General features: G+C 71.1%; 185 protein-coding genes, 2 tRNA genes and 9 pseudogenes (2 of these 196 cut by a window edge). 108 read left to right on the top strand and 88 right to left on the bottom strand.

The genetic code is table 11. From position 1 onward, the window contains the following. The 5 genes from LN251_RS12005 to LN251_RS11985 all read right to left on the bottom strand — a co-directional run. Positions 1-910, bottom strand: the 5' portion of a protein-coding gene (locus LN251_RS12005; protein WP_458244433.1) for a cytochrome P450 family protein. Its footprint begins 344 nt before the window's first position; the window shows 910 of its 1254 coding nt (coding positions 1-910); it begins with the start codon at positions 908-910; its stop codon lies beyond the left edge, outside the window. Between the two features lie 359 nt (positions 911-1269). Next, positions 1270-2514, bottom strand: coding sequence for a cytochrome P450 (locus tag LN251_RS12000; protein ID WP_458244432.1), 1245 nt, complete (start codon positions 2512-2514; stop codon positions 1270-1272). Further along, on the bottom strand, positions 2495-2842 hold the full coding sequence (locus LN251_RS11995) for a DUF742 domain-containing protein (protein WP_458244431.1): 348 nt from the start codon (positions 2840-2842) through the stop codon (positions 2495-2497). The genes LN251_RS12000 and LN251_RS11995 overlap by 20 nt, the downstream gene beginning before the upstream one ends. Next, entirely contained in the window at positions 2839-3258 is a 420-nt protein-coding gene (locus LN251_RS11990; protein WP_458244430.1) for a roadblock/LC7 domain-containing protein, read from the bottom strand. Before LN251_RS11990 ends, LN251_RS11995 begins: the two co-directional genes overlap by 4 nt. Beyond that, entirely contained in the window at positions 3255-5027 is a 1773-nt protein-coding gene (locus tag LN251_RS11985; RefSeq protein ID WP_458244429.1) for an ATP-binding protein, read from the bottom strand. Before LN251_RS11985 ends, LN251_RS11990 begins: the two co-directional genes overlap by 4 nt. Before the next feature lie 258 nt (positions 5028-5285). On the opposite strand from LN251_RS11985, the gene LN251_RS11980 reads away from it, so the two are divergent. The 12 genes from LN251_RS11980 to LN251_RS11925 all read left to right on the top strand — a co-directional run bounded on the left by LN251_RS11980 (position 5286) and on the right by LN251_RS11925 (position 22688). Next, positions 5286-8351 carry an FAD-binding and (Fe-S)-binding domain-containing protein gene (locus tag LN251_RS11980; protein ID WP_458244428.1) on the top strand — a complete coding sequence of 1022 codons (3066 nt, stop codon included), beginning with the start codon at positions 5286-5288 and terminating at the stop codon, positions 8349-8351. A 239-nt stretch (positions 8352-8590) separates the two neighbouring features. Next, positions 8591-8722: a hypothetical protein gene (locus LN251_RS11975; RefSeq protein WP_458244427.1), complete on the top strand. Its 132-nt coding sequence runs from the start codon at positions 8591-8593 to the stop codon at positions 8720-8722. A gap of 105 nt (positions 8723-8827) precedes the next feature. Next, a complete protein-coding gene (locus tag LN251_RS11970; protein WP_458244426.1) occupies positions 8828-10831 on the top strand; it encodes an ABC transporter ATP-binding protein in 2004 nt (667 codons plus the stop codon). A gap of 135 nt (positions 10832-10966) precedes the next feature. Beyond that, positions 10967-11902, top strand: a complete 936-nt coding sequence (locus tag LN251_RS11965) for an EamA family transporter (protein WP_458244425.1) — start codon at positions 10967-10969, stop codon at positions 11900-11902. 755 nt (positions 11903-12657) lie between these two features. After that, positions 12658-13452, top strand: coding sequence for a TIGR03084 family metal-binding protein (locus LN251_RS11960; RefSeq protein WP_458244424.1), 795 nt, complete (start codon positions 12658-12660; stop codon positions 13450-13452). Further along, a complete protein-coding gene (locus LN251_RS11955) occupies positions 13449-15119 on the top strand; it encodes an acyclic terpene utilization AtuA family protein (RefSeq protein ID WP_458244423.1) in 1671 nt (556 codons plus the stop codon). Before LN251_RS11960 ends, LN251_RS11955 begins: the two co-directional genes overlap by 4 nt. Further along, positions 15116-16714 (top strand): acyl-CoA carboxylase subunit beta, encoded by a 1599-nt coding sequence (locus LN251_RS11950; RefSeq protein WP_458244422.1) that lies wholly within the window; start codon positions 15116-15118, stop codon positions 16712-16714. The genes LN251_RS11955 and LN251_RS11950 overlap by 4 nt, the downstream gene beginning before the upstream one ends. 8 nt (positions 16715-16722) lie before the next feature. Then, positions 16723-18570, top strand: a complete 1848-nt coding sequence (locus tag LN251_RS11945; RefSeq protein ID WP_458244421.1) for an ATP-binding protein — start codon at positions 16723-16725, stop codon at positions 18568-18570. Between the two features lie 68 nt (positions 18571-18638). Continuing rightward, positions 18639-19769 carry an acyl-CoA dehydrogenase family protein gene (locus tag LN251_RS11940; RefSeq protein WP_458244420.1) on the top strand — a complete coding sequence of 377 codons (1131 nt, stop codon included), beginning with the start codon at positions 18639-18641 and terminating at the stop codon, positions 19767-19769. An 8-nt stretch (positions 19770-19777) separates the two neighbouring features. Further along, positions 19778-21355, top strand: a complete 1578-nt coding sequence (locus LN251_RS11935) for a 4-coumarate--CoA ligase family protein (protein ID WP_458244419.1) — start codon at positions 19778-19780, stop codon at positions 21353-21355. Beyond that, positions 21352-22086, top strand: coding sequence for an enoyl-CoA hydratase family protein (locus LN251_RS11930; RefSeq protein ID WP_458244418.1), 735 nt, complete (start codon positions 21352-21354; stop codon positions 22084-22086). Before LN251_RS11935 ends, LN251_RS11930 begins: the two co-directional genes overlap by 4 nt. Continuing rightward, positions 22074-22688 carry a TetR/AcrR family transcriptional regulator gene (locus tag LN251_RS11925; protein WP_458244417.1) on the top strand — a complete coding sequence of 205 codons (615 nt, stop codon included), beginning with the start codon at positions 22074-22076 and terminating at the stop codon, positions 22686-22688. Before LN251_RS11930 ends, LN251_RS11925 begins: the two co-directional genes overlap by 13 nt. On the opposite strand, the gene pdxH is transcribed toward LN251_RS11925, so the two are convergent. Further along, positions 22678-23346: a pyridoxamine 5'-phosphate oxidase gene (gene pdxH / locus LN251_RS11920; protein WP_458244416.1), complete on the bottom strand. Its 669-nt coding sequence runs from the start codon at positions 23344-23346 to the stop codon at positions 22678-22680. The two genes, LN251_RS11925 and pdxH, sit on opposite strands and share 11 nt — an antisense overlap. A 260-nt stretch (positions 23347-23606) precedes the next feature. Between pdxH and LN251_RS11915 the strand changes: the two genes are divergently transcribed. The 3 genes from LN251_RS11915 (at position 23607) to LN251_RS11905 (ending at position 27436) form a co-directional block, all read left to right on the top strand. Continuing rightward, positions 23607-24710, top strand: a complete 1104-nt coding sequence (locus LN251_RS11915; protein ID WP_058924697.1) for a citrate synthase 2 — start codon at positions 23607-23609, stop codon at positions 24708-24710. A 334-nt stretch (positions 24711-25044) separates the two neighbouring features. Next, entirely contained in the window at positions 25045-25866 is an 822-nt protein-coding gene (locus tag LN251_RS11910) for a GNAT family N-acetyltransferase (RefSeq protein ID WP_458244415.1), read from the top strand. 163 nt (positions 25867-26029) lie between these two features. Continuing rightward, positions 26030-27436 (top strand): PAS domain-containing protein, encoded by a 1407-nt coding sequence (locus LN251_RS11905; RefSeq protein ID WP_458244414.1) that lies wholly within the window; start codon positions 26030-26032, stop codon positions 27434-27436. 35 nt (positions 27437-27471) lie between these two features. Here the strand turns inward: LN251_RS11905 and LN251_RS11900 are convergent, their stop codons facing one another. Beyond that, a complete protein-coding gene (locus LN251_RS11900; RefSeq protein WP_458244413.1) occupies positions 27472-28227 on the bottom strand; it encodes an SIS domain-containing protein in 756 nt (251 codons plus the stop codon). Between the two features lie 261 nt (positions 28228-28488). Here LN251_RS11900 and LN251_RS11895 point away from each other — a divergent pair, with 261 nt between their 5' ends. Both LN251_RS11895 and LN251_RS11890 read left to right on the top strand, forming a co-directional pair. Then, positions 28489-29181, top strand: coding sequence for a metal-dependent transcriptional regulator (locus LN251_RS11895; RefSeq protein ID WP_458244412.1), 693 nt, complete (start codon positions 28489-28491; stop codon positions 29179-29181). Positions 29182-29753: 572 nt separating this feature from the next. Beyond that, positions 29754-30674, top strand: a complete 921-nt coding sequence (locus tag LN251_RS11890) for an alpha/beta fold hydrolase (protein WP_458244411.1) — start codon at positions 29754-29756, stop codon at positions 30672-30674. Between the two features lie 248 nt (positions 30675-30922). Here the strand turns inward: LN251_RS11890 and LN251_RS11885 are convergent, their stop codons facing one another. From LN251_RS11885 to LN251_RS11875, 3 genes are all read right to left on the bottom strand, one after another. Further along, positions 30923-32518 (bottom strand): transporter, encoded by a 1596-nt coding sequence (locus tag LN251_RS11885; protein ID WP_458244410.1) that lies wholly within the window; start codon positions 32516-32518, stop codon positions 30923-30925. After that, positions 32515-33288 (bottom strand): ABC transporter ATP-binding protein, encoded by a 774-nt coding sequence (locus LN251_RS11880; protein ID WP_458244409.1) that lies wholly within the window; start codon positions 33286-33288, stop codon positions 32515-32517. Before LN251_RS11880 ends, LN251_RS11885 begins: the two co-directional genes overlap by 4 nt. A gap of 79 nt (positions 33289-33367) precedes the next feature. Next, positions 33368-34030: a bifunctional DNA primase/polymerase gene (locus LN251_RS11875; RefSeq protein ID WP_458244408.1), complete on the bottom strand. Its 663-nt coding sequence runs from the start codon at positions 34028-34030 to the stop codon at positions 33368-33370. 329 nt (positions 34031-34359) lie between these two features. Here LN251_RS11875 and LN251_RS11870 point away from each other — a divergent pair, with 329 nt between their 5' ends. Both LN251_RS11870 and LN251_RS11865 read left to right on the top strand, forming a co-directional pair. Continuing rightward, a complete protein-coding gene (locus tag LN251_RS11870; RefSeq protein WP_458244407.1) occupies positions 34360-35745 on the top strand; it encodes a transcriptional regulator in 1386 nt (461 codons plus the stop codon). Positions 35746-35934: 189 nt separating this feature from the next. Beyond that, complete coding sequence (locus LN251_RS11865) at positions 35935-37635, top strand: hypothetical protein (protein WP_458244406.1); 1701 nt, start codon at positions 35935-35937, stop codon at positions 37633-37635. 25 nt (positions 37636-37660) lie between these two features. Here LN251_RS11865 and LN251_RS11860 read toward each other — a convergent pair whose 3' ends face one another. Continuing rightward, the gene (locus tag LN251_RS11860; RefSeq protein WP_458244405.1) at positions 37661-38968 is read right to left on the bottom strand and encodes an ABC transporter substrate-binding protein; all 1308 of its coding nucleotides are present in this window, start codon (positions 38966-38968) and stop codon (positions 37661-37663) included. A 117-nt stretch (positions 38969-39085) separates the two neighbouring features. Between LN251_RS11860 and LN251_RS11855 the strand changes: the two genes are divergently transcribed. Both LN251_RS11855 and purU read left to right on the top strand, forming a co-directional pair. Further along, positions 39086-39586 carry an SCO4402 family protein gene (locus LN251_RS11855; protein ID WP_142152877.1) on the top strand — a complete coding sequence of 167 codons (501 nt, stop codon included), beginning with the start codon at positions 39086-39088 and terminating at the stop codon, positions 39584-39586. 46 nt (positions 39587-39632) lie between these two features. Next, entirely contained in the window at positions 39633-40517 is an 885-nt protein-coding gene (purU, locus tag LN251_RS11850; RefSeq protein ID WP_142152875.1) for a formyltetrahydrofolate deformylase, read from the top strand. Positions 40518-40800: 283 nt separating this feature from the next. Here the strand turns inward: purU and LN251_RS11845 are convergent, their stop codons facing one another. Continuing rightward, positions 40801-42045 (bottom strand): zf-HC2 domain-containing protein, encoded by a 1245-nt coding sequence (locus tag LN251_RS11845; protein WP_458244404.1) that lies wholly within the window; start codon positions 42043-42045, stop codon positions 40801-40803. After that, a complete protein-coding gene (locus LN251_RS11840) occupies positions 42042-42620 on the bottom strand; it encodes a sigma-70 family RNA polymerase sigma factor (protein ID WP_458244403.1) in 579 nt (192 codons plus the stop codon). The genes LN251_RS11845 and LN251_RS11840 overlap by 4 nt, the downstream gene beginning before the upstream one ends. 338 nt (positions 42621-42958) lie before the next feature. Between LN251_RS11840 and LN251_RS11835 the strand changes: the two genes are divergently transcribed. Further along, a complete protein-coding gene (locus tag LN251_RS11835) occupies positions 42959-43339 on the top strand; it encodes an STAS domain-containing protein (RefSeq protein ID WP_458244402.1) in 381 nt (126 codons plus the stop codon). A gap of 171 nt (positions 43340-43510) precedes the next feature. Then, positions 43511-44023, top strand: coding sequence for an EF-hand domain-containing protein (locus LN251_RS11830; RefSeq protein ID WP_458244401.1), 513 nt, complete (start codon positions 43511-43513; stop codon positions 44021-44023). Here the strand turns inward: LN251_RS11830 and LN251_RS11825 are convergent. Beyond that, positions 44007-45524: a class I adenylate-forming enzyme family protein gene (locus LN251_RS11825; RefSeq protein ID WP_458244400.1), complete on the bottom strand. Its 1518-nt coding sequence runs from the start codon at positions 45522-45524 to the stop codon at positions 44007-44009. The two genes, LN251_RS11830 and LN251_RS11825, sit on opposite strands and share 17 nt — an antisense overlap. A 99-nt stretch (positions 45525-45623) precedes the next feature. Between LN251_RS11825 and LN251_RS11820 the strand changes: the two genes are divergently transcribed. The 4 genes from LN251_RS11820 (at position 45624) to LN251_RS11805 (ending at position 49847) form a co-directional block, all read left to right on the top strand. Continuing rightward, positions 45624-46820, top strand: a complete 1197-nt coding sequence (locus LN251_RS11820) for an amidohydrolase family protein (protein WP_458244399.1) — start codon at positions 45624-45626, stop codon at positions 46818-46820. After that, the gene (locus LN251_RS11815) at positions 46820-47953 is read left to right on the top strand and encodes an acyl-CoA dehydrogenase family protein (RefSeq protein WP_458244398.1); all 1134 of its coding nucleotides are present in this window, start codon (positions 46820-46822) and stop codon (positions 47951-47953) included. Before LN251_RS11820 ends, LN251_RS11815 begins: the two co-directional genes overlap by 1 nt. A 3-nt stretch (positions 47954-47956) precedes the next feature. Next, entirely contained in the window at positions 47957-48886 is a 930-nt protein-coding gene (locus LN251_RS11810; protein ID WP_458244397.1) for an acyl-CoA dehydrogenase family protein, read from the top strand. Between the two features lie 499 nt (positions 48887-49385). Beyond that, positions 49386-49847 (top strand): ATP-binding protein, encoded by a 462-nt coding sequence (locus LN251_RS11805; RefSeq protein ID WP_458246706.1) that lies wholly within the window; start codon positions 49386-49388, stop codon positions 49845-49847. A 414-nt stretch (positions 49848-50261) separates the two neighbouring features. On the opposite strand, the gene LN251_RS11800 is transcribed toward LN251_RS11805, so the two are convergent. After that, a complete protein-coding gene (locus LN251_RS11800) occupies positions 50262-51188 on the bottom strand; it encodes a cyclase family protein (protein WP_458244396.1) in 927 nt (308 codons plus the stop codon). Positions 51189-51272: 84 nt separating this feature from the next. On the opposite strand from LN251_RS11800, the gene LN251_RS11795 reads away from it, so the two are divergent. From LN251_RS11795 to LN251_RS11785, 3 genes are all read left to right on the top strand, one after another. Next, on the top strand, positions 51273-52181 hold the full coding sequence (locus LN251_RS11795) for an SDR family oxidoreductase (RefSeq protein WP_458244395.1): 909 nt from the start codon (positions 51273-51275) through the stop codon (positions 52179-52181). A gap of 126 nt (positions 52182-52307) precedes the next feature. Beyond that, complete coding sequence (locus LN251_RS11790; protein ID WP_458244394.1) at positions 52308-53456, top strand: acyl-CoA dehydrogenase family protein; 1149 nt, start codon at positions 52308-52310, stop codon at positions 53454-53456. Beyond that, the gene (locus LN251_RS11785; RefSeq protein WP_458244393.1) at positions 53456-54505 is read left to right on the top strand and encodes a Zn-dependent alcohol dehydrogenase; all 1050 of its coding nucleotides are present in this window, start codon (positions 53456-53458) and stop codon (positions 54503-54505) included. The genes LN251_RS11790 and LN251_RS11785 overlap by 1 nt, the downstream gene beginning before the upstream one ends. Before the next feature lie 5 nt (positions 54506-54510). Here the strand turns inward: LN251_RS11785 and LN251_RS11780 are convergent, their stop codons facing one another. Continuing rightward, positions 54511-55572, bottom strand: a complete 1062-nt coding sequence (locus LN251_RS11780; RefSeq protein ID WP_458244392.1) for a GlxA family transcriptional regulator — start codon at positions 55570-55572, stop codon at positions 54511-54513. 71 nt (positions 55573-55643) lie between these two features. Between LN251_RS11780 and LN251_RS11775 the strand changes: the two genes are divergently transcribed. Together LN251_RS11775 and LN251_RS11770 are read left to right on the top strand one after the other, a co-directional pair. Continuing rightward, complete coding sequence (locus LN251_RS11775; RefSeq protein WP_458244391.1) at positions 55644-56960, top strand: MFS transporter; 1317 nt, start codon at positions 55644-55646, stop codon at positions 56958-56960. 23 nt (positions 56961-56983) lie between these two features. Further along, positions 56984-57220, top strand: a pseudogene (locus LN251_RS11770) (hypothetical protein); the annotation flags it as partial. A gap of 96 nt (positions 57221-57316) precedes the next feature. Here LN251_RS11770 and LN251_RS11765 read toward each other — a convergent pair. From LN251_RS11765 to LN251_RS11740, 6 genes are all read right to left on the bottom strand, one after another. Beyond that, complete coding sequence (locus tag LN251_RS11765) at positions 57317-57910, bottom strand: flavin reductase family protein (RefSeq protein WP_458244390.1); 594 nt, start codon at positions 57908-57910, stop codon at positions 57317-57319. 40 nt (positions 57911-57950) lie between these two features. Continuing rightward, positions 57951-58742 carry an enoyl-CoA hydratase/isomerase family protein gene (locus tag LN251_RS11760; RefSeq protein WP_458244389.1) on the bottom strand — a complete coding sequence of 264 codons (792 nt, stop codon included), beginning with the start codon at positions 58740-58742 and terminating at the stop codon, positions 57951-57953. Next, a complete protein-coding gene (locus tag LN251_RS11755) occupies positions 58733-60958 on the bottom strand; it encodes an acetate--CoA ligase family protein (RefSeq protein WP_458244388.1) in 2226 nt (741 codons plus the stop codon). Before LN251_RS11755 ends, LN251_RS11760 begins: the two co-directional genes overlap by 10 nt. 132 nt (positions 60959-61090) lie before the next feature. Continuing rightward, positions 61091-62587, bottom strand: coding sequence for a flavin monoamine oxidase family protein (locus LN251_RS11750; RefSeq protein ID WP_458244387.1), 1497 nt, complete (start codon positions 62585-62587; stop codon positions 61091-61093). Positions 62588-62729: 142 nt separating this feature from the next. Then, positions 62730-63917: a flavin-containing monooxygenase gene (locus LN251_RS11745; RefSeq protein ID WP_458244386.1), complete on the bottom strand. Its 1188-nt coding sequence runs from the start codon at positions 63915-63917 to the stop codon at positions 62730-62732. A 160-nt stretch (positions 63918-64077) separates the two neighbouring features. Beyond that, positions 64078-65667, bottom strand: coding sequence for a subtype B tannase (locus LN251_RS11740; RefSeq protein WP_458246705.1), 1590 nt, complete (start codon positions 65665-65667; stop codon positions 64078-64080). A 196-nt stretch (positions 65668-65863) separates the two neighbouring features. Here LN251_RS11740 and LN251_RS11735 point away from each other — a divergent pair, with 196 nt between their 5' ends. The 4 genes from LN251_RS11735 to LN251_RS11720 all read left to right on the top strand — a co-directional run bounded on the left by LN251_RS11735 (position 65864) and on the right by LN251_RS11720 (position 68928). Continuing rightward, the gene (locus LN251_RS11735) at positions 65864-66316 is read left to right on the top strand and encodes a DoxX family protein (RefSeq protein WP_458244385.1); all 453 of its coding nucleotides are present in this window, start codon (positions 65864-65866) and stop codon (positions 66314-66316) included. Beyond that, on the top strand, positions 66313-66717 hold the full coding sequence (locus LN251_RS11730) for a Zn-ribbon domain-containing OB-fold protein (protein ID WP_458244384.1): 405 nt from the start codon (positions 66313-66315) through the stop codon (positions 66715-66717). The genes LN251_RS11735 and LN251_RS11730 overlap by 4 nt, the downstream gene beginning before the upstream one ends. A gap of 8 nt (positions 66718-66725) precedes the next feature. Next, positions 66726-67328, top strand: a complete 603-nt coding sequence (locus LN251_RS11725) for a GNAT family N-acetyltransferase (RefSeq protein ID WP_458244383.1) — start codon at positions 66726-66728, stop codon at positions 67326-67328. Between the two features lie 736 nt (positions 67329-68064). Then, entirely contained in the window at positions 68065-68928 is an 864-nt protein-coding gene (locus LN251_RS11720; RefSeq protein WP_458244382.1) for a GNAT family N-acetyltransferase, read from the top strand. A gap of 4 nt (positions 68929-68932) precedes the next feature. Here the strand turns inward: LN251_RS11720 and LN251_RS11715 are convergent, their stop codons facing one another. Together LN251_RS11715 and LN251_RS11710 are read right to left on the bottom strand one after the other, a co-directional pair. Beyond that, positions 68933-69598, bottom strand: a complete 666-nt coding sequence (locus LN251_RS11715) for a pyridoxine/pyridoxamine 5'-phosphate oxidase (protein ID WP_458244381.1) — start codon at positions 69596-69598, stop codon at positions 68933-68935. An 82-nt stretch (positions 69599-69680) separates the two neighbouring features. Next, entirely contained in the window at positions 69681-70853 is a 1173-nt protein-coding gene (locus LN251_RS11710; RefSeq protein WP_458244380.1) for a thiolase C-terminal domain-containing protein, read from the bottom strand. A gap of 76 nt (positions 70854-70929) precedes the next feature. On the opposite strand from LN251_RS11710, the gene LN251_RS11705 reads away from it, so the two are divergent. Further along, positions 70930-72114, top strand: coding sequence for an acyl-CoA dehydrogenase family protein (locus LN251_RS11705; RefSeq protein ID WP_458244379.1), 1185 nt, complete (start codon positions 70930-70932; stop codon positions 72112-72114). After that, positions 72111-72587: a nitroreductase/quinone reductase family protein gene (locus LN251_RS11700; protein ID WP_458244378.1), complete on the top strand. Its 477-nt coding sequence runs from the start codon at positions 72111-72113 to the stop codon at positions 72585-72587. The genes LN251_RS11705 and LN251_RS11700 overlap by 4 nt, the downstream gene beginning before the upstream one ends. On the opposite strand, the gene LN251_RS11695 is transcribed toward LN251_RS11700, so the two are convergent. Next, entirely contained in the window at positions 72581-72877 is a 297-nt protein-coding gene (locus LN251_RS11695) for a hypothetical protein (protein WP_458244377.1), read from the bottom strand. The genes LN251_RS11700 and LN251_RS11695 overlap by 7 nt on opposite strands. Positions 72878-73056: 179 nt before the next feature. Beyond that, positions 73057-73692 carry a TetR family transcriptional regulator gene (locus LN251_RS11690; RefSeq protein ID WP_142154570.1) on the bottom strand — a complete coding sequence of 212 codons (636 nt, stop codon included), beginning with the start codon at positions 73690-73692 and terminating at the stop codon, positions 73057-73059. A gap of 135 nt (positions 73693-73827) precedes the next feature. Here LN251_RS11690 and LN251_RS11685 point away from each other — a divergent pair, with 135 nt between their 5' ends. From LN251_RS11685 to LN251_RS11675, 3 genes are all read left to right on the top strand, one after another. Then, positions 73828-74562, top strand: coding sequence for a VOC family protein (locus LN251_RS11685; protein WP_458244376.1), 735 nt, complete (start codon positions 73828-73830; stop codon positions 74560-74562). Positions 74563-74745: 183 nt separating this feature from the next. Beyond that, on the top strand, positions 74746-77085 hold the full coding sequence (locus tag LN251_RS11680) for an outer membrane protein assembly factor BamB family protein (RefSeq protein WP_458244375.1): 2340 nt from the start codon (positions 74746-74748) through the stop codon (positions 77083-77085). Between the two features lie 405 nt (positions 77086-77490). After that, a complete protein-coding gene (locus LN251_RS11675) occupies positions 77491-77952 on the top strand; it encodes a hypothetical protein (protein ID WP_458244374.1) in 462 nt (153 codons plus the stop codon). A gap of 4 nt (positions 77953-77956) precedes the next feature. On the opposite strand, the gene LN251_RS11670 is transcribed toward LN251_RS11675, so the two are convergent. The 3 genes from LN251_RS11670 to LN251_RS11660 are packed head-to-tail and all read right to left on the bottom strand — an operon-like array spanning position 77957 to position 80320. Beyond that, on the bottom strand, positions 77957-78733 hold the full coding sequence (locus LN251_RS11670) for an enoyl-CoA hydratase/isomerase family protein (protein WP_458244373.1): 777 nt from the start codon (positions 78731-78733) through the stop codon (positions 77957-77959). Beyond that, entirely contained in the window at positions 78730-79146 is a 417-nt protein-coding gene (locus LN251_RS11665; protein WP_458246704.1) for a Zn-ribbon domain-containing OB-fold protein, read from the bottom strand. Before LN251_RS11665 ends, LN251_RS11670 begins: the two co-directional genes overlap by 4 nt. A 25-nt stretch (positions 79147-79171) precedes the next feature. Continuing rightward, positions 79172-80320 (bottom strand): lipid-transfer protein, encoded by a 1149-nt coding sequence (locus tag LN251_RS11660; protein ID WP_458244372.1) that lies wholly within the window; start codon positions 80318-80320, stop codon positions 79172-79174. A gap of 93 nt (positions 80321-80413) precedes the next feature. Here LN251_RS11660 and LN251_RS11655 point away from each other — a divergent pair, with 93 nt between their 5' ends. Continuing rightward, positions 80414-81874 (top strand): AMP-binding protein, encoded by a 1461-nt coding sequence (locus LN251_RS11655; RefSeq protein ID WP_458244371.1) that lies wholly within the window; start codon positions 80414-80416, stop codon positions 81872-81874. Between the two features lie 79 nt (positions 81875-81953). On the opposite strand, the gene LN251_RS11650 is transcribed toward LN251_RS11655, so the two are convergent. Continuing rightward, on the bottom strand, positions 81954-82127 hold the full coding sequence (locus tag LN251_RS11650) for a hypothetical protein (RefSeq protein ID WP_458244370.1): 174 nt from the start codon (positions 82125-82127) through the stop codon (positions 81954-81956). A 219-nt stretch (positions 82128-82346) separates the two neighbouring features. Then, on the bottom strand, positions 82347-85304 hold the full coding sequence (locus tag LN251_RS11645) for a BTAD domain-containing putative transcriptional regulator (RefSeq protein ID WP_458244369.1): 2958 nt from the start codon (positions 85302-85304) through the stop codon (positions 82347-82349). Between the two features lie 209 nt (positions 85305-85513). On the opposite strand from LN251_RS11645, the gene LN251_RS11640 reads away from it, so the two are divergent. From LN251_RS11640 to LN251_RS11615, 6 genes are all read left to right on the top strand, one after another. Next, the gene (locus LN251_RS11640; RefSeq protein ID WP_458244368.1) at positions 85514-86740 is read left to right on the top strand and encodes an amidohydrolase family protein; all 1227 of its coding nucleotides are present in this window, start codon (positions 85514-85516) and stop codon (positions 86738-86740) included. Beyond that, on the top strand, positions 86737-87660 hold the full coding sequence (locus LN251_RS11635; protein ID WP_458244367.1) for a TIGR03619 family F420-dependent LLM class oxidoreductase: 924 nt from the start codon (positions 86737-86739) through the stop codon (positions 87658-87660). The genes LN251_RS11640 and LN251_RS11635 overlap by 4 nt, the downstream gene beginning before the upstream one ends. A 12-nt stretch (positions 87661-87672) precedes the next feature. Continuing rightward, entirely contained in the window at positions 87673-88443 is a 771-nt protein-coding gene (locus tag LN251_RS11630; protein ID WP_458244366.1) for an SDR family NAD(P)-dependent oxidoreductase, read from the top strand. Between the two features lie 98 nt (positions 88444-88541). Next, positions 88542-89660 (top strand): LLM class flavin-dependent oxidoreductase, encoded by a 1119-nt coding sequence (locus LN251_RS11625; RefSeq protein WP_458244365.1) that lies wholly within the window; start codon positions 88542-88544, stop codon positions 89658-89660. 96 nt (positions 89661-89756) lie between these two features. Beyond that, on the top strand, positions 89757-91487 hold the full coding sequence (locus LN251_RS11620; protein WP_458244364.1) for an N-acyl-D-amino-acid deacylase family protein: 1731 nt from the start codon (positions 89757-89759) through the stop codon (positions 91485-91487). After that, positions 91484-92944: an aldehyde dehydrogenase family protein gene (locus LN251_RS11615; RefSeq protein WP_458244363.1), complete on the top strand. Its 1461-nt coding sequence runs from the start codon at positions 91484-91486 to the stop codon at positions 92942-92944. The genes LN251_RS11620 and LN251_RS11615 overlap by 4 nt, the downstream gene beginning before the upstream one ends. A 2-nt stretch (positions 92945-92946) precedes the next feature. Here LN251_RS11615 and LN251_RS11610 read toward each other — a convergent pair whose 3' ends face one another. Next, a complete protein-coding gene (locus tag LN251_RS11610) occupies positions 92947-93333 on the bottom strand; it encodes a nitroreductase/quinone reductase family protein (protein ID WP_249838253.1) in 387 nt (128 codons plus the stop codon). A 195-nt stretch (positions 93334-93528) separates the two neighbouring features. Between LN251_RS11610 and LN251_RS11605 the strand changes: the two genes are divergently transcribed. Then, entirely contained in the window at positions 93529-94080 is a 552-nt protein-coding gene (locus tag LN251_RS11605) for a DUF1062 domain-containing protein (RefSeq protein WP_458244362.1), read from the top strand. A gap of 12 nt (positions 94081-94092) precedes the next feature. Here the strand turns inward: LN251_RS11605 and LN251_RS11600 are convergent, their stop codons facing one another. Next, positions 94093-95556: a CehA/McbA family metallohydrolase gene (locus tag LN251_RS11600; protein ID WP_458244361.1), complete on the bottom strand. Its 1464-nt coding sequence runs from the start codon at positions 95554-95556 to the stop codon at positions 94093-94095. Between the two features lie 23 nt (positions 95557-95579). Between LN251_RS11600 and LN251_RS11595 the strand changes: the two genes are divergently transcribed. The 3 genes from LN251_RS11595 to LN251_RS11585 all read left to right on the top strand — a co-directional run bounded on the left by LN251_RS11595 (position 95580) and on the right by LN251_RS11585 (position 99750). Then, positions 95580-96425 carry an LLM class F420-dependent oxidoreductase gene (locus LN251_RS11595; protein WP_458244360.1) on the top strand — a complete coding sequence of 282 codons (846 nt, stop codon included), beginning with the start codon at positions 95580-95582 and terminating at the stop codon, positions 96423-96425. A 106-nt stretch (positions 96426-96531) separates the two neighbouring features. Continuing rightward, the gene (locus tag LN251_RS11590; protein ID WP_458244359.1) at positions 96532-99114 is read left to right on the top strand and encodes a bifunctional FO biosynthesis protein CofGH; all 2583 of its coding nucleotides are present in this window, start codon (positions 96532-96534) and stop codon (positions 99112-99114) included. 81 nt (positions 99115-99195) lie between these two features. Further along, on the top strand, positions 99196-99750 hold the full coding sequence (locus LN251_RS11585; RefSeq protein ID WP_458244358.1) for a hypothetical protein: 555 nt from the start codon (positions 99196-99198) through the stop codon (positions 99748-99750). On the opposite strand, the gene LN251_RS11580 is transcribed toward LN251_RS11585, so the two are convergent. After that, positions 99743-100282 (bottom strand): DUF2165 domain-containing protein, encoded by a 540-nt coding sequence (locus LN251_RS11580; protein ID WP_458244357.1) that lies wholly within the window; start codon positions 100280-100282, stop codon positions 99743-99745. The genes LN251_RS11585 and LN251_RS11580 overlap by 8 nt on opposite strands. A 121-nt stretch (positions 100283-100403) precedes the next feature. On the opposite strand from LN251_RS11580, the gene LN251_RS11575 reads away from it, so the two are divergent. Further along, positions 100404-101519, top strand: coding sequence for an ADP-ribosylglycohydrolase family protein (locus LN251_RS11575; RefSeq protein ID WP_458244356.1), 1116 nt, complete (start codon positions 100404-100406; stop codon positions 101517-101519). A gap of 669 nt (positions 101520-102188) precedes the next feature. Here LN251_RS11575 and LN251_RS11570 read toward each other — a convergent pair. The 3 genes from LN251_RS11570 to LN251_RS11560 form a co-directional block, all read right to left on the bottom strand. Then, a complete protein-coding gene (locus LN251_RS11570; RefSeq protein WP_458244355.1) occupies positions 102189-102791 on the bottom strand; it encodes a DinB family protein in 603 nt (200 codons plus the stop codon). A gap of 66 nt (positions 102792-102857) precedes the next feature. Further along, positions 102858-104432, bottom strand: a complete 1575-nt coding sequence (locus LN251_RS11565) for a sodium:solute symporter family protein (RefSeq protein ID WP_458244354.1) — start codon at positions 104430-104432, stop codon at positions 102858-102860. Between the two features lie 162 nt (positions 104433-104594). Continuing rightward, positions 104595-105380, bottom strand: a complete 786-nt coding sequence (locus tag LN251_RS11560) for an SDR family oxidoreductase (protein WP_458244353.1) — start codon at positions 105378-105380, stop codon at positions 104595-104597. A gap of 80 nt (positions 105381-105460) precedes the next feature. On the opposite strand from LN251_RS11560, the gene LN251_RS11555 reads away from it, so the two are divergent. After that, the gene (locus LN251_RS11555) at positions 105461-106300 is read left to right on the top strand and encodes a hypothetical protein (RefSeq protein ID WP_458244352.1); all 840 of its coding nucleotides are present in this window, start codon (positions 105461-105463) and stop codon (positions 106298-106300) included. Between the two features lie 149 nt (positions 106301-106449). Here the strand turns inward: LN251_RS11555 and LN251_RS11550 are convergent, their stop codons facing one another. The 3 genes from LN251_RS11550 to LN251_RS11540 form a co-directional block, all read right to left on the bottom strand. Then, positions 106450-106641 (bottom strand): DUF397 domain-containing protein, encoded by a 192-nt coding sequence (locus LN251_RS11550; RefSeq protein WP_058924760.1) that lies wholly within the window; start codon positions 106639-106641, stop codon positions 106450-106452. 214 nt (positions 106642-106855) lie between these two features. Beyond that, positions 106856-107713 carry a helix-turn-helix domain-containing protein gene (locus tag LN251_RS11545; protein ID WP_058924761.1) on the bottom strand — a complete coding sequence of 286 codons (858 nt, stop codon included), beginning with the start codon at positions 107711-107713 and terminating at the stop codon, positions 106856-106858. Positions 107714-108030: 317 nt separating this feature from the next. Continuing rightward, positions 108031-108786, bottom strand: coding sequence for a GOLPH3/VPS74 family protein (locus tag LN251_RS11540; RefSeq protein WP_058924762.1), 756 nt, complete (start codon positions 108784-108786; stop codon positions 108031-108033). A 235-nt stretch (positions 108787-109021) separates the two neighbouring features. Here LN251_RS11540 and LN251_RS11535 point away from each other — a divergent pair, with 235 nt between their 5' ends. Both LN251_RS11535 and LN251_RS11530 read left to right on the top strand, forming a co-directional pair. Then, complete coding sequence (locus tag LN251_RS11535; RefSeq protein ID WP_458244351.1) at positions 109022-111538, top strand: D-alanyl-D-alanine carboxypeptidase; 2517 nt, start codon at positions 109022-109024, stop codon at positions 111536-111538. Between the two features lie 249 nt (positions 111539-111787). After that, complete coding sequence (locus tag LN251_RS11530; protein ID WP_458244350.1) at positions 111788-113662, top strand: MFS transporter; 1875 nt, start codon at positions 111788-111790, stop codon at positions 113660-113662. A 13-nt stretch (positions 113663-113675) separates the two neighbouring features. Here LN251_RS11530 and LN251_RS11525 read toward each other — a convergent pair whose 3' ends face one another. The 3 genes from LN251_RS11525 to LN251_RS11515 form a co-directional block, all read right to left on the bottom strand. Continuing rightward, positions 113676-114542 carry a MerR family transcriptional regulator gene (locus LN251_RS11525; protein WP_058924765.1) on the bottom strand — a complete coding sequence of 289 codons (867 nt, stop codon included), beginning with the start codon at positions 114540-114542 and terminating at the stop codon, positions 113676-113678. A gap of 71 nt (positions 114543-114613) precedes the next feature. After that, positions 114614-115123 carry a glutathione peroxidase gene (locus tag LN251_RS11520; protein ID WP_458244349.1) on the bottom strand — a complete coding sequence of 170 codons (510 nt, stop codon included), beginning with the start codon at positions 115121-115123 and terminating at the stop codon, positions 114614-114616. Between the two features lie 9 nt (positions 115124-115132). After that, on the bottom strand, positions 115133-116119 hold the full coding sequence (locus LN251_RS11515) for an ArsR/SmtB family transcription factor (RefSeq protein WP_458244348.1): 987 nt from the start codon (positions 116117-116119) through the stop codon (positions 115133-115135). Positions 116120-116201: 82 nt separating this feature from the next. Between LN251_RS11515 and LN251_RS11510 the strand changes: the two genes are divergently transcribed. Continuing rightward, positions 116202-117428 carry an MFS transporter gene (locus LN251_RS11510; protein ID WP_458244347.1) on the top strand — a complete coding sequence of 409 codons (1227 nt, stop codon included), beginning with the start codon at positions 116202-116204 and terminating at the stop codon, positions 117426-117428. Here LN251_RS11510 and LN251_RS11505 read toward each other — a convergent pair. Next, positions 117337-118260, bottom strand: coding sequence for a slipin family protein (locus tag LN251_RS11505; protein ID WP_458244346.1), 924 nt, complete (start codon positions 118258-118260; stop codon positions 117337-117339). The genes LN251_RS11510 and LN251_RS11505 overlap by 92 nt on opposite strands. 88 nt (positions 118261-118348) lie before the next feature. Continuing rightward, positions 118349-118519, bottom strand: a complete 171-nt coding sequence (locus LN251_RS11500; protein ID WP_458246812.1) for a hypothetical protein — start codon at positions 118517-118519, stop codon at positions 118349-118351. Between LN251_RS11500 and LN251_RS11495 the strand changes: the two genes are divergently transcribed. Further along, positions 118451-118681, top strand: a complete 231-nt coding sequence (locus tag LN251_RS11495; RefSeq protein WP_458246703.1) for a hypothetical protein — start codon at positions 118451-118453, stop codon at positions 118679-118681. The two genes, LN251_RS11500 and LN251_RS11495, sit on opposite strands and share 69 nt — an antisense overlap. A gap of 21 nt (positions 118682-118702) precedes the next feature. Then, the gene (locus LN251_RS11490) at positions 118703-118918 is read left to right on the top strand and encodes a hypothetical protein (protein ID WP_458244345.1); all 216 of its coding nucleotides are present in this window, start codon (positions 118703-118705) and stop codon (positions 118916-118918) included. Positions 118919-118932: 14 nt separating this feature from the next. Here the strand turns inward: LN251_RS11490 and LN251_RS11485 are convergent, their stop codons facing one another. The 7 genes from LN251_RS11485 to LN251_RS11455 form a co-directional block, all read right to left on the bottom strand. Next, the gene (locus LN251_RS11485; protein ID WP_458244344.1) at positions 118933-119964 is read right to left on the bottom strand and encodes an aminoglycoside phosphotransferase family protein; all 1032 of its coding nucleotides are present in this window, start codon (positions 119962-119964) and stop codon (positions 118933-118935) included. A gap of 42 nt (positions 119965-120006) precedes the next feature. Next, the gene (locus tag LN251_RS11480; protein WP_458244343.1) at positions 120007-121728 is read right to left on the bottom strand and encodes a TROVE domain-containing protein; all 1722 of its coding nucleotides are present in this window, start codon (positions 121726-121728) and stop codon (positions 120007-120009) included. Between the two features lie 249 nt (positions 121729-121977). Further along, on the bottom strand, positions 121978-123528 hold the full coding sequence (locus LN251_RS11475; protein WP_458244342.1) for a nucleotide-binding protein: 1551 nt from the start codon (positions 123526-123528) through the stop codon (positions 121978-121980). After that, complete coding sequence (locus tag LN251_RS11470; RefSeq protein ID WP_458244341.1) at positions 123525-124844, bottom strand: EsaB/YukD family protein; 1320 nt, start codon at positions 124842-124844, stop codon at positions 123525-123527. The genes LN251_RS11475 and LN251_RS11470 overlap by 4 nt, the downstream gene beginning before the upstream one ends. Before the next feature lie 223 nt (positions 124845-125067). Beyond that, positions 125068-125532 (bottom strand): hypothetical protein, encoded by a 465-nt coding sequence (locus tag LN251_RS11465; protein ID WP_458244340.1) that lies wholly within the window; start codon positions 125530-125532, stop codon positions 125068-125070. Positions 125533-125728: 196 nt separating this feature from the next. Beyond that, on the bottom strand, positions 125729-126565 hold the full coding sequence (locus LN251_RS11460) for a serine hydrolase domain-containing protein (protein ID WP_458244339.1): 837 nt from the start codon (positions 126563-126565) through the stop codon (positions 125729-125731). 152 nt (positions 126566-126717) lie between these two features. Then, entirely contained in the window at positions 126718-127254 is a 537-nt protein-coding gene (locus LN251_RS11455) for a hypothetical protein (RefSeq protein WP_458244338.1), read from the bottom strand. A 796-nt stretch (positions 127255-128050) separates the two neighbouring features. On the opposite strand from LN251_RS11455, the gene LN251_RS11450 reads away from it, so the two are divergent. Genes LN251_RS11450 through LN251_RS11440 form a run of 3 tightly spaced genes read left to right on the top strand, consistent with a single transcriptional unit; the run spans position 128051 to position 133197 of the window. Next, positions 128051-128695, top strand: a complete 645-nt coding sequence (locus LN251_RS11450) for an RNA polymerase sigma factor (RefSeq protein WP_458244337.1) — start codon at positions 128051-128053, stop codon at positions 128693-128695. Next, entirely contained in the window at positions 128692-129813 is a 1122-nt protein-coding gene (locus LN251_RS11445; RefSeq protein WP_458244336.1) for a CU044_5270 family protein, read from the top strand. Before LN251_RS11450 ends, LN251_RS11445 begins: the two co-directional genes overlap by 4 nt. Then, a complete protein-coding gene (locus tag LN251_RS11440; RefSeq protein WP_458244335.1) occupies positions 129814-133197 on the top strand; it encodes a S8 family peptidase in 3384 nt (1127 codons plus the stop codon). It begins immediately after the preceding gene. Between the two features lie 243 nt (positions 133198-133440). Here the strand turns inward: LN251_RS11440 and LN251_RS11435 are convergent. From LN251_RS11435 to LN251_RS11415, 5 genes are all read right to left on the bottom strand, one after another. Further along, positions 133441-133513 (bottom strand) — tRNA-Arg (locus LN251_RS11435). 213 nt (positions 133514-133726) lie between these two features. Next, positions 133727-135157, bottom strand: a complete 1431-nt coding sequence (locus LN251_RS11430) for a hypothetical protein (RefSeq protein WP_458244334.1) — start codon at positions 135155-135157, stop codon at positions 133727-133729. Then, on the bottom strand, positions 135150-136103 hold the full coding sequence (locus tag LN251_RS11425; protein WP_458244333.1) for a site-specific integrase: 954 nt from the start codon (positions 136101-136103) through the stop codon (positions 135150-135152). The genes LN251_RS11430 and LN251_RS11425 overlap by 8 nt, the downstream gene beginning before the upstream one ends. A 179-nt stretch (positions 136104-136282) precedes the next feature. Continuing rightward, complete coding sequence (locus tag LN251_RS11420) at positions 136283-136960, bottom strand: hypothetical protein (RefSeq protein WP_458244332.1); 678 nt, start codon at positions 136958-136960, stop codon at positions 136283-136285. 268 nt (positions 136961-137228) lie between these two features. Then, entirely contained in the window at positions 137229-137708 is a 480-nt protein-coding gene (locus tag LN251_RS11415) for a hypothetical protein (protein WP_458244331.1), read from the bottom strand. Between the two features lie 441 nt (positions 137709-138149). On the opposite strand from LN251_RS11415, the gene LN251_RS11410 reads away from it, so the two are divergent. Continuing rightward, positions 138150-141947, top strand: coding sequence for an AAA family ATPase (locus tag LN251_RS11410; protein ID WP_458244330.1), 3798 nt, complete (start codon positions 138150-138152; stop codon positions 141945-141947). 174 nt (positions 141948-142121) lie between these two features. On the opposite strand, the gene LN251_RS11405 is transcribed toward LN251_RS11410, so the two are convergent. The 4 genes from LN251_RS11405 to LN251_RS11390 all read right to left on the bottom strand — a co-directional run bounded on the left by LN251_RS11405 (position 142122) and on the right by LN251_RS11390 (position 146395). Then, entirely contained in the window at positions 142122-142508 is a 387-nt protein-coding gene (locus LN251_RS11405; protein ID WP_458244329.1) for a hypothetical protein, read from the bottom strand. Next, a complete protein-coding gene (locus LN251_RS11400) occupies positions 142508-144934 on the bottom strand; it encodes an AAA family ATPase (protein ID WP_458244328.1) in 2427 nt (808 codons plus the stop codon). Before LN251_RS11400 ends, LN251_RS11405 begins: the two co-directional genes overlap by 1 nt. 106 nt (positions 144935-145040) lie before the next feature. Further along, positions 145041-145673, bottom strand: a complete 633-nt coding sequence (locus LN251_RS11395; protein WP_458244327.1) for a hypothetical protein — start codon at positions 145671-145673, stop codon at positions 145041-145043. 131 nt (positions 145674-145804) lie between these two features. Continuing rightward, positions 145805-146395, bottom strand: coding sequence for a hypothetical protein (locus tag LN251_RS11390; RefSeq protein ID WP_458244326.1), 591 nt, complete (start codon positions 146393-146395; stop codon positions 145805-145807). Positions 146396-146657: 262 nt separating this feature from the next. Between LN251_RS11390 and LN251_RS11385 the strand changes: the two genes are divergently transcribed. The 6 genes from LN251_RS11385 to LN251_RS11360 all read left to right on the top strand — a co-directional run bounded on the left by LN251_RS11385 (position 146658) and on the right by LN251_RS11360 (position 160272). Then, positions 146658-148841, top strand: coding sequence for a hypothetical protein (locus LN251_RS11385; protein ID WP_458244325.1), 2184 nt, complete (start codon positions 146658-146660; stop codon positions 148839-148841). A gap of 17 nt (positions 148842-148858) precedes the next feature. Further along, positions 148859-150481: a class I SAM-dependent DNA methyltransferase gene (locus LN251_RS11380; RefSeq protein ID WP_458244324.1), complete on the top strand. Its 1623-nt coding sequence runs from the start codon at positions 148859-148861 to the stop codon at positions 150479-150481. Continuing rightward, on the top strand, positions 150474-151715 hold the full coding sequence (locus LN251_RS11375) for a hypothetical protein (RefSeq protein WP_458244323.1): 1242 nt from the start codon (positions 150474-150476) through the stop codon (positions 151713-151715). The genes LN251_RS11380 and LN251_RS11375 overlap by 8 nt, the downstream gene beginning before the upstream one ends. Further along, on the top strand, positions 151712-154978 hold the full coding sequence (locus LN251_RS11370) for a type I restriction endonuclease subunit R (protein ID WP_458244322.1): 3267 nt from the start codon (positions 151712-151714) through the stop codon (positions 154976-154978). Before LN251_RS11375 ends, LN251_RS11370 begins: the two co-directional genes overlap by 4 nt. A 246-nt stretch (positions 154979-155224) precedes the next feature. Then, complete coding sequence (locus LN251_RS11365) at positions 155225-156442, top strand: hypothetical protein (RefSeq protein ID WP_458244321.1); 1218 nt, start codon at positions 155225-155227, stop codon at positions 156440-156442. A gap of 386 nt (positions 156443-156828) precedes the next feature. Then, on the top strand, positions 156829-160272 hold the full coding sequence (locus LN251_RS11360) for a DEAD/DEAH box helicase (RefSeq protein WP_458244320.1): 3444 nt from the start codon (positions 156829-156831) through the stop codon (positions 160270-160272). Positions 160273-160316: 44 nt separating this feature from the next. On the opposite strand, the gene LN251_RS11355 is transcribed toward LN251_RS11360, so the two are convergent. The 4 genes and pseudogenes from LN251_RS11355 to LN251_RS11340 all read right to left on the bottom strand — a co-directional run. Beyond that, positions 160317-161996 (bottom strand): Hsp70 family protein, encoded by a 1680-nt coding sequence (locus tag LN251_RS11355; RefSeq protein WP_458244319.1) that lies wholly within the window; start codon positions 161994-161996, stop codon positions 160317-160319. Between the two features lie 71 nt (positions 161997-162067). Then, complete coding sequence (locus LN251_RS11350) at positions 162068-164167, bottom strand: hypothetical protein (protein WP_458246811.1); 2100 nt, start codon at positions 164165-164167, stop codon at positions 162068-162070. Between the two features lie 191 nt (positions 164168-164358). After that, a pseudogene (locus LN251_RS11345) lies at positions 164359-164992 on the bottom strand (transposase family protein); the annotation flags it as partial. Positions 164993-165346: 354 nt separating this feature from the next. Then, positions 165347-165679 (bottom strand): annotated as a pseudogene (locus tag LN251_RS11340) (transposase); the annotation flags it as partial. 51 nt (positions 165680-165730) lie between these two features. On the opposite strand from LN251_RS11340, the pseudogene LN251_RS11335 reads away from it, so the two are divergent. The 8 genes and pseudogenes from LN251_RS11335 to LN251_RS11300 form a co-directional block, all read left to right on the top strand. After that, positions 165731-166966: pseudogene (locus LN251_RS11335) on the top strand (IS701 family transposase). Positions 166967-167403: 437 nt separating this feature from the next. Beyond that, complete coding sequence (locus tag LN251_RS11330) at positions 167404-168018, top strand: DUF4254 domain-containing protein (protein WP_458244318.1); 615 nt, start codon at positions 167404-167406, stop codon at positions 168016-168018. A 442-nt stretch (positions 168019-168460) separates the two neighbouring features. Beyond that, positions 168461-168907, top strand: coding sequence for a hypothetical protein (locus tag LN251_RS11325; protein ID WP_458244317.1), 447 nt, complete (start codon positions 168461-168463; stop codon positions 168905-168907). Positions 168908-169075: 168 nt separating this feature from the next. Further along, complete coding sequence (gene rfaE2 / locus LN251_RS11320) at positions 169076-169711, top strand: D-glycero-beta-D-manno-heptose 1-phosphate adenylyltransferase (RefSeq protein WP_458244316.1); 636 nt, start codon at positions 169076-169078, stop codon at positions 169709-169711. A gap of 29 nt (positions 169712-169740) precedes the next feature. Beyond that, on the top strand, positions 169741-170481 hold the full coding sequence (locus tag LN251_RS11315) for a glycerophosphodiester phosphodiesterase (protein WP_458244315.1): 741 nt from the start codon (positions 169741-169743) through the stop codon (positions 170479-170481). A gap of 112 nt (positions 170482-170593) precedes the next feature. Next, positions 170594-170968, top strand: a pseudogene (locus LN251_RS11310) (helix-turn-helix domain-containing protein); the annotation flags it as partial. A gap of 127 nt (positions 170969-171095) precedes the next feature. Next, positions 171096-171845, top strand: a complete 750-nt coding sequence (locus LN251_RS11305) for a transposase (protein ID WP_458244314.1) — start codon at positions 171096-171098, stop codon at positions 171843-171845. A gap of 7 nt (positions 171846-171852) precedes the next feature. Beyond that, positions 171853-172097: pseudogene (locus LN251_RS11300) on the top strand (IS701 family transposase); the annotation flags it as partial. A 23-nt stretch (positions 172098-172120) separates the two neighbouring features. Here the strand turns inward: LN251_RS11300 and LN251_RS11295 are convergent. Continuing rightward, the gene (locus LN251_RS11295; protein WP_458244313.1) at positions 172121-172876 is read right to left on the bottom strand and encodes a hypothetical protein; all 756 of its coding nucleotides are present in this window, start codon (positions 172874-172876) and stop codon (positions 172121-172123) included. 184 nt (positions 172877-173060) lie between these two features. Between LN251_RS11295 and LN251_RS11290 the strand changes: the two are divergent. The 3 genes and pseudogenes from LN251_RS11290 to LN251_RS11280 all read left to right on the top strand — a co-directional run. Then, positions 173061-173439 (top strand): annotated as a pseudogene (locus LN251_RS11290) (transposase family protein); the annotation flags it as partial. A 236-nt stretch (positions 173440-173675) separates the two neighbouring features. Then, positions 173676-174866 carry an IS110 family RNA-guided transposase gene (locus tag LN251_RS11285; protein WP_458244312.1) on the top strand — a complete coding sequence of 397 codons (1191 nt, stop codon included), beginning with the start codon at positions 173676-173678 and terminating at the stop codon, positions 174864-174866. A gap of 169 nt (positions 174867-175035) precedes the next feature. Next, a complete protein-coding gene (locus tag LN251_RS11280) occupies positions 175036-175782 on the top strand; it encodes a transposase family protein (protein WP_458244311.1) in 747 nt (248 codons plus the stop codon). A 57-nt stretch (positions 175783-175839) separates the two neighbouring features. Here the strand turns inward: LN251_RS11280 and LN251_RS11275 are convergent, their stop codons facing one another. The 5 genes from LN251_RS11275 to LN251_RS11255 all read right to left on the bottom strand — a co-directional run bounded on the left by LN251_RS11275 (position 175840) and on the right by LN251_RS11255 (position 180876). Continuing rightward, positions 175840-176160 (bottom strand): helix-turn-helix domain-containing protein, encoded by a 321-nt coding sequence (locus tag LN251_RS11275; protein WP_458244310.1) that lies wholly within the window; start codon positions 176158-176160, stop codon positions 175840-175842. Between the two features lie 165 nt (positions 176161-176325). Beyond that, positions 176326-176739, bottom strand: a complete 414-nt coding sequence (locus LN251_RS11270; protein WP_458244309.1) for a hypothetical protein — start codon at positions 176737-176739, stop codon at positions 176326-176328. 135 nt (positions 176740-176874) lie between these two features. Next, positions 176875-177336 carry a hypothetical protein gene (locus LN251_RS11265; protein WP_435285642.1) on the bottom strand — a complete coding sequence of 154 codons (462 nt, stop codon included), beginning with the start codon at positions 177334-177336 and terminating at the stop codon, positions 176875-176877. Between the two features lie 456 nt (positions 177337-177792). Then, positions 177793-179466 carry an IclR family transcriptional regulator domain-containing protein gene (locus tag LN251_RS11260; RefSeq protein WP_458244308.1) on the bottom strand — a complete coding sequence of 558 codons (1674 nt, stop codon included), beginning with the start codon at positions 179464-179466 and terminating at the stop codon, positions 177793-177795. Between the two features lie 132 nt (positions 179467-179598). Continuing rightward, a complete protein-coding gene (locus tag LN251_RS11255; RefSeq protein WP_458244307.1) occupies positions 179599-180876 on the bottom strand; it encodes a M6 family metalloprotease domain-containing protein in 1278 nt (425 codons plus the stop codon). Between the two features lie 279 nt (positions 180877-181155). On the opposite strand from LN251_RS11255, the gene LN251_RS11250 reads away from it, so the two are divergent. Both LN251_RS11250 and LN251_RS11245 read left to right on the top strand, forming a co-directional pair. Beyond that, the gene (locus LN251_RS11250; protein WP_458244306.1) at positions 181156-181815 is read left to right on the top strand and encodes a TetR/AcrR family transcriptional regulator; all 660 of its coding nucleotides are present in this window, start codon (positions 181156-181158) and stop codon (positions 181813-181815) included. A 160-nt stretch (positions 181816-181975) separates the two neighbouring features. Further along, a complete protein-coding gene (locus tag LN251_RS11245; RefSeq protein WP_458244305.1) occupies positions 181976-183517 on the top strand; it encodes an MFS transporter in 1542 nt (513 codons plus the stop codon). Positions 183518-183623: 106 nt separating this feature from the next. Here the strand turns inward: LN251_RS11245 and LN251_RS11240 are convergent, their stop codons facing one another. Next, on the bottom strand, positions 183624-184163 hold the full coding sequence (locus tag LN251_RS11240; RefSeq protein ID WP_458244304.1) for a MarR family winged helix-turn-helix transcriptional regulator: 540 nt from the start codon (positions 184161-184163) through the stop codon (positions 183624-183626). Between the two features lie 127 nt (positions 184164-184290). Between LN251_RS11240 and LN251_RS11235 the strand changes: the two genes are divergently transcribed. Continuing rightward, positions 184291-185082 carry a dioxygenase family protein gene (locus LN251_RS11235; RefSeq protein ID WP_058924785.1) on the top strand — a complete coding sequence of 264 codons (792 nt, stop codon included), beginning with the start codon at positions 184291-184293 and terminating at the stop codon, positions 185080-185082. 13 nt (positions 185083-185095) lie between these two features. Here LN251_RS11235 and LN251_RS11230 read toward each other — a convergent pair whose 3' ends face one another. Further along, on the bottom strand, positions 185096-185614 hold the full coding sequence (locus LN251_RS11230; RefSeq protein ID WP_458244303.1) for an N-acetyltransferase family protein: 519 nt from the start codon (positions 185612-185614) through the stop codon (positions 185096-185098). A gap of 194 nt (positions 185615-185808) precedes the next feature. On the opposite strand from LN251_RS11230, the gene LN251_RS11225 reads away from it, so the two are divergent. Together LN251_RS11225 and LN251_RS11220 are read left to right on the top strand one after the other, a co-directional pair. Next, the gene (locus LN251_RS11225; RefSeq protein WP_458244302.1) at positions 185809-186807 is read left to right on the top strand and encodes a sigma-70 family RNA polymerase sigma factor; all 999 of its coding nucleotides are present in this window, start codon (positions 185809-185811) and stop codon (positions 186805-186807) included. Between the two features lie 688 nt (positions 186808-187495). Beyond that, positions 187496-188275: a TetR/AcrR family transcriptional regulator gene (locus LN251_RS11220; protein WP_458244301.1), complete on the top strand. Its 780-nt coding sequence runs from the start codon at positions 187496-187498 to the stop codon at positions 188273-188275. Between the two features lie 49 nt (positions 188276-188324). Here the strand turns inward: LN251_RS11220 and LN251_RS11215 are convergent, their stop codons facing one another. Continuing rightward, complete coding sequence (locus tag LN251_RS11215; RefSeq protein WP_458244300.1) at positions 188325-189290, bottom strand: helix-turn-helix transcriptional regulator; 966 nt, start codon at positions 189288-189290, stop codon at positions 188325-188327. 62 nt (positions 189291-189352) lie between these two features. Between LN251_RS11215 and LN251_RS11210 the strand changes: the two genes are divergently transcribed. The 5 genes from LN251_RS11210 to LN251_RS11190 all read left to right on the top strand — a co-directional run bounded on the left by LN251_RS11210 (position 189353) and on the right by LN251_RS11190 (position 195727). Beyond that, the gene (locus LN251_RS11210) at positions 189353-190894 is read left to right on the top strand and encodes an MFS transporter (protein ID WP_458244299.1); all 1542 of its coding nucleotides are present in this window, start codon (positions 189353-189355) and stop codon (positions 190892-190894) included. Between the two features lie 225 nt (positions 190895-191119). Further along, complete coding sequence (locus LN251_RS11205) at positions 191120-191881, top strand: DeoR/GlpR family DNA-binding transcription regulator (RefSeq protein ID WP_458244298.1); 762 nt, start codon at positions 191120-191122, stop codon at positions 191879-191881. Then, positions 191878-192825, top strand: a complete 948-nt coding sequence (gene pfkB, locus LN251_RS11200) for a 1-phosphofructokinase (protein WP_458244297.1) — start codon at positions 191878-191880, stop codon at positions 192823-192825. Before LN251_RS11205 ends, pfkB begins: the two co-directional genes overlap by 4 nt. A 427-nt stretch (positions 192826-193252) precedes the next feature. Then, positions 193253-195364, top strand: a complete 2112-nt coding sequence (locus tag LN251_RS11195; protein WP_458244296.1) for a PTS fructose transporter subunit IIABC — start codon at positions 193253-193255, stop codon at positions 195362-195364. Positions 195365-195466: 102 nt separating this feature from the next. Further along, positions 195467-195727, top strand: a complete 261-nt coding sequence (locus tag LN251_RS11190; protein WP_458244295.1) for a hypothetical protein — start codon at positions 195467-195469, stop codon at positions 195725-195727. Between the two features lie 135 nt (positions 195728-195862). Here LN251_RS11190 and LN251_RS11185 read toward each other — a convergent pair. The 4 genes and pseudogenes from LN251_RS11185 to LN251_RS11170 all read right to left on the bottom strand — a co-directional run bounded on the left by LN251_RS11185 (position 195863) and on the right by LN251_RS11170 (position 200592). Then, a pseudogene (locus LN251_RS11185) lies at positions 195863-196610 on the bottom strand (DUF6227 family protein). 196 nt (positions 196611-196806) lie between these two features. Then, positions 196807-197976: a L,D-transpeptidase gene (locus LN251_RS11180; RefSeq protein WP_458246702.1), complete on the bottom strand. Its 1170-nt coding sequence runs from the start codon at positions 197974-197976 to the stop codon at positions 196807-196809. Between the two features lie 291 nt (positions 197977-198267). Next, a complete protein-coding gene (locus tag LN251_RS11175) occupies positions 198268-199296 on the bottom strand; it encodes a P1 family peptidase (protein WP_458244294.1) in 1029 nt (342 codons plus the stop codon). 39 nt (positions 199297-199335) lie between these two features. After that, positions 199336-200592 carry a low temperature requirement protein A gene (locus tag LN251_RS11170; RefSeq protein ID WP_458244293.1) on the bottom strand — a complete coding sequence of 419 codons (1257 nt, stop codon included), beginning with the start codon at positions 200590-200592 and terminating at the stop codon, positions 199336-199338. Between the two features lie 228 nt (positions 200593-200820). On the opposite strand from LN251_RS11170, the gene pflB reads away from it, so the two are divergent. The 3 genes from pflB to LN251_RS11155 are packed head-to-tail and all read left to right on the top strand — an operon-like array spanning position 200821 to position 204184. Then, positions 200821-203118, top strand: coding sequence for a formate C-acetyltransferase (gene pflB / locus LN251_RS11165; RefSeq protein ID WP_458244292.1), 2298 nt, complete (start codon positions 200821-200823; stop codon positions 203116-203118). Between the two features lie 12 nt (positions 203119-203130). Further along, on the top strand, positions 203131-203958 hold the full coding sequence (gene pflA, locus LN251_RS11160; RefSeq protein ID WP_249838205.1) for a pyruvate formate-lyase-activating protein: 828 nt from the start codon (positions 203131-203133) through the stop codon (positions 203956-203958). A 43-nt stretch (positions 203959-204001) separates the two neighbouring features. Continuing rightward, a complete protein-coding gene (locus tag LN251_RS11155) occupies positions 204002-204184 on the top strand; it encodes a hypothetical protein (protein ID WP_458244291.1) in 183 nt (60 codons plus the stop codon). Positions 204185-204227: 43 nt separating this feature from the next. Here the strand turns inward: LN251_RS11155 and mscL are convergent, their stop codons facing one another. The 6 genes from mscL to LN251_RS11125 all read right to left on the bottom strand — a co-directional run bounded on the left by mscL (position 204228) and on the right by LN251_RS11125 (position 210121). Continuing rightward, entirely contained in the window at positions 204228-204704 is a 477-nt protein-coding gene (gene mscL / locus LN251_RS11150; RefSeq protein WP_458244290.1) for a large conductance mechanosensitive channel protein MscL, read from the bottom strand. Between the two features lie 138 nt (positions 204705-204842). Beyond that, positions 204843-205388 carry a hypothetical protein gene (locus LN251_RS11145; protein WP_458244289.1) on the bottom strand — a complete coding sequence of 182 codons (546 nt, stop codon included), beginning with the start codon at positions 205386-205388 and terminating at the stop codon, positions 204843-204845. A 169-nt stretch (positions 205389-205557) separates the two neighbouring features. Next, positions 205558-206391 (bottom strand): S-methyl-5'-thioadenosine phosphorylase, encoded by an 834-nt coding sequence (locus tag LN251_RS11140; RefSeq protein ID WP_458244288.1) that lies wholly within the window; start codon positions 206389-206391, stop codon positions 205558-205560. Positions 206392-206508: 117 nt separating this feature from the next. Next, entirely contained in the window at positions 206509-206811 is a 303-nt protein-coding gene (locus LN251_RS11135) for an FmdB family zinc ribbon protein (protein ID WP_079078103.1), read from the bottom strand. Positions 206812-206877: 66 nt separating this feature from the next. Beyond that, on the bottom strand, positions 206878-208167 hold the full coding sequence (locus LN251_RS11130; RefSeq protein ID WP_458244287.1) for an MFS transporter: 1290 nt from the start codon (positions 208165-208167) through the stop codon (positions 206878-206880). 418 nt (positions 208168-208585) lie between these two features. After that, positions 208586-210121, bottom strand: a complete 1536-nt coding sequence (locus LN251_RS11125; RefSeq protein WP_458246701.1) for a potassium/proton antiporter — start codon at positions 210119-210121, stop codon at positions 208586-208588. A 229-nt stretch (positions 210122-210350) separates the two neighbouring features. Between LN251_RS11125 and LN251_RS11120 the strand changes: the two genes are divergently transcribed. Next, positions 210351-213122 (top strand): penicillin acylase family protein, encoded by a 2772-nt coding sequence (locus tag LN251_RS11120; protein ID WP_458244286.1) that lies wholly within the window; start codon positions 210351-210353, stop codon positions 213120-213122. Positions 213123-213334: 212 nt separating this feature from the next. On the opposite strand, the gene LN251_RS11115 is transcribed toward LN251_RS11120, so the two are convergent. Next, positions 213335-213919 (bottom strand): 5-formyltetrahydrofolate cyclo-ligase, encoded by a 585-nt coding sequence (locus tag LN251_RS11115; RefSeq protein WP_458244285.1) that lies wholly within the window; start codon positions 213917-213919, stop codon positions 213335-213337. Between the two features lie 134 nt (positions 213920-214053). Here LN251_RS11115 and galU point away from each other — a divergent pair, with 134 nt between their 5' ends. From galU to LN251_RS11080, 7 genes are all read left to right on the top strand, one after another. Continuing rightward, positions 214054-214956 (top strand): UTP--glucose-1-phosphate uridylyltransferase GalU, encoded by a 903-nt coding sequence (gene galU / locus LN251_RS11110; protein ID WP_458244284.1) that lies wholly within the window; start codon positions 214054-214056, stop codon positions 214954-214956. Positions 214957-214960: 4 nt separating this feature from the next. Continuing rightward, positions 214961-216283, top strand: coding sequence for a molybdotransferase-like divisome protein Glp (gene glp / locus LN251_RS11105; protein WP_458244283.1), 1323 nt, complete (start codon positions 214961-214963; stop codon positions 216281-216283). 129 nt (positions 216284-216412) lie between these two features. After that, entirely contained in the window at positions 216413-216892 is a 480-nt protein-coding gene (moaC, locus tag LN251_RS11100; RefSeq protein ID WP_058924808.1) for a cyclic pyranopterin monophosphate synthase MoaC, read from the top strand. Further along, positions 216877-217425, top strand: a complete 549-nt coding sequence (locus LN251_RS11095; RefSeq protein ID WP_458246700.1) for a MogA/MoaB family molybdenum cofactor biosynthesis protein — start codon at positions 216877-216879, stop codon at positions 217423-217425. The genes moaC and LN251_RS11095 overlap by 16 nt, the downstream gene beginning before the upstream one ends. Before the next feature lie 20 nt (positions 217426-217445). After that, positions 217446-218126: a GNAT family N-acetyltransferase gene (locus LN251_RS11090; protein WP_383675143.1), complete on the top strand. Its 681-nt coding sequence runs from the start codon at positions 217446-217448 to the stop codon at positions 218124-218126. Positions 218127-218298: 172 nt separating this feature from the next. Continuing rightward, positions 218299-219579, top strand: coding sequence for a divisome protein SepX/GlpR (gene sepX, locus LN251_RS11085; RefSeq protein ID WP_458244282.1), 1281 nt, complete (start codon positions 218299-218301; stop codon positions 219577-219579). Between the two features lie 97 nt (positions 219580-219676). Further along, a tRNA-Ala gene (locus LN251_RS11080) sits at positions 219677-219750 on the top strand. A gap of 111 nt (positions 219751-219861) precedes the next feature. Here the strand turns inward: LN251_RS11080 and LN251_RS11075 are convergent. Then, on the bottom strand, positions 219862-220338 hold the full coding sequence (locus LN251_RS11075) for a GNAT family N-acetyltransferase (protein ID WP_458244281.1): 477 nt from the start codon (positions 220336-220338) through the stop codon (positions 219862-219864). A gap of 135 nt (positions 220339-220473) precedes the next feature. Between LN251_RS11075 and LN251_RS11070 the strand changes: the two are divergent. Beyond that, positions 220474-221275 (top strand): annotated as a pseudogene (locus tag LN251_RS11070) (exodeoxyribonuclease III). Positions 221276-221306: 31 nt separating this feature from the next. On the opposite strand, the gene LN251_RS11065 reads toward LN251_RS11070, so the two are convergent. Continuing rightward, on the bottom strand, positions 221307-221945 hold the full coding sequence (locus LN251_RS11065; protein WP_458246699.1) for a MerR family transcriptional regulator: 639 nt from the start codon (positions 221943-221945) through the stop codon (positions 221307-221309). 152 nt (positions 221946-222097) lie between these two features. On the opposite strand from LN251_RS11065, the gene LN251_RS11060 reads away from it, so the two are divergent. The 4 genes from LN251_RS11060 to LN251_RS11045 all read left to right on the top strand — a co-directional run bounded on the left by LN251_RS11060 (position 222098) and on the right by LN251_RS11045 (position 225687). Further along, complete coding sequence (locus LN251_RS11060) at positions 222098-223618, top strand: flavin-containing monooxygenase (RefSeq protein ID WP_458244280.1); 1521 nt, start codon at positions 222098-222100, stop codon at positions 223616-223618. After that, entirely contained in the window at positions 223615-224532 is a 918-nt protein-coding gene (locus LN251_RS11055; RefSeq protein WP_458244279.1) for an alpha/beta fold hydrolase, read from the top strand. Before LN251_RS11060 ends, LN251_RS11055 begins: the two co-directional genes overlap by 4 nt. Continuing rightward, entirely contained in the window at positions 224529-225413 is an 885-nt protein-coding gene (locus tag LN251_RS11050; RefSeq protein ID WP_458244278.1) for an SDR family oxidoreductase, read from the top strand. The genes LN251_RS11055 and LN251_RS11050 overlap by 4 nt, the downstream gene beginning before the upstream one ends. Before the next feature lie 88 nt (positions 225414-225501). Further along, complete coding sequence (locus LN251_RS11045) at positions 225502-225687, top strand: hypothetical protein (protein WP_458244277.1); 186 nt, start codon at positions 225502-225504, stop codon at positions 225685-225687. A 97-nt stretch (positions 225688-225784) separates the two neighbouring features. Here the strand turns inward: LN251_RS11045 and LN251_RS11040 are convergent, their stop codons facing one another. After that, entirely contained in the window at positions 225785-229030 is a 3246-nt protein-coding gene (locus LN251_RS11040) for a S41 family peptidase (protein ID WP_458244276.1), read from the bottom strand. A 156-nt stretch (positions 229031-229186) separates the two neighbouring features. Here LN251_RS11040 and LN251_RS11035 point away from each other — a divergent pair, with 156 nt between their 5' ends. Further along, positions 229187-229783, top strand: coding sequence for a TetR/AcrR family transcriptional regulator (locus LN251_RS11035; protein ID WP_458244275.1), 597 nt, complete (start codon positions 229187-229189; stop codon positions 229781-229783). A gap of 128 nt (positions 229784-229911) precedes the next feature. Further along, positions 229912-230686: the start of an MMPL family transporter gene (locus tag LN251_RS11030; protein WP_458244274.1), read on the top strand. It continues 1445 nt past the right edge of the window; 775 of the gene's 2220 nt are visible here — the first part of the coding sequence; it begins with the start codon at positions 229912-229914; its stop codon lies beyond the right edge, outside the window.

Genomic DNA, 230686 nt, shown 5'->3' with positions numbered 1-230686 from the left:
AGCGGATCAGCACGTGGGAGGTGGGAGTGGAGTGGCGCAGGGTCTCCTCGGTCACCTGGGACCAGTCGGCCGCGCCGGACAGCACCAGCGATCGCTGATCCGGGTGGAGTGACAGCTGGACCACCGCGTTGACGATGAGCGAGATCGTCGTCTCGTGGCCGGCCGCGACCATCAGCTGGAGCGTGGAGACGATCTCCTCGTCGCTGAGGTGGTCGCCGTTCTCCGAGGCCAGGATCAGCGCCGAGGTCAGGTCGTCGCCCGGCTCGGCACGCTTGGTGGCGACCGTGCCGGCCATGACCCTCGCGAGTTCGGTGAGGGTCGCGACGACCTCGGCGGGCGGGGTCTGGGTGGAGAAGAACTTCTCGAAGAGCTCCTTCAGGCGGGGCAGGCGCGCCGGGGCGATGCCCATGAGATCGGCGACGACGTACATGGGCAGCGGGTGGGCGAAGGCCGCCTTCAGGTCGACGACACCGCCGGTGGCCGCCGCGGCGAGGTCGTCGAGGAGCCGCTCGGTGAGCTCGGTGATCCGGCCCCGCATCTCCTCCACCCGGCGCGGGGTGAGCGCCTGGGCCACCAGCGCCCGCATCCGCCGGTGGTCGGCGCCGTCCACCGTGAGCATCGAGCGGCCGGGGTTGGCGAGGCCGATGAGCGGCCAGTCCGGCGGGATCTCCCCGCGCCGCCAGGCGCCCCAGACGCCGATGTCCTTCACCAGCCGCGGATCGGTGAGCAGCCGCTTGGCCTCGGCGTGCCGGGTGACCGCCCAGACGGGCACGCCACCGGGCAGCTCCACGGCGGCCAGCGGCCCCGCCGCACGCAGCCGCGCGCTCTCACCGTCCAGATCCCGCACAAAGGGATCAAGCGCGATACGCGTCTCCTCCACACGGCTCTGTTCAACACCGGTCGTGGTCATACGGGCCTCCTGGGCAGGCAGCAGGGCGGTCGGGAATGGCGCACGGGGCTTTCGACTGCGGGGTGGGACGGAGCGGGGTGGGTCGGGTCACGGTCGGCGCTGGGGGCGTAGGGGGGCGAGGGCATGCGGTACGGGATCGGCGGGCCGGTCGGTGGCGGGGCTTCGGTGGTGGGCGAGGCGGGCGGGGTCTGTGCCGCCGGGTGGCGGAGGTGGTCGAGGGCTTGCGGTGCGGGATGGGCGGGCCGGGCCGCTTGCGGTGCGGGATGGGTGGGCCGGGTCGCGTGGGCCGGTCGGTGGCGGGGCTTCGGTGGTGGGCGAGGCGGGCGGGGTCTGTGCCGCCGGGTGGCGGTCGGGGCGGGTCAGAGGGTGGGGACCGGGGTGAAGTGGACCGGGAGGTGGGAGAGGCCTCTGAGCCAGGGGGAGGGGCGGCGGGTGAGGGACCCGGCGGGGACGGCCAGGTCGATGTCGGGCAGCCGGTCCAGCACCACCTCGATGCCGGTGCGCGCGATGACCTCGGCGATCTCCTGCGCCGGGAACGGGCAGCGGTGCTCGCCGTGCCCGAAGGAGAAGTGCGCGCTGTTGCCGCCGGTGAGCGCCGAGCCGTCGGTGCGCACCTGCGGGTCGGAGTTGGCGCCCTGCAGCCCGAGCAGAAGCAGATCGCCGGCACGGATGCGGCGCCCGCCGAGCTGGGTGTCGCGGGCGGCCCAGCGGCCGGCCACGTTCTGCGTGGGCGTGTCCTCCCACAGGACCTCGTTCATGGCGTCGGCGACGCTGTTGCGCCCGCCGAAGAGGGAGGCCGCGAACCGCTCGTCGGTCAGCATCAGCCGCAGCGAGTTGCCGATCCAGTCGGCAGTCGGCTGATGACCCGCCGCCATCATCACCATCAGGTCCTGGACGATCTCCTCGTCACCGAAGCCCGAACGGTCGGCGAGCATCCGCGAGACGACGTCGTCGGCCGGACGGGCCTTCCGCTCGGCCACCAGCCGGGCCATCGAGCCGGCCAGGTGGGTCTGCCCGGCGAGCGCCCGCTCCCGGCCGTCGATCATGTCGTTCAGCGCGGTCACCAGGCCCGGCCCCTGCTCGTCGGGAAAGCCGAAGAGCCGGGCGAGGACGCGCACGGGCAGCAGCATGGCGTACTCGGCGACGAGGTCCGCCTGGCCGCGCCCGCACACCGCGTCGATGAGTTCGTCGGCGAACTTCTCCGCGTGGCCGCGTAGTTCGGAAGGGGCGACGGCCTCCAGCGCGCCGCTGATCATCGCGGCGCGCTCGCGGTGACGTTCACCGACGGTGTAGAGGATCGAGGGCTGCCCGCGGCCGATCATCGGCAGCAGCGGCCAGTCGGCGGGGATACGGTCCCACTGGTTCCACAGTCCGGAGTCCCGGCTGAACAGCACCGGATCGCCGGTGACCTGCTGCAGCTCGCGATAGCCCAGCACCAGCCAGGCCGGTACGCCCCCGTCGAGCACGACCGGGGTGACGGCACCGTGCTCGCGCCGCATCTCGCGGTACAGCCGGGCCGGTTCGGTCTGGAACCTGGGTCCACCGAGCGGTACGGGGACGGTCGCACCCGAGGGGGTGCGGGCGTCAGAGGTTGCGGAGTCCAACGAGCACCTGTTCCAGGACGTCGGGGTCGATGACGGCGGCCTTCCTCGGATGGCGGGCGCTGACGCGGCCCGCCGCGAGGAGGTCGGAGAGGAGGATCTTGGTGATGCCGACGGGGAGCCGCAGCTCGGCCGCCAGCTCCACCACGGCGACGGGGCGCTGGGCCGCGCGCAGGATCGTCACGTGCTCCGACTGCATGCCGGGCGCCGGATCGCACTCGGCGACCACGAGGGTCACCAGGTCGAAGGGGCTGTCCGGCGCGGAGCGGGCGCGGCCCTGGGTGAGGGTGTAGAGGCGGTCCGGTGAGTCGTCCCTGCCGGGGCGGCTCATGACGTCCGGGGCTGTGCGCTCAGGTGCGGGCCGAGCTGTTCCACGAGTTCGCTCATCCGGTGCCCGACGAGTCCCGCGTCGGTGTCCTCCTCCGTGAGGACGGCCAGATGCGCGCCGTCGCCCGCCTCCACGATGTACAGCACCCCGCCGTGGAACTCGGTCATCGCCGACCGTATGCCGCCGCTGCCGTCCCCGAACTCACTGGACGCGCCGTGCGCCAGCGACTGGATGCCGGCGGCGATCGCGGCGAGCTGGTCGGCCCGGTCGACGGTGAGTTCCGGTGTCCGGCACAGCCTCAGCCCGTCCCGCGACAGCACCAGCGCGTGCCGCGCCCCCGGGGTGCGCTCCAGCAGTCCCTCGATGAGCCAGGTGAGCTTGTCGTCCACGGTGTTGGGGCCGGTGCCGATACCGGTCATGAGGTGGCGTTGCCTTCCGGGTGGGGGCGGGAGGTACGGGTCGGGTCGGGGGTGGGCTCCGGGGCCGTGGGGGTGGTGGTGTCCTCCGCCGGCGCGGACCCCAGGTCGGAGAGCGAGCCGCGTACGGCCCGCTGGAAGCTGCTGAACCGGGCGGCGCGGGCCAGGGGGTCGTCCAGGGAGACGACGGCGGGGCGCGGCGGTTCCTCGTCGGCACGCGCGCGTGCCCGCTCCTGCTCGGCCTCCGCGAGCGCGCGGCCACGGCGGCGCTGGGGCAGGCCGTCGGGGAGGGGATCCGTGTCCCGGCCGGAGGAGTCGTGGCGGGGAAGGGGGCCGTGGTCCGGGGTGGCCGGGGCGTGGTGCGTCTCCGCGGGGACGAGCGACGAGGAGCCGTAGGACACCGGCCACTCCTCCCCGTACGGCACCAGCGCCGTCCCGCTCCCGGCGTCGTCGGGCCACGGCTCGTCGTCGTGGGCGGTGTCGTGCGAGGTGCCCTCGAACCAGGGCCAGTGGGGAGCCCCCTGCGGCCGGGAGGCCGGCTGCTCGCCGGTGCTCCACTCCGCCCCCTCGACCGGGCGGCCCGTGGGTGGCTCCGGGAGCGCCGGTGCGGAGGCGGCCGGCGCGGGCTCGGCGGGCTGCTCCGGTACGAGGATGTCCTGCGGTACCAGCATCAGCACACCGGTGCCGCCGCGGGCGGACGGGCGGTAGGAGACCTTCAGGCCGTACTTGCGGGCGAGGCGGCCGACGACCGCGAGCCCGAGGCGGGTGCCGGTGAGGCCGCCCAGGCCGCCGAGGTCACCGGAGACGGCGCGCTCGGCGCGGCGCATCTGCACGTCGCCCATGACCAGCCCGCTGTCCTCGACGGACACGATGACCCCGGCCGGCACCTCCTCGACGTACACATGCACCTCGGCGGTCGGCGGCGAGAAGTTGGCCGCGTTGTCGAGGAGTTCGGCGAGCGCGTGCATGACGCCCTCGGCGGCGTGCCCGGCGACCGCGGCCTCGCACGCGGAGTGCACACGCACCCGCCGGTAGCCGCTGATCCGCCCCATGGCGCCCCGCAGGATCGACTCCATGCCGATCGGCCGGGCCCACCGGCGCCCGGAGCGGGCCCCGGCGAGGACGGCGACGGAGTCGGCGATCCGGCCCGCCTGCGCGGTGCGGTGGTCGAGGTGGAGCAGGTCGGCGAGGACGTCCTCGTCCTCGTGCCGTTCCTCCATGGCGCGCAGGTCGGCGAGCATCCCGGTGGCCAGGGCCTGCATCCGGCCGGCCGCGTTGGCGGTCGCGGCGATCGCGGCGGCCCGCTCCTGCTCGGCCTGCCGGGCCCGCTCGGCGAGAGCGGCGTGCCCGGCGGCCTGGCGCGCCCGCTCCTCACCGATCGCGGCGGCCGACCGGGCACGCTCCTGGGCCAGTTCGGCGGCGTAGCGGGCCCGCTCCCGGGTCAGCTCCTCCGTCAGCCGCACCCGTTCCTGGTCGAACTCCGCGCTCTGTCGAATCCGGTCCTGCAGCAGCCGCCCGGTGTCGGCGGTGACGGCCTCCAGCCGGCGGCGGGTGATCCGGGCCGTGAGGACGGAGCGGGTGGCCACGGCGACGGCCGCGCACAGCAGCAGGGCCCCGGCGCCCGCGCCGAGGGCGAGCGGCAGGCGCTGCGCCTGGGGGGTCCGGGCGACCGCGCCGGCCACCGCGAGGGCGGCCAGCACGGCGGTGAGCAGGGGGACGGGCGCGAGGGAGCGCAGGGAGGGACGTTCGCCGGGCTGGAGGGGGGCGGTCATGAGTCGGGTCCTCGGTCGGGGGTCCTCGGTGGGGGTCCTCGGTCGTCCTTGTCCGTGTCCGTGTCCGTGCCGTGCCGTGAGCCTGTCCATCTCCTGAGCGAGTAGATACACCTGGTGCTCAACTGGCGGTCACTATATGGGAGTTCGTGATCGAATTGGGAAGGTTCGGAATCCGTTCACAGTTTCTGTCCCCTCATCGGTGAGAGTCCGGTGGACGGAGCGGTCGTCACTGTCAGTGGCGGGATGCATGCTGGGGGCATGACGGATCTCGAGGCGGAGCTGCGGGGGGCCGTCCGGGGCGAGGTCGGCTTCGACGCCATGTCCCGGGCGCTGACGACGATGGACGCGTCGAACTACCGGCGCGTCCCGCTGGGGGTGGTCGCGCCCCGGGACGCGGACGACGTGACGGCCGTGCTGGCGGTGTGCCGGGAGCGCGGGGTGCCGGTCGTGCCGCGCGGCGGGGGCACGTCGATCGCGGGACAGGCGACCGGCACCGGCGTCGTACTGGACTTCACCCGTCATATGAACCGCCTGCTGGCCGTCGACCCCGAAGCGCGTACGGCCGTGGTCCAGCCCGGTCTCGTCCTGGACCGCCTCCAGGAGGCCGCCGCCCCGCACGGCCTGCGCTTCGGCCCCGACCCCTCCACGCACAGCCGCTGCACCCTCGGCGGAATGATCGGCAACAACGCGTGCGGCTCCCACTCGGTGGCCTGGGGCACGACGGCGGACAGCGTGCGGGAGCTGGACGTGGTCACCGCGCGCGGCGAGCGGCTGCGGCTCGGGCGGGAGTGGGCCGGCGCGCCGGAGGGCCTGCGGGCACTGGTGGAGGGCGAGTTGGCGCGGCTGCGGACCGGCTACCCGGAGCTGCCCCGCCGCATCTCCGGCTACGCGCTGGACGCGCTGCTCCCCGAGAAGGGCGCGGACGTCGCCCGTTCCTTCTGCGGCAGCGAGGGCACCCTCGGGGTGCTCACCGAGGCGGTCGTACGACTCGTGGAGGCACCCCCCGCGCGGGCGCTGGCCGTCCTGGGCTACGCGGACGAGAGCGCGGCCGCCGAGGCCGCGGCGGGACTGCTGCCCCACCGGCCGCTCACGGTCGAGGGGATGGCGGCGGACCTGGTCCCCGCGGCGTCGTCGGCCGGACTGCCGAGGGGCGGCGCATGGCTGTTCGTCGAGGCGGGAGGGGAGTCCGCGGACGAGGCACGCGCGCGTGCGGAGGCGATCGTGCGGGCGGCCGACGTCCTGGACGCTCTGGTCGTCACCGACCCGGCCGGGCAGCGGGCCCTGTGGCGGATCCGCGAGGACGCGAGCGGTACGGCGACGCGGATGCCTGGGGGCACCTCCCGGACGAAGTCTGGGGGAGGCACCGAGGCATGGCCCGGCTGGGAGGACTGCGCGGTGCCGCCCGCGCGGCTCGGCGCGTATCTGCGGGACTTCCGGGGGCTGTTGACGGACCACGGCCTGCGCGGGACGCCCTACGGCCACTTCGGCGACGGCTGCATCCACGTCCGCATCGACTTCGACCTGCTGACCGCGGCGGGCGTCGCCCGCTTCCGCCGCTTCTCGGAGGAGCTGGCCGAACTCGTCGTGGCCCACGGCGGATCGCTGTCCGGCGAGCACGGCGACGGACAGGCACGGGCGGAGCTGCTGCCGAGGATGTACGGCCCCGACCTGATCGCCCTCTTCGAGCGGGCGAAGGCCCTCTGGGACCCCGACGACCTCCTCAACCCCGGCATGCTGGTCCGCCCCGCGCCCCTCGACGCCAACCTCCGCTTCTCCGTCCTGCCGCGCGAGCCGGTCGACGTGGCCTTCGGCTACCCGGCGGACGGCGGCGACTTCGCGGCCGCGGTACGCCGCTGCGTGGGCGTCGCCAAGTGCCGTACGACATCCGCCGCCGGCACCTCCGTGATGTGCCCGTCCTTCCGCGCGACCGGCGAGGAGGAGCACTCCACGCGCGGGCGTGCCCGGCTGCTGCACGAGATGCTGGCCGGTGAGGTGATCACCGACGGCTGGCGGTCGACGGAGGTACGGGACGCGCTGGATCTGTGCCTGTCCTGCAAGGGATGCCGGTCCGACTGCCCGGTCGAGGTCGACATGGCCACGTACAAGGCGGAGTTCCTGCACCACCACTACGCGCGACGGCGCCGCCCGGCCGCGCACTACAGCATGGGGTGGCTGCCGCGGTGGCTGCACTGGGTGACGCGGACCCGGAGCGCGGGCCTGGTCAACGCGCTCGCCTCGGTGGGGCCGTTGGCGGCGCTCGCCAAGCGGCTGGGCGGGATCGCGCCCGAGCGGGAGCTGCCGCGGATCGCGCCCGAGACGTTCAGCCGGTGGTGGACGCGCAGGACCGTGGAACAGCTGCGGCGGATGATGGCCGAGTGGAAGCTGCGGGGCGGCCCGGCCGACGCACGGCACCCGCACGACACCGACGGCCCCGAGGCCGCCGGCGGGGTCACGGACGACGTCGATGACATGGATGACATGGATGACATGGATGACGCGGATGACACCGAGGACGACTTCCCGCCCGCCGTCGCCCTGTGGCCCGACACCTTCACCGAGCACTTCGCGCCCGAGGTGGGGAAGGCGGCCCTGAAGGTGCTGGAGGCGGCCGGGCTGATGGTGATGCAGCCGCCGCGATTCAAGTGGAAGGCGCGGGTGGAGCAGATGCCCGAAGGTGAGGCGTGGGGGTACGGCGCGAACCCGCTGACCGCCCGCCGCTCGCGCGTCTGCTGCGGGCTGACGTACCTCTCGACGGGCCAACTCGACCGCGCACGAACGGTGTTGCGTCGCACCCTGGACCTGCTGGCCCCCTTCCTCGACCCGCGGCTGGAGACAGTCCCGGCGTTCGTCGTCCTGGAGCCGAGCTGCGCCGCCGCCCTGCGCACGGATCTTCCCGAGCTGCTGCACGACGACCCGCGCGCGGCCCGCCTCGCCGCCTCGGTCGTCACGTTCGCCGAGGCGATGGAGCGGTACGCCCCCGACTGGACCCCGCCCGCCCTCGACCGCCCGGTCACCGGGCAGACCCACTGCCACCAGCACGCGGTCCTCGGCGACGCCCCCGACCGCCGCCTGCGCGAGGCCGCCGGCCTCACCGGCGAACTGACCGGCGGCTGCTGCGGGCTGGCGGGCAACTTCGGCTTCGAGAAAGGCCACTTCGAGGTGTCGGCGGCCTGCGCGGAGGAGCGGCTGCTGCCTGCCGTCCGCGTGGCGGCGGAGGGGACCGAGGTGCTCGCCGACGGCTTCTCGTGCCGGACCCAGCTGGAGCAGCTGGCGGGAGTACGGGCCCGGCATCTCGCGCAGGTGCTCGCCGAGGGCCTCGACTGAGGGGGTCTCGACTGGGAGGTCTCGACTGGGGTTCTCCAAAAGGTCTCTCTCAGGTTCATAAGAGGACTCTCAGGTTCGGCGGGCGCTCCAAGGATTCTCCAAGGTATTCACAGTGCCTGCTTGCCATTTCCGCGCCGACTTTGCCGTCGCTTGAGTTGCGGGGCATGTAAGTTCATCGGTGTCGGGGAGCCGGACGCGGAATTCCCGAACCATTGAACTGCGAAACACTAGGAGTCGGAATGAGCCTCAAGAAGCTCGCCCCGCTGTCCCCGAAGCCCAAGAAGCAGCTCCCCCCGCCGCCGCCGAAGCCCAAGAAGAAGCACCCCAAGCCCCCGGTGCCGAAGCCGATCCCCGGCGGCCACGACAACTGAGTGAGTTCTGAGAGGACCGGCGGTAATTTTCGCCGGTCCTCTCCGCTTGCGAATTCGTCGACTTTCGCAGCCGATTCCAGCGACCGAAAGCGGAGGGAATACGCCATGGATAGGGACGAGGACGACGAGGAGTGCGGGTACGGCACTCCCACGATTCCGGCCCGTGCCGCTTTCCGCCGTTTCTGGCCGTTGACCGGAGGGCTGCGCCGCTGGCTGCTGCTGGTCTGGGCGTGCACCGTGCTCGCCGCGCTCGCCGAGACCGAGGCGATCCTGGTCTTCAGCGACCTGACCGACAACGCCCTGCAGAAGGGATCACTGGCCGCCTTCTGGGGCCCGGCCGCGAAGTGGCTCGCGGTCGCGGTCGTCGGCGCGGTCGTCGCCTACGCCGGCAACTCCCTCGCCGCCTGGGTCACCGAACGCTTCGTGATGAGACTGCGCGAGCACGTCTTCGACCACGTACAGCGGTTGCCCCCGCACTTCTTCCAACGCCACCGCCAGGGCGACCTGTTGTCCCGGCTGACCGGTGACGTCGAGGCGATCGAGACGATGGTCGTCTCCGGGCTGGTCGGCGCCGCGTCCGCCGCCTTCTCCGCCCTCTTCTACGCGGCCGCCGCCTTCTGGCTGCGCTGGGACCTGGCCGCCGCCACCTTCGTCCTGGCCCCACTGTTCTGGCTGGCCGCCCGCCGGTTCTCCGGCTCCATCAAGGACGTCTCGCGCGACGGCCGGGTCGCCGACGGCGCGATCACCTCCGTCGTCGAGGAGTCCCTGTCCAACATCGTGCTGACCCAGGCCTACGACCGCCGGGATGCCGAACGCCGCCGGCTGGGCGAGGAGGCGAACGCCTGGTTCCGCGCCTCGGTGCGCTCCACCCGCCTCAACGAGGCCTACCAGCAGCTCGTCGCCGTCATCGAGACCGTCTGCGTGCTCGCGGTGATCGGCATCGGCGCCTGGGAGATCTCCACCGGCCGCATGACCCTGGGCCAGCTGCTCGCCTTCTCCGCCTTCCTCGGCTACCTCTACCCCCCGGTCCGCGGGCTGGCCCAGCTCGGTCTGACGGTCACCGCCGCGACCGCCGGCGCCGAGCGGCTGATCGAGATCCTCGACGTCCGCCCCGCCGTCGCCGACCCCCGCCACGCCGCGGTGACCGGCCGCCCCGACGGCGCCGTCGAGGTCCGCGACGTCTCCTTCACCTACCCGGGCGCCGACACCGTCGCCCTGCGGGACCTGTCCTTCACGGTCGCCCCCGGCGAGCTGGTGATCGTCACCGGCCCGAGCGGTGCCGGCAAGTCCACGGTCTCCAAACTGCTGCTGCGCTTCTACGACCCGGACGCCGGCGACGTACTCCTGGACGGCACACCGGTCCGGGACCTGCCGCTGGCCCGGCTGCGCGAGTACGTCACGCTCCTGCCGCAGGAGACCCTCGTCCTGCACGACACCGTCCGCGCCAACATCGCCTGCGGCCGCCCCGGCGCCAGCGACCACGCCATCGAGGAGGCCGCGCGGGCGGCGGACGCGCACGACTTCGTCGTCCGGCTCCCCGACGGCTACGACACCCGGGTCGACCCCCACTCGGCCCGGCTGTCCGGCGGCCAGCTCCAGCGCCTCGCCATCGCCCGTGCGATCCTGCGCGACTCCCCGGTCCTGGTCCTGGACGAACCCACGACCGGCCTCGACGCCATGGCGGCCCGCCGGGTCGTCAAGCCGCTGCGCCGCCTGATGGCGGGCCGCACGACCATCATGATCACGCACGACCTCAACCTCGCCCCCGATGCCGACCGCATCCTGGTCGTCGACCGGGGCCGGATCGTCGAGACCGGCCGGCACGAGGACCTGCTCGCGCGGGGCGGCGCGTACGCCCGGCTGCACCGCTCCCAGAACAATGCGGTCATGGACACCGGCGAGCTGCGCATGCCCCTGTTCGTGGAACAGCAGCCGGTCGCGGAGCAGGTGCAGACGGTCTACCTGTACGAGCCGTACGGCGCCTGGCAGGAGCCGGCGTACCCCTACGCGCAGGCCGCCCACGACCCCCACGCCCCCGGCGCGGTCCCCCTGACCCTCGACGACGGGCGCCCCCTCTTCCGTGAGGAGGAACCCTGGCCCGGCATCTGAGGCACCTGACATCCACGAGGTCCACCATGCGGGACAGCCCCATACCGGGTTTACGGGCCTGACAAAGGCTATTAGCCTGGACTCGGCAGTACATCACGCTGAACGAAACCCGAGCCGAGCACCCCTGGACAGCCCGTGACCAGCTCCAGCACGACCACTCCCGCCGCGTCGCAGGCCGTCGGCGGTCCGCAGCGCCCCGGCGGCTCCCTCGGCCCGGTCGGCCTGGTGCTCGCGGGCGGCGTCTCCGTGCAGTTCGGTGCCGCGGTCGCGGTGAACCTGATGCCGCGGGCCGGCGCGCTGGGCGTCGTCACGCTGCGGCTGCTCGCGGCGGCCGTCGTGCTGCTGGTGTTCTGCCGCCCCCGGCTGCGCGGCCACTCCCGCGCCGACTGGAGCACGGTGATCGTCTTCGGCGTCACCCTCGGCGCGATGAACGGCCTGTTCTACCAGGCCCTCGTCCGCATCCCGCTGGGCGCCGCGGTCACCCTGGAGGTCCTCGGCCCGCTGGCCCTGTCGGTGCTGGCCTCGCGCCGGGCGCTCAACGCCGTGTGGGCCGCCCTCGCCCTGGCCGGTGTCTTCCTCCTCGGCGGCGGGGGCTTCGGCGACCTCGACCTCGTCGGCGTGGCCTTCGCGCTCGGCGCGGGCGCCATGTGGGCGACGTACATCGTCTTCAGCGCTCGCACCGGGCAGCGGTTCCCGCAGGCCGACGGGTTGGCGCTGGCCATGGCGGTGGGCGCGCTGCTCGTCCTCCCGCTGGGCATCGCCGAGTCCGGGTCCAAGCTGTCCGACCCGGTGACCATCGGGCTCGGCGCGGCCGTCGCCCTGATGTCGTCGGTGCTGCCCTACACCCTGGAACTGCTCGCCCTGCGCCGGCTGCCCGCCTCCACCTTCGCCATCCTGATGAGCCTGGAACCGGCCCTCGCGGCCTCGGCGGGCTTCCTCGTCCTCGGCCAGACCCTGTCCGCCGTACAGGTCGCGGCGATCGCCCTGGTCATCGCGGCGAGCATGGGCGCGGTCAGAACCCAGGTAGGCCGAGGCAAAGCAAAGCTCCCGCCAACGGCCCCCGAAGCCTGACGCCCTGACGGTGGCCTTCTGGGCCCAATGCCCGGCGCCGGCCCCCGGGGCCTAATGCCCCAGCGGTGTCCCCCGGGGCGTGAAGCCCCGGCGGTGACCATCGAGGCCTGACGCCGCGGGTGGCCCCGCAAGGTCCGGCGCCCCGGCGTCGGCCCGGGGCCTGACGCCCCGGCGCTGGCTCCCACGGCCTGGCGCCCCGACGCCGGTCCCGGGCCGTCGCCGTCCTGGGGGTGGTCTTCTATGCCCGGTGCCCGGTGCCCGGTGCCCGGTGCCCGGTGCCCGGTGCCCGGTCTCCGGGGCGTGACGTCCTGGCGGTGGCCTTCGGGGCCTGATGCCCCCGCGGTGACCGCCGAGGCTTGACGCCGCCGGCGCTGGCTCCCACGGCCTGGCGCCCCGACGCCGGTCCCGGGCCGTCGCCGTCCTGGCGGTGGTCTTCTAGGCCTGATGCCCGGTGCCCGGTCTCCGGGGCGTGACGTCCTGGCGGTGGCCTTCGGGGCCTGATGCCCCCGCGGTGACCGCCGAGGCTTGACGCCGCCGGGGTGGCTCCCAAGGCCTGGCGCCCCGGCGGTGACCGTCGAGGCTTGACGCCGCGGCGGTGGCCTCAAAGGTCTGGAGCCCCAGCGCTGGCTCCCGAGGCTTGATGCCCCGCCCGCCCCCGAAGCCTGACGCTCACCCGCAGGGTGCCGGGTGTGCCCGGCGTGCAAATTAATGCAAGCATGCTTGCTTGTTTCTTTGGGTGCTGCCATGCTCGCCGCATGGCTGACCCGACGCCCGTCATCGACGACCTGCGTGCGGAGAGCGAGGAACTCGACCTGCTCGTGGCCGAGTTGAGCCCCGAGCAGTGGGCCCTCGCAACCCCCGCCCCCGGCTGGACCGTCGCTCATCAGATCGCGCACCTCGCCTGGACCGACCACTCCTCCGTGCTGGCCGTGACCGACCACGACGCCTTCTCCCGCGAGGTCGAGAAGGCCCTGGCCGCACCCGGGGACTTCGTGGACGAGGGCGCGGAGGACGGCGCGCGCAAGCCGCCCGAGAGGCTGCTCGCCAACTGGCGGGCCGGACGCGAGGCGCTGGAGGAGGCTCTGCGCGCCGCGCCCGAGGGAGCCCGCTTCCCCTGGTACGGGCCGCCGATGTCCACCGCGTCCATGGCCACCGCCCGCCTCATGGAGACCTGGGCCCACGGCATGGACGTCGCCGACGCCCTCGGCGTCGAGCGCACCCCCACCGACCGGCTCCGCCACATCGCCCGCCTCGGCGTCCGCACCCGCGACTTCGCCTTCGGCGTGCACGGCCTGCCCGTGCCGTTCGAGGAGTTCCGCGTCGAACTGACCGCCCCCTCCGGCGAGCTGTGGACCTACGGCCCCGAGGACGCCGCCGACCGCGTCACCGGCCCCGCCCTCGACTTCTGCCTCCTGGTCACCCAGCGGGCCCACCGCTCCGACCTCGCCCTGCGCGCCGCCGGCCCCGACGCCGACCGCTGGCTGGACATCGCCCAGGCCTTCGCGGGCCCGCCCGGCAAGGGCCGCCAGGCGAAGGGGGACACCCCGTGACGGTGCTGCGCGTCGGCAACGCGTCCGGCTTCTACGGCGACCGCTTCGACGCCGTGCGGGAGATGCTCACCGGCGGCGAGCTGGACGTCCTGACCGGCGACTACCTCGCCGAGCTGACCATGCTGATCCTGGCGCGGGACCGCCTCAAGGACCCCACCGCCGGATACGCCCGCACCTTCCTGCGCCAGCTGGAGGAGTGCCTCGGCCTCGCCCACGAGCGCGGCGTCCGCATCGTCGCCAACGCCGGCGGCCTCAACCCGGCCGGGCTCGCCGACGCCGTACGGGAACTGGCCGACCGGCTCGGCATCCCCGTGCGCGTCGCCCATGTCGAGGGCGACGACCTCACGGCCCTGCACCCGGACAGCCTCGCCGCCCACGCCTACCTCGGCGGGTTCGGCATCGCCGAGTGCCTGCGGGCCGGCGCGGACGTCGTCGTCACCGGGCGGGTGACGGACGCGGCGCTGGTCACCGGGCCCGCGGCCGCCCACTTCGGCTGGGGGCCCGGCGACCACGACCGGCTCGCGGGCGCCGTCGTCGCCGGGCACGTACTGGAGTGCGGCACCCAGGCCACCGGCGGCAACTACGCCTTCTTCCAGGAGGGCGACGTCCGCCGGCCCGGCTTCCCGCTCGCCGAGCTGCACGAGGACGGCAGCTGCGTCATCACCAAGCACCCCGGCACCGGCGGCCTCGTCGACGTCGGCACGGTGACCGCGCAACTGCTGTACGAGACGGCGGGCGCCCGCTACGCCGGACCCGACGTCACCGCCCGCCTCGACACCGTCCGCCTCACCCAGGACGGCCCCGACCGCGTCCGGATCGAGGGCGTGCGCGGCGAGGCCCCGCCCCCCGACCTCAAGGTCGGCCTCAACCGCCTCGGCGGCTTTCGCAACGAGGTCGCCTTCGTCCTCACCGGCCTCGACATCGAGGCGAAGGCCGCCCTGGTGCGCGAACAGATGGCACCCGCGCTCGGCAAGGTCGCCGACGTCCGCTGGGAGCTGGCCCGCACCGACCGGCCCGACGCGCCCACCGAGGAGACGGCGAGCGCCCTGCTGCGGCTCGTCGTGCGCGACCCGGACGAACGGCAGGTCGGACGGGCGCTGACCGCCGCGGCCATCGAGCTGGCGCTCGCCAGCTATCCCGGCTTCCACGTCCTCGCCCCGCCCGGGAAGGGCACCCCCTTCGGGGTCTTCGAGGACGCCTACGTCCCCCACGACACCGTCGCCCATGCGGCCGTCCTGCACGACGGGCGCCGGGTGCCCGTGCCGCCGGCCCACGACACCCTCGTACTCGACGACGTGCCCGAGCCCGCGCCGCCCGAGCCGCTTCCCGCAGGGCCCGTGCGCCGCGCTCCCCTGGGGCTCGTCGCGGGCGCCCGCAGCGGGGACAAGGGCGGCAACGCCAACGTGGGGGTGTGGGCGCGCTCGGAGGCCGCCTGGCGCTGGCTCGCCCACGAGCTGACGGCGGATCGCTTCCGCGAGCTGCTCCCCGAGAGCCGGGGCCTGCCCGTCACCCGGCACGTCCTGCCGAACCTGCGCGCCCTGAACTTCGTCGTCGAGGGCATCCTCGGCGCCGGCGTCGCCTCCCAGCACCGCTTCGACCCGCAGGCCAAGGCCCTCGGTGAATGGCTGCGCTCCCGCCACCTGGACATTCCGGAGGACCTGCTGTGACGGTGATCAACTCCGGCCTGGACACCGCCGGTCCCGACTACCGGGCGAACCGCGAGGCCATGCTCGCCAAGCTCGCCGACCTAGACGCCGAGCACGCCAAGGCGCTCGCGGGCGGCGGCGAGAAGTACGTCGCCCGGCACCGCGGACGCGGCAAGCTGCTCGCCCGCGAACGCATCGAACTGCTCCTCGACCCCGACACCCCGTTCCTGGAGCTCTCCCCGCTCGCCGCCTGGGGCAGCGAGTACACGGTGGGCGCCTCGCTCGTCACCGGCATCGGCGTCGTCGAGGGCGTCGAGTGCCTGATCACCGCCAACGACCCGACCGTGCGCGGCGGCGCCAGCAACCCCTGGTCGCTGAAGAAGGCCCTGCGGGCCAACGACATCGCGCTCGCCAACCGGCTGCCCTGCATCAGCCTGGTGGAGTCCGGCGGCGCCGACCTGCCCTCCCAGAAGGAGATCTTCATCCCGGGCGGCGCGATCTTCCGCGACCTGACCCGGCTGTCGGCCGCCGGCATCCCCACCGTCGCCGTCGTCTTCGGCAACTCCACCGCGGGCGGCGCGTACATCCCCGGCATGTCCGACCACGTGATCATGGTCAAGGAGCGCGCCAAGGTCTTCCTCGGCGGACCGCCGCTGGTGAAGATGGCGACCGGCGAGGAGAGCGACGACGAGTCGCTGGGCGGCGCCGAGATGCACGCGCGCGTGTCCGGGCTCGCGGACTACTTCGCCGTCGACGAGCAGGACGCCCTGCGCCAGGCCCGGCGCGTGGTGGCCCGCCTCGACCACCGCAAGGCGTACGGCGATCCGGGCCCGGCCGAGCCCCCGAAGTACGCCGCCGACGAACTGCTCGGCATCGTCCCCGGCGACCTCAAGGTCCCCTTCGACCCGCGCGAGGTGATCGCCCGGATCGTCGACGCCTCCGACTTCGACGAGTTCAAGCCGCTGTACGGCACCAGCCTGGCCACCGGCTGGGCCACCCTGCACGGCTATCCCGTCGGCATCCTCGCCAACGCCCAGGGGGTGCTGTTCAGCGAGGAGTCGCAGAAGGCCGCCCAGTTCATCCAGCTCGCCAACCAGCGCGACATCCCGCTGCTGTTCCTGCACAACACCACCGGCTACATGGTGGGCAAGGAGTACGAGCAGGGCGGCATCATCAAGCACGGCGCCATGATGATCAACGCGGTCTCCAACTCGAGGGTGCCGCACCTGTCGGTCCTCATGGGCGCCTCCTACGGCGCCGGGCACTACGGCATGTGCGGGCGCGCCTACGACCCCCGCTTCCTGTTCGCCTGGCCCAGCGCCAAGTCCGCCGTGATGGGCCCGCAGCAGCTCGCCGGCGTCCTGTCCATCGTCGCCCGCCAGTCGGCCGCCGCGAAGGGACAGCCCTACGACGACGACGCGGACGCCGCCCTGCGCGCCATGGTCGAGCAGCAGATCGAGTCCGAGTCGCTGCCCATGTTCCTGTCCGGGCGGCTGTACGACGACGGCGTCATCGACCCGCGCGACACCCGCACCGTCCTCGGCCTGTGCCTGTCGGCCGTCCACACGGCACCGTACGAGGGCGCCCGCGGCGGCTTCGGCGTCTTCCGGATGTGAGGGATCACGTGATTTCGACACTGCTCGTCGCCAACCGGGGCGAGATCGCCTGCCGCGTCTTCCGCACCTGCCATGAGCTGGGCATCCGCACGGTCGCCGTGCACTCGGACGCCGACGAAGGCGCCCTGCACACACGCGTGGCCGACACGGCGGTACGGCTGCCGGGCGCGGCGCCCGCGGACACCTACCTGCGCGGCGACCTCATCGTGAAGGCCGCCGTGGCCGCCGGCGCGGACGCCGTGCACCCCGGCTACGGCTTCCTCTCCGAGAACGCCGACTTCGCCCGCGCCGTCCTCGACGCGGGGCTCGTCTGGATCGGCCCGCCGCCGGAGGCCATCGAGGCGATGGCGTCCAAGACCCGCGCCAAGGACCTCATGGGCATCGCCCCGCTGGCCACCGAGGACGTCACCGAGGCCGACCTGCCGGTGCTGGTGAAGGCGGCCGCGGGCGGCGGGGGGCGCGGCATGCGGATCGTGCGCCGCCTGGCGGAGCTGGACGCCGCACTGCAGGCCGCGCGCGCCGAGGCCGCGAGCGCCTTCGGCGACGGAGAGGTGTTCGTCGAGCCGTACCTGGAGGGCGGGCGCCACGTCGAGGTCCAGGTCCTCGCCGACACCCACGGCACCGTGTGGACACTGGGCACCCGCGACTGCTCCCTGCAGCGCCGCCACCAGAAGGTGATCGAGGAGGCGCCCGCGCCGGGCCTCTCCGAGAAGCTCACGGAGGAACTGGGCGCGCTGGCGGTACGCGCCGCCCGCGCCGTGGACTACGTCGGTGCCGGCACGGTCGAGTTCCTGGTCGCCGGCGACCGGGCGCACTTCCTGGAGATGAACACCCGCCTCCAGGTCGAACACCCCGTGACCGAGGCCGTGTTCGGCATCGACCTGGTGGCCGAGCAGATCCGCGTCGCCGAGGGCCACGCCCTCGCGAGCGAGCCGCCCCCCGCGCGAGGCCACGCCGTCGAGGCCCGCCTCTACGCCGAGGACCCGGCGACCGACTGGACCCCCCAGACCGGCACCCTGCACCGCCTCGCCTTCCCGGACGGCATCCGCCTGGACACCGGCTACGCGGACGGCGACACCATCGGCGTCCACTACGACCCCATGCTCGCCAAGGCGATCGCGCACGCCCCCACCCGCACGGAGGCCCTGCGCGCGCTGGCGGGCGCCCTGGAACGCGCCGCCGTCCACGGCCCCGTCACCAACCGCGACCTCCTCGTCCGCTCCCTGCGCCACGAGGAGTTCACACAGGGCCGCATGAACACGGCCTTCTACGACCGGCACCTGCCCGAGCTGACGACCCCCGCCCCCGCCCCCCACGCCCCGCTGGCCGCCGCCCTCGCCGAGGCCCACGGCGCCTCCCGCTTCGGCGGCTGGCGCAACGTCCCCTCCCAGCCGCAGGTGAAGCGGTACGCGATGGGCGGGGAGGAGCACGAGGTCCGCTACCGGCACACCCGCGACGGCCTGGAAGCCGACGGGGTCCGGGTCGTGCACGCCGCCCCCGGCCTCGTCGTCCTCGAAGTGGACGGCGTACGGCGGAAGTTCGAGGTGGCGCGGTACGGCGACGAGGTGTACGTGGGCGCGTCCGCCCTGCGCGCCCTGCCCCGCTTCCCCGACCCCACCGCCCAGCACGCCCCCGGCTCCCTCCTCGCCCCCATGCCGGGCACGGTCGTCAGGGTGGCGGACGGGCTGGCCGTGGGAGCCGTGGTGCAGGCCGGAGAGCCCCTGCTGTGGCTGGAGGCCATGAAGATGCAGCACAAGATCACCGCCCCGGCCACGGGCACGCTGAGCGCCCTCCAGGTCGTACCCGGTCAGCAGGTCACGGTCGGTTCACTGCTGGCGGTGGTGCAGGAGACCTAGGGGCGCGGGGCTGTATCGATTTGCGGCTACCGCCGCGCGAGCGCGACCAGCCATGACGAAGGAGTCACATGTCCACGATCGAAACCGCGGAGCACAAAGCCCTCCGCTCCGCCGTCGCCGCCCTCGGCAAACGCCACGGCCGCGACTACGACCGCGAAGCCCTCTGGGCCGAAGCGGCCAAGCTCGGCTACCTCGGCGTCAACCTCCCGGAGGAGTACGGCGGCGGAGGCGGCGGCATCTCCGAACTCTCCATCGTCCTGGAGGAGTTGGGCGCCGCCGGCTGCCCCCTGCTCATGATGGTCGTCTCCCCGGCCATCTGCGGCACGGTGATCTCCCGCTTCGGCACGGACGCCCAGAAACGGGAGTGGCTCCCCGGCCTCGCCGACGGCACCCGCACCATGGCCTTCGGCATCACCGAACCGGACGCCGGCTCCAACAGCCACCGCATCACCACCACCGCCCGCCGTGACGGCACCGACTGGCTCCTCACCGGCCGCAAGGTCTTCATCTCCGGCGTCGACATCGCCGACGCCACCCTCATCGTGGGCCGCACCGAGGACGCCCGCACCGGCACCCTCAAGCCCTGCCTGTTCATCGTGCCGCGCGACACCGAGGGCTTCCAGCGCCGCCGCATCGACATGGAACTGAACGCCGCGGAATGGCAGTTCGAGCTCACCCTCGACGACGTACGCCTCCCCGCGGACGCGCTCGTCGGCGACGAGGACGCCGGACTCCTCCAGCTCTTCGCCGGCCTCAACCCCGAACGCATCATGACGGCCGCCTTCGCCGTCGGCATGGGTCGCTACGCACTCGCCCAAGCCGTCACCTACGCCCGTGAACGCACCGTGTGGAAGACCCCGATCGGCGCCCACCAGGCCATCGCCCACCCCCTCGCCCAGGCCCACATCGAACTCGAACTCGTCCGCCTGATGATGCAGAAGGCCGCCGCCCTCTACGACGCCGGCGACGACGTCGGCGCGGGCGAAGCGGCGAACATGGCCAAGTACGCGGCCGGCGAGGCGTGCGTGAAGGCCGTCGACCAGGCCGTGCACACCCTCGGCGGCAACGGCCTCACCCGCGAGTTCGGGCTCGCCCGGTTGATAACGGCGGCACGCGTGGCTCGTATTGCTCCGGTGAGCAGGGAGATGATTCTCAACTACGTCTCCCACCAGACCCTGGGCCTGCCCAAGTCGTACTAGGAGGAACCGTGTTCCGGAGCGAGTACGCAGATGTAGCCGCAGTCGACCTCCCCATCCACGACGCGGTCCTGGGCCGGGCCGCCGAGTACGGCGACGCCCCCGCCCTCATCGACGGCACCGACGGCACCACCCTCAGCTACGACCAGCTCGACCGCTTCCACCGGCGCATCGCGGCCGCGCTCAGCGAGATCGGCGTGCGCAAGGGCGACGTACTGGCCCTGCACAGCCCCAACACCATCGCCTTCCCCACCGCCTTCTACGCCGCCACCCGCGCGGGCGCCGCCGTCACCACCGTGCACCCCCTCGCCACCGCGGAGGAGTTCGCCAAGCAGCTCAAGGACTCCGCCGCCCGCTGGATCGTCACCGTCTCCCCGCTGCTGGACACCGCCCGACGGGCCGCCGAACTCGCCGGCGGCGTCGAGGAGATCCTCGTCTGCGACAGCGCCCCCGGACACCGCTCCCTCATCGACATGCTGGGCTCCACCGCCCCCGAACCGGTCGTCGACATCGACCCCGCCGAGGACATCGCCGCCCTGCCGTACTCCTCGGGCACCACCGGCATCCCCAAAGGGGTGATGCTCACCCACCGGCAGATCGCCACCAACCTCGCCCAGCTGGAATCCGCCATGCCGGCCGGCCCCGGCGACCGCATCCTCGCCGTCCTGCCCTTCTTCCACATCTACGGCCTCACCGCCCTGATGAACGCCCCCCTCCGGCTCGGCGCCACCATCGTCGTGCTGGCCCGCTTCGAACTCGACACCTTCCTCGCGGCCATCCAGAACCACCGCATCACCGGCCTGTACGTCGCCCCGCCCATCGTCCTGGCCCTCGCCAAGCACCCCCTGGTCGAGCAGTACGACCTGTCGTCCCTCACCCACATCACCAGCGCGGCGGCCCCCCTCGACGCGAGTCTCGCCGAGGCCTGCTCCCGGCGCCTGGGCCTGCCGCCCGTCGGCCAGGCCTACGGCATGACGGAACTCTCGCCCGGCACCCACGTGGTCCCGCTCGACGCCATGCGCGACGCCCCGCCCGGCACCGTCGGCAAGCTCATCGCCGGCACCGAGATGCGCATCGTCTCCCTCGACGACCCCGACAAGGACCTCGGCGTCGGCGAGCCCGGCGAGATCCTCATCCGCGGCCCCCAGGTCATGAAGGGCTACCTCGGCCGGCCCGACGCCACCGCCGCCATGATCGACCCCGACGGCTGGCTGCACACCGGCGACGTCGGCCACGTCGACGCCGACGGCTGGCTGTTCGTCGTCGACCGCGTCAAGGAACTCATCAAGTACAAGGGCTTCCAGGTCGCCCCCGCCGAACTCGAGGCGCTCCTGCTGACCCACCCGGGCATCGCGGACGCGGCCATCATCGGCGCCTACAACGACGAGCACAACGAGGTCCCGCACGCCTACGTCGTCCGCCAGCCCACCGCACCCGACCTCAGCGAAGGCGAGGTCATGATGTACGTCGCCGAACGCGTCGCCCCCTACAAACGCGTCCGCCAGGTCACCTTCATCGACGCCGTCCCCCGGGCCGCCTCCGGCAAGATCCTCCGCCGCGAACTGCGGGCACCGAAGGAGCACACATGACCTTGATCGGACGCACCCGCGCACGCGGAGTGGAGACCCTCAGCCTCGACTCCCCGGCCAACCGCAACGCCCTGTCCGCCGCCCTGGTCGGCGAACTCGCCGACGCGCTCACCGACTGCGCCAAGGACACCGACGTCCGCGCGATCGTCCTCACCCACACCGGCAACACCTTCTGCGCCGGCGCCGACCTGCGCGACCCGCCGCACCCCGACGCGCTCGTCGGACTGCTCCGGCAGATCGTCGAACTGCCCCGACCGGTCGTGGCCCGGGTCACCGGGCACGTCCGCGCCGGCGGCCTGGGCCTGCTCGCGGCATGCGACATCGCGCTCGCCTCCGCCGAGGCCACCTTCGCCTTCACCGAAGTACGCATCGGCGTGGCCCCCGCCGTCATCTCGCTGCCCCTGCTGCCCCGCACCGACCCCCGCGCCCTCGCCCGCTACTACCTCACCGGAGAACGCCTCGACGCCGCCGAGGCCGCCCGCATCGGCCTCCTCACCGCGGCCGGCGACGACGTCGACGCCGTACTCGCGCCCGTCCTCGACGGCCTGCGCCGAGCCGCACCCCAGGGCCTGGCCGAGACGAAGGCACTGCTCACGGCTAAGGTGCTGGAAGCCTTCGACCGGGACGCGGACCACCTCACCTCGCTCTCGGCCCGGCTGTTCGCCTCCCCGCAGGCCCGCGAGGGAATGACGGCCTTCCTGGAACGACGGGATCCCACATGGGTGCTGTGACCACAGCCGACCGCGGCGAGCGCGCCCCCAAGCAGGACCGCAGCCGGGCCACCCGGCAGCGGCTGCTGGAGGCCGCCGTCGCCTGCCTCGCCGAACACGGCTGGGCCGGCTCCACGGTCTCCGTCGTCGCCGAACGCGCCGGCGTCTCCCGCGGCGCCGCCCAGCACCACTTCCCGACCCGGGAGGACCTGTTCACCGCGGCCGTCGAATACGTCGCCGAGGAACGCTCCACGGCCATTCGCGCCCTCTTCCCCGACGGAGCGGGCGACGACCGGCGGGCCGTCGTCGCCGCCCTCGTCGACCTCTACACCGGCCCGCTCTTCCGCGCCGCCCTGCACCTGTGGGTGGCCGCCTCCAACGAGGAACCGCTGCGCCCCCGCGTCACCGAACTGGAGGCGCGGGTCGGCCGCGAGACCCACCGCATCGCGGTGGAACTGCTGGGCGCCGACGAGTCCCGCCCCGGCGTGCGCGAGACCGTGCAGGGCCTGCTCGACATGGCCCGCGGCCTCGGCCTGGCCAACCTGCTCACCGACGACACCGGCCGGCGCGACCGGGTGATCGCCCAGTGGTCGAGCATCCTCGACCACGTCCTCACGGACTGAGCCGCTCCACCCGCCAGCTGCCGTCCGCCTGCGCCACGTACCGCAGCCGGTCGTGCAGCCGGTTCTCCCGGCCCTGCCAGAACTCCACCGTCTGCGGCGCCACCCGGAAGCCGCCCCAGTGCGGCGGCACCGGCACCTGCTCGCCCTCCGGGTAGCGGGCCTGAAGCTCCGCGTACGAGGCGTCCAGCTCCGTCCGTGAGGCGACGACGCTGGACTGGGCGCTGGCCCAGGCACCGAGCTGCGAGCCGTGCGGGCGGGTGCGGAAGTACGCCGCCGTCTCGTCGCGGCCCGTACGGCGGGCGATGCCGCCGACGATCACCTGGCGGGCCATCGGATGCCAGGGGAACAGCAGCGAGACGTACGGGTTCTCCGCGAGATCCCGGGCCTTGCGGGAGCCGTAGTTGGTGTAGAAGACGAAACCCTGCTCGTCGAAGCCCTTCAGCAGCACCGTGCGGGAACTCGGCCGGCCCTGCGCGTCGGCCGTGGAGACCACCATGGCGTTCGGCTCGAACAGATGGGCCTCGGTCGCGGCCTGCGCGAACCAGTGCGCGAACTGTGCCACCGGGGTCGCGGCCAGATCGGACTCGGCGAGCCCTTCGGCCCGGTACTGCTTGCGCATGGCGGCGGGATCGAGAGGGACGGCGTGTCGATCGGTCACGCGGTCATCTTGCCGTACGCACGTGTGCCGTCCGGCACGGCGTCCGGCATCCCGGAGAGCCGGTACATGGCACTGAGTGCCACGAAGACTCCCCAAATATGGCACTGGGGGATATCGTGCTGGTGTCGTTCCGGTTGAGCGACCCGCCGCACGGGGCATCACCAGGGTGGCCACCAGGACCACGAGTCGCACGACCGACCGGGGATCCAGTGGCCGAGCCGCCCGTACCACTGCCCGTACCCACCACGAGGAGCCGCCTGATGTCCGACTTCGTACCCGGACTCGAGGGAGTCGTCGCGTTCGAGACGGAGATCGCCGAACCGGACAAGGAGGGCGGCGCCCTCCGCTACCGGGGCGTCGACATCGAGGACCTGGTCGGTCACGTCTCCTTCGGCAACGTCTGGGGGCTGCTCGTCGACGGCGCCTTCAACCCCGGCCTGCCGCCCGCCGAGCCCTTCCCCATCCCCGTGCACTCCGGCGACATCCGGGTGGACGTCCAGTCGGCCCTCGCCATGCTCGCGCCGGTGTGGGGCCTGAAACCGCTGCTCGACATCGACGCCGAACAGGCCCGCGAGGACCTCGCCCGGGCGGCCGTCATGGCCCTGTCCTACGTCGCCCAGTCCGCCCGCGGCCAGGGCCGCCCCATGGTCCCGCAGAGCGAGATCGACAAGGCCCACTCCATCACCGAGCGCTTCATGATCCGCTGGCGCGGCGAGCCCGACCCCAAGCACGTCGCCGCCGTCGACGCCTACTGGACCTCCGCGGCCGAGCACGGCATGAACGCCTCCACCTTCACCGCCCGGGTCATCGCCTCCACGGGCGCCGACGTGGCCGCCGCCCTCTCGGGCGCCGTGGGAGCCATGTCCGGCCCGCTGCACGGCGGCGCCCCCTCCCGCGTCCTCGGCATGATCGAGGAGATCGAGCGCACCGGGGACGCCGAGGCGTACGTCAAGCAGGCCCTCGACAAGGGCGAGCGCCTGATGGGCTTCGGCCACCGCGTCTACCGCGCCGAGGACCCCCGCGCCCGCGTCCTGCGCCGTACGGCCCGCGAACTGGGCGCCCCGCGCTTCGAGGTGGCCGAGGCGCTGGAGAAGGCCGCCCTGGCCGAGCTGCACGCGCGCCGCCCCGACCGGGTGCTGGCGACGAACGTCGAGTTCTGGGCGGCGATCGTGCTGGACTTCGCCGAGGTGCCGGCGCACATGTTCACGTCGATGTTCACCTGCGCCCGTACGGCGGGCTGGTCGGCGCACATCCTGGAGCAGAAGCGCACCGGACGCCTGGTCCGACCCTCCGCCCGCTACGTCGGTCCGGGCGCCCGCTCGCCGCGCGAGGTCCAGGGCTACGACGGCATCGCCGCCGGCTGACCCCCACATCACGCAGACGACCCGCGAGCTCTGGTCCCTCCGCCTCGGCGGAGGAGCCGGCCGGACGTACCGGCGAGCTCGCGGGTCGGGTGACTGCTTGGGATTGGGCCGGCTGCACGCTTCTCTCACGCGCTGGTCCGGCACCGCACTAGATGTGGTGCAGGGCCACTAGCCCGCAGCCACCTCACGCGTCCGGTATTCACACATTCGCCGAACCACCTCCCTTCTCGTGTGCCCACACATTAAGAACCGCCCGGCCCGGGGATCAACCTCTTTTTCCGAGAGCTCAATTTTCGACAGCCCTCGACGGATGCGGCTCGGTAGCGTTCCGCCCATGACGAACCGACGTGCGATTCTCAGTGGCTCCTCCTTCGAGGAGCGGATCGGGTATGCCCGGGCCGTGGTCGACGGGGAGTGGGTGCATGTGTCGGGGACCACGGGGTTCGACTACGCGGCCATGACGATCTCCGAGGACGTCGTCGAGCAGGCCGAGCAGTGTCTGCGGAACATCCAGGACGCGCTCGCGCGGGCCGGGTGCGGGTTCGAGGACGTCGTGCGGGTGCGGTACCTGCTGCCCGAGCGGGAGGACTTCGAGCCCTGCTGGCCGGTGCTGCGGCGGGCGTTCGGCCAGGTGCGGCCGGCGGCGACGATGATGGTGTGTGGGCTGGCCGACCCCCGGATGCGGATCGAGATCGAGGTGTACGCGCGGCGGCCGCGGCTGCGGATCGAGGCCGTGCACGGGGTGGACATGCTGGAGGAGTGGCGGCACGTGCACAACGTGATCGTGCCGCCCGCCGCGATGTCGCTGGACGACGCGCGGGAGCGGCTGGGGCGGTACCGGATGGAGAACGCGTACCTGGGGGACGTGCTCGTCGGGTGTTCCACCGTGCGGCCGCCGGAGGGCGAGGACGCGGCGGCGACGGTGATCGCCCGTGTGCTGCCCGGGTACCGGGGGCGGGGGTTCGGTACGGCCCTGTACGAGCGGGGGCTCGCCCACGCGCGCGTGCTGGGCGCGCGGGCCGTGGAGACGTGTGTCCTGGCGGCGAACGAGGACGGGCTGCGGTTCGCCGGCGAGCGCGGTTTCGCGGAGACCGAGCGGTACGTGCTCGACGGCGGGAGCGACCTGTGGATCGATCTGCGGCTCGCAATGGATTGATCTTCGGCCGTCGGTGGGCGGATGCTGGAGACAGAGGCGGCTTGCAACGATTCCCTCAATCTTGTGGGAACTCGGTGTGTGCTGTGTCACGTTCCAGTTAGATGATTGCGAGTGAGCGAACCGGCGTTCCGTACGTGCGGACGCGGCTTGGCAGGGGGTCCAGGTGAGTGCTTCCCGGCATAGTGGGACCACCGACGAGCTGGGGCCCGATGAGCCCGAGCGGGACGGTCCCGTGGGTCCCGACGGCTCGGACCTGCTGGCGGCGCTGCTCGACGGGATGGACGCGGCCCTGTGCGCCTTCGACGCGGGTGGTGTCGTCACGCACTGGAACCGCGAGGCGGAGCGGATCCTCGGCTGGACCGCCGCGGAGGCGGTGGGGCGGCACGGATTCGCCGGATGGGCCGTGCGGGAGGCCGACGCCGAGGAGGTCGAGGGGCGGCTGATGTCCGCCATGGAGGCCCCGGGACGGCAGGTGCACGAGTTCGCGCTGCTGACCAAGGACGGCGGACGGGTGCTCGTACGGACGCAGTCGGCCGCCGTGCGCGGCCCGGACGGCAAGCCCGCGGGGGTGTACTGCGCCTTCAGCGAGGTGCACACCCAGATCGACCTGGAGCGGTCGATCGCGCTGAGCGAGGCGCTGTTCGAGGACGCGAGCTGGGGTGTCGTGCTGGTGGACGCCGATCTGCGGCCCGCGGTGGTGAACGCGCACGCCGCGCGGTCGCTGGGCATCGGCCGTACGTCCGCGCTGGGGCGGCCGCTGGGCGAGTTGCTGGCGCAGGGTGTGGAGGAGCTGGAGAGCGCGCTCACCCATGTACTGGCGGAGGGCGCGCCGCCCGCTCCGGCCGAGATCTGGGTGAGCGTGCGCACACCGGAGGGTGAGCAGCGGCGGTGCTGGCGGTGCGGGTTCGTGCGCCTCGCCTCGCCGCTGGCCGAGGAGCCGGTGCCGCTCGGCGTCGGCTGGCTGTTCGTGGACGTCACCGAGGGCAAGCAGGGGGAGCAGGAGGCGTCGCTGCTGCGGTTCCGGGCGAACCAACTGCACCGCGCGGCCCGGGCGGCGGCGGAGTGCGAGGACCCGCGGGAGGCGGCGACGATCCATCTGGACTTCGCGCTGGCGGGGTTCGCCGATCACGCGCTGATCGACCGGGTGGCGGGCGGCCCGGTGGCCGACGCGGAGGCGGAGGGGCCGGTGCGGCTGGTGCGGGTCGCCGCGACGCCCTCCGGCGCTCCGGGGCCGAGTCTGCTGACGGGCGCGGCGGGGCTGCCGGTGCGCTACGGGCAGGGGCATCCGGCGTTGCAGTGCGTGGAGCGGGTCGGGTCGGTGCGGGCCACTGCGGGGTCGGTGCCGGCGGAGAAGGCGCGGGAGTGGGCCGTGGGGCGGCAGTGGCCGGCGGACGCGGTGCACGCGCTGTGCGCGGTGTTGCGCAGCCGGGGGCGGACGCTGGGGGTCGTGACGTTTCTGCGCGGGGCCGGCCGGAGTTCGTTCGAGCGGAGCGACGCCGTAAACGCGGAGGACGTCGCGGTGCGGATCGCGACCGCGCTGGATCTGGCGGGGGTCGTGGGCCGGGAGTAGCCGGGGGACTCTCCGCCCCCGGCCGACCGAGCGCCCTACTGCCGGTAGAAGATCCGGTCCCCGTACTCCTTCATGACCCGTCCGTTCCACTCGTGGCCGCCGTCCACGTTCCCCGACCTGAGCAGCGGCGGCTCGATGCCGCGGTCCGCCAGGGAGCCGGCCGCCGTGGCCATCACCGCCTGCATGATCGCGCTGGTGACGACGGTCGAGGCGGGGGCGAAGGGGGCGGGGACGGTGTCCAGGGCGAGGGTCGCGTCGCCGATGGCGATCTTGGAGTCGAGGACGATGTCGCAGTGGTCCTTCAGACAGGTGCCGGAGGAGTGCCGGGAGCGGGTCTCCGTCGCGTAGGCCACCGAGGTGACGCCGATGACCTTCACGCCCAGGGCGCGGGCGTTCATGGCCATCTCGACGGGCAGGGCGTTGCGGCCGGAGAGGGAGATGATCACCAGGGCGTCGCCCGCGCGCAGCGGGGAGGTGTCCAGGACCGCGCTCGCGAGGCCGTCGACGCGCTCCAGGGCGGAGCCGAGCGTGGCCGGCATGACGTCGACGCCCACGACGCCGGGGACGACGAGGAGGTTCATCAGGGCGAGGCCGCCGGCGCGGTAGACGACGTCCTGGGCGGGCAGGGAGGAGTGGCCCGCGCCGAAGGCGAAGAGGCGGCCGCCGGCGGCGACGGTGTCGGCGAGCAGGGTGCCGGCCGCCGTGATGGACTCCGTCTCCTCGTCGCGTACGCGCCGGAGGAGGTCGATCGCGGCGTCGAGGAACTGGTCGGCCAGGCTGCCGTCGCTCATGCGGGTCCTTTCGGGGCGCACCGTGCGGAGTCCGTGTCGCGGATCACGGTGCGGTCTGGACCAGTGCCGTGTCAATACGGCCGTACGACCTCGCGGGGGGAGGATGCGGTGGGACCGGCCGTCGTCCCGTACCCGCCCGTAACCCGGTGGTTTCCACGGTGCGGCACGGTTGTCGGTGCCATGCGTCAGAATTGAGTCCAGGGCCAGCGCACGCGCCGGGATGCCGCTCGTGCTTCCGGCAGATCTCATCGAGGGGCACGTATGTCCGGACTGATCGACACCACGGAGATGTATCTCCGCACCATCCTCGAGCTGGAGGAGGAAGGTGTGGTCCCCATGCGTGCCCGGATCGCCGAGCGGCTGGACCAGAGCGGTCCGACCGTGAGCCAGACGGTGGCGCGGATGGAGCGGGACGGACTGGTCGCCGTAGCCGCCGACCGGCATCTGGAGCTGACGGACGAGGGCCGGCGGCTCGCCACGCGCGTGATGCGCAAGCACCGGCTCGCCGAGTGTCTGCTCGTCGACGTGATCGGCCTGGAGTGGGAGCAGGTGCACGCAGAGGCGTGCCGCTGGGAGCACGTCATGAGCGAGGCCGTGGAGCGGCGCGTGCTGGAGCTGCTGCGGCACCCGACCGAGTCGCCGTACGGCAACCCGATCCCGGGTCTGGAGGAGCTGGGCGAGAGGGACGGCGCGGACCCGTTCCTGGACGAGGGCATGGTGTCGCTGGCGGACCTGGACCCGGGTGCCGACGGCAAGACGGTGGTGGTGCGCCGTATCGGCGAGCCCATCCAGACGGACGCGCAGCTGATGTACACGCTGCGGCGGGCGGGGGTGCAGCCCGGTTCGGTGGTGAGCGTGACGGAGTCGGCGGGCGGGGTGCTGGTCGGCAGCGGGGGAGAGGCGGCCGAGCTGGAGGCGGACGTGGCGTCCCACGTCTTCGTCGCCAAGCGCTGAGGAGCGGGACGGCCGGCCACGGGGGCGGGAAGGCGGCGGGGGCGTCTTGACGGTCCGTGGAATCCGAGATTCAGTGCGTCGCATCGCAGCGCTTCGACGGGTCGCGTGCGAGGCTTGCCCGTGAGGCATATGACCGGAGGGGGCGGAGGATGTGCCGCGAACGTGTGGAGGGCCCCGGCGCCTCGCGGCGCCGGGGCCTGTCCTCCCCTGTGCTGACCCGGAGCCCCGAGCTCTCAGGGTCATTCCCCTCGGACCGGTTTCCCCGAGCGGTCCGCCTCCCGCTGAAGATCTCCCCTCGGCAGCGGCGATCATTCCCTGAGTGTGGTCACTCGAACGAGGGGTGTTGTCGGCAGACGCGGCATTTTCGAATACCCATTCGATAGTCTGCGGGTGACAGGGCGGGCGGAATCCGCGCTTCAGCAGTGAGTGCACCGCGCGGGAAGCAGCACCGGCACACGCACCGGACAAGCACGAGTACAGCTGCACGGCACGGCAGGACACGGTTCACAGGACCGGCCGGCTCATCGAGCGGGAGCGAGCGGTCCGAGCGGAGCTAGGGGGGTGCCAGGACCATGGCGCGACGCATCGACGTGACGGGGGCGGGTGGCGTACGCCTCGCGGCGTGGGAGTTCGGGGACCCTCCCAAGGCGGACCCCGCGCCCCTCGTACCGGAACAACCCGGCCCGCCGGACCGGGCCGCCCCACAGGTCCAGCAGGAGCACGGGCCCGGGGTCCTGTTACTGCACGGCCTGATGGGCCGCGCCTCACACTGGGCCTCCACCGCCCGCTGGCTCTCCGAGCGGCACCGCGCCGTCGCACTCGACCAGCGCGGTCACGGCCAGAGCGACAAGCCCCCACGGGCCGCCTTCACCCGGGAGGCGTACGTCGAGGACGCGGAGGCCGCACTCGAACAGCTCGGCCTCGCCCCCGCCGTCCTCATCGGCCACGCCATGGGCGCGCTGACCGCCTGGCAGCTCGCCGCCAAGCGCCCCGACCTGGTGCGGGGCGTGATCATCTGCGACATGCGGGCCTCCGCCCTCGGCGCCACCTCCCAGCGCGAGTGGGCCGACTGGTTCCGGGCCTGGCCCGTCCCCTTCGCCACCCTGGCCGACGTGCGCAAGTGGTTCGGCGAGGACGATCCGTGGGTCGAGCGGCCCAACCCCGCGCGCGGGGAGTTCTACGCCGAGGTGATGCACGAGGGCCCGGACGGCTGGAAGCCCGTCTTCGACCCCGACCAGATGCTCAAGTCCCGGGAGACCTGGGTCTACGACGCGCACTGGGAGGAGCTGGCGCAGGTGCGGTGCCCGGCGCTGGTGGTGCGGGGGCTCGACGGCGAGCTGGGCCGGGCCGAGGCCCAGGAGATGGTCCGGGTGCTGCCCGCCGGGGAGTACGCGGAGGTCGCCGACGCCGGCCACCTCGTGCACTACGACCAGCCGGAGGGCTGGCGGGCGGCGATCGAGCCGTTCCTGGACGCCGTGCTCACCAGCCCCTAGACCTGGCCAGGGCCTGTCGTTTGGATCAGCTCGGCGTCGCGGGGTCTGGCACGCACTCCCCCAGAGGGGGCACCCCCAGCCGCGTTGTCGTCACTCGCCGACTCCCCCACTCTCGGCTTCGCTCGAGCGGAGGGACCCCCATCGCGTCGACTCCCTCCTCCGCCTTGCAGCCGCACGCACCAGACCCCGCTCGGGTCGGTCCTGAGGCGCCCTCTGCTGCAGCCGAGCTGATCCACACGACAGGCCCTCTAGCCCTTGCTCACCGCGGCCAGGATCTCCGGGAGACGGGCCGCCGTGCGCGGGGCCGCCAGACGCAGGCCCGCCCAGGTGATCGCCGCGCCGTACGCGGTCCCGAACGGCAGCAGCAGCCAGCCCCAGGAGTCGCCGCCCTGCGCCACGTTCGCCCAGATCGCGGCGGCGATGACCGGCGCGGACAGCAGGGCCGCCGAGACCATGCCGCCGAAGATCGAGATCCAGGCGAGGCCGGTCTGGCCGGGGGCCACGTTCTTGTAGCCCTCCTGCGGGATGGAGTACGGGAACCGGGCGGACGTCCAGGCGCCGGTGGCCAGCATCGCGCCGAGCAGCGCGAAGGACAGGCCGAGGACCTCGGGCAGCCGGGGCCAGTCGCCGAGCATCGCGGTCGTCAGGACGGTGACGAGGGTGGCGTACGGCAGCGTGATCACGAGCAGGGCGAGCGCCCGCCCGCGCAGCTCGACATAGGCGTCCCGGCCGGAGGAAATGGTCAGCGCGACCATCCAGAACGCGGAGGTGTCCTGCCCGAACTGGTTGTACATCTGGATGCCGAGCATCCCGGCGGCGAAGCACGCGAAGTAGACGGAGCCGGTGCCCTGCAGGGCGTTGAAGACGGGCACGATCAGCCCGATGGCCAGCGACGTCACCCAGGCCGCCTTGGTCTTGGGATCGCGCCACACATACCGCAGGCTGCGTTCCATGACCGTCCCGGTGCGGCCGGCCGGCAGCAGCCGCGACAGGCCGGAGCCGGCCCGGCCACGCGCGGCGGGCTCGGCGGACACCTGCAGGGTCGAGCCGTCGGGCGAGGTCATCAGCCGGGTCAGGTGCCGCGCCCACACGGCGATGAGCGCGGCCAACGCTCCCGCGCTGAGCGCCAGTTGCAGAGCCGCGGCCCCGTAGGACCCGGAGCTGACCGAGTCCACCGCGCCGATCGCCGAGGCGGGCGGCACCCACTTCACCACGTCGCCCGCCGGCGCGAGCTGCTTGAGTCCGCTCGAACCCAGCCGCTGCGCACCGAAGTTGACCAGCTGCGCTCCGATCGCGATGACGAGCCCGCTGAGCACCGCCAGATCGCGGCCCTTGCGGCTGGTCAGCAGCCGGATGTTGGCGGCGGCGACGGCCCGCGCGAGGGCCACGCACACCAGCAGCGCGAGCACGACGGCGACGACGCCGACGGCGTACGCCGCCGCGCCGCGCGCGACGGTGATCACCGAGCCGGTCAGCAGGAGCAGGGTGAACAGCGGGCCGATGCCGACGAGGGAGGCCGCCAGCAGGGCCCGTACCAGAGGGCGCGGGCGCAGCGGCAGCATCACCAGGCGGGTCGGGTCCAGGGTCTCGTCCCCGCCGGGGAAGAACAGCGGCATGACCGCCCAGCCCAGCGCCAGGACGGCCGTCAGCAGGACGACCACCGCCTCGGCGTGCGCATGCCCGCGCAGCGCGACCAGGCCCAGCAGCTGCAGCGCCCCGAAGAGGAGGACGAAGACCGCGGAGACGACATAGGCGGCCCGCCTGCCGCCCGACTGCCGCAGTCCGTTGCGCAGCAGCGACAGCTTCAGCCGTACGACGACGGCGGTGACGTCGGCGGCCGTCATCGCGCGCCGCCGCCCAGCCAGTCGAGATCGGAACCGGTGTCGCGGCCGCCCGCGCCGACGAGTTCCAGGAACGCCTTCTGCAGCGAGGGGGCGTCGCCGCGGACCTCGGCGAGGGTGCCCTGGGCGCGGATGCGGCCGGCGGCCATCACGGCGACCCAGTCGCACAGGGACTCGACGAGCTCCATGACATGGGAGGAGAAGACGACGGTGGCGCCGGAGGCGGTGTAGCGCTCCAGGACGCCCCGGATGGTCTGCGCGGACACCGGGTCCACGCCCTCGAACGGCTCGTCCAGGAAGAGCACTTCGGGGTTGTGCAGCAGGGCGGCCGCGAGCCCGATCTTCTTGCGCATACCGGTCGAGTAGTCGACGACGAGCTTGTGCTGGGCGCCGGTCAGATCCAGGACGTCGAGCAGTTGCGTGGCCCGCTTGTCGACCTCGGCGCCGGGCAGTCCCCGCAGCCGGCCGCTGTAGACGAGCAGTTCGCGGCCCGACAGCCGCTCGAACAGCCGCAGTCCCTCCGGCAGCACCCCGATCCGCGCCTTCACCGCCACCGGATCGCGCCACACGTCGTGTCCCACGACCTCGACGGTGCCCTGATCGGGCCGCAGCAGCCCGGTCACCATGGAGAGGGTGGTGGTCTTCCCGGCCCCGTTGGGCCCGACGAGGCCGATGAACTTGCCGGCGGGCAGTTCGAGATCGATCCCGGCGACCGCGATCTGCTGTCCGAACCGTTTCCAGAGGCCTTGAACGCGTACGGCGGCTGAGGTCATGAAGGAACCCTACGGGCAGGTGGCGTCGCTCAGGGGAGCGGGCCGCACCCGAGGTCCGGCTTCGCCGCGCGGGCGCACGTCACCTGTCCCGCCCGCACGCGTAGGCCAGCGGCGACGTCAGCTCCTCCGCGTCCGGCAGCCAGCGGTTGGCGGGCGTGGGGCGGCAGGCCCACTGGACGGCGCCGCGCGAGCCGAACCGGGTGGGCGGCGCGGCCACGTAGGCGCCCTCCCCGAGCACCGCCAGATCGAGGGACGAGGGAGTCCAGCCGAGCTTGCGCAGCGACTCCGGCACCTTCACCGAGGCGCCCGGCAGCACGAAGAAGTGCATCCGCCGGTCCGGCGTCAGCGTGACCGGTCCCAGCGTCAGCTCCATGCGCTCCATGCGGGCCAGCGCCAGGAACCCGGCCGTCTCCGGCACGGAGATCGCGTCGAACGTATGCCCCGTCGGCAGCAGGATCGACGCCGTCGGCTGCTTCTGCCACATCCGGCGCGCGACGGTCGCACTGCCCGTGGCCTGCGTCGCCCAGTCGTCACGCGCGGGATGCGCGCCCGGGGCGGCGCACGCCGCGTCACCGCAGGAACAGCGCTGCACCCCGTCGACGGCTTCCAGCCAGGTGCCGGGGACGACGTCCCAGTGGCGCTCCTCGGCGTAGCGTAGGGCGGCCTCCAGCAGCGATTCGCCGCGCTGCTGCGGGATCTGAGCGGCTTGGGTGCCCGCGATCGTCTCTTCCACGATGAACACAACTCCCGCACCCACCTGGAGTTACGGGCGTAACGCGCGCGGGGGAGGGGCATCGATCCCCCGTCCGGGGCGCATGGATGCACGTGTGGGGGCGCGCGGGAGGAACCACGGCGTGAGCTGGGTAGCCACGAACGGGGACGGCCTCCCTTCAAGAGGCCCTTACCCCGGCAATCCTCGGAATTCCTCGCATGGCGCGCATTGTGCGCATGTCGGCGGGGCATCGATCTTCAGGGCCGGATCTTCTCGCCTCCCACGGCGAGGGTTCCGGCCGTGGAAGACACGCCAACTCGGTGCGTGGGCAGGCACCGCAGCCACAGGGGGTAGTGCCAATGGCCGCAAGGCCTCTCGTCGCGCGGCAGCCGAACGAACGGCTGCAGGCGCTCATCCAGGAAGCGGGGTGCTCGAACGCCGGGCTCGCCCGCCGGGTCAACATGTGCGGCGCCGAGCACGGCCTCGACCTGCGCTATGACAAGACGTCCGTGGCCCGCTGGCTGCGCGGACAGCAGCCGCGGGGCCGGGCGCCCGCGATCATCGCCGAGGCGCTGGGCCGCAAGCTGGGCCGCACGGTCACGATCGACGAGATCGGCATGGCCAACGGCAAGAACCTCGCCTCGGGCGTCGGCCTGCAGTTCTCGCCGACGGTGCTGGGGGCCATCGAGCAGGTCTGCGAGCTGTGGCGCAGCGACGTGGGCCGGCGGGACTTCCTGTCCGGCTCGTCCGTCGCCGCCTCCGCGCTGGTCGAGCCCAGCCGTGACTGGCTGATCTCCTCGCCCGACTCGCAGGTGGCGCGCTCGGCGGGGCCGCGGGTCGGCCAGTCCGACGTGGCCGCCGTGCAGGCGATGACGCAGGCCCTCGTGGACCTCGACCACCAGTACGGCAGCGGGCATGTGCGCCCGGTCGTCGTGCACTACCTCAACAGCGTCGTCTCCGGGCTGCTGGCGGGCTCCTACCGGGAGGCGGTGGGGCGCGACCTGTTCGCCGCGGTCGCCCGACTCACCGAACTCGCCGGGTACATGGCCGTCGACACCGGCCAACCCGGCCTGGCCCAGCGGTACTACATCCAGGCGCTGCGGCTCGCCCAGGCGGCCGGCGACCGCGGCTACGGCGGCTATGTGCTGGCCGCCTCCATGAGCCACCTCGCCGCGCAGCTCGGAAACCCGCGCGAGATCGCCCAGTTGGCGCGGGCGGCGCAGGAGGGGGCGCGCGGGCGCGTCACCCCGCGCGCGGAGGCCATGTTCCACGCGGCGGAGGCGCGCGGGCACGCCCTGATGGGCGATGTGCGGGCGGCCCAGCTGGCGTCCGGGCGGGCGGTGAGCGCGCTGGAGTCGGCCGACTCCGCCTCCGGGGACGACCCGGTGTGGATCGCGCACTTCGACGAAGCCTATCTCGCCGACGAGTTGGCGCACTGCCACCGCGACCTCGGCCAGGCCGAGGCGGCGGCGCGGCGCGCGGAGGAGTCGCTGGCCGGACTGCCGGAGACGAAGGCACGCAGGCGGGCCATCGGATACGTGCTGCTGGCCACCGCGCAGGTGCAGCAGCGCGAGATCGAGCAGGCCTGCAACACCGGCCTGAAAGCGGTGGAGTTGCTGGAGAGCGTGCGCTCCAACCGGGGTGCCGAGTACCTGGAGGACTTCCAGCAGCGCCTGGAGCCGTACCGGGAGGAGCCGGTGGTAAGGGAGTTCGGGGCCCGGATGGACCTCCAGGCGGCGGCGTGAACGGGCGGGAAACGGTTGGTTGACGATCGGATTCGATCGGAGGTGGACATATACGGCGACCTGCGAAGCTCCCCTGTTACCGGCGTCACAGGGGAGGAGGTTGCGCCCTGAGCTGTGTCGCACCCGGCTCCGGGGACCCGGTAGCGTGAGCCGACGGTTTCACAAGGTCCCCCATTAGTAGGAGTCCCGGTGACGCAGAGTGGACAGAGCGAGGAGCCCTCGCAGCGCCAGGCGCGCGAAGGCATCGTGCTGCCCTCCGACGGCGGCGAACCGTTGCTGCCGGGCATGCTGGGCAACCAGACCGGCCCGCGGCACGGCTCGCCGCAGGCCCCTCAGGGCGGATCGCACACCGCGCAGTACGGCGACCCCTACGCCGGACAGCAGCCCGGGCAGCCGCCGGCCTCGGCCCCGCCCGGCGGCCAGTCCTGGGGCACGCCCTGGGGCCCCGACCGGCAGGAGTCCGCGCCCCCGGCGGCGGGCCAGGGCTGGGACACCCCGCCGGCCCAGTCCTGGGGCACGCCGGGCCCGTACCAGCCGCCGGCCACGGACCAGTGGAACGCCGGTTCCCAGCCGCTCCCGCAGGAGGGCGCGCCGTCCCCGTCCTACGGCGGCGCGGCGCAGCCCCTGCCGGGCGCCTCGGCGCACGACGGCTACGCGCCCGCCGCCCACCAGCCGACGTCCGGCTCCCCGCTGCCGCCGGCGAACCCCTACCCGAGCGCCCCCGGCTACGACGCTCCCGCCGCCTTCGGTGCCCCGCTGCCCCCCGCCGACGAGGGCGCCACCCAGCTCATACCCCCGGTCACCGGCGGTGCGCCCGGCAATGAGGGGGCGACGCAGTATCTGCCGCCCGTGCCCGCGGCACCCGCCGACGAGGGGGCGACGCAGTTCCTGCCGCCCGTGGGGCCCGGCGCGCTGCCGCCGCAGGCCGGTGGTCACCCCTCCGGCGAGGCGACCCAGTTCCTCGGCCGCCCGGCCCAGGCCGGTGCCGGGCCGCTGCCGCCCGCCGCCGACCCGGACGCGCAGGCCACCCAGTTCATCCCGCCGGTGGGCGACCATCGTCAGCCGCCCGCCGAGTTCGACAACCTGTTCCGCGGCGCACCGGGCGGCGAGGCCCCGGCGGGCTCCACGCAGCAACTGCCGCGCATCGAGCAGCCGCAGCAGCAGCCCGCCTACGGCGGCCCCCAGTCCTCGTACTTCCCGCCCGGACGCGACCACGACGACGACGGCGGTGGCGGTGGCGGTGGCCGGGGCGGACGCGGCGGCCGTACCAAGTCGCGCGTGCCGCTGATCGCGGCCGTCGGCATCGGCATCGTCGTGCTCGGCGTCGGCGCGGGTGCGCTGATGGGCGGTGGCGGCGACGACGGCAAGGACAAGAACCAGCCGGTCTCCGCCACGGCCCCGGCCGGCGACGGCTCCGCCTCGCCGTCCGCCGACCCCGCCAAGCAGCAGGCCGCCGCCCTGGACAAGCTCCTGGCCGACAGCGGCAACAGCCGGGCCTCGGTGATCAACGCGGTGGCCGACGTCAAGGCGTGCCGGAACCTGGGCGGCGCGGCCTCGGACCTGCGGGCCGCCGCCAGGCAGCGTGGCGAGCTGGTCACCCGGCTGTCGGGACTGTCCGTCGACAGGCTTCCGAACCACGCCGACCTGACCGCCGCCCTCACCAAGGCCTGGCAGGCCTCCGCGTCCGCCGACAACCACTACGCGGCCTGGGCCGACCAGGTCGGTGGACGGAAGGGCTGCCACAAGGGCCAGGCCCGCGGCACCGGACAGACCGCGGCCGGCAACGCCGCGAGCGGCATCGCCAGCCAGCAGAAGCTCAAAGCCTCGCGGCTGTGGAACGCGATCGCGAAGTCCTACGGCCTGACCCAGCGCGGACCGACCCAGCTCTGAGCCGGTCCCGGCTCGGCGCGGACGGTCAGTCGACCTCCGCGCCCTGAAGGGTCCGCGCCACGTCGAGGAAGCCCTGCTTCGCCGCCACCAGCTGCCCCTGCCGCACGACCTGCAGCGTCACGTCCGTGTTGACGATCCGGGAGAAGCCGATGGTGGCCACCGGACCCTGGTCGCTCCACTTCAGGGGCGGCGTCAGTCCGCCGGTGGTGACCTTCAGGCCGTCGTCGAGGGCGCGGCGCACGGAGTCGGCCGTGACGTTGCCGCCGCCCAGCGAGTCGACGACCTTCTTGAACACCGTGTAGGCGATCCAGGTCGTCTGCACGCCGACGTCGCCGGCGTCGATCCGGTTGTCGCCGAAGGCCTGCTCGCTGATCACCTTCTTCATCGGGGCCCAGCGCGGGTCGCTCGACACCGGGTACCAGCCGGTGACGTAGGAGCCCTCGTACGGTCCCGACGGGCCGCCGGACTCGTTGATCACCGTCTGGTCGACGCTGTCGAGCGTGGCGGCGGTCCGTACCGCCGGATACTCGTCGCGCTCGCGCCGGAAGGAGTCCATGAAGGTGCTGGTGCGGTCCCCGAGCGCGGGGATCGCGCACCCCTTCTTCGCCGCGCCGCCGGTGGTGGCGGTCAGCGCCTTCCCGGCCGGCCCCGCGTACTCGGTGGTGTCGTCCGCGGCCCGCTGGTCGATCGAGGGCCGATGCCCGCCGGCCTTCAGACCGGAGTCGAGCATGGGGGGAAGCTCGTCGCCCGCGATGGTGTCGGGCCGGATCAGCGCGACGGGCCCGCAGCTCGCGGCGAGTTCCTTGCCGAGGCCCGCGAGCAGCGTCGGCTGGCCGCCGTTGACCGGGTAGGACAGCGGGCTGGTGAACTCGGAGGTGGTGGCGCCGTAGCCGCCTATGAAGGGGATGCCGGCGCCTTCCAGGTCGGGAAGGTAGGACTCGCCGTACTGGCTGTAGGAGCCGACGACCGCGACGACGTTCTGCTTGACGGCCGTGCGGGCGCACTTGGCGGCGGCCACGCTGTCGTTGTGGTCGTTGCAGGTCAGGACCTTGAGCTTGCGGCCGCCCAGGCCGCCGTGCGCGTTGACGTACCGGGCGTAGGCCTGCGCGAAGGCCGGCATCCCGGGCTTGTTGGTGGCGCTGGTGCCCTGCGGCGCCCAGGTCATCACGGTGATCGGGTCGTCCCCTGCGGCCCCCGCGGTACCGGGGATGACCCCGCAACCGGTGGCCAGGGACGCACACACCGCCAGGGCTCCCGCCGCGAGGGCGGTAGCTCTGCCGGGCCGGGTGCGGGTGGGGAGGAAGGTGCTGCGGAAGCGTCGCCTGCCGGTCATGGACGCACACGCTTCCGTCACATCGCCAACCCTGTGGTGACCTAGGGTTATTGATCGGTGACGTGCAGGTGAATTACGGGGGCAGGTGAGGCGCGAGTGCGAAAGAACGTACGATCGGTGACCGTGCAAGGTTCGGACAACTCTTCCCGTCGCGGTCGTCGCTCCTCCACCATGGGCGGTATGCCACTGAACGACATGCCGTGGTGGCGCTGGCGCAGCAATGTGCGCTCCGCGCTGCACATGCTCTCCGACCCGGGGTTCCAGCAGAACGTCTGGCTGGCCGGCGTCGACGGGTACGGGGACGTCACCGACGCCGTGTACCGCCTGGTCGAGGACACCTGGCTGGACAACTGGTCCGCCGAGAAATACGTCGGCACGATCTTCAGGGACTCCCAGGAGGCGGCCCTCGTCGACACCGCCGTGCTGCGGGTGCTGCGCATCATGCACCAGGTCGGGCCGGACGCGCCCGTCTCCGCCTACCTGGAGCACCAGGGCTGGCCGGAGGCGGTACGGGCGGCGCGGGACGCCCACGTGCGCATGGCCGTGTCCGACGGCGAGGACCCGGACGCGCCGCCGCGCACCCTCGAGGTGCTGCGGATCATGACGCGTTCCGCTTAGCGGACGCCGGTTCGGACCCGAGTTCACTTATGGGACCCTGTCCTGCATGAGCGAGCAGTCCACCCGAGCCGCGGCGAACCCCGCCGACCAGTACGTCCTCACTCTCTCCTGCCCGGACAAGAAGGGCATCGTGCACGCCGTGTCGAGCTACCTGTTCATGACCGGCTGCAACATCGAGGACAGTCAGCAGTTCGGCGACCACGACACGGGTCTGTTCTTCATGCGCGTCCACTTCTCGGCGGACGAGCCGGTGACGGTGGACAAGCTGCGCGCCAGTTTCGCCGCGATCGGTGACGCCTTCCACATGGACTGGCAGATCAACCGGGCCGACGAGAAGATGCGGATCGTCCTGATGGTCAGCAGGTTCGGGCACTGCCTGAACGACCTGCTCTTCCGGGCCCGTATCGGCGCGCTGCCCGTGGAGATCGCGGCCGTGGTGTCCAACCACACGGACTTCGCCGAGCTGGTGGCCTCGTACAACGTTCCCTTCCACCACATTCCGGTGACGAAGGACACCAAGGCGGAGGCCGAGGCGCGGCTGCTCGAGGTCGTCCGGGAGAACGACGTCGAACTGGTCGTGCTGGCGCGGTACATGCAGGTGCTCTCCGACGAACTGTGCAAGCAGCTGAGCGGGCGGATCATCAACATCCACCACTCGTTCCTGCCGAGCTTCAAGGGTGCGAAGCCGTATCACCAGGCGCACACCCGGGGGGTCAAGCTCATCGGGGCGACCGCGCACTACGTGACCGCGGATCTCGACGAGGGGCCGATCATCGAGCAGGAGGTCGAGCGGGTCGGGCACGACGTCACGCCGGACCAGCTGGTGGCGATCGGGCGGGACGTGGAGTGCCAGGCGCTGGCGCGGGCGGTGAAGTGGCATGCCGAGCGGAGGATTCTGCTGAACGGGCGCCGGACGGTGGTATTCGCCTAGCGGCGGGCTCGGGGGGCTCGGTTTCGGGGTGGGCGCGGGTGAGTGGGGGCTGGGCGCGCAGTTCCCCGCGCCCCTGAGAGCTCGGGTGGTTCGGTGCGGGGGCGGCTGCGGGTGATTCGTGGCTGGGCGCGCAGTTCCCCGCGCCCCTAGGTAGGCCCACTGCAGGCCTTCTCGCCAGTGCCCGCAATACCGAAGCCCGCCCACCGCAAGGCTTTCAGGGGCGCGGGGAACTGCGCCAACGGCCCCCACTCGGACGCACTCGACGACGGACCCGAACCCGCCCCTACATCCTGCTCAGGGACGCCGCCGCGAAGAGGACGTCTCTGATCGCCTCGCGGTCGCCCACCTGCCCCGCGGCCGCCTCCTCCGGCGGTACATGGCCCGCGGCCAGCCTGCAGAACTCCACGCCGTCCAGGGCGACGTGGGCGATCTCGTGCTCGGGCGACGCCTCCGCCGCCGGTGAGTCCAGCGGGATCAGCCACTCGCCCCCGCCGAGGCCCTCGATCTCCAGCCGCAGGCTCCGGCCGGGCCCGCCCGCCACACCGAGGTGCCGCCCGGCGGCAGGGGAGGCGAGCCCCACCTGGCGCCGCCCCGCCAGCACGAGGGGAAGCATGCGCGCCGCCAGGTCGATCATGCGGTGCAGATGCCGGGGAGCGGGCGGCTCGTACGGGTAGTCGACCGCGTCGGCGATGTCCTCCGCGTGCACCCAGCACTCGAACGCCCGGTCCAGCATCGCGTCGTGCAGGGGCAGGTCGAAGTCGCCGTAGGAGACCGCCAGTCGCCCCGAGCCGGAGCCGCCCGTGAAGGAGACCGTGCGGACCAGGTCGTGGCTCTGCTCCCGCCAGGGGCGCCGGACCGCGCGCGTGGGCGGTGAGGGGGCGCTGCGCCAGAGCGCCTCGGTGCGGAACGCCGGGCCGGGGCCGTCCGCGGGGCTGCCGCCCAGCGGGTCGTCGAGGCCGAGCGCGACCGCCACCAGGCCGTCCACGCACAGCAGATGGGCGATGACCCCGGCGACCGTCGTTCGGCGGCTGGTCGGGCCGTCGCCGTCGAACCAGCGCAGCCGTACAGGCGCGTGCCACTCGGCGTCGCCGATGTCCTGCAGCAGGGCGTCGAGCCGGGCCGTCTCCGCGTCGTACGGGGTCGCCCAGTCCGGGACCGGGATCCGAGGCGGGCGCCGGTCGAGGCAGCCCTGCAGCACGCGGGTGCGCAGGGCCGGGTCCAGGTCGAGGCTCTCCGGCGGGTGCAGCAGCCCCACCGCGTCGCGCAGCCGCAGCGCCTCCTCCGCGCAGGGGCCGCAGCCGCCCAGGTGGTCCTCGACGGCGGCCGTCTCCTCCGCCGAGCAGGCGGCCAGGGCCCACGCCCCGAGCAGGGACTTCAGCACGTGGTGCTCCAGGACCAGCGGGGCGGACGCGGGCTCCTGCGGAGCGGGCAGCGGCCGGCCGCCGTCCTCGACGGAGGACCGGGGCAGGGGTATGCGCGGCGGCCGGCCGGGCTCGCGCGGGGCGTCGAACGCCTCGAAGCCGCTCACGCCGCACCCCCGTACCCGGGGGGTGAGCCGGGGGCGCCGGCGTCGTGGGCGGTGGACAGCAGCTGCAGGCCGAGGCGGAGGCGACGGCGGGCCTCGTCCTCGGTGACGCCGAGGTCGGCGGCGGTCTGGCGGTAGTCGCGGCGCTGGAAGTAGGCCAGCTCCAGGGCGGCGCGCAGCGGGGAGGGCATGGAGGTGACGATGTAGTCGGCGCGGGCGGCGACCGAGGCGCGGCGGACCTTGCGCTCCAGTTCCTCGGTGGAGCCGCCGCCGCGGGCCAGCGCGGCGGTCTCGGTGGCGCGCAGCCGCTGCACGGCGAGGCGGTGGGTCAGCGTGGCCACCCAGGAGCGCAGCGGGCCCTGTTTGGGGTCGTAGGTCTCGGGGTGCTCCCAGACGTGGGCGAAGACGTCCCGGGTGATGTGGTCCGCGGCCCGCTCGTCACCGAGGACGCGGTGGGCCAGGCCGTGCACGAGCGAGGCGAAGCGGTCGTAGAGCTCGCCGAGGGCGGCCGCCTCACCGCGTGCCAGCCGCTGCTGCATCTTGCGGTCCCAGCGCGGCGGTGCGTCCTTCTTCGCCATGCGGTCCCCCCACCCTGTTCGTCGGCCTGCCCGCGCTCTCGTCCAGCCTGCGCCCACCGTCTCCTCGAATGTAGTCGGCACCTGTGACAGCGCACGCCCCTTTATGGCAATGCGCGCCCCCATGGAACCGCCAGGTGGTAGTGGACCTTCATCCACCCCCAGTCTCCGACCAGATCTGTTCTGATCCGATCGAACAGGATCGAAGTAGACAAAAACAAGCCTCTTTCGATCGGTTTCCGTTTCCCCTGAAGAGTTTCAGGGCAAGGCCGCTGGGCAGCCACGCTGCGAGGAAGCGTAAGGATGGCTTCCGTTTCGCGGGGGACCGGCGAACGAAGGGCATGGTGGTGGCGTTCTATGTGAACGGCGGCGAGCAGGGCGAATGGACCGTGCTCAGTGTGTCGGGCGAGCTGGACCTGGTGACATCTCCGGCACTGCGTCAGCGGGTGCACGACGCGGTGGCCGACGGCCGCCACAGTCTCGTCCTCGACCTCTCGGAGGTCTTCTTCTGCGACTCCAGCGGTGTCGGCGTGCTCATAGCCGCCCGCCGGCTGATCCGCTCCTGTCAGGGCAGCCTGCGGCTGATCCTCCCCGCGCGGGGCGCGGTCGAAGGCTCCCACGTCAACCGGGTGCTCGGCGCGCTCGGCGTGCGCCGGCTGTTCGACGTGTACGCCGACCTGGACGAGGCCGTCGCCGAGGAGGCCGGACCGCTGTCGGCGTAGCGGCGCCCGCAGAGGTCGCCCATAGAGGATGCCCGTTCCCTCTGCCACACGGTTGTCCCAGAATTCCCCCGGTCTTGGCACAAGCGTCGCTTTCGCGCGCCCCGGGGCGCCGACGCGTCGTACGCTCCCGTCCAGGAACACCCCGACGTGACGTGAGGCGGCTCGAGAGACATGGTCAGCAGCGAGTACGAGCGCAGGATCGCCGCCCGGTTCGCCACCTTCGACCAGGACGGCAACGGCTACATCGACCGCGAGGACTTCAGCGCGGCGGCCAAGGCGCTGCTCACCGAGTTCGGTGTCGCGGCGCGCTCCGACAAGGGGCAGGCGCTGTACGCGGGCGCCGAGGCGTTCTGGCAGGGCATGGCCGGGATCGCGGACCGGGACGGCGACCAGCGCATCACGCGCGAGGAGTTCGTCACGGGCGCGGTCAAGCGCCTGCGGGACAACCCCGACCGGTTCGCCGAGATCGCCCGCCCCTTCCTGCACGCGGCCCTCGACCTCGCCGACTCCGACGGCGACCGGGCGGCCACCGTCGCGGACACCGTGCGCGTGCTGCGCGCCCTGGGGGCGGACGAGGAGATCGCCGGGGCGGCCGCCGCAACGCTCGACACCGACGGCGACGGCAAGGTCGGGGAGGCGGAGATCGTGGCCGCGTTCGCCCGCTACTTCACCGTCCCCGAGTAGCGCCGTCCGCATAGCGCTCGCGCAGCTTGTACTTGAGCACCTTGCGCAGAGTGTCGTTGCGGGGAAGGGCGTCCACCAGCTCCAGCTGCTCCGGCAGCTTGTGCACCGACAGCCCTTCCGCGCGCAGGTACGCCGTCACCCTGTCCAGGGTCAACTCCGGTGCACCGGGCGCCCGTTCGACGACCGCGCAGACCCGCTCCCCGCGCTCGGCGTCCGGCAGGCCGATCACCGCGGCGTCCCCGACGGCCGGGTGGGCGGCCAGCAGGTCCTCGATCTCCTTGGCCGAGATGTTCTCGCCCTTGCGGATGATGACGTCCTTGAGCCGGCCGGTGAGCACCAGGTGGCCGCTGTCCGTCACGAACCCCAGGTCGCCGGTGCGCAGGAACCCCTCGTCGTCGAAGGACTCGGCGGTCTGCGCCGGATCCAGGTAGCCCTGGCAGACGGCCTCGCCGCGCAGCCGCACCTCGCCGTCGACGATCCGTATCTCCATACCCTGAGGCGGCCGTCCCTCGGTGGTCGCCAGGTTCTCCACGCTGTCCTCCGGGTCGCCCATGGTGATCATCGGCACCTCGGTCATGCCGTACCCGTGGGTGAGCTGCACGCCCATCTCCCGTACGACCGCGTGGTACACCTCCGGCGGCTTCGGGGCGCCGCCGCCCGCGAGCAGCCGGAGCGAGGGGATGACCCTGGTGCCCGGCTGCTTGCGCTGCTCGGCGAGGAACATCGAGTAGAAGGCCGTGGACCCGCCGGCCACCGTCACCCGGTGCCGGCGGTAGCCCTCCAGCGCGTCGGGCAGCGCGAACTGCTCGAACATCACCGCGGGGAAGCCGTACAGCAGCAGCATCACCGTGTAGTCGGGCCCGGCTATGTGGGCGTACGGGAAGGCCATCGAGCCGACGTCGTCGGCCGAAAGGCGCAGCGCGTGGGCGAGGCAGGAGCCGCCGGCGATCAGTGAACGGTCCGTGTGCAGCACGCCCTTGGGGTCCGACGTCGTCCCCGAGGTCCAGTAGATCCAGCGGACCGAGGTGCCCTCGGCGGGCGGCGGGGGCAGGACGGCCGGGTCGCCGTCGGGGAGGGTGTCGTACGCCTCGAAGACGCCCTTCGCGCCCAGCCGCCGGGCCATCTCGGTGTGGTCGAAGCCCCGCCAGGTCCCCGGCACCGCGAAGTACTCCGCCTTCGACTCCCGCAGCGCGAAGCCGACCTCGCGGTCCCGGTAGAAGGGGATCACCGGCGTCTGCACGGCGCCCAGGCGGGCCAGCGCGAAGGACAGCAGGGCCGTCTCGATGCGGGTGGGCAGTTGCCAGGCGACCACCGTGCCGGGGCTCACGCCCATGTCGTACAGGCCGGCCGCCACCCGCTCGGCGCGGGCGCGCAGTTCCCCGAAGGTCAGGCGGCGGTCGTCCTGGAGGAGGACCGGGCGGTCGGGGGTGAGGCCGGCGCGGCGGACGACCAGGTCCCACAGGGTCCGGGCGGAGCTCAGGGAGTGCGGGGTCTCGTTCACGGGTGCCCCCTGCTTGGCTGACGACTCGTCAGGTGACATGCTATCTGACGACCCATCAGATAGCGCCTGTCAGGGAAACACCGTCCGGCGGAGGGGACCATGGACACCGAACTGCCCCGCATCATCAGCGTCGACGACCACGTGATCGAACCCGCGCACCTCTTCGACACCTGGCTGCCGGAGAAGTACCGCGACCGCGGCCCCCAGGCCCTGACCGCAGGCATCGGCGAACTCGCCTACGTCGGCGGCAAGTACCAGATCACGATGGACCCGGACGGCCCGCCGACCGACTGGTGGATCTACGAGGACCTGAAGTTCCCGTACAAACGCAACATCGCCGCCGTCGGCTTCGACCGCGACGAGATGACCCTGGAGGGCATCACCCGGGAGGAAATGCGGCGCGGCTGCTGGGACCCCAAGGCGCGCCTGGAGGACATGGACCTCAACCACGTCGAGGCCTCCCTGTGCTTCCCCTCCTTCCCGCGCTTCTGCGGGCAGACCTTCGCCGAGGCGCACGACAAGGAGGTCGCGCTGGCCTGCGTGCGCGCCTACAACGACTGGATGGTCGAGGAGTGGTGCGGGGACAGCGGCGGCCGGCTCATCCCGCTGTGCCTGATCCCGCTGTGGGACGTGCGGCTCGCCGTCGCGGAGATCCGGCGCAACGCCGCGCGCGGGGTGCGGGCGGTGACGTTCTCCGAGATCCCCACCTACCTCGGCCTGCCGTCCATCCACTCCGGCTACTGGGACCCGTTCTTCGCGGTGTGCCAGGAGACCGGCACGGTCGTCAACATGCACATCGGGTCCTCGTCCCAGATGCCGGCCGCCTCCCCGGACGCCCCGCCGGCCGTCCAGGCCTCCCTCAGCTTCAACAACGCCATGGCCTCGATGATGGACTTCCTCTTCAGCGGCGTGCTGGTGCGCTTCCCGGCCCTCAAACTCGCGTACTCCGAAGGGCAGATGGGCTGGATCCCGTACGCCCTGGAACGCGCCGACGACGTCTGGGAGGAGCACCGCGCCTGGGGCGGCGTGCGCGACCTGGTCCCCGAGCCGCCGTCCACGTACTACTACCGGCAGATGTTCTGCTGCTTCTTCCGCGACAAGCACGGGGTGGCGTCCCTGGACGCGGTCGGCCGGGACAACGCCACCTTCGAGACCGACTACCCGCACGTCGACTCGACCTTCCCGCACACCAAGGAGATCGCCCTCGACCATGTGAAGGGCCTCGACGACGAGACGGTCTACAAGCTGATGCGGGGCAACGCGATCCGCATGCTCGACCTCGACCTGGACCGCTAGTGGACCTGTCGTACACCCCGGAGGAGGAGGAGTTCCGGGCGCGGCTGCGCGAATGGCTCGGCAAGGTGCTGCCGACCCTGCCGCCGAAACCGTCCCCGGACGACTGGCCCGGGCGCCGTGCCTACGACCTCGGCTGGCAGCGGATGCTGTACGACGCCGGGTACGCCGACGTCCACTGGGAGGGCACCCCGAGCGTCCGGCTGATCTTCCTGGAGGAGACCGAGAGGGCGGGCGCGCCCTATGTCGGCGCGAACTTCGTGGGGCTGCTGCACGCCGGACCCACCGTCGCGGCCGAGGGCACGCCCGAGCAGCGCGCCCGCTGGCTGCCGCCCATCCTGCGCGGCGAGGAGGTCTGGTGCCAGGGCTTCAGCGAACCCGACGCCGGCTCCGACCTGGCGGCGCTGCGCACCCGCGCACGCCGGGACGGCGACGACTACGTGGTCAGCGGGTCCAAGATCTGGACCTCCCACGCCGAGGTGGCCGACTGGTGCGAACTGCTGGTGCGGACCGACCCGGACGCCCCCAGACACCGGGGCATCAGCTGGCTGGCCCTGCCCATGGACGCCCCCGGCATCACCGTACGGCCGCTGCGCACCCTCGCCGGGTCGGCGGAGTTCGCCGAGGTGTTCCTCGACGACGTCCGGGTGCCCGTCGCCAACCGGGTCGGGGACGAGAACGACGGCTGGCGCGTGACGATGGTGACGCTCTCCTTCGAGCGCGGCACGGCGTTCGTCGGAGAGGTGGTCGCCTGCCGGCGCGTGCTGGGCGAACTGGCGGTCGTCGCGCGGCGGAACGGGCGCTGGGACGATGCCGCGCTCCGGCGGCGGCTCGGCCGGCTGAACGCCGAGTTCCGGGCGCTGTGGCGGCTGACGCAGTGGAACGTCAGCGAGGCGGAGGCCTCCGGCGGTGTACCGGGAGTGGGGGGCTCGGTCTTCAAACTGCGGTACTCGCACGCGCGGCAGGAGCTGTACGACGCGGCGGCCGAGGTGCTGGGGGCGGACTCGCTGGATCTGGAGCGGCCCTGGGTGCTCGACCGGCTGTCGTCGCTGTCGTACACCATCGCGGCCGGGACCTCGCAGATCCAGCGGAACATCGTGGGTGAGCGGATTCTCGGGCTGCCGAAGGGGAGGTGAGCGGTGCGGTTTCAACTGACGTCGGAGCAGGGGGCGTTGCGTGCGGCTGTGCGGGGGGTGGTGCGGCGTGGGGCAGGTGCGGGCTCGTCGTGGCTTGTCGCGCCCCGCGGCGGAGCCGCAGATGGACACAGCCCCGCACCCCTTTCCGGCGACGCCCGGCCCGGCGATGAGCGGCCACGTCTCGACCGGGTGCTGTGGCGGGCCTTGGGAGACCTTGGGGTCTTTTCCCTGCGGTTGCCCGAAGCCGAGGGGGGAGCCGGACTGGGGTTGCCGGAGGCCGTGTTGGTGTTCGAGGAGGTCGGGCGGGCGCTCGTGCCCGGGCCGCTCGTCGCCACGCATCTCGCCGCCGGGGAGGTGCCGGGGGCGGCCGAGGGGGAGGTCGTCGTCGCCGCAGCCGACGGCAGGCTCGTGGAGTGGCTGGAGGAGGCGGACGTGGTGCGGCCGGGTGCCGAGGGGGCCGTACCGCTGCGGTCGGTGGACCCGCTCACGCCCCTGCACCGGGTGCCCGCGCCGGCCCGTACCGATCCCGTCGCCGTGCTGCTGACGGCCGCCGAGCAGCTCGGGACCGCCGCGCGCGCGGGCGAACTGGCGGTGCAACACGCCCGGGCGCGCGAGCAGTTCGGGCAGCCGATCGGGGCCTTCCAGGCGGTCAAGCACCTGTGCGCGCAGATGCTCGTGCGCGCCGAGGTGGCCCGTGCCGCGGTCTACGCGGCCGCCGTCACCGCCGACCGGGCCGACATCGCCGCGGCCCGGCTGCTGGCCGACGAGGCCGCCGTGCGCGGCGCCCGCGACTGCCTCCAGGTGCACGGCGGCATGGGCTTCACCTGGGAGAGCGAGGTGCATCTGCTGCTGAAGCGGGCGTGGGTGCGGTCGGAACGTGGCGGTGGCGGTACGGAGAGTGAGGAGCTGCTCGCGGCCGACCTCGTGGCATGAACAGGGCGGGCCTGCGGCTTTCCGTCGGGCGGCCGTCCGGATGTCGCGGATCGTGGCACGGCGACATCACGGAGCGTTGATACCGGGTTGTGTCCTCCGTGTGACCCGTCACGGCCCGGAGTCGGCGACCGGCTCCGGTACCTTCTGTGGGATGCGAGTGGTTCCGGGCGAGGTCGGTACCGGTGTCGCCCCCGGGGCGGCCCTTCAAACGGCCTGTTCGACTCCTCGTAGGGAGCGTCGCACAGTATGCCGCACGGGTACTCCTTCGCGCTGGAATATGCCCGAAGCGCTTGTTGAGGTGACTGTACGTCAACCATGCTGTCGTGCAAGGGATTCACGTTCCGTGACCCCTGCCCTGGGCTCTGCGTCGGCTGTTGTTCTGGCCATGCAGAAAATGGCTACGATCGTGGCCCTCGCCGCGGTGCCTCTGGCACGCCTCACGCGGCATGAGGTCATGTGTCCGCCGGTTCGGATGGTGTGAGCGGTGCAGGTGCTTCAAGTGCAGCTGGAGATCCGGCCCGACCCCACTGAGGTGGGGCGAGCCCGGAGGTGGACCCGTTCACGCCTCGCCGTGTCCGGAATAGCGGCCGACGAGCCGCTCGCCGAGACGCTGATCCTGCTCGTCTCCGAACTGGTCACCAACGCCGTGGTGCACACCGGCTGTCCGGCCGTGCTGCGGCTGAGCCTGCCCGAGGGGGCGGCCGAGCCGTCCACCGTCCGCCTCGAGGTCGCCGACGCCAGCGACCGGGCCCCGGTACCCCGGTGTGTGGACGGCGACGCGACCGGCGGGCGCGGACTCGCCCTCGTCGACGGTCTCGCCGACCGCTGGGGCTGGAGCCCCGAGGGGGCCGGCAAGAGCATCTGGTGCGAACTCGACCGCTGCGACCGGCCGCGCGGGGACGCGGCGAGCTGTCTGGGCGGTGTCCCGGCCTGCGAGGGGCTGGCGTTCGAGACGGTGTGACCGTCCGGGGCGCCGCCACCGTTCAAGACGGTCTGGCCGATTGACGTCATGTCCGATGCACGGGTGCAGAAATCCCCGTCGCCCCCGTCCCGCGCGGTGCGGTGCGCCGGGCCCGTGCATCCGTGCGCGGTCACTGCAAAAGGGACTTAAGTCATAAATCCCCGTTAGGGTGTTGACGCGTCGTGACCGGGTGAACACGCTGGTGGTCAGCGATTCGCCGCGAGGGGACGACGGGGGTTTCGGTGACGGAGGTCCTCGTCGAGTGCGGATCGTGAGTCGGCGTCAGCTCTTTCGGATTCAGGGCCAGAGGGCTGGGGCGGGTACGCCGGGGTCGGATGGCGGCGCGTATGCCGTGCTCGGGGCGGTGGGGGAGGCCGCGCCGCCAGACGACGCCTCCCGCCGTGCGGGGCTCGGCTACAGAACGGCGACGGGGGCCACCGGAGTCCCCGTCGCGCCGACGAAGGGCTCGGGCATCGCCGACAGCAGAAACGCGTACCGGCCGGTTTCTCCACAGGCTGTGGACAACTCTTCCAGATTCCAGTTCTGGCCTTGCAGCATCCCCATCTCCACCAAATCGAGCGCGTGCACAGCCAGCCACAGGTCCTCGATCTCGGGCGGGAAGATCTCGAAGGTCAGCGTGTCGTCGGCGACGGCGGCCACGTCGCGGGCGTGGAACCACTCCGGAGTGCGGACGGACAGCCCGGGCGACGGATAGCCGTACCCCTCCCGGTCCCCGGCGAGATACACCTGGATCTGCCCGGTCCGTACGAGCACCACGTCGCCGGCGCGCACGCGGGTGCCGGCGAGGTCCTCGGCGGCCTCCAGGTCCTCCGGCGTGACCGCGTGCCCGCCGTCGAGCCGGTCCCTGCCGAGCGCCCGGGCCACATCCAGCAGCACCCCGCGCGAGACCACGTGCCGAACCTTGTCGATGCCCCCGAACTCCGCGCCGCCGTGCGGGGTGACGGTGCCGGCCGGGCGGCCGTTGTAGATCCTGCCCGAGTGCGAGACATGGGTCAGCGCGTCCCAGTGGGTGGCCGCCTGCAGGCCCATGGTCACGATGTCGTCGCTGCAGGCCACCGTCCCCGGGCCGAAGAGCTCCTGGTTGATCTGCACCATGGCGTGCAGCGGGTTGACCCGGCCCGGGATCATCCCGCTCTGCACGCCGTCCTGCTTCAGGGGCAGGGCGAGCGGGACGCGGCGGCCGCTGTGCACGGTCGCCGCCGCCTCGCGGACGACCTCGTCGGTGATCAGGTTGAGGGTGCCGATCTCGTCGTCGGCTCCCCAACGCCCCCAGTTGTTCACGCGCTTGGCGATCTCGTGGAACTCGGCCGGCAACGACATCGGCTCTCCCCGGGGCTTGTCTCCAGGTATCTGACGGGACATAAAATCTAACGGTCCGTCAGAAACCGCGGGAAGGGGCCGGGCGTGGGGAACTTCTTGGCAGGCAAGGTGATCGCCGTGACCGGGGCCGGGCGGGGTATCGGGCGGGCCGTCGCACTGGCCGCCGCCGCCGAGGGAGCGCGGGTCGTCGTCAACGACTACGGCGTCTCGGTGGCGGGGGAGTCCCCCACGAGCGAGGTCGCCGAGAGCGTGGTCAAGGAGATCGAGGCCGCGGGCGGGGAAGCGGTCGCGGTCGCCGACGACGTGTCCACGATGGCCGGCGGCCAGCGGATCGTCGACCTCGCGCTGTCCTCGTACGGGCGGCTCGACGGCGTCGTGTGCGTCGCCGGGATCCTGCGCGAGCGGATGCTGTTCAACATGTCCGAGGACGAGTGGGACCCGGTCCTCGCCACGCATCTCAAAGGCACGTTCACCGTGTTCCGGGCGGCGTCCGCGGTCATGCGCAAGCAGCGGGCGGGGACGCTGATCGGGTTCACCAGCGGCAACCACCAGGGGTCGGTGTCGCAGGCCAACTACAGCGCCGCCAAGGGCGGGATCATCTCGCTGGTCCGCAGCGCGGCGCTGGGCCTGCACAAGTACGGGGTGACCGCCAACGCGGTCGCGCCGGTCGCCCGGACCCGGATGTCGGCCAACGTGCCCACGGAACTCGCCGAGATCGGGGAGCCGGAGGACGTGGCCGCCCTGGTCGTCTACCTGCTGTCCGACCGCGCGAAGGAGATCACCGGGCAGGTGTACACGATCGCCGGGGCGAAGCTGGCGGTGTGGGCGCAGCCGCGGGAGTTGCGGGCGGCGTACGCCTCCGGTGGGTGGACGCCGGAGACGATCGCGGCGTTTCTGCCGGGGTCGGTGGGGGTGGACCCGATGCCGATGCTTGTGCAGGTGGAGGCGATGGAGAGGGCGGCGGCGCGGGGGGACAGGCCGAACGCCCAATAGCTCGGGGGGTGCGGTCGTACGGCGGGTGCGGGTCGGTTGTGGCTTGTCGTGCAGTTCCCCGCGCCCCTGGGTGGGGCGAGTCGCCCGGCATCAGGAGCAACCCCCACTTCCTGTGAGGAGACGTCCGTGGACTTTGGGTTCAGTGTCGAGGACGAGGTGTTCCGGGGCGAGGCCCGGGGCTGGCTGCGTGAGCACGTCGGGCCTGATCCGGACCGTCGGGTCTGGGAGCGCACGCTCGGGAAGGCCGGGTGGATCGGGCTCGGGTGGGGGGAGGGCGGGTACGGCAACCGGATCGCCACCCTCACCCAGCAGGTCGCCTGGGCCGAGGAGTACGCGCGGTCCGGGGCGCCGCCCCGTTCCGGGCACATCGGGGAGAACCTGCTCGCCCCCACCCTCGTCGCCCACGGCACCGACGAGCAGAAGGCGCGTTTCCTGCCACCGATCGCCGCCGGGGACGAGCTGTGGTGCCAGGGCTACAGCGAGCCGGACGCCGGGTCCGACCTGGCCGGGGTGCGCACCGCCGCGGTACGGGAGGGGGAGGGCTACCGGATCTCCGGGCAGAAGATCTGGACATCGCTGGCGCACGAGGCCGACTGGTGCTTCGTCCTGGCGCGCACGGAGGCCGGGTCGCGCCGGCACCACGGGCTGACCTTCCTGCTCGTGCCGATGGACCAGCCGGGGCGGATCGAGGTGCGGCCCATCCGGCAGATGACCGGCACGAGCGAGTTCAACGAGGTCTTCTTCGACGGGGCACGCGCGCGTGCGGAGCACGTCGTCGGCGCGCAGGGGCAGGGCTGGCGGGTCGCGATGAGCCTGCTCGGGTTCGAGCGGGGGGTGTCCACCCTGGCCCAGCAGATCGGTTTCGCCCAGGAGTTGACGCGGGTGGTGCGGACCGCCGTACGCACCGGTGCGGCCGACGACCCCGTCGTACGCGCCGCGCTCGTGCGGCAGTGGGCCGAGTTGCGCGCCATGCGCTGGAACGCCCTGCGCACCGTGGGCGGCTCCGGTGACGCCGGTGCGCCGAGCGTGTCCAAGCTGCTGTGGGCGAACTGGCACCAGCGGCTGGGCGAGTTGGCGGTGCTGGTGCGCGGGGCGGAGGCGTCCGCCGGGCCGCGGGACTGGGCGCCCGAGGCGCCGTACGAGATCGACCGCGACCAGCAGCTGTTCCTGTTCTCCCGGGCCGACACCATCTACGGCGGCTCCGACCAGATCCAGCGCACGATCATCGCCGAGCGCGTGCTCGGCCTGCCGAGGGAGCCCAAGGGGGTCGTCTGATGCGTGGTGTGGTGTTCGACGGGAAGCGGGTGGAGGTCGTGGACGACCTGGAGGTACGGGACCCGGGGCCGGGCGAGGTGCGGGTCGCGCTGTCGGCGGCCGGGCTGTGCCACAGCGACCTGTCGGTGGTGGACGGCACCATCCCCTTCCCCCTCCCGGTGGTGCTGGGACATGAGGGGGCGGGGGTGGTGGAGGCCGTCGGCGCCGGGGTCACCCATGTCGCGCCCGGCGACCATGTGGCGCTGTCCACGCTCGCCAACTGCGGGACGTGCGCGGACTGCGACCGGGGGCGGCCGACGATGTGCCGGCAGGCGATCGGGCGGCCGGGCAAGCCCTTCGCGCGGCGCGGGAAGGCGGTGTACCAGTTCGCGTCCAACTCCGCCTTCGCGGAGTCCACGGTGGTCAGGGCCGTGCAGGCGGTGCGCATCCCGAAGGACGTCCCGATGCCGTCCGCCGCGCTCATCGGGTGTGCGGTGCTGACCGGGGTCGGGGCCGTCCTCAACCGCGCCCGGGTGGACCGCGGGGAGTCCGTCCTGGTCATCGGTACCGGCGGGATCGGGCTGAACGTCCTGCAGGGCGCGCGGATCGCGGGGGCGTCGCGGATCGTGGCGGTCGACGCCAACCCGGCGAAGGAGGCCGTGGCCCGGCAGTTCGGCGCCACCGACTTCCTGACCTCCACGGACGCGGTGCGCGACCTGCTGCCCCACGGGGTCGACCACGCCTTCGAGTGCGTCGGACGCGTCGAGCTGGTCCGGCAGGCCGTCGACCTCCTCGACCGCCACGGCCAGGCCGTGCTGCTCGGCACGGCGCCCGCGAAGGCGGAGGCGTCCTTCCTCGTCTCCTCGATGTTCCTGGACAAGTCGATCCTCGGCTGCCGGTACGGCTCCTCCCGGCCGCAGCGCGACATCCCGCTGTACGCCGAGCTCTACCGGCAGGGCCGCCTGCTCCTCGACGAGCTGGTGACCGCCACCTACCCCGTGGAGGACTTCGAGAAGGCGGCGGCCGACGCCGAGGCCGGCCGGGTGGCGAGGGCGGTACTGACCTTCTGACCCCGTCAGGCCGATTCCAGCGCCCCGACGGGCTCGGCGGCGGAACCCGCGTTCGTGGCGCGGAAGGTGCGGCGGTAGGCGGTCGGGGTCACCCCGAGCGCCGTCTGCAGGTGCTGGCGCATCGACTGGGCCGTGCCGAAGCCGGCGTCGTGGGCGATGCGGTCCATGGACAGGCCGGTGGTCTCCAGCAGTTGGCGGGCTCGTTCGACGCGCTGCTGGGTCAGCCACTGGCCGGGGCTGACGCCGACCTCCTCACGGAAGCGGCGCGTGAACGTCCGTACCGACATGGACTCCTGCGCGGCCATGTCGCGCAGCTGGATCGGCTCGTGCAGGCGGCCCAGCGCCCAGGCGCGGGCCCCGCGCGTGGTCGCAAGCCGGGGCTCGGGGACGGGCCGCTGGATGTACTGCGCCTGGCCGCCGTCGCGGTGCGGCGGTACGACGGTGCGGCGGGCGACGTCGTTGGCGACGGCCGTGCCGTGGTCGCGGCGCACCATGTGCAGGCACAGGTCGATGCCGGCCGCGACGCCGGCCGAGGTCAGGACGTCGCCGTCGTCGATGAACAGGACGTTCGGGTCGACCTCGACCTGCGGGAAGAGGCGCTGCAGCTGGTCGGTCTCCGCCCAGTGCGTGGTCGCCGGCCGGCCGTCGAGATAGCCGGCGGCGGCGAGGACGAAGACGCCGGTGCAGATGGAGGCGAGCCGGGTGCCGGGGCGGATGTGGGCGAGGGCGGCGGCCAGCTCGGCGGTGAGGACGCCCTCCTCGAAGACCGGGCCCAGTTCGTACGACGCCGGGACGATCACCGTGTCGGCGGTGGCCAGCAGCTCCGGGCCGTGCTCGACCGCGATGGCGAAGTCGGCGTCGGTGCGCACCGGGCCGGGCGGCCGGACCGAGCAGGTCAGGACCTCGTACAGGCGGCGCCCCAGGGTGTCCTTGGGGCGCCCGAAGATGCGGTGCGGGATGCCCAGCTCGAAGGGGAGCAGCCCGTCCATGGCGAGGACCACCACGCGGTGCGGGCGGAACTCCGGCTCGGCGGGCTCGCTGCTCGGGCTGCTCATGGCCGTGTCCATGGCTCGATCCTAACGAATGCTGTCCTTCGGGCCAGTGGTTGCGCGGTGCCGCGGACCGGATGCTCTATGGCGTGACCCAGACAACCGAACCCGCAGTCGTCGAGGCGGCTGACGCGCCCCGCCGATCCCGTCGCGTCCACCGCGCCTGGTTCGTCGCCGCCGTCACCTTCGTGACGATCATCGGCGCCGCCGCCTTCCGCTCGCTCCCCGGACTGCTCATCGACCCGCTGCACCAGGACTTCGGCTGGTCGCGCGGCACGATCGGCGCCGCGGTCTCCGTCAACCTCGCGCTGTACGGTCTGACCGCGCCGTTCGCGGCGGCGCTGATGGACCGCTTCGGCATCCGCAAGGTCGTCGCCGTGGCCCTGACCGTGATCGCGCTCGGCTCCGGCCTGACGGTGTGGATGACGGCGGCCTGGCAGCTGATGCTCTGCTGGGGCCTGCTGGTCGGTCTCGGCTCCGGCTCGATGGCCCTCGCCTTCGCGGCGACGGTCACCAACCGCTGGTTCACCGAACGCCGGGGCCTGGTCACGGGCATCCTGACCGCCGCCTCCGCCTCCGGCCAGCTGATCTTCCTCCCCCTGCTGTCCTGGATCGTGGAGAAGCACGACTGGCGTCCGGCCGCCGTCACCGTGGCCCTGGCCGCGCTCGCGGTCGTCCCCTTCGTCTGGCTGCTGCTGCGCGACCACCCGGCGGACGTGGGCCTGAAGCCGTACGGCGCCGTGGAGTTCGTACCGAAGCCCGAGCCCGCGGTGGGGGCCGCCCGCCGCGCGGTCACCGTGCTGCTGAAGGCCTCCCGCACCGGCACCTTCTGGCTGCTGGCCGGCACCTTCGCGATCTGTGGCGCCTCCACCAACGGCCTGGTCCAGACCCACTTCGTGCCCGCCGCGCACGACCACGGCATGCCCGTGCAGGCGGCGGCCTCGCTGCTCGCGGTGATCGGCGTCTTCGACGTGGTCGGCACGATCGCCTCCGGCTGGTTCACCGACCGCTTCGAACCACGCCGGCTGCTCGCCGTCTACTACGCCCTGCGCGGCATCTCCCTGCTGTTCCTGCCGATGCTGCTGGCACCGAGCGTCCATCCGCCGATGCTGTTCTTCATCGTCTTCTACGGCCTGGACTGGGTCGCCACCGTCCCGCCGACCGTCGCCCTGTGCCGGGAGCAGTACGGCGAGGACAGCGCGATCGTCTTCGGCTGGGTGCTGGCCTCCCACCAGGTCGGCGCGGCGCTGGTCGCCTTCCTCGGCGGCGTGGCGCGGGACGTCTTCGGCTCCTACGACATGGTCTGGTACGCGTCGGGCGCCCTGTGCGCGGCGGCGGCCCTGATGGCCCTGGTGATCCGCCGCAGGCCGACCCCGGTCAGCGCGCTGGCGGGAGCGGCGGCGTAGGGCCCGCCGTTCGGGCCGGCTCGGTGTCGCGGGCCCCGCTTTCGGCTTCGCCGGAGAGGCTCGCTTTCCTGCACCAGTTCACGCCCGCCGTGGAGCGTCTGGGCATCGCCGCCTGGCGCATCGGCCAGGAGGCCCTGCACGGCGTGGCGCGGATGGGCCCGGCGACGGTCTTCCCGCAGGCGGTCGGCCTCGGCGCCACCTGGAACACCGATCTGGTGCGCCGGGTCGGCGAGAGCGGGCGGGGGGCGGCGCGTTCGCTCCCTGTGCCGCCTTGCGGTCGCGGGCTCCTCCATGACCCGTTCGGCTCGGCCGCAGGGCGGCGTCTCTTTGCAGCCGGCCCGGGCCGAGCGACAGACCTAGCGGAAGTGGCCCCGGTGGAAGAGCAGGGGTTCGCTCTCCTCGTCGCCGGTGCCCAGTGCCTCCACCCGGCCCACCACGATCAGATGGTCGCCGCCGGTGTGCACCGCGTGGACCGTGCAGTCGATCCAGGCCAGCGCACCGGCCAGGCGCGGGGAGCCGGAGACCGGAGCCGGATCGTGGGCGACGCCCGCGAACTTGTCCGCCCCGCTCACCGCGAAGGACCGGCACAGCTCGCCCTGCCCGGCGCTCAGGACGTTGACGCAGAAGACGCCCGCACGGGCGATACGCGGCCAGGTCGTCGACGTACGGCCGACCATGAACGCGACCAGGGGCGGGTCGAGGGAGAGGGAGGAGAAGGACTGGCAGGCGAAGCCAGCGGGGGTGTCCTCGCCGGGCCCGGCGGGCGCGGTGATGACGGTGACGCCGGTCGCGAAGTTCCCGAGCACGCGCCGGAACCCGGCCGGGTCGACCGGGGCCCGCTCGTCCTCGCGGACGCAGCGCAGCTCCGGGCGCGGCAGCGCCTCCACGGGGGCCGGGGGCCCCGACCTCAGGTACCGGACGGCGGCCGCGGCCGCTCCTGCGTGTCCCATCACCCCTCCATTGAAGCTGACGGTTCGTCAGATGGGAAGGTCAGCGACCCCGGTACTCCGGGCTTCTGCGCTCCACGAAGCTGCGTACGCCCTCCTGGGCGTCCGCCGTCGTCATGTTGATCTCCTGCGCGGCGGCCTCGGCGGCGAAGGCGGCCGCCCGGTCGCCGTCGAGGGAGGCGTTGACGAGCTGCTTGGTGAGGGCGAGGGCCCGAGTGGGGCCGGCGGCCAGGCGGGCCGCCCACTCCCGGGCCGTCTTGTCCAACTCGGCGTCCGGGACGACCCGGTTGACCAGGCCGAGGCGCTCTGCGTCGGCCGTGGAGAGCGCGTCGCCGAAGAACATCAGCTCCTTCGCGCGCTGCGGGCCGACCAGACGGGGCAGGAGATAGGCGCCCCCGCCGTCCGGCACGAGCCCGCGGCGCACGAACACCTCGATGAACTTCGCCGACTCCGCGGCCAGGACGAGATCGCAGGCGAGGGCGAGATGCGCGCCGAGGCCCGCCGCCGTGCCGTTCACCGCCGCGATCACCGGCTTCTCACAGTCGAGGACGGCGGCGATCAGGCGCTGCGCGCCCGTGCGGATCATGCGCGCCACGTCGCCGGCGACCCGCTCGCCGGCCGCCGCCCTGCCCCGCAGGTCGGCTCCCGCGCAGAAGCCGCGCCCGGTCCCGGTGAGGACGACGGCCCGCACGCCCGGGTCGGCCGAGGCGTCCGCCAACAGTTCGACGAGCAGGTCGCGTTGGCCGGGGGTGAGCGCGTTGAGGGCCTCGGGCCGGTTCAGGGTGAGATGGGCGACCCCGGCGTCGACGGTGTGCAGCACCCCGGTCACCTGCACACCGCCAGCGCGTCCAGCGCCACCGCGCCCTGCCCCCTGGGCAGCACCATCAGGGGGTTGATGTCGAGCTCCGCGAGGACGTCCCCGAGCTCCAGCGCCATGCGCTCCACCCGCAGCACGACCTCCACGAGAGCGTCCAGGTCGGCCGGCGGACGCCCCCGCACCCCGTCCAGCAGGGCCCGCCCGCGCAGGTCGCCGAGCATGTCCCGGGCCTGCTCCTCCCCGAAGGGCGGCACGCGGACGGCCACGTCGTGCAGCACCTCGACCAGCACCCCGCCGAGACCCACGGTCACCGTCGGCCCGAAGAGCTCGTCGTGGGTGACGCCGACGACCATCTCCACGCCCCTCTCCACCATCTGGCAGACCAGCACGCCGTCGAGCGCGACGCCCTCGTGGCGGGCGATGTCGGTCAGCTCCCGGTAGGCGTCCCGGACCTGGCTGGCGGAGGTGAGCCCGACCTTCACCAGGCCCAGCTCGGTCTTGTGGGCGATCTGCGCCCCGGACGCCTTCATCACCACGGGGTAGCCGACCAGGCCCGCGGCGCGTACGGCGGCCGCCGCGCTGGTCACCAGCTGCTCGCGCGGCACCCGGATGCCGTACGCCCGCAGCAGTTGCTTGGCGGCGTGCTCGCTCAGCTGCTGGCCGGGACGCATGAGGGCCTGCGCCTTGCGGAAGGACGGCGAGGGGGTGCGCGGCGCCTCGTCGAAGGGGGAGCGGTAGCGGGCGGTGAAGCGGTGGTGGTCGAGGTGGGCGCGGACGGCGGTGACGCAGTTCGCGGCGGTGCGGAAGGTGGCCACCCGGGAGGAGCCGAGCAGCACCTCCCGGTAGGCGGGCTCGGTGCCCACCGGGGAGCCCCAGACCACGCAGACCAGTTTGTCGGTGCGCTCGGCCGCGTCCACCAGGTCCTGCACCAGCCGGTCGCTCAGCGGCGGGAAGGGGCCGGTGATCGGGCAGATGAGCACGCCCACCGCGGGGTCGTCGAGGATCGCGTCGATGATCTTCCGGCCGCGCTCGTCGCCGACCGGGTGGCCGCCGTTGTCCACGGGGTTGGCGACGCTCAGGTACTCGGGTATCCACTGGTGCAGCTCGGCCTGCTTCGCCCGGGACAGCACCGGCAGCCGCAGCCCCGCCTCGGTCGCGAGGTCGGCGAAGTGGGCGCCGGTGCCGCCCGAGATGGAGTAGACGACGACGCCGTCGGCCACCGGCGGCCTGGCCCGGGCCAGCAGGGCGGCGGTGTCCTGGAGTTCGTCGAGGCCGTCCACCCGGATCACGCCGAACTGCCGCAGCGCCGCGTCCACCACGGTGTCGGCGCCGGTCAGCTTCCCGGTGTGGGAGGCGGCGGTGCGGGCGCCGGTCTCGGTGCGCCCGACCTTGACGGCGACGACCGGCACCTTGCGGCGGGCGGCCCGGTCGGCGGCGAGCAGGAAGGACCGGCCGTCCTTGAGGCCCTCGATGTAGCAGGCGATGGCGCCGACCTCGGGCCGCTCGGCGAACCAGGAGAGGAAGTCGGCCGTCTCCAGGTCCGCCTCGTTGCCGGTGGGCGCCCAGTGGGACAGCCGGATGCCGAGCTCCTGGAGGGCGAAGACCGGACGGCCCTGGTGGCCGGACTGGGTGATCAGGGCGATGGCCGGACCGTCGAGGTCGTCGCGGAACCGCTCGAAGGCGTTGAGATTGGTGTTGGGACCCAGCAGTCGCATGCCGGAGCGGGCCACGGCGGCGGCCAGCCGCTCCTGCGCTGCCGCGCCCGCCGCACCCGTCTCGGCGAACCCGGAGGCGAAGACGACCGCGAACCTCGCCTTCGCCTCGGCCAGTTGGTCGATCACCGGAAGCGGGTCGGCGACCAGCAGCACGGCGAGATCGACCTGTTCGGGCAGGTCGGCGACGGAGGGGGAGCAGGGGATGCCGAAGACGGACGGCCTGCTGGGATGGACGGGGTGCAGGCGCGCCCCGACGCGCTCGGCCCAGGCGACCAGTTGCCGGGTGATACCGGTGTTGGGCCGCCCCTCGGTGTCCGAGGCGCCGACCACGGCCACGGACTCGGGCCGGAAGAACCGGTCCAGATCGGGGACGGCGGCATAGAGGGGACGGCCGCTGACGTCGAGGTCGTCGACGTCGGCGGGCCGGCCGTGGACGGCGGGGCCGGGTTGCTCGCCGCAGGCGATGACCCGGGCCCGGCGGGAGTCGGTGGTGAGGGTGCCGTGGGTTGATCCAAGCATCGGTCCGCCCGCTCCTGTGTGACAGCCAATAACTGACGTAGTGTCAGATTAGGGGAACTGACGCTGTGTCAGGAACTGCTGTGCACGCAAAGTTGGTGAACCCGAAACCGGATCAACCCCCGGCCCGGCGGATCACAGGGCGGCGAGGACCTCCTTGGCCACCCGCTCGCCCGAGCGCACCGCGCCGTCCATGAACCCGGTCCAGTACGTGGAGGTCTCCGTGCCCGCCCAGTGGATGCCACCGAACGGCTTGCGCAGGGCCGCGCCGTACTCGGTGAGGACGCCGGGAGGGGCGTAGGCCACCGGGCCGCCGCGCGAGAAGCCCTCGTTGTCCCAGCGCTGCAGGACGAAGGAGGCCGGTGACTTGGCCTTGTCGCCGAAGTAGGTGACGTAGTCCTTGAGGACGGCCGCCTTCACCTCGTCGACGGAGGAGGCGTCGTAGGCACGCATCTCGTCGGCCTCGATGAAGCCCATCAGGGCGCCGTAGGAGGCGTCGGGCGGGGAGTTGTCGAAGGTGGAGCGGACCACGCCGGAGTCGCTGACGACCTGGCCGTTGAGGCCGTCGGCCCGCCAGAACGGGGTGTCGTAGACCGCGATCGCCTTGCCGATCGAGCCCATCGGCATGCGCTGGCTCAGCTGGTCGCGGGCGGCCGGCAGCAGCGGGTCGAAGGCGATCCGGCCGGTCAGCGGCAGCGGTACGGCGACCACGACCTTCCTCGCGGTCACGGTGATGCCGTCCGCGCTCACCAGGTACTTCCCGCCGGACTGTGTCACCGACCGCACGGGCGCGCTCAACACCACCCGGTCGCCGAGCGTGGCGGCCAGCTTGATCGGCACCTGCTGGGAGCCGCCCACGAAGCGGGACTCCTGGGCGCCGTTCGCGGTGTCGGTGAGGCGTTCCAGGGTGCCGGCGGTGGACTCGTTGCCGGCGGCCGCTATGTAGAACAGGACGTAGAGCAGGGAGAGTTCACGCGGCTGAGCCGAGAAGATCGAGGTGCAGGCCACGTCGAGGAGGAACTTCGCCGACGGCACGATCGCGTTGGCGTTCAGCCAGCTCTCGAAGGTCTGCTTGTCCCACTCGGCGGCCTTGGGCGCCGTCCACGGCGCGTCGACCGGCACCGTCTTGGCCATGTCGTCCAGCTTGGCCTGCACGATGGCGGCGTTGGCGAGGCCGGCCGCGTCGACCGGCGGGACCGAGCCGAGGAGGCCGTCGGTGGCGTACGGGGTGCGGGTGCCGTCCTTGTAGAGCAGGTTCTTGCCGGTGTTGTACGTGGTGAAGGTGGCCACGCCCAGCGAGTCGGCGAGCGCCCTGATGCGGTCCTGGGTGGGGCCGATGAACTCGCCGCCGCCCTCGGTGACTCCGCCGTTGGCGAGGGAGAGGTTGACGACCCGGCCGCCGACGCGGTCCCGGGCCTCCAGGACGGCCACCGTCTTTCCGCCGGCCACCAGATCGCGGGCCGCGGTCAGGCCGGCGATACCGCCGCCGATGACGACGACGTCCACGTCCCGGGTGGTTGCCGCCGCGGCGGTTCCGGCGCCGGTGCCGGCGAGGGTCACGGCGCCCGCCGCCGCGGCGGCGCCGCCGAGCAGGGAGCGCCGGGAGAACTGTCTTTCGCGTGCCACGTGCATCCTCCGAGGGGAGAGGGTGTGGAGCCAGAAAGTGAGCAGTGTTCACATTCTGGCCCGGCAGGGCGGCACACCACAACGCTCCCGTCACATCTGGCACGTGAGCAACGGGAGCGTGGAGAAAGGGAGTTGAGTGGTTCCTGCGTCAGCCGGGCAGCCGGGACAGGGTGTCCCCGCCGTTCCGGACGACCGACTTCGCGATCTTCTCGGCGTCCCTCGCCACCTCGCGGAGCGTGCCGCTGAGGGGGGTGGTGAAGCCGGTGAAGTGCAGGCCGGGCGCGTTCTGCGGGGCGCGGGCGCCGTGCGCGAGGGGTCTGCCGCGGTCGTCCAGCACGTCGAGGTGGCCGACGAGGTCCTCCAGCGCGCGGACGTATCCGGTGGCGGCGACGACCGCCTCGGGGGAGATGCGGGTGCCGTCGGCGAGGACGACCTTGCCGGAGTCGAAGCCGTCGACGGCGGCCACCACCTCGACGCGGCCCTTGCGTACGGCGTCGATGAGGCCGACGTCCTGGACGGGGATGGCGCCGTCCCTGGCACGGCTGTAGAGGCCGGTGTCCGGGCGGGGCAGCCCCTGCGCGGACAGGTCCGGCACGCTGAGCTTCGCCAGCGGCCGCGCCAGCCGGTCCACCAGCCCGACCGGCAGCCGCCGTACGAGCACGCCCGTGTACTGCGCGGCCCAGCCGGCCGTGGAGCGCCGGACGATGTGCGGGGCCGTGCGCACCGACAGCCGTACCCGCGCCGCGCCGCCCTCCACCAGGTCCACGGCGATCTCCGCGCCGGTGTTGCCGACGCCGACGACGAGGACGTCACGGCCGGCGTAGGGCTCGGGGTTGCGGTAGGCGCAGGCGTGCGCGAAGTCGCCGGTGTAGTCGTCGAGACCGGCCCAGCCGGGGACGTACGGCGTGTGGTTGTAGCCGGTGGCGACGACGACGGCCGCGCCGGTCAGCTCACGTCCGCCGGTGGCGCGCAGCAGCCAGCCGGTGCCGTCGGGCAGGCGCTCGATCCGCGAGACCTCGACGCCGGTGACGATCTCCAGCTCGTGTACCTCGGCGTACTTCTCCAGGTAGCGCACCACGTCGTCCCGGGCCGGCCAGCGCCCGAACCGGCGCGGTATCGGCAGCCCCGGCAGGGCCGACAGCCGCCGGGTGGTGTGCAGGCGCAGCCGGTGGTAGTGCCGCCGCCAGGAGTCGCCCACGCTGTCGGACTTCTCCAGCACGACGGCGCGTATGCCCCGGGCCCGCAGCGCGTACGCGACGGAGAGCCCCGCCGGACCGCCGCCGACGATGTAGACGGGGCGGTCCGAGGGGGTCGGGGACGGTGTGGAGTCGGCCATGAGCGCGAGCGTAATCTCGCACCAGCTTGATGGGTCTCGGTCAAGACCACAATTGGTTGCGGATTGATCACGCCTGTAGGAGAAGTGGGTGGGGCTTGTGACGTAGGCCACCTGGTTGTGGTCGTACGGGGAAGCCGGGCCCGGTGACCTCGGGCGCCTGCTAGTTCTTGGCGCGCTTGAACCCCGTCACCTCGGCGATCCAGGCGATGAAGTCACCCGGGTCGGTGTTCGCGCCGTGACCCTGGTCCCAGTAGTAGAGGTGGTTCACCTCGTCGCCCAGGCCGGCCGCGGCGGCGGCGAGGTTGCCGGATATGACGTGCGAGGTGTCGGTGTCGTTGGTGCCGAGGCGGATCCACCAGTGCTTGGAGCGGCGGCCGTTGACCCTGTCCACCAGGTGGTACATCGGGTTCATCAGGCGCAGCTTCTCGGGGATGTCGGCGGCGACCCGCTTCGTGCCGAGCCCGGTGGTGTCGTTCTTCGCGCCGTAGGCGGTGAAGTGGCGGTTCGCGGTGGTGCCCGCGCCGAACTCGTTGTTCTCGCCGGCCGACAGGTCGAAGGCGTCGAAGGCGGGCGCGGTCTTCTTCCGGGCGCCGACGTGGGTGAGGTAGTCGTCCCAGCCGAAGGTGGCCTTGCCGCCCGACCAGGTGATGAAGGTGTTCTTCGCCAGGTACGTCTCGCGCTCGGAGGCCGACAGGGCGGCGAGGTACCGGGTCGCCGACGGCCGCAGGTACTGCTCCAGCAGGTAGTCGTCGTAGTTGCGGGCGGTCAGCGCGCCGAAGCGGTTCAGGCCGCGCAGCCGCAGCGACGCCTGGTACTCCGCGAACCGCGCGGCGAGGTCCTTCGACACGCTCTGGTCGACGACCTTGCCGGTGGACTGGGTGGCGTTGGCGCCCCAGTTCCACTCGTAGGCGCCGTCGGCGTGCTCCAGGTCGGTGATCGGGCACCAGGCGCCCGTCGCGAAGATCGCGTCGGAGGCGTCGGCCGCGCCGAGCTCCTTCAGGTACGGGTCGTAGATCGGGCTGTCGCCGGAGGCGCCGAGCAGCGCCGACAGCGCGCCGCCCGCGCTCGTGCCGGCCGACACGATCCGGTCCACGTCGCCGGGGATGCGCCCCTTGTTGGACCTGACGTACCGCACGGCCGCCTTCAGGTCGACGATCGCGGCCGGGGCGGTGCCGTAGTACTCGCCCGCGGAGTTCTTCAGGGTGCGGCCGCGCGCGCCGGGCTCGACGACGACGTAGCCGGCGGCCAGCGCCAGGAGCTGGTTGGAGGCGGTGGCGCCGCCGGTGGCGTTGGTGTCGCCGTTCGCGCCCGGGGCCGAGGCGCCGGGCGAGGCGCTGCCGCTCGGGGCACCGCCGCCGGGTGCGCCGCCGCCCATGCCGCCGGCGCCGACACCCGTCGCGTCCGCGACGGAGGACGGCATGTAGCCGCCGACGGAGTTCGCGAACAGGATCGGCGCGTCGGACGCGTCGACCGCCTTGCCGTCGATCTCGACCGGCGCGCTGACGACGAGCGACTGGTAGGTGGCGTCCACCGGCTTGGCGACGTAGGTGATCGCCTTCCAGAAGTGGTAGGTCACCGAGTGCTCGGCGCCGTCGGTGCCGGTGACCGTCGTCGTCAGCTTCTCGTAGTCGTCCGGGTCGAAGACCAGCGAGCCGGAGGAGGACGCGGACGACGAGGAGCCGGTGGACGCCTGGGCGCCGAGGGCGATGCCGCCGGCCGCGGCGACGCCCGCCGTGGCGCCGATACCCATCACGACGGTCCTGCGCTTGACTGCCCTGTGCTTCACGGTTTCGTCTCCCTCGGTATGCGGGTTGCGTCTGTGAAGCTAGCGAGAGTGCAGACAAAATTGCCAACAATCCGTGGGTATTCATGGCGACCCCACAGCTTCACGGGCGACGCACAGGCAGGCTTCCGGGATCGCGGTATCTGACGTACCGTCAGATGCCATGGACTCGATCTGGCTCACGGGCGCGCAGTGGCTGGCCGTGCTGCGCATAGGACTCGGGCTGTGGTGGCTGGAGAGCTGGCGGCACAAGGACCGCAAGGCCTGGTTCGAGCGCGGGACCGGAATCCAGTGGGCGGCCGGCATCGCGGCGAAGCACCGCTGGAACGCCGTACGGTCCGGCTTCGAGGTCATGGTCGCGCCCCGGCCGCGCACGATGGCGTACGTCGTCGTCTACGCGGAACTGGCCATCGGCCTCGGCCTGGTGGCCGGGTTCCTGACCCCGGTCGCCCTGGTCGGGGGCCTGCTGCTGAACGTCCTCTACTTCACCCTCATGATCCACGAGGTCGCCGAGCAGGGGCAGAACTCGATGATGGCGCTGATGTCGCTGGTCGGCCTGTTCGGCATGTCGTGGCAGACCTGGTCGCTCGACAGCGCGCTGGGACTGTTCCGATGACCGCCGCCCGCCACGACGTCCCCGAGGCCGACGCCTTCACCCGTACGTACTGGGACGCGGCCGCCGAGGGCCGGCTGCTGATCCGCCGCTGCGGGGCCTGCGGGCGGGCGCACCACTACCCGCGGGAGTTCTGCCCGCACTGCTGGAGCGAGGACGTGACCTGGGAGCGGGCCGGCGGCCGGGCCGCGCTCTACACCTGGTCCGTCGTCCACCGCAACGACCTGCCGCCCTTCGGGGAGCGGACGCCGTACGTCGCCGCCGTGGTCGACCTCGAGGAGGGGCCGCGGATGATGACCGAGGTCGTGGGGTGCGCGGAGCCGGCCGCCGGTCTGGAGCTGGAGGTGACGTTCCGGGAGGGAGTGCCGGTGTTCCGACCGCGCACGGGCGGCACAGCGGCTTGAATGGGGCGATGCCCCCCGTCGACGAACAGCACGCCCTCTCGCCCTTCCCCGTCCTGCACGGGTACGGCCTGCGCCTGCGCCTGTGGGACGCCGGCAGCGAGACCGACGTCGCGCACTGGCTGCGCGGCCTGACCGACCCCGACTTCCGGCGCTGGAACACCCCGCTCAGGCCGGTCACCGACCTGGAGTCGGCCCATGAGTCACTGAGCGCGAAGACGCTGAGCGCGGCGGAGGGCACCGGGGCCTCCTACTGCGTCACCGACGCCGGCAGCGGCACGATCCTCGGCCACGTCGGCCTCAACCTCATCAACCACGCGCTGAGCAACGCCCGCGTCGGCTACTGGGTACTGCCCGAGGCGCGCGGCCGCGGGGTCGCCACCCGCGCCCTGGCCGTCGCCTCCCGCTGGGCGCTCATCGACCTGGGCCTGCACCGCCTCGAACTCGACCACGCCCTCGGGCACGAGGCCTCCTGCCGGATAGCGGAACGATGCGGCTTCCGGTACGAGGGGACGCTGCGCGGAGCGATGTTCGAAGCGGGCCGGCACGACGCGTTCCGAGACATGCACCTGCACGGCCGCCTGGCGACGGACGGGGAGCCGGAGGGGCTGTGACGGGAGGCGGGGTGGGGTCGGCGGTGCTGTGACGCGGGGTCGGGGTGGCTGTTGACGCGGGGTGGCTGGGCTGTGACGCGGGACGGGTCGGTGCGTACGCGGGGCCGGTTGGGCTGTGACGCGGGGTGGCTCGGCTGTGACGCGGGCGGGTTGGTGCGTGACGCGGGTTCGGAAGGGCTGTGACGCGGGGGCGGGGTGGGCTGTGGCGCGGGCGGGTCGGTGCGTGACGCGGGTTCGGAAGGGCTGTGACGCGGGGTCCGGAAGGGCTGCGACGGGGAGCTGGAAGGGCTGTGGCGCGGGGGCGGGGTGGGCTGTGACGCCGAGCCGGTTGGGCTGTGACGCGGGCGGGTTGGTGCGTGACGCGGGTTCGGAAGGGCTGTGACGCGGGGTCCGGAAGGGCTGCGACGGGGAGCTGGAAGGGCTGTGGCGCGGGGGCGGGGTGGGCTGTGACGCCGAGCCGGTTGGGCTGTGACGCGGGGTGGGTCGGTGCGTGACGATGCGGGGTCGGGTTGGGCTGTGACGCGGGGTGGGTCGGTGCGTGGCGCGGGGTCGGGATGGGCTGTGACGCGGGGTGGCTTGGCGCGTGACGTGGGGCCGAGGCGCTCGGACGCGGGGCGGGTCGTGCGTGACGCGGCGTGGGATCGTCGTGGCGCGGAGCCGGGCGGGCTGTGCTGCCGGGGCCCGGGCGGGCCGTAATTCGGAGGCGTTCGGTATCGGGTGCGGGTGACCATGGGGTATGCGGCCCGATGACTGGTACTTCCTCGACGACCTGGACGCCTTCCTCGCGCGCGCCGGGGCCTTCCTCCGCTCCCGTCCCGCCCTGCACACCGTCCCGCTGACGGTGACCGAGGGCCTGCGCACCCGCGGCTCCGGCCACTACGGCGGCGAGGCCCCGTACTTCGGCGTCCTGGAGAGGGACGGCGCCGTCCGCGCCGCCTGCTTCTGCACCCCTCCCTACGAGCTGTACGTCACCGCCCTCGCCCCCGAGGACGTGGACGCCCTCGCGGTCCATCTGGCCGGTCTCGGGCGGGCGTTGACCGGCGTCAACGGTGAGGCGGCCACCGCCGCCGCACTCGCCGAGGCCTGGCGGCGGCACACGGGCGGGACCGCGGTGGAGCGCGAACGCCACCGGCTGTACCGGCTGGGCACCATGACGGAACCGGGGCCCGTGCCGAAGGGCCGGCCGCGGGTGGCGCAGGAGGCCGACCGGCGGCAACTGGAGCGCTGGTACGAGGAGTTCACGCAGGCCGTCGGCGCCCATGCGGCGGTGCCCGCGGACCGGTGGGCCGACGCCCGCCTCTCCTACGGCGGGGTCACCCTCTGGGAGGACACCGACGGCACCCCCCTGTCCATGGCCGGGGTGACGCCGATGGTCGCCGGGCAGATCCGCGTGGCACCCGTCTACACCCCGGCCCCCCTGCGCGGCCGCGGCTACGCGGGGGCGGTCACGGCCGAGGTCAGCCGGGCCGCGCTGGCGGCGGGCGCGCAGGAGGTGCTGCTGTTCACCGATCTCGCGAACCCGACCAGCAACGCCCTCTACCAGCGCATCGGCTACCGCCCGGTGGCCGACTTCAGGCTGTACGGATTCACCGGGGCCTGAGCGGTCACGGCCACAGCAGCTCCTTGGCCCAACCACCGTCCTGCCGACGGTAGGTGAGCCGCACGTGCCGGCGCCGTTCGTCGCCCTGGAAGAACTCCGCCTCCTCGGGCCGCAGCCGGTACAGGGTCCAGGTGGGCACGGGCGCGCCGGGCTCCCGCCGGGCCCGCTCCCAGGCCGCCTCGGAGGCCCGCGCCAGCTCCTCGACCGACCCCAGGACCTCGCTCTGCCGGCCGGTGAGGGCGGCGGCCAGGGCTCCGGTGGAGCGGGCGTGCAGATCGCCCTGGGACTCCGCCGAGGGCGCGGCGGTGACCGGGCCGCGCAGCCGGACCTGGCGGCCCAGGCGCGGCCAGTAGAAGCCGAGGGCGGCGTACGGCCGTGCCTGGAGCTGCCTGCCCTTGCGGCTGCTCGCATGCGTGGCGAACGTCCAGCCGTCCGCGCCCGCGCCGTGCAGCATCACGATCCGTACGTCCGCCGCGCCGTCCTCGCCGGAGGTGGCCAGGGACATCGTGTGCGGCTCCGGCTGACCGGCCGCCACCGCCTCGGCGAACCACGCGGTGAACAGGGGCAGGGGCTCGGCGGGCGTACCGGCCGGGTCGAACGGGCGAAGGTCGGTGACCTCCGGGTCCCACACCCGGAGCGACCGCAGCAGTTCGTGGAGATCCTCGCTCATGCGCCGAGTATCGCCTCGCCGGACCCCGCCGAACGATTCGCGGGCAGACCAGCTCGGTGCCGGGCGACGAGGTCGCCCGCCGTCAGTCCCGCCCCAGCACCACCGTCCCCGACGAGCAGAACCAGCCGCCCGTCCCCGACGCCACCCCCAGCCGCGGCAACTGCCCGTCCCGTCCGCGCACTTGACGGGCTCCGGCCTCCCCGCGCAGCTGCCGTACCGCCTCCACGAGCAGGAACAGCCCCCGCATCCCCGGATGCTGCGCCGACAGCCCGCCCCCGTCGGTGTTCACCGGCAGCTCCCCGCCCTCCACCCTCAGCCGGCCCTTCTCCACGAACGCCCCGCCCTCCCCCTTCCCGCAGAACCCCAGGTCCTCCAGGGTCACCAGGGTCATGTAGGTGAAGGCGTCGTAGATCTGCGCGAAGTCCATCTCCTCGGGCCGCACCCCCGCCCGCCCGAACGCCAGCTTCCCGCTCACCGCCGCCGGGGAGACGGTGAAGTCCGCCCACTCCGACATCGCCGCGTGGCTGACGTGCTCCCCGGTGCCGAGCACCCGGACCGGGGCGGTACGGCAGTCCCGTACGTACTCCTCGGCCGCCAGCAGCACCGCCGCCCCGCCGTCGGAGCGGATGCAGCAGTGCAGCTTGGTGAACGGGTCGGCGATCATCGGGCCGGACAGCACGTCGTCCACCGTGACCGGGTCGCGGAACATCGCCTCGGGATTCAGGGCCGCGTTCGCCCTCGCCTGCACGGCCACCTCCGCCAACTGCTCGATCGTCGTGCCGTGTTCGATCATGTGGCGGCGGGCGGCCATGGCGTACTTGGCGATGAGCGTGTGGCCGTAGGGGACCTCGAACTGCAGCGGGCCGCGCGCGCCGAAGGAGAGGTTCCCGGTGCGCCGGCCCGCCCTGATGTCCGCGCGCGCCGTGGAGCCGTACACGAGCAGCACGGCGTTCGCGTGCCCGGCCGCGATCACGTCCGCCGCGTGCGCCGCCATCACCTCCCACGTCGAGCCGCCGACCGCCGTGGAGTCGACCCAGGTGGGGCGCAGGCCCAGGTACTCGGCCACCTCGACCGGCGGCAGCGTGCCGAGGCCGGCCGACGCGAGGCCGTCGACGTGCCGCCGGTCCAGTCCCGCGTCCGCGAGGGCGCGGCGGGCCGCCTGGGCGTGCAGGGCGTACGGCGTCGCGTCGTCGACGCGCCCACAGTCGGACAGGGCGACGCCGACCACGGCCACCCCGCGGCTCCCGCGTGTCATGAGAGGTCTCCTCCCCCTGGGCATCTCGGTCCCGCCCCCCTAATATGACGGACCGTCAGATCCGGAGGGAAGAGCCATGGACGCGAGCTTCACCGCCGAACAGGACGAGATCCGCCGCACCCTGCGCGAACTGCTCCGCAAACGCTGCGGCCCCGAGGCGCTGCGCGCCGCCCTGGACACCCCGGACGGCCACGACCCGGCCCTGTGGAGCCTGCTCGGCGAGCGGCTCGACCTGCCCGGCCTCGCCCTCCCGGAGGCGTACGACGGAGTCGGCTGCTCCACGGCCGAGCTCGCCCTGGCCGCCGAGGAGACCGGCCGGGTCCTCGCGCCCACCCCGCTCCTGGCGACCTGCGCCCTGGCCGCGCCCCTGGTCCTCGCCCTCGGCACCGAGGCCCAGCGCGCCGCCGTGCTGCCCCGTCTCGCCTCCGGCGCCCTGACCGCCGCCCTCGCCGTGCCCGGCACCGCCCTCGCCACCGCCCTCGCCCTGACCGGCGACAACGGCGGCGCGTGGGCCGGCGGCGGACGGGCCGGGGGTGTGCAGGCCAGACGGGCGGGGGAGCGGTGGCTGCTGTACGGGCAGGTCGAGCAGGTGCTGGACGGGCACGGCGCGGGGCTGCTGCTGGTCGCCGCCCACACCGGCGGCTTCGCCCGCTCGCGGACCCTCCTCTTCCTCGTACGGGGGAACGCCGACGGGCTGGTGCGCGTACGGCGGACCGCCCTCGACGCCACCCGTCCGCAGGCCCGGCTGCAGCTGCGTGACGTGGAGGGCGAGCTGCTCGGCGAGGACGGCGCGGACGTCCTGGGCGCCCTCGCGGCCGTGGGCGACGCGGCCGCCGCCGTCCTGGCCTGCGAGGCCGTCGGGGCCGCCGACCGGGCGCTGGAGCGGACCGTCGAGTACGTCGGGCAGCGGGAGCAGTTCGGGAGGGCGATCGGCTCCTTCCAGGCGGTCAAGCACCGGCTCGCCGACGTCTACGTGGGCGTGCAGGCGGCGAGGTCGGCGGCCTACTACGCGGCCTGGGCCACCGCCGGACCCGAGCCCGTGGGCGGGCTGGCCCTCGCGCAGGCGCTGGAGGCCCTGCGCCGGGCCGCCGCGGAAGGCATCCAGTTGCACGGCGGCATCGGTTTCACCTGGGAGCACGACGCGCATCTCTACTTCAAGCGAGCCGCCGGTGACGAACTGCTGTTCGGGCCGGTACACCGGCTGCGGGCACACGCGGCCGACACGGCGCGGCTCTTCGGCGACCGGGAGGTGGCGGTGTGATCGGCGAACGCGTGGTGCAGAGGATCTCGTCGACGAAGGGCTTCGCGAAAGTGGCCCCGCACGTCGTCCCCGTGCTGGACCGTGCCGTGCACCGCCTGACCCGCGGGAAAGTGCTGCTCAGCGCCCAGATGCTGCCCGGCGTCATCCTGACCTCGACCGGCGCGAAGAGCGGCCTGCCCCGCCGTACGCCGCTCGCGTGCATGCCGGAGGAGGACGGCCGCAGCTGGCTTCTCGTCGGCTCGAACTTCGGCCGTACGGACCACCCCGCCTGGACCCGCAACCTCCTCGCCCATCCGGACGCGGAGATCAGCTTCAGGGGCGCGGACATTCCCGTTCACGCCCGATTGCTCGGGGGTGAGGAGCGGACGGCGGTCTGGAAGGAGCTGCTGGTCTTCTGGCCGCCGTACGCCACCTATCAGGAGCGGGTGGACAGGGAGATCCGGATCTTCCGGATCACCCGTCGCGGTCAGTGAGTCGAGACCTGGGTGCAGGCCACGTCGTACTGGGACACCGCGTTGCCGCTGCCCGCGTTCTGGACGGAATGAGGGCCGGAACCGGCGTAGTTGGCGCCGGCGACACCGCCCGGGTCCTCGTTGAACGCGGAACCGGGGGCGCTCGATGCGTGGCCGGGGCTCGCGGGCTCGGCCTGGCAGGACTGATCGGGCTGGCCCGTCGCGAGGGCGGGCCCCGCGGCGATCCCCGCGGCGCCGGTGATCAGGGCGGCCGAGGCCATGGCGACGGCCGCTCGCTTGAGGACGTTCATGAGTACGTCTCCCTTCGCGGAGTAGCTCCCCATAGATACGCAAACCGGATGGAAAGCACTCACCGCGATCAGAGCGCCGCCGGATCCTCCGCTCAGCACAGCAGGCGGTGGTCCCGGGCTCGATCACCCGGGGCCACCGCCTGCGAGACAGGACTGGGGGTCTGGAAAGGAGGGGCGGGCTACTTCGTGGGCTTCTTGCCCGTCACGCCCAGGTACACCAACAGCGCCAGGTTCGGCTTCAGTTCGGCCTGCTTCACACCCCAGGTCTGGAAGCCCTTCTGGTGCGAGGCGACGGCCGCGAGCATCGCGACCAGTGAACCGGCGACCGCGGCCGGGTTCACGTCCTTGTCGACCTTGCCCTTGGACTGCAGCTCGGCGACCGAGTCCGCGAGGGAGTTGTTCACCGAGTTCAGGATCTTCATGCGGATCTTGTAGAACCGCTTGTCGCCCTCGGCCGCGCCGAGGTCGACGACGCGCAGGATCGCGTCGTTCTTGCGCCAGAACTCCAGGAATCCGTCCACGAGTTCCTGCGCGGTCTGCCAGCCGGCCTTGCCGACCCAGGAACGGCCCTCGAGCAGTGCCGTCAACTGGCCGCCCTCGGTGGCCATTTGCTCGGCGATCTCCAGGACGGCGCCTTCGACGTCCGGGAAGTACTGGTAGAAGGTCGCGGGCGAAGTCCCCGCCTTCCGGGCGACATCGATGACTTTGACGTCCCGGTAGGGGGAGGAGCTGAGCATCTCGCTGAGGCAGTCGAGCAGCTTCTGCCGGGTCGCCTGCCCACGCCGACCCGCCACACGGCCGTCGACGGTACGCACTTGTCCTGTCATGCCGTCAGCTTACCGAGGGGTGATCGGAGCGCGATTCGGCCGACTGCAAATGGGGTGCACGAGGGTGTGGAGACAGGTGTGGCTGGTCCTGCGCGGTGTGCAAGGCGCCGCTAGGTTGGCGGTATGGCCGAAAACAGGGCATCCGCGTACGGAGAGGGCGTCCCCTGCTGGGTGGACGCGCAGCTTCCCGACGTCGAGGCGGGCAAGCGGTTCTACGGTGAGCTCTTCGGGTGGACCTTCGAGGAGCAGCGCTACGGCGGCTCCGTGTGGGCGCACCAGGGGGGCGAGCCGGTGGCCGCGCTGGCCCGCAAGGCGGACGGGCGGCTGCCCACCGTCTGGACGGTGTACTTCTGCACGCCGGACGTGGAGGCGCTGGCCGACCGGGTCTGGGCGGCCGGCGGCCAGGTCGTCACCGCGCCCGTGCCGGTGGGCGACCTGGGCACGACCGCGCTGGTCACCGACCCCGAGGGTGCGGTCTTCGGCCTCTGGGAGCCGGGTGGCCACCCCGGCTTCGGCCGGCGGCACGAGCCGGGCACCTTCGCCTGGGCCGAGCTGTACGCCCGCGACACCGAGGCCGCCAACACCTTCTACGGCGAGCTGTTCCACGACGCCCTGTTCGGTCCGGACGCCGCGCCCGACTTCGGCCGTGCGGCGGTCGCCGAGGTCTTCCCGGCCGAGATGCCGCCGCACTTCCTCGTCCACTTCGCGGTCGAGGACTGCGAGGAGGTTCTCGTGACGGTCGGCCGGCTCGGCGGCCGCGTCCAGGCACCACCATTCGAGACGTCGTACGGAAGGGTGGCGGTCGTCACCGACAATCAAGGGGCCTCGTTCGCCGTCCTGGAGCGGCCCGAGCGCTGAGCCGAACCGGGAATCGTTCCGTTTTGGGGTGAGACACCCCGATTCGTGTCCGGGTTCGCCACAGGTGCCCGGGCCAGGAAGAATCGGGGTGCGTGCCGCCAGGGCGGTGCGGTGGTGAGACGCTGCACTTCGGTCGCGTAATCATGTGACTGGCGCGGCTCGTACGGGGAGGTGGCAGGCAGAGTGGTGGATCAGCTGACGCAGCACGATCCGCGGCGGATCGGGCCGTTCGAGGTGCTGGGACGGCTGGGAGCCGGCGGCATGGGGCTGGTCTATCTCGCGCGCTCGGCGTCGGGCCGGCGCGTGGCGATCAAGACGGTCCGGACCGAGCTCGCCGAGGACCAGCTCTTCCGCGTGCGCTTCACGCGCGAGGTGGAGGCGGCCCGGGCGGTCTCCGGCTTCTACACGGCCGCGGTCGTCGACGCCGACCCGCGTGCTGCCGTGCCCTGGCTGGCCACCGCCTACGTCCCCGCGCCCTCGCTCGAGGAGATAGTGAACGAGTGCGGGCCGCTTCCTGCCCAGGCCGTGCGCTGGCTCGCGGCCGGCGTGGCGGAGGCGCTGCAGTCCATCCACGGCGCCGGGCTGGTCCACCGTGACCTCAAGCCCTCGAACGTCCTGGTGGTCGAGGACGGCCCCCGGGTGATCGACTTCGGTATCGCCTCCGGCGTCTCGAACACCCGGCTGACCATGACGAACGTCGCCGTCGGCACCCCCGCCTACATGTCCCCGGAGCAGGCCAAGGACTCCCGGAGCGTGACCGGCGCGAGCGACGTCTTCTCGCTCGGCTCGATGCTGGTCTTCGCCGCCACCGGTCACCCGCCCTTCCACGGCGCCAACCCGGTCGAGACGGTCTTCATGCTGCTGCGCGAGGGCCCGGACCTGGAGGGCCTGCCGGACGAGCTGCGCCCGCTGATCGAGTCCTGCATGCAGATGGAGGCCACGGGCCGCCCCAACCCGGCCGACCTCCAGGCCCAGCTCGCCCCGCACCTGTTCGGCTCCGGCTCCGACGACAGCGGCACGGCCTCGGCCTGGCTGCCCGACAAGGCCGTCGCCCTCATCGAGGCGCGGGGCCGCGGCGGCCGCCCGGTGCCGCAGGGTCCCGGCCGCGGCGCGGGCGGCCGTCAGGTCCCCGCCCCCATCCCGCCGCCGCCCGCGCACGACCCGGCACCCGTCCCCGTCGGCGCTCCCGACACGGGCCCCGTCCGGCTGGCCGGCGGCCAGGTGCCCATCGGCCCCGGCCCGCGCGTCGCCGACGTCCGCGCCGCCGCCGTCAAGGCGCCCCCGCCGGAGGCCGCCCTGGCCGCCTCCTGGTCCAAGGCCCGCCCCGGCGTCAACGGCGCCGACCCCGCCGTGGGCCCCGCCGTGCCGGCACCCGCGCCCCCGGAGACGGCGGCCGGCTGGCGGCCCTGGCGGTTCCGCATGTCCAACGACGTCTGGGGCACTCCGTCGGTCTCCGGCGACCTCGTGTACGTCACCTCCTTCGAGGTGCACGCCCTGGACGTGGCCACCGGCCGGCGCCGCTTCAAGACCCGGGACGTCGCCTGGTCGATGGCGGTCGCGGACGGCCGTATCCACGCCTCCGACGGACCCACGCTGTTCGCCCTGGACTGCCGGGAGGGCGCGGACCTGTGGCGGCTGTCCACCGACGCCTGGGTGTACTCCCTGCACGCCGACCGCGGCACGGTCGTCACCGGCACGCGCGGCGGCGGCGTCCAGGCATGGGAGGCCGCCAACGGGCAGAAGCTGTGGGAGCTCACCGGCGCGCAGACCGACTTCGAGCAGCCCGAGGCCGGGCCCGCCGTCCACGAGGGCACGGTCTACGTCTGGCAGGACGCCCGGCTGCGCGCCCTGGACGCCCGCACGGGCGACGAGCGCTGGTCCTACCCGATCGGCGACGCGGCCTCCTGCGGCGGCGTCCCGGTCCGGGTGACGCCCGCGCCCGACGGCTACGTGTACGTCTCCGCCGGCACCCGCGTGCTGGCCCTCGACATCGCGGGCGGCCACGTCAAATGGCACTTCGAGGCCCCCGCGGTCTTCCTGTCCCCGCCCACCTTCGCGCCCGGCCCGGCGGTCACCGGCGGCGGCATCTACCTCGCCGACTACCTGGGTACGGTCTACGCCCTCGACGCCGCCGACGGCCGCGACCGCTGGCGCATCGCCACCGAGTCCCGCTCCTCGATCGACCCGGTCCTGGTGGCGGCGGGCCACGTCCACGTCGGCAGCGGCAAGGGTCTCTACACCCTGGACGCGGTCACGGGCACGCCCAAGTGGCGCTTCCAGGCGGGCGGCGACATCGTCGGCGCCCCGGCCGTCGCGGAGGGCCGTATCCACTTCGGCTCCACCGACCACCTGCTGTACACGCTGAAGGCCGACGACGGCCGGCTGCGCTGGAAGCTGGCGACCGGCGGCGAGATCACCGGCTCGCCGGTGGTCCGGGACGGCGTCGTGTACGCGTGCAGCAAGGACCGGTGCGTGTACGCGCTGGACGCGGAGAAGGGCACCGGCACCGCGCGCACCGCGTGAGGTGCCGGTGACGGCCGTCGTACCTGCTGACGGAAGGGTGTCGGACGGCGGCCGTCACCGATGACGCTACGCCCGGTGCGCGACGGCCGCCACGCGGTGACACGCTCGTGACGGACCGTCGCGAGGGCCTGTCGTTCGGATCAGTTCGGCGTCGCGGGGCCTGGCACGCACTCCCCCAGAGGGGACACCCCCAGCCGCGTTGTCGTCACTCGCCGACTCCCCCACTCTCGGCATCGCTCGAGCGGAGGGACCCCCATCGCGTCGACTCCCTCCTCCGCCTTGCAGCCGCAACGCACCAGCCCCCGCTCGGCTCGGCCATGACGACCCGTCCCCTCCAGCCGACCTGATCCAAACGGCAGGCCCTAGGCTGGCGGTATGAACATACGGGGGCGTGGTCTCAGGTTCGTGGCTGTCAGCGGGTTCGTGGTCCTGTCGCTGACGGGCTTCTCGACCGGACGGCATCATGGCATCGGCAAGCACCACAGCAGCGGTGGCGGGTGCAGCAGTTCCTCGCAGGACCACGACACCTCGCGGCACACGACCACCACGACCGGCGGCAGCGGCTCGTACCCGTCGTCCGCGGCGGCCTCGGCGTCGCCCGCGATGGCGGTCCTGATGAGCTGCGCGAGCGTGAAGCAGCCGTACGCGACGGTCCGGGTCAGCAACCCGAACACCACCGCGGGAACCTTCGACGTCACCGTCACCTTCCTCGACGCCAAGGGCGGCGTCGTCACCACCCAGGTCGACCGGGCACGGGTGCCGGCGAGCGGGACGGTCACGCTGCGCGAGTACGTCGGCGGCGGCGACGCCCAGGTCTCCCGCGTCGACCACTGCGAGGTACGCGACCTGGCGCCGGCGTCGAGCTGAGCCCCTACCGCGTCCTGAACCCCTTGCCCCGCCCGGCGAACAGCTCCGCCTGCCGTTCGCCCGGCAGGTTGCCGAGCGCGATCAGAGGGGGCGCCTGCGCGAACCCCGCGGCGACGGCGCCCTCCCTGGCCGCCCACAGGGCCCGCACGGTTCCCTGGACGCCCTCGGCCGGATACCCGGCGAGCACGGTGGCGCACTCCGTCGCCGCCGCCAACGCCTCGCCCGGAGCGGTGAGTTCGGAGACCAGCCCGATGGCGTGGGCGCGCTCGGCGGAGAGCCGTTCCGCCGTGCCCATGAGCATCATCCGGGCGACCTCCCCGTACGGCATCCGCTGGGCGAGGAGCACCGACTCGTAGGCGCTGACCATGCCGTACGTGGTGTGCGGGTCGAAGAATGCGGCGGTGGGGTCGGCGACGAGGAAGTCCGCCTCCCCGAGGAGGTAGAAGGCGCCCCCGCAGGCCATGCCGGTCACCGCGGCGATCACCGGTTTCCACAGGTCGTTGGACTTGGGCCCGACGCGCAGCAGCGGATCGTCGGCCATGTAGGGGGAGGAGGGCTGGGGGACCACGGCGTCCCGGTCGAGTCCGGTGCAGAAGGCCCGTTCCCCGGCGCCGGTCAGGACGACGGCCCGTACGGAGTCGTCGAACCGCAACTCCCGCCACACCTGAAGAAGTTCGTCGCGCATGGCGAGGTCGATGGCGTTGAGGCGCTCGGGCCGGTCGAGGGTGACGACGGCGACCCCGGTGTCCTTGTCGGCGGCCAGCCGCACGGTCCTCGTCATGGGCGCTCCAGGACCCACTGGGGCAGTCCGCCGTCGGTGAAGACGACCTGTACCCGCGCGCCGATCCGGATGCGCTCGGGCGGCACCGAGTCCAGCCGTGCCCCGGCCTCGGCGACGAGGTTGCCGACGAGCCGGACGCGCGGGGCGTCGGCGAGTTCGACGACGATCACGTTGTACGGGGCCTGCTCGGCGTAGGCGGGCAGCAGTGGCGGGTGGGGGCGGACGTAGGACCAGATGCGTCCGTGGCCCTCGGTGCGGCGCCACTCGGCGGCGAAGGACTGGCAGTGCGGGCAGCAGGGGCGCGGCGGGAAGCGCGGCTCGCCGCAGTCGGCGCACGCCTGCACGCGCAGTTCGCCCTGGCGGGCGTAGCCCCAGAAGGGGGCGCCGTCGGCGTCGGTGACGGGGCTCAGCATCGCGGGCTCGGAGGGCATGTGTGCCTCAACTCCTCAGCAGCAGGGCGGAGGTGGGGACCCCCTCGCCGGCGGTGACGAGGCAGGTGGCGGCGTCCGGGACCTGGGCGGTGCCGGTGCCGCGCAGCTGCCGTACGCCTTCGTTGATCAGGTTGAAGCCGTGCACGTAGGCCTCGCTCAGTCCGCCGCCGCCGGTGTTCAGGGGCAGCCGTCCGCCGATCTCCAGAGCGCCCTGCTCGGTGAAGGCCCCGCCCTCGCCGCGCCCGCAGAAGCCGTAGCCCTCCAGGGACAGCGGGATCAGCGCGGTGAACGCGTCGTAGATCTGGGCGACGTCGACGTCCTGGGGGGTGAAGTCGGCGTGCTTCCACAGGTGCCGGGCGGCGGTCCAGGCGGGGCCGGTGAGCGGGTCGTCGTTCCAGTAGTTGACCATGCCGTGGTGCTGGGCGGGCAGGCCCTGGGCGGCGGAGTGGACGTACACGGGGGTTTGCCGGCAGTCCCGGGCGCGCTCGGCGCTGACCACCACGCAGGCCAGCGCGCCGTCCGTCTCCAGGCAGTTGTCGAAGAGGCACAGGGGCTCGCTGATCCAGCGGGAGGTCATGTACATCTCGCGGGTCAGCGGGCGGTCGTACATGACGGCGGCCGGGTTCTGGTTCGCGCGGTTGCGGCAGGCGAGGGCGACGTTGAAGAGGTGGTCGCGGGTCGCGCCGTACTCGTGCATGTAGCGGCGCGTGAGCATGGCGATCTCGTCCGCGGGACGGAGCAGGCCGAACGGGCGGGTCCACTGGGCGGGGGTGGGGAGCTGGACGGTGGTGTTGGTCCAGGGGCGCGGTCCCGAGCCCCGCTTGCGCGAGCGCCAGGCGACGCCGACGCTCGCCTGTCCGGTGGCGATGGCGGCGGCGAGGTGGGCGACGGTGGCGCACGAACCGCCGCCGCCGTAGCCGACCTTGCTGAAGAAGGTCAGGTCGCCGAAGCCGACGGCCTTGGCCAGCTCCACCTCGTCCGTCTCCTCCATCGTGTAGGAGGCGAGGGCGTCCACCTCGCCGGGCGCGATGCCGGCGTCGTCGAGGGCGGCGAGCACGGCACGGCAGGCCAGCGTGCGCTCGTCCTCGGGGAGCCGCTTGCCGAAGGCGGTCTGCCCTATGCCGACGATCGCGGTGGCGTCCTTGAGTCCGGGCATGTCGGGGCACCTCCGCGTGGGGACAGGGCGGCTGACAGTGCGTCAGGTTACAGCTAATCTGACGGGTAGTCAGCTACGAGGTTGGGGGCTGTTGTGCGCGGTGACGTGGAGTGGGGCAGCATTCCGGGGCTCGTCCGGTCGGCGGCCGAGCGGTACGCCGACGTCGAGGCGGTGGTGGAGGGCCGCACCCGGATCTCGTACGCCGAACTGGGCGCCCGCGTCGAACGCTCGGCGGCGGCCTGCCTCGCCGCGGGCGTCGAGCCCGGCGACCGGGTCGGGATCTGGGCCCCGAACTCGCTGGACTGGATCGTCGCGGCACTCGGCGCGGTGTCGACCGGGGCGGTGCTCGTGCCGGTCAACACGCGCTTCAAGGGCACGGAGGCCGTCGAGGTGCTGCGCGGCAGCGGGGCCCGGCTGCTGTTCGTGACCGGCACGTTCCTCGGGACGTCGTACGTGGCCTCGCTGCGGCGGGCGATCGCCGAGGGGCCGGGACTGCCCGGCCTGGAGCAGGTGGTGGTGCTCTCCGACGACGCGCCCGCCGACTTCCGGACCTGGAAGGACTTCCTGGCGGGCGGTGACGGGGTCCCGGCAGGCCGGGTGCGGGCGCGCGCGGTGGCGGTCGAGGGCTCCTGGCCGTCGGACATCGTCTTCACGTCCGGCACGACGGGCCGCCCCAAGGGCGCGGTGATCACCCACGCGCAGTCGCTGCGGGCGTACGAGATCTGGTGCGACCTCGCCGGACTGCGCCGGGGCGACCGCTACCTCGTCGTCAACCCCTTCTTCCACACCTTCGGTTACAAGGCCGGCGTCCTGGCCTGTCTGATGCGGGGCGCGACGATGATCCCCCAGCCGGTGTTCGACGTGGACACGGTCCTGGCCAACATCGCGGCCGAACGCGTCTCGGTGCTGCCCGGACCGCCCACCCTGCACCAGTCGCTGCTCGACCACCCCGCCCGGGGCGCGCACGACCTGTCCGCGCTGCGGCTGGTGGTGACGGGCGCCGCGGTGGTGCCGCTGCGGCTGGTGGAGCGGCTGCGCGGGGAACTGGGCGTGGAGACGGTCCTGACGGCGTACGGCCTGTCGGAGGCGAGCGGCATCGTCACGATGTGCCGCCGCGGCGACGACCCCACGGTGATCGCCTCGACGTCGGGCCGGGCGATCCCCGGCACCGAGGTCCGCGTCGAGGCACCGCCCGGCGACCCCGGAGAGGTCCTGGTCCGCGGCTTCAACGTCATGCGCGGCTACTACGAGGACGTGTTCATCGTCGGCGGCTTCAACGCCTACCCGGCCGAGATAGAGCAACTCCTCGGCCTGCACCCGGACGTGGCGGACGTCGCCGTCGTCGGCGTCCCCGACCCGCGCCTGGGCGAGGTCGGCAAGGCCTACGTGGTGCGCCGGCCGGGGGCCGTGCTGACGGCGGACGACCTGATGGCCTGGTCCCGGCGCGAGATGGCGAACTACAAGGTGCCCAGGGCGGTGGAGTTCGTCCCCCAATTGCCCCGGAACGCCAGCGGGAAGGTGGTCAAGGGCGAGCTGCGCGGGCGGCGGCCCTGAACCCGCCGGCCGCGCACGCACGCCGAGCGCGACGGCTCCCCTCCGGGCCGTCGCGCTCGATCCCCCCGTGTGTGCGGTCCTACTTCGTCGGCCTGAACGGCTCCGACGTGGCGTGCATGTCCTTGGTCTCCAGCGGCTCGTCGGTGGCGTGCATGTCGTCCGTCGTCACCGGCTCGTCGGTGGCGTGCATGTCCTGGACGGTCGCCTTGGCGTCCGTGGCGTGCATGTCGGCCGGCTTGAGCTCGTCGCTCATCTTCGTCAACTCCCCTTGGGTCTGTTCGGCTGCGTGGATCGCGAGGCCCGCCCGGTCACTCCCCCGAGGATGACCGGGCGGGCCTGTCCGGGCCGTTCACCCTAATCAGTGGGTGCGGGACCCTCCGCAGTGACCCGTCTGCCCCCCGACGCGACGGATCGACTGAGTCGAGGATGGCGCACGGCGATAAACGAATGATGAACGGCCCGACGAGGCCGTTCAGGCCGCCCGTACGGGAGTCAGCAGCGCCCGTACCTCCGCTGCCTCGGGCGAGCCGAGCTCCTCGTAGATGCCGACCGCCTCCTGCCAGCAGACGTGCGCCCGGCCGAGCTGCCCGATGCCGCCGAGAGCGCGGCCGAGGACGGTCAGGACGTTGCCCCGCCGCCACTCGCCGCCGATGCCGCGCAGTACGGTCAGCGCCATCTCGGCGTTGGCGGCGGCCTGCGCGGGCCGCCGGGCGGCGAGGTCGACCTCGGCCAGCCGGAACAGGCTCATGCCCTCCCACAGGCGCTGGCGGCTCTCCCGGAACACCTCCAGGGCCTCGTGCAGGCGATGGCCCGCGGCGTCCAGCTCGCCGCTCTGGGTGAGCGCCAGACCCAGCGCGTACCGGGCGTTCGCACCCCGCATGGAGTTGCCCATGGCGTCGTAGAGCTCGAGGCCCTGCTGCGCCAGCTCGACCGCGCTCGCCGTCCGGCCGGTGGCGAGGTGGATGCGGGACAGGTTGCACAGGGCGCTGGCCTCGCCGGCGCGGTCGCTCAGGGTGCGGAAGTGCTCGATGGCCTGCGAAAGGTGCTCCTCGCCGTCCTCATGGCGGTTCTGGTAGAGCGCCATGATGCCGCGGGCGTTGCGGGCCCAGCACACGGGCAGCAGGTCGTCCGCCCGCTGCGCGAGGAGTGTGACGCGCTCCGCCTCCTGGTCCGCCAGCTCGAAACGGCCGCTGACGTGGTGGACGTTCACCTGCGTCATCAGGGCGCGCGCCTCGGCCCGGTCGGCGCCGTACCGCCGGGCCGCCTCCAGCAGGGCCTCCGCGGTCGCCTCGTACTCCCTGGAGTTGGCCCCCGACTCGGACAGGTCGTGCGCGACCCAGAGCAGGTCGACGGCGCGGCTGAGCGTCTCGGGCCGTCCCGCGGCCTGCCGCACGCACGCGAGCAGGCAGATGGCCTCCGCGTAGAGCCAGTCCTGCGCCGCGCGCAGGTCGGTGAACGGCACCCCGGGATACGCCGTCCCCTCCAGGTGGTCCACCAGCCGGTCCCCGGGCCGTTCCAGGGCGTACACGCCCGCCGCCGTCGCCAGGTAGAAGTCCAGCAGGCGGGACAGGGCGGCCTCCCGCTCACTCGGCGGCCACTCGTCGCGTTCCGCGCACGCACGCGCGTAGAGCCGTACGAGGTCGTGGTAGCGGTAGCGGCCGGGCGCCGCCGACTCCAGCAGCGAGGTGTCCACGAGGGACTCCAGCAGGTCCTCCGTCTCCTCCGCCGGGAGGCCGAGGACGGCCGCGGCGGCGGACAGGGAGATGTCCGGGCCGTCCGCGAGCCCGAGCAGCCGGAAGGCGCGGGCCTGGGCCGGCTCCAGCTGGCCGTAGCCGAGTTCGAAGGTGGCCTTGACCGCCAGGTCACCGGCCTGGAGCTCGTCCAGGCGGCGCCGCTCGTCCGCCAGTTTCGCCGCGAGGACGGAGACCGTCCACGTCCTGCGCGCGGCCAGCCGGGACGCGGCGATCCGGATGGCGAGGGGCAGGAAGCCGCAGGCCGCGACCACGTCCAGGGCGGCCTTCCGCTCCGACGCGACCCGCTCCTCGCCGACGATCTTCGTGAACAGTTGCAGCGCCTCGTCGGGGGACATCACGTCGAGGTCCACCAGGTGGGCGCCCGCGAGGTCCACCATCCGCACCCGCGAGGTCACCAGGGCCGCGCAGCCCTCCGTCCCGGGCAGCAGCGGACGCACCTGGGCCGCGTCCCGGGCGTTGTCCAGCAGGACCAGGACCCGGCGGCCGTCGAGGACCGAGCGGTACAGGGCGGCCCGTTCCTCCAGGGAGTCCGGGATCGCCGTGTCGGGGGTGCCCAGGGCCCGCAGGAAGGAGCCCAGCACGGTCTCCGGTTCGGCGGCCCGCGCCCCGGCGCCCATCAGGTCGACGTAGAGCTGGCCGTCGGGGAAGGCCGACCGGGCCTGGTGGGCGACGTGCACCGCGAGCGTCGTCTTGCCGACGCCGCCGATCCCGGCCAGCGCCGACACGGCCATCACCCGGCCCTCGGCCAAGGACAGGACCTCGCCGAGCTCGCGCACGAAGGCCGCCCGGCCCGTGAAGTCCGGGACGGTGGCGGGGAGCTGGGCCGGACGCACGGGTGCGGCGGCGGGCTCGGCCGGCGGGGCGGAGGGCTCCGCCAGGCCCGGGTCGGCCTCCAGGATGCGCTGCTGCAGCTCCCGCAGGGCCGGGCGGGGGTCGACGCCCAGTTCGTCGGCCAGCAGCCGGCGGGTGTCCGCGTACACCGCGAGGGCCTCCGCCTGCCGGCCGCTGCGGTAGAGCGCCAGCATCAGCAGCTCGCGCAGGCGCTCGCGCAGCGGGTGGGCCGCGGTGAGGGCGGTGAGCTCGGAGACGGCCTCCGCGTGGCAGCCCTGCTCCAGGTCCATGTCCAGGCGGGATTCGAGGAGTTGCAGACGCCACTCCTCCAGGCGGACGCGCTGGGCCTCCGCGTAGGGGCCGGGCACGCCCGCGAGTGTCTCCCCGTCCCACAGGGCCAGCGCGCGGCCCAGCACCTCGCGGGCGTGGCTCAGGTCCCCGGCGCTCTTGGCCTTCTCCGCCTCGGTCGCCAGGTCCTGGGCGACCGCCAGGTCGAGGGCGCCCTCGGCCAGGCCGCGGATCGCGTAGCCGCCCGACTCGCTCACCAGCACCCCGGCGTCCAGCACCTTGCGCAGTCGCGACGCGTACGTGCGCACCGCCGCCAGCGCCTGCGACGGCGGTTCCTCGCCCCACAGGGCGTCGATCAGCTCGGCGGCGGTCGCCGTACGGCCCTCGCGCAGCAGCAGGGCGGCCAGCAGGGCGCGTTGCTGCGGGGAGCCCGTGTTCAACGACTCGTCCCCGCGCCGGGCGCGCACGGGTCCGAGCACGCCGAAGCACAGGGCCGCAGGCTCCGCAGAGGGGCTCGAACGCCTCTGCTCGGGCACCCGCGGTACACGGTCGACCATCGCCGTCCCCCTAGACACAGTGAGCAACCCCGTCAGTCTGCCTTGTCCAGGGCGGATGCGTCAGCTGTGGAGGGGGCGGTCACGGCCGGACGGGCGGTATGTCACAAGGCCCTCACGCGGCCTTCGCACACTTCCGCACAGACCCGCACCGGAAACAGCCCGCCGACTCGTAGCTGACGGTTCGTCAGATCGGCGCTACCGTGAGCGCCATGGACACCGACCTGACGTTCCCTCAGATCATCTCCGTCGACGACCACACCGTGGAGCCCGCGGACGTCTGGCAGAGCCGTCTGCCGAAGAAGTACCTGGACGTCGGCCCCCGCATCGTCCGCGCCCCGCTGAAGGAGATCTCCTTCCTCGGCGGCCGCTTCCGCCCCGTCATGGGCGCCCCCGGAGACGACGGCCCGCTGGGCGACTGGTGGCTCTACGAGGAGCTCCAGCGCCCCCTGACCCGCCTCGACACGGCCGTGGGCTACTCCCGGGACGAGATCAAACTCGAGGTCATCACCTACGAGCAGATGCGCCCGGGGTCCTACGACGTCCCACGGCGGCTGGCCGACATGGACGTCAACCACGTCCAGTCCGCCGTCTGCTTCCCGACCTTCCCGCGTTTTTGCGGGCAGACCTTCACCGAGGCCAAGGACCACGAGCTGGCCCTGCTGTGCGTGCGGGCCTACAACGACTGGATGGTGGAGGAGTGGTGCGGCCCTGACGCGCGGGGCCGGCTCGTCCCCCTCACGCTCATCCCGCTCTGGGACGCCGAGCTTGCCGCCGCCGAGGTCCGCCGCAACGCCGCCCGCGGGGTCCGCGCGGTCGCCTTCTCCGAGATACCCCCGCACCTGGGCCTGCCCTCCGTGCACTCCGACGACTGGGACCCCTTCCTCGCCGCCTGCGACGAGACCGGCACGGTCGTCGCCATGCACATCGGCTCCAGCAGCCGGATGCCGTCCACCTCCAAGGACGCCCCGCCCGCCGTCGGTTCGACGATCACGTTCGCCAACTGCTGCTTCTCCATGGTCGACTGGCTGATGAGCGGCAAGTTCGAGCGCTTCCCGAACCTGAAGGTGATGTACGCCGAGGGCCAGATCGGCTGGATCCCCTACATCCTGGAACGCGCGGACGTCGTCTGGGAGGAGAACCGCGGCTGGGGCGGCGTCGCCGACAAGGTGCACCGGCCGCCGTCGGAGCTGTTCGCCGAGCACGTCTACGGCTGCTTCTTCGACGATGCCTTCGGACTGCGCAACCTGGACGCCATCGGCGTCGGCAACGTCCTGTACGAGACCGACTACCCGCACTCCGACTCCACCTGGCCCAAGTCCCGCGAGGTCGGCGAGGCGCAAATGGGCCACCTCGACCCGGCGACCGTGGAGCGGATCGTGCGCGGCAACGCCATCGACCTGCTGGGACTGACCCCCGAGGGGCTCTGGCGACCGTGACCGCGCTGTCGTACGGCATCCAACTGCCCGTCCAGTCGCAGAGCACGATGTACGCCGAGCCCTGGGAGGCCGCGGCCGGCCCCGAGGACCTGCTCGCCGTCGCCCGGACCGCGGACCGCGCGGGCTTCGACTACATCGCCTCCTGCGACCACGTGGCCATCCCGCGCCGGCTCGCCCCCGCGATGAGCACGGTCTGGTACGACCCCGTCGCCACCCTCGCCTTCCTGGCGGCGGCGACCGAACGCGTCCGGCTGCTGAGCCATGTGGCGATCGTGGGGCTGCGCCACCCCCTGCTCACGGCCAAGCAGTACGCCACCCTCGACCACCTCAGCGCGGGCCGTCTGATCCTCGGGGTCGGGGCCGGGCATGTGCGCGAGGAGTTCGAGGTGCTGGGCGTGGACTTCGAGCGGCGCGGGGCGGTCCTGGACGAGACGATCGACGCCCTGCGCGCGGCCCTAGGCGCCGAGGAGTTCCCCGAACACCACGGCAAGCGCCACGACTTCGAGGGCCTGGGCCAGCGGCCCCGCCCGGCCCAGGACCGCGTTCCGCTCTGGGTCGGCGGTTCCTCGCCCGCCGCCGTGCGCCGGGCCGCGCTCAGGGGGGACGGCTGGCTGCCGCAGGGCGACCCGCGCGAGCGCCTGCCCGAGCAGATCGCCCGCCTGGGGCGGCTGCGCGCCGAGGCCGGCGTCGAGGAACCGCTGACCGTCGGCGCCATCACCGAGCCCCTGTACGTCGGCACACCCGCCTGGGACGTCGGCCGCCGTACTCTGACCGGCCCCCCGGACCGGCTCGCCGAGTCCCTGCGCGCCTACGGCGCGATGGGCGTGCACCAGATCCAGGTGCGGTTCCGCTGCCGCAGCCGCGGCGAACTCACCGACCAGATGGCGGCCTTCGGCGCCGACGTCGCACCCGACCTGTAGAGGAGTTGTGGCATGGGCAAGCTGGACGGACGCGTCGTGCTCGTCACCGGCGCGGCGCGCGGACAGGGCGAGCAGGAGGCCCGCCTGTTCCGGGCGGAGGGGGCCGAGGTCGTCGTCGCCGACGTCCTCGACGACCAGGGCGAGGCGCTCGCGCGGGAGATCGGCGGCCGGTACGTCCACCTCGACGTCGGCGAGGAGGAGCAGTGGCGGGCGGCCGTCAGCACGGTCAAGGACGCCCACGGCCGGATCGACGGCCTGGTCAACAACGCCGGCATCCTGCGCTTCAACTCCCTGGTCGACACGCCCCTCGACGAGTTCATGCAGGTCGTGCGGGTCAACCAGGTCGGCTGCTTCCTCGGTATCAGGACGGTGGCACCGGTGATGGAGGACGGCGGCACGATCGTCAACACCGCCTCCTACACGGCGGTGACCGGCATGGCGGCGGTCGGCACCTACGCCGCCACCAAGCACGCCATCCTCGGCCTCACCCGGGTGGCGGCGCTGGAGCTCGCCCACCGCGGCATCCGCGTCAACGCCATGTGTCCCGGCGCCATCGACACCGCGATGTCCAACCCGGCCCAACTGGACCCGACGGCCGACGCGGAGGAGACCGGCCGGGCGCTGGACGAGCTGTACCGCAAGCTCGTGCCGCTCGGGCGGATCGGCAAGCCGTCCGAGGTGGCGCGGCTGGCGCTGTTCCTGACGTGCGAGGACTCCTCGTACATCACCGGCCAGCCCTTCGTGATCGACGGCGGGTGGCTGGCGGGCGTCAACCTCATCTGACGGGCCATCAGCTCTTGACCCTCCTGGTCGGTGGTGCAACAGTCATCCAAAACTGACGGAGCGTCAGAAAACTCCAGAACCGGGGACGGTGAACCTCCGTGGAATTCGGGCTCTTTGTACAGGGGTATGTGGGCAAGCGCGCCGAGACCGATCCGCTCGCTGAGCACAAGGCGCTGATGGAGGAGACCGAGTACGTCATCCAGGCGGACAAGTCGGGCTTCAAGTACGCGTGGGCGTCCGAGCACCACTTCCTGGAGGAGTACTCCCACCTCTCCGCCAACGACGTGTTCCTCGGCTACCTGGCGCACGCGACCGACCGCATCCACCTCGGATCCGGCATCTTCAACCCGCTCGCGCAGGTCAACCACCCGGTGAAGGTCGCCGAGAAGGTCGCGATGCTCGACCACCTCACCGAGAACCGCTTCGAGTTCGGCAGCGGGCGGGGTGCCGGCTCGCACGAGATCCTCGGATTCATCCCCGGCGTGACCGACATGAACTACACCAAGGAGATCTGGGAAGAGACCATCGCCGAGTTCCCCAAGATGTGGCTCCAGGACGAGTACGCAGGCTTCCAGGGCAAGTTCTGGCAGCTGCCGCCGCGCAAGGTCCTGCCCAAGCCGTACGGCAAGTCGCACCCGGCCATGTGGTACGCCGCCGGGTCGCCGCCGTCGTACGCGATGGCCGCGAAGAAGGGGCTCGGCGTACTGGGCTTCAGCATCCAGAAGGTCTCCGACATGGAATGGGTGCTGGAGCAGTACAAGACGGCGATCGTGAACGCCGAGCCGATCGGCGACTTCGTCAACGACAACGTGATGGTGACGACCACGGCCATCTGCGCGCCGACGCACGACGAGGCGATCGACATCGCCGTGCACGGCGGACTGCACTACCTGCCCTCGCTGGTGTTCCGGTACCACGACACCTTCCCCCGCCCCGAGGGGTTCCCGGAGTGGCCGGAGACGCTGCCCGAGTACACGCCGGAGTTCGTGGAGGTGCTGATCGAGGAGGAGCTGCTGATCTGCGGCGACCCCGACGAGGTGCTCACGCAGTGCAAGCGGTGGGAGCAGGCCGGGGCGGACCAGCTGAGCTTCGGGCTGCCGGTGGGGGTGCCGAAGGAGGAGACGCTGCAGACGATCCGGCTGATCGGGGAGCACGTGATTCCGAAGATCGACACGGACCCTGTGCATCGGACCTCGCGGTTCCGGGGGGCTGTCTGAGGTCGTACGGCGGCTGCGGGTGTGCGGGGGCTGGTCGCGCAGTTCCTCGCGCCCCTTTAGGTGGGACATGTGCCCGCACGTGAGAAGGGAGCCTCCATGCTTGATCACCTCATCAAGGGCGCGACCCTCGTCGACGGGACCGGTGCGCCCGGCCGTGTCGCCGACGTCGGCATACGCGACGGGCGTATCGCCGTCATCGGCAGAGTCGGCGAGGAATCCCGTACCACCGAGGACGCCTCCGGGCTCGTCCTCGCGCCCGGGTTCGTCGATCCGCACACGCACTACGACGCCCAGCTGTTCTGGGACCCGTACGCGACGCCGTCCCTGAACCACGGGGTGACGACCGTCGCGGCCGGGAACTGCGGGTTCACGCTCGCGCCGCTCAACCCCGCCCGTCCCGAGGACGCCGACTACACGCGCCGGATGATGTCCAAGGTCGAGGGCATGTCGCTGACCGCGCTGGAGGAGGGGGCGCCCTGGAGCTGGAACTCGTTCGGGGAGTATCTGGACGCGCTCGAAGGGCGGATCGCCGTCAACGCCGGGTTCATGGTCGGGCACTGCGCGCTGCGCCGGTACGTCATGGGGCCGGACGCCATCGGCGGACAGCCCGACGAGGAGCAACTGAACGCGATCGTCCAGCTGTTGCACGAGGCCATGGACGCCGGCGCCTGGGGCTTCTCCACCACCCAGTCCCGCACGCACTCCGACGGCGACGGACAGCCGGTCGCCTCCCGGCACGCGCTGCCCGCCGAGCTGCTGGCCCTGTCCCGGGCCGTCGGCGAGCACGAGGGCACCCAGATCGAGGCGATCGTCGCCGGCTGTCTCGACCAGTTCAGCGACGCCGAGATCGAGCTGTTCGCGGAGATGAGCGCCGCGGCCGGACGGCCCCTGAACTGGAACGTGCTCACCATCGACGCGGCCGTCCCCGAACGGGTGCCACGGCAGCTGCAGGCCAGTGAGCAGGCGCGCAAGGCGGGCGGCCGGGTCGTCGCCCTCACCATGCCGATCCTCACCCCGATGAACATGTCCCTGGGCACCTTCTGCGCCCTCAACCTCATCCCCGGCTGGGGCCCCGTCCTCGCCCTGCCCGTCCCCGAGCGCATCGCCCGGCTGCGGGATCCGGAGGTACGGGCCGAGATGCTCCGCAGCGCCGTTTCCAAGGAGGCCGGCGTCCTGCGGCGGCTGACGAACTTCGGCCGGTACGTCATCGGGGACACCTACAGCGAGGCGAACCGGGGACTGAGCGGGCGGGTGGTCGGCGACATCGCCCGGGAGCGCGGCCTGGAGCCCTTCCACTGCATGGTGGAGATCTGCGCCGCCGACGAACTGCGCACCGTCCTGTGGCCGATGCCCACCGACAACGACCCCGCCTCCTGGGCGTTGCGCGCGGAGACCTGGCAGCACGAGGACGTGCTGCTGGGCGGGTCCGACGCGGGCGCGCACCTGGACCGGATGTGCGGGGCGCCGTACACCACCCGCTTCCTCGGCGACTGCCTGCGCCGGCGCAAGCTGGTCGGCCTGGAGCAGGCGGTGAAGATGCTGACCGACGATCCGGCGCGGCTGTTCGGCCTGCGCGAGCGGGGCCGGGTCCAGGAGGGTTTCCATGCCGACCTGGTGCTCTTCGACCCGGAGCGGATCGACGCGGGCCAGGCCACCTTGGTGCACGACCTGCCGGGCGACAGCCCGCGGCTGGACGCCAAGGCGATCGGCGTGCGGGCCGTCTGGGTCAACGGGGTCGAGGTGATCCGGGACGACGCGGTCAGCGGCGCCGTACCGGGCACGGTCCTGCGCTCCGGCCGGGACACACGGACGGTGAGCACCCGGTGAGCGAGGCGGGCGACGGGCAGCGGCTGTTCGTCGGGGGCGAGTGGACCGAGCCGGACGGCGGACACTACGCCGTCGTCGACCCGGCGAGCGAGGAGACCGTCGGGTGGGCCCCGGAGGCCTCGCGGGATCAGGTGCGCGCGGCCTGTGCCACGGCCCGCGAGGCCCTCGGGCCGTGGTCGAGGACGGCGCCGGAGGAGCGGGCGGCGGTGCTGGGCCGGGCGGCCGGCGTCATCGCGGCCCACTTCGCGCCGTACGCCGAACTCGCCCGGGCCGAGACGGGCGCGACCACGGCGACGGCCCGGGCGATGCAGGTCGGGGTGGGCATGGCCCGCTTCCGGCGGTACGCGCGCGTGGAACCCGCCGAGTGGGCGGTCCCGCCGCAGATCAACGACGCCGGACCGATGGGGCGGGCCGGAGTGATGGGGGCGCTGGCGGTGCGGCAGCCGGTGGGTGTCGTGGCGTGCATCACCTCGTACAACAACCCGTGGGCGAACCCCGCGGGCAAGATCGCTCCCGCTCTCGCCATGGGCAACACCGTGGTCGTCAAGCCCGCCCCGCAGGACCCGCTGTCGGTCTACCGGATGGCGGAGGCGCTTCAGGAGGCCGGAGTTCCGCGGGGGGTCGTCAACGTGGTCTCAGGCCGGTCGGTGGAGGTCGGCGAGGCGGCGGTGGAGTCGGCCGACGTCGACATGGTCAGCTTCACCGGGTCGACGGCGGTGGGACGGCGGATCGGCGAGGTGTGCGGCCGCTCCATGAAACGGCAGCTCATGGAGCTGGGCGGCAAGGGCGCGGCGCTCGTCTTCGACGACGCCGACGTGGGCTCGGCGGTGGCCGGGATCGGGACCACCTTCTCCTTCTACAGCGGCCAGATCTGCACGGCACCCACGCGGGTGCTGGCGCAGCGAGGGATCTACGACCGTCTCGTGGAGCAACTGGGCGTTTACGCGAACCGGTTGAAGGTGGGCGACCCGAGGGAGCCGGACACGGTGGTCGGTCCGGTGATCTCCGCCGCCCACCGGGAGCGCGTGGAGTCGTACGTCGAACTGGGCCGCAAGGAAGGTGCGGTGGTGGTGGCCGGCGGTGAACGGCCACCGTACGACCGGGGGTTCTACGTCGCCCCGACCCTCCTCGCCGACTGCACCAACGACATGCGCGTGGCCCGGGAGGAGATCTTCGGGCCGGTGGTCGTGGTGATCCCGTTCGACGACGAGGACGAAGGCGTCGCCCTCGCCGACGACAGCGACTACGGCCTCATCGACTACGTGTGGTCGGGCGACGTCGCCCGCGCCTTCCGGGTGGCCCGGCGGCTGCGGGCCGGCGGGGTCGGCGTCAACACCGTCGGCCGCAACATGGAGGCCCCCTTCGGCGGCTTCCGGTACAGCGGGGTCGGACGCGACTGCGGCTCCTACGCGCTGCACGCCTACAGCGAGGTGCAGTCGATCGTGTGGCCCGGCTGACCTCAGTCGTCCAGGTCCACCCGCACCGTCAGCAGCCCGGACCCCACCGCCCGCACCGCGGCACTGTTCATCCGGGGCAGGCCGCGCAGCCGGGCGACGGGATCGTCGTCGGGCAGGAGGTGGGCCGTGCCGGTGTGCCAGCGGCCGCGCAGCCGGACCCGCACCCGGGGATCGGCCTTGATGTTGCGCACGTACTGCGACCGCTCCCCGAACTCCGACACCAGCCAGAAGGAGCCCCCGGTCCTCCGCCCGCCGACCGGCGTACGGCGGGGGAGGCCGGAGGTGCGGCCGGTCGTCTCCAGGAGGGTGTGGGTGGGCAGACGGCGTGTCACGCGGTTCAGGACCCGCTGGAAGGCCGTGACGACGCGGTACTTGGTCTCACTGTCCATGGGTCGACTCCACCACGAAAACCGATGGAACGGCGCTGTGATGCGCCGCTATCGTGCTGCCGGACCGAGTCGTCTGCCGAAGGGCGTGCCGTTGTACACCGTGTGAGACCTCCCGAGCGCTGATTCGTCGCGCGTCGCGCCTGTGCGCCGCGCCCCTTTCTGCTGCGGACATCTCACTGGAACCGGTGTACTTCTGTGCTCACCAACTGGGTGGTCGCACCCACCCGCCTGCCCCTTGTCCTGCGCCGTTGCCACACGTGCCCGTCCGGGACCTTCCGGCCGAACGGCAAGTTCCGTGTCAACGCCCACCACAAACTCATCGACGCCTGGCTCCTCGCGCTCTGCACCACCTGCGGGGACACCGCGAAGTTCACGGTCCTGGAGCGTGCGCAGGTGCGCTCCGTACGGCCCGAACTACTGGACCGCATGCACGACAACGACTCCGCTCTGGCGGCCGAGGTGCTCTCGGACCCGCTCGTGCTGCGCCGCAACCGCGTCGCGCTCGACTGGGCCGGCGCCTGGCGTCTCGACACGAGCGGACCTGACCACGACCCGGACGGCGAGGCGGTCGACGTCTCGGTCCGCTTCGCGGCGCCGATCCCCGTCCGGCCGGTGCGGCTGATCGCCGAGGGCTGCGGTCTGTCACGGGCCGAGGTCGAGCGGTTGATCGACGTGGGGAAGGTCGTCTCGGCGGCCCGCCTGCACGGCAGGCTCTCCACCGACTTCGCCTTCCTGCTCAAACGCTGAACCGGCCCCGCGTCACCTGCTCAGGAAGACGGGGTTGGTGAACGCGGCCATCGCTCCCGGAAGCGGTCCGGCCGCGGTCTCGTGGCGCAGTTCCGCGCGGACGTACGCCGCGTGTGCCGCGGTCGTCCGCCATTCCACGAAGCCGGAGCCCGTCACCGGCAGCGGGTCACCGACGAGGACCAGGCCCTCGTCGGTGACCAGGCGGATCGTGCAGCGAGGGGCGCCCACGGCCGCGGCGCGGACCGTGACGGGAGCGTCGGCGTCGACCGCCAACCGGGCCCCGATCCCCGCGTGTTCACCGCTCGCGGCCGTCGCCGTCAACGACAGGGACACGTCCTTCGACTCGGCCACGTACGCGCGCCCCGCCCGGATGCCCTCCAGGATCGCCTCCCGCGTCAAGGCGCCGGCGAGAACGACCGTCTGTGGCAGCCCCACCGCATCCGGATCCCGGTGCGCGTCGCTGCTGCCCATCGCCGGGAGCAGGCCGCGCCCCTCCCTCGCCGACGCCACCAGCCCCCCGTCCCACTCCGCCAGCGTCACCTCGTCGTCCGGCGTCCACGGGCCGTTCCACACCTCCACCGCGTCCGCCTCCCCGTACCCGAACTTCCAGGCGCACCCGAGGCAGGGGGCGTGCGGATGCGCCGGGACGACCAGCCCGCCGGCCCGGCGGACCAGACCGGCGACGTGCCCGAACCGGCCGTCCCGGGCCCGGTGGCGCCAGTCCACGAACGTGCCCGGATCGGTGCCGAGCGCCACCACGTGACCGTTCCGCGTCGTCACCTCCTCGCCGAGCAGGACCAGCAGGTCCTCACCCGCCTCCGCGGCCCAATGGGCGTGCGCGGCATGGGTGTTGTGGTCGGAGGAGTTGACGAAGTCCAGGCCCGCGGCCCGCGCGAGCGCCGCGATCTCCGCCGGGGTGCGGCAGCCGTCGGAGTACCAGGAGTGCAGGTGGCAGTCGCCGCGGTACCAGGACCGCCCCCGGCCCGCGGCCCGCTCCGGCGGATACACCGGCCGGACGGCGGGGCCGGGGGCGCCGTACTCGAACGCCACCGTGATCTCGTACGACAGCCCCTGCGGCGCCACCGTGTACGGGCCGAGCGCCACATGCCAGGTGCCCTCGCGCACCGGTCCCGGCACATATCCCGGTGTCGCGTCGTCCGCGCGGACGAAGAACTCCGTGCGGGCCCCGCCCGACCAGCCCCGGAACCCCTCCCCGCCCAGCCCCGTGCCGCGCTCGTCGAAGAGGCCGATGTCGAGGGCGTTGCCGGGAGTGCCGGGCGGCACGGCGGGTCTGTCGTAGGAGTAGGAGACCCGCAGCTCGCGGACACCGGGCGGGACGCCGAAGGGCACGTACACGTAGTCCGGTGCCCCCGGGGCCAGGGTGCCGCGCAACGTCGTCACCCCGTCAACGTAGACCCGCCCCGCGGCGCGGGGAACCCGACGCCGAATGCCGACCGGTCGGTGTGTACATCGCATGCCGTACCCGGTATGGATGACCCATGCGCATCGCCGTCACGATCTTCCTCACCGACGAGACCATCACCCCCGTCCGGCTCGCGCGTGAGCTGGAGCGGCGCGGGTTCGCGGGCCTGTACCTGCCCGAGCACACCCACATCCCCGTCGAGCGGGCGACCCCGTACCCGGCGGGCGGCGAGCTGCCGCCCGAGTACGGCCGCACCCTCGACCCCTTCGTCGCCCTCGGCCAGGCCGCCGCCGTGACCGAGCGGCTCGGCCTCGGCACCGGCATCACCCTGGTCGCCCAGCACGACCCGATCGCCCTCGCCAAGCAGATCGCCACCCTCGACCACCTCTCCGGCGGCCGCTTCACCCTCGGCCTCGGCTTCGGCTGGAACGTCGAGGAGGCCGCCGACCACGGGGTGGAGTGGCGGACCCGGCGCGAGCTGGTGCGCGACCGGATGGCGCTGATGCGGGCCCTGTGGACGGACGAACCGACTGCCCACGAGGGGGAGTTCGGGAGCGTACGGGTCTCCTCCGCGTACCCCAAGCCGGCCCAGAAATCGCGCGGTCCGGTCGTCGGCCCGCGCACCCTCGTCGGCGGCGCCGCGGGCCCCAAGCTCTTCTCCCACATCGTGGAGTACGCCGACGGCTGGATGCCCATCGGCGGAGGCGGCCTGACCGAGTCGCTGCCGGTGCTGCGCGCCGCCTGGGCCGACGCGGGCCGCGACCCCAAGACCCTGCAGATCGTCCCGTACGCCGTCTTCCCCAGCCCCGGCAAGCTCGCCCACTACGCCGACCTGGGCATCGAGGAGGTCGTGGTCCAACTGCCGCCGGCGGGCGAGGCCGAGGTCTTCCGGGTCCTGGACGGGTACGCCGAGCACCTGTGAGCGGGGAGCGGCGCGGCCGGCCCCGTTGCGGGAGCGCCGGGAACCGCGCGACCAGCCACGACGCACCCGCAGCCGACAACGGAGACCTCGAACGTATGCTCAAGAAATGACGACTTCCGCGACCGGAACCGGACCCACCGAGAACTCCCTGCGTCGCGCCCTCAAACGTGCCCGGGACGGCGTCAGCCTGGACGTCACGGAGGCGGCCGTCCTCCTCCAGGCCCGCGGCGAGGCCCTCACCGACCTCGCCGCCTCCGCCGCCCGGGTCCGGGACGCCGGACTCGAACAGGCCGGGCGCCCCGGCGTCATCACGTACTCGAAGAGCGTCTTCATCCCGCTGACCCGGCTGTGCCGGGACAAGTGCCACTACTGCACCTTCGTCACCGTCCCCGGCAAGCTGCGCCGCGCCGGGCACGGGATGTTCATGTCGCCGGACGAGGTCCTCGACATCGCCCGCAAGGGCGCCGCCCTCGGCTGCAAGGAAGCCCTCATCACCCTCGGCGACAAGCCCGAGGAGCGCTGGCCGGAGGCGCGCGAGTGGCTGGACGCGCACGGCTACGACGACACCATCGCCTACGTCCGCGCCATCTCCGTGCGCATCCTGGAGGAGACGGGGCTGCTGCCCCACCTCAACCCGGGCGTCATGTCCTGGACCGACTTCCAGCGGCTCAAGCCCGTCGCCCCGTCCATGGGGATGATGCTGGAGACCACCGCCACCCGCCTGTGGTCCGAGCCCGGCGGCCCCCACCACGGCTCCCCGGACAAGGAACCCGCCGTACGCCTGCGCGTCCTGGAGGACGCCGGGCGGTCCTCCGTCCCCTTCACCTCCGGGCTGCTGATCGGCATCGGCGAGACGTACGAGGAGCGGGCCGAGTCCCTGTTCGCGCTCCGCAAGGTCTCCCGCGCCTACCACGGCATCCAGGAACTGATCATCCAGAACTTCCGCGCCAAGCCGGACACCGCGATGCGCGGTATGCCGGACGCCGAGCTGGACGAACTGGTCGCGACCGTCGCCGTCGCCCGGCACATCATGGGGCCCGGCGCCTGCCTGCAGGCCCCACCCAACCTCGTCGAGGGCGAGTACGAGCGGCTCATCGGGGCGGGCATCGACGACTGGGGCGGGGTGTCCCCGCTGACCATCGACCACGTCAACCCCGAGCGCCCCTGGCCGCAGATCGAGGAACTCACCGAGCGCTCCCGAGCCGCCGGCTTCGAGCTGCGCGAACGGCTGTGCGTGTACCCGGAGTTCGTCACCCGCGGCGAGCCCTGGCTGGACCCGCGGCTGCGCCCGCACGTGCGCGCTCTGGCCGACCCGGAGACCGGGCTGGCGCTCCCGGACGCGGTGGTCGAGGGCCGCCCCTGGCAGGAGCCCGAGGAGGCCTTCACCGCCTCCGGCCGCACCGACCTGCACACCTCCATCGACACCGAGGGCCGTACCGGCGACCGGCGCGAGGACTTCGACGAGGTCTACGGCGACTGGGCGGAGCTGCGCGAGGCGGCCGCGCCCGGCATGGCACCCGAGCGCATCGACACCGACGTGCGCTCCGCGCTCGCGACCGCCGCCGACGACCCGACGAAGCTCACCGACGACGAGGCCCTCGCCCTGCTGCACGCGGACGGCCCCGCGCTGGACGCCCTGACCCGGATCGCCGACGACGTGCGCAGGGCGGCGGTCGGCGACGAGGTGACGTACGTCGTCACCCGCAACATCAACTTCACCAACGTCTGCTACACCGGCTGCCGGTTCTGCGCCTTCGCGCAGCGCCGCACGGACGCCGACGCCTACACCCTCTCCCTGGAGCAGGTCGCCGACCGCGCCCAGCAGGCGTGGGACGTGGGCGCGGTCGAGGTGTGCATGCAGGGCGGCATCCACCCCGACCTGCCGGGGACGGCGTACTTCGACATCGCGCGCGCGGTGAAGGAGCGGGTGCCGGGCATGCACGTGCACGCCTTCTCTCCCATGGAGGTCGTCAACGGCGCCACCCGCACCGGCCTGTCGATCCGGGAGTGGCTGACCGCGGCGAAGGAGGCCGGCCTGGACACCATTCCCGGCACGGCGGCCGAGATCCTCGACGACGAGGTCCGCTGGATCCTCACCAAGGGCAAGCTGCCCGCCGCGACCTGGATCGAGGTGATCGAGACCGCCCACGAACTGGGCATCCGGTCGTCGTCGACCATGATGTACGGGCACGTCGACCAGCCCCGGCACTGGCTCGGCCATCTGCGCACGCTCGCCGGCATCCAGCAACGCACCGGCGGCTTCACGGAGTTCGTGACGCTCCCCTTCATCCACACCAACGCCCCGGTCTACCTGGCGGGGATCGCCCGGCCCGGCCCGTCGGTCCGCGACAACCGGGCGGTGACCGCGATGGCCCGGCTGCTGCTGCACCCGTACATCCCGAACATCCAGACCAGCTGGGTCAAGCTCGGCACGGAGGGCGCGGCGGAGATGCTGCGCTCGGGCGCCAATGACCTGGGCGGCACGCTGATGGAGGAGACGATCTCCCGGATGGCCGGGTCCTCCTACGGCTCGTACAAGTCGGTCAAGGACCTGATCGCGGTGGCCCGGGCGGCCGGGCGGCCGGCGAGGCCCCGCACGACGCTGTACGGCGAGGTGCCCGCGGAGCGGCAGCGGGCGGCGGCGGCCTCGGACGGGCACCTGCCGGAGCTGCTGCCGGTGCTGGACTGACCCGGGGGAGCACCACAGTACGATGATCGGACCCCTGTTCCGACGGGTGTCAGGGGTCCTGTAACCGAGGAGTTGCGTGCCGTGCCAGCCCCCAAGGTCTGGGTGACCGGTCTGACGGTAGGAGCCATCGCCGCCGTCGCCGTCCTGGCCGTGCAGGCCGACAAGGGACCGAGGCCCCCTGCGGTCGCCTCCAAGCCGCACGCCTCGGCGTCGGCGGGCGCGCATCCCCACGCCGCGCGGACGAAGTCGCCGGCCGCGGTGCCGGGCGGCTCCGGCACCGGCCGCCGGGTCGTCTACTCCGTCGGCCGTAAAACGGTATGGCTGGTGGACGCGAGCGACGCGGCCCGCCGCACCTTCGCGGTGTGGCCGGGGACGGTCGCACCCGCCCCCGGCGCCTACACGGTCGGCACCCGTACCGAGGGCCCGATCACCGGCTCGGACGGCGTGAAGATCGAGCACATCGTGTACTTCTCGGTCAGCTCCGGCGTCAACATCGCCTTCTCCAACGCGGTCGACGGGACGTCCCCGCCGCCCGCGTCCGGCACCCGCACCGGCGGTATCCGGATGAAGGCGGCGGACGGGACGGCGCTGTGGACCTTCGCCACGGCCGGCACGAAGGTCGCGGTCGTCAAGTAGTGGCGTCGTCACGCCGGTTGTCGCTGAACAGCACGACGAGCAGCGTGAACCCGGCGAAGACGAACACCCGCAGGGCGGCGTCCAGGCCGTTCCAGGTCTTCGACTGCCACATGGAGAACCACTCGCCGCCGACGGCGATGAACCCGGCGCCGAACAGCAGGAGCAGCATCAGCAGGCCGTAGGTGGAGACGCTGCGGGCGCGGGCGTGGTCCCGGCGGGCCCACAGCCAGGTCGCGTAGATCAGGACGAGCGCGGCGACCGTCTCCCAGACGATGATCGCGACGTAGGCGGCGTTCTGCAGGCCCTTGCTCGTGATCGCCCGCCACATCAGGTCGTCGTCCTTGAACGTGGTGTCCATGGCCAGGACGTGCTGCACGAAGGCCTGGTTGGTCCCGAAGTCGGTGATGTTGCCGAAGGCGACGAGCGCGATGTAGAGGGCGACGCTCGCCGTGAGGAGTGCGGCCGTCAGGGTGCGGGCGCGGGCGTGGGGGGTGGTGACCGTGGTCGAGGCGGTCGTTGTGTTGGTGGACATGACAGCCATCTTTCCCCGGCGTGATCGGTCCGTGCACCGGATTGCCCCCTGAACCGACCGTCCCCGTTCGATTACAGTGCTGAACTGTCGTATGTCGGGCGGGGCCCTCGGGGAGGTTCTGGTGGGTGGGACAGCCGGGGCCGTCTGGGGCCGCGCGGAACAGCAGGACTTCCGAAGCCGGGTGCGGGGCACGCTGCTCGGATCCGCCGTCGGGGACGCGCTGGGAGCGCCGGTCGACGGGCTGGACCTGGAGGGCATACACGAGGAGTACGGGCCCGAGGGGCTCGGCGATCTCGGCGTCGCCTACGGCAGGCGCGGAGCCGTCACCCACCTCACCCAGCTCACCCTGTTCAGCGTGGACGGGCTGATACGCGCCCAGGTCCGGCGGGACACCGGCGCCTGGCATCCGCCGACCGACCTGCACCGCGCCTATCTGCGGTGGGCCGCCACCCAGCGCGACTGGGGGCCCGACGAACGGCGCAAGGACGACGGCTGGCTGGCCCGCGAGGAGTGGCTGTACGCCCGGCGGGACCCGGCCCGCTCGCTGCTGATCGGCTTCGGCGACGAGAACATGGGCACCCTCGACGCCCCCAAGAACCCGGGCGAGGTCGGACCGGAGGCGGTGGCCCGCTCCGCGCCCTTCGGCCTCCTCGTGGGCTGGGAGCCGCAGCTCGTCGCCCAGCTCGCGGTGGAGTGCGCGGCGCAGACCCACGGCCACCCGATGGCCTACCTGTCGGCGGGGGCGTACGCCGTCGTGGTGCACGGGCTGGCCCGCGGCGAGACCCTCGACGCGGCCGTCCAGCAGGCCCTCGCCCTGCTCGCCGCCCGCCCCGGCCACGAGTCGGTGTCCGCCGCGCTGCAGCACGCCCTGGGCGCCGTACGCCAGGGCATGCCGACGCCCGCCCGCGTCGCCGAGCTCGCCGGGGACCGTACGGCGGAGGGGACGCTGGCCGCCGCCGTGTACTGCGCGCTGGTCGGCGAGGACGTCCGGCACGGCCTGTGCCTCGCCGTGAACCAGGACGGCCCGTCGGGCGCGACGGCCTCGCTGACCGGCGGCCTGCTGGGCGCCCTGCACGGCGAGACGGCCCTGCCGCCCGCCTGGCTGGCCGAGCTGGAGGGCCGCCCCACTCTCCTGGAACTGGCCGACGACTTCGCCATGGAGATGACCCAGGGCCCCGCCCTGCACGGCCCGGCAGGCGCCTCCCCGGGCTGGCTGGCCCGCTACCCGCGGGCCTGAGCCCGCCGAGGGCCACCGGGCGGTCACTCCGGGCTGGCCGGCGCGCTGCCCGTGGGCCTGAGCCCGCTGAGACCGTCGGCCGACCACGCCCGGCCTGCCCGGCGAGTGCGCCGGTGTTTCACCGGTCGGCCGGCCCGCTGCCCGCGAGCCTGAGCCCGCCGAGGACCACCGGGCGGTCACTCCGGGCTGGCCGGCGCGCTGCTCGCGGGCCTGAGCCCGCTGAGACCGTCGGCCGACCACGCCCGGCCTGCCCGGCGAGTGCGCCGGTGCTTCACCGGTCGGCCGGCCCGCTGCTCGCGGGCCTGAGCCCGCCGAGGGCCACCGGGCGGTCACTCCGGGCTGGCCGGCGCGCTGCCCGTGGGCCTGAGCCCGCTGAGACCGTCGGCCGACCACGCCCGGCCTGCCCGGCGAGTGCGCCGGTGCTTCACCGGTCGGCCGGCCCGCTGCCCGCGGGCCTGAGCCCGCCGAGGGCCACCGGCCGGTCACCCCGGGCTGGCCGGCCCGCTGCTCGCGGCTCTGAGCCCCGGGGTCCGTCGGCGGCTTGATCCCGCCCCGTCCGGCGAGCGCCGGGCGTCCGTGCCGGTCGGGTCGCCCCGGCACCGGCATCTGCTGCGCGCCGGGTGTTCCCGGGCATCGGGCGTCCGCCCGTGATCCCGGCGGCCGGCCCCGCTAGGCCCTGTCGGCCGCCTCGCGGGCCGTCCGCTCCAGGCGGTCCCGGTAGTCCTGCCACCATGCCGGGTCGTCCGACGGCAGGTTGGTGCTGCCCTGGAGCCAGCCCGCGGAGCCGTCGAGCTGTTCGCGGAGGATGTCGGCCTGGCCCGCGTGCCGCTGGGTGTCGGCGAGGACCCGGGCCAACGCGTGGTGCAGGGTGATCTCCGCCGTGTCCTGCGGCCACCACGGCACCGTGCCGACCGTGTCCGGGGGCAGCGCCGCGACGGTGGCGTCGGCGTGCCGCCACGCCTGCCGGTAGCGGTCGACGATGTCGGCCCGGGACTCGTCGGCGGACGCCCACATGTCGCTGTTGTCGTCGGCGACGGGCCCGTACCAGGGGCTGGTGGGGCCGGCAGGCCGCCCGAACGTGTCGCCCAGGTAGCCGAGTTCGACGTACGTCACGTGTTTGACCAGGCCCAGCAGATTGGTGCCGGTCGGGGTCAGGGGGCGCCGGACGTCATACTCGGACAGGCCCTCCAGCTTCCACAGCAGGGCGTCACGCGCGTCCTGGAGGTAGCGGAGCAGGTCGGCCTGCGGGCCCGGGGGGAGTGGGGTGGTCATGCCGGTCAGTCTGCCGGTCGTGGAGTACGCCGGCACCGGCTTTTCCCCTCCCCCCGGGCCCGGGGCTCAGTCCTTCACCGGCGTGCGGCCCAGCGCGTCCTCCACGCCCTCCGCCGGGGCCGGTACCGCGACCGCCGTGCTGTCGTCGTCCGTGTTGATCCGCTCGATGACCGCCAGGCGCTCTGGGGTGTCCTCCGGCTTCAGGTAGCCGATGAGGATGTAGAGGACCAGGGAGACGGCCAGCGGGATGGAGACCTGGTACTGCAGCGGCACGCCACCGTCGATGCTCCAGTTGATGGGGTAGTTGACCAGCCAGAAGGCCAGCAGGCCCAGGCCCCAGCTGGTCAGTGCCGCCGTCGGGCCGGAGCGGCGGAAGGGCCGCAGCAGACCCAGCATCATCGGGATGGCGATCGGGCCCATCAGACCGGCGACCCACTTGATGACGACCGTGATGATGTCCTTGAACGTGGGCGAGTTGACCTGGGTCGCCACCGCCATCGACAGGGCGAGGAAGACCACCGTGGTCACCCGGGCCGCGATCAGCCCGGAGCGCTGCCCCCACTCACGGGCCCGCCGGGACAGCACGGGCGCCGCGTCCCGGGTGAAGACGGCCGCGATCGCGTTGGCGTCGGAGGAGCACATGGCCATCGTGTGGGAGAAGAACCCGACGATCACCAGGCCCAACAGGCCGTGCGGCAGCAGCTGTTCGGTCATCAGGCCGTAGGAGTCGGAGCCGTCCGGCTTCTGTGCGTGGACCAGCAGCGGGGACATCCACATGGGGAAGAACAGCACGACCGGCCAGACCAGCCACAGCGCCGCGGACAGCCGGGCCGAGCGCGTGGCCTCGTGCGGGGAGCCCGTCGCCATGTAGCGCTGGGCCTGGTTGAGCATGCCGCCGTTGTACTCGAAGAGCTTGATGAAGAGGAACGCCAGCAGGAAGACGGTGCCGTAGGGGCCGACGAGGGGCTTGCCGTGCCCGTGCAGGGCCGGCTGGTCCCAGGCCTCGAAGAAGCCGATGCCCTTGTCGTTCAGCTTCAGCACGACCGCCACGAACATCGAGACGCCGGCCAGCAACTGGATCACGAACTGGCCCAGTTCGGTCAGCGCGTCCGCCCACAGACCGCCGATCGTGCAGTAGACCGCGGTGATCGCGCCGGTGATGAGGATGCCCTGGTTCAGGGAGATGCCGGTGAAGACGGACAGCAGGGTGGCGATCGCCGCCCACTTCGCGCCCACGTCGACGATCTTCAGCAGCATGCCGGACCAGGCCAGGGCCTGCTGGGTCTTCAGGTCGTAGCGGTTCTTCAGGTACTCCAGCGGCGAGGCCACCTGCAGCCGGGAGCGCAGGCGGTTGATCCGCGGCGCGAACAGCCTGGAGCCGATGGCGATGCCCAGCGCGATCGGGAAGGACCAGGTCACGAAGGACGTCACGCCGTAGGTGTAGGCGATGCCCGCGTACCCCGTGAACAGGACCGCGCTGTAGCCCGACATGTGGTGCGAGATGCCGGACAGCCACCAGGGCATCTTGCCGCCGGCGGTGAAGAAGTCGCTGACGTTGCCCACTTGCTTGTGCGACCAGACGCCGATCGCCACCATCACGCCGAAGTAGCCGATGAGCACGGCCCAGTCGAGACTGTTCATGAGCCCCCTTCCAGGGTCCGCTGCCGGGGACGGGCATGACGAACTCTGAGTGGGGTGGCATGATCACAGCAAGCAAGCGGCGGTTCAAGAGCAGGTAAAATCGTTCCGCTTGATGGTCACTGTTTATGTACATGAACAGCCGGTGTGGCTGGATCTCGATGGTCAGCGCATCAGTTCCCCCGCGTTGACCAGCAGCGACTGCCCGGTGATGGCCCGTGCCCGGTCCGAGGCGAGGAAGACCGCCGCATCGGCCACGTCCGCGTCCGTGGCGAGGTCGGGCAGCGCCATCCGGTCGGTCAGCCGCTTGAGCACCTCGGCCTCCGGCACCCCCTCCGTCTGCGCCGTGAACTGCACGTACGCCTGCACCGGCGGCCCCCACATCCAGCCCGGCAGCACGGTGTTGACCCGTATGCGGTGCGGGCCGAGTTCGCGCGCCAGCGAGTACATCGCGCTCGTCAGCGCCCCCTTCGAGGCCGCGTACGCCGCCTGCCGGACCTGCGTGGGCGCGGCGACGGAGGACTGCGTGCCGATGAACACCACCGAACCGCCCGCCGCTTTCAGCCCCGGCAGACACGCGCGCGTCATCCGCAGCGACCCCAGCAGGTTCACGTCGATCACCGACTGCCAGGTCGCGAAGTCCGCGTCCTCCAGGCCGCCGAAGTAGCCGTCCCACGCCGCCACATGGACCACCGCGTCGATCCGGCCGAAGCGCTCGTGCGCGAGGGCGGCCAGCGCCGCGCACTGCGTCTCGTCGGTGATGTCCGCCGGCCGGTACGCCGTGTGCGCCCCGTCGGGATCGATCTCGGCCGCGCTCTTGGCGAGGTTCGCCTCCGTGCGAGCCCCGAGCACCGCGTTGCCGCCGTCGCGCACCACCGCCGCCGCGACCTGGTGACCGAGCCCGGCGCCGACTCCCGAGACGACGACGGTCTTGCCCGTGAGCAGTGACATCCGAGCCTCCGCGGGTCTGGCCAATTATCTGACGGAGCGTCAGAGTATGGGCGACCGGCGGAGGACGGAAGGGGAGCGACGTGAGCGAGGAAACCAGGAGCGACGTGTACGCCGAGCTGGCCGCCGTAGGGCCCTACGGAGTCCGTCCCGGCCATGCCCTCATCACCATGGTGGAACCGCACCCCGGCCATGAGTACGCGTACAACCGCTGGTACGAGGACGACCACTACTACGCCGGCGCGATGGCCATGCCCTGGATGTTCGCCGGGCGCCGCTGGGTGGCCACCCGCGACCTCCAACTGCTGCGCTATCCGGAGAAGTCGGCGGTGGCCCAGCCGGTCACCGCCGGCTGCTACCTCTCGACGTACTGGGTCACGGACGGCCGCTACGACGACCACATGCGGTGGACCGTGACGATCAACAAGCGGCTCAACCGGGACGCCCGCGTGTACCAGGACCGCACCCACGTCTTCACGGCGTTCCAGGACCACGAGGTCACCGTCTACCGCGACGGGGCCGCCGGACCCCGCGACTTCCACGCCCTCGACCACCCCTACGCCGGCCTGTTGGTGGAGGTGATCGACGCCGAATCGGCCGCGCAGCGGGACGAGTTGCTCGAATGGCTGCGGGCGCGGCACCTGCCCGGGCGGCTCGCCGGGTCGCCGGCGGCCATGGTGACCGTGTTCCGGCCGACTCCGCTGCCGGGCGACCGGATGACGTACGTGAAGCAGGTGGAGGGCGTGGACACCCGGCTGACGCTGCTGTGGTTCCTGGAGGCCGATCCACGCGAGTGCTGGGAGGCGTACTTCACGGGGCTGGACGGGCCGGTGGCCGAGACGGGGCTGGGGAGGGTGGAACTGGTGGCGCCCTTCGTCCCGACGGTCCCCGGGACGGACAAGTACGTCGACCGACTGCGCTAGGTGTAGCCAGGCCCGTCGTCGCTACGGGCGGGGACACAGGCCGAGCCCCCTCGGCAAGGACGGCGAAGCTGGTCGAGAGGGCTCTTGCTGTGCTGCTTGTGAAGTTGTACTCGGGGGAAGGACGGTCCGAAGATCGTGAGTCCCTTCCGCTACGCCTTGATCGACGCGACGAACGTGTTCCACGCCTCGGCCGGGAAGGCCAGCACCGGGCCCTCGGTGACCTTGGAGTCCCGGACGGCCATCGCCGCGACAACCGGTGACTTGATCTCGACGCACGCGCCGTTGCCCGTGGAGTACGAGGACTTGGTCCACGTGTCCGTGGCGCCCTGACGAATTGCCATTTTTGCTCCGGAATGCCAGTCGTTGAGTTGCTGTCACCGCACGACGAGTCCGACTCCGAACCCACAGCGCGGTTTGCGCCAACCTGTGATGCGTGGTGGCGTGATCGACGCTACTCGCCCACCTCGGTGTACGAAGCGACTATTCACTCGACTGGATGGCATATTCCAGGTGGGTCTTCCACTGGAGACCCAAGAAGGTGTACGGTGCGGCGCTTCAGCGGGCGTACTCCTTCGCGATGTCCGCGATGAACTGCCGTGACTGGTCCGGATTGAGGGCCTGCGCCCGCAGATGCTCGTACATCACGCTGTACTTCTGCACGTCGTTCGCCTTCTCCAGGTACAGGTCGCTGGTCACGCCCTCGATGTAGACCACGCTGGAGTCGGCCGCGTCCGGGAACTCGAGGATCGCGTACTGGCCGTTGAGGCCGGGATGCGCCCCCATGTCGAAGGGGATCACCTGCACCGTGACGTGCGGCAGCTGCGACTGCTCGACGAGGTGCTCCAACTGGTCGCGCATCAGCGAGCGGTTGCCCACCACCCGGCGCAGGGCCGCCTCGTCCATCACGGTCCACAGCCGCAGCGGGTTCTCCGGGGCGGTGATTCGTTCCTGCCGCCGCAACCGCACCTGGACGCGCTTGTCGATGTCGGCGGCCGCGGTCTCCGGCAGGGCGCCCGCGATCAGCGTCTCGGCGTACTGCCGGGTCTGCAGCAGCCCCGGCACGACCTGCGGGTCGTAGACGCGCAGGCTCGCCGCGTCCGTCTCCAGCCCGATGTACACGCTGTAGGGGATGTCGCCGAAGGAGTGCCACCAGCCCTGCTGGCGGCTGTCCTTGGCCATCTGCATCAGCGAGTCGACGATCCGGTGGTCCTCGACCTCGTACACCCCGCACAGGTCGCGGACGTCGCGCTGGCTGATGCTGCGCCGGCCGTTCTCCAGCCGGCTGATCTTCGACTGCGACACCAGCAGCCGCTCCGCCACTTCCTCGGCCGTCATGCCCTTGAGCTCACGGAGCCGGCGCAGCTCCTGGCCCAGCCGGCGTCGCCTGACGGTGGGATTGACACTTGACGCCACGGGACGTGCACCTCCGGCTGCGGACCTCTGCTTGCCACTTTGCGTATCTGCTGTTGAGCAGATTGCCACCAAGGTGCTTTCTACCGCTGGGAAACGACGGATATGCGCTGCATACACGCCAGTTCGCGCGGCCCGCACACAAAGCGGCCGCGCGGGACGGCGGAACCGTCGCGCCTTCCGTATCCGAGGACACGGACGACGTACGGTCCCGCCGCCCCGCGCGGGCCTGCGGCTCCCGAACCGGGTCTGGGGACTCTGGTGCGGCGTGTGGTGCTGTGCGGTGCGGGTGGTGCCGGTGTGCGTCGTGGGACCGCGGCTCAGTGGGCCACGACACGCGCCATGGGTCCGCGGCGCGGCTGCATCGGAACGCCGCGAGCGGGTTCCGGTGCGGGCCCGGAGGGTCCGGCGGCCGGGCGGCCGGCCGGGGCCGGGCTGCGGCGGGGCTGGGCGCCCACGCCGTTCTGGACGTCCATCACGGCGTGCGCGACGAGACCGCCCATGGGGTCGTGCCTGATCAGGTCCCGCAGCCGGGACCGGGACGACCGTCCCTCGTTCCCCGGATACAGGTGCTTGCCGAGGCCGACCGCGTGCGCCAGTGCGGCGAGCGCCGCGGTCCGTGGGTCCGGCGGTACGCCGGTACGGATCGCGGAATCCAGCCGGGCCCTGATCTCCCGGCTGATGGCGTTGTCCGTCGCCTGGTAGCGAGTCGTCGGCAGCACTCCGCACATCTGGCCCGCCACGGCATGCACCATGCCGCACCGCTCCAGATGCGAGAGGTAGGTCTGGCGCAGCCCAAGGCGCGGCCCGCCGATCCAGTTCACTGCCCGCACGGGAGCGCCACGCCTTCGCAGCAACTCCAACGCGCAGTCCAACGTTGGATCTCCAGTCGGCCGTGGTGCTACCACGGCGATACGATCCCCGTCTGGGGCTATCCGTCCGGCCAGCGCCAGCTCCACTAGCTGTGCTCCGGCCAGACCGAGGTCGAGCGACTGCGGCTGCGCAGTGGTACCCGTGGCCGGGTCCAACGCCAGCAGCAGAAGCTCCTCCGGAAGTGTTCTGCGGCTCCTGCCCATCCATGCCTCCCCGCGTGGATGAAAGACAGGGTGACCCCTCTCACATTGGTCTGTCGAGAGTGCGTGACCTCTTTGTGAGGGAACCGGTAGGTATGTCGTTCTCGTCTACCGCAGGGGTCAAGCCCGCACACAGGACACTGGTACATGCTTCGGACAGCGCCACAAGCGGTGTCCCGGGCGGCGATTCACGTTCGGTTGACGGTTCGGCAGCCGCGTGCGGGGCATGCGGCGGCACATGGAGGAGGCATCGGTGGCGGGCGAGTCCCCCGACAGGTCGAAGCAGCGCGAGTCGTCGGCAGAACCGACGTCGGGGAGCGCGGGTCCGGTTCCCGAGGCCAGGACGGCCGCCGATGAGGAGCCGGGGACGCGCGGAGGCGTGGACACGGCCACGCGGGTGCTTTCGGTACGTGATCTCCTGACGGAAGCCGAGAAGACGGCGGAGACGGCGGACGAGGAGGCCGAGGCCGCCGAGACGGCCCGGCAGGCGTCCGAGACCGACTCGGAGGTCTCCGAGACCGAGGCCGAGGACTCGGGGGACGAGGCCGAGGAGGCCGTTGAGGGCCCCGGCACGGCCGGAACCGGTGCCGGGCCCTCCGGCACCGCCCGGACCGCCGAGAAGGCCCCGGAGAGCGCCGAGAGCGCCCCCGAGAGCGCGTCCGGGGACGCCGGCGCGGATTCCGTCGCGGAGGCGGCTCCGGGGCGCCAGGGAGGCGAGGACGGCGCGGACGCCGACGACTCCGGCGATCCTGAGGCGTCCGACGGCGGGGCGGGCGGCACCGTCGGCGACGAGCGGCTGCGCGCCGCCGTGGCCGCGTGGGTCCGGTCCGGTGACTCCGACGGCGACGAGAAGGCGGCCGCGAAGGCCGAGGACGGCGGCGACGAGGCCGGGTCGACCGAGGCCGAGACCGAGACGGAGGCGGAGCCCGAGGACGCGGTGGCGGACGCCGAGCCGGAGGACGCGGACGCCGAGCCCGCCGACGCCGAGCCGGAGGACGCCGAGCCCGCCGACGCGGATGTCGAGCCCGAGGACGCCGTCGCCGACAAGAGCGACACCAAGAGCGACGCCAAGGCCGAGGCCAAGGCCGATGCCAAGACCGATGCCAAGACCGACGCCAAGACCCCCGGTGATGACGACGAGGGCTCCGCCCCCGTCGATCAGCCCACCGCGATCTTCAAGCGGCCCAGCCCCCGGGTCGACCAGCCGACCACCATGCTCAAGCTCACCGGCCCGAAGTCGGACCCCAAGTCCGAGCCCAAGTCGGACCCGAAGCCGGACCCGAAGTCGGACCCGAAGCCGGACGCGAAGTCGGGCCCCAAGGCCGAGCCCAAGCCGGACCCCGAGCGCACCAGCAAGTTCGTCGCGCTCAAGCCCCTGGACGACCCGGCGGCGAAGAAGCCGAAGCCCGCGCCCGCGGACGCCACGGCGTCCGTCCCGCAGGTCGGTCCCGAGCGCACCACCCAGCAGCCGCTCCCGCCCAAGCCCCCGCTGGACCTGCTGGCGGAGCTGACCAACACCCCGCCGCCGCCGGAGACCCCGGTCCGCACGCTCGTCCGCCGGGTCAAGATCTGGACGCCCCTGGTCCTGCTGCTGGCCGTCGTCTTCGCGGTCGTGCAGGCGGTCCGCCCGCTGCCGGCCCCCACCCTCGACCTCACCGCCGATGAGAGCTACACCTTCGGCGGCGGCAAGGCCGACATCCCGTGGCCGGCGGACGGCGAAGGCGCCCTCGACGTCCAGGGCATCGGTTCCTTCGGCTCCTCCGGCGCGCAGAAGCCCGTACCGATCGCCAGTGTCGCCAAGGTCATGACCACGTACCTGATCCTGCGCGACCACCCGCTCAAGGGCGACGGCGCGAAGATCAAGGTCGACCAGACGGCGGAGGAGCAGGCGACCGCGGACGGCGAGTCGACGGTTCAGGTGAAGGCCGGTGACACGATCACCCAGCGGGAGGCCCTGGAGGGCGTCCTGATCGCGTCCGCGAACAACGTGGCCCGTCTCCTGGCCCGCTGGGACGCCGGTTCCGAGAAGGCGTTCGCGAGCAAGATGAACGCCGCCGCCAAGGACCTCGGGATGACGAACACGACGTACACCGACCCCTCGGGCCTGCAGAAGACCACCGTCTCCACGGCCGCGGACCAGGTGAAGCTCGCGAAGGCCGCGATGAAGAACCCGAGCTTCCGCGAGATCGCCCGGATGATGGAGTACACCGACTACAAGGGCAGCAAGCACAGCAACTGGAACCGCCTGGTCGGCTACAACGGCGTCATCGGCATCAAGACCGGCACCACCACCGCGGCCGGCGGCAACCTGGTCTTCGCGGCCGTCAAGCAGGTCGGCGGCGAGACCCGCACCATCGTGGGTGCCGTCCTCGGCCAGGGCCCCGGCGGCAGCGACAACACCATCCTCTCCGGCGCCCTCGACGCCGGCGACAAGCTGATCCGGGCCGCGCAGGGCTCCCTGAAGTCGGCGACGATCCTGAAGAAGGGCGACGTCGTCGGCTACGTCGACGACGGCCTCGGCGGCCGTACCCCCGTCGTGATCACCAAGGACGTCTCGGCCGTCGGCTGGGCCGGGCTGAAGGTGAAGCTGTCCTTCGTCACGGACGACCTGCCCCACTCGGCGAAGGCCGGCACGAAGGTCGGCACCCTCACCGTCGGCGACGGCGGCACCAGCGGTGCGGTGCAGGTCCCCGTCCAGCTGCGGAAGGACCTCGCCGAACCCGGCTTCACCGACAAGCTCACCCGCATCGGCTGACCCGGCGGGTGACCCGTGGCGCACCGGCCGCCGTCCCCCCGGGGACGGCGGCCGGCGTGTGCGCGGGGCGGGCCGCGGGGTGGCGGTGCCGGCGCTGCGTGCTAGCGTCACGAAACGGGGCAGGCCGTCGCGCAGGGGACGCGGCCGGGAAAGCCCCGGGGACGTGGCCGCGAACGCGCGGGCAACGGGACGCGTCCTGTGGACAGAGGACCAGAACAGAAGACGGGACACCACGGGGAGTGCCTTCAGGTGGCCACTGCGGAGCCGACACGCGCCGACGACGCCGATCCGGGACGGGGAACCGGCCCGCGAATACGCGTGCCCGTGCCACGTGTCGACGCCCCTGACGGCGACGACCGTACGGACGACACCCGTACGCAGGACGCTCCGTCCCGTGCGACGACCCTCCTGCTCGCCCTGCGCGAGCGGCTGCTGCGGCACCCGGTGCTCTCGATCACCGCGCTCGCCGGCGCCCTCCACATCGCCTGGTTCTTCACGTTCGCGAACAGTGGTGGCGACCTGGCGGCGCAGGACGCGTGGGCCGAGTTCGTCGGCCGGCACCCGGACTCGGCGTACAACCTCGCCTGGTACGGCGGCATGCACCCGGTGTCCTACAGCGTGGTGTCGCCGTACCTGATGTCCGTGCTCGGCGTGCGGACGACGATGATGATCGCGGGGACGGTCTCGGCCGGTCTGCTCACGATGATCCTCATCCGCAGCCGGTCGGTGAAGAACCCCCTGTGGGCCTCGCTGGCGGGTGTCTTCGCGTTCCTGTGCAACGCGGCCTCCGGGCGGGTGACGTTCGGGCTGGGCACGGTGTTCGCGCTGGGCGCGGTCGCCGTCGTGTTCTGCTGGCCGCACAAGTGGCGCTACCGCAGAGGCGCGAAGGCCGCCTGCGCGGCGCCGCTGGCCGCGCTCGCCACGCTGGCCTCGCCGGTGGCCGGGCTGTTCGTGGGGCTGGTGGCCGTCGCCCTGTTCCTGCAGAAGCGCCGGCCCGGCGCCTGGGCGCTGGGTCTCGCGCCGGCCGCCGTGGTGGCCCTGTCGGCGTGGCTGTTCCCGTTCTCCGGCACCCAGCCGATGACGATCGGCTCCGCCAGCCTGCCGTTCGTCTACGCGGTCCTGGTCTTCGTGCTCGTCCCCAGGAAGTGGACGACGGTCCGGCTCACCTCCGCAGTGTACGGCCTGTCCGTGCTCGGCGTGTGGGTCGTCAGCTCCCAGATCGGCTCCAACATCACCCGGCTGGCGATGCTGTTCGCCGGCGTCGCGCTGGTCGCCGCGCTGCCGTTCAAGACCCCTCGCACCCGCGAGTGGTACCTGACGGTGCTGGTCATCGCCGGGTTCACCTTCTGGATCGGGTTCAAGGCGGTCGACGACGTCGTGCGCACCACCCCGACCGCCTCCTGGGCCCGTGAGCTGGCCCCGCTCGTCAACGAGCTCCAGGGGGTCGGCGCCGAGAAGGGCCGCGTCGAGGTGGTCCCCGCCCGCTCCCACCGCGAGGCCTCCGCCCTCGCCCCGTACGTGAACCTGGCCCGCGGCTGGAACCGCCAGGCCGACATGGAGCGCAACCCCCTCTTCTACGACGACACCCTCAACTCGGCGAACTACCACGAATGGCTGCGCCGCTGGGCCGTCCACTTCGTCGTGCTGCCCAAGGGCGAGCCGGACGGCGACGGCGGCGAGCGCGAGCGGGAACTCGTCCAGCGGGGCATGCCGTATCTGCGGCAGATCTGGGGCGACGCCAACTGGCAGCTGTTCCGGGTCACCGACCCCACCCCGCTCGCCGACCCGCCCGCCATCGTGGACCGCGCCGACCAGGGCGAGCTGACCATCGAGGTGAAGAAGCCCGGCCGGGTGCTGATCCGGGTCCCCTACTCCCCGTGGCTCGGCCTGGTCGACGCCAAGGGCAAGGGCGTGAAGCCCCCGCAGGAGACGGACGCCTCCAAGCACCGCGCCGACGGCCTTCCGAAGTCGTACGACAACGTCAACGGCTGTCTGATGCAGACGGAGGAGGACGCCAAGGGCGACAAGTGGACGCTCCTGCTGGCGCCCAAGGCGGGCACCTACCGGCTGGGGGCGCCGTATCAGCTGCCGCGCGGGACTCCGTGCCCCGACGAGCTGAAGTAGCGCCCCGGCGCCGTCACCTCACCGGGAACGCGATGTCGCACACCTCGTCCTCGGGCCCCGCCGCGTCCCAGTCCGCGAAGTAGACCTCCCGGCAGGGCCCCGCCTGCTCCAGCCCTTCCGCGGCGATCCACTGCTCCACCGCCTCGAAGGCCGCCAGGATCTGCGGGTGGGCCACCTGGGCCTTGGTGATGCGCGTGTACGCCAGCCGCTGGGCCGGCTCCACCCGCACCGCGGTCTCCCAGGACCGGCCGTGCTCGCGCGCCCACGCCCGCGCCGCCGTCTCGTCGGCGACCGGCACGCACGCCTCCGCCGGTCCGTCGCTCTCCATCGACACCTCCGCGTGGTAGACGACGTACGGCGCCGCCGTCACACCCCCGCACTCCCGGGCCGCCGTCTCCAGCCGGCCCAGCGACGCGCCGATCCACGCCGGCAACTCGTCGGCCAGCGTGTGCCGGGACTGGGTGATCACCACCCGCGCCGGTACGTCCACCGTCTCGACCACGAACTTCCCGTACATCTCGGAACTCCTCCCGGACAGCCGTCCACGGAGGTACTCGGCGAGCGTCCGCTGCCCGGCCAGCCGGGACTCCACGTCCGCCCAGTACGCGGCCAGCAGTGCGGCGCCCTCGGCGCCGTCCGCCTCGACCACCTCGGCGATCCGGGCCAGCGGCATGTCGAGCTGCCGCAGCAGCGCCACCAGCCGGGCCCGTTCCACCTGGCCCGCCCGGTAGTAGCGGTAGCCGCTGCCCTCGTCCACCTGGGCCGGGGCCAGCAGCCCGAGGCGGTCGTAGAGCCGCAGCGCCTTGGCCGACAGCCGCGCCCGGGCCGCGAACGCGCCGATGGTGAGCAGTTCGTCGTCCACCCGAGCATCCTCCGTCATCGCGCGGAACCGTTCCGCCCGACGACGAGGGATGCTCGTCCTTGCCCCAGGGACAAGGTCAACGGGTCCCTCTAGGCCAGGGTGTTCTCGATCGCCGCGACGACCTCCGCCGCCTCCGGCTCGGTCTGCGGGGAGAAGCGGGCCACGACCTTGCCGTCGCGGCCGATCAGGAACTTCTCGAAGTTCCAGCGGATGTCGCCGTCGTGGCCCTCGGCGTCGGAGAAGGAGACGAGACGGTCGTACAGGGGGTGCCGTCCGTCCCCGTTGACCTCGATCTTCTCCGTCATCGGGAAGGTCACGCCGTACGTCGCCGAGCAGAACTCGGCGATCTCCTCGGAGCTGCCGGGCTCCTGGCCCAGGAACTGGTTGCAGGGCACGCCGAGCACGGTGAAGCCCTGGTCGGCGAAGCGCTCCTGGAGCCGCTCCAGACCGGCGTACTGCGGGGTCAGCCCGCACTTGGAGGCCACGTTCACGATGAGTACGGCCCGCCCCGCGTACTGGGAGAGGCCGGCCGATCCACCTTGGAGGGCGCCGATCTCCACGTCGAGGGGGCCGGCGCCGTTGTTGTCTGCGGTCGTCATGAGCGGATGCTAACTCCGCTGCGTGCCGGACCGGTCCTGCGCCTCCACCAGGACGTCACCGGCGGACGTGCGGGAGTAGAGCACCGAACGGCCCGCCCGGCGCCGCTCCACCAGGCCCGCGTCCAGCAGCACCTTCAGATGCCGGCCGACCGAACCGAGCCCCTGACCCGTCACGGCGGTCAGCTGGCTGGTGCTCATCGGGGCGCCGAGCAGCACGAGGGCCGCGGCACGGGCGGGGCCGAGGAGGGCGGCCAGGCTCGCGGGCGCGGGCCGCGCGGCGGGGTCGGCGAGGGCGCCGGCGCAGGTGTAGACGAGGGCGTACCGCTCGGGCTCCTCCCAGGACACCCAGCCCGCCTTCGGTGTGACCGGCACGAAGACCAGCTCGGCGCCGGAGATGTCGCGCGGCGGATACTCGTGCAGGTTCACCTGGAGCCGGTTCTCGCCGAGCCACCTGCTGCGCCCCGGCCGCAGCGAGTCCAGGACGCTCGCCCACCCGCCCCGGCTGACCTGCGCGGTGCGGGCGACCACATCGGCCTGCAGGATGTGCCGGCGGCGGCTCCAGTACGGCCGTACCGCCTCGGTCCACACATGGGCGAGGAGGTCGGCCGCGCGCTCGGGAAGGTCGTCGCGGCGGAGCTCGTCGGGCAGCGGCCTGCCCTGCAGGGCGACGACGACATCGGCCCGGGCCCGCGCGGGATCGGTCGCCCGGACCCGGGCCACGCCCTCCTCGAGGGACTCCCCGTCCCTCGGGGTGGGCGCCAGGAAGTCGGCGATCCAGCCCCGGCCGAGGCCGGCCCGCACCAGCCGCGCGGTCACCGGGTCGGCCGCCAGCAGCGCCCGGTAGGCCGGGAGATGGGTCCGCAACCAGAGCTGTTCACCCGGGTGCGCGGGTCCGCCCCAGTGCATCAGCTGCAGACAGGCGAAGGTCTCGGCCAGTGGGGAGAGCACGAACCGGCTGCGGGCCAGGGTGTCGGCGTCGATCTGCCACCAGCCCATGCCCACCCGCCCCTCGTCCCTGACGTTTCGCGCCCACGCGAAACAATAACCAGCGCTCCCGGGCTCTTCGCAGACTCCGGGCATGCGCAGTTACCGAGACCTCTTCCGCACCCCGGAGTTCACCCCGTTCTTCCTCTCCTCGGCGGCCCTCACCGTGGCCCAGACGATCGGCGGCCTGGCGCTCGGCACGCTGGTCTACCGGGCCACCGATTCGCCGCTGCTGTCGGCGGTGAGTATGTTCGGGCCGCAGCTGGCGCAGGTCCTGGGCGCGACCTTCCTGCTCTCGGGGGCCGACCGGCTGCCGCCGAGGTCGACCCTGACCGGCATCGGCCTGTCCTTCGCGGCCGGTTCGGCACTGCTGGCGCTGCCCGGACTGCCGGTGTGGGGCGTCTTCGCCGTCGTCCTGCTCCAGGGGCTCGTCGCCTCGCTGGGCGGGGGAGTCCGCTGGGGGCTGCTGAACGAGATCCTCTCCAAGGACGGCTATCTGCTGGGGCGTTCGGTGTTCAACATGCTCTCCGGGCTCATGCAGATCACCGGATACGCGACCGGCGGCGCCCTGCTGGCGGTCCTGTCCCCGCGCGCCTGCCTGCTGCTGGCGGCGGCGCTCTACGCCGGCTCCGCCCTCGCCGTCCGCCTGGGCCTGACCGCCCGGCCGCCGCGCGCTTCGGGCCGCCCGTCCGTGGCGGCGACCTGGCGCACGAACCGCCTGCTGTGGTCGTCCCCGCCCCGCCGCCTCACCTACCTGGGCCTGTGGCTGCCCAACGGCCTGGTCGTCGGCTGCGAATCCCTCTACGTCTCCTACGATCCCCGGGCCGCCGGCGCCCTGTTCGCGGCCGCAGCGCTGGGCATGTTCGCGGGCGACGTGACCGTCGGCCGTCTCGTCCCGGCCGCCCTGCGTCCCCGCCTCGCCACCCCGCTGCTCCTCCTGCTGGCCGCGCCCTACCTGCTGTTCGCGCTGCACCCCGCCCTGCCGTGGTCAGCCCTGCTCGCCGCCCTCGCCTCCGTCGGGTTCGGCGCGAGCCTCGTCCAGCAGGAGCGCCTGATGTCCCTCACCCCGGACGAACTCTCCGGCCACGCGCTGGGGTTGCACTCCTCGGGCATGCTGACCATGCAGGGCGTGGCCGCCGCGCTGGCGGGGTCGGTGGCCCAACTCACCTCCCCCGCCACGGCGATGACGGTCATGGCGGCCGCCTCGGCCGCCGTGACGCTGGTGCTCGCTACTGCTCGGGGGTCGCGGTCCGCGGGTCGGGCAGCGGAGCGGGAGCCGGAGCCGGTGCCGCGGAAGCGGTCGGAACCGGAGCCGTCGTAGCAACCGGAGCCGTCGTGGCAACCGGGGCGGTCGCCGCCACCGGGGCCGTCGCCGCCGCAGGCTCGCCCGTCATCGTCTTCGCGGCCTTGTCGAAGTACCGCAGCAGCTCCACCGGGAACGGCATCACGAGCGTCGAGTTCTTCTCGGCCGCCACCTCCACGACCGTCTGGAGAAGGCGCAGCTGCATGGCCTCGGGGGTGTCGGACATGATGCGGGAGGCGTTGGCGAGCTGCTGGGCGGCCTGGAACTCGCCGTCCGCGGTGATGACCCGGGCCCGGCGCTCCCGCTCCGCCTCGGCCTGCCGGGACATCGACCGCTTGAGGGACTCCGGCAACTGCACGTCCTTGATCTCCACACGGTCGATGTGGACGCCCCAGCCGGCGGCCGGGCTGTCGATCATCAGGGCGAGCCCCTCGTGCAGCCGCTCACGGTCGGACAGCAGGTCGTCGAGGTCGCTCTTGCCGATGATGGAACGCAGCGAGGACTGGGCGACCTGGCCGACGGCGAAGACGTAGTCCTGGACCTCGATCGCGGCCCGCAGCGGATCGGTCACCCGGAAGTAGACGACCGCGTCGACCTTCACCGAGACGTTGTCCTTGGTGATGCCCTCCTGGGTGGGCACCGGCATGGTGACCACCTGCGTGTTCACCTTCCGCATCCGGTCGACGAACGGGATCAGGAACGTCACGCCCGGCTGCCGGTACGACGGCAGGGCCTTCCCCATCCGGAACACGACCCCGCGCTCGATCTGGTTGACCACCCGCATCCCGCTGCGCAGCACGATCAGGGCGGCCAGGGCGACCAGCACGAGCGCGACCACAGTGCCTTCCATGGCACTCCATTCCTCGAAAAGATTCCCCGTAAGGATGGCGACAAGGAAGTAGACACCGGACGGAGTTGGCCGGATGCGCCCGCACGCGTCAGGAGATCGTCAAGAAAACCGCCCCGAGGGGAGCCGCCGCCCGCCGAGGGTCGTCGTCGTGGGCGCCGGCTTCGGCGGCATCGCCGTCGCCGCCGAACTCCTGCGGCACGGACTCGACGACGTGACCCTGCTGGAGGCCGCCGCGGAACCGGGCGGCACCTGGTTCCACAACCGCTACCCGGGCGCCCCGCCTGCGACGTGCCGAGCCACCTGTACTCGTACTCCTTCGCCCAATGCGCCTCCTGGCACCACCTGTTCTCCCGCCGGGACGAGATCCTGCGGTACGTGCGGGAGACCGCGGACGCGCTCGGCATCACCCCGCGGATCGTGACTGGTCCGCCGCCAGGGGGCCGTGGCCCTGGACGTGCGGCCCGAGGTGGAGGAGGCCGGGCTCGCCGCCCTGCGGGCGCGGTTCGAGGGCACGGCATGGCAGTCCTGCTCCTCCTGGTACCGCACGCCCGACGGCCGCAACGTCGCCAACTGGCCCGGCTACATGCGGGAGTACGCCGAGAGCACCCGCCGCCTGAGGCCCGCCGAGTTCCGGTTCGTCCCGCCGCCGGGCCGTTGAGCCGGCTGGGGTGCCTACAGCGGCGGTTCGTCCGCCAGCCGCAGCAGCCACGGGGCCGCCGCGGCCCCGCCGGCCAGCTCCGTGCCGTCCGCCGCGCCCGGGAAGAGCCGGCCCCAGGAGCAGGCCCGCCCGATCGCGCCCAGCCGCCAGGCCGGGCCCAGGGCGCGGCGGAGATCCGCCGGGCGGTGGCCGTCGGCCGTCCAGGGTTCGAGGTAGGCGTCCCGCAGGCGGGGCAGTACGCCGGGGCCGTGGCGGTCCACCGCACAGCGGGCGGGGACCAGGAAGCTGCAGAAGGGGTGCGTCACCAGGCCGTCGCCCCAGTCGAAGAAGGTGAAACGGCCCCGCTCCGGCGCGTGGAACACCTGCCCCTCGTGCAGGTCCGAGTGGTCGACACAGTCCCCCACACCGGCCTCCGCCAGCTCGGCGCACCACCGTTCCACCCGCGGCCGCAGCCCGCCCAGCACCGCCCGCTCCTGACCGGTCAGCGCCGCGTTGTCCTCGACGAGCCGGTCGAACAGAGTGGTCAGCTCGGCGGTAGGGGCCCGGGGCACGCCGAGTGCCTCGATCGCTCCCGCGCGCGGGACCAGGGCCCGCTGCAGCTCCGCGTACTGGCCCAGCATCTCCTCCCACGCCCGCGGGCCGGCCTCCCCGGCGTCCAGGGTGTCGGCGAACCGCCGCCCCCCGTCGGGCAGCAGCGACCAGCCGCGCGCCGCGTCCACCGCGACCGGCGTCAGCACCCGCCGCGGCACCCATCCCGCCAGGGCCTCGCCCAGTGCCGCCTCGAAGCGGCTGCCGGGCGGATTGGCCTTGAACCACACCGCCCCGCCGGTACCGTCACCGGCGACGGCCAGCCGCACCAGCACCGACCAGGGCCGGATCCGGACCTGCCGAGGTCCGGTCTCCCGCAGCCCCCGCGCGCCGAGCACCTCGCTCACCCACCCCAGGGCGGCCCCGCGCCACACCTCGTCGTCCCAGGGCGTCACCGTCGTCGCGAAACGCCCCCGGTCCACGACGGGCGAGCCCTCCACCGTCACGTCGTCGCTCATCACGCCATCCCACCACCGCGACGGCGGACACCTCACCTGGATTTACGGCGTCGCGATGTCCGGCACCGGACCGTCCGGGGTGTCGTCCGCGCACCACGGCCAGTCGGCCGCCCGGCCCGCCTCCACGAGCGGGATCAGCCGGAACGCGGCGTCGCTCAGGCCGCCGAAGGTGTGCCGGTGCGGGCCGGACGCGGCATGGGCCATCGCATAGCCGGCCAGGTTCCAGGTGTAGACGGGCACACCCACCGGGACCGCGCGGAACGGGTCGGCCCAGGGCGTCCGTTCCGTCTGCTCGTCGGTCACCACGACCACCCGGTCGTGCCGGTCGTAGTGCCGGGTGACGGCCGCCGCCGTGTTGGTGCCGCCGAGGTCGTGGAAGCGGTCCAGGACACGCAGCACCTTCTCGCCCGGCGCCACCTCGACACGACGGCTGTCGGTGCCGAACTCGACCAGCTCGGCCCGCTCCGCCCGCATCGCCAGCGCCGTACCGAAGACGGCCGCGGAGTCGGCACGGTTGAGCTGCGTCCGCTCGCTGGGCCGATCGAACATCGACCCCGAGCGGTCCACCAGCACCAGCGTGCGGCCGGGCAGCGCGGGGACGTTGGCGAGGGAGTGCCCGAGGGCCGCCTCCAGGGCGTCCTCCCAGCGCCGCGAGGGCGCGGCACGGTGGGCGGCCAGATAGCGGAACGGGAACTGGCGGGAGCGCCGCACCTCGGCCGGGTCGGCGATCCGCCGGGCCACCTCGGCGGCCACCCGGTCGCTCACGCCCGCGAGGTCGAAGTTGCGCAGGTTGCGGACGAGCGCCATCGGTCCCATCGAGGGGATCACGGCCTCCCACACCGCCGCGTCCAACGGCCCCTGCAACCAGCCCGCCACCGACTCCCAGGTCATCCCCGCCGCCGCCAGCCGCTCGGCCCCGCCCTCCCCGGTGACCAGCGCATACCGCTCCTCGGCCGGTACGGCGAGCAGCGCCCGGTGCGCGGCGAGCAGCTCCTCGCCGGGCGGCGGCACGGCATGGTCGCCCCGGTGCCGCCGGTCGATGGCGTACCGGAACAGCCCGCCCTGCCAAGGGCGTTCGGGATGCGGCGCGGGGTGGGTCAGCTCGACGACGTCACCGAAGCGGTAACCCCGCGACCCGGTGTCGTACTTGAGCAGCGACCGCCCCGTGTAGAGGCGCCGCACGGCGTCGGCGACACCCCGCTTCACGGGCTGCGGCAGCCTCCGCCCGTACCGGCCGGTCCAGTAGGCGAGCAACTCGCCCGGCTCGTCCGCCCGTTGGAGTACGGCGTCCACGGCCTGCCGGGAGAAGCCGCTCATCCCCGCCTCCCGCCTGGCCCGCACGAACTCGGCAGCGCCCACCAGGGAAGCGGTCCGCATGTGCGCCTCGGTGCGCAGCCAGCGCAGCAGGCCGAGGGTCCACTCGGGGTCGCTGACCGCGAGCGTGCGCACCAGCTGTTCATAGCGCTCGTCACGCGCGCCGGCGTCCTCGTAGAAGGTGCGGTGGCCGACCATGTCGGCGACGGCCAGCAGGAAGAGCTCGGCCTTCGGCGTACGGGCGTATCCCGCGCCGCCCTGGTGGGTGCGGCCGTACGACGGAGAAACACTCAGGGGGCGTGCGGCCCCCAACGGGCCGGACGCCGGCAGCAGCCACCGTCCGTGGGTGGAGAGCGACGACGTCGCTCCGCCTGCGGTCAAACCCGGTATCTCCGCCTGGATCTCGTTCCTGGCCTCGGACTTGGCACGCTGACGGTTGAAATGGGTCATGCAGAAGGTCCCCCTGGACGCACCTTGGAAAAAGGTGGCGCCTTCCGAGATCGGAACGGGCACCGGTGTGGTCTTTGACAGGAAGTAACCGGGGCACAGCGCATCGGAAGGCGTCGGAACGGGACGCTACCGGGCGTGCTGCGAGAACGCATTCGAATTATTCGGCGGGTTCTTCGGCGGGTTCTTCGGAGGGGCGGAGGCTTCCGCCAGGAACGGGGTTACCGCGGCCGGCTTCGGCCCCCGTGCCGGTCAGCGGGCCCGCACCGCCCGCTGCAGCGACTCCGCCGCGAGCCGCGTGGCCGCATGACGGGTCGCCGAGCCGAGCAGCTCCGTACGGATGGGGCCGCCGGCCGCGAGATGCCGGTCGTAGGGCAGGTGCACGACGCTGACGCCGGTCTCCCGCAGATGCGCCGTGGCCGTCTTCAGATCGAGGTTCGGGTCGGGGGTGGCCGAGATGAGCGCGACGACCGTGGACGCCAGCGCGGAGTGCGGCAGACGGGCCAGCCAGTCCAGCACCACCCGGGTGCCGCCGACGCCCTCGGCGGTCAGCGGCGCGACGACCACCCGGGCGTGCGCGGTGTCCATGGCCGTACGGGCCACCTCGCCCGGCAGCGTCTCGCAGTCCACGACCGTCACGCCGAAGTACCGGCGCAGCGCGAGGGTCGCCTTGCGGTACGTCCGGATGTCCAGCGGCGCACCGACCCGCCCCTGACTCGCGGGCAGCAGCCAGCCCCCGCCGGAGACGGGCACCAAGTAGCCGATCACATCGGTCAGTTGCATGGACGGCTTGAGGATCTGGGCCAGATCGCCCACGGACCAGCGCACCGACTCCGCCCCCAGCCGCACGGGCAGCGTCCCGAGCGCGGCGTCCGCCTCCAGCGCGAGCACCGGGTCGTGCCGGTAGTGGTTGAAGGCACGGGCGAGCAGCGCGGCGGTCGTCGTCTTGCCCACGCCACCCCGGATCGACGTCACGGCGATGACCCGCCCGGTGGCGACGGGCTGCTGCAACTCCCGCCCCACACGCGTCTCTTCGACGACGTCCTGCGCGGCGGAGGAGGTCAGCCGACGAAGGGACTGCGCGGTACGCCGGGTCACGGAGTCCCCGTGCGCGGGCTTGCCGAGGGCGAGCGCGAGCCGCGGGTCGAGGGTGGGAACGGACTCGGGAGTGGGCCGGGCGAGCGCGGGAGCGGAGGCGCGGGGGCGGGGCGCCGGAGCCGGCGGGGCCGACGCGGGGGGTGGGGGCTGGACCACGAGGGGCGGGGCCGGGGGTATGGGCGGCGCGGCCTGGGCCACTGCGGGGGCAGGCGTTGGTGCGGGCGCGGGAGCAGGCGGGACCTGCGACGCCTGTACGCCGTGCCCCGGTACGGGATGCGGATCGAAGTCGGTGAGACGCCCGGGAACCGCCACCCGGGACTGCTGCTGCCCCTGCCCCTGCCCCTGCCCCTGCCCTTGCCCGTGTTCCTCTCCCTGCGGCTCCGCCTGCTGGGGCTGCTCTCGCCGCTCCGGCGGTACGTCGTCGGAGGCGGCCGCGGCGGCGATGCGCGCGGAGAGGGACCAGCCCGGGTTGGGCCGCTGCTCGTCGGGGTGCCGTACCGGAAGGGGAGCCTTGTCGCCGGGGGCGTCGCTGTCCACGGCCGCGCGAGAGTCGACCGAGGCCTCCGGCACGGTGGCCGGCGCCACCGTGTCACCGTCCTGCATGTCCCGCAGCACCTCGTCGTTCTCGCCGTCACCGCTGCCCTGAGCCCGGTTCATCCCCGCCGCCTCATGCTTGCCCACGTTCACGTTCACGCTGACGCTCACGCGAAGGTTCCGAGCAGTCGCCCGTACACCCCGAAGACGCCGATCAGCAGCGGCAGCAGCGCGATGACCCCGACCGACTCGAGCACATCCGCGCACCGCCGCATCCGCGTCCGCATCCGCTCGGCCGGCCGCACCACGAGCACGCCCAGGCTGCCGACGGCCGCGGCGACCAACGCGGCGACCGCTCCGACCGCACCACCCCGGTCCGCCCACACCCAGGCGAGCCGGACGGCGACGACACCGCCCGCCGCGAACACAGCCACGACGGCCGGCACCAGGGGACAGGCCCGTGCTCGCATGCCGAGGACCAGAGCGACGGCCAGGGCGAGCGTCACCGTCCACCCGTTCACCGTACGCAGCACGAGCACCCCGCCCACGGCGGCGGACCCGGCCGTCACGTACGTGGCGAGGGCGAGGTCCCGGTGGGTGGCGGCAAGCGCGGTGGACACCTGGTACCGGCTCACCGACGACTCACCGGACCGCCGGTCGTCGAGCCCGGAGAGCCCGGAAGCCGTCAGAGCGAACCGGGACAACAGGCCGAGAGCGACCACGGACAGCACGCCGAGCAGAGCACCGGCCCGCTCCACCGGAGCGACCGCGACCGCGGCCTCCCAGCACACCACCCCACCCACGAGGGCAACGGCCCCGACAAATCCGCTCCGTCCGAGCGGGGAACACCACCCGAGGAGCGCCAAGACGATGGCCACGACCCCGGCGACCCCCGCGAACCGCACGGCATCGGACCACCCTTGGGCATCCGCGAGACTCCACACCCCGAACACCGCCAGGGCGCCGCCGGCGACGGCGAGGACCGCGCTCACCCCGCGCCCGTCGCCGACCCGCGCGAACAGCGCCCCGGCAAGGGCGGCAAGCAGGGCGACCACCAGGAGCACCGCGCCGACCTCGGCCGCGTCGAACTCCCGCAGAGCGAGCAGTGCGGCGCCGGACGCCCACGCCACCACCGCGCAACCGGCGACGGCACGCCCCGCCGTCGGGCCCCAGCGCCGGCCCGGCAGGTCCAGATCCGCGGCGGCCCCGTCGGCCACGCCGCGCACGAGCCGCAGCACGGCCCCGTCGACCACACCGGCGGACTCCAAGGTGGCGTCGGGACCGAGCACACTGCCGTCCGCGGCCACCAGATACCGCGTTTGCGGTCGCGCACTCGCCGGGGGATCGAGCAGCCGCAGCACCTCGGGAAGCAGCCGCGCGACCGGCTCCTGCGAGGGCAACACAAGCTCGACGCGCCGCCGTTCACCGACCAGGGTGACCCGACTCAAGGCGAGCCCCGTACGGCTCGAAGCCCCCGTAGATATCACGCGCTCGAACTTATCACCGGCAGGAAGAGGGCCTGCCGCTCCGCACACCGACCGTCCCCACATCCCGCACACAACACGGCGACGATCCCCACACCCGCAAACGCGGGTGTTTCTCCGAAAGGCTCACCCGCATACACATGGCCCCGGACCATCCCGGTCCGGGGCCATGTGCCGTGCTGTTCCGGCGAGTTCGCGCCGAGTGGCAACGCGCCCGCCACTCACCTCAGATCCGGCCACCGGTCAGACGGGTGATCGGACCGTGCGTGCGACGCCCCGAGCGCCGGCCCACGAGATACGACGTGGCACTCAACGCGGAGAGGCCCGCACCCACACCGGCGGCGAGGACCTTCCGATGGGCGATCACCGTCCACGCCGTCTTGGCGAAGGCCGCGGCCTGCCCCGAAGCGGCGACGACGGCCTGACGGCCGGCCTGGACCCGCTCGGCCGCGCTCTGCACGACCGCAGAGCCTGCCCCGGCCGTACGCTCGGCCGCGTCCACCGCCTTTGACTGCACGTCACCCGACTTCTCGGCCGCCTTGTCCGCAGCCTGCGACGCGGGAGCAGTCGCCTTCGCCGTGGCCCGCCGGGCCTTGGTCGCAGCGCTGCGTTTGGATGCTGAATCTTGACTCGTGCCGCTGTTCGATTGACTCATGAACTCCGCGTTGCCGCTCGAGCCGACGCCAAACACCCTCCACCCGAAGACCACCCTCCCGCCCGCCTCTCCCGCAGCCCAACGCCCCTTCGAGGGCGGCCCCTTCCTATGTCATGGTGTTCGACGCCCAACTCCTCCTCTTGGACGGGAGCCTCGCTGTAGGCGACGTCGAAGGGAATGCCGACTCCCCGTGAAGCCCGAGCGTTGACCGGTTCACCTTACGGAGAGGCGACTACTGGGACGGGGCGTCGACGAAACCTCTGAGCATGTCCAGGGCCAGCCGATCCGTCGTGGCGCTCTGGCCGGACAGGCGATGGACGACGATCCAGCCCTGTGGCACGGCGCCGGCGAAGACCGAGGCGCTGCCCGTTGCGCCGTTGTGCCACACCAGGGGCCCCGCTTGCTGCCAGGCCGGGGCCGGCTCGCCGAGCCTGCGCTCGACGAGCAGGTCGGTGACCAGGCGGGCGGTGGCTTCGGGGGTGGCCCACAGGCCGCCGGCGGGCAGGATCGCGCCGGACATGGTCCAGGGACGCTCCGGTCGCCCGAAGAGCCCCCGGCGGCACAGCCGTCTGCCGGGCGGTGGATCAGCGGCGACGTCGGTTACTCCGAGCGGGTCGAGGACATGCTGGTGCAAAAGTTCCTCGTACGGGGTGCGGGCGGCCGCGACCAGGGCAGCGCCCAGCAGGGCGTATCCGAGGTTGGAGTACTCCTCGTTGGTGCCCGCGGGAGCCGTGACCAGGCTGTCCAGGTGCCGTACGACCGTGTCCAGGGCCTGGGCGTCGAAGGTCGCGTAGGGGTCGCGACCGCTGATTCCGGGGGGCAGCCGTGGCAGGCCCGATGTGTGCTCGGCGAGGTGGCGCAGAGTGATGCCGGTGCCCTCGGGCGCGGGCAGGAACGACTCCAAAGGGTCGTCGAGGCCAAGATCACCGCGGCCGGCCAAAGCGGTCAGGACGGTCGCGGTGAGTGTTTTGGTCAGGGACCCGATCTGCACGAACAGGTCCAGGCTGTGGCCGTTGCGTACCTGGGGCGGTTCGAAGCTGCTGAGTACGCAGGTGGGAACTCGGATCATGCCGTTCTTCCGTCGTGCGTCAACGTGGCCCGCATCCGTGGCCTGGCATGGCGTTGCGGACCGGCGATGGTCGTGGGTGCGTCAGGGCTGACGGCTGCCGAGAGATCGATGCGCCGTGGCTTGTCCTTCCGTGGTGGGCCCCGATGGAACGGTCAGGCGCGTGCGAGCCAGAGTTCGAGCACGGCTTCCCGCTCACGTGATCGGAGGATCTTGGCCGGCCGGGTCCGTTCCCACCACTCGGCCATGACGGCCGGCGTGGCGGTGCCCCGGGTGAAGTGACTGATCAACCGGCAGGAGAGAGCGGCTTCGCGCGGGGAGTAGGCGACGGCGGCGCTGGAGTAGACCGGCGTCCGGTAGGTGCCGTCGGAGGCGACGACGGAGACGGTCATCTCGGTGGGGCTGCTCGGCACCCAGGCGTCCAGAGCCGCTGCGACGAAGCTCGCGGCGTGGGTCGCCCACTGTTGTGGAGCGGAGCGGACCGGGACGTCGGTGATCTCCAGCCCCACGAGGTCGGCCCAAGCCCACTGCCGCTGGTGCGGACCGGTGACTTGAGGCCCCTCCGCCGTCAACACCACGTTGGGGGCCGGTGCCGCCGCCGGGGCTCCCACGTAGACGCCGTCAGCCGAGACCCAGAACAGCCCCACGGTGGCACCGTCCTCGGCGGGGTGGAGGGGCGGTATCTCGTCCATGTCCTGTCGGTCTCCTTGGTCGACCCATTGCACCTGGGAGCCTGCCCGACGCCGGACGCCGATGCGCCGTTTCCAGCCAAAGGCGCAGGTAAGGCGCTGAGGGTCCAACGGCCCTGTTGATGCCAGAGTTGGATGTCAGCGAAACGGCTCCGATGCCGGGCAGACCTCCAACGGATCGCCTGTCAGCCCGCTTACTGCACCTCCATGTTCACCGCCACGAAGTCCGGCAGCTTCGTCGGCCGTCGTCGTCCTGCCCGGCGAGCACCAGGCCGCGCGACAACAGGGCTGGTGCACTCGGGACAGGGCGGAGCATCGTCGGGCCAGGGAGATCTATGCCGGGCGCGCCTGGATGGCTTGTGCCTGGACCGGCGCGATCGTCAGCGCGAGGCCCTGGCCCCGTCGGCTCTCGGCCGCTCCGGTCCGCAAGTGTTGCGGCCCGTGGGCGAGCAGCTCTGCCGAAGCCCGGGCCCTGGTTTGCGTACGACGATCACGGCGCCGTTCACCGTCCGTGAGACCGGTGCCGGCTCGTGCCGGTGGGCGTTGCCGGATCAGCCTGTTCCGCGCCCGCGTTCGGCCTCGACACCTCCAACAGCTTCTCGACCAGCCTGCGCGCCCCCGGACCGGGGCCCGCATCAGATCGGGCGCGCCTTGCTTTCGGCCCTCGCAGCCTGAGCGGTGCGCGGGTGAGCGGCTGCCATGTCCACCGAGTCCTCGTGCGGTCACCGCCCCGGTGACCTGTACGACGGCTGTGACGTGTCTCACCGGAACTCGCCCGCGCCGTACGTCAGTTCAAGACGTGACCACAGATATGCGAACGCGGGTACGGAACGGAGATCCGGATGCCTTCGCGGAACTCTTCGACGCGTGCGCCCGCACGGTGTACAACCACGCCTTCCGCCTGACCGCCGACTGGTCCGCGGCCGAGGACGTGATGTCGACGACCTTCATGGAGGCGTGGCGGCGCCGGGACTCGGTCGAGGCCGAAGGCGGTTCGCTGCGGCCGTGGCTGCTGGGCATCGCCACCAACGTCGCCCGCTCCCACCACCGCAGCAACCGCCGCTACCGCAACGCGGCGAGCGCCGCGGCCGCCGCGAACGCCGCCGAGGAACGGGTCGAGGACCACGCCGAGGAGACCGCCGGACGCCTGGACGACCGGCGCCGTATCAACGCCACGCTCGCCGTCCTCAGCCTGCTCAAGCGCCCCGAGCGCGAGGTCCTGACGCTGTGCCTGTGGGAGGGGATGGAGTACGCCGAGGCGGCCCGCGCCCTCGGTATCCCGGTCGGCACCGTCCGCTCCCGCCTCTCCCGCGCCCGCGCCCGGCTGCGCAAGCTCGCCGACGCGCAACTGCTCGGAGAAAAACGGGAACCCACCCGCACGAACCGGCAGATAACAGGTGATCGCGGATACGCGGTCCGGTCCGCACAGGAAGGAAACCGATGAACGCCAGCCCCTCCCACCGGCCCCACCCGGCCGAGTGGACGGAGACGCAGATTCTGCTGCCCTCCGCCGAGCGGGATCTGCCGGCGGGCCGCCACCAGTTCCACAAGGAGCAGATGATGGCCCGGATCCACGAAGACCTCCGCACCTCCTCCCGTACGTCCGCCACCTCCTCCCGGACGTCCGCCACCTCCTCCCGTACGTCCGCCACCTCTCCGGTCGCGCCCGTGAAGCACTCCAACCCGTTCCTGCGCCGTACGGTCCTCCTGCCCGCCGCGGCCTTCGCCCTGGCCGGCGCGGTCGCGGGCGGCCTCGCCCTCACCGGCGGCGGAACCGACGGCGGCAGGACCGCCCTGGCCACCGGCCCCGCACTGACCACCAGGATCGGCGTCGCCGACGCCAAGGGCGCCCCCCAGCTCCTCGAACGCATCTCCTTGGCCGCCGCCGACACCTCCGCGCCCGCCCCGCGCAAGGGCCAGTACATCTACATCGCCTCGAAGGTGGCCGACAGCTACATCAAGACCGACGGTGACAAGCGCGAGGCGGTCAGCAACGAGCTGCACTCCCGCCAGGTCTGGAACTCCCTCGACGGCAGGGACGGCTGGCTGATCGAGGCCGGCGAGACGAGCGACAAGGGCATCACCCTGAAGAGCGACACCCCGTTCAGCGGCGCCTACGACGCCCTGGCCGAGCTGCCCACCGACCCCGACACGCTTCTGCAGCGGATCTACCGTGCGTCGGACGCCGTCCGGGACCCCGAAGTCCCGCGCGACCAGGCCGCCTTCGTCGCGATCGGTGATCTGCTGACCGAGAGCTACCCGCCCGCCGATGTCGGCGCCGCCCTCTACAAGGCCGCGGCCAAGATCCCCGGCGTCATCGCGGTGGATGACGCGGTCGACGCCACGGGCCGGCACGGGGTCGCGATCGCGCGGCAGAACGACGGCGAGCGCACCGAGTGGATCTTCGACAAGAAGACCCTGCAGTTCCTCGGCGAGCGCACCGTGGTGGTCAGGGCCACGGCGGGCAATCCCCTCAAGGCCGGTACCGTCACGCACACCAGCGCGATCACCGAGCGCGCGGTCGTCGACGCCGCCAAGCAGGTCCCCGGGCAGGTGAGCTGAATGCGCGACAGAACCACGAGCGCCTCGCTGGCCGCCCTGCTGGTGGCGGGGCTGATGACGGGCGTCTCGATGGCGGCCACGGGCTCCGGCCTCGGCGTACGGACGCAGGACACCGCCACCGTCGCGGCGCCCGGCGGCTCCGCCCTCGGCGCACGGACCGCCGGCTCCGCCTTCGCGGCCGGCCGGTACGTCACCCTCCTCACCGGCGACCGGGTCCTGCTGGACGCCCGGGGCCGGGTGACGGGCGTACGGCGGGCACCGGGCCGTGAGCACGTCCCGGTGTCCGTGCGCGGCGTCGGGGGCGATCAGTACGTCGTTCCCGCCGACGCCGCCGCCCTGATCGGCCAAGGCGTCCTGGACATGCGGCTGTTCGACGTCAGCGGCCTGATACGCGCCGGCTACGACGACACCCGGCGCGGCACGCTCCCGCTGATCGTGTCGTACGAGGGCCCGTCCGCCCAGCGCAGGAGCACCCAGAAGTCACTGGTCGCGGACGCGGACGCCACCGTGCGCCGGGAGTTGCCCAGCGTGGCGGGCGCCGCGATCACCGTGCCCAAGGCCGGGACCGACGACATGTGGCAGGCCCTCACCGAGGAGCAGGGAGTCGCGCGGGTCTGGCTGGACGGCCGCTTCAAGGCGCCGGCGGACGAAGACGGCGCGAAGTCCGGGGAGGCGGCCGGGGAGGCGGGCGGCGGCGTCGCGCAGATCGGCGCCCCGGCCGCCTGGGCGGCCGGATACGACGGCAAGGGAGTCAAGGTCGCCGTCGTGGATACCGGCGTCGACACCACACACCCGGACCTCGCCTCGGCGGTGAAGGCCTCGAAGGACTTCACCGGCACCGGCAGCACCGACGACATGGCCGGCCACGGCACCCATGTGGCCGCGACGCTGGCGGGCTCGGGCGCACGGTCCGGCGGCCGGTACAAGGGCGTCGCGCCCGGTGCCGAGATCCTCAACGCCAAGGTGCTGGACGACAGCGGCGAGGGCAGTGACTCCAGCGTCATCGCCGGCCTGGAGTGGGCCGCCGGGCAGGGCGCCAAGGTGGCCAACCTCAGCCTGGGCCAGGCCGACACCCCGGGGCAGGACCCGGTCGAGGCGGCGGTGAACGCCCTCTCGAAGAGCACCGGCATGCTCACCGTCGCCGCGGCCGGCAACGAGGGCCCCGACGCGGGAACCGTCGACTCCCCGGGGGCCGCGGAGTCGGCGCTCACCGTGGGCGCCGTCGACGGCGAGGACCGGCTCGCCGACTTCTCCAGCACCGGCCCGACCGCCGACAGCGCGCTGAAACCGGACCTCACGGCGCCGGGCGTGGACATCGTCTCGGCGAGGGCGGCGCACGGCCACATGGGAGACCCGGCCGCCGACGGCTATGTCTCCATGTCCGGTACGTCGATGGCGACGCCGCATGCCGCGGGGGCGGCCGCGATCCTCGCCCAGCGGCACCCCGACTGGACCGGCGCACGGATCAAGCAGGCGCTCACCGCGTCCACCACCCCGACCACCGGCGCGACCGGCTACCAGCAGGGGACGGGCCGGGTCGACTTGTCCCGGGCACTGGAGGGGGCGGTGGCGAGCGAACAGACCTCCGTGTCCTTCGGCAAGCAGTTGTGGCCCCACACCGACGACCGGCCGGTCACCCAGCACATCACCTACCGCAACGACGGCGACCACCCCGTCACCCTGGACCTGACGGCCACCGCGACCGGCCCCGGAGGCAGCACGGCCCCCGAAGGCATGTTCACGCTGAGTACCACACAGCTCACCGTCCCGGCGGGCGGCACAGCCGACGTCGACCTCACCGCGGACACCCGCGTCGAGGCGGCGGACGGCGCCTACTCGGGCACGCTGGTCGCCACCGCGCGGAACGGCGCCGAACCCGCTGCCGTACGGACCGCCTTCGGCGTCGTACGCGAGGCCGAGGCATACGACCTCACCCTGAAGTTCCTCGACCGCGGCGGCAAGCCCGTGAGCGCTCCGCTGACCGAGATCCTCGGGTACTCGGGCACGTACTGGACCACGAACCTCGCGGACTCCGAGCAGATCTCCAAGGGCGTGTACCGGGTGCGGGTCCCGCGCGGCGACTACGTCGTCGACACCGTGATGGACGACGCCGGGGGCACCTCCGCGCTGGTCCGGCCGCGGCTCTCGCTGACCGGGGACACCACGGTCGTCTTCGACGCGCGCAAGGCGAAGCCGGTCCGGATCACCGCGCCGCAGGGCGCGAAGATGTCCGACGGCCAGCTCAACCTCGCCGTGGGCACCGGAGACACCGGGAGCGGACCGCACAACAGCACCCTGTTCTGGGGAACGTTCAAGAACCTGCGCACCGCGACCCTGGGACCGACCGCCCCGGCCGGGAGGCTCAGCACGCAGCTCGGCGGCCTGTGGCAGAAGGGCAGCACCACCTACCACCTGCTCCACAACCTGCCCGACCGCTTCCCCACCGGCTATCGGCACACCACGCGCATGAACGAACTGGCGCTGCTGAAGCGGAACTTCGGCTCGTCCGTCGCGCACCGCAAGGGCATCGTCAACGTCCTGTGGAGCAGCCCCACCCTGTCACTGGGCACGGTGAGCGACCCCTTCCCGCTGCCGACGACCGCGAAGATCTACGTCACCACGCCCAAGGGCTTCAAGTGGACGGCCAACCTGGGCCAGCGAAACGCCTCCGGAGACGACGACGTCTTCTACGGCACGGAGAGCGCGAGGCCGTACCAGGCGGGCCGGACCTACGCGGCCACGTACAACGTCGGTGTCTTCAGCCCGATCACCGGCGGCCCGTACGGCGCACGGCGCGACGGCGACACCCTGGACCTGTGCGTTCCCGACCTCGCCGACGGGAGCGGACACCCCGCCTTCTCCACAGCGAAACGCCACACCACGGTCACCGCGGACGGCAGCACCCTGCTCGACAACGACGGCGACCTCTGCCAGACCGTGGAGAAGCTCCCGTCCGTCCCGGCCCGCTACACGGTCCGAACGACCCTGACCCGCCCGCCGGGCGTGGCCACGACCACGAGCCGCCTGACAGCGGCCTGGACCTTCACGTCCAGCCCGTCCGACTCCGGCTCGCTGCCCCTCTCCACGGTCCGCTTCCACCCGAAGCTGACCCCGACCGGGACGGCCCCCGCAGGCCGCCGCACCACGATCCCCCTCTCCCTCCAGGGCCCGGCGGCCACCCACCTGAAATCCCTGACGGTGAAGGTCTCCTACGACGCTGGCAAGACCTGGTCCCCCGCCCCGGTGACCACCACCGACGGCAAAAAAACCCTCACCCTGACCCACCCGAAGAACGCCCGCTCGGTCTCCCTCAAATCCACCCTGACCGACACCACCGGCAACATCTACGCGGTGACGATCCTGAAGGCATACCTCCTGACCTGACGCGGTCCGGACACCCTCGACGCGGTCACGCCGCTGCCGACCGAGACACACGTCTTCGTCGATCCGCAGAGGCGTGCAACCGCGGCGGAGGGACGACTGGGGGAAGTCTCGGAGGCTGCGGCCACCCCCGAGCCCTCTGAAAAGGATCGGGCGGGCTCGTGGCGGCATGGATGTGGCACGGTGCCTGAAACGGCCAAGGGCCAGCCTTGGAGGAAACCCCTCCTGAGCTGGCCCTTCTGTCGGTGCCCCCGGCAGGATTCGAACCTGCGACACCCGCTTTAGGAGAGCGGTGCTCTATCCCCTGAGCTACGAAGGCGGGGCTTGTTCGAAACCTTGCACGGAACTCGATGGACGAGTCATGGCCAGGTCTCTTGATCAAGCCCTGAGCGACCTGGGCAGGTTGCCGTGGTGAAGAGGTGGGCTGAGCCCACCACGCACGCCACAGCGCCCGCCAGGGCGCTCGATCCACAGGGTACCGGATCAGGGCTCGGGCGGGCGCTGGTGTTGGGGGAGCTGGGCGGAGAGGTGGTCAGGCGGTGCGGCTCAGCAGGGCTGCTCCTGCCTGGTGGAGGGCACGGCTGGTCGCGTTCTGTGCGAGGACGAAGCCAAGGGTCAGGAGCTGCTGGGCCTCGACTCCGTAGGAGATGAGCCGCCCGTTCCACAAGGAGGCGTCGAGCTGTGCGTGGCCGGACTCCGCGTCGCTTCTGTAGGGGTAAACGAGCTGATGGGTGCGGGTGAACTCCGGGATCTGTTGCAGATGCTCGGCGCGGTGAAAGCCGCGTTCCTCGTCGCTCGCGCCGGGTGGGCGCTCGCCCTTTCGGCTTGTCGTTCCGATGGCGACTCTGTGCTCGTGGACGCCGCGACGACAGGGAATGGTCAGGACGTGGTACCAGCGGAAGGTTCGGAGTCCGCGTCGCTCCAGCCGCTTGATCGGCACCGGAACGAGTTCCGCGGTTCCGTCCGCGTAGTGAACCTTTTCCACGATGCGTCCGCCGGCCGCCCACAATTCGTGGATGCAGCGACCAGGGCGCAGTGATTCATAAAATTGCGGTTCGTTCCCTTTGTGTTGTTTGTTGATAATGAGGCCGCCGAACCGGGCTATCGCGTCCCGATGTACTCCGCGGATGGCGCCGTCGTAGAGGACACCCATACAGCCGGGGGCTGCGGACATGATGTCTATGACGCCCTTGACCGCTACGGCTGCCTCTCCGCCGGGGTGAAGGTGGGGCACGTAGCGCGAGTCCAGGAAGACCCGAGATAGGTAGTTCTCGTCTTTTCTAGCGGAGAAGAACACGTATTTCGGCCCGTACACCTCCGTGCCGCCGCCTTCGGTCTGCGCGACGGAGGCGGGGTCTACGCGGTGGTAACGGATTTCTCCGGTGGTCATATCCACGCTCTGGCTGGCCCGGGCCAGAGTCGGGGATTTCAGGACCGTGCCGTCGGCGGCTATCAGCTGGTGCCGCTGAGGGCTGCTCCACGACCGGGTCTCGTCCTCGGGGAAGATCCCCTGTTCAAGCGCCTGTTCGAGAGTCAGGCTTCGATACATGTCCCACAGGTCGTGCGAGTGCTCGCGTAGCCGTTGCTGGGCATGTAGCCACTGGGACCGAGTCGGCCCCGTCTCCGGAAGGAGGGCAGCCGCAGTGCGACCCAGTTCTGCGCGCACCCCGGCCCTGAGAATCGTCCACACCTCTGGGTCTTCGAGATGCGCGGCGGTGCGGCGAGCGGAGGCCAGCACACTGCGGGCCGCGAGGAAGAACAGGAAGGCGACATCGGGATAGCGGCGGGGCCTACCGACCCTCCCGGGCGGCGGGAGCGCCTCGGCCAACTCGTAGAGGTCTGGGTTGTGCGCACAGTCGACGAGACGCTCGTGAAGAGTACGGCGGTCTTTGTCGCTGAAGGCCCGCTTGCGTGGTTCGCGCTGGGCTGGCGGGAGGGCGTCACCGAAGATGTCCTCAGGCACTGGCGGCCCGTCCTTCAGCCGCGCGGTGCGCCCAGTCGTAGCCGACCAAATCGGCGGCTCGGTCCAGGGACCGTAGCCCGAGTCCGCGAGCGACGCTCTCGATCTTTCCGGTCTCGTCGAAGATCCGCACTGCGGCGTACGCGGTCAGAGAGGCCGGCTTCACCCTTGAATCAGCACCCAGGCCGATGCGGCGGATGAGGTCGGACAGCGCGACACAGGCCCGGGCCTGCAGCTGTTCGTCTGGTGCGGGGGCCGAGGAGACCGCGAGACGGGCGTTGGGCGCTGCGTCGGGGGTGCGCTGCTGCCGGGTGACGAAGGCGGCCCTGGCCTGGAGCACGCGCAGTGCCCATGGGTCGAGGGGGCACCAGCGTGGGTCAGTGCGGGTTGAACCGTGCATCCAGACGGCCACAGCGTCCTGGTCGAGGTCACGGACGCGGGCGTGGCCGATCTCGCCGGTATGGCCGCCCGAGAGGGCCAATGCTGCTGCTGCGGCATGCCGGCTGGGCCTGCTGACGTACTCAGCGGCGTGACGCAGGGCGATGGCCTCATCCTCGTCCAAGGGGCGGATCACGGTCTTGGTGCGTTCGGGCAGGCGGATATCCCGGGTAGGGTCAGCGTCGCTGAGGCCCAGTTCGCGAAGGGTCCGGTAGAAGGAGCGCAGGACGGCGCGGCGCTGGTGCAGCGTCGCGGTGGCCGATTCGCCGATCCGTCCGTGCCTGGTGCGCCCCTGGGCGAAGACGAAGTCTTCGGCGAAGTCGGGGGTAACGTCATCGACGAGGACGATTCCGCGGGCACGTGCGTAGTGTTCGTAGCGTTTCAATAGTTGCGCGAAGGAACGGCTGGTCTGGGGAGACATCTGTCCCTGAGCGGTCATGGCGGTCCAAAGGCTGACGGTCTGCTCGACGGCGTGCGCCAGCGTCACGTCCGCGGAGACGGTTGCGGGCATGCTGGGGCCGTCGGGCAGCGTTCGGTGGTGTCTGGGCGTACGCGAAAGCGGCATGGCGGCAACCTCCCAAGCTGGTGCAAGTTCACACCAGCCTCGGGAAGGTGGTCCGGAATGCGCAAACGCTCGCGCGCAAAAAGGTGACGACGGTGGACGCAGGTGCCGGGCTCGGCAGTGGGATGTCAGGCCCGTTGGCGGGAGAGTACGTCGTAGATCGTCGCTAGGGACCTCATGACCGCGCCGTAGTCCTCGGCGCTCAGGTGCAGAAGCTGATCCATGCTCAACGGGAGCACTAGTCCGAGCTGCGCGGAGGACGTATCGGGGGCAGGAGTCTGCGGTTCGTCGTCTTCCTCCCCGTGAGTCGCCTTTTCGGCGTCGGCGCTGGCCGCCTGGGACAGGCGCAGGTGTCCGTCGTCGTCACGCTCGACGTATCGCGCCAGCTCAAGCCAGTCGACCAGGTGCACCCATGGCGTCAGCTGGGAAGTCCGGTAGGGCCTCATGGCCTTGGCGATCTCGTCGGCGCTGAGCGCGACGCCCGGGTGAATGGAGTTGATCAGTAGCTGGTACACCCAGGAGTCGCGCCAGACCTCACCGAAGACGGTTCTGGCTGCCTCGCGGTTGGCGGTCCACAGCTGCCCGATGCGTACCCCGGAGACTGTGGGCGTCCAGCCGGCGGGGCCCGATGTCAGCAGGCCGGTATCGGTCAGGAAGCGCAAAGCGGGGGTGACGTCGCGTCGGTCCAAGCCGGTCTCCCGGACGAAGTCACGGATCTTGACTGCCGAGCGGCCGTTCGCGCATGTGGTGACCGCAGCGGCCAGGAGGTCCATCTGCCGGTCGGCCTGGATGTCGACGGGCGGCATGCGGTAGGAAACGGGTCTTGCACCACGGTCGCGTGGCGCGCTCCGGCTAGAGGAGCGTCCGGACGGTCCGGACGAGGAAGCGCTCATTCTGTGGGTCCTTGTTCCGTTGGTCGCCGTGAAGATCGGCGATTGTTTCGGAAAGGGCTCACGTCCGTCCGACCGAATGGCCTAGGCTGGCCGTCGGTGTGTGAACCCTTGTCTGGAGGCATACGCCAACGGCCGCCGTGGGCTCGCAACTTGCGGCGGCCGATCTGTGTTCTGTGCACCTTTACGGGTTCTGGGTGGCCTCCGTTCCCGCCACGGCGAGTGAGTATCTGGATTTGCCGTCACGCCGGAGCGTCCGGCTCTTGACGAGTTTGCTGAGGCGGGCCCGAACGCTGGAGGCGGAACTCTTCACGCCCAGCGCATCGACCCTCTGTGCGATCTCCAAAGGGGTCAAGCCACTGTTTGCCCGCAGCACGCGGAGGATGGCTTCCTCGATCGACAGCGCGTGGGTGCCGTTCGGCCCGTTGGAGGTATCGGCTTCTCTGTCGCCGGCGGTCGCACCCGGCGTCTCCCCGGTGTAGACCTGCAGGGCGCGCAGCGCTGCCATGCTGTCCGCGAGTCGCTTCTCAAGGTCCGCGAGTCGAGCTGCCGCTTCGTCACGCTCACGTCGAGCCGTTTCGACGCCCTTCCTCAACTCGACAGCTTGAGAACTGAGTTGGGTGAGGAAGTGATGCGTGGAGGCATCGATGTCGGTCACTGCCACCTCGCCCTTCCTTTCGCGCCAGCCATGGTGTCCATGATCTGCGGCGACAGCATAGACAACAACAACTCACCGTGTCTGCAAGTCTGTTGGATGCGCTCTCACTCACAGATGCGCTGCGGGTCGCCTGCTTCGGGTGCACCCGCGCTGACCAGCGGAGATGGACGCAAGCGCACCTGAAGTGCGCGTTGTGCTGCGGAGGGGACGCGCTCGGGGTGCGTCAGAGGAGCGCTCTCGGCGATGCGGCCATGGAGTATTCGGTGTGGGTCGCGAGCGTGCGGAGTGAGGCGAGGTGGGTTGGCCGAAGGCAGGACGGTCCTTGGTGGGCCGACGCTATTCGCCACCTCAACGTACGAGGATCTGGCGCATTTGGACTTGGGCAGAGGTGTCGGTGCACGAGACTAGTCTGGCTGGGCTGTAGACCGTCCTGGGGGGATCCTGAGCATGGCGTATGTGCAGCATCTGTCGGTACGGGTGCCCTGGCACGACAGCGGGTGGGGTGGCACGGTGTGCGAGGACCCGCTGGGCAACAGCTCCTGCATCCTGCTCAAGAAGGTCGGCGAGGACCGGGACGACATACTCGAAGCAGCGCATGCCGGCGAGCGGTTCGAGGCACTGGGTGCGGAGCCAGCCTGCCTTGCCGAGCGTGGCGGTTTCCTCAGCCCACGTGGGCACGTCTTGACGCGGAGGCATCCATACGGCCATACGGACGCCCTCAGAGCTGTGTCGGACACGCTGGTGGACGTCCCTCCGTTCTCCGCGCACGGCATTCCGTTCTACTGGCTCAATCGGGAGAATGCGGTCGAGGTAGCGGAGGAACAGTGCATCCTCGGCTTCTCCGAGGGAGCGGAGGACTTCGCCGTTGGCAAGCTCGGATTCCGGCCGAACTGGCTGCTACACGGGGACAACCAGCGAGCGGTCATCGAGGCCTTCTTCGAAAATGTGCGTTCCGAGCAGTCCTTGGTGTTCTTCTATCTGAAGCACTCACCCTTCGAGGCCCAGCCGCGGCGGATGCTGGTGGGTGCTGCATGTGTCGACTCACTGACGCTGCCAGGGCAGTGGAACGGGTCGGACAGAACCGCCTTTCCCAACCACATGTGGGAGACGATCATCCGGCACACTCTCAGACCTGACGGTGCCGGGGGGATCCTGCTGCCAGTCCAGGAGCTCGAGAGGCTCGCCGCACAAGGTCGGGATGTGAGCGTCGCGCTAGCCGTGGCTCCCGAGAGAAACAGGGAGTTCTCGTACGCCACCGAGCATGTGTCGCCCGATGTGGCGGTAGCCGCCCTACTGGAGCTGAAACGTGCTGCCCAGGCCGCCAGTGAGCTCGGCTGCTCCGTGGCGGAGCGGTCACGGCAGTGGCTGGACCGGCAGTTGGGCATGGCATGGCGGCGTCGTGGACCAGCACCCGGGCTGCCGGCGGTGCTCGGACGCCTCGGCTTCGAACATCCCGTCTTCACCGCCCGTGTCCTCGCATCCGTGGTGTCAGAAGGAGAAGACCCCTGGCCAGTGCTGCAACAGGCGCTCGAAGGCGCAGGCGGGCCAGAGGAGTTCCGTCGACTGGTGTCAGGCACCAGCCGAGGCATCTGGCAGCACGTGGACGAGGAGCGCCGACAGGCCCTGCGGCTGCTGAGCCGGTTCGACCTGACCAGGGACCAGCTCGATCGGGTGCTGGACCGGAAGACCGGCATCGAGCTCACCGACGATGAGTTGCTGGACAACCCCTATGACTTGGTGAACTGCACGGTGGACGACGGTGAGCCCATCCTCTTCGAAACCGTCGACCGGGGCTGCTTTCCCGACCAGGGGCTCGCCGAACGCTATCCGCTGCCGGTGACCGTGCCCCTGGACGGCCCCTTGGACCGGAGACGGGTCGAGGCCGCCCTCGTCACTGTGCTGCGGCACGCCGAGGATGAGGGCCATACGCTGCTTACCGTCGACGACGCCCTCTCCAGGATCGCCGAGCTCAACGTCGTACGGCCGCTGGATGTCACCGTGTCGGTGATGCAGGGGACCGAACTGGACCCCGGCTCGCTGGACGACGACCACGAGGTGAACTGGCCTCAACTGACCAGGACCGAACTCGCCGGCGGAGCCTTCGGATACAAGCTGCGGTCGGCGGTTCGACGCCGGGAATGGATCCGTGCTGTCGTACGCAGACTGCGCGGTGCCCCACGGCACACGGTGCCGGACGATCTGAACGCCACGCTCGACGCTGTGCTCGGGTCACCCCAGGGAACGGCCGAGGACCTGCAGGTCGAGCAGCGGGCACGCTTGGAGAAGGCCGCTGCGCTGCACGAGCTGTATCAGTCGCGGCTCACTGTCCTCAACGGCCCTGCGGGCACCGGTAAGACCACTCTGGTTAGGGCGCTGGCCCGGCGACCCGAGATTACAGCGGACGGCTTGCTGCTGCTCGCGCCGACCGGCAAGGCGCGGGTCCAGCTGGAGCAGAAGGCCGAGCACGAGGCGTATACGCTCGCCCAGTTCCTGAGCCGATCGCAGCGTTACGACGGACAGAACGCGCGCTATCTGCTCACCGGCGACCCCGGGACCAGGCAGCGGTACGGGACGGTCGTCGTCGACGAGGCCTCCATGCTCACCGAGGACATGTTCGCGGCGCTGCTGGACGCGCTGATTCTGCCTCAGCGACTCATCCTGGTCGGAGACCCACGCCAGTTGCCGCCCATCGGTTCGGGCCGCCCCTTCGTCGATTTGGAGCGCAGGGCGAGAGGGGAGCACGATCCGGCGCAATGGCCACGTGTCGCGCCCGGCTGGGCCGAGCTCACGATCCTGCGTCGGCAGCGCGGGAAGGAGGGTACCCGGGAGGACCTGCTGCTCGCCCGGTGGTTCAGCGGTGACGAGCTTATGGAAGGGGCCGACGAGGTCTGGGCACAGCTTCGGCGGGGGGACGCCCTACAGCATCTGCGGGCCGTCGCCTGGAACGGCCGGTCAGCGGCGCAAGTGCTCGACGACGTGTTGGAGGAGGAATTCAAGGTCAGCGGAGACGACAACGGACTGAGCTTCGCGAAGTCGTACGGGGCGATGGAGAAACCCGTCGGACCCCGGGTCTACCCGGACTTCCGCTCCGCCCCGGGGGAATGCGAGAAGTGGCAGGTGCTCTCCCCGGTTCGGGGCCGTGCGCACGGCACTGTCGAGCTCAACCGGCACCTCAAGCGTCGCCACCGCGGTCAGGCCCTCCAGCAGGCCCTGCACTACCGTGCGAAAGTGCCCAAGCCGCTCGGCGCGGAGCAGATCATTCTGGGGGACAAGGTCGTCAACACCCGCAACAAGCGGGCCAGGGGCGAGGTACCCGGAGTCTGGAAGCCGGAGCCGGGGTATGTGGCGAACGGCGAGATCGGCGTCGTCACCGGGAAGACGAAGTCGGGCGGGATGAAGTTCAGGCCCGCGGCTCATGTCGAGTTCTCCTCCCAGCTCGGCAGGTGGTTTCCGTACCGGGACGGCCGTGGCGACGAGGACCCGCCGTTGGAGCTGGCCTGGGCGCTCACCGTGCACAAGAGCCAGGGCAGTGAGTTCGGCACTGTGATCCTGATGCTGCCGGCGGCGGTGCAGGGCCTGTCCCGCGAACTGCTCTACACCGCCCTCACCCGGCAGACCGAGCGGGTGATTCTCTGCCACGAGGGCCCACTGGAGGATCTGCTGCTTCTGACTCGGGCGACTGGTTCCGACACCGCTCGCCGACTCACCGACCTGATGGTGCCCCCGTCTCCGCGGCAGATCGCCGGTCACGCAGGGGCCCCGTCGGTCCGGGTGGACTCCCGGCTGCTGCACATCAGCGCCAGCGGCGTACCGGTCCGCAGCAAGAACGAGGTCACCATCGCGGACATCCTCGACGACATCGCCCCCGGCGCATGGGTCTACGAGCAACCCCTGTACAACAGGGACGGCAGCGACCCCATGCCCCGCCGTCCCGACTTCACCATCAGCACCTACAGCGGTCGTACGGTCTACTGGGAACACCTCGGCATGCTCCATGACCCGAGCTACGCCTCTTCCTGGCAGAAAAAGCAGAAGTGGTACGCGGAGCAGGGCATCCTCCCCGCTGACGAGGGCGGCGGGCCGAACGGCACGCTGATGTGGACGAGCGACGAGAACGGCGTGGACGTGCCGGCATGGCGAGACAAGGCGCTGCGCGTCATCGGCCGCGACGAGATCTACCAGCCACCGCGCACGGCGAAGAAGAAGGCAACGGCACGTCGGTCTCCGAGGCGAGCGGTGGAGTAGGACGGATTCTGGCTGACGTCTCTGGGTCGCAGGTTCGAGGCTTGAGCAGGGGCCGAGGTCAACGCCTGGTCGTAGGACAGCCGCGCCCTCAGCAGGACGGACTCAGGCCTGATCGTCTTTGTCCGGCCGAATACCCCTGCGGGCGATGCAATCCCGGATGCCGCGCTCGCGCCGTCATCGCTGGACGGGATCGGCGCGCAGTTCCTCGACAAGCTCGCCGACCTCTGCCCGCCAGGTGCGCACCTGGTCGCGAGAGGGCCCGATCTCGTACTGGTGGTAGTGACACCCCAGGCACAGGTGCGACCAGACGGCCTTCGTACGGCGGGCGGTCTCCGCACCGGTGCAGCAGCGGAGGCAGAGCAGCTTGGCCCGCCCGGAGAGGCGGCCGAGTCCGGGCAGGGCCGCGTTCAGCCGACGGTCAACGGCGATCTCCAGGGCAGTGCGCAGCGCCAAGGAGGCGCCGCGGTGGCGGCTGGCGGACGTGGTGCGGATGTGCTGTTCGGTGAGCAGCCGGTCGGTGGTCAGCAGCAGTGCGTCGATCGAGGTGGCATGGGCGCGCATCAGACGGTCTCCTCGGGCTTGCGTACCTTCTCGGCGATGGACTTGATCTCGTTCACGAAGCGGTGCGGGTCGGTGATCTGCGCTCCGGCGGGGTGGGCACCGTCCTGGCACTGCCTGACGAGGTCCGTGGCGTGCCGCCCGTGCCGGGCGCGCAGTTCCGGGTATACGTCGGCGGCCCGTGCGGCATCGCCGAACAGGGCCAGGGCCGCCAACTTCGCGAACCGGTCGGCGTCGGTCACGATGGCCTGCAGAAGTTCCCCCTGCCCTCCGCCGCGGTGGTGCCGGACCCAGGCGGCTTCCAGGAAGGCGTTCTCCAGAGCGATGCGGCACAGGCTGGGCAGGACGTGCGTCCGCGCCGCTGCGGGAAGGTCGGGGGTGCTTGCGAGAGCCCGCGCATCGTCGAGTGCCTGACGTACCGGGTCCGTCACCGGCCGGACCCGCACCCGGGATGCCTCGCCCCGCTCGACCTCGAACACCGTCACCGGAAGCTCCTGGCTGGTGAACGCCCGCTGGAGCCGCGTGTCGTGGGTGAACACGACGACCTGACGGTGTTGCCCGAGTTCGTGCAGGACCTGAGCCAGGCCGTTCACCTTGGCGGGGTCCATGGACTGCACCGGGTCGTCGATGACGACGAAACCGAAGGGGCTGTCGGCGGTGGTGGCCCGGGGCAGGAACAGGGACAGCGCGAGGGCCTGCTGCTCGCCCTGGCTCATGACGCTGAGCGCCGACGCCTCCTTGCCGTCAATGGAGACGTCCATGATGAGCTTGCGGACGTTGGCCCTCTCACTGCCCTTCAGGGTTACGGCCTTGAGGTCGACGTTGCTTTCCTGACGAAGCCGCTCCCAGACGCGCTGGGACTGGTCGGCGAAGTCCTCCATGCGCTGTTCGCGCAGTTCCCCGGCCAGCGTCTTGACCCAATTCTGAGCCTTTGTGAGGTCGCGGCGCCGCTGCCGGTTCGCGTCCACTCCGCGAGCCTTCTCCGCCCAGCCCGCCAGGCGGATGACCAGCGCACGCCAGCGTTCGTCTCGCTTCTCCAGCTCCCTGAAGGCCCTCGTACGCACCGCGTCGCAGGCGTCGGCCAGTACCGTCGCGGCCTGCGCGGCACGCTGGGCGAGGTCGGTCGGATCGCTGATGGCCCGGCAGGCCGTCCAGGCCTTCCACGGGTCCCTCAACGGCTCAGGGATCCGCGAGGGCGTGTGGACGAGGTCCTGAACGGCGAACACCGCGGACCGCAGTGCGTCGCGCGCGGTTCGGGCGGCTGCGGCCTCCTCCCGCAGAGCGGCGATCTGGACGGTAGCGTCGGCGGCCCAGGCGGCGTCCAGCACCTCGCCGGTGCCGCACACGGGGCAGGAGCCCGTGTCCGGGTGCCGGTCGTGGTGGACCAGCGCGCGCTCCAGAAGGTCCGCGCGCCGCAGGGCGTCATCGGCGCCCGTGCCGCGCAGGTCCTCCACATCGGCAAGGGCCGTACGCAGCCGGTCCACGGCCGCACCGACCTGCGCCGTGTCGGGACCCTGTACGGCGGCCTCCGCACGCAGTCCGGCGAGCAGCCCCTCGTCACTCTCGGCGGGCAGCCCAGTGATCAGGGAGTCGAGGGCCTCGAAGTCCGGGGCTCCCGCAGTGTCCACGGCGAGCAGTGCCTGGACCGCGCGGTCGTCGTCCTCCAGCTGGTACAGCGCCTCTTTGAGACCCGGCAGCGCGTCCTCGACCGCCTTCTTCGCGTCGCTCAGCACCTTGGCCTCCCGGCCGATGGAGAGGTAGGCGTCGCTCAGCTGCTCCAGGCCGAGGATCGTGGCGATCGCGTCGTACATCTCGGAGGGCTTGCCGCTGATCATGCGGTCGAGGTCGACGTACGACAGGAAGGGCCGGTAGTCCGTCAGCGCCTGCTTCCAGCCGACGTCGTCAAGGGGAGTACGGCTGTGTCCGGGCCGCCTCAACTCGGCCTGCGAGACGGTGAATTCGTCGTTCGTCCAGGTCCGGGTCAGGGTGCTGCGGCCGCCGTCACCGCCGATGGCAACCTTCACCTCGATCTCGGGTCTGCCCTCGCTGTCGTGGAGGTTGCGCCAGTTGCTGCCGCGCACCGCGTTCCTGCCCTCCCAGCGCGGGTTCGTCCCGGTGAAGGCGGTCTCGATCGCCTCGGCGATGCTGGACTTGCCGGAGCCGTTGCGGCCGACGACGAGATTCACGCCCGGCCGGGGGCTGAGCTTGAGCCAGGCGCGCGGGCCGATGCCGCGGAACCGGGTGACGGCGACCGATTCGAGATAGATACGGCTGACGGAGGACGTCTCCCGTGTGGGTCCGTCGCCCAGGGCCTCCTTGAGGAGCACCTTCACGGGCTCGGGGAGCGGCGCGTCCGCGAGGCGCGTCTGCACGAGTTCGGCGACGGTCGCGGGGCGGTCCGTCGGATGCGGCTGTTCCGTGTGGGACATGGCGTGGCTCCTGTGGTCTGTCGCGGAATGCGGGGCGATGGGGGACTGGGGGCTGTGTCGGTGCGAGAAGAGGGCCCCGGCCTGCGTGTGTTGCCAGGCGGCCGGGTCAGGCCCGGCTGCTGCGGGAGTCGCCGAGGGCGCCGGTGGCCCACAGAGGGAGGAGGCGCGGGATCTCATCGACGGGGACCTTGCCGCCCACGGCGCGCAGGCCGAGCTTGGCCAGGGAGTCGGCGGCTTCGTTCAGCGGGTTTCCGACGTGGGCCTTCTCGTGGACGAACGTCAGGCTCGGGGTGTACTCGACGAGCATCTGGAGACGCGTGAGCGTGGGCGTACGGCCCTGGGACCGCAGGTGGGTGTCGTAGCCCTTCGGCATGCGGGTGCCGCCTTCCCGCCAGGCCCGCAGGTGACCGAGGGCGTCGAGGCTGTCGACGCGGACCTCGACCGGGCGGCCGGGGTGGGCGGCGAGCACGGGCTGCAAGCCCCAGTACACGGCCCGGAGTTCAGTCACCACGACGCGGGTGTGGGGGCGGGCGAGGTGCACCGGGTAGAGGTGGGCTCGAAGTCCCGCGTGACCAGTGGTGGAGAGGAAACCGATGCCGACGTGATCCTTGCCCACGGACGCGTCGGTCGCGAGGACGATCGGCCCGGGCACGGCCTTCACCGTGTCGCTGAACTGCACCCCGCGTCGCACGCGGGTGTCGGGGCGGGGTGCGCGGGCGAGCGGGGAACGGCGGCTCACGGGATCCTCCTGGACTGGCGCCGGACGGCGAGCGCCGGACGGGGGTGGTGGCAGCGGATGACGGGCGGGTGCGCCGGCAGACGGTCGAGAGCGTCGTGGGAGCGGAAGGGGGGACGGCCCGCGTCGGCCTGTCAGCCGACCTTCTTCCAGGTCTCGCAGCCGGACGTCTGGAAGTACTCGCCCTTGCGTACGGTCACGCGCGCCTGGCCCTGTGCGTTGCCGTTGGCGATGATCGCGTCGAACTCGCCGGACGCGTCCTTGAGGCGGGCCCAGTAGCAGTTGGGAATGGCGCTATCCGCCGGGCCTGCCGTCTTGTACGTGCCAGCTTTCATGTCCTCGCCGACGAGGTACGTGCCGTTTCCCGCCACGGAGGCCGCCGGGCCGGGCTCCTTGGCCGGCTTCGGTGTCACCGTGACCTTTTCGGTGACCGTCGCCGCCGGTTCCGGCGCCGGCGCGTCGGCGGTCTTGGTGACGGTGACGGCCGGAGCGGGGTGCGCGGAATCCGTGGTGGACCCGGGCCCGCCTCCGCCGCCCATCGCGGCGCCGATGACCAGGGCGACGAACGCCGTCGCACCGTGCGTCAGCCATGCTCTGCGGCGCGACGGCTTGCCGGTCGGGGGCAGCGGGGGCAGGGGCGGTATGGCGCCCCGGCCAGCCGCCTGAACAGGGCCGTTGGAGCCGTAGGACTGGGCGGTGGGGGGCGTCGAGGGTGCGTCGGACATGGCGGGACCTCCGGGGCGTCGTGTCTGGTCCAGTGAGTGAGCGGCCGTCCGCTCCTGAGCGGCGTGGCCGACAGGGATCAAGGTGCCGCAATCCGTCGTGTTTATATTTGGAGATCCTGATAACCCCGGTTATCAGTGGCGTGGGCCGCTAGAAACCCGCAGAGGGGTAGGGTGCTGCTACTTGCCCAGGCGCTGACGCGTTCCGCCCAGAGTCACAGGGGCCACTGAACACCGGTACACAAGAGACGGGGGGTGACGACCGGTGAGTACCGCGCTCGATGCGGTGTCCCACATCCTGCCCGACCTGCCGGCCTGGCGTATCACTTATGCGGAGATCGCCGCCCTCGCCCGCGTCCAACGGCCCGTACCCACCACCTGGAGCCGACGGCACCCCGACTTCCCTGCACCCGTCGCCCACGAGGACGGACGCCCCTTGTTCGATGCGCGGGAGGTCGTTGACTGGTTGGCTGACACGGGGCGCGGCAACGCCGACCGCCGACGGCTGCGTGCGGAACTGGCGTTGTACACGCTTGCCGCCTGGCGCACCCCCGCGTTGCCCGCTCCCGTACTCGTTGGGGCGCTGACAGCCCTGATCTGCCTGCGCCAGCAGCTGGACACCGCCGTCTCCGGTCGCCGCTGGGACAACATCCTGGACCGTGCCGCTGCGCTCGACACGGAGGACGCCTTCCTGCTGGCTGAGCTGCGGGCCGTACCCGACCCCGACCGCACCGGCGCCGCGCTGGCCGTCCTCGCCGACGAGCTGGCCGAGGCCGCCTACACCCCCGCCGAGGCCTTCGACTGGGTCTTGGAGGCCCGGCGCCGCCTCGGCTCCACCGAACTAGCCGCCGACGTACCCGCCCCACCGCTGGTCCGCGCTCTCGCGGCCCTCACCGGAGTGGCGGCCTTGGAGGAGGACGCGGTACTCGCCACGCCGTACGCCGGCGCGGGCGACCTGCTCGCCGCCCTTCACGCCGCCGCCCCCGAGGGCTCCGGACACACCTACCTCGCCGCCGACCCGGACCCGGCCCGGGTCCGCCTGGTGCGACGCCGGATGCTCGTACGGGAGGTGTACGAGTTCCACCTCGACGTCACCGAGGGTGAGGACCTGTCCGCGGAGTCCGTCGAGGACTGGGGGTACCCGGACCTGCTGGCCTGCGTCCTGCCTTACCAGGCGGGCGAGGTTCGGAACGCGCGGGCCGTGCTGGAGCGGGTACAGACCCTCACCGACTACCTGGCCACTGGTTCCACGGCCGTCGTCCTCGGCCCGGCCGACGTCCTCGTACGGTCACTTCCCCAGCACGGGGATGCCGACCGCCTGCGCCGGTCCTTCCTCCATGACGGCCTGCTCAAGGCCGCGATCAGCTTGCCCGACGGGGCGCTCCCGTACCGCCCGGGCTACCGCACGGCCGTGTGGCTGCTCTCCCGTACGTCGGACTCGGAGCGCACGGGTCTTGTCTTCCTCGCCGACTACTCGGCGAAGCCCCTGACAGAACCCGTGCTGGACACGCTCACCGAGGACATCGCCATCTGGCGTGCCGCCGGCTGGCGCGGGGACCGCCGACACGAGCCGCGCAACGCGGTGATCATCCCGGTCAAGGTGCTCGACGACCGGCCCGGTATCGCGTTCACGCCGCAGCATCGGACAACCGAGGCCCGCTACACCCGTGACGTCATGGAACGCCCGGCTCTGATCGGCGACCTGGAGCAGCGCCTGGCGGACCTCGACGAGCGGGCCCGAGCGCAGGCCGACCTGCGCGCGGCGTTGCGGGTCCAGGCCGTACTGCGGCCCGAGGACAAGCCCGTCCGGCGTACGACGGTCCGCAGGCTCCTCAAGGAACGCCGACTGCGCCGACGCCCCGGCCACCGCATCGCCGTGGAGCACCTCACGCCCGAGGGCCACTACCGCGTGATCACGCCGGAGGAAATCCTCGGCGATGTACGGTCGGGCAGCCGTCGTATCGACCGTGGCGTTCTTCTCACGGCTTACGGGCACGCCCAGTTCACCGAGCCGGGAGATGTGGTCGTCACGGCCAACCCACGGTTCGGCGTGTACGTCGATGAGGAGGGGCTGTCCGTCGTCGCGGCGCCGGCTCGTGTACTGCGCGTACACCCCGATGCCGATCCGCCGGTACGGCCGCGAGCGCTGGCCGCGCTGTTGCGGGCGGCGGCCTCCGAGCACGAGCGCACCAGCGGCGCGGTGCGGGCTTCCCGGGCTGTCGAGGACCTGCTGATCCCCGACCTGGCGCGGGAGGAGGCGGAGCGCTTCGACGCCGTGCTCGCCGAGGTCGCCCGGCGGGCGGCGCTGCTGCGGGAGCAATGCGACGCGCTCGACGACCTCGCCCGCGTCGCCGCCGACGGATTCGCCGACGGCACGTTGACGATGCAGACGCTTCCTGAACTTCCTGATCTTTCTGACCTGACTGACTCATCCGGCACCGACGACTGAAGGAGACGATCCACTCCATGCCTCCGCGCACGAAAAAGCCCACGGATCAGGCGGAGTTGTTCACCGCTTCCACGCCCAAGGAGATCCAGGCGATCCTGTGGAAGGCCGCGGACAAGCTGCGCGGCTCGATCGACGCTGCGCAGTACAAGGAGTTTGTTCTCGGTCTGATCTTCCTGAAGTACGTCTCCGACGCGTTCGAGGAGCGCAGGTCTGAGCTGGCCAAGGAGCTCGCCGAGGACGGCATCGCCGAGGACCGCCTCGACGAGTTCCTCGAGGACCGCGACGAGTACACCGGCGCGCACGTCTTCTGGGTTCCGGAGACCGCCCGCTGGTCGTGGATCGCCGCGAACGCCAAGAGCCAGGGCGTGGGCAAGCTGCTCGACGAGGCGATGGACGCGGTCATGAGGGAGAACGCCTCGCTGACCGGCGTCCTCCCGAAGATCTTCAACCGCGACAACGTCGACCAGAAGCGCCTGGCCGAACTCGTCGACCTCATCAGCGACGCCCGCTTCGGAGGCAACGAAGACAAGCCGGCGCAGGATGTGCTGGGCGAGGTGTACGAGTATTTCCTCGGCAACTTCGCGCGGGCGGAGGGCAAGCGAGGCGGCGAGTTCTACACGCCGCAGTCGGTGGTCCGGCTCATCGTGGAGATCCTTGAGCCGTATGAGGGACGGGTGTACGACCCGGCGTGCGGCTCGGGCGGCATGTTCGTCCAGGCCAGCAAGTTCATCGAGGCGCATCGGGGCCGGGGCCACAAGGCAGACATCGCGGTCTACGGCCAGGAGCTGAACGAGCGCACCTGGCGGCTGGGCAAGATGAACCTGGCCATCCATGGCATCGACGGCAATCTCGCTCCCCGGTGGGGCGACACGTTCGCCGACGATAAGCACCCTGACCTCAAGGCCGACTTCGTGATGGCCAACCCGCCGTTCAACATCAAGGACTGGGCGCGGGACGATGGTGACGCTCGGTGGAAGTACGGGGTTCCGCCGCGGAACAACGCCAACTACGCGTGGCTCCAGCACATGATTTCCAAGTTGGGGGAGAAGGGGACGGCGGGTGTCGTCCTGGCCAACGGCTCCATGAACTCGCAGTCGAGTGGCGAGGGTGAGATCCGCCAAGCGTTGGTGGAGGCGGACCTGGTGGCGTGTATGGTCGCGTTGCCGTCCCAACTGTTCCGTACCGTGCAGATTCCCGCCTGTCTGTGGTTCCTGGCCAAAGACAAGACCCCCCAAGGTGCGACCCGCCTTGAGGACCGCAGGGGCGAGATCCTTTTCATCGATGCTCGCGGTATGGGGGAGATGGCTGACCGGACCGAGCGCGTGCTGACTGATACCGACATCGCGAAGATCGCCGGTATCTATCACGCGTGGCGAGGGACGGCGTCGGCCCGTGCGGAAGGGCTGACATACGCGGATGAGCCCGGGTTCTGCTTCTCAGCGGATCTGGAGACGGTGCGTCAGCACGGGTACGTACTGACGCCGGGGCGGTATGTCGGCACTGTCGAGGCAGAGGAAGAGGACACGGAGGCGGTGGCGCAGAGGATCGCCACGCTGACCGAGGAACTGCGCGGACTGTTCGACCGATCCGCTGAGTTGGAGAAGACCGTGCGGCACTACTTGGGGAGGGTCGGTGCCTGAAACTAACTTTGTGCTGTTCCGGGACCTTTTGGCGGAGACAAAGGACGGCGACTGGGGGAAGGGCGAGCCGCAGGATGGGCATGCTCCGGCGCACGTAGTCCGAGGAACAGACTTTTCGGAAGTGAGCCTCGGGCGCGTCTCCACGGTTCCACTCAGATATCTTCCGGAGAAGACGATGAGCCGCCGTCTGCTGCGGACGGACGACATTCTTATCGAGACCGCCGGCGGATCGCGCGACCGGCCTACGGGGAGAACGGTTCTCATCACCAGGGAAGTTCTCGATGCCTTTCCTGGCGATGTTACGTGTGCGAGTTTCGCGCGTTTCCTGCGAGTTGATGCTGCAGCGGCCGATCCGCGCTACGTGTATTGGTATCTACAGTATTTGTATGCTCGTGGAGACATGTGGACTCATCAGGTTCAGCACACAGGTGTAGCCCGATTTCAGTTCACGCGATTCGCTGCTACGGAGATGGTCCCACTGCCGTCCCGCAATACGCAGCAGGCTATTGCCGCCACGCTCGGAGTGCTGGATAGCAAGATCGCTATCAACGAGCGCATTGCGGCCACCTACGAGCAACTGCTTCAATGCAGGTTCACGGAATTGGGTTTCTCTGAAGAGCCTGGAGAAGGCAAGGCCGTGGCCATCACGGACCTCGTCGAGTTCAACCCGAAATTGTCCAAGCCCTCGGCTGAGGAACCGGTGTACGTGGACATGGCCGCGTTGCAGATCAGCCGGGCCAGCATTCCAGTCTGGACCCGGCGCGCACCCAAGTCCGGTCCGCGGTTCATGAACGGTGACACGCTCCTGGCGCGCATCACTCCGTGTCTTGAGAACGGCAAGACCGGATATGTCGACTTCATGCAGGACGGTGAAGTGGGGCTCGGATCGACCGAGTTTATCGTGCTGCGCTCACGCTCCGGAGTTCCTGCTGAACTCAGCTATTTTTTGGCACGTGACGGCAGGTTCCGGGAGCACGCGATTCGCAACATGGTCGGCACGTCCGGGCGTCAGCGGGTCAGCGCGGCAGACGCGGCGAACTACTTTGTGAACCGTCCGCAGACAGATGCGTTGGCTGCTTTCGGCCGCGAGGCCGAGGCGGTGTTCGCCCACATGAAATCGCTTCAGGCTGAGAACCGAAACCTTGTGGCCCTCCGCGAAACCCTCCTCCCTCAGCTCATGACCGGCCGCCTCCGCATCAAGGACGCCGAGAAGATTGTCGAGGACCACGTATGACGCATCCCGGATACGGCGGCAGAGACGAGCGGCACCGCCCCTATGAGGCAGACTGGGAGCTTCTCGCCCTCGACGAGCTCGCGGAGCTCGCCTGGCAGCCGTCCCCCGGCAATGAATTCGCCCCCGGCTCCGAGCACCGCAAGTCCTGGGACGACCTGATCCTCTACCCGGACCTCCGCGAGGCGATCGAGCGGCTCAACCCGGAGTTGCCGCCGGACGCCGTCCGGGACGCTGTCGCCGCCGCTGCGACCCCGTCCTCCCAGGACACGTACGAGGAGAACCGCAACGCCCACGCCTACCTGACCGCCGGCATCCGCTCCGTCACCTACACTGACGCCTTCGGTGCCGAGCACAACCCCACAATCCGTCTCGTCGACCTGGATAACCCCGACGCGAACGTCTACCGCGTCCTCAACCAGGTCACAGTTATTGACGGCGAGAAGAACCGTCGCTTCGACCTCGTCCTGTACGTCAACGGCCTGCCCCTCGCTGTCCTGGAGCTGAAGCGGGCCGGTGACGAGGACGCCACGCTCCAGGACGCGCACTCGCAGGTGACCCGGTACGTCGAGGAGTTCCCGACCGCGTTCCGGTACAACGCCGTGGTTCTGCTCTCCGACGGGATCACCGCCAAGTACGGCACCCCCTTCACCCCGTACGAGCACTTCGCGCCCTGGAACACGGACGAGTTCGGCGCCCGTGTCGACCTGCTCGACGCCGAGGGCATATGGGACTCGGGCCAGAACCTGGCCCTGCACGGCCTGTTCACCCAGCCGAGGTTCCTGTCCCTCATCCGGTCGTTCATCAATTTCGTCCCGGCCAAGAGGATGAAGCGGATCGCGAAGCCGCACCAGTACCACGCGGTGACCCGCGCCGCCGAGGCCGTACGCGAGGCTGCCGCGACCGACGGGCGGGCCGGTGTCGTATGGCACACGCAAGGGTCCGGCAAGTCCGAAGAGATGGTCCTCACCACGACCCTGGTGATGCGGGACCCGGCTCTCCTCAACCCCACCGTCGTCGTCATCACCGACCGCACCGACCTCGACGACCAGCTCTATTCCACCTTCCTGGAGAGCGAGATCCTCCCGGAGGCTCCCAAGCAGGTCCTCACCCGCGCCGAACTCCGTGAGGAACTGGCCGCCAAGCGCGTCGGCGGCATCCTCTTCACCACGCTGCAGAAGTTCGGCCGTACCAAGGAGGAGAAGGAGGCCGGCGCTGACCACCCCCTCCTCTCCGACCGCCGCAACATCGTGGTCGTCGTCGACGAGGCGCACCGCAGCCACTACGACTCCCTTGACGGCTACGCCCGCCACCTGCGCGACGCCCTCCCGCACGCCACGCTGCTAGCCTTCACCGGAACCCCGATCTCCGAGGCCGAGCGCAATACCCGTGAGGTCTTCGGCGACTACATCGACGTCTACGACCTCAAGCGCGCTGCCGACGACGGCGCGACTGTCAAGGTTTTCCACGAGGGCCGCGTCATCCAGCTCGTCCTGGACAAGGACGTAGACCCGACGAAGATCGACGAAGAGGCCGACCTCATCACGGACGGGCTCGACGAGACCGAGCGGCAGCGTGTCGAGCAGGCTGTCGCCACGATGAACGCGATGTACGGTGCGCCAGCTCGCATAAGGGATCTCGTCCAGGATCTCGTCGCGCACTGGGAGGCCCGGCGTACGGCGATGCAGCCGTTCGTCGGCGTCTCAGAGAAGGGCGGAGCCACCGGCAAAGCGATGATCGTGTGCGCGACCCGCGAGATCTGTGTCCGCGTGTACAACGCCCTGCGTGAGCTGCGCGAGGAGTGGCACAGCGACGAGATCGACAAGGGCGCCATGAAGATCGTCTTCTCGTCGAACTCACGCAAGGACAAGGAACACCTCCTCGCGCACGCCCTGAGCGACAGCCGCCGCAAGGCGGTCATCAACCGCGCCAAGGACCCCGACGATGAGCTCCAGCTCCTCATCGTCAACAACATGCTGCTGACGGGCTTCGACGCCCCGCCGATCCACACGATGTACCTGGACCGGCCGCTCAAGGGTGCCAACCTCATGCAGGCCCTGGCCCGCGTCAACCGCCGCTTTCGCGGCAAGGAGGACGGCCTCCTCGTCGGGTACGCCCCGCTCACCGAGAATCTCCAGCGCGCGATCGCCGAGTACACCGACGCCGACCAGGACGACCGGACGCTCGGCGACGACCTGGACCGGGCGCTGGACGAGCTGCGCAACGAGTACGTCATCCTCAACGACATGCTGCGCGGCCTCGACTGGCGGGCGCGGCTGGCCCAGCCGACGAAGACGGCCTTCATTGACGCGGCGCGCAAGGCCACCGCGTACCTGAGGGATCCGCGTACGCCGGGCAACGACCCGGAAAAGCTCGACGACCCTCGCCAGACGCTCGGCCGCCGCTACCGCGAGCATGCCCACCGCCTGGAGCGCTTCTACGCGCTGTCCGCCAGCGCCAAGAACATCGGCGAGCGCTTCCCCGACACCCCGACCTGGCGCCGGGACATCCAGTTCTTCGTCGAGGTCCGTGCCTACATGGCGAAGTACGACGCGATGGAGCGGGAGGCCCGCGGTCTGCCCATCGCCCGCGATGTCGAGCTGTACCTCGCTCAGCTGACGTCCTCGGTCGTCGAGACGAGCGGAGTCACGGATCTGTTCGCCGAGGCCGGCCTGGAGACCGCCGACCTAACCCATCTCAACGACGCGCTCGTCGCGCAGCTCCAGAACAGTGAGACCCCGCACCTGGCGGCAGAGGCACTGAGACGGCTCATCGAGCGGAAGATGCGCGAGGTGACGCGTCACAACGTCGTCCGCCGCACCACGTTCTCCGAACGGCTTCAGGACCTCATGGTGCGGTACATGCGACAGCAGTACACCAGCGCCGAACTCATCGCCAAGCTGGTCGAGATGGCGAAGGAGGTCATGGAGGACGCCCGGCGCGGCGAGAAGTTCAACCCGCCGCTGGACTGGCGCGAGCTCGCCTTCTACGACGCCGTCGCCGACCACGGCACCGCACGGGAGCTGATGGGCGACGAGGTACTGGCCGGCATCGCCCGTGAGCTGGTCGCGGAGGTCCGCAGCAAGCTGAAGCCGGACTGGATCGCCCGCGAACCGGTCCGCGCCCGTCTCCGTAGCGCCATCAAGCGCCTCCTGGTCCGCAACAACTACCCGCCGGACCGGGAGAAGGCAGCCATCGACCTGGTTATTAAGCAGATGGAGTACTTCGCCAACGAGTGGTCCGCAAAAGGATCTTCGGGTGCCTGATTGGGTTTGGCTGTCAGGGTGTCCGATTGCTTTGACGGGAAGGTTCGCCGGGCCGAAGAGGCCAAGGGTTCGAACCCCTGGCAGGTCTTCGGTTTCAACGGCTCTTCGCAGTTGAGGGTGTAGCCGCAGGACGTGCGGTGCGCGCGTCGGTGGCCGGGTCGAGGGCGATGCCTTCCGATGATGGAAGCCCTTGCATCGCTCACCCCACCTACCTTCAACTGCGAGGAGTCACTACAGGAGCGAGCGATGGATAACGAGATTCAGCTGATCAGTGACGGCGATGGACTTGCGGTCATCGGGGACCCGACGGATGTCGAGCGCTTCCTCGCATCAGAGGGACTGTTGTCGTTGTCGAAGGACCTCGCATTGCGACGGCTCGGTGCTCTCCTCCGTGCCGCGGCTGGAGTCGCACAGGCGGGTTCTGACGTTGCCGCCAACTCAGGTCGCTGGCTGAAGCTGACCGAGGAGTCCGCGCGTCTTTACAAGAAGCACGGACTGATGGAAACCAAGACGCCTGGCATCAGCTACGCGATGGTGGGGAAACGAGGCTCAATCGAGTCATGGCTCCAGGTGGTGGAGCGGTCAGGCTCACTCCTGACCAACCCGGCGATTCTTGCTGGTGCCGCAGGGATCATGGCGCAGCTCGCGAGGCAGCATGAGATGAACGAGATCAAGAGCTATCTCGCGACGATCGACAAGAAGGTCGACGACGTGATCCGCGCCCAGAAGAACGTCGAGCTGGGGAAAGTGTTCGGAGCGGGCCTCGACATTGAGTCTGCCATGACCGTTCTGGACCGGGAGGGCCAGGTCGACGACGATACGTGGTCGACCGTTCAGGCCAGGACCCATACGGTCACGGACGCCTTGGGGTGGGCGCTGGGTCGACTCGACGCACTCGCGGAGAGGGTGGAGAGCACGACCAAGATCGGTGATCTCGCCAAGATGGCCAAGGAAGCAGAGTCCGAGGTTCAGGAATTGCTCGCCGTTGTGGCTCGTTGCTTCGAACTGCAAGACGCGCTCGACGTGCTGCGATTGCAGCGGGTACTGGACGAGTCTCCGGACAAGCTGGACGGGCGTCGGCTAGCGCTGAAGGATGACCGGCAGAAGCGGCGGGAACTCATCTCGCAGAAGATTGAGCACCTGATGGCACGCGTGGATGCGGCTGCCGGCACGGCCAATTCCAATGTGCTGTTGCACTTGCCCGCGCACCGGACTGTGGTGGGCTCGATCAACCATGTCGGCAGCGCGGTCGATGAATTCCAGAGGCCGCTCGGAATCGAGTCTGCCCGACGTTCATTGGAGGCGACACGATGGTGGGACGCGGCCCGGGACCCGGTGCAATTGAAGAACGCGGCCGCAGAGGCGGGGCGCAAAGCGGCCGTAGCGGGTGTGGCGGTCGCGGGGGTTGCGGTCTTGGCGAGCCGCGTTGCGCTTGCCCGCGAAGAACATGGCGAAGAGGAGTGAGCGAGCGCCGGCAGTCAGTCGTGTGGGCTCTCGGGTTGGATGGAAGGACAGCCGAGTCGCCGCGTGGTGACGTGACATCAGCCAGCAAGATCTTTCACGGAGGTGACCGGACTTTCCCGCCGAACAACGCCCTGCTGTGCCACGTCGGGAATGCGGCCTGTTGCTTGCACATCTGATTCGCCATCTCAACCGTCGCCACCGTGCGTTGCTGGCTACTGTGTTGCCCTACTGCTCAAGGCAGGGCACGGTGGGGGTGGGGCGTGAATGGACCTGCGGAATTCGGCGGCCAGGGCTCGGGGGCGTCGGATGGGGTGCCGGTCGACGACGACATGGCGCGGCTTCGGTACAGCCCTTGGGGGGAGGCGGGCGCTGGGCGCGAGCTGCTGGTGCGCGCGACAGAGGCCTTCTACGACACGCCGGAGGCCGCTGAGCGGCTCGGTCTGCCGCACATGCGTCGGATCCCGTCGGGTACGTACTCGCCGGGCCACGGCCTGCCCTCGGGGCTGTACATCTTCGAGTCGCGCCGGTCGAGCGGCTGTGTCGCCGCGCTTTCCCTCTGTGACGGCACCGCTCCGGTCCCGGCCCAGCATAAACGTCTGCGGGATGTCGAGGACGGACATCCGCTACATCGTGCCCTCCTGCTGTACCGGCAATGGCGGGAGTGGCCGGAGAGCGAGGCCGCGTCGGCCGTGCCCCGCTACGCCGTCGGCGATCTCGTCCGGATCGTGGACCAGAGCAGCACCCGTACCGTCACGCGCGTACGTGCCGTCGGCGACGACGGGTTCCAGTACACGCTGCGAGGCGCCGACGGGCGGACGTCCAGGGTCTTCGAAGACAATCTGGAACCCGTCACCGTCGCGTCCGACGACCCCGAGCAGTGGGTACTCGGCGCTCCCGCCCCGGCTGCCGACATCGCGTTGACGCTGACCCTGGCCAAACTCAGCACGCCGCTCACGGACACGGTGTACTCCTTCCAGTCGAGCCGGACGGTGTTCAGGCCGTACCAGTTCCGCCCGGTGCTCAAGCTCATGAACTCCGACCGTCAGAGGCTGCTGATCGCGGACGAGGTCGGCCTGGGAAAGACCATCGAGGCGGGGCTCATCTGGAACGAGCTCGAGCAGCGTACGCACCTGCGGAGGGCCGCGGCGCGGCTCGGCGGGACGCATTTCCGAGGGCTGGTCGTCTGCCCGGCCGCGCTGGTGCACAAGTGGCAGGCCGAGATGGACCAGCGCTTCGACCGCCGACTGCGTGTCCTCGACAACGACGGCATGGAGGAGCTCCTCAGGCTGCTGCGTCGGGGAGACAACGAGCAGCCTTTCGCGGGGGTGATCTCCCTAGAGCGCCTGCGACGAGCCGGACAGCTGACCGAACTCGCCGAACTGCGGCCCTCGTTCGATCTCGTGATCGTCGACGAGGCCCACTATGTGAGGAACGCCGCCACCCGCAGCCACGCGGCGGTCAGCCAGCTGGCCGACTGGGCCGACGCCCTCGTCCTTCTGTCGGCGACGCCCCTCAACCTCGGCAACCAGGACCTCTACAACCTGGTCCACCTGCTCGACCCCAGCGCGTTTCCCGACCCCCACGTCTTCGAGAGGCAACTGGAACCCAATCGGCATCTCAACGCCGTAGCCGCTCGGCTGGCCGATGGTGCAGGACGTACGCCCGGAGGCGCCAACAGCCTGCTGCCGACGCTGGACCGGGTGCGGGGCTCTCGGTTCGGACAACTGGTAGCACAGCGGCCGGAGTTCAATAGGCTGCGCCAGGTCCTGGCGACGCCGCACGCCCTGACGGCACACCAACTTTCCGAAGCAAGACGATGCATCGCCGATCTCAACACCCTGGCCGGCATCGTCAACCGCACCCGCAAGGCCGACACCCCCGACGCCAAGGCCGTGCGCGTGCCCGAGGACGTGCGGGTCACGTGGACCGGGGCCGAGCGCGAGTTTTACGACGAGTTGCACGCCTGGTGCCTGCGGCGTGCCGCCCGCAGCGGCACCGCAGCCGGGTTCGCCGCGCAGATGTGGCTCCGGCAGGCCGCGAGCTGCATCCCCGCCATGCAGCAGCGGCTGCGTGAGCGTTTCTCCGGGAGGGTCACGACGTCTGCGCGCGATGTCTGGACGGACACGGCGGGCGGAACAGGACTCGTCAACGAAGAGGAGGTGGTGCTGGCCGACGACGCCGAGGCTGAGTTCACACCGGAGGAACTCGCGCAGGCGTCACACCATGATGTCGATGAGCTGGTACGGCTGCCCGGACTCCTGAGGCCGCTGTCCCGGGACACCAAGTTCGAGGCGTTCGTTGGCATGCTGCGCGACGCCAGAGCCAAGGGGCTCCGACAGGCCATGGTGTTCTCCTTCTTCAAACGCACCCTGGAGTATTTGGAGAGCAGGCTCACTGACGAGTTCCGGGTACGGGTCATGCACGGCGGCGTGCCCCAGCAGGAACGCCCCGGCATCATGGCGGACTTCCGTGCGGGAGAGTTCGACCTGCTCCTGGTGAGCGAGGTCGGAAGCGAGGGCCTGGACTTCGAGTTCTGCAACGTCCTGGTCAATTACGACCTGCCCTGGAACCCCATGCGCGTCGAGCAGCGCATCGGCCGACTCGACCGGTTCGGCCAGAAGCACGAGAAGATCTTCATCTTCAACATGCAGGTGCCGGGCACCATCGAAACCGACATCTTCCAGCGCCTCTACCAGCGCATCGGTGTCTTCCAGGACGCGATTGGAGAGCTCGAACCGATTTTGCGTGGCCGCCTGCGCGAACTCCATCGTGTGGTGCTGGACCCCAGCCTGAGCGAAGAGGAGCGCCGACGCCAGATCGACCGCATCGGCGTCGCCCGAGTGGACCGGGACAAGGACATCGCGACGCTCGAAAAGGCCCGGGAGATCCTCACGGGTCTGGATGACCTGCTTGTCGAGGGCTTCGACCAGCACAGTCCCGGCCGGGGCCGCTACCTGGGGCCACGGGAGATCCGCGGACTCGTGGAGGCCTTTCTCCAGCAGACAGGGCACGGAAGCATGGAACAGGTTCCCGGCGCCGACGACCTGGTGGACATCACCGGCAGTGGCCGACTGCGCCGGACCATGTACGAGGCCATGAACGCCGGGGCCTTCACCGTTCCCAGTGGCAGTGATCTGCTGGCCAGACTTGGAGGCCCGTACCAGTCACTGCGTGCTTGTTTCACGGCCCGTACCTCCACGGAGACCGGCGCACCACTGCTGAGCGTGCGGCATCCACTCGTCCGCGCTGCCCACTGGTGGTTCACCAAGCGAGCCGAGACGCTCGGCCGCTACGGCCGGGTACGGATACCCGGTCTGCCGCCAGGGTCCCGCTACCTGGTCGAGGCCAGGCTCGCCCGGGTGGACGGTGCTCGGCCACGCCGCGAGCTGTGGACCACGGCTGTGGACACCGCGACCCTCAAGGAGGTGCCGGAGGTGGGCACCGCGCTGCTGACCTGTCTTGCCGGCGGCGACCTAGCTGAGCCGTCGAAGCCCCTACCGGCGGGTGTCTCGGCCTCCCTCCCCGAGATCCTGGAGACCGTGCACGACCTGGCGGCCGAGAGGGAATTCACGGCAAAACGCACCTATGAGGCGGAGAACTCAACTCTCGCGGCTGGTCGGCGTGCGACCGTGGAGGACACCTTCCGCCACAAGATCGAGCAGGCACGCCGACTCGCCCAGGAGGTGGACAGCACATCCATTAGACGCCTCCACGCTGCTCGTGTCGGACACCTGGAGACTCAGCGCGACGCCCGCCTCGCGCAGATGGACCGCGACTCCCGCTTCAGCCTCTCCACCGAGACGGTGGCCCTGGTCCTGGTCGAGGGCTGAGCTTGCCGCTCGACACGCGGCCGGGGACGGACGCCACCCCATGGTCACTGATGCGGATGCGAGTAGAAGTCGGTGAAGGTGTGCTTTCGTTGTTCCGGGAATCCGTTGCCGACGGTGCTCAGGCTCACGGAGGCGCGCTCTCCCCCTCGGAGAATCGGCCATCGCTCCACTCGGAACCGCGACTCCTGGTAGGCGCAGTCCCGTACATAGATCTCTCCAGAGACCTTCAGTGCGAACGTGAAGTCCGTGAACCGCCGCAGCATGACCGGCAGATGAGGCATCGAGCGCCCATCCACAACGAAGTCAAGCGGCTTGCCGTCGACCGAGACGGCGCGCAGTGCGGCGTTCGTATCCCCGGTGAGCCCCGGCACCTGACCGTCGTACCGGTGGGCAAGGCCGCCTTCCCGCCGGAAGATCCGGTCCGGGGTATAGAGCGGTTGGAAGGCCGGATAGAGCAGCTCACGGCTGATACGGCCGTCCCGGTCCCGCCATTCCAGTACCAGGTCGAAACCCGGCCGTGGGAGGTTAAGCCGGTGGTATCGGTCGGAGCGCACCACGAGGCCCGTCGCCACGGACTCCTCTGGAGTTTCGAGTGACTGGTCGTACTCCACCCGAGCGTGCGGAAAGTAGCGCAGAAATTCCTCACGCACCAGAGGGATCTGTGACATCCCGCCTGCCAGGAGCACGTAGTCGACGTCCCCGGCCAGCTCCTGGATTGACATGCGGGCCAGGGACTTTAGATCCGGTGTCATCCGACGCCGCAGCCGCGCCTCACACAGTGCGGCTCTCACGAACTCCAGGGCCCGGTCCAGCTGGGGACGGAAGGCGGCCTCCAATCGCTCTCGCGTGTACTCCAACATGGGAAGGGCGGTATAGCCGCCTCCAAGCGGCACACTCTGTGCGTCGAAACGCGTGTCGGACAGCAGCACTTTGAGACGACGGGCGGCCAACAGCAACAGCGACCGTACGGTTCGCGGGTCGGCAAGGCGATCGACACGAATGCCGGCGGCTTCCAGATCCCGTTCCAGGTGCTTGGCGATGCGCTGGTCCAAGGCGTCGCCTGCCTCTGGCACGCCCCGGGCCGACAGGACCGTCAGCTCCGGCTCCAGATCGTCCAGATCCTCACCCACCGACATCACCGCGATGTCCAACGTGCCCCCGCCGTAGTCGAAGACCAGGACTGTGCCCTCGGGCGGTTGGCCGTCGCGGTCGTGGCAGCCTTCGGACCACGCCAGCCCGGCTGCGATCGGTTCGTCGATGATGTCGGCGACCGTCACCGGGATTCCGGCTTCTACGGCCAGCTGGGCCAGTCGCTTCCGGCGGGGTCCGTCCCAGATCGCAGGGCAGGCCAGGCGGAAGTCTGCGTCCTCGGTCTCGGCCTCGTTGGCCTTCGCCAGCAGCAGCACATGCCGGAGCAGGGCCACAATCAGCCGGTCTGGAGTGAACATCTGCGCGCCCCGCGCATGCGTCCCCAGGGAGAGCGGGCCGTATCTGTCGTCGGTGATGCACTGCTTGACGGAGCGCACGGCGCCGGGGCCCCCGATCGCCTCGGCGGCCTCTCCGAACATCAGCTCGCCATCGGGCGAGGCGGCGACAGTGCTGGGGAGCCATGCAGTGCTGCTGCCGATCGGCACGGTCTCGGCGTAGCTGTAAGGAAGCCGCTGGGTCACCAGCGTCGTCGCCGTACCGAAATCGATGCCCACCAGGGGTCTTTCGTCACCCACTCATGTCCTCCTCCGAGGGAGGGGCGCCCGAGGACGGCGAGCCCCTTTTCCGCCGCGATGAGTTTCCTTGACTACTGCTCCACCGGCCGAACCAGCGCCGGCACCAGTACGACTTCCTGTGGGGTTCCGGCCTGCCACGCGAAGCCGGGCCGCTCCACGATGACCCGTGCGGACGGGCCGGTCCGTGACTGGTGATGCACGGGGTCGAAGTCCACCTCCTCACCGGCGGGGCCAATGTCCGTGAGCCCCGCCGCTGAGGCTTGCGCCAGGACCCTTCGGTACAGGGCATGGGCGGAAGCGGAATCGTCCGTCGTCGTGTGAATCGCCTGGTCCGCGACCTCGGCCAGCACGGTCGCGAGCACCCTGAGACCGTCGATCCGTGCCTGCCGAAGTTGGGACTGCGAAGCAGCACGTCCCGCCTGACGGCCCTGCCGCAGCTCCTCCTCCTGCCGCTGCACCTTCTTGGTCAGGGCATCGGCGCGCCGGGTGACGTCTTCAAGCTCTGCGGAGGCAATGCCAAGCTGCCCGCGCAATGTGCTGATCTTCTCGTCGGCTCGGTCGCACTGGCTCCGCAGGGTGGCCAGCTCCTGCCTCAGATCATCCCGTTCGCTTCGCAGCGCCCATGCCACGGCACGTTCCTGGTCCAGAGCAGCCTCGTATCGGGCGCGCTCCTCCAGGCGGGACGACTGCCCGATCTCGGATGATTCAGGGGTGTCCGCAGCGCCGTCGCTCGCATAGGTTTCCTGAACCGAACTTGCAGCCGGAGCCGGAGCAGGTGATGGCTGGTCTTCTGGCTCAATGGCTTGCCCCGGCTCTTGGCCGGGTGTAGGGCCGCCGCAGGCACCGGCTTCAGGTGTTTGCGCTGAATCCCCCAGAGACTGGACGGCTGGGTCGGCCTCATCCGGCCGGGCCGAGAGAGAGGTCATGAGACGTGTGGCTCGCTCTCGGCCACCGTTCGGACGGGCGGGCAGCGTCTCCAGCGCCGCCTTCAGGTCGTCGCTCATGGTTGTGGCGATGACGTGCTGGAGTACGTGATCGGGTACCGCAGCGAGTACCAGATCGACCCACTCGTAAAGAGGGCCCTGATGCTGTTCTAGCTCTGCCGACAGCAGCAGGAGACGCAGAGCCCGTGAGCAGAGCTCCTCCCCGAACGCTTCACGCTGCTCGGCAGTTACCAGGGAGGTCTCGGCCACTGCCCACTGCAGAAGCGCGGCGCCACGACGCAGAAGGTGCTTACGGTCAGCAGGTTGCTCTGTCTCGTCGAACCCGGCCATGACTGCCATGACGCATTCCTGCGCGGCTAGACCGCGTGGCAACTTTGCTGCCTGATCCGCCGCGGCGCTTTCTACCGGGATCGTCACCAGACCCACCAGGAGGGGCGTGACGGCATGGGGTGATGGAGCACCCGGTTTGCTCAGCTTTGATGACGGGTCGGCCACCGGGTTCTTGGCACGGCGCTGGCCTGTCGTCACCTCGGCAAGGAACTCCACAACTGCTGCTAGCACTTTCTCGGAAACGCCCTGCGCTGTGTACGCCGTCTCGTCGAACGGCCATGACCGTAGAGCCACCCCGAGCGCGTGGGCGGCGACATGCTCGTACGCGCTCAGCTCCGATGCTCCCGATGCGACCGCTTTGCGCAGAGCCTGCTGGCGTCCCTGCGCCCGCTTGGTGGTCGGCGTCGCCAGAGCCTCCAATGCCTCCTGCGCCGACAGCGCTCGTTCTTCGACGAACGGATCAGCCGACTCATCGAGAAGCTTGAGGGGCGCTCCCGGCTTGGCTTCAGCGACCCGCGGATGCGAGAGTAGCCGCTTTCGCATATGGCTCCACCAAGTGCTGTTGTGCTCGCCCGCCAGCCCCAGGGTGCGTGCCTGGCTGCGCAGCTCCTTGACGGATGCTTCCCCACCCATCTCATCCAGAAGCCTAATCAGGACGGGAACGGGCGACTTCGCGAACTCTTCTCGCAGAGCTGAGGCATCGCGTAGTGAGCGATACCGCAGTGAGTCGACCGACACCACCGTGATGTCGGAAGGCACGGGCAACGGAATCCGGGTTCGCAGGCCTTCTGGCCACTGGACGACCGCATTGTCGTCTTCAACCTGACAGACCGTCCCGATGCAGTCATCGCCCTTGCTGTTGCCTTGGCGGCGTATGACCAGGTATCCGCTCTCCACGGCGGCACACTACCGGTCTGGCGCCGCACTGGGCAGTCCGATCCGGTGCCAGCCGTTCGGCTGCCTGGCGCTGGGAGGGAGTCCCAAGGTCTTGGCGTGGGCGGCCACGTGGGCGATGGATCCGCTGGGTGCCGGCACGGGCCTCCTGTCAGCTCTTTTTTCGACGCTGCGACCGGGCCGCTCGGGGACGCGACCGGTGCCCGTGCCGCGGACAGCGCACGGTTGCTGGTTTGCTGGGTCGGTGTGAGCTCGCGGCCCGGTGGGCGTCTGACACATGTCGTCACCCACGAGCCGGCTCCATGTAAGCCCGGTCGACGGGGACCGGGACGCCCTGGCGTTCGCAGATCCGGATGATCTGGTGTGTCGGGCCGCCGTCAGGTCGTGGGCGCGGTCGGGCAGAGCGGGTGAGATCCACAGCAACCGCCCGGCCGGGTCGGTCACCACCTGCTCATTCACCCCGTGTCGGCGATGCTTGTGGGAGTAGTCGGCCCGGCTGCCGCCGACCCGGTCGCACTCGGCAAGGGTGCTGCCCAGCAGGACGTAGTCGGGGTCGGCTTCGCGCAGCGCGCGCAGGAGGCGGGGCGCGCGATCGGCGAGCAGAGCGATCACCGCGGCCGTGTAGGCATGGGTGGTGCCGACGGAGATACCGAAGCCGACTGCGAGCTGCGCGAGAGTGTCGTGCCGACGCAGGTACACCAGACCGACCAGAGCACGCTGGTGCGGCGCGAGCTTGCAGCGGCGGACACCCTCGCGGGCGACGATGAGCATGGTGACCCACTCGACCAGGGCATGGGGCAGGTCGAGTACGGCAGGATAAGCAACCAACAAGGCGTCTGCGCAGGCGAATTGAGGCGTCGAACACCGCCTCAACAGCACGGGAGCTTGTCCGTTGCGGACGACTACCTCATCACCCGATCTGTGGCCACACTGAAAGACCTCACTGGTGTTCGCCCGTCCGGCCTTCCCCTCGCCTGTCACCCCCGGGTGGAACGGAAGTCCTTGGGCTTCTTACTGGAGCTTCGCACCCCACCGTTGCCAGCGACACATGTCCAGGTGGGGACGGGGCATCGGACCCGAACCCGGGACTACCCTGTCATCGGCGACACCGCCGACCCCCTCTCCAACAGCATCCACTCAATACCCGCGACCTCGTGTCGCACCCTCACCTAAGACCGTGTCCTACGTGGTGAGGCGGACGAGTCGCTTGTAGCAGCACATGGCTGCCGCCAGTCCGAGAAAGCCCAGATAGTTGCGGCAGTTGCGTTCGTAGCGGGGGCTCAGTCTGCGGTAGCCGGACAGCCACGACATCGTGCGCTCGATCACCCACCTCCGACGCCCTAATCGTTCACTGGACTCGATGCCCTTGCGAGCGATCCGCTTGCCGCGCAGCCATTTCCGCAGATCGGCCCGACCGTAGGCTTTGGCCGCGTGGAGGCGCTGGGGCTTGAAGTACCGGCCGCGGTGGGGGTCGTGTCTCGTTTGGTGACCCTCAATCATGGGCTTCAGCCCTTCAACGAGTGGCACCGGGAACTGTCTGAGCGGTGATGAGGGCAGCCTCTCCGCGTGATCGACGACCTTGCCGACGCGACCTGGGAGCGTGAACTCAACGACCTCTTTCTGCGCATCGGCCACCGTTTCGGGCGCGCCGACCTGCGACGCCGCATGCGTGACTATGTCCGCGCGCTGCTCGGCCCGGTCGGTCGCAAAAATGGCTGGCGACTGGCCGAACACGCAGGCCACCGCACCCCCGACGGCCTGCAACGGCTACTCAGCCGGGCCACCTGGAACGCCGACGACGTCCGCGACGACCTGCAGACATACATCGCCGACGAACTCGGCGAAGACGACGGGGGTGCTCATCCTCGACGAGACTGGCTTCGTCAAGAAAGGCACCACCTCTGCGGGCGTCCAGCGCCAGTACTCCGGCACCGCCGGCCGCACCGAGAACTGGCAGATCGGCGTCTTCGCCGCCTACGCCTCCTCCAAAGGCCCGCATTGGTCGACCGAGAGCTGTATCTGCCCAAGTCCTGGACGGATGACCGCGAACTCTGCCGCGCCGCCAAGATCCCAGATGAACGGGTCTTTGCCACCAAGCCAGAGCTGGCCAGAGCCATCGTGCTGCGCGCACTCGCCTCCTCGCTGCCGATTGCCTGGGTGACCGCGGATGCCGCCTACGGCCAGGAGTGGCGCTTTCGCCGGATGCTCGAAGAAGCCGCCGTCGGCTACGTGCTCGCCGTCCCCAAGTCCCAGCCGGTGCCGCGCTTCGGGCGCATTGACCACCTCTTCACCCAAGCACCGAGTGAGGCATGGGAGCACCGCTCGTGCGGCGACGGCGCCAAGGGTCCCCGCGTCTATCACTGGGCGGCGGTCCAACTCCCGGTGATCGAGGACTTCGACGATGAGCGGCCCACCCATCGCCGCTGGGCGCTGGCCCGGCGCAGCATCAGCAGACCCGATCAGATCGCCTACTACCTCGCATACGCGCCGGTGGGCACCGGCGTCGACAGGCTCGTGCGCGTCGCCGGGCGCCGGTGGGCGATCGAGGAATGCTTCCAGGCCGCGAAGAACGAGTGCGGCCTGGATGAGTACGAGGTCCGCCGATACGTCGGCTGGATGAGGCACGTCACCCTGGCCATGCTCGCGCACGCCTTTCTCGCGGTCACGGCAGCACAGGCGGCGGCAAAGGGGGATGCAGAAACGGTTCCACCATGGTCCCGCTCACCGTGGCAGAAGCCCGCCAGCTCCTGGCAACTGACCCCGGACACTGGCCCCGGCCGCCTCTCCGCATCCATGCGCTGAGCTGGTCGCGATGGCGGCGAAGGCGTCAGGCCGTCGCCCGGCACTGTCACTATCGGCGTCGGTGCCACTCGTTGGAGGGGCGGTCCGCCAAGACCGCCCCGGACATGCCATCAGCCAACTACACTCTCGACGATGCCTCTGACCAGGTCAGATAGCGAAACGCTGCTGGAGTACTAAGAAGTGCCTCTTTACACGGCAAGATCTGGACCCTCGACAAGTCCTATCGTTCCAGGTCAGGAGCACTTCTCGCGTTTGTGATCAAGCCTCGGACAGGCCACTCTATGAAAGCCTGAGGCTAGGGACGGTGGCGCGTTTCCTTCCATCCGTGAAGGCGCGAAACCGCTAGAACAGTAGTGCGCGAGCGCGCGCTTCCGAGCATCGGCGCCTCACCGTACGCCTCCGAACACCGTCCCGAGAATCTCAATCTTCGATAACCGATGCAGTCGGACGTCGTGACCGGTCTTTACTCCACCGGCTATCCTGGTACATCAGGACCGGCGCCTCTCAGAAATGGCCTGCCATTGAGATCATCATCTCTGGAATCAGTGCTGGAGATCATTTATGCGCATTTCGCTGAGCGCGGCAACGGACAACAATCCGGGCGCCTACGAAAGCTGGACGAAACCATCCGGGAGCTTCTGTCACAGAACCGCAAACAGTGGCAGCTCGAAGACATTTCGCACTCGGAGCACGTTACGCCCGAGGAGTTAGCGCTAACGAAACGACTGATCGACATATCGAACGCGACTCGCACGCAGTTGATCGACGGGATAGATACTCTCGCCCATCTACTCTACCCTGATCAACAAAAGAAACCAACCGTCCACCTTTCTGAGACGCTGGGTGAGCTAATTGACCGAATCACCATCCTGATCCTCAAGGAATACCACTCGGCCGATCCCGCCCTGCGACAGTTCGCCGAAAATAAACGGCGCCATTTGCAGCAGTCTCTGGAGCTTACCCTCCGTGCCCTGGCTGAAGGCAGAGCCTCATTACCCCCCTCTGGCACCCTTAAAATATATCGACCTTCATCGAAATACATGGATAGATGAAGCCGAAATCGAAAGTGCTTGTTCACCAGGATGCGCAGGCAGGTTTCCTAGAGTCCGAGTTGCATTCCACGACCAGGACGACTGCCTGCAGTCATTAGGCCCCGAATGGGCTTGGACATCCCCTCTGGAGCGCCAACCGATCGGGACGGTGACAGTCGTAGCGCCCGGCAAGCGGTGCCTCGCGTTCCGGTCCCCGGGTTCGAGGCGACGGCGGCGCGGGCCGGCATCGCCTGCAGTGGTCAGGATGACGGCGGTAGCAGCAGGCAACGCCATGCCCTCGACGGCGGAACACGGCCAGGCTCGGACTCGTAGGACTGGGAAGGCCCCGGCCTCACAGCAGCAGTAAACACGTCGAGGCACCATGGGCAAGGGCCGGGCTACATGGCAAAATGCTCACTCACCAGAGCCCGCCTGACGGCGATCAGGGATGGGGATTCCAACCATGACGGCACGCGAGCGACTCCTCGCCGAAGCAGCCGAAGTTCTCGTCAGGCAACGGGAACGGGAGTGCGCCCTGGCACAACGTTCCGCTGCGCTGCTGACAGCAACGGCTATCGTCATTACTGTCGCGGTGGGATTAGCGTCGGATGATCGAAAAGGAAATCTCCCGATCTGGCTCGTTATTATTTACGCATTGACTCTCGCTCTAGCTGCACTGGCCATAGGCGGCCGAGAGCTTCTGGACGCAAGTGGGAATGTTCAGTGGACCGTGGCATGGTCCGGAATGGGAGACGACGCAGCGGCTCAAGAGTTGATGCTGCGTCGAGCCATTGCCATCCGCGTCAATGAAGATCGGTTACGCCTTCTCCAGCTGATTTACTGGCTGCACGGTATAGTTAACGCAGCCGCCGTGACCGCATCCCTCACATATCTTACGACCAGTATTTGACAAAATCCCGCTCAAGATTCCTGTTCCAGATATTTCCCGATTCGGTATGAAGTGAGGCCAGATTTGAGCGAAGAAGAGAATGAAAGGGATCTCAGAGCTGCCCTCCTTCGATCACTGAAGGCAGCCAGGAACAACCTGAAGCCGAATTCTAGGACCAGGATTCTCGGAGTGACAAAAAAGATGCTGGATCGCGCCTATGGCGAGGAATTGCGCCGCTTGGAAGCGGCCTCCGCTGCCCGCCTCATGGAACACGAAGAGCGGACCCAGAAAAACGCTCGGCCCGATGGATCGAGTGGTATCCAGGGGCGTTCATCGCGCTCGGAGGGTGACAGGAAATCATTATTGAGTCCCGAGCAGGCAGGCCAAATGGCGGCCGAATATCGTGCCGCTGGAAAGCGAATCGTTTTTACGAATGGTTGCTTTGACTTGGTCCACCGAGGCCATGTGACGTATCTACGTGAAGCATCCCAACTAGGGGACGTCCTCTTCCTTGGCCTGAATAGCGATTCCAGCGTTCGCAGACTCAAAGGGGAGGGCCGCCCACTGCTTTCACTTGAGGACCGGGTGGAAGTGTTGACCGAGCTCAGGAGCGTCGATCACGTCATCGTATTCGACGAGGACACAGCGGAGAACCTTGTCCAACTCATTCGTCCTGAGATGTATGTGAAGGGTGGAGACTATCGACCCGAGTTCGCCCCTCCAGAAGCCCGGCTCGTAATGATGCAGGGTGGCGAATATCGCGCCTTGTCGTATGTTGAAGGGATTTCTACGACAGGGCTGATCACCCGTATTAGGCAACTCTGAGGTATTTTACCTTAAAGGATGGCGGTTACGTGAAGAGAAAGCCTTCGATTGTAGCCCACAAGGGTGCCAGCGCCTATCGCCCAGGGAACACGCAGGCTGCCTTCGAGTTAGCCGTGGAACAAGGAGCTGACTGTATTGAGCTGGATGTCCAGCTCACCGCAGATGGTCATATTTTGGTGTATGACCGATGGTGCCTGGACGACGGCATGAACCGACTATCCGTCGCGAAATCCACGATTGAGCAAATCCGCGGGTTTTGCACCGCACAGCAGATGACGAGTGCTGGAGAAGCCGCGCCTGGCATCCTGACTCTACCTCAGGCTTTGGCGCTTCTGGAATCAAAAAGCGTCGAAGTGATGGTGGAACTGAAAAATAGCTACCTGCTTCAGCCTCCAGAGCTGGGCCAGCGAGTAGCAGAGGAACTGAAACGTGCCGATATGTTGGATCGTTCGTACATATTCTCATTCGATCACGCCATGATCGCCGGGATGCGAGGGATCTCTGGCGTCCGAACAGGAATTCTATACGTTGCCAATCTGCTCAACCTGGAGGACTACCTTCAGGATACTGGAGCCCATTTCATTGAAACGCGCAACGACTTTGTGGACGAGGCCTTGGTTCAACAGGTCCATGCTCTCGGCGTGAAAATCTGTGGATGGTCAACAGTCGATCCAGTAGAAATCGCGCGATTGTGTACTCTGGGCGTCGACATGGTAAAGACCGATGCCCCAGATGTGGCAGCACTCATCGCGGATACGGCCCGACAGTGAGGTCTTTCAGTGTGGCCACAGATCGGGTGATGAGGTAGTCGTCCGCAACGGACAAGCTCCCGTGCTGTTGAGGCGGTGTTCGACGCCTCAATTCGCCTGCGCAGACGCCTTGTTGGTTGCTTATCCTGCCGTACTCGACCTGCCCCATGCCCTGGTCGAGTGGGTCACCATGCTCATCGTCGCCCGCGAGGGTGTCCGCCGCTGCAAGCTCGCGCCGCACCAGCGTGCTCTGGTCGGTCTGGTGTACCTGCGTCGGCACGACACTCTCGCGCAGCTCGCAGTCGGCTTCGGTATCTCCGTCGGCACCACCCATGCCTACACGGCCGCGGTGATCGCTCTGCTCGCCGATCGCGCGCCCCGCCTCCTGCGCGCGCTGCGCGAAGCCGACCCCGACTACGTCCTGCTGGGCAGCACCCTTGCCGAGTGCGACCGGGTCGGCGGCAGCCGGGCCGACTACTCCCACAAGCATCGCCGACACGGAGTGAATGAGCCTTTTCAGTGCGGCCACCGATCGGGTGATGGGGGCGGTGTGGGATCGGAGTGCGCAACGGACAGGGCTCCCGCGCCGTTGAGAGAGGTGTTCGACGTCTCAACTCAACAGCACAGGAGCCCTGTTGGTTCCGTATCCTGCCGCACTCGACCTGCCTCATGCCTTGGTCGAGTGGGTCACGATGCTCATCGTCACCCATCAAGGTGACCGGCGGTGCAAACTCCCGCCGCACCGCCGTGCGCTGGTCGCACTTGTGTACCTGCGCCGCCACCACACCCTCACCCAGGTCGCTGAGGGCTTCGGGATATCCGTCGGCACCGCCCACACCTACGTCACCGCGGGCACCACGTTGCTTGCCGAGCAAGCGCCGGGCCTGTTGAAGACGCTGCGTGCGCAAGACCCGGACTTCGTCCTACTGGACGGCACGCTCGCCGAGTGCAACCGTGTCGGCGACGGCAGGGCCAACAATTCCTCGAAACACAAGCGGCACGGGGTGAACGTGCAGGTCGTCACCGACGCCGCCGGGGAGATCCTCTGGCTGTCACCGCCACTGCCGGGCCGAACCCACGACCTCACCGCCGCCCGCACTCACAAGATCCTCCAGATCTGCGCGCGGCAGGGTGTCCTGATCCTCGCCGACATGGCCTACATCGGGGCCGGCGACTGGGTCACCACCGCTAAGCGCCGCCCGCCAGGCGGCGAACTCACACCCACTGAGCGGACCGGAAACCGTGCCCTGTCAGCGGCCCGGGCACCCGTTGAACGAGCCATGGCACGACTGAAGTCCTGGCAGATCTTCCGCAGATCCCGCATCAGCCCCAACCGCATGAGCATCATCACCAAAGCTGTCCTCGCCCTGGAGAAGCAACGGTGAACACGCTCAGTGGTTCGCACCGCCCGGGCCCCTCGATGTCACCGCACCGGACTCCTGCCCAGCTCAGTCACCAGAGAGGGGTCCACAACACACCACCAGCCCCAACTTCCTGCTGCCCGGGACATTCGCCGTCCGGGCCTGGCTTACCCCGGGCACCACCCTGCACTGCTGGTGGCGGGCATGGACCGACAAGGACCCACCACCCGAACTCCAAGCCCTCCTCGACGCCGTTGCCACCGACAGTCCCCTTGATCTCTACCGCCGGGTTTTACGAACTACCGGTATGGGCGCGCCCGGGGCAGTCCCGCCGCTGCTGTCGACATACGAAGCAGTGGTGTGGCACAGCAGAGCAGGAACACGGCCAGGCAGCACGCGAGCCCGAAGGCTTCGGAACTGATGAGGTTCGCGGTGCCATCGGCGAAGACGCATTCGACAGCCGGGGGCATGACAGTGCGTTTGGTTGTCGTCAGCTCGCCGGACGGCGCCGAGTGCAGGTGAGCAACTTGCCAGCGAAAGCATTCGTTCTGAAGATCGATGGTCGACAGGCGCATCAGCGGGGCGACTTGCCGGATCCAGAGGGCGGCAGATGTAGCGGGCGCAAGAACCATGCCTGCTCGCGCCCAGCGTGGCATTGGGGAGTCCAAGGACACCGCCCAGGCTGCCGCGCCTGCCACCAGCAAGGCGGCCCCGCACCACATCAGCACGGTGCCCGCTGCCGTGGGGTGGCTGGGGCCGTGCAGTGCCGAATCCGACCAGTAGCACGCCAGGCGCGGGGGAAAGGCATTCACGTCTACATGTGTCAGCGGATAGTCGTTGTCCAGGGATCGCTGCCCGCAAAGGTCCGTCGGCTGGGTCAACGCGAGGCCATAGGCGAGCGTGTGGGCGTACCCCAGGGCGCATGCAGTCGTTCCCAGAACCCACCAGCGCCGGTGGAGCGGGGGATGGCGTCGATGTTTCCAGAACGCGTAGGCCAAGAACCCGCCCAGTAGCTCAAGGCCCAGCACCATCAACAGGAACAACGAAGCGAACACCTTCCGCCTCCCTCGGTCTCACACAGACCGTGGAGTCCCGCTGATGGTTGCAGCCCGGGCACCTGTCGAACGCGGCCTAGCACGGCTGAGTCATGGCAGATCTCTCGCAGATCCCGCATCAGCCAAGCCGCCTGAGCGTCATTACCAAGACCGTCCTCACCCTCGAGTAGCAACGTTGAAAACGCTCAATGTGCAGGTGGTGACCGACCCGGCCGGGCGGTTGCTGTGGATCTCACCCGCTCTGCCCGGCCGCGCCCACGACCTGACGGCGGCCCGACACACCAGATCATCCGGATCTGCGAGCGCCAGGGCGTCCCGGTCCCCGTCGACCGGGCTTACATGGAGCCGGCTCGTGGGTGACGACATGTGTCAGACGCCCACCGGGCCGCGAGCTCACACCGACCCAGCAAACCAGCAACCGTGCGCTGTCCGCGGCACGGGCACCGGTCGAACGCGGCGTCGCACGAATGAAATCCTGGCGCATCTTCCGCAGATCCTGGTGCAGCCCGAATCGAATGACGTCAATCGCCGCGGCCATCCTCACCCTGGAGCGGCAACGCTGAAAACCCTCCCTACGTTGTTCTGCGGGACGTGTTGAGCCCTTCGTATGGTTCATCCACCCAGGGGTGCCGGGTGTGGTTGAAAACGCTCTGCCGCTTGTGGCTCTCAGTGATTGGCCGCCCGGTACCCCACGACGACTCGGCTGCCAATTAGGAACTGCGAATGATCGCTGGGTAGGGAATCGACAGCGAGGTCGTCCGTCGGGAGGCACCAGCACAACACCGCACGGAGGCATCACATGGCCGCCATCTGGGCCGGCATCGACGCGGGCAAAGTCCACCATCACTGCGTCGCCATAGACGAGAGCGGCCGTCGGCTGCTGTCCCGACGCGTTACCAACGACGAGCCAGAACTACTCGAACTCCTCGCCGACGTCCTGGCTTTGGGCGGCGAGGTGACCTGGGGCATCGACCTTGCCGACGGCGGAGCCGCCCTCGCTATCGCGATCCTGCTCAACCACGACCAGCTGCTGCACTACATCTCCGGCCGGGCCATCCACCGCGCCTCCGAGAGCTACCGAGGAGAGGGCAAAACCGACGCCAAGGACGCCGCCGTCATCGCCGACCAGGTCCGCGTCCGACGCGACCTGCACCCTCTACGCGCCGACGACGACACCGTCACCGACCTCAAGCTCCTCACCGGTCGGCGTATGGACCTGGTTGCCGACCGCACCCGCACCGTCAACCGCCTGCGAGCCCAGCTCACCAGCGTCTTCCCCGGTCTGGAACGGGAGTTGGATCTGACCAACACCGGTCCACTCACCTTGCTGACTGGCTACCAGACCCCGGCGGCCATCCGCCGAATCGGCGCCAAGCGGCTGGAGACCTGGCTGCGAAACCGCCACGTCGTCCGCCCGGACCGGCTCGCCGAGATCGCCGTCCAGGCCGCGGAACGGCAGCACACGAGCCTGCCCGGCGAGAAGCTGGCCGCCGAGCTGGTGCACACGCTGGCAAAGGAGGTGACGGTCCTCAACCAGCAGGTCGCCGATCTCGACAAGAAAATCGAGGCCCGGTTTCGTGACCACCACGCCTTCGACGTGATCACGAGCATGCCCGGTCTGGGCATCATCCTCGGCGCCGAGTTCCTTGCCGCCACCGGCGGCGACATGGTGGTCTTCGGCACCGCTGACCGCCTCGCCGGCTTCGGTGGCGTCGCACCAGTGCCCCGCGATTCCGGGAAGATCAGCGGCAACCTGCGGCGTCCGCGGCGCTACAACCGTCGTCTCCAACGCGTCTTCTACATCTCGGCGTTGTTGAGCATCCGACACTGCGATGAGTCGCGCAGGTTCTACGACCGCAAACGCACCGAGGGCAAGCGCCACGTCCAGGCTGTCCTCGCCCTGGCCCGACGCCGCGTCAACGTCCTCTGGGCACTCCTGCGCGACGGGCGGTGCTACGAACTCACCCCGCCCAGTGCTCTCGCGGCTTGACAGACCGCATTAGGAATCACTGACCCAGAGCTGTGACCAGCAGGGTGATCTGTGAGCTGTTTCAGAGTGGCCACTGATCGGGTGACACCGGCGGTGTGCGCAATGCACGAGGCTCCCGTGCCGTTGGGGGAGGTGTTCGAAGTCTCAACCCGCAGGCACAGAAGCCGCGTTGGTTCCGTATTCTGCCGCACTCGACCTGCCCCATGCCCTGGTCGAGTGGGTCACGATGCTTATCGTCACCCGCGAGGGTGACCGCCGTTGCAAGCTCCCACCGCACCAACGTGCCCTGGTCGGCCTGGTGTACCTGCGCTGGCACGACGCCCTCGCCCAGCTCGCTGCCGGGTTCGGCATCTCCGTCGGCACCGCGCACGCCTACGTGGCAGCCGTCGTCGACGTGCTGGCCGGCCGCGCGCCCGGCCTGCTGCGTGCCCTGCGCGAGACCGATCCGGACTACGTCCTGTTGGATGGCACGCTTGCGGAGTGCGACCGGGTCGGCGACAGCCGGGCCGATTTCTCTCACAAGCACCGTCGGCACGGGGTGAATGTGCAGGTGGTGACCGACCCTGCCGGGCGGTTGTTGTGGATCTCGCCCGCACTGCCCGGCCGTGCGCACGACCTCACTACGGCCCGCACCCACCGGATCATCCGAATCTGTGAGCGCCAGGGCGTCCCGGTTCTCGCTGGCCGTGCCTATATGGGAGCCGGCCCGTGGGTGACGGCCCTCGGACGCCCGCCGGGCCGTCACCTCACACCCACGCAACAGACCGTCAACCGTGCGCTGTCCGCAGCACGGGCACCGGTCGAGCGTGGCGTCGCACGACTGAAGTCATGGCGGATCTTCCGCAGGGCCCGGTGCAGCCCGAATCGAATGACGTCAATCGCCGCCGCCGTCCTCACCCTGGAGCGGCAACGCTGAAAGACCTCTGTGAGTGAGGCGCTGAAACGCGAAGCTCACGGCGTCGGTCTGTCTCCCTCAGGAGAGTTCGCGTTTGGTCCACGCCGCCAGCCCTGGCCATAGGCTGGTACCCAGCGCCACCTCAAGGCGGGCGAGGGTTCCCATGTCGGGTAGGACAATGCCTCGTAGCAGTCGGCTGATGGTCGCGTGTGATACCCCCGCTTTCTCACCCAGTGCCCTCAACCCGACCTCGGATGTCCCCATCGCCTCTGCCAGGTTTCGCGCGAACGCTTGCCCATAGTGCGCGCTGACAGGAGCCTCCTCGACGAGCCGGGCATACGGCCAATTGCCGGACGCGACGTAGGTCGCAGGCAGCTGGTCGTTGTTGCTCCGGGGCATGCCGAGATGATCCCACGTCCCCATGGGTCCCGTCCCTCCGTGCCGAGTGAGTCGGCACACGCCTACGCAGTGGTGCAAGTACGCACCAGCCTAGAGGATGGAGGGCTCCGCTGTGTTGCGGTAATAGCTCTTCAGGCTCGTGTTGGCTGCTGGCGTGGATGGAACTCAGGGTGACCGAGGAGAACCTTCCGTTCCTTCCCAGTGGTCATGTAGCTCGGCCAGCATCCGCTTGAGGTCCGCTGCCAGAGTCGTCGGTGTGGAAACCTGGCCGGCGTGGACGGACAGAGCGACGAGGGCGTCCGCGGGACGGGTCTCTACCAGGTATCCGACTTCCGACAGAATGCCGAACAGGGCGGCGTGCAAGTGACGTCGAGCGGCTTCATGTGCGCGGTCCGCCGGGGCCATGGGCAAGCCCCGCATCTGCTCATCGGCGGCGGTGCGGCGCAGGCTGCGAGAAACGAACCACTCCACGCGGACCGATTCACCGAGATCTGTCACTACAACACCGTGCGCGCGATAACGGTCGCTGTCGTCTGCTTCGGGAAGGCCGACGGCTGCCAGAAGTGTCTGAATTTCCAATCCCAGCGGACCGCGATGCGGCGGTCGTCGTCGGTGCTAAGAACTTGTCACTGGCCTGCTCCTCGGTGAGGGAAGGGCAATTATCCGCGGTGGGCTCTGCTCTCGATGCCTATCGCGACTCGTGAACGTGCGTTGTCACTCGACGAGGGTGATGACGCCGTCGGGAATCCAGCCCTCCAGATAGCCGCGCAGGAAGGGGCCGAGTTCGCGTGGATGCACATCGAATTGCTCGCCCTCGACATCGGAGAGCGGATGCCAGACAAAGTCGACGTCCGGAGAAGTACGGGTACGAGCGCGAAGGCTGATCGTACGCATCCTGCGGTGACGGACGACGAAGATGCGCATCGAACCCGACCGACAGTCCCGATCTGTCACGGGATTGAACCTGCCGATCACTGGGGTGGGGGCAAGGAACCAATGAGAAAAGAGCGGGTCCAGCACGTGAATGACAGAGAGGGCGCTGGGTCGGAGGCAGAGCACGCCCGCTTTTACCGGCTGCCAGGTGGGCTCGCCCTGAGGGCGACATAGCAGCACGCGCTCTTGGTGGTCGATCACCGCAAGTGCGGTGGACGGCAATTTCTTGCGAAGGCTCCTCATGAGTCGAGAGTCCTTCAGCGTCAATTGCCGCGCCTCCGCTCAGTTGCAAGCGGCTGAAACCGATAAAGATGACTGGATTCGCTCAAGCGGAGACACCATGAAGTGTCGACCACACATGGCCAACGCGATGCGGCGCACCTCTCGGCTCATGAGTGCAGGCTCTGTGGCAAGAGGGGACGATCACGCGGTCCGAAAGAGGACGAGGGTGTCGGCCGTTCCTCTGTCAAGCTGCTGACGACGCAACAGGTGCTGGCCTGGGCAAATGCGTTGGGCGTTCCCAGATCACACTCGGCGCGTTTTGGGTGTGGCGTGCGCCCCGGCTCTGACCTGTGGCGGAGGACTTCCGTGCAAGCCCCACGAAGGCGTGGTCGTGGTCGTGAAGGCCACAGGCGTCAGCGTACCGGATCTGTTCCGGGGACCGCTCGGATCTTGTGCCCCGGGGAGCGGGAAGTCCCGTCACACCACCGCGACCCCCGTGAACCGTCCCGCCACCCGCAGGTCTCCCTCGATGCGGTCCGCTGTCGCTCGCAGCTCCGGGAGGATGTCCCGTACGCACTCCTCGACCGTGTGCCGGGCCGCGTGCATGGCCACGTTCAGGGCTGCCACCACCCGGCCGGTGCGGTCCCGTACCGGTACCGCGATGGACCGCAGGCCCTCCTCCAGTTCCTCGTCGACCAGGGCGTACCCCTGCGCACGGACCTCGTCCAGCACGCGCCGCAGGGTCGGCAGGTCCGTGACCGTGTGCCTGGTCAGCGGCCTCAGCGGGGCCAGGGCGTCCAGTTCGCGTTCCGCGTCCGTCAGGTCCGCCAGCATCACGCGCCCCATGGACGCCGCGTACGCCGGCAGCCGCGTGCCCACCGTGATGTTCACGCTCATCACCCGTCCCGTCGCCACCCGCGCCGTGTACTGGATGTCCCGTCCGGACAGTACCGACAGCGACATCGACTCATTGACGCGCTCGGAGAGTTCGGTCATGTGCGGCAGCGCGATCTCCGGCAGCGAGGTCCGCGACAGTGGGGGAAAGCCCAAGCCCATGACGCGCGGGGTGAGTTCGAAGACGCGGTCCCTCGCCCGCACCAGCCCCAGATGCTCGTACGTGATGAGCGCCCGCCGCGCCGTCGCCCGCGCGAGCCCCGTCGCCTGGGCGACCTCCGTCAGGGTCAGCGCCGCCCGGCCCTCCCCGAAGGCCGTCAGGACCGTCAGTCCACGCGCCAGGGACTCGACGAACTCCCTGCCCAGTTCCTGCTTGGACGCGCCGGTCCAGGTCGCCAGCCCCGACGGCGCAGGCGCGGTGGCGCGTACCGGCGTGCGCAGGTCGCTCTCCATCCTCCGCACCGCCTCCCGCAGTCGCGGCAGCAGCGTCTCGCGCAGCTCCGCCGCCGTGTGCCGGCTGGTGTGGCTGACGACGTTCGCCGCGCACGCGATCCTGCCGGTACGCGGATCCCGTACGGGAACGGACACCGCGATCAGCCCCGGTTCGATCAACTGGTCGTCCAGGGCCCAGCCGTTCCCGGCCGCCCCCCGCACCCGCTCCTCGAAGTCCCCTCCCGCATCGGCCGATTGCCGCGGCGGTACGGCCGCGAAGCCGCTGTCCTGCGGATCCGCGGCCCGCCGCGCGCGCCACGCCCGCCACTCCGGCTCCCGCCACTCCGTCGCGAACAGGGCGCCCGGCGCCGTGCGTTCGGCCGGCAGCAGGTCGCCGATGCGGAAGCTGAGAGACATCGCGCGGCGGCGGGTGGCCTGGTGGATGAAGCGGATGCCGTCGCGGTCGGCGACCGCCAGGGACACGGATTCGTCCAGTTCGTCGGCCAGGACGTCGGCGCGTCCGGCCAGGAGCGAGGGGAGGCGCAGGGCCGACAGGTAGGCGTTGCCGAGTTCCATCACGCGGGGAGTGAGGACCGCGTCGCGGCCGTCGAGGCGGACGTAGCCCATCCGGGCCAGCGTGGAGGTGATCCGGTCGACCGTGGAGCGGGCCAGCCCCGTCGTCCGCTCCAGCGCGCTCAGGCTCAGCGTGCCGCCCGCGTCCGTCAGCGTGTGCAGCACGGCGACCCCGCGGATCAGCGGCGTGACCGCCTCGGCCGGCGCGCCGGCGTCGGAGGCGGTGTCGAGGGCGGGGTTCGCGGGTGGCATCGGCTCTCCGGTACGGCGGTCAGGGCAGCCCTACCGTAAACGGCACCCCCACCCTCCCGCCGTCCCTTCACCCCGCGGCCGGTCCCGACAACCAACCCCGTCCCCACCAGGCGCCCCCCACACTGGGCCCCCTCACCTCCGCCCCACCACCACCCGGTACTCCCCGTCCCCGCCCGCCCCCGCCACCTCGATCCGCACCCCCCTCTTCGTGTCCTTGAACACATCCCCGACCCCGAACGGCGCGTCCGACAGTTCCGCCTGCACGTTCGGGCTCCGGGTGCAGCCCCCGCTGTCCCGCCGCGAGTCGTACACCGTCACCGGACCCATCCCGGTGTCCACGTCCGCGTCCACCCGGTAGATCAGCACCCCGGGCCGGCAGACCGCCTCGTCGTTGCCCGCGCGGGTGCGGACCTCGACGGCGTATCCCGTGCGGGGCCCGAGGGGGACGAAGACCAGTTTCGGGCCGCCCGACCGCTCCAGGGGCGTCAGGGCGTACGACACCGTCCCCGGGGTCGCCGCGCAGGCGACCTGGGAGGAGTCGAGCCAGCCCAGTTTCCACTTGTGCCAGCCCAGGAGGTCGTTGTTGACGCCCCAGTCCTCGCTCATGATGTCCCAGTGGCCGACCGCGCTCCCGCCCTCCTGCGTGTAGAGGTCGGGAAGGCCGAAGACGTGGCCGTTCTCGTGGGGCAGGACGCGGTAGCCGGTGCGGTCGTACGAGCCGGAGCCGTCGTCCTGGCGGGAGTAGACGAAGGAGGCGTTCGCCACCGGCACGCCGTCGGCGACCGGCGCCTCCGTGTTGCCGGCGAAGGTCACCGACAGAACCGTGTCCAGCGCGGAGGGGCCCGCGTTCGGGGTCATGAGGACGTTCAGGAAGTCGTAGTCGCGGAAGTCGACCTGGGGGTCGGCCGCGCCGACGATGTCCTGGACCAGGTCGCGGTAGCCGGGGTCGAAGGGCGCGCCGCGTTCTATGCCGTACGCCTTGAAGGGCTTGGGCATGCGCAGCCAGTGCCGGATGGGGGTCTCGGGGCGGTAGTCGAGGCGGCCGTAGGAGGCGGTGCGGAACCATCTCGCGGTCTTCGGGAAGAACTCGTGGTAGCGGTCGAGCGCGTCGCCGGGGCCGGGGGCGTCGGGGAAGTCGACCATCAGGGTCAGCGCGTGGACGGTGCCCGTGGAGCGGGAGTAGCCGGCGGAGGTCGGTACGCCCTCCGACATCTGGACGGTGTGGCCGCCGCTGATCATGCACGGGCCGAAGGCCGAGCCGCGGGCCGCCGCGATCGGGCCCGCCCCGGTGGCGCTGGTCGGCGTCCGCAGGTGCCCGCTGCCGGCCGAGGTGCCGACCGCGAGGATCAGGGCGGCGACGGACGCGAGGGCGGCGACGCGGCGCGGACGTATCCGGCGGCTGAGCTGCATGCACGGGTCCTTCGTCCATGGCAGCCGCCGGTGTCAGGCTGCGCCCTTTCGATCACCCTCGGTCGCGGGGTGGGCGGGCGCTCGCTGGAGGAGTCCGAACGTGGGGCCGGGCGGAGAGCGGGCCGTGATGCGGCCATCAGGGGGGTGTGACGCAGGTCACGTCATTACTTCCGCTCAACCCGAAATAACCGGGGAGCGTCTCCCCGTTTAGTCAGGTGTCCGAGCGAAACGGGGACTGCTTCCCCGGATCGCGCACCACAGATTTCCGAGGAGTCCACCGTGACCGCCACGACGACCGCGAAGCCCGCGCAGCGCAAGGTGCCCCGGCCCCGTGCCGACGCCCTGCGCAACCGGGAGCGGATCGTCACCGCCGCCCGAGAGATGTTCACCGAGTTCGGCCCGTACGTGCCGCTCGACGACATCGCCCGCCGGGCTGGCGTCGGCAACGCCACGGTGTACCGCAACTTCCCCGACCGCGACGCGCTCGTCCGCGAGGTCGTCTGCTCCGTCATGGACCGGACGGCGGAGGCGGCCGAGCAGGCGCTCGCGGAGACCGGGGACGCCTTCGAGGCGCTCGAGCGTTTCGTGCACATCGCCGCCGACGAGCGGATCAGCGCGCTGTGCCCGATGGTCCAGAGCACCTTCGACCAGAACCATCCCGATCTCGAAGCGGCGCGTGAGCGGTGCGAGCAGATCGTCGAGTCGCTGATGGACCGGGCCAAGCAGGCCGGCCAGCTGCGGACCGACGTGGGCGTCGGCGACCTGATGGTCGTCGTGGCCCAGCTCAGCCGGCCCCCGGCGGGCACGGACTGCCTCACCAACGACCGCTTCGTCCACCGCCATCTGCAGATGTTCCTGGACGGACTGCGGGCCCCGGCCCGTTCGGTCCTGCCGGGCACGCCCGTCACCGTGGAGGACCTGCGCCGGCCCTGCGACTAGTTCAGCCGATCGGTTCCACCGATTAGTTCCGCCCACCGCGGCGGTCAGAACTTCCGATACCTGACACGCACCATCACCGACTGACCGGATCTCGCCCCCGGGCGAGCCGTCCCCTTACGACACCCTTTTTCCGTCACGAAGTCCCGAAGTGGGTACCCCCATGTCTGAAACAGCCGTGAAGGCTCCCGGCAGCGCCCCAGGCGCCGCCGACTCCAACCGCTGGAAGGCGCTCGTCTTCATCGCGCTCGCCCAGCTGATGGTCGTCCTCGACGCCACCATCGTGAACATCGCGCTGCCCTCCGCCCAGGCCGACCTGGGCATCTCGGACGGCAACCGGCAGTGGGTCGTCACGGCCTACGCCCTCGCGTTCGGCGGACTGCTCCTGTTCGGCGGCCGGATCGCCGACCTGTGGGGCCGCAAGCGCGCCTTCGTCATAGGACTGACCGGCTTCGCCGCCGCCTCCGCGCTCGGCGGAGCGGCCACCACCGGCGCCATGATGTTCGGCGCCCGCGCCCTGCAGGGCGTCTTCGGTGCCATGCTCGCCCCGGCCGCGCTCTCCCTGCTCGCCGTGATGTTCACGGACGCCAAGGAGCGCGCCAAGGCGTTCGGCATCTACGGTGCGATCGCCGGTGGCGGCGGCGCCGTCGGCTTCATCCTCGGCGGTGTGCTGACCGAGTACCTGGACTGGCGCTGGACGTTCTTCGTCAACATCCCGTTCGCCATCGTCGCCGCGCTCGGCGCGTACTTCGTCATCCGCGAGCCGGAGGGCGGCCGCAACCGCAACCCGCTCGACATCCCCGGCGTGTTGCTGTCCACCCTCGGTCTGGTCTCGCTGGTCTACGGCTTCACCCGCGCCGAGTCCGACGGCTGGGGCGACTCCCTGACGGTCGGCCTGTTCGTCGCCTCCGCGGTGCTGCTGGCGGCCTTCGTGGTCACCGAGGCCAAGGTCAAGGCCCCGCTGCTGCCCCTGCGCGTGGTCACCGACCGCAACCGCGGCGGCATCTACCTCTCGCTCGGTATCGCGATCATCGCGATGTTCGGCACCTTCCTGTTCCTGACCTACTACCTGCAGGTCATCAACGGCTACTCGCCGATCAAGACGGGCTTCGCGTTCCTGCCGATGATCGCGGGCATGATGATCGGCTCCACCCAGATCGGCGCCCGCCTGATGACCCGGGTCCCGGCCCGGCTGCTGATGGGCCCCGGCTTCCTGGTCGCCGCCGTCGGCATGCTGCTGATGACGCAGCTGGAGATCGGATCGTCGTACTCCTCGACGATCCTGCCCTCGATGCTGCTGCTCGGTCTCGGCATGGGTACGGCGTTCATGCCGGCCATGTCCCTGGCCACGCTGGGCGTCGAGCCCCGTGACGCCGGTGTCGCCTCCGCGATGGTCAACACCTCGCAGCAGGTGGGCGGCGCGATCGGCACGGCCCTGCTGAACACGATCGCCGCGTCCGCGACGACCGCGTACATCAAGGACCACATCGGCTCCGCGACCTCCAAGTCGCAGGCGCAGCTGGTGCAGATGCAGGGCGCGGTGCACGGCTACACGAACGCGATCTGGATCGCGGTCGGCATGCTGGTCCTGGCCGCGGTGGTCGTCGTGACCCTGGTCAACGCCGGCCGCCCCGGTTCGACCGCGGTGGCCGGGTCCGAGGAGGGCGTCGAGGACGAGCTGGCCGTCCCGGTGGTCGCCCACTGACGGCGGCCGCCCGGCCGTACCCCTTCGGAACCACTCGTACGCAGGAGGAAGGGGACGCCTCCCGCGTACGACCCCAGGATCTGCCCTGGTTCGCTGAGTGAGCGGCTCAGCGGAGCCAGGGCACATCCGCGCCCGCCTCGTCGGGCTGCAGTCCCTCGGCGACGATCTGCATGATCTCGCCGAGGGATTTCTGCTGTTCGGGGGTCAGCCGGTCGAACACCGCCTGCCGTACGGCCGCGACGTGGCCCGGCGCGGTCCGCCGCAGCACCTCGTGGCCCTCCTCGGTCAGCACCGCGAACTGGCCCCGCTTGTCGGAGGGGCAGTCCTCGCGGTGTACCCAGCCGTTCTTCTCCAGACGGGCGATGGCGTGGGAAAGACGGGAACGGGTGATCTTCGCCTTCATCGCCAGCTCCGTCATCCGCAGCCGGCCGTGCGGGGCCTCGGCGAGGCCGACGAGAAGGCCGTAGTAGACGTGCGGCATGCCCGCCTCCCGCTGGAGCTGGCGGTCGAGGTGATCCTCCAGGAGCGTGGTGGCGTGGATGAAGGAGCGCCAGACGCGCTGCTCCTCGTCGGAGAGCCAGGGGGTGTCCGCGGGGGGCTCCTGTGCCGCGGAAGCGGGTGCAGCGGAGGGGGGTGCCGTCTTCATGCATCCACTGTACGAGACTTCTCCTTGAAATTTAAACAAATGAAGCGTACGGTCTTTTCATAGAGTTTTAGATTTCAACCATCGGGAAACCGTCGGGGAGTACCGGGAAGTACAGGGAGCCGCCGTCATGTCCGCCGAAACACTGGAGCGCATGCCCGCCCTCTACCTCAGTCACGGCGCGCCGCCCCTCGCGGACGACCCCGTCTGGCCCGGCCAGCTCGCCGCCTGGTCGGCCGACCTGCCCCGCCCGAAGGCGATCCTCATGGTCTCCGCCCACTGGGAGGAGGCCCCGCTGGCGCTCGGCGCTGTGGAGACGGTCCCGCTCGTCTACGACTTCTGGGGCTTCCCCGAGCACTACTACCGCGTCCGGTACGAAGCGCCCGGCGCCCCCGAACTCGCCGAGTCGGTGCGCAAGTTGCTGCGCGCGCCGGGCATGCCCGTGCAGGACATCCCGGACCGGGGGCTGGACCACGGCGCGTACGTCCCGCTCGTCGAGATGTTCCCGGCCGCCGACATCCCCGTACTGCAGATCTCCATGCCTACGCTCGACCCGGTGAAGCTGATGGAGATCGGCCGCAAGCTCGCGCCCCTGCGCGACGAGGGCGTGCTGATCGTCGGCTCCGGCTTCTTCACCCACAACCTGGCCGCGCTGCGGCACGTCGGCCAGGGGGTGCCCGGCTGGTCCGCCGAGTTCGACGACTGGGGCCACCGCAGGCTGGAGGACGGCGACGTCGACGCGCTGCTCGACTTCCTGCACAAGTCCCCGGCCGGCCGGCTCGCCCACCCGCGCACCGAGCACTTCGCCCCGCTGTTCGTCACCATGGGTGCCGCCGACGCGGTCGGCGAGCTGGACGCGCAGAAGTCGGTGATCGACGGGTTCTGGATGGGGCTGGCCAAGCGGTCGGTGCAGTTCGGCTGATCCGGAGCTCGGCCTACAGTTCCTTCTCGTACCAGGCGACGTCCCAGTAGCGGCCGAACTTCCGGCCCACCTCGCGGTACGTGCCGACGTACCGGAACTCGAAGCGCTCGTGCAGCCGCGTGGACGCCTCGTTGGGCTGGGCGATCCCCGCGTAGGCGCGATGCAGGTCCTCGCCGGCCAGGGCCTCGAAGAGGGCCTTGTACAGCAGCGTGCCGATGCCGCGCCGGCCCGCGTGCGGAGCCACGTACACCGTCGTCTCCACGGAGGTCGCGTAGGCGGGCTTGGCGCGATAAGGGCTGGATGTGGCGTAGCCCAGAATTTCCTGTGTGTCCGCTTCCGTGGCAACCATCAGGCGATACGGGCCGTCTTCCGGGTGGGAGAGCAGCCACGGACGGCGCTCCTGAGGAGTGAAGACGGCGGTGTCGAATGTGATGGGCGTCTCACGAACGTAGTGGTTGTAGATGTCGGTGAGGGCTTCGAGGTCATCCTCGACTCCCGGCCTGACCTGCACCTCTGCCCGCTCCGCCGGCATCGGACCTCCTCGTGTGGCCGCACAGGGTACTGCATGATCAGAAAATTGGGGTGACGGGTTGGGAATTCTGTCCGGATTCCAGTCGTTGTTTCCAACAGATGCAGGGCACCCGACAAAGGTGCTTAGCGGTACTCGAAGGTGAGTGCCCGGCGTCCCAGGACCACCCGCCAGCCCACCATCGCAAGGGAGCACGCATGGCAACCCGTGCCGTCGCCCGTCGTCAGTCCGCCGCCGGCGAGACCGGTGACGCGGCACGCAGTGTTCGCGCTCATGGCGGCGAGATCGCAGACCGCGACCTGGTCGGCATGTACCTCGACGAGATAGCGCGCACACCGCTGCTCGACGCCGCCAAGGAAGTCGAGCTGTCCCAGATCATCGAGGCGGGTGTGTTCGCGCGACAGGTTCTCGACGGATACGAGGAGTCCAAGGCCAAGGCCACCCGCGAGGAGCTCGAGGCTCTCGTCGACCAGGGTGAGCGCGCCAAGGACATCTTCATCCGTTCCAACCTCCGTCTGGTCGTGGCCGTGGCCCGCCGCTACCCCCGTAGCGGTCTGCCCCTGCTGGACCTGATCCAGGAGGGCAACGCCGGTCTGGTCCGCGCGGTCGAGAAGTTCGACTACCGCAAGGGCTTCAAGTTCTCCACGTACGCGACCTGGTGGATCCGTCAGGCCATCACCCGCTCGATAGCCGACCAGTCCCGCACCATCCGGCTGCCCGTCCACCTGGTGGAGGAGCTGGGCCGCATCCGCCGTGTGCAGCGCGAGTTCAACCGCGAGCACGGCCGCGACCCGGAGCCCGCGGAGATCGCCGCCGAGCTCGGTTCCAACGCCGATCGCGTCACCGACGTCCTGGACTGGGCCCGCGACCCCGTCTCCCTGAACATGTCGGTGGACGACCAGGGCGAGACCCAGTTCGGCGACCTACTCGAGGACACCTCCGCGGTCTCCCCGGAGCAGTCGGTCCTCACCCTGCTGCGCAGCGAGGAACTGGACGACCTCATCGGCCGCCTCGACCCGCGCACGGCCTCCATCATCAAGATGCGCTACGGCATCGAGGACGGCCGCGAGCGCACGCTGACCGAGGTCGGCAAGGAGCACGGCCTGACGCGTGAGCGCATCCGCCAGATCGAGAAGCACGCGCTGCTGGAGCTGAAGAAGCTGGCCCGCGACACCGGCTTCGAGGCGGCGGCGTAACACCGACGAGCCGCTGCGGCCGGTGCGCGCGCGTGGGCGCGCGTCGCGAGCCGGCCCGCGGCGTCGGCGTACGACGGCCGCGGGCCGCGTACGCCGGGTGGCGGAAGACCGCGCAAACATGGCGCGTAACGCCGCTTCAACCGGCGGTGCCCTGGGAAAAAGACTTCAGGGCACAGGAGTTCGGGCGAACCGACAGGTGTTCGGGGCGACCCGGACCGGCGAGGTCGCCCTGCGCGACCCACCCGAACCACGTCCCGACGCAATCCCCCCCCGGCGCCGGGACCTTCCCTGAGCCGGGCTGCGGCGCCCCTCCCCCCGGGCGCCGTAGCCCGGCTCTTTTTCATCCGCCCGCGCGTCCGCGCGTCGCTGGGCGGGGTGTTCGGGTGCGTGCTGACTGAGGGCTGGCGCGGGCGCAGGGCTGGCGGTCGTCCCCTCGTGCTGGCTGGAGGGCGTTCGCGTGCCGACTGGACGGGGTCCGCGCATGCTGGCCGGAGGGCGTCCCCGCGTGCTGGGGGAGGGCTCGCCCCGCCGTGCTGGGCGGATGACGCGCCCCCGCCGTGCTGGGCGGAGGGCGTCCGCGTGCCGGCTGGACGGGGTCCGCGCACGCTGGAGGGCGGGGCACCCCGAACCTGAACCCCGGGGTGGCCCGCCGGTGGCAGATTGTGCCACATCGGCATAGCCTGCCGATGTGAGCAGCCCCACCCCCGCACCGACCCCCCGCTCCTCCACGGCGGCGCCGCTCTCCCTGACCGAGCGGCGCAAGGCCGCGACCCGGATGGAGATCGCCCGCGCCGCGGCCGGCCTGTTCGTGCGCCAGGGCCTGCGCGCCACCCGCGCGGAGGACATCGCCCAGGCCGCGGGAGTCGCCCCCCGCACCTTCTACCGCTACTTCGCGACCAAGGAAGAGGCCGTCGCCCCCCTGTACGCGGCGGGCGCCCAGCGCTGGACGGAGGCCCTCGCCGAGGCCCCCGCCCACCTCTCCGTCCCCCAGGCCCTGGAACACGCGGTCCGCCACACCCTGACACCGGGCGCCGGTGTCTCGGCGGCCTCCTGGGAACTGGTCCGCACCCTCATCCGCCTGACCGACGACAGCCCGGCCCTGGCCAAGGTCTGGGCGGAGGTCTGCCAGGAGTCCGAGGGGCGGCTGGCCGAGGTGCTGGCGGTGAGGAGGGCGGCGGGGGCCGGGAAGGTAGCCGGGGAGGACACCCGAGAGGGGGTCGGGGAGGGCGTCGGCGGTCGGGGAAACCCTGGTGGCGATGGGCGTGACAACGTTGGCAGTCGGGCCGCCCGGTCCTCTCGGCTGCGGTTCGCCGCCGCCGTCGCCGGCGCCGCCGTACGCGTGGCCGTCGAGGTGTGGGCGGCCGGTGAGGCGCCGGCGAGCGGGGCGCGGGGGCCGGCGGCGCTCGCGCTGCGGAACCTGGAGGCGGTGCGGGACTTTCCCTGGGACGAGATCGCGGGGGAGGGGTAGGGGCGGGGCCGCGGCGCTCTCGGGGTGTTCTCCGGCGCGCCGGGCGTCGTCACCCGCCCGCGGCGCGAGTCAGTCGTGCCCCCAACTCCCTTGCCTGATCGACCAGTTCCGCAGGCTCCCGCACGGTGAACTCGAACCCCAGCAGCGCCAGCCGTACCGCCGCCCACTCGGGCGCGTCCCCTGAACTGCCCCGCAGCCGACAGGAGTTCGCGTCCAAGGGCTCCGGTGTCCCCAGCCACGCCGGCACCTTCGCGGCGACGGCCTCGGCGGGCGCGGCGAAGGTGACGTCGAAGTCGTAGACCTCCTGCCGGCGCTGCATGGAGCGGCGCAGGTACTCGGCCGCGTCCCCCGTCGGCAGCTCCCGCGGGGCGAACCGCGCGCCGGTCGCGAAGGGCTCGCTGACCCGGTCGACGCGGAAGGTCCGCCAGTCGGCGCGGTCGAGGTCGTAGGCGACGAGGTACCAGCGGCGCCCGGTCGACACGAGCCGGTACGGCTCCGTCTGGCGCCGTGACTCCGTTCCGTCCCCGGCGCGGTAGGCGAAGCGCAGCCGCTCCCGCCCGGCGACCGTGGAGGCCATCACGGTCAGCGTCTCGGGCGCGATGCTCGCCCCGTCGCCGCTGGTCAGCGGGGTGGTCGCGGCCTGGAGGGTGGTGACGCGGTGGCGCAGACGGGAGGGCAGGACCTGCTCCAACTTGGCGAGGGCCCGTACGGAGGCCTCGTCGACGCCTTCGAGGGCGTGTCCGGCGCCCGCCCTGAGGCCCACCGCGATGGCCACGGCCTCCTCGTCGTCGAGCACCAGCGGCGGCATCGCCTTGCCGGCCACCAGCCGGTAGCCGCCGTCGGTGCCCATGGTGGCCTGCACCGGATAGCCGAGTTCGCGGAGCCGGTCGATGTCCCGGCGGACCGTGCGCCGGGAGACCCCGAGCCGCTCGGCGAGTTCTCCGCCGGGCCATTCGCGGGGTGTCTGGAGGAGGGAGAGGAGCGTCAGGAGCCGAGCCGGGGTGTCCGTCGTCATGATGTCGAGGATGCCTCGGAAGTAGGACCTGTTCTGACCTACTGGGGTCATAGCTTTGAGCCATGAACCGCATCGAGAACCCCGTCGTACCGCCGGACCGGCGTCGCTGGTTCGCCCTCGCCATCGTGATGACCGCGGCCTTCATGGACCTCGTCGACGTCACGATCGTCAACGTCGCCATCCCGTCGATCCAGCGGGACGCGGGTGCCTCCTTCAGCCAGATCCAGTGGATCACGGCCGGCTATGCGCTGGCCTTCGCCGCCGGCCTGATCACGGGTGGTCGTCTCGGCGACATCTATGGCCGAAAGCGACTGTTCCTGATCGGGATCGGCGGTTTCACCCTCGCCTCGGCGCTGTGCGGCTTCGCCGTCAACCCGGAGATGCTTGTCGCCTCGCGCGTCCTGCAGGGCGGCATGGCCGCGATGATGGTGCCGCAGGTGCTGTCGATCGTGCACGCCACCTTCCCGGCGCACGAGCGGGGCAAGGTCTTCGGGCTCTTCGGGGCGGTCGTCGGGCTGGGCGCGGTGCTCGGCCCGCTCCTCGGTGCCCTGCTGACGGAGTGGAACCTGTTCGGGCTCGAGTGGCGGCCCATCTTCCTCATCAACCTCCCCTTCGGCGTCGCGGGCCTGATCCTGGGCAGCCGCTTCATCATCGAGTCGAAGGCGCCGCGGGCCCTCAAACTCGACCTGGTGGGTGTGGCGCTGGTGACGCTGGGCCTGCTGATGCTGCTCTACCCGCTGACCAGGGGCCGTGAGCTGGGCTGGCCGCTGTGGGGGTACGTGTCGATGGCGGGCGCGGTGCTGGTCTTCGCGGCGCTGGTGGCGTACGAGAGGCGGAAGGCGGCGCGGGACGGCTCGCCGCTGGTCGAACTCTCCCTGTTCCGGGTCAAGAGCTTCGCGGCCGGCATCGCCGTACAGACCGTCTTCGGCGTCGCGCTCGGCGTGTTCTTCCTGGTGTGGACGCTGTACATGCAGATCGGCCTGGGCTGGAGCGCGCTGCGCGCCGGGCTGACCGGCATCCCCTTCTCGATCGCGGTCTCGACGGCGGCGGGGCTGTCCGTGCAGAAGCTGGTGCCGCGCTTCGGACGGAAGGTGCTGCAGGCGGGCGCCCTGCTGATGGTGGCCGGCGTCCTGCTCTACATCTGGGAGTCCGACCGGTACGGGCTCGGCATCGCCTCCTGGCAGATGGCGCTGCCGCTGGTGGTGATGGGCGTCGGGATGGGGCTGATCGTCGCTCCCCTGACGGACGCGGTGCTCACGGACGTGCCCCGCGAGCACGCGGGCTCGGCCTCCGGGCTCATCAACACCGTGCAGCAGATGGGGAACGCGCTGGGTCTCGGCCTGGTGTCGGTGGTCTTCTTCGGTGCGATCGGGGACCGGCTGGCGCCCGCCGAGGTGGGACCGGCGTTCGTGCACGCCTTCCAGCACGCGCTGGGCTGGGTGGCGGCCGTGATGACGGCGATCTTCCTGCTGATGTTCGCGCTGCCGCGGCGCGCGGCGCAGCAGGTCGCGGGCGGCGACGGTACGGACGTCGCGGCGGCGGACGATGAGGCCGCACAGGCCGCCGCCGGCAGTCCGCCGGCCCGGGAGGGGGCGGCGGTGTAGGGGACGGCGCCTTCGCTCGGCGCGTCGGCTGCGGGCCTCCCACACTCCTCTTAGGGGGTGGGAGGCCCGTTTGCGTCCGGATGATGCAGATGGCCCGGGCCCGTTTGTGTCCGGATGATGCCCGAAGCTGTTTACTTTCCAGAAATCCGGGCGTAGCCTCCGGGAGAAACCACAAGTTCGGGCATCAGGTGGGAACGCTCGGACATCGAGGCGGAGGCGACGGAGATGTACGCACCCGAGCGGCAGCAGGAGATCCTCCGGCTCGCTCGTGACGGCGGCCGCGTGGACGTGGTGTCGCTGGCCGAGGAGTTCCAGGTCACGGCGGAGACCATCCGCCGGGACCTGAAGGCCCTCGACCGCGCCGGCCTGGTCCGCAGGGTGCACGGCGGCGCCATCCCGGCCGGCCGCCTCGACTTCGAGCCGGACCTCGCCGAACGCGAGGGGACCTCCACGGACGAGAAGGACCGCATCGCCAAGGCCGCCGTCGCGGAACTGCCGACCGAGGGCACGATGATCCTCGACGCCGGGACGACCGTGGCCCGCCTGGCCGCCGCGATCCCGCTGGAGTCCTCCCTCACCGTCGTCACGCACAGCCTGCCGATCGCCGCCCGCCTCGCGGACCACCCGGGCATCCAGCTCCACCTCGTCGGGGGGCGCGTACGGCACCGCACGCGCGCCGCCGTCGACGCGTGGGCGCTGCGCGCCTACGGCGAGATCCGCGCGGACGTGCTGTTCGTCGCGGCCAACGGCTTCTCCGCCGAGCACGGCCTGACCACCCCCGACCTCGCCGAGGCCGCGGTCAAGCGCGCGGCCGTCGCCGCCGCCCGCCGCGTGGTGCTGCTCGCCGACTCCTCCAAACACGGCCAGGAGCACTTCGCCCGCTTCGGCGACCTGAGCGATGTGGACCTGCTGATCACCGACAGCGGGCTGAGCCGACAAGACGCCGTCGACATCGAGCGCGGCGGCACGGAAGTAGTACGCGCATGATCCTCACCGTCACCCCCAACCCCTCCCTCGACCGCACCTACGAGGTCCCCTCGCTCGACCGCGGCGAGGTCATCCGCGCCACCGGCGAGCGCATGGACCCGGGCGGCAAGGGCGTGAACGTCTCGCGCGCCGTGGCGGCCGCCGGACGGCGCACGGTGGCGGTCCTGCCCCTGGGTGGTGCGCCGGGGGCGCTTGTCGCCGACCTGCTCGACGCGCAGGGCATCGAGGTCGCGCCGGTACCGGTCGCCGGGGCCACCCGCTCCAACATCGCGCTCGCGGAGGCGGACGGGGTGCTCACCAAGATCAACGCGCCGGGTCCCGAACTGTCCGCGGAGGAGCAGGAACTGCTGCTGGAGACGGTGCGCGCGCAGTCGCGCGACGCGGACTGGATCGCGTGCTGCGGGAGCCTGCCGCGGGGCCTCGCGCCGGCGTGGTACGCCGATGTCGTCGCGCGGGCGCACGCCGGGGGCGCGCGGATCGCGCTGGACACCTCGGGGCGTGCGCTCTTGGAGGCGCTGCGCGAGCGGCCCGACGTGGTGAAGCCGAACGCCGAGGAGCTCGCGGAGGCCGTCGGGCGCCCGCTCGCCACGGTGGGCGACGCGGTGAAGGCGGCCGAGGAGTTGCGCGAGATGGGCGCGCGCGCCGTGCTCGCGAGCCTGGGCGCCGACGGACAGCTCCTGGTGGACGGCGCGGGCGCCTGGTTCGGCAGCGCGCGCGTGGACGTCGTACGCAGCAACGTCGGCGCCGGCGACTCGTCCCTGGCCGGCTTCCTGATCGCCGGCGGCAGCGGACCGGAGGCGCTCGCCTCGGCGGTGGCGCACGGCGCGGCGGCCGTCCAACTGCCGGGCAGCGTGATGCCGACGCCCGCCGAGCTGGACCTGGCGGCGGTGACGGTGACCGCCGATGTACCGGTCGACCGCGAGCTGACGGAGCCGGCGTCATGAACGTCCGTGGCGGCTCCGGTTCCTGTGCCGTGGACGTCCGTACCGGGCGAGGTTCTGGTGGCGTGGATGTCCGTAGCGGCCGAGGTTCTGGTGCCGTCGACGTCCGTTGCGGCCGAGGTTCCAGTGCAGTGCACGTCCGTACCGGCCGAGGCTCTGGTGGGCGTCATACGGCCGCCGGGCGGCGAGACTCCCCGTTACTCGCCGCGGCCGACGGGAGGCAGGGCCACCTGAGCCGCCCTGACCTCACCGGGAGGCGGGGTCTCCCCGGCCCCGCCTCCACCGGCCTCGCCTCTACTGGACGTGTCCTGACCGGACCCGCCCGCGCCGGCGGCCCTGAGTTTTCCGCCACCCCCCACGGCACCCCCGTCCCCGTCCCCACCCCCGCCCACTCCCCTCCATGGGCGATACGCGTGCTAAGGAGCCCGCGATGAGCGACATGATCACCGCGGACCTGGTCGATCTCGACCTGTCCGCCGACACCAAGGAAGCGGCGGCGCGTGCCCTCGCCGAACGCATGGTGGCCCTGGGCCGGGTGACCGACCTGGAGGGCTTCCTCGCCGATGTGGCGGCGCGCGAGGCGCAGATGCCGACCGGCCTGGACGGCGGCATCGGCATCCCGCACTGCCGCAGCGAGCACGTCACCGAGCCGACGCTCGGCTTCGGGCGCAGCGCCGCGGGGATCGACTTCGGCGCGCCGGACGGTCCCGCCGACCTGATCTTCCTGATCGCGGCGCCCGCCGGTGCCGACGACGCCCACCTGACGATCCTGTCGTCACTGGCCCGGCAGCTGATGAACGCGGAGTTCACCACCGCGCTGCGGTCGGTGGCGGACGCCTCGGCCGCGGCCGCGCTGATCCGCGGGGACGAGACGCCCGAGGCGGCGGTCGCCGGCGCGGGCACGGGCGCCGCGCAGGGCGCCTCCGAGGACTCCGTGGCGTCGTCGGCGGCGGCCTCCGCCGACGACGCCACGGACAACACCGCCGTCCCGGCAGCGGGCGCGACCGCTTCTGTCGAGGACGCCTCCGTCGAGCGGCTCTTCCGTATCGTCGCCGTCACCTCCTGCCCGACCGGCATCGCCCACACGTACATGGCGGCCGAGTCGCTGGAGAACGCGGGCCGCGAGGCGGGCGTCGAGGTCGTCGTCGAGACGCAGGGCTCGGCCGGCTTCACCCGGCTCGACCCCGGCGTCATCGCGGCGGCGGACGGCGTGATCTTCGCGCACGACGTTCCCGTACGGGAGAAGGAACGGTTCGCCGGCAAGCCCACCGTCGACGTCGGCGTGAAGGCCGGCATCAACCGGCCCGGCGAGCTGATCACCGAGGTGCGCGGCAAGGCGGCGCGCGGTGAGGTGACCGCGGGCGCCGCCTCGGGCGCGGGCACGCCGGTCGAGCGCGCCGGCGACTCCGGCGAGGGCTACGGCACGAAGCTGCGCAAGTGGCTGATGTCCGGCGTGAGTTACATGGTCCCGTTCGTCGCGGCCGGCGGTCTGCTGATCGCCCTCGGGTTCGCGATCGGCGGGTACAAGATCAAGTCGGCGCCCTCGGTGATGGACCACTTCGTCTGGACGCAGACCGACAGCTGGGCCGCCCTGATGTTCCAGATCGGCGCCGTGGCCTTCGGCTTCCTGGTCCCGGTGCTGGCCGGCTACATCGCCTACGGCATGGCGGACCGCCCGGGCCTCGTCCCCGGCTTCGTCGGCGGCATGATCGCCTCCACGATCAACGCGGGCTTCCTCGGCGGCCTGGTGGCCGGTCTGCTGGCCGGTGGCGTGGTGATGGCCATTCAGAAGATCGACATCCCGGCGGTGCTGCGCGGCATCATGCCGGTGGTGGTGATCCCGCTGATCTCCTCGGCGATCGTCGGGTTCCTGATGTTCGTCGTGGTCGGCAAGCCCATCGCCTCCGCACAGAAGGCCATGACCGACTGGCTGAACGGCCTCTCCGGCTCCAACGCCATCCTGCTCGGCGCCCTGCTCGGCCTGATGATGTGCTTCGACCTCGGCGGCCCCGTCAACAAGGTCGCGTACACCTTCGCCACCGCCGGCATCGCCGTCTCCAACCCGAGCGACTCCGCGATGAAGATCATGGCCGCGGTCATGGCCGCCGGCATGGTCCCGCCGCTGGCGATGGCCCTGGCCACCACGGTCCGCGGCAAGCTCTTCACCGAGACCGAGCGCGAGAACGGCAAGGCCGCCTGGGTCCTCGGCGCCTCCTTCATCTCCGAGGGCGCCATCCCGTTCGCCGCCGCCGACCCGCTGCGCGTCATCCCCTCCGCCATGGTGGGCGGCGCGATCACCGGTTCGCTGTCGATGGCCTTCAGCACCACCCTGCGCGCCCCGCACGGCGGCATCTTCGTGGTCCCGCTGATCGGCAACCCCTTCCTCTACCTGATCGCCATCGCGGTCGGCGTGTGCGTCACCACCGCCCTGGTCGTCGTACTGAAGGGCATGCGCAAGCCCGCACCGGGCGCCGTGGGCGCCGGCAAGGCGGACGGCACGGCCACCGCGGCGGCCGAGGCGAAGCAGCCGGTGGCGGCGTAAAGATCCCTTTGTCTCTTTGAGGCGCTGTGAGTGGTTCACGCCACCTGCGAGATACGTCACGGTCCGGGCCCAAGGGTCCGGACCGTGGTGTCTACTGGGCGCATGCCTGATGAGCACGTCCCGGTTCTGCAGTCGATGGGCGCGGCGATACTTCTCCTCACCGCCGCCCTGTGGGTGTTCGCCCTGTACACCTTCGCCCGCCGCGGTTACTTCGGGCCGGGTCCGCGGCTCGTTGTCCGCGGTCCGCGCGCCGTCCTTCCGCGCCGGCGCCAGTCCGCTCCCCACCTGGAGTCGGTCGAACTGACCCCGGCGGAGAGAGCCGCGTTCGCGGGGCTCGTACGACAGCTCAGCGACGGCCGCTGAGGCGCGCGCCGCGGGCGTGCGTAGCTAAGCGCGCGCCGGGGGCGTGTTGACCCATCGCGCGCCGGAGTGCGCGCTGATGTCCGGCGCGGGGGCGCGTGCGGGTGACGAGCGCTGGGCGCCGTCCGTGTGCGCTGCTCAGGAGACCTGAGCCGCCCGCCGCTCCATCGCGTCCCGCGCCGCGTCCTCCGTCGCGTACACCTCGCACATGTGCCGCCCGTCGGGCGTGGCCGTGTGCTCGACCTCCCAGAGGGAGACCTCCTCGCCGTCGCGCAGCAGGAAGGCGTGCTCGTAGAGCGCGAAGCACAGTCCCGCGCGCCGTGCGCGGCAGGGACGCCCGAAGGGCCTGTGTGATCTGATGCGCGAACGCCGTGGTGAGTAACGCGGCCGTCTCCGCGCCCGGCCGGTCGGTGTTTTCGGCGCGGCGCAGGAGCCGGCGCGCGTGGTCGGCCGAGTCGTCCGGCGCGTACGCGTGCCGGGGCGCGGGGACCGGCGACAGGTGCACCGTCACCGGCAATTCGAAGTCGGGGGTGTCCGGCGGCAGGGGCAGGCGCGCGGTGGCGGCGCGCAGCTCCTCCTCGTCGACGTACACCTCGTGCTGGGCGGCGCTGCCCGGCGCGGGATTGTGCACGAGCTCCCACAGCGTGAGTGCCGAGCCGTCGGCCAGCAGCCAGGTGTGCCGGTACGTCTCGCGGTGCAGCCCCGAACTGTGGTGCGCGGAGTGCAGCGAGCTGTCGTGCGCCAGCGCACACTCCAGGCGCTGTATGACCTCGTCCGGCAACTCGAAGGAGTTCAGGGCACGGCCGAGGAGTCGCGCGAGGTGCTCCTCCGGAGACTCGGGCGACTCGGGTGGTTCGTACGCTGCTGTCTCGTACGGAACGCTCAAGGTTTCTCCCGGCGTTGCTGCATGTCACCTTGTGGGTGCATACCGTAGCCCCTCGGTCGGACATCATGTCCGGGAACCGAGAAAACGTGCGCACGGAAAACGAGCGGACCGTGTGAGAAATTCCCACACGGCCCGATGACCTGTCAGAACTCGCTGCTCAGGCGCTCCTTGAGGTGATCATGCGCGCTGTGAGCGATCACGCGGCGCTTCCCGCCACCCACTCGTTCCACGGCAGGTTCCACCCGTTGAGTCCGTTGTCCGGCGCCACCGTCTTGTCGGGGGAGTTCTTGACGATCACGACGTCCCCGACGAGCGAGTTGTCGTAGAACCACTTGGCGTTCGTGGCGCCCTGCGCGCCCTGCGCGTCCGCGAGCCCCACGCAGCCGTGGCTGGTGCCCTCGCGGCCGAAGGGCGGGTTGCCCTTGTTGTACCAGTAGTTGCCGTGGATGAACGTCCCCGACGTCGTCAGTCGCATCGCGTGCGGCACGTCCGGGATGTCGTACTCGCCGCCCAGACCGACCGTCTGGCTGTTCATGCGCGTCTGCACGAACTTCTCCGAGATCACCATCTGCCCGTTGTACGTCGTGTGGTCCGGGCTGCCCGACGATATCGGCAGCGCCTTGAAGGTCTTGCCGTCCCGCACCACCGTCATGGTCTGCGTGTTCACATCGACCGTGGAGACCTGCGAGCGCCCGACGGTGAAGGTGACGGTCTTCTTCTGCACCCCGTAGACGCCGTTCGCGCCCTCGACGCCGTCCAGGTCGATCTTCATGGTGACCTTGGAGCCGGCCTTCCAGTACTCCTCGGGCCGGAAGTCGAGCCGCTGCGAGCCGAACCAGTGCCCGACCACCTTCTGCCCGCTGCTGGAGGTGACCGTGATGTGCGACTGCACGGCCTTCCTGTCGCTGATCACCTTGTCGAAGTCGAACGAAACCGGCATCCCGACCCCGACCGTGGTCCCGTTGTCCGGCGTGTATGTACCGATGAAGCTGTTCGCCGAAGTGACCGTGGTGAAGATGGAGTTGGCGGCCGCCGTACGACCGTTCGAGTCCTTCGCGGTCGCCGAGATCTGGTACTTGGTCCCGCGCTCCAGCTGCTGGTTCGGCTTCCAGGCGCCGCCGTTGCCGGATATGGAACCCGGCACGGCCTGTCCCGTCCCCGCCAGGGTCATCTTCACGGCGGTCAGTCTGCCCCCGCTGACCTTCACCCCTGTCGAGTTGATGGACGCGGCGGTCGAACCGTCCTTCGCCGAGATGGTGATCTTGGCCGTGGACGTCTTGGACGAGCTGTTGCCGGTCTTGCTGTCGCTGTTCGAGTCGGCGTTGGCGTCACCGCCGCAGGCGGTGAGGGTGAGGGCGCCGACCATCAGGACGGCACTTGCCCCCAGTGCGCGCCGCGCTGCCATGTTCGGCGTCTTCACGTGCTGCTCCCGGTTTTCGTGGTGTGCGTGCTCCGCTCCAGTGCGTCGTGAAAGAGGGGGCGGGTGGTCCGGGAGGTTCCCGCCGTACGCCTTGGACGCCGTCACGTGACAGAACCGGGACAATGTGCGGGAGGGGTGTTGTGGCTGGTGGGGGCGCAGGCGCGCGGAGCCGGCGCGCACGGCGCGGTGCCGTGGTGAACTCGGGTGGCGCGCCCGGTGTGTTCGGACGCCGCCGACTCACCGGCTGCCGTACAGCTCCTCGTACGACGGCCACACCCCGCCCGGTCCGTCCACCGACTCCGCGGCGCGCACGGCACACACGATGGCCCGCGCCACCACGTCCGCGCCGGCGGCGAGGATCTCGTTGAGCGCGAGGGGGTGTTCGGCGTCGAGCGGGTGCGCGCCTGTCGCCAGCGCGAACACCGTGTCGCCGTCGTTGAGCAGGTGGACCGGCCGCACGGCGCGCGCGATGCCGTCGTGCGCCGTGCCGGCGAGCTTCTGCGCCTGCGCCTTCGACAGGTCCGCGTCGGTGGCGACCACGGCGAGGGTGGTGTTGAGCGGCGGGAGCCCGTTCCTCGCCGCACACTCGGCGAGACGCCGGCGCGCGGCCTCGTGGACGCCCTCCTCCGGGTACTTCACTCGCCCTTGGAACAACTCCCCGTACAGGACGCCGTTTTGGGGGTCCACCACCGACCCCGCCGCATTGGCCACCACCAGCGCGGCCACAGTGACCCCGGAGCCGAGAACAGCGCTCGCCGTGCCCACCCCGCCCTTCAACGGCCCGACCGCCGCCCCGGTACCGGCGCCCACGCACCCTTCCGGCACGGGCGCACCGAGCGGGCTCTCCGCAGCTGCCTCGACCGCGGCCCGGCCGGTGGCGGCGTCGGGCCGGGCGCGGAAGTCGCCGCCCCGCCCCAGGTCGAAGACGCACGTGGCGGGCACGACCGGCACGACGTGCAGTGGATCCGCTCCGACGCGCACCCCACGCCCCCGCTCCTCCAGCCAGGCCATCACACCGGAAGCCGCGTCGAGCCCGTAGGCGCTGCCGCCGGTCAGGACGACCGCCTCGACCTTCTGCACGAGGTTGCGCGGGTCGAGGGCGTCGGTCTCCTTCGTACCGGGACCGCCGCCGCGCACGTCCACGGCGGCCACCGCGCCGCCTTCCGGGGCGAGGACGACGGTGGTTCCGGTGAGCCAGCCGTCACCGTTGCGCGTTGCGTGGCCCACGCGCACGCCGAGGACGTCGGTCAAAGCGTCAACTGCCATGGACCCAGTGTGGACCGGGTCCATGACGTGAGGGGCTCGTCAGGCGACCGGGCTCGTCGTGCGCTCCCCGCTCGCCCCGGTCGCCCGGCGCTCCCGGGAGAGCATGCGCGCTGTCAAGGTCACGCCGGTCGCCACCGCGAGCCCCGACACGATGCCGGCGGCGAGCACCGCCCAATCGCCCAGGAAAGTGCAGGCGATCACGAGGAGGGCCGTCACGGGCAGCACCAGCTGCTGCGCGATGCCCACCTTGAAGTAGCGGGAATGCAGCGCCCACACCGTGAGCAGATACAGCGCCGTCGGCAGGGTCACCGCGGCCGAGGCGGCCAGTGTGGAGATGTGCGCCTTGCCGACCGCCTGCTCCACCGCCACCTCCAGTCCGGCGCCGATCGCTGCCGCCGAGGCGAAGATCAGGTAGTGGCCGTAACCCCAGAGGAACGCCTGCCCACTGGTGCGCAGGCGTCCGTGGATCGGCACGACGAAGTAGATCCACCAGGCGGCGAAGACGATGAGCAGGCCGCCCGCCGCGATCGGCAGCAGCTCGCCCAGCGCGTCGTGCTCGTCCACGCCCGACTTCACGGCGACCGTGGCGGCGGCGATGGTCTCGCCGAGCACGATGATGGTGAACAGCCCGTAGCGCTCGGCGATGTGGTGCGGGTGCCAGGCCGTGGTGGACGCCTTTTCCGCGTACAGCGGCACGCACAGCTCGGCGATGACCATCACCAGGAAGACCCAGGGACGGGCCGGCTCGGGCAGCAGGACCAGCCCGAGCCAGCCGACCATGCAGAGCAGGATGCCGCCCGCGTACCGGAGGGCGGTGGTTCTTTCCGCGCCTTCCGCGGATCTCGCCGCTCGCAGCCACTGCGCGGCCATTGCCAGCCGCATGATCAGGTAGCCGAGCCAGACCACCGTGTAGTCGTGGTCTTCGAAGGCCCGCGAGATCCCGGCGGCCAGCACGAGGACGCCGCCGATCTGCACGAGAGTGACGACCCGGTAGAGGGCGTCGTCGTTGTCGTAGGCCGAGGCGAACCAGGTGAAGTTCATCCAGGCCCACCAGATGGCGAAGAACTGCATCGCGTAGCTCATGATGCCGTTGCCCGCGTGCCCATCGGCCACGGCGTGCACCAGGCCGACGCCCGCCTGGGCGATGGCCACGACGAAGCACAGGTCGAAGAAGAGCTCGAGCGGTGAAGCGACACGATGTGCCTCGTCCCGGCCGCGCGCGGTGAGCCGGCGCAGCGGTCTGTGGCGTTCGTGCGCGCCGGAGGGCGCCGGGGGAGGAGTGGCACTGGACGTCATGGACCCAAGCACACCAGATAACCTGCCGAAATTCTTGTGAAGCGTTTCACAAGCGGTCCCGGTCCTAAGGTCCCGTCGAAAATGCCAGGTCAGCGCCTTTCGCCGACCTTCTGATCGATAATCGATAGGACCTTTGGACCGAGATCGGGGACCAACGCAACTCCCTGAGGCGCCCGCGTCGGCGTGCAATGGAGCCGTACCCACGAAGCGATGCGGAAGGTCTCGGCCATGACTGCCACTCCTGCGGAAACCACCCCGGTCACCCCTGCCGAGGAGACGCCGCGCGAACCGTCCTCGCAAGGAGACGCCTGGAAGGGCTTCCGCGGCGGCCTGTGGCGTGACACCGTCGACGTCCGCGACTTCGTCCAGCACAACTACGCCCCCTACGAAGGCGACGGTTCCTTCCTCGCCGGCCCCACGGAGCGCACCAGCATGGTCTGGAAGAAGCTCCTCGGGATGTTCCCGACCGAGATCGAGCGCGGCATCTACGACGTCGACACCAAGACCCCCTCGCGCATCGACGCCTTCGCCCCCGGATACATCGACCGCGACCTCGACGTCATCGTCGGCCTGCAGACCGACGCCCCGCTCAAGCGTGCCATCATGCCCAACGGCGGCTGGCGCATGGTCGAGGCCGCCCTGAAGGCCTACGGGTACGAGCCCGACGCGGCCGTCCGGGAGATCTACACCAAGCTCCGCAAGACGCACAACGACGGGGTCTTCGACGCCTACACCTCCGAGATCCGGGCCTGCCGCTCCTCCGGCATCATCACCGGCCTGCCCGACGCATACGGCCGCGGCCGCATCATCGGCGACTACCGTCGCGTCCCCCTCTACGGCGTGGACCGGCTCATCGTCGCGAAGCGAGCGGACAAACTCGCAGTCGAAGCTCTCTGGCCGAGTGCGGAGGTCATCCAGGAACGCGAGGAAATTTCCGAGCAGATCCGCGCCCTCGAAGAACTCAAGGTCATGGCCCTCTCCTACGGCCACGACGTCTCCGGCCCCGCCCGCACCGGCCGCGAGGCGGTCCAGTGGCTCTACTTCGCCTACCTCGCCGCCGTCAAGGAGCAGAACGGCGCCGCCATGTCGATCGGACGCATCGACGCCTTCCTCGACATCTACCTCCAGCGGGACGTCGAGGCCGGCCTGCTCACCGAGTCCGAGGCCCAGGAGATCATCGACGACTTCGTCATCAAGCTCCGCATCGTGCGCTTCCTGCGCACCCCCGAGTACAACGAGCTCTACTCCGGCGACCCCACCTGGGTCACCTGGTCCATGGGCGGCATCGGTACCGACGGGCGCCCCCTGGTCACCCGCACCACCTTCCGCGCCCTCAACACGCTCTACAACCTCGGTCCGGCTCCTGAGCCCAACCTGACCGTCTTCTGGTCCCCGCGCCTGCCGGAGGCCTTCAAGAAGTACGCCTCCCAGGTCGCCATCGACACCAGCGCCCTGCAGTTCGAGTCCGACGACCTCATGCGCCCCAAGTACGGTGACGACACCGCCATCGCCTGCTGCGTCTCCGCGATGGCCATGGGCAAGCAGATGCAGTTCTTCGGCGCCCGCGTCAACGTCGCCAAGGCCCTCCTCTACGCCATCAACGGCGGCCGCGACGAGAAGTCCGGCAAGACGGTCGTCGAGGGCTTCGAACCGATCACCGATGACTACCTCGACTACGACACCGTCCTCGCCCGCTACGACGCCATGCTCGGCTGGCTCGCCAAGACCTACGTGCACGCGCTCAACGTCATCCACTACATGCACGACAAGTACGCCTACGAGCGCCTCGAGATGGCCCTGCACGACCGGGCGATCCTGCGCACCATGGCCTGCGGCATCGCCGGCCTGTCCGTCGCGGCCGACTCGCTGTCCGCCATCAAGCACGCACGCGTGAAGGTCGTGCGGGACGAGACGGGCCTGGCCGTCGACTACGTCATCGAGGGCGACTACCCGGCGTACGGCAACAACGACGACCGGGCCGACGACCTCGCCCGCTGGATCGTCCACGACTTCATGGAGAAGGTCCGCCGTCACCCGACGTACCGCGACGCGGTGCACACCCAGTCGGTCCTGACGATCACCTCGAACGTCGTCTACGGCAAGAAGACCGGCAACACTCCCGACGGCCGCCGCGCGGGCACTCCCTTCGCGCCCGGCGCCAACCCCATGAACGGCCGTGACGAGCACGGCTACATCGCCTCGGCGCTCTCCGTCGCCAAGCTCCCGTACGACGACGCGGAGGACGGCATCTCGCTGACCAACACCATCACCCCGGACGCCCTGGGGCGCACCCCCGAGGAGCGCGTCGACAACCTCTCCGGCGTCCTGGACGGGTTCGTGGCCGACGACGGCTTCCACATGAACGTCAACGTCCTCGACCGGGCGACCCTGGAGGACGCGATGGAGCACCCCGAGAAGTACCCGCAGCTGACCATCCGGGTCTCCGGCTACGCGGTCAACTTCGTCCGCCTCACCCGTGAACAGCAGCTCGACGTCATCAACCGCACCTTCCACGGCTCGCTCTGAGGAGCAAGGACGATGACTCCGCTTCTTCCTACGGCGTCGGTTCTGCCGACGCCGGCCTGCGGGCCCGTTCCCGCGGCGGCCACTCCGGCCGCCGCGGCGACCCGGCGCGAGGTGGTCGGCTCGGTCCACTCGTGGGACCTGTCGACCGGTGTCGACGGCCCCGGCACCCGCTTCGTCACCTTCCTGTCGGGCTGCCCGCTGACCTGCCTGTACTGCCACAACCCCGACACCTGGCGGATGCGCGACGGCAAGCGCACCACGGCCGACGAGATCGTCGCCGAGGCCCGCAAGTACACGCGGTTCATCGCTGCCGCCGGCGGCGGGGCGACCATCAGTGGGGGCGAGCCCCTGCTCCAGCCCGTCTTCACCGGCGAACTGCTCAACCGGTTCAAGCACGAACTCGGCCTGCACACCGCGCTCGACACCTCGGGATTCCTCGGCGTCCGCGCCACCGACGCCCTGCTGAGGGACACCGACCTGGTCCTGCTCGACATCAAGTCCTGGGACCCCGCCACCTACCGCAAGGTCACCGGCCGCCCCCTGCAGCCGACCCTCGTCTTCGCCCGGCGTCTGGCAGACCTCGGCAAGGAGGTTCACGTCCGCTTCGTGCTCGTGCCCGGTCTCACCGACGACCCGGCCAACGTGGACGGTGTCGCCGCCTTCGCCGCCTCGCTCGGCAACGTCACGCGCGTCGACGTCCTGCCCTTCCACAAGCTCGGGGAGGCCAAGTGGCAGGCGCTGGGCCGCCCCTTCGTCCTGCACGACACACCCGCCCCGACCGCCGAACAGACCGCTGCGGCCAGGAGCATCTTCGAGTCCCATGGACTGCGCGCCGTCTGAACCGTCCGGACGGCGCCTGCCCCCTGGGCCGTACCCTGGAGGCATGACCTCCGCCCCCGCCCCCGAGCCGCGCGCCCCCAAGCCCGCGTTGATCTTCGACGATCCGCTGGACCACCAGTCCTCGGACGACACGGACCGCGGCTGGGGCGAGCGGCCCGCCGCCGAGAACGACAGCGCGGCCGACCTGAAGCGCTTCCTCGACGAGAAGCCGCCCCACCACCTCTGAACCGCGCCGAGAATCGTCCGCCGGCCCCAGCGGGCCGCCGCCGCTACCTGCCGTCGTGCCCGGCCCCACGCTGCGCGACAAGCGCGTTGCGGATCTCCTTGAGCACCTCCAGCTCGGTCACCTCGATGACCTCGTGCGTGCCCTCCCTGGCCTTCCTGCGGGCCTCCTGCCGCGCCAGGTACTTCGACATCGGCAGCACCATCAGGAAGTAGACGACCGCCGCGGTGATCACGAAGGTCAGGGTGGCGCCGAGGACGGACCCCCACATGATCGGAATGCCGCTCTTCACCGTGCCGTCCGCGGCCACCTGGCACGGAGGCTTCAGACACGAGGTGTAGCTGTCGAGATTCTTCGTCCCGATCGCCCCGACCACCGGGTTGATGATCCCCTTCACCAACGTGTTGACGATGTTGGTGAAGGCGGCGCCGATGACGACCGCCACTGCCAGGTCCACGACGTTCCCGCGCATCAGGAAGGCCTTGAAGCCCTGCCAGACGCTCGGTTCCCTCTTCTCGATCACCTACGGGCCTCTTCTCGCATGCACAGGTTGAAGAACGAACAGCTCCGCAACCTACGTCAACACTCGGCCGTCCTGTCCAATCAGGTAGCGCCGACGACGGACTTGACAGGAGTTTCCGCAGGATACGCACAGTGTGGTTCAGCACAGCGTCACCGCCAGGCGGGCCGTCGCGCCCGCGCCGGCCAGGCGGGCCGCGGTGGCCCTGGGAACCGACAGCACCACCAACGCCCCGTTCCCGGGATCGTCGTCCAGCGGCTCCGGAACCCTGGTAACCCGCGCCCCGCGCGCGACCACCCGGGCGTCACCCCCGGTGGCCGTCTCGCGGGCTGCGATGACGTCCACCCGGTCGCCCGGCCGCAGCAGCCGGACGGCGGCGGTGTCGGCGATACGGACCGGCGCGGCCACGACCTCGACGGCGCGGTGCTTTCGTACGGGCTCCGCCACCGGATGCCCCCGCGTCTGCTCGGTGGCACGCGGGCCCGCGGCCACCAGCGCCGCCGCGGTCACGGCGAGGCCGGCCGCGACGGCGCGCCTGCGGTGCCGTACGAGGCGTTGCAACTGGTACCGCCCGCCGCGCACCCGCACGGGAGCGAAGTGCGGCACCTCGCACGTGGCGGGCACGTCGGTTCCGGGCGGCCGCGAGGAGGAGGGGGAGGGGTACGGGGGCGGGAGGGGAAGGGACATGCGGGATCACCACCTGCGTCGGGGAATCGGCTTGCAGGCCCACGATGGGGCCTTGCGCCGATCCCCGCCGAGACCGGTGGACTACCGACGAGTTGTGGATAACTCCCTCACCCGAACGGGAGGTTCCGCCACCTCGAACGCTCTTCCCCGCGCCCTTCCCGGCGCCGCGTCACGGCAGGTCGAACCCAGGATTCATGCCGCCCAGCGCCTTGGTGCACAGGCAGTCGCGGTCCTCGTTCGCCGGCAGCCCGGCCACGGCGTCGAACAGCACACCGCGCAGCCGGTCCACGTTCGCGGCGAAGACCTGCAACACCTCGTCGTGCGACACGCCTTCGCCGGTCTCCGCACCCGCGTCGAGGTCGGTGACCAAGGTCATCGAGGTGTAGCAAAGCTCCAGTTCACGGGCGAGCGCCGCCTCCGGGTGGCCGGTCATGCCCACCACCGACCAGCCCTGGGCCTGGTGCCACAACGATTCGGCACGCGTCGAGAAGCGCGGCCCCTCGACCACGACCAGCGTGCCTCCGTCCACCGGCTCCCAGTCCCGGCCGCGTGCGGCCTTCAACGCGGTCGCACGCCCGACGGGGCAGTAGGGGTCGGCCAGCGACACGTGCACCACGTTCGGTACGTCGCCACCGGGCAGCGGCAGCCCGTCGAAGTAGGTGGCGAGGCGGGACTTCGTACGGTCGACCAGCTGATCCGGCACGAGCAGGGTGCCCGGGCCGTACTCGGGACGCAGACCGCCCACCGCGCACGGACCCAGTACCTGACGGACACCGACCGACCGCAGGGCCCACAGGTTGGCCCGGTAGTTGATCCGGTGCGGGGGCAGGTGGTGACCGCGGCCGTGGCGGGGCAGGAAGGCGACCCGTCGCCCGGCGACCTCGCCGAGGAAGAGGGAGTCGCTGGGAGGCCCGTACGGGGTGTCCACCTGGACCTCGGTCACATCCTCGAGGAATGAGTAGAAGCCCGAGCCGCCGATTACACCGATCTCTGCGTTCACCATGGTCAGCACAGTATCCGGCGCCGGCCTCGCGCGGAGAGGGGCTCCGGAAACACCGACGGGCCCCGGAAACACCGACGACCCCGCCGTCGTACGACGGCAGGGTCCAGTGCGTGTGTCCTACGCCGCGGAGCTGCTGCTCGAGGAGGTGTTCGTCCCCGAGGACTTCGAGTCCGAGGACGACGAAGACGGGGTAGAGGTGGACGTCGACGGCTTGGACGATGCCGGCGAGCTGCTCGACGAGGAGCCGCGGCTGTCGTTGCGGTAGAAGCCCGAGCCCTTGAAGACAATGCCGACCGCGGAGAACACCTTCTTCAGGCGGCCACCGCAGTTGGGGCACTCGGTCAGGGCGTCATCGGTGAACTTCTGCACCGCCTCGAGGCCCTCGCCGCACTCGGTGCACTGGTACTGATAGGTGGGCACTGTCTCCTCCTGGCACTCTCACTCAATGAGTGCTAACGGGTGTCCATAGTGACGTATTCCTGAGGATCAGTCCACCGTCATCGGCATGCGGTGACCGACGCCACGTGCCACGGTCCGGCTCCGGGGCCGTGAGACCAGGCGCGAACGCAGGGCCACCAGGGTCGCCAGGGCGAGGACCGTACCGGCCATCGGCACCAGGAAACCTGCGCCGTCCCAGAACCGGTCCTCCAACTGACCGGCGACGGTCACGGCCGCCGCCTGGCCGAGCGCCACCGCGCCGGTCAGCCAGGTGAACGCCTCGGTGCGGGCCCCGGCCGGGACCAGTCCCTCGACCAGCGTGTAGCCGGTGATCAGCGCCGGCGCGATGCACATGCCGACGAGCAGACCCAGACCGGCCAGGACGAGCACCGAGTGCGCGGCCCACAGACCGGAGGCCGCGAGCGCGAGCGCGCCGTACCCGACGACGAGGCGCCGCTGCGGGGCCACCTTCCAGGCGACCGCGCCGCACACGATGCCGGAGAGCATGTTGCCCGCGGCGAAGACGCCGTACAGGACGCCGTTCAGGCCGGGCTCGCCGATCGACTCGCTGAAGGCGGCCAGCGACACCTGCATCCCGCCGAAGACGGAACCGATGCCGAGGAAGACCGCGATGAGGACGCGCACACCGGGGACGCGCAGCGCGGAAACGTGCTCCACGCGCGAGTGCCCGGCGGGGGTGACAGTGGGCTGGGTGCCCTTCTGCGCGGCGAACAGCAGGCCGCCGAGCAGGGTGAGCGCCGCCTCCGTGACCAGACCCGCCGCCGGGTCGACGGCGGTGCACAGAGCGGTGGCCAGCAGCGGGCCGAAGACGAAGGTCAGCTCGTCCGTGACGGACTCGAAGGCGGCCGCGGTGGTCATCAGGGGCGTGCCCTGCAGCTTCACGCCCCACCGGGCGCGCACCATGGGCCCGACCTGCGGCACCGAGGCGCCCGTGGGCACGGCCGCCGCGAACAGTGCCCACAGCGGCGCGTGGGCCAGCGCGAGCGCCGTCAGGGTCAGGCCGGACAGAGCGTGCAGCAGCACTCCGGGGACCAGTACGGCGCGCTGCCCGTAGCGGTCCGCGAGACGGCCGCTGTAGGGCGCGAAGAGCGCCATGGAGACACCGGTGACGGCCGCCGCGGCGCCTGCCGCGCCGTACGAGCCGGTGGTGTGCTGCACGAGCAGCACGATGGAGATGGTGAGCATCGCGAACGGCTGACGCGCCGCGAAACCGGGGAGCAGGAACGTCCAGGCGCCTCGGGTGCGCAGCAGTTGCCCGTATCCGGGGCGGGAGGAAGCCGGCGAGTTCGACGGCTCGGTGGTGACCGTGGACGCCACGGCCCGTGCCTTTCTGCCGCCTGGTAGCGCGCCCGTGCGGGGGCGCCGAGAGCTGTCCTCTTGCGCGGACTGCGGTAGATGCCGGCGCCCGCAGTGGAGGGCAGCCCGACCGCCATACGGTCGCGCCAGCTCTGCGTCAGGCAGAGTTGGTTCGATCAAGGTGTGCCTTCATCTTACAAGGATCAACCAGCGGCGCGCCTGTGAAAGCGAGCACCATGGGCCGGGCGCACCTGTGATTGGCGGGGGTGTGAACCGTACGAAACGCTCCCTTAACGGCGCGCACGCTGTATTGCGCGCCGTGCACGCCCCCCGCTCCGCGCCCCGCCCCCAGTGCCCCGCGCCCACCCCTGCACCCAGCACCCCGCGCCCCCAGCACCCCGCGCCCCCAGCACCCCGCGCTCGTGCCCGCGCCCCGCGCTCAGCGCTCCGTACCCGCCCCGTTCGTCCCCAGCCACCCCGCCAGCTTGCCCCCGTGTCCGACGGCGCGCAGGCGCTTCTCCGCGGCGTCGCGGACCGGGTCCGTGGCGACGACAAGGAGCTCGTCCCCTTTGCGCAGCACTGTCGTCGGCAGGGGGACAAACGATTTTCCGTCGCGCACGACGAGGGTGACGGCGGCGCCGGCGGGCATCCGCAGCTCGTTGACCTCGACGCCGTGCATCTTCGAGCCCTCGGGGATGACGACGGACAGCAGATGCCCGCGCAGCCGCTCCAGAGGGGCGGACTCGATGCCCAGGTCGGCGGCTTCGCCGCTGCCGCCCAGGTGGAGCTGGCGGGCGAGCCAGGGCAGCGTCGGGCCCTGGATCAGGGTGTAGACGACGACCAGCACGAAGACGATGTTGAAGATGCGGCGGCTGGCGTCGACACCCTCCACCATCGGGATCGTCGCCAGGATGATGGGCACCGCGCCGCGCAGCCCGGCCCAGGACATCAGGGCCTGCTCCTGCCAGGGCACCCGGAACGGCGTGAGGCACAGCACCACGCTCAGGGGGCGCGCGACCATGGTGAGCACCAGGCCGATGACGAGCGCGGGCACCACGTCGTCGCCCAGTTCGTGCGGTGTGACCAGAAGGCCGAGCAGGACGAACATGCCGATCTGGGCGATCCAGCCGAGCCCGTCGGCGAAACCGCGCGTGGCCGGCCAGTGCGGCAGCTTGGCGTTGCCCATGACCATCGAGGCGAGATAGACGCCCAGGAAGCCGCTGCCGTGCGCCAGCGCGCCGCCCGCGTACGCCGTGACGGCGATCGCCATGACTGCGATCGGATACAGGCCGGAGGCGGGCAGGGCCACGTGCCGCAGGCCCCAGGCGCCGAGCCAGCCCACCGCGAGGCCGATGGCCGCGCCGATGGCCAGTTCGAGCGCTATCTCGCCCAGCAGTACGTACCAGTGCTCCACCGGTCCCGCCGTGGAGAAGGCCACCACCAGGATGACGACGGGGGCGTCGTTGAAGCCGGACTCGGCTTCCAAGGTGCCCGTCACGCGCGTGGGAAGGGGTATTTTCCGCAGCACCGAGAACACCGCCGCCGCGTCCGTCGAGGAGACGACCGCCCCGACGATGAGTGCCTGCCGCCACTCCAGCCCGATCAGATAGTGAGCCGCCGACGCCGTGACCCCGACGCTCACCCCGACCCCCGCCAGTGCCAGCGCGGAGGCGGCCGGCAGGGCCGGCTTGACCTCCTTCCACTTCGTGCCGAGACCGCCCTCGGCCAGGATCACCACGAGAGCGGCGTACCCGATGACCTGGGTCAGCTCGGTGTTGTCGAAGTGGATGTCGCCGATGCCGTCCTGGCCCATGAGGACCCCGATCCCCAGGTAGACGAGCAGGCTGGGGAGCCCGCTGCGCGAGGAGATCCGGACCGCTGCCACGGCGACGAGCAGGACGAGCGAGCAGACGAGCAGAAGCTGGTTGAGGTGGTGGACAGTCAGCGGCCGTTCCCTTCCCCGGCTCACGCGCATCGTGCGCGGGAGCTCTCGTACATAGGACACGAAGTCGTGGAACCCCGCATCCAAGTACTTCGTTACCTTACCTAACTCTTGACGATTTCTTGACGCTCGCCGAGGCAAGATCGAACACCGGCCGGCTCTCGTTCCCGACTCCGCGTCAAGGGGCACAGGGCCCTGCGCCTATGGTTGCTCCAGCACTCCAGGACCGCCTGCCGCTCGCGTTAGGACAGCAAGGACAGCGATGCCCCCCAACATCACCGCCACAACGGGTGACAAGCCCGGCAAGTCCGGCAGGAAGAAGGGGCGAAAAGCCCGACTCGTCGTGCTGGTACTGGTCCTGGCCATCATCGGAGGCATCGCCTACGGGGCGTACTGGTCCATCAGTACGGTGCGCGCGTCCTTCCCGCAGACGAAGGGCTCGCTCACGCTCGACGGCCTGTCAGGGCCGGTGGACGTCAAGCGCGACGGCTACGGCATCCCGCAGATCTACGCCTCCTCCGACGAGGACCTGTTCATGGCGCAGGGCTACGTCCAGGCGCAGGACCGGTTCTACGAGATGGACGTGCGCCGGCACATGACCTCCGGGCGCCTGTCGGAGATGTTCGGCAAGGGCCAGGTCAAGAACGACGAGTTCCTGCGCACCCTGGGCTGGGACCGCGTCGCCAAGGAGGAGTACGACACCAAGCTGTCGGCCTCCACCAAGAAGTACCTCCAGGCGTACGCCGAGGGAGTCAACGCCTACCTGCAGGGCAAGGACGGCAAGGACATCTCCCTGGAGTACGCCGCTCTGGGCTTCACCAACGACTACAAGCCCGCGAAGTGGACCCCGGTCGACTCGATCTCCTGGCTGAAGGCGATGGCCTGGGACCTGCGCGGCAACATGCAGGACGAGATCGACCGCGCCCTGATGACCAGCCGCCTCGGCCCCAAGCAGATCGCCGATCTGTACCCGGACTACCCGTACAGCCGCAACAAGGCGATCGTGCAGGAGGGCGCGTACAACTCGTTCAGCAAGACGTTCGAGCAGAACGGCTCCACCTCCGGCGGCGGTACCTCCTCCGGAACCTCCACGAGCGGTTCTACGGGCACGTCGTCGACGTCGGGGACCTCGGCCCTGCAGAGCCAGCTCTCGGGCCTGTACAAGGTCCTGGACGACGTTCCCACGGCCGTCGGCGTGAACGGCCAGGGCATCGGCTCCAACTCGTGGGTCGTCGCCGGGAGTCACACCATCACCGGCCACCCCCTCCTCGCCAACGACCCGCACCTGTCGGCCTCGCTGCCGTCCGTCTGGTACCAGATGGGCCTGCACTGCCGCACGGTCTCCAGCAAGTGCCAGTACGACGTCACCGGTTACACCTTCGCTGGCATGCCCGGCGTGGTCATCGGCCACAACCAGAACATCGCCTGGGGCATGACCAACTCCGGTGTCGACGTCACCGACCTGTACCTGGAGAAGATCAGCGGCGACGGCTACCTCTACGACGGCACCGTCAAGCCGTTCAAGACCCGCGAGGAGACCATCAAGGTCGCCGGGAGCGCGTCCAAGAAGATCATCGTCCGCGAGACGGCAGACGGCATGCCGCTGCTGTCCGACCGCGACGACGAACTCGTGAAGGTCGGCAAGAAGGCCTCCGTCAACACCGCCGCGCCCGACCGCGGCGACGGCTACGGCATCGCCCTGCGCTGGACCGCGCTCGACCCCGGCACCTCCATGGACGCCGTCTTCGCCATGGACAGGGCGTCGAACTGGAGCGACTTCCGCTCCGCTGCCACCCTGTTCGACGTGCCGTCGCAGAACCTCGTCTACGCCGACAAGACCAACATCGGCTACACGCTGCCCGGAAAGATCCCCACGCGCGCGAAGAAGGACGACGGCTCGATCCCGATGCCGGGCTGGAACTCGGACTACAAGTGGACCGGGTACATCCCGAAGGGTGCGCTGCCCTACGAGTTCAACCCGAAGCGCGGCTACATCGTCACCGCCAACCAGGCCGTGATCGACAAGGACAAGTACCCCTACACGCTCACCACCGACTGGGGTTACGGCACCCGCAGCCAGCGCATAAGCGACCTGATCGAGTCGAAGATCAAGGGTGGCGGCAAGGTCTCCACCGACGACATGCGGCAGATGCAGTTGGACAACAGCAGCGAGATCGCCAAGCTGCTCGTGCCCAAGCTGCTGAAGATCGACATCGAGGACAAGAGCGTCCGCCAGGCGCAGGAGCTCCTCGAGGGCTGGGACTACACCCAGGACGCCGACTCGGCCGCTGCCGCCTACTTCAACGCGGTCTGGCGCAACGTCCTCAAACTCGCCTTCGGCAACAAGCTGCCCAAGGAACTGCGCGTCAAGGGCCAGTGCCTGTGGGTCGACCCGGTCAACACCACCGGCCCCGCGGACGAGACGAACAAGGTCCGCGAGTGCGGCGAGCGTGACGCCGACCAGGCGCAGCCGGACGGTGGCGACCGCTGGTTCGAGGTCGTGCGCACCCTCATGAACGACCCCAAGAGCGACTGGTGGTCCACCCCGAAGTCGCTCACCCGCCCGGGAGCGAGCAACAATCGCGACGACCTGTTCAAGCGCGCGATGATCGACGCCCGCTGGGAGCTGACCGCCAAGCTCGGCAAGGACATCGACTCCTGGAGCTGGGGCCGGCTGCACCGCCTCTTCCTGAAGAACCAGACGCTCGGCACCGAAGGCCCCGGTTTCCTGCGGTACATCCTCAACCGCGGCCCCTGGAAGCTCAGCGGCGGCGAGGCGACCGTCAACGCCAGCGGCTGGAACGCCGCGGGCGGTTACGGCGTCGTCTGGGTGCCGTCGATGCGCATGGTGGTCAACCTCGGCGACCTCGACAAATCGAAGTGGATCAACCTCACCGGCGCCTCCGGGCACGCCTTCAGCGCCCACTACACCGATCAGACCGGCAAGTGGGCCAAGGGCGAACTCCTCGATTGGGACTTCTCGCAGAACGCGGTCGACAAGAACAGCCGGGACACGCTGGTGCTCAAACCGTGAGCCGCCGGCGGTAGACCGCGGAGCCGGGAGAGGGGTCCTTCACGCGCGTGGAGGGCCCCTTTCCTGTGCATGGGGTCAGAGTGCGCACGGGGCGTCGGGCTCGCGAGGTGCGGGGCTCATGAGGCGGGAGGTGCGCGGGACGTGAAGTGCGAAAGCGGGGCGTAAGCGCGACAGGCGGGGCGCGTGGAGATCGCCGAGCGCCCCCTGGGGCGTTACGCGCCGCTGCGGAAGCGGCGCACGCCCGACGGCGTCACCACCGCGTGCACGGGCCGGTCGTGCGCCTCCGCCGGTACGCGATCGACGACCTCCGCGTCGTACAGCAGGACCACCAGCGCGGGGCGGGCGCCCGCGCGCTCCAGACGGGCGAGCACGCGGTCGTACGACCCTCCGCCGCGCCCCAGACGCATTCCGCGCGCGTCGACCGCCAGTCCCGGCAGCAGCACGACGTCCGCCTCGGTCACGGCGTGCGGCCCGAGGCGCGGCCCGGAAGGCTCGAACAGTGCCATTTTCCCGCCGTGTTGGACACGAGCGAGGGAGTGCTCGCCCATGTACGCGCCCCAGTCCAGGTCGTTGTCGGGCAGGAGCGCCGGGAGCAGGACGCGCACGCCCCGCACGCGCAGCGCGTCCAGCAGCGCGAGGGTGCCCGGTTCGCTTCCCACGGAGACGTACGCCGCCACCGTGCGCGCGTGCGCCAGCTCCGGCAGTTCGAGAGCGCGCCCGGCCAGCGCCTCGGCGGCTCTTCGCATGTCATCCGCCGTCAACCTGTTTCTCACCGCGAGGAGCTCTCGCCGCAACATTCGCTTGTCAGGCTCGGCCGCAGATCCGTCGTGACGTGCGTCTGGCACCGCGTATCCCTCCTAATGGGCTCATATGAGAGTCAATTAACCGGAGCCTCAGATTCCCTAACAAGGCACCGGATAGGGTTGCGGCCATGACTCAGGCGCAACCCAGGATCAGCAAGGCTGTCATCCCCGCAGCAGGTCTCGGCACCCGGTTCCTGCCGGCAACCAAGGCCACTCCCAAGGAGATGCTGCCGGTCGTCGACAAGCCGGCGATCCAGTACGTGGTCGAGGAGGCCGTCTCCGCCGGCCTCGACGACGTCCTCATGATCACAGGCCGGAACAAGCGCCCCCTCGAGGACCACTTCGACCGCAACTACGAGCTTGAGTCGGCCCTGCAGAAGAAGGGCGACGCCGGACGGCTCGCCAAGGTCCAGGAGTCCAGCGACCTCGCCACCATGCACTACGTGCGCCAGGGCGACCCCCGGGGCCTGGGTCACGCCGTGCTGTGCGCCGCCCCGCACGTCGGGCACGAGCCCTTCGCCGTCCTGCTCGGCGACGACCTGATCGACCCGCGCGACCCGCTCCTCGCGCGCATGGTCGAGGTCCAGGAGCAGCGCGGCGGCAGCGTCATCGCGCTCATGGAGGTCGCCCCGGAGCAGATCCACCTCTACGGGTGCGCTGCCGTCGAGGCCACCGAGGACGGCGACGTCGTCCGGGTGACGGGCATGGTGGAGAAGCCCGACGCCTCCGACGCCCCCTCGAACTACGCGGTCATCGGCCGCTACGTCCTCGACCCGCACATCTTCGACATACTGCGCAAGACCGAGCCGGGCCGGGGCGGCGAGATCCAGCTCACCGACGCCCTGCAGCAGCTCGCGCAGGACGAGAAGATCGGCGGTCCGGTGCACGGCGTGGTCTTCAAGGGCCGTCGCTATGACACCGGGGACCGTGGCGACTATCTGCGTGCCATTGTCAGACTCGCGTGCGAACGTGAAGACCTGGGCCCGGACTTCCGGACCTGGCTTCGAAGTTACGTAGCCGAGGAGATGTAGGGACTTGAGCAGCGCCGCGACCCGCGCCACCGGCCCGGACCACCTGTGGTCGGTGGACGAACACCTGGAGGACATCCTCACGACCGTCCGCCCCCTGGAGCCCATCGAGCTGAACCTCCTGGACGCACAGGGATGCGTCCTGGTCGAGGACGTCACGGTGCCGGTGTCGCTGCCGCCGTTCGACAACAGCTCCATGGACGGGTACGCGGTGCGGGTGGCGGATGTCGCGGGCGCGAGCGAGGAGTTCCCCGCGGTCCTGGACGTGGTCGGGGACGTCGCGGCGGGCCAGGCCGACCTGCTCCAGGTGGGGCCCGGCCAGGCCGCCCGCATCATGACCGGCGCCCCGCTGCCCCCCGGGGCGGAGACGGTCGTGCCGGTCGAGTGGACCGACGGGGGCCTCGGCGAAGGACCGGTGACCGGTATGCGTGCCCGCAGCCTGGCCCCCGAGGGCGCCGAGGGGCACGTGCACGTGTACCGGTCGGCCGAGGCACGCGCGCACGTGCGCGCGAAGGGCAGTGACGTGAAGGCCGGGGACCGGGCGCTGGAGGCCGGCACCGTCCTCGGGCCGCCGCAGATCGGTCTGCTCGCCGCGATCGGGCGCGGCACGGTGCGCGTGCGCCCCCGCCCGCGCGTGGTCGTCGTCTCCACCGGCAGCGAACTCGTCCAGCCCGACGAGCAACTGGGCAGCGGCCAGATCTACGACTCCAACAGCTTCGCCCTCACCGCCGCCGCCCGCGACGCCGGCGCCATCGCCTACCGCGTGGGGGCGGTCGCCGACGACGCCGAGACCCTGCGCTCCACCATCGAGGACCAGCTCGTGCGTGCCGACCTCATGGTCACCACGGGAGGCGTCAGCGTCGGGGCGTACGACGTCGTCAAGGAGGCCCTGTCCCACGTCGGGGACGAGGACGAGGCGGGTGCCGGCGTCGAGTTCCGCAAGCTGGCCATGCAGCCCGGAAAGCCCCAGGGCTTCGGTTCCATCGGCCCCGACCACACCCCGCTGCTCGCCCTCCCCGGCAACCCCGTCTCGTCGTACGTCTCCTTCGAGCTGTTCGTCCGTCCCGCGATCCGCGCCCTGATGGGGCTCGACGACGTCCACCGGCCCACGACCCGCGCCACCCTCACCGCCGGCACCGCGCTGACCTCGCCGAAGGGCCGGCGGCAGTTCCTGCGGGGGACGTACGCGGACGGCGCCGTGACGCCGGTCGGCGGCGCCGGATCGCACCTGGTCGCGGCCCTCGCGCACGCCGACGCGCTGATCGTCGTCCCCGAGGACGTGGAGTCCGTCGAGCCCGGCACCGAGGTCGAGGTCGTCCTGCTCGGCTGAGCCCCCGCGCGCGTGCCGGACCATGGGGCAGTCCTGGTCCGTTGCCGGCGCCGACTTGGGGGTACCGTGTCGCGCACAACAGGCCCACGCGCCGCACCGCGAGGGCCCGGACCGGGAGCGCCGCACAGCATGAGTACGCAGGACCGACTGACGCACATCGACGAGGCGGGCGCCGCCCGCATGGTCGACGTATCCGGCAAGGACGTGACCGCGCGCACCGCGCGGGCCAGCGGACGCGTCCTCGTCTCACCGCGCGTGGTCGAGCTGCTGCGTGGGGAGGGCGTGCCCAAGGGCGACGCCCTCGCCACCGCGCGGATCGCGGGGATCATGGGTGCCAAGCGCACCCCGGACCTCATCCCGCTCTGCCACCCGCTCGCGGTGTCCGGTGTGAAACTGGATCTGTCGGTCGCGGACGACGCCGTGGAGATCGTGGCCACCGTGAAGACCACGGACCGTACGGGCGTAGAGATGGAGGCCCTCACCGCGGTCTCCGTCGCCGCGCTCACCGTGATCGACATGGTCAAGGCGGTCGACAAGGGAGCGGTCATCACGGACGTGCGCGTGGAGGAGAAGACGGGCGGCAAGTCGGGCGACTGGAGCCGGGCGTGAGCGCCGGTGTGCGCGCCGGGAGCGGTGCGCCGTATCGCGCGCTGGTCGTGACCGCTTCCAACCGGGCCGCCGCCGGTGTCTACCAGGACAAGGGCGGCCCGCTGGTCGCCGCGGGTCTCGAGGGCTTCGGCTTCGCCGTCGACGGTCCGCAGGTCGTCCCGGACGGCGATCCGGTGGAGGCCGCCCTGAGGGCCGGCGCCGAGGGCAGGTACGACGTGATCGTGACCACCGGCGGCACCGGCATCTCGCCCACCGACCGCACGCCCGAGGCCACCCGCGCCGTCATCGACTACGAAGTGCCGGGCATCGCGGAGGCCATCCGCGCGTTCGGACGGGAGAAGGTGCCGACGGCCGTGCTCTCCCGCGGCCTGGCCGGAGTGGCGGGACGGACCTTGATCGTCAACCTGCCGGGCTCCACGGGCGGAGTGAAGGACGGGCTGGCCGTTCTGGAGCCCCTCCTGACCCACGCCGTCGACCAGATCCGCGGCGGCGACCATCCCAGACCCGGTGTCACCAGTGGGGGTGCGAGCTGAACAGCCCATCCTGGCCCGTCGTGCTGGCGGACGGCGACATCGTCCTCCGGCCGATAAAGCTGCGCGACCAGCGGGCGTGGCGCGAGGTCAACCGGCGCAACCGCGACTGGCTGCGCCCCTGGGAGGCGACCATTCCGCCGCCCACGCCCAGCGGGCCGATCGCGCACCGGCCGACCTATCGGCAGATGGTGAGGCATCTTCGGGCCGAGGCGAATTCGGGCCGCATGCTGCCGTTCGTCATCGAGTACCAGGGGCGGCTCGTCGGTCAGTTGACGGTCGCGGGAATCACCTGGGGATCGATGTGTTCGGGGCACGTCGGCTACTGGGTGGACGAGTCGGTGGCCGGGCGCGGAGTGATGCCGACGTCCGTGGCCCTTGTCGTGGACCACTGTTTCCGGACGGTCGGTCTGCACCGCATCGAGGTCTGCATTCGCCCGGAGAACGGGCCCAGTCGCCGGGTCGTGGAGAAACTCGGATTCCGCGAGGAGGGGCTCCGGCCGCGTTATCTCCACATCGACGGCGCCTGGCGCGACCACCTCGTCTTCGCGCTCACCGCGGAAGAGGTTCCGGACGGGTTGCTCAACCGTTGGCGACGGGCACGATCCCAGCGCACCTCGGCCGAGGCCCCGCAGGAGACGGCGCGCGACCCGCAGAACACACCGGGGAATCCCGCATGGCCGTCCCATAGTCAAGAAAATTGAATAAGTGTTCGAAATTGATCGCTCTGCGACCGCCTCAAGGCATTAATTTCGCCCCCTCGGCGGCCCGCTGATCGCATCGATCACAAAAAAAGTTCGAAATATCAGCCAGATCGTGCGACACACCGGCCCAATTGGCGGATGGCCTCGCGCAAACCCCTCTACGGTGTGAGGCGTGAGCAGCAGCGGCCTCATCTACGCAGTCATTGTCGGGGCCTGGGCCGCCTACTTGGTGCCGATGTGGCTCCGTAGGCAGGACGAGCTGAACGAGGCCCGTCCGACGGAACGCTTCAGCACAGCCATCCGGTTGCTGTCCGGACGGGCGGGGATGGAGCGCCGGTACGCCAAGGACCTGCGCGCGCGCTCCGCCGAAGAGGGGGAGCCCGACGCCGACGCTCCGGACGCGATCACCGACTCGGTGGACGTCCGGGCCTTCGCCATGCCTCCGGCACGGCACCAGACCCGCGCTGAAGTGCAGTCTCCGGCGCCCGCGCGTGCGCAACCGGCGCGCGAACAGACGGGGGCGCCGGCGGCCGCGTCGAGCAACGCCCCGGCGCACGCATCGCACTCCGCGCCCGCGCGCGCATCCGACCCCGCGCCCGCGCGCAAGCGCCCACCGGTCCAGCGGCGCACGCCCGCGCAGGAAGCGGCCGCGGCGCGCGCCCGGCGCATGAAGGTTCTCGCGCGCCGTCGGCGCACCACCGTGGTGCTCTTCATCGCCTTCACACTGGGCGCGATCGTCGCCGCCGTCGGCGGCCTCGCCTTCCTCTGGGCGCCCGGCGTCCCCGCCGTACTCCTCAGCGCGTACATCGCCTACCTGCGCTCCCAGGAGCGCCGTCGCTTCGCCTTTCAGATGGACCGGCGTCGTGCCGAGGCCGCCGCGCAGCGGCTCAGGGAGCGGGCGCGACAGCCGCGCCGGCGCGTGACGCACGAGCTCGACGCCGACGAACCGGACGAGGGACCAGAGACCCAAACGGACAGCAATGCCGATACCGACACCGGCCTGTCCGCGCTCGCCGCGGACCGGCGGGCGCTCGTGGAGCAGACCGACCACGCCGAGTGGGTCGACCAGCAGCGTGAGCGGCAGCGCCGACCCGGGCACGGGGACAGCTGGGACCCGGTGCCGGTGCCGTTGCCGACGTACGTGACCGCGCCGGTCGCGCCGCGGGCCACCGCGGACGTGGACCTCGGGGCGCCGGACGCGTGGAGTTCGGCGCGGTCGAGTTCCGTGGCACCCGAGCAGGAGGCGCAGACCGGCTCCGGGGCCGAGCGGCGGGAGCCGGCGGCGACGGACGAGGCCGCTTCGGGCGAGGACGCCGCGGAGGCGAGGGCGGACGACGACGGGCGCTGTGACGCCCGCCGGGCGGCTTCCGCGCGGCGGGCCAGGGAGCGGGGGCGTACGCCGTTGTTCGACCAGTACGAGGACGGCGAGCGGCCGCGCGCCGCCAACGAGTAGCGCGCTCGGCCGCCCCACCTGTGGTGCTGCCCTCCGGCGGGCCCGGAACGGATTTCCAAGCACGCGGATCGGGATGCTAGAGTTTCACTCGTTGCAAGGGCCTGTGGCGCAGTCCGGTAGCGCACCTCGTTCGCATCGAGGGGGCCAGGGGTTCAAATCCCCTCAGGTCCACGCAGCATGGAGCCCCTGTCGGTGATGGCCGACAGGGGCTCCTGCACGTCATGCGGCGGATGCCGCGGGCGAAGGCGCCAAGTACGCACCCCCGCCCGGGCAGTTGAACATCTACAGCGGCTTCGCGAAGCAGCGGCTCGCCTCGTAGTGCCGGTAGTAGCCGAACTTCCCGCAGGGTTCGTAGCCGCTGGAGGTGTACAGGGCGATGGCCTCCGGCTGCTTGGTGCCGGTCTCCAGGACCATCCGGGCGCGCCCCGCCGTGCGGGCGTCCTCCTCCAGGGCGGCCAGGATGCGCCGGGCGACGCCTCGGCCCCGCATCTGCTCCACCACGAACATGCGCTTGAGCTCGGCGTCGCCGTCGAGGTTGCCCTCGCCGTTGGAGTCCTGGGTGCGCCAGCCACCGGTGGCCACCGGGGCGCCGTCCAGGTCGTAGGCGATCAGGTAGACGCCGTTCGGCGGCTCGAAGTCGGCCGGGTCGAGGAAGGTGGCGTCGCCGCCGTCGCCGTAGCGGACGTGGTATTCGGCCTGGACCTCGTCATTGAGCTTGACGGCGTCGAGATGGTCGAAGGAGACCCGGCGAATGTTCATGCTGTGGACCGTACACCTATGCGAAGTAGGGAGATGGACGTCGTCCAGTGTGCCGGTATCGTTCCCGCGTGCCCACTGTGACCTCGGACAACCTGTCCAGCCGCCGAGGTCGGCCAAGAGGTCGAGGAGAGTGTTGTGACGACGGTGACCTCCGTCAACGTCAACGGACTGCGTGCCGCCGCGAAGAAGGGCTTCGTCGAGTGGCTCGCGGCGACCGACGCCGACGTGCTCTGCCTGCAGGAGGTGCGGGCCGAGCCGCAGCAGCTGCCGGAGCAGGTCCGCACCCCGGACGGCTGGCACGTCGTGCACGCGCCCGCCGCCGCCAAGGGCCGGGCCGGCGTCTCCCTCTACTCCCGCCGTGAACCCGACCGCGTCCAGGTCGGCTTCGGCTCGGCGGAGTTCGACATCAGCGGGCGCTACGTCGAGGCCGACCTGCCCGGGCCTCACCGTCGCCTCCCTCTATCTGCCCTCCGGCGAGGTCGGCACCGAGCGCCAGGACGAGAAGGTCCGATTCATGGGTGAGTTCCTCGCCTATCTGCAGGGGCTGCGCGAGCGGGCCGCCGCCGACGGCCGCGAGGTCGTCGTCTGCGGTGACTGGAACATCGCCCACCGGCCGGCCGACCTGAAGAACTGGCGCGCCAACCAGAAGAACTCCGGGTTCCTGCCGGAGGAGAGGGAGTGGCTCTCCCGGGTCCTGGACCCCGCGGACGGCGGGTACGTCGACGTCGTACGGGCGCTGCATCCCGAGGCGGAGGGGCCGTACTCCTGGTGGTCGTACCGGGGGCGGGCCTTCGACAACGACAGCGGCTGGCGCATCGACTACCACCTCGCCACGCCCGGGCTCGCGGCCAGGGCGGTCAAGGGGTACGTGGAGCGGGCGGCCACGCACGCCGAGCGGTGGTCGGACCACGCGCCGGTGACCGTCGTCTACGAGTGAGCCCCCTGGGGGCCGGTGGGGGTGGCGCTCGTCACTCGGCGGAGCGGCGCTCGGCCGTCGACCGTCCCAGCCGTCGGTCCAGCGCCAGGGACAGTTCCGCCTCCACCACGCTCCGTGCCAGCGGGCGCAGGCGGTGCAGGTCCTCCTCGGGGCCGTGGGCCAGGACCAGTTCCGCGAACATCTCGGCCAGGGCGTCGGCGTGCTCGCGGACGCGGGCGCCCGCCTGGAGGACCTCGGCGAGCGGGATGCCCTCGCGGACCAGCGCGGAGGAGACGTCGAGGAGGCGCCGGCTGATGTGGACGATCTCGCCGCCGTCGGTGCCGAGGTAGCCGAGGTCGAGGGCGGCGGCGAGGTTCTCCGTGGTGACCTGGCCCTCGAAGCGGGCGGCGAGTTCCTCGGGCGTGAGACGGACCGGCTCCTCCTCGGTCGGCTCGACGCCCAGCAGGTCGGCGACGTCACGGCCGTGGTCGAGGGCCTCGGCCAGTTCCGCGATGCCGGTGAGGGTGTGGCCGCGCTCCAGCAGCGCCGCGATCGTGCGCAGACGGGCCAGGTGGTCGTCGTCGTACCAGGCGATACGGCCCTCGCGGCGGGGCGGCGGGATCAGCTTGCGTTCGCGGTAGAAGCGCAGGGTGCGCACCGTGATGCCGGCCAGGCTGGCCAGTTCCTCCATGCGGTACTCACGCTTGTCTGCCACGCCCGAACCCTACGTTGTACCCGCGGTAACTTTCCTGGCTCCGCCCCCTACCCATCGGTACGGAGCTGTTCTAACCTCCCATTGCGCCAGTATTCACTGGCGCGGTCGCGTGAGGGAAGGGCGTCGGCATGGCTGAGCGGGAGCATGTGCGGGTGGCGGTGATCGGGTCCGGGTTCGGCGGGCTCGGGGCCGCCGTACGGCTGCGGCGCGAGGGCGTCACGGACTTCGTGGTGCTGGAGCGGGCGAGCAGCGTCGGCGGTACCTGGCGCGACAACAGCTATCCCGGGTGCGCCTGCGACGTGCCGTCGCACCTGTACTCCTTCTCCTTCGCCCCCAACCCCGACTGGCCGCGCACCTTCTCCGGGCAGCAGCACATCCGCGCCTACCTGGAGCACGTCACCGACGTCTTCGGGCTGCGCCCGCACCTCCGCTTCGACTCCGAGGTGAAGCGGATGACCTGGGACGGCGAGAAGCTGCGCTGGGACATCGAGACGGCCGCCGGAAACCTCTCCGCCGACTTCGTCGTCTCCGCCACCGGACCGCTGTCCGACCCCAAGATCCCCGAGATCCCGGGGCTGGACTCCTTCCCCGGCAAGGTCTTCCACTCCGCCCGCTGGGACCACGACTACGACCTGCGCGGCAAGCGCGTCGCGATGGTCGGCACGGGCGCCTCGGCCATCCAGATCGTGCCGAGCATCCAGCCCCAGGTCTCCCGCCTCACCCTTTTCCAGCGCACCCCGCCGTGGGTCATGCCCCGCGTCGACCGGGCCATCAGCGGCGCCGAGCGGGCCCTGCACCGGGCGCTGCCCTTCACGGCGCAGGCCCGTCGTGGACTGCTGTGGGGCATCAGGGAGTTGCAGGTCCAGGCGTTCACCAAGCACCCGAACGAGCTGGGTTTCGTCGAGCAGTTGGCCAAGCGGAACATGGCCCGGGCCATCAAGGACCCGGCCCTGCGCGCCAAGCTGACCCCCGACTACCGCATCGGCTGCAAGCGGATCCTGCTGAGCAGCGCGTACTACCCGGCGATCGCCAAGCCCAACGTGGACGTCGTCGCCGGCGGGCTGAGCGAGGTCCGCGGGTCCACCCTCGTGGCCGCCGACGGCACCGAGGCCGAGGTCGACGCGATCGTCTTCGGCACCGGTTTCCACGTCACCGACATGCCGATCGCGGAGCGGGTCGTGGGCGCGGACGGCCGGACCCTCGCCGAGACCTGGAAGGGCGGCATGGAGGCGCTGCGCGGGGCGTCCGTGCCGGGCTTCCCCAACTGGATGACCGTCATCGGGCCCAACACCGGGCTCGGCAACTCCTCGATGATCCTGATGATCGAGTCGCAGCTCAACTACATGGTCGACTTCCTGCGGCAGCTCGACGTCCTGGGCGGCCGTGCGGCCCTCGACGCCCGGCCGGTCGCCGTCGACGCCTGGACCCGGCGGGTGCAGGAGCGCATGAAGCGCACGGTCTGGGACACCGGCGGCTGCACCAGCTGGTACATGGACGCCAACGGCCGCAACACCACCATCTGGCCCGGTACGACCACCGAGTTCCGGCGGGCGACGCGGCGGGTGGACCTCGCGGAGTACGAACTCGTGCGCGAGCCGGCGGCGAAGGGGACGGCCGGGGACACGGCGAAGAAGGAGGTGTCCGCGTGAGCCGCCTCATGCACGTCTCCTCGGGGCCGTACGCCCCGCCCGAGCCGGTCCGCGTGCTCACCGCCACCTCCGCCGACGGCGCCGCCCTCCACGTCGAGGTGCACGGACCCGAGGACGCGCCCGCCGTCGTCCTCGCCCACGGCTGGACCTGCTCCACCGCCTTCTGGGCCGCGCAGATCCGGGACCTCGCCGCCGACCACCGCGTCATCGCCTACGACCAGCGGGGCCACGGGCGCAGCCCGGCGAGCCCCGCCTGCACCGCCGACGCCCTCGCCGACGACCTCGAGGCCGTGCTGAAGGCGACCCTCGCGCCCGGCGAGAAGGCCGTGATCGCCGGTCACTCCATGGGCGGCATGACGGTGATGGCGTCCGCGACCCGGCCCGCCTTCCGGGAGCACGCGGCGGCCGTGCTGCTGTGCAGCACCGGCTCCTCCCGGCTGGTCGCCGAGTCGACCGTCGTCCCCCTGCGGCCCGGCCGGCTGCGGACCTGGCTGACCCGCAACATCCTCGGGGCGCGCGCCCCGCTCGGGCCGGTGACGCCCGTCGCGCGGCGGATCCTCAAGTACGCGACGATGGGACCGGGTTCGGCACCCCACATGGTGGAGGCGTGCGCGCGGATCGTGCACGCGTGCCCGCGCACGGTCCGCCACGCCTGGTCGAACGTGCTCCACCTGCTCGATCTCGACCACGGCGTACGGGAGTTGAGGGTGCCGACGGTCGTCGTCGTCGGGACCGCCGACCGGCTGACGCCGCCCGTGCACGCGCGGGCGCTGGTGGCCGCGCTGCCGAACTGCGTGGACTCCGCCGAGCTGCTGGGGCTCGGCCACATGACGCCGGTCGAGGCGCCCGACCTGGTCACCGGCCGGATCCGGGACCTCGTGACGACGTACGCAACCATCAAGGAGGGTGCATGAGCAGGGTCAGCCTCGAAGGACAAGTCGCCGTCGTCACGGGGGCCGCGCGCGGGGTGGGCGAGCTGCTCGCCCGCAAGCTGTCGGCGCGCGGCGCCAAGGTGGCGCTGGTGGGCCTGGAGCCGGACGCCCTCAAGCAGGTCTCCGAACGGCTGCACAGCGAGAGCGACCACTGGTACGCCGACGTCACCGACCACGAGGCGATGGCCCGGGTCGCGCGGGAGGTCAAGGAGCGGTTCGGGAAGGTCGACATCGTGGTCGCCAACGCGGGAGTGGCGACCGGCGGGCCCTTCGTGGACTCCGACCCGGACGCGTGGCGGCGGGTCATCGAGGTGAACCTCATCGGGTCGGCGGTGACCGCCCGCGCGTTCCTGCCCGTGCTCATGGAGAGCCGCGGCTACCTGCTGCAGATCGCCTCCCTCGCCGCCATCACGCCGGCACCGATGATGACCGCGTACTGCGCCTCCAAGTCCGGTGTGGAGGCGTACGCGCACAGCCTGCGCGCCGAGGTCGGCTACCAGGGCGTGCGCGTCGGCGTCGGCTATCTGTCCTGGACCGACACGGACATGGTGCGCGGCGCCGACCAGGACGAGGTCATGCGGGAGTTGCGGCAGCGGCTGCCGTGGCCGTCCAACAAGACCTATCCGCTGGGCCCGGCCGTCGACCGCCTCGTGGCCGGCATCGAGCGGCGCGCCGGCCATGTCTACGGGCAGTGGTGGCTGCGCGGCATGCAGGGCGTGCGCGGCTACCTGCCGGGGATCATCGGGTCGGTCGGACAGCGGGAGATGAAGCGGTTCGCGCCCCGGTTGGCGGGGATGCGGCAGGGGCTCGTCGGCGCAGGTGGGGCGGCGGACGAGGAGGCCCGCGCTACGCACCGTCACTGACCGAAATGCGCACCGTGTCCGCCCGTGTGAATCTGAGGAAGGCCCCGCTCAGGGGCTCTTCCCCCACTCGATACGGGAGTGAACCCACATGGGTATGAAGGACAAGTTCCAGGACCAGTCGGAGCAGTGGCAGCAGCAGGCCAAGCAGAAGGCCCAGGAGGCCAGGGAGCAGGGCCAGCAGCGTGGCCGGCAGGACCGGGACCGCATGCGTGAGGAGCAGCCGGAGCGGATGCGCGAGGAGCAGGACAGGCTCGAGGAAGACTTCGACGCCTAGTCGCTGCGCCGGCTTTCGCCGGTGAGGTGGGGTGCCCTGGGTTTTCGGGGCGCCCCACTTTGCCGTTCTGTGCGCGGTTCCTCGCGCCCCTTCCTCGTCAGGAAGTCGTGCGGGGAGGGAGTTTGGGGCGGGAGCGGTCTGGGGCGTTCGAGTAGTCCGGCGGGGTTGCCGGGGGGTTGGACTCCAGGAGTTCGACGGCCAGTTGGACCGCGTCGTCCAGTTGGGCGTGGCGGCCCTCCGCCCAGTCCAGCGGGGTGCGCAGGATCTCCAGGTCCGGGGTCACCCCCCGGTTCTCCACGCCCCAGCCGTACGCGTCGAACCACGCCGCGTTCATCGGGACCGTGATCACCGTGCCGTCGCCCAGTTCGTGGCGTCCGGTCATGCCGACCACGCCGCCCCAGGTGCGCTGGCCGATGACGGGGCCGAGCTTCAGGAGCTTGAAGGCCGCCGTGATCATGTCGCCGTCGGAGGACGTCGCCTCGTCGGCGAGGGCGACGACCGGGCCGCGCGGGGCGTTGGAGGCGTACGACACCGGCTGGGCGTTGCGCGTCAGGTCCCAGCCGATGATCGTGCGGGTCAGCTTCTCCACGACCAGTTCGCTGATGTGGCCGCCCGCGTTGCCGCGTACGTCGACGATGAGGGCGGGGCGGGACACCTCCATCCGCAGGTCCCTGTTGAACTGGGCCCAGCCCGAGCCGCCCATGTCCGGGATGTGCAGATAGCCGCAGCGGCCACCGCTCAACTCCCGCACCACCGCGCGGCGTTTGGCGACCCAGTCCTGGTAGCGCAGGGGGCGTTCGTCGACCAGGGGGACCACGGCGACCCGGCGTGAGCGGCCCGCCTCGCCCTCGGCGGGCGTGAAGGTGAGCTCGACGGTCGTACCGCCCGCGCCGGCCAGCAGTGGGTACGGTCCGGTCAGCGGGTCCACCGGGCGGCCGTCGACATGGGTGAGGACGGCGCCCTCGCGGATGCCCGTGCCCGCCAGCGGGGAGCGCGCCTTGGAGTCGGAGGAGTCGCCCGGCAGGATCCGCCTGACCACCCAACCCTCGTCGCGGCGGACGAAGTTGGCGCCCAGCAGGCCCTGGCGGCGCTGATAGTGGGGCGGTCCCTCGTTGCGGCGGGCGGCGGTGACGTAGGCGTGGGAGGTGCCCAGTTCGCCCAGCACCTCGCGCAGCAGGTCGGCGAACTCGTCCGGGGACGCGACGCGTTCGACCAGCGGACGGTACTGGTCGAGCACGCCGTCCCAGTCGACGCCGCACATCCCCGGGTCCCAGAAGTAGGCCCGGATCAGCCGGCCCGCCTCCTCGTAGGACTGGCGCCACTCGGCCGCCGGGTCGACCTCGTGCAGGATGCGGCGCAGGTCGATCCAGACCGTCGAGTCGCCGTCGCCCGACTCGCCGGCGGGGACCGCGCGCAGGTCGCCCTCGTCGACCACCACCAGGCGGGTGCCGTCGCCGCTGACCGCGAACCAGTCGAGGTGGTCGACCAGTTCGGTCTTCTTCGCCTTGCTGATGGTGAAGTGCTCCAGCGTCGGCCGGCCGCTGGTGTCGTCCGGGTTGACGAAGGTCTCGCCGAGCGCGCCGGAGATCGGCCAGCGCAGCCAGACCAGCCCGCCGCCCGCCACCGGATACAGCTCCGAGTACTTCGAGGCGGCGACCGGGAAGGGCGTGACCCGGCTCTCCAGCCCCTCGACCTCGACGGTCACCGTGCCGTCGCCCTCCTCGTCGTCCACGGGGTCCAGCCCGCCCGCGGCCGGCCGGCCCTCCGGGGTCAGGGCGAAGGGGGAGGGGGTCGCGGAGGACAGCGGGACCAGGTAAGGCCGGCAGCCGAGCGGGAAGGACAGGTCGCCGGTGTGGACGTCGTAGACCGGGTCGAAGCCGCGCCAGGACAGGAACGCCAGATAGCGGCCGTCCCTGGTGAAGACCGGGTTCTCGTCCTCGAAGCGGCCGTTGGTGACGTCCACGACCAGCCGCTCGCCCCGGCCCTTGGGGGCGACGCGGGCCATCTTGATCTGCCGCAGGGTCCGGCCGATCCCCGGGTGCGACCAGGTCAGCCACCCCCCGTCCGGTGAGAAGGCGAGGTCCCGGACGGGGCCGTTGGCCGACCGGATCAGTTCCGTCACCTCGCCGTTGGAGTCCTCGGTCGCGTCGATCAGCAGCAGGCGCCCGTCGTGCGAGGCGAGGGCGAGGCGCTCGCCCTGCGGGTCGGAGACCAGCTCCAGCACGCGGCCCAGCTCCCCGGAGGCGAGACGGCGTGGCTCCCGGTCGCCGGTCGCCCGCGGAAGCTGGGCGATCTCGACGGCGTCCTCGCCCTCCGCGTCCGTCACATAGGCGACCTGCCCGGTCGAGCCCAGCATCTCCGGGAGCCGGACCCGCACGCCGGGGGTGTCCGTGATCGTGCGGGCGGGGCCGTCGCGGTGGGTCAGCCAGTACAGGCTGCCGCGTACGACGACGGCGCTCGCGCGGCCCGTCTCGTCGACGGAGAGACCGTTGACGTGCTGCCCGGCCGGCACCTGGTAGCTGCGGCGGCCCGCGCGCGGCCCGCTCAGCCGGACGTCGAGCCGGCGCGGCTCGCTCGCGAGGTCGTCCACGATCCACAGGTCCCCGGTGCACTGGTAGACCACCCGGGTGCCGTCGCTGGAGGCGTGCCGGGCGTAGAAGGCGTCGTGGTCGGTGTGGCGGCGCAGGTCGGAGCCGTCGTACGCGCACGAGTACAGGTTGCCGACGCCCTCGTGGTCGGAGAGGAAGGCGATGCGGCCGCCGACGAACATGGGGGAGTGGAGGTGGCCCTCCAGGCCGTCGAGCAGCCGTTCGCCGTGGAACCACAGTCGGCCCGTCGCGCCGCCCCGGTACCGCTTCCAGGCTGCGGGCTCGTGCGGCGGGGTGCCGGTGAGCAGCAGGGTCTTGCGTTCGCCGTCGATCTCGCCGACCTGGATGTCGGAGACAGGGCCCCAGGGGAGCTTGCGGCCGGGGTCGCCGTCGGGGGAGACCTTGTAGGCCCAGGTGAAGTAGGAGAAGGGCTCGCCGTGGGAGGCGACGGCCAGGATGGTGCCCTGCGGGGTCCAGCCGCACACCTGGGTGTCGGCCGAGCCCCAGTGGGTGAGCTGTCTGCCGGGCCCGCCGCCGTCCACCGGCACCACATGGATCTCCGGCACCAGACTGCGCCAGCTCGTGTACGCGATGGCGGCGCCGTCCGGCGAGAAGCGCGGATGGCCGATCTTCGTACGGTCGACGGTGAGGCGCCAGGCGCGCCCCGGGCCGTCGAGGGGGGCCAGCCAGAGGTCGTCCTCGGCCACGAAGCACAACAGGTCGCCGCTCACGTGCGGCAGGCGCAGATAGCTCACGTCCTCATGCTTTTCCGGCAATTCGGGCCGGGCAACTTATGTGTCCTTCATGTTCGTGAGCCACGACACGTACGAAACGGTTTCGTTTCGCTTGGCTTGGGGGTATCTTCATGAACGTACAAAGAAACGAACGTCCCGAGCGGGAAGGCGAGTGGCATGACCGAGGTGACAACCGCGCGTCGCAGTCGCATCACGCCCGAGCGCGAGGCCGAGTTGTACGAGGCCGTGCTCGACCTGCTCAGGGAGGTCGGCTACGACGCCCTCACCATGGACGCCGTGGCGGCCCGCACCAAGTCCAGCAAGGCGACGCTCTACCGCCAGTGGGGCGGCAAGGCCGAGCTGGTCGCGAAGGCGGTGCGGCACAACAAGCCGGGCGGACTCGGTCTCGGTGAGATCGACACCGGGTCGCTCCGGGGCGACCTGCAGGCCCTGACCATGCGTTCGGACGACTGCGAGATGGAGCAGAACTCCGCGCTGATGCGAGGTCTGGCCATGGCCATCCATGGCAACCCCGACCTGCTGAAGGCGTTCAGGGAGTACCTGATCGAGCCCGAGATGGCGGAGTTCCGCCGGGTGGTGCAGCGGGCGATCGACCGGGGCGAGGTCCGCGCGGACAACCCGGCCGTCGACTTCGTGTTGCACATGATGATCGGCGGGTTCGCCGCCCGCACGATGATCGACGAGCAGCCGCCGACGCAGGCGTTCCTTCTGTCGTACATCGATGCCGTGGTCCTGCCGGCCCTCGGCGTCTGACCCCTCCCCACCCCCTCCCCACCACCTGACGTCACCGCTCAAGTCGTCGGGACGGTCACCCATGCCTCCCCGCCGGGTGATCACCCCTGCTCCGAAACACCCCACGACCTGACCGGGAGTACGCCCACGTGGCCACGTTCCTCTATCGGCTCGGCCGGTTCGCCTTCCGGCGACGGCACTTCGTCGCACTGTTCTGGGTGGCGCTGCTGACGCTCGCCGGCGTCGCCGCCGCGGGCGCGCCCGCCGCCGGCTCCACCTCCTTCTCCATTCCCGGCACGGAGGCGCAGAAGGCCTTCGACCTGCTGGACCAGCGCTTCCCCGGCTCCAGCTCCGGCGGCGCCACCGCCCGCGTCGTCTTCAAGGCGCCCGGCGGCGAGACGATGACCGACGCCGCCAACAAGGCGACCGTCGAGAAGACGGTGAAGGAGCTGGCCGACGGCTCCGAGGTGACCTCCGTCGCCGACCCGTACACCGCGCACGCCGTCAGCAAGGACGGCACGGTGGCGTACGCGTCCGTGCGCTACGACAAGCCCGGCATGGAACTGAAGGACGCCTCCCGCACCGCCCTTAAGGACACCGCCCGGCAGGCACGGGATGCCGGGCTCACCGTCGAGATCGGCGGCGACGCGCTGCAGGCGGGCGCCGAACCGGGCGCGGCCGGCGAGGTCGTCGGTCTCGCCATCGCCGCCGTCGTCCTCGTCGTCACCCTCGGCTCACTGGTCGCGGCCGGCCTGCCGCTGCTGACGGCGATCATCGGTGTCGGCATCGGCGTCTCCACCATCACCGCCCTCGCCAAGGCGCTCGACCTCGGCGACACGACGTCCACCCTCGCCCTGATGATCGGCCTCGCGGTCGGCATCGACTACGCGCTGTTCATCGTCTCGCGCTACCGCGGCGAACTCG

This window comes from Streptomyces sp. MAI_2237 (genome assembly GCF_054189285.1).
The sequence above is the reverse complement of the archived record's forward strand: the minus strand, read 5'-3'. Positions and strand labels throughout refer to the sequence as shown.

What these genes read in the sequence shown, in the direction of transcription:
- LN251_RS11995 (WP_458244431.1), bottom strand. Translation starts at nt 2,842, where the DNA reads ATGAGCCGCCCCGGCAGGGACGACTCACCGGACCGCCTCTACACCCTC.
- LN251_RS11990 (WP_458244430.1), bottom strand. Translation starts at nt 3,258, where the DNA reads ATGACCGGTATCGGCACCGGCCCCAACACCGTGGACGACAAGCTCACC.
- LN251_RS11985 (WP_458244429.1), bottom strand. Translation starts at nt 5,027, where the DNA reads ATGACCGCCCCCCTCCAGCCCGGCGAACGTCCCTCCCTGCGCTCCCTC.
- LN251_RS11980 (WP_458244428.1), top strand. Translation starts at nt 5,286, where the DNA reads ATGACGGATCTCGAGGCGGAGCTGCGGGGGGCCGTCCGGGGCGAGGTC.
- LN251_RS11975 (WP_458244427.1), top strand. Translation starts at nt 8,591, where the DNA reads ATGAGCCTCAAGAAGCTCGCCCCGCTGTCCCCGAAGCCCAAGAAGCAG.
- LN251_RS11970 (WP_458244426.1), top strand. Translation starts at nt 8,828, where the DNA reads ATGGATAGGGACGAGGACGACGAGGAGTGCGGGTACGGCACTCCCACG.
- LN251_RS11960 (WP_458244424.1), top strand. Translation starts at nt 12,658, where the DNA reads ATGGCTGACCCGACGCCCGTCATCGACGACCTGCGTGCGGAGAGCGAG.
- LN251_RS11940 (WP_458244420.1), top strand. Translation starts at nt 18,639, where the DNA reads ATGTCCACGATCGAAACCGCGGAGCACAAAGCCCTCCGCTCCGCCGTC.
- LN251_RS11930 (WP_458244418.1), top strand. Translation starts at nt 21,352, where the DNA reads ATGACCTTGATCGGACGCACCCGCGCACGCGGAGTGGAGACCCTCAGC.
- LN251_RS11925 (WP_458244417.1), top strand. Translation starts at nt 22,074, where the DNA reads ATGGGTGCTGTGACCACAGCCGACCGCGGCGAGCGCGCCCCCAAGCAG.
- LN251_RS11915 (WP_058924697.1), top strand. Translation starts at nt 23,607, where the DNA reads ATGTCCGACTTCGTACCCGGACTCGAGGGAGTCGTCGCGTTCGAGACG.
- LN251_RS11910 (WP_458244415.1), top strand. Translation starts at nt 25,045, where the DNA reads ATGACGAACCGACGTGCGATTCTCAGTGGCTCCTCCTTCGAGGAGCGG.
- LN251_RS11900 (WP_458244413.1), bottom strand. Translation starts at nt 28,227, where the DNA reads ATGAGCGACGGCAGCCTGGCCGACCAGTTCCTCGACGCCGCGATCGAC.
- LN251_RS11895 (WP_458244412.1), top strand. Translation starts at nt 28,489, where the DNA reads ATGTCCGGACTGATCGACACCACGGAGATGTATCTCCGCACCATCCTC.
- LN251_RS11890 (WP_458244411.1), top strand. Translation starts at nt 29,754, where the DNA reads ATGGCGCGACGCATCGACGTGACGGGGGCGGGTGGCGTACGCCTCGCG.
- LN251_RS11885 (WP_458244410.1), bottom strand. Translation starts at nt 32,518, where the DNA reads ATGACGGCCGCCGACGTCACCGCCGTCGTCGTACGGCTGAAGCTGTCG.
- LN251_RS11880 (WP_458244409.1), bottom strand. Translation starts at nt 33,288, where the DNA reads ATGACCTCAGCCGCCGTACGCGTTCAAGGCCTCTGGAAACGGTTCGGA.
- LN251_RS11870 (WP_458244407.1), top strand. Translation starts at nt 34,360, where the DNA reads ATGGCCGCAAGGCCTCTCGTCGCGCGGCAGCCGAACGAACGGCTGCAG.
- LN251_RS11860 (WP_458244405.1), bottom strand. Translation starts at nt 38,968, where the DNA reads ATGACCGGCAGGCGACGCTTCCGCAGCACCTTCCTCCCCACCCGCACC.
- purU (WP_142152875.1), top strand. Translation starts at nt 39,633, where the DNA reads ATGAGCGAGCAGTCCACCCGAGCCGCGGCGAACCCCGCCGACCAGTAC.
- LN251_RS11840 (WP_458244403.1), bottom strand. Translation starts at nt 42,620, where the DNA reads ATGGCGAAGAAGGACGCACCGCCGCGCTGGGACCGCAAGATGCAGCAG.
- LN251_RS11835 (WP_458244402.1), top strand. Translation starts at nt 42,959, where the DNA reads ATGGTGGTGGCGTTCTATGTGAACGGCGGCGAGCAGGGCGAATGGACC.
- LN251_RS11830 (WP_458244401.1), top strand. Translation starts at nt 43,511, where the DNA reads ATGGTCAGCAGCGAGTACGAGCGCAGGATCGCCGCCCGGTTCGCCACC.
- LN251_RS11820 (WP_458244399.1), top strand. Translation starts at nt 45,624, where the DNA reads ATGGACACCGAACTGCCCCGCATCATCAGCGTCGACGACCACGTGATC.
- LN251_RS11800 (WP_458244396.1), bottom strand. Translation starts at nt 51,188, where the DNA reads ATGTCGTTGCCGGCCGAGTTCCACGAGATCGCCAAGCGCGTGAACAAC.
- LN251_RS11785 (WP_458244393.1), top strand. Translation starts at nt 53,456, where the DNA reads ATGCGTGGTGTGGTGTTCGACGGGAAGCGGGTGGAGGTCGTGGACGAC.
- LN251_RS11780 (WP_458244392.1), bottom strand. Translation starts at nt 55,572, where the DNA reads ATGGACACGGCCATGAGCAGCCCGAGCAGCGAGCCCGCCGAGCCGGAG.
- LN251_RS11765 (WP_458244390.1), bottom strand. Translation starts at nt 57,910, where the DNA reads ATGGGACACGCAGGAGCGGCCGCGGCCGCCGTCCGGTACCTGAGGTCG.
- LN251_RS11755 (WP_458244388.1), bottom strand. Translation starts at nt 60,958, where the DNA reads ATGCTTGGATCAACCCACGGCACCCTCACCACCGACTCCCGCCGGGCC.
- LN251_RS11750 (WP_458244387.1), bottom strand. Translation starts at nt 62,587, where the DNA reads ATGCACGTGGCACGCGAAAGACAGTTCTCCCGGCGCTCCCTGCTCGGC.
- LN251_RS11745 (WP_458244386.1), bottom strand. Translation starts at nt 63,917, where the DNA reads ATGGCCGACTCCACACCGTCCCCGACCCCCTCGGACCGCCCCGTCTAC.
- LN251_RS11740 (WP_458246705.1), bottom strand. Translation starts at nt 65,667, where the DNA reads ATGGGTATCGGCGCCACGGCGGGCGTCGCCGCGGCCGGCGGCATCGCC.
- LN251_RS11735 (WP_458244385.1), top strand. Translation starts at nt 65,864, where the DNA reads ATGGACTCGATCTGGCTCACGGGCGCGCAGTGGCTGGCCGTGCTGCGC.
- LN251_RS11730 (WP_458244384.1), top strand. Translation starts at nt 66,313, where the DNA reads ATGACCGCCGCCCGCCACGACGTCCCCGAGGCCGACGCCTTCACCCGT.
- LN251_RS11725 (WP_458244383.1), top strand. Translation starts at nt 66,726, where the DNA reads ATGCCCCCCGTCGACGAACAGCACGCCCTCTCGCCCTTCCCCGTCCTG.
- LN251_RS11720 (WP_458244382.1), top strand. Translation starts at nt 68,065, where the DNA reads ATGCGGCCCGATGACTGGTACTTCCTCGACGACCTGGACGCCTTCCTC.
- LN251_RS11715 (WP_458244381.1), bottom strand. Translation starts at nt 69,598, where the DNA reads ATGAGCGAGGATCTCCACGAACTGCTGCGGTCGCTCCGGGTGTGGGAC.
- LN251_RS11710 (WP_458244380.1), bottom strand. Translation starts at nt 70,853, where the DNA reads ATGACACGCGGGAGCCGCGGGGTGGCCGTGGTCGGCGTCGCCCTGTCC.
- LN251_RS11705 (WP_458244379.1), top strand. Translation starts at nt 70,930, where the DNA reads ATGGACGCGAGCTTCACCGCCGAACAGGACGAGATCCGCCGCACCCTG.
- LN251_RS11695 (WP_458244377.1), bottom strand. Translation starts at nt 72,877, where the DNA reads ATGAACGTCCTCAAGCGAGCGGCCGTCGCCATGGCCTCGGCCGCCCTG.
- LN251_RS11685 (WP_458244376.1), top strand. Translation starts at nt 73,828, where the DNA reads ATGGCCGAAAACAGGGCATCCGCGTACGGAGAGGGCGTCCCCTGCTGG.
- LN251_RS11670 (WP_458244373.1), bottom strand. Translation starts at nt 78,733, where the DNA reads ATGACGAGGACCGTGCGGCTGGCCGCCGACAAGGACACCGGGGTCGCC.
- LN251_RS11665 (WP_458246704.1), bottom strand. Translation starts at nt 79,146, where the DNA reads ATGCTGAGCCCCGTCACCGACGCCGACGGCGCCCCCTTCTGGGGCTAC.
- LN251_RS11660 (WP_458244372.1), bottom strand. Translation starts at nt 80,320, where the DNA reads ATGCCCGGACTCAAGGACGCCACCGCGATCGTCGGCATAGGGCAGACC.
- LN251_RS11650 (WP_458244370.1), bottom strand. Translation starts at nt 82,127, where the DNA reads ATGAGCGACGAGCTCAAGCCGGCCGACATGCACGCCACGGACGCCAAG.
- LN251_RS11645 (WP_458244369.1), bottom strand. Translation starts at nt 85,304, where the DNA reads ATGGTCGACCGTGTACCGCGGGTGCCCGAGCAGAGGCGTTCGAGCCCC.
- LN251_RS11640 (WP_458244368.1), top strand. Translation starts at nt 85,514, where the DNA reads ATGGACACCGACCTGACGTTCCCTCAGATCATCTCCGTCGACGACCAC.
- LN251_RS11630 (WP_458244366.1), top strand. Translation starts at nt 87,673, where the DNA reads ATGGGCAAGCTGGACGGACGCGTCGTGCTCGTCACCGGCGCGGCGCGC.
- LN251_RS11620 (WP_458244364.1), top strand. Translation starts at nt 89,757, where the DNA reads ATGCTTGATCACCTCATCAAGGGCGCGACCCTCGTCGACGGGACCGGT.
- LN251_RS11610 (WP_249838253.1), bottom strand. Translation starts at nt 93,333, where the DNA reads ATGGACAGTGAGACCAAGTACCGCGTCGTCACGGCCTTCCAGCGGGTC.
- LN251_RS11600 (WP_458244361.1), bottom strand. Translation starts at nt 95,556, where the DNA reads ATGCGATGTACACACCGACCGGTCGGCATTCGGCGTCGGGTTCCCCGC.
- LN251_RS11595 (WP_458244360.1), top strand. Translation starts at nt 95,580, where the DNA reads ATGCGCATCGCCGTCACGATCTTCCTCACCGACGAGACCATCACCCCC.
- LN251_RS11590 (WP_458244359.1), top strand. Translation starts at nt 96,532, where the DNA reads ATGACGACTTCCGCGACCGGAACCGGACCCACCGAGAACTCCCTGCGT.
- LN251_RS11580 (WP_458244357.1), bottom strand. Translation starts at nt 100,282, where the DNA reads ATGTCCACCAACACAACGACCGCCTCGACCACGGTCACCACCCCCCAC.
- LN251_RS11570 (WP_458244355.1), bottom strand. Translation starts at nt 102,791, where the DNA reads ATGACCACCCCACTCCCCCCGGGCCCGCAGGCCGACCTGCTCCGCTAC.
- LN251_RS11565 (WP_458244354.1), bottom strand. Translation starts at nt 104,432, where the DNA reads ATGAACAGTCTCGACTGGGCCGTGCTCATCGGCTACTTCGGCGTGATG.
- LN251_RS11560 (WP_458244353.1), bottom strand. Translation starts at nt 105,380, where the DNA reads ATGTCACTGCTCACGGGCAAGACCGTCGTCGTCTCGGGAGTCGGCGCC.
- LN251_RS11550 (WP_058924760.1), bottom strand. Translation starts at nt 106,641, where the DNA reads ATGGCAATTCGTCAGGGCGCCACGGACACGTGGACCAAGTCCTCGTAC.
- LN251_RS11540 (WP_058924762.1), bottom strand. Translation starts at nt 108,786, where the DNA reads ATGGGCAGGAGCCGCAGAACACTTCCGGAGGAGCTTCTGCTGCTGGCG.
- LN251_RS11535 (WP_458244351.1), top strand. Translation starts at nt 109,022, where the DNA reads ATGGAGGAGGCATCGGTGGCGGGCGAGTCCCCCGACAGGTCGAAGCAG.
- LN251_RS11525 (WP_058924765.1), bottom strand. Translation starts at nt 114,542, where the DNA reads ATGACGGAGGATGCTCGGGTGGACGACGAACTGCTCACCATCGGCGCG.
- LN251_RS11520 (WP_458244349.1), bottom strand. Translation starts at nt 115,123, where the DNA reads ATGACGACCGCAGACAACAACGGCGCCGGCCCCCTCGACGTGGAGATC.
- LN251_RS11515 (WP_458244348.1), bottom strand. Translation starts at nt 116,119, where the DNA reads ATGGGCTGGTGGCAGATCGACGCCGACACCCTGGCCCGCAGCCGGTTC.
- LN251_RS11510 (WP_458244347.1), top strand. Translation starts at nt 116,202, where the DNA reads ATGCGCAGTTACCGAGACCTCTTCCGCACCCCGGAGTTCACCCCGTTC.
- LN251_RS11505 (WP_458244346.1), bottom strand. Translation starts at nt 118,260, where the DNA reads ATGGAAGGCACTGTGGTCGCGCTCGTGCTGGTCGCCCTGGCCGCCCTG.
- LN251_RS11485 (WP_458244344.1), bottom strand. Translation starts at nt 119,964, where the DNA reads ATGAGCGACGACGTGACGGTGGAGGGCTCGCCCGTCGTGGACCGGGGG.
- LN251_RS11480 (WP_458244343.1), bottom strand. Translation starts at nt 121,728, where the DNA reads ATGACCCATTTCAACCGTCAGCGTGCCAAGTCCGAGGCCAGGAACGAG.
- LN251_RS11460 (WP_458244339.1), bottom strand. Translation starts at nt 126,565, where the DNA reads ATGATCCGAGTTCCCACCTGCGTACTCAGCAGCTTCGAACCGCCCCAG.
- LN251_RS11455 (WP_458244338.1), bottom strand. Translation starts at nt 127,254, where the DNA reads ATGGACGAGATACCGCCCCTCCACCCCGCCGAGGACGGTGCCACCGTG.
- LN251_RS11445 (WP_458244336.1), top strand. Translation starts at nt 128,692, where the DNA reads ATGAACGCCAGCCCCTCCCACCGGCCCCACCCGGCCGAGTGGACGGAG.
- LN251_RS11440 (WP_458244335.1), top strand. Translation starts at nt 129,814, where the DNA reads ATGCGCGACAGAACCACGAGCGCCTCGCTGGCCGCCCTGCTGGTGGCG.
- LN251_RS11425 (WP_458244333.1), bottom strand. Translation starts at nt 136,103, where the DNA reads ATGCCCGCAACCGTCTCCGCGGACGTGACGCTGGCGCACGCCGTCGAG.
- LN251_RS11420 (WP_458244332.1), bottom strand. Translation starts at nt 136,960, where the DNA reads ATGCCGCCCGTCGACATCCAGGCCGACCGGCAGATGGACCTCCTGGCC.
- LN251_RS11410 (WP_458244330.1), top strand. Translation starts at nt 138,150, where the DNA reads ATGGCGTATGTGCAGCATCTGTCGGTACGGGTGCCCTGGCACGACAGC.
- LN251_RS11405 (WP_458244329.1), bottom strand. Translation starts at nt 142,508, where the DNA reads ATGCGCGCCCATGCCACCTCGATCGACGCACTGCTGCTGACCACCGAC.
- LN251_RS11400 (WP_458244328.1), bottom strand. Translation starts at nt 144,934, where the DNA reads ATGTCCCACACGGAACAGCCGCATCCGACGGACCGCCCCGCGACCGTC.
- LN251_RS11390 (WP_458244326.1), bottom strand. Translation starts at nt 146,395, where the DNA reads ATGTCCGACGCACCCTCGACGCCCCCCACCGCCCAGTCCTACGGCTCC.
- LN251_RS11380 (WP_458244324.1), top strand. Translation starts at nt 148,859, where the DNA reads ATGCCTCCGCGCACGAAAAAGCCCACGGATCAGGCGGAGTTGTTCACC.
- LN251_RS11370 (WP_458244322.1), top strand. Translation starts at nt 151,712, where the DNA reads ATGACGCATCCCGGATACGGCGGCAGAGACGAGCGGCACCGCCCCTAT.
- LN251_RS11365 (WP_458244321.1), top strand. Translation starts at nt 155,225, where the DNA reads ATGGATAACGAGATTCAGCTGATCAGTGACGGCGATGGACTTGCGGTC.
- LN251_RS11330 (WP_458244318.1), top strand. Translation starts at nt 167,404, where the DNA reads ATGCAGTCGGACGTCGTGACCGGTCTTTACTCCACCGGCTATCCTGGT.
- LN251_RS11325 (WP_458244317.1), top strand. Translation starts at nt 168,461, where the DNA reads ATGACGGCACGCGAGCGACTCCTCGCCGAAGCAGCCGAAGTTCTCGTC.
- LN251_RS11285 (WP_458244312.1), top strand. Translation starts at nt 173,676, where the DNA reads ATGGCCGCCATCTGGGCCGGCATCGACGCGGGCAAAGTCCACCATCAC.
- LN251_RS11275 (WP_458244310.1), bottom strand. Translation starts at nt 176,160, where the DNA reads ATGCCCCGGAGCAACAACGACCAGCTGCCTGCGACCTACGTCGCGTCC.
- LN251_RS11265 (WP_435285642.1), bottom strand. Translation starts at nt 177,336, where the DNA reads ATGAGGAGCCTTCGCAAGAAATTGCCGTCCACCGCACTTGCGGTGATC.
- LN251_RS11260 (WP_458244308.1), bottom strand. Translation starts at nt 179,466, where the DNA reads ATGCCACCCGCGAACCCCGCCCTCGACACCGCCTCCGACGCCGGCGCG.
- LN251_RS11255 (WP_458244307.1), bottom strand. Translation starts at nt 180,876, where the DNA reads ATGCAGCTCAGCCGCCGGATACGTCCGCGCCGCGTCGCCGCCCTCGCG.
- LN251_RS11245 (WP_458244305.1), top strand. Translation starts at nt 181,976, where the DNA reads ATGTCTGAAACAGCCGTGAAGGCTCCCGGCAGCGCCCCAGGCGCCGCC.
- LN251_RS11240 (WP_458244304.1), bottom strand. Translation starts at nt 184,163, where the DNA reads ATGAAGACGGCACCCCCCTCCGCTGCACCCGCTTCCGCGGCACAGGAG.
- LN251_RS11235 (WP_058924785.1), top strand. Translation starts at nt 184,291, where the DNA reads ATGTCCGCCGAAACACTGGAGCGCATGCCCGCCCTCTACCTCAGTCAC.
- LN251_RS11230 (WP_458244303.1), bottom strand. Translation starts at nt 185,614, where the DNA reads ATGCCGGCGGAGCGGGCAGAGGTGCAGGTCAGGCCGGGAGTCGAGGAT.
- LN251_RS11225 (WP_458244302.1), top strand. Translation starts at nt 185,809, where the DNA reads ATGGCAACCCGTGCCGTCGCCCGTCGTCAGTCCGCCGCCGGCGAGACC.
- LN251_RS11215 (WP_458244300.1), bottom strand. Translation starts at nt 189,290, where the DNA reads ATGACGACGGACACCCCGGCTCGGCTCCTGACGCTCCTCTCCCTCCTC.
- LN251_RS11210 (WP_458244299.1), top strand. Translation starts at nt 189,353, where the DNA reads ATGAACCGCATCGAGAACCCCGTCGTACCGCCGGACCGGCGTCGCTGG.
- LN251_RS11205 (WP_458244298.1), top strand. Translation starts at nt 191,120, where the DNA reads ATGTACGCACCCGAGCGGCAGCAGGAGATCCTCCGGCTCGCTCGTGAC.
- pfkB (WP_458244297.1), top strand. Translation starts at nt 191,878, where the DNA reads ATGATCCTCACCGTCACCCCCAACCCCTCCCTCGACCGCACCTACGAG.
- LN251_RS11195 (WP_458244296.1), top strand. Translation starts at nt 193,253, where the DNA reads ATGAGCGACATGATCACCGCGGACCTGGTCGATCTCGACCTGTCCGCC.
- LN251_RS11190 (WP_458244295.1), top strand. Translation starts at nt 195,467, where the DNA reads ATGCCTGATGAGCACGTCCCGGTTCTGCAGTCGATGGGCGCGGCGATA.
- LN251_RS11180 (WP_458246702.1), bottom strand. Translation starts at nt 197,976, where the DNA reads ATGGTCGGCGCCCTCACCCTCACCGCCTGCGGCGGTGACGCCAACGCC.
- LN251_RS11175 (WP_458244294.1), bottom strand. Translation starts at nt 199,296, where the DNA reads ATGGCAGTTGACGCTTTGACCGACGTCCTCGGCGTGCGCGTGGGCCAC.
- LN251_RS11170 (WP_458244293.1), bottom strand. Translation starts at nt 200,592, where the DNA reads ATGACGTCCAGTGCCACTCCTCCCCCGGCGCCCTCCGGCGCGCACGAA.
- pflB (WP_458244292.1), top strand. Translation starts at nt 200,821, where the DNA reads ATGACTGCCACTCCTGCGGAAACCACCCCGGTCACCCCTGCCGAGGAG.
- pflA (WP_249838205.1), top strand. Translation starts at nt 203,131, where the DNA reads ATGACTCCGCTTCTTCCTACGGCGTCGGTTCTGCCGACGCCGGCCTGC.
- LN251_RS11155 (WP_458244291.1), top strand. Translation starts at nt 204,002, where the DNA reads ATGACCTCCGCCCCCGCCCCCGAGCCGCGCGCCCCCAAGCCCGCGTTG.
- LN251_RS11145 (WP_458244289.1), bottom strand. Translation starts at nt 205,388, where the DNA reads ATGTCCCTTCCCCTCCCGCCCCCGTACCCCTCCCCCTCCTCCTCGCGG.
- LN251_RS11140 (WP_458244288.1), bottom strand. Translation starts at nt 206,391, where the DNA reads ATGGTGAACGCAGAGATCGGTGTAATCGGCGGCTCGGGCTTCTACTCA.
- LN251_RS11125 (WP_458246701.1), bottom strand. Translation starts at nt 210,121, where the DNA reads ATGCGCGTGAGCCGGGGAAGGGAACGGCCGCTGACTGTCCACCACCTC.
- LN251_RS11120 (WP_458244286.1), top strand. Translation starts at nt 210,351, where the DNA reads ATGCCCCCCAACATCACCGCCACAACGGGTGACAAGCCCGGCAAGTCC.
- LN251_RS11115 (WP_458244285.1), bottom strand. Translation starts at nt 213,919, where the DNA reads ATGTTGCGGCGAGAGCTCCTCGCGGTGAGAAACAGGTTGACGGCGGAT.
- galU (WP_458244284.1), top strand. Translation starts at nt 214,054, where the DNA reads ATGACTCAGGCGCAACCCAGGATCAGCAAGGCTGTCATCCCCGCAGCA.
- moaC (WP_058924808.1), top strand. Translation starts at nt 216,413, where the DNA reads ATGAGTACGCAGGACCGACTGACGCACATCGACGAGGCGGGCGCCGCC.
- LN251_RS11075 (WP_458244281.1), bottom strand. Translation starts at nt 220,338, where the DNA reads ATGAACATTCGCCGGGTCTCCTTCGACCATCTCGACGCCGTCAAGCTC.
- LN251_RS11065 (WP_458246699.1), bottom strand. Translation starts at nt 221,945, where the DNA reads ATGGAGGAACTGGCCAGCCTGGCCGGCATCACGGTGCGCACCCTGCGC.
- LN251_RS11060 (WP_458244280.1), top strand. Translation starts at nt 222,098, where the DNA reads ATGGCTGAGCGGGAGCATGTGCGGGTGGCGGTGATCGGGTCCGGGTTC.
- LN251_RS11050 (WP_458244278.1), top strand. Translation starts at nt 224,529, where the DNA reads ATGAGCAGGGTCAGCCTCGAAGGACAAGTCGCCGTCGTCACGGGGGCC.
- LN251_RS11045 (WP_458244277.1), top strand. Translation starts at nt 225,502, where the DNA reads ATGGGTATGAAGGACAAGTTCCAGGACCAGTCGGAGCAGTGGCAGCAG.
- LN251_RS11035 (WP_458244275.1), top strand. Translation starts at nt 229,187, where the DNA reads ATGACCGAGGTGACAACCGCGCGTCGCAGTCGCATCACGCCCGAGCGC.